Source organism: Pseudomonas sp. GW822-FHT07A10 (genome assembly GCF_058798795.1).
In genome coordinates this window covers 1-230,686 of the sequence record NZ_JBXAKV010000003.1, presented here as the reverse complement: position 1 = coordinate 230,686, position 230,686 = coordinate 1, and the positions used below count along the sequence as shown (strand labels likewise).

Here is a 230,686-nt window from a genome sequence, read left to right as displayed (position 1 = left end):
TCTGATCACCAGCAAGGCCGGTGTCAATCTGGCGGCGGTGAACTATCACTTCGGATCGAAGAAGGCGCTGATTCAAGCGGTCTTCTCGCGTTTTCTCGGGCCATTCTGCCTCAGTCTCGATAAAGAGCTAGAGCGCCGTCAGGCCAAACCCGAGAACAAACCGACCCTCGAAGAATTGCTAGAGATCCTCGTCGAGCAAGCCCTGGTGGTGCAACCACGCAGCGGCAACGACCTTTCCATCTTCATGCGTTTGCTGGGGCTGGCTTTCAGTCAGAGCCAAGGGCACTTGCGTCGTTATCTGGAAGACATGTACGGCAAGGTTTTCCGCCGCTACATGCTGCTGGTCAACGAAGCCGCGCCACGCATTCCTCCGATCGAACTGTTCTGGCGCGTGCACTTCATGCTAGGTGCCGCGGCGTTCAGCATGTCGGGGATCAAGGCCTTGCGCGCGATTGCCGAGACCGATTTCGGCGTCAACACTTCCATCGAGCAAGTGATGCGTCTGATGGTGCCATTCCTGGCCGCGGGCATGCGTGCCGAAACCGGCGTCACCGACTCCGCCATGGCTACCGCACAGTTGCGTCCACGCAGCAAATCGACCCCGGTGGCCGCCAAGGTTTAACCGCACACGGGTGGGCGCGGCAGCTGACATCCGCTAAGCTAGCCGCCCATGCCGACTCTCGTTTTGAACCCCCTCATTGATATCGCCGACCTGCCGGGCTCAGCCCATGGCGGCGAATTCGTGCGAGCCGGGTTTATCATATTCAAGGAATTTCCATGACTGCTGGCCTGCAAGGCTCGTTGATGGTGGACGTCGCCGGTACCTGGCTGACGTCTGAAGATCGCCAATTGTTGCGCCAGCCCGAAGTGGGCGGCCTGATCATTTTTGCCCGCAATATCGAACATCCGCGTCAGGTGCGTGAGCTGAGTGCCGCGATCCGCGCCATTCGTCCCGATCTGCTGCTGGCGGTCGACCAGGAGGGCGGTCGGGTTCAGCGGCTGCGTCAGGGCTTCGTGCGACTGCCCGCCATGCGCGCCATCGCCGACAACCCGAATGCCGAATACCTGGCCGAGCAGTGCGGCTGGATCATGGCGACCGAAGTGCTTGCGGTCGGTCTCGACCTGAGCTTCGCCCCGGTGCTGGACCTGGACTACCAACGCAGCGCCGTTGTCGGCACCCGTTCGTTCGAAGGTGATCCCGAGCGCGCAGCCTTGCTCGCCGGTGCATTCATCCGTGGCATGAACAGCGCCGGGATGGCTGCCACCGGCAAGCATTTCCCTGGTCATGGTTGGGCCGAGGCTGATTCCCATGTTGCGATTCCCAACGACGAGCGCAGCCTCGAAGAGATCCGCGCCAACGACCTGGTGCCGTTCGCACGATTGAGCAAGCAATTGGCCGCCGTCATGCCGGCCCACGTTATTTATCCACAAGTCGATTCCCAGCCTGCCGGCTTCTCCCGTCGCTGGTTGCAGGACATCCTGCGCGGCGAGCTGCAGTTCGATGGCGTGATCTTCAGTGACGACCTGTCGATGGCCGGTGCGCACGTGGTGGGCGATGCCGCCAGTCGCATCGAAGCGGCATTGACCGCCGGTTGCGACATGGGCCTGGTGTGCAACGACCGCGCGGCTGCCGAGTTGGCTTTGAGTGCCGCCCAGCGGTTGAAGGTCAAGCCTTCGGCGCGTATCGCGCGGATGCGTGGGCAGGCGTACGCCAGCACCGAATACCGTCAAGACCCGCGCTGGCTGACGGCCGTCGGCGCGCTCAAAGAAGCTCAATTGATTGATTAAGGACTTTTCGTTATGACGGTTTACGCGATTATCGGTGGCACCGGCCTGACTCAACTCGAAGGCTTGAGCATTCGTCAGTCATTGGCGGTGGACACTCCTTACGGTGCGCCTTCGGCCGAGGTGCAGATCGGTGAGTACGCCGGCAAGGAAGTGCTGTTTCTCGCACGTCACGGCCACCCGCACCGCTTCCCGCCGCATCAGGTGAACTACCGCGCCAATCTGTGGGCCTTGAAGCAGGCCGGAGCTGAAGCGATTCTCGCGGTCAACGCCGTGGGCGGGATTCATGCCGCGATGGGCACCGGGCATTTCTGCGTGCCGCATCAATTGATCGACTACACCAGCGGTCGCGAACACACCTATTTCGCCGATGACCTGGAACACGTTACACACATCGACTTCAGCTATCCCTACAGCGAACCCCTGCGTCAGCGATTAATCGCGGCGTTGGCGGCTGAAGGCGTCGGCTATAGCAGCCATGGCGTGTACGCCTGCACTCAAGGGCCACGTCTGGAAACAGTTGCTGAAATCGCGAGGCTGGAACGTGACGGTTGTGACATCGTCGGCATGACCGGTATGCCGGAAGCCGCATTGGCACGCGAGCTGGAACTGGATTACGCCTGTCTGGCGCTGGTGGTGAACCCGGCGGCGGGCAAATCGACGGCGGTGATTACCATGGCCGAGATTGAACAGGCACTGCATGATGGCATGGGCAAAGTGAAGTCGACGTTGGCGCGGGTATTGAAAGGCTAAGCTCGACACTCTCGAGCGCCAGTCTCGACGGGCTGCTGGCGAGCAATCGGTTGTTGATCGATGCGGCGATGCCGGCCATCGACTATCTGGCCGATCGCCAAGGCAACGAAGGGCTGATCATCCTCGCCAATTCCGACGCCACCATCCTCGCCGTCGAAGGTCGCGCCGACCGTCTCAAGGGCAGCGGCCTGCAAGACATCACCCTTGGCGCAGGGGCATGGTCTGGCCGTCCGCGGCCTCGACCCAGTCTCCGCCGATGAGCATGCGCGGTGCGCGCTGGATGAACGCCGAGGTGGCGGGAAGCAGATAAGGGAGGGGCATGGCAAGACCTCTTGTTGTGCGTGAAAACGGGGGCTTGCTCACTGTTTGGCAATGGCTGTGCCAAGTGTCGGGAAGGGGCTGATAGCTCAGTGACAGCCGGGTTTTGAGTGATGCGAGGGGAGGGCGAAGCCCTTGGAGGTGTCGCAAATCGCGGCAGCCCGTTGAGACGACGAGCAACCTGTCACAGCCTTGAGACACCCGCTATTGAGGATTAGAATTTTCAAGCTAAAGGGTGAAATGACGGAACATTTGCCCGGCATCCATCTGGCGCGAGGGAGGTAGCGATGTTTCTATCACCCCTGGAAATCCAAAACATCATCGAGCAAAGTTTTCTGCCCGCCGTGTGCACCTGCAGCATGGAGGCGGACCAGTTCCTGACGATTCGGGTCTGCGATTGCATGACCGGCAAAGTGGATCTGGTGGCCACTCACATTCCGGTGTGGACACTGGACAGCCCCCATGCAATTGCTTCGCTGGTGGCTGATATGCGGTTGGAAATCGAGGCTCACAAAGGCGTTCACCCGACGTTCTACAGCTGAACCGATGTCACGCCGCACCTGTCGATGGTGCGGCGTGCGTCTGTCATGTCAGGACGGGATTTTTCGGGAAATCTCATCGAACGTGTCGCTGTCTACAGCTGCCAGCAACCTTCTTCCATCCTTGAGTGTGGCCAGAAAGGTTACCTCGGTTTCCTTGCCAGCCAACATGAAGCCGGCAATTGCGCCGATAGGCCCCAGCAACATGGCCCCCGCCACGCCGAAGCCGATGACATCCTTGATGTTGTTGATCGAATCCTCGTTGGCCACTTCTACACTCTTGAACAATGAGAGCGGGAGGGTGATGCCGGGCCACGGGTGAAGCGACGTCCTGAGCGTGAAAACGCCGTCTGTGTACTCTCCATCACCCTGCAGAAAGTCCCCCGCCAGGACCGTTATGCTTGCCATGTTCTTACCCTCTGACTGGCAATCGGTGAACCCACATTTCGCGCCTGCACTGGAGCATCGTCAATCGCCGGGCGATGAAGTGTTCCGGCCGGGGGCCTCTATGCTTGTCTCACACTGCAACAGGTATCGCGATATTGGACGCGGGCGATCTCGTTCAGACGCGCCCATAAGCCAGTTATTTCAAGTAACTGATTGATTTTTATAGTGATCGTTAAGCTGGCTCGCGGCGCCCTCAAGAACGCCGCAGCATCAAGCCTCAGGCACCGGACAACTCAAATCCCCTTCCTTACACTTCAAGTAAGTCTTGAGCGCTTCGACCCGCGCCTTGGTCAGCGCCGTGGTGCAGTTGCTATAGATCAGCGGATAGACACTGCCACCTTCCACCCCGGACGCCGAGAACTTGCACTCGGCATCGCGAAACGCAATCCATGAGCGCTGGGCACTGACCAACAGCTTCTTGGCGTCAGGGCTGTCCTTCAATCGCGTGGTGATCTGTTGGTAAAGCGCATTCAGCTCCTTGTCGGCCGCTTTGTTCTGCTGCGCCGCGCACTGATTCATCGTTGTCTGGTCGGTGGCGTTGTCGCAGTCCAGAGCATGCGCGAGGGGGGAGAACAGCAGCGGTGTCAGCGCCAGGAGAAAACGTGGGGGCATGGGAGTTCTCGTTGTGACAAATGAAAAGATGAGGTTGCAGTGTAGCGAAGACGCGGGCTTCAGCTTGTAGAAAGGACGCCTGAAGCCGCGAGTAATTGGTCCGCACAGGCCTGGATGTCAGCGCGCATGTGCAACTTCGCCAGCCAGCCTTCAGGGATGGCTTGCACACCGTAGTGAGCCCCGGCCAACTGACCGACGATGGCGGCAGTGGTATCGGCGTCGTCGCCCAGGTTCGCAGCTTCGAGGATGGCGGCTGCAAAACTGTCCGTATGGTGAAAACACCACAAGGCCGCTTCCAGTGATGCAACGCAGTAGCCGCTGCCTTGGATATCGTCCCTGGATTTTGCGAGGTAATCGCCTCGGGCGATGCTCGTGACCTTTGGTTCCAGGAACGTCGTCTCTGGCAGGCGCTGCAAATCCGGCTTGGGCGTGCCTTGCAATGCCTTGTGGATCAGTTCGGCAAGCAACTGACAGCATTCAAGTGCCTCCGGTGCCGCATGAGTAGTGCGCGAGCTGTCTACAGAAAACATCCTGATCCGGTCGCGATCGGGAAAGTAGTACAACACGACTGGCGCTAGCCGCATCAGCGAGCCGTTGCCCGCTGAGAACGGATCTGCAGAACCTGCAAATGGCTCGCCGGTTTCCTGATAACGAGCCAGCGCTTCACGTACGGTCATGCCAATGTCGAAGCATTCGCCGGTCGAACTCAGGTAACCCCATTGCCACCAGTTGAGGTAACGGCCCATCTGGTCAGCCGCATCAAAACCTTTTTTGTTCAGCAGACTTTCAGCCAGGCAAAGTGCCATGGATGTGTCATCGGTCCATTGCCCCGGCTTCAGATTGAACGGGCCGCCGCCAACCATATCGGTCAGGGGATCGAACGAGCCGCGTGGCTGGAATTCGACGCTGGTGCCGATAGCATCTGCGCAAGCAAGCCCTAACAGGGTTGCGCGATAACGCTCCGTGAGTGAAGGCTGCATGAATCTTCCTTGTAAGGTTGCACGTCGTTGCAAACGTTAGCAGTTTCAATCCGTTGACTGTGCCTTTCAAACCAGAACTTATGGCCAGAATCGAGGCCGAATATTTCAGGTACGGTTGATTGCGGCACCTGTTTGATACAACTTTTAGGTTGGTCTTCTGGTCTTTACGGGCCTACTGTTCAATACAGGAGGTGACTTATGAACCCAGCATCAGATCGCATCGAAAGGAAGATCCTGCTCAAGGCGCCGCGCTCGCGGGTCTGGCGCATGCTGGCCAATGCCGAAATGTTCGGACAATGGTTCGGCGTGGCACTCGAAGGCAAGCGCTTTGTCGCCGGCGAGTGGACCCAGGGGCAGATTACGTATCCTGGTTATGAGCACTTGTTGTGGAATGTACTGGTGGAGCGGGTCGAGCCGGAGCGGGTGTTTTCGTTTCGCTGGCACCCGTATGCGGTGGAGCCGGAAGTCGATTACTCTCAGGAGCCCACCACGCTGGTGAAATTCGAACTCCAGGACATGGACGAAGGCACGCTGTTGACGGTCGTCGAGTCCGGTTTCGATCACATTCCTCAGTCGCGCAGGCTCAAGGCTTTCCGCATGGACAGCCGTGGCTGGGATGAGCAGATGAACAATATCGAACAGTTCCTGGCAGAAAACACCAAGGCCCACGAGCGTCAGGGAAGTTGATGGCTGCAAGCCGCGAAATTCGCGGCTTCGGCCCATGATGGTGGATACGTCTAAGGGTTTTCGGAAGGGCGGCTATGGCGAATGTCTTACACGTGGTAGTAGCTATATCGTCTATTGCTGATTGGATCCGAAGCGTAATCTAGCCCCATCAACTGAAGCACAGGAAGTGCTCAGGGTCACGGATGATCGACCATAAGCAAGGATTGCTGCCGACAGGGAGTCGATATGGTCTTGGGAAAACCCGCTTCGGCGGGTTTTTTTTCGTCTGCAGAGAACTGCGACCGATCTCCCGTACCTGTACCCGTACTAGTAGCAGCTGCCGAAGGCTGCGTTCGGCTGCGAAGCAGTCGTAGACCATACAACCCCGGTGTACCTGAAAGACCGCAGCGCCTGAGTTTGCGACTGCTTCGCAGCCGAACGCAGCCTTCGGCAGCTGCTACAGGGGCTGCTTTCAGGTGCTGAATGGTCAATGGCTTACACGCAGCCGCTGTTATGTCGTCTTTTGAAGCTTCGTCGATGTGTTTAATCTGGATCCATCAACTGAACACAGGACGTGTTCAGGATCACGGATGATCGACCATACGCCAGGATGGCTACCGACAGGATGTCGTAATGGTCTTGAGAAACCCGCTTAGGCGGGTTTTTTTATGGGTGTCCGAAAAGTCCGTCAGATGTCCACGACTTCACGCAGAGTCTCCAGGGCGCGCTTCAACACGTCGAGGCTGATCGATCCCATGGCCACCCGCAGTGCAGGAGGCACATGAGTGGTCGTGGCAAAGGGATCGGCGCTGGTCACCTGCACACCTTTACGTTCCAGCTCGGCAACCACCGTTTCGGCCCGCAAGCCTTCGGGCAATCTGAGCCAGAGGTAGTAGGAAGCGGGATGCGCCACCAGTTCGCAGCTTTTCAGGATCTGCCGAGCCAGGTCCTGTCGCTGCCGGGCGTCCAGGCGCTTTTGCTCTTCTAGGTTGTCGACTTCGCCGCTATCGATCCAGCGGCAGGCCAGCGCGACGGTCAGCGACGGGGTGCTCCATGTCGACACGCGGATGGCTTGCTCCAGCGCCGGCATCATCGCTTTCGGTGCAACGATGAAACCGATGCGCAGGCCCGAGGCAACGCTTTTCGACAGGCCGCTGATGTACAGCGTGCGCTGCGGGGCCAGGGTAAACAGCGGTTTGGGTGCCGGTTCTGCGAGGAAGGCATAGGCGCCGTCTTCGATGATCAGAAAGTCGTATCGTTCGGCCAATTGCACCAGGCGCTCACGGTCGGCGATGGACATCACCGTCCCCAGCGGATTGTGCATCGTCGGCATGCTGTAGAGCGCCCGCACGGGACGCCGCTTGCACAGTGCTTCCAGGGCGTCGAGGTCGGTGTGCCCGGCGATTTGCGGCAGGGCTTCGAGGTCCAGCCGATGGGCCTGGGCCAGGGTTTTCAGGCCGGGGTAGGTGAGGGCGTCGAGGGCCAGAATATCTCCCGGCTTGAGCAGTGCCATCAGCGTCACGGCAAGACCTTGCTGGGCGCCGTTGACGATCAGCACCTGATCGCCCCCCACCCGAATGTCCCGATTGCGTAAATGCCGGGCCGCCGTCTGCCGTTCATGCGGCCGCCCGCCCTGAGGCGCGGAATGCAATAGCGCATCGATATCCCCGGAGGCGGCGATCGCTCGCAAACCCTCGCGCAATAACTCGTCCTGACCGGGTACCGACGGGTAATTGAAGGTCAGGTCCACCATGCCGACGCCCAGTGGTTGCTGTTCCAATCCCAGACCGCGTGGCAAGGATGTGTCGCGCACAAAGGTGCCACGGCCGGTCTCGCCGACCACCAGGCCGATCGCCTCCAACTCGTGATAGACCCGCAATGCCGTGGCCAGGGCGATCCGTTCGCTCTGCATCAACGCGCGAATGGTCGGCAGTTGCGTGGCGGGTGGCAGTTCACCGCTGCGAATCTTCCCGGCGAACTGATCCACCAGGCGTTTGTAGCGAATACGGGTCATGGGCGAGCGCTCTTTGTATCTGGATCAATTTTTTGTTTGTATCAGATTGGCACTCTAATCTACAGGCTTTCCAGGACGGAGACTTCGCTGTGATTGACCCTGCGACCTTATCGATTTTCGTCGGCGCGGTGATGCTGTTGCTGCTGTCACCCGGACCGAACATGGCCTTCGTCATCAGCCATGGTGCCAGTTATGGCTGGCGCGGCGGTGTGGCGTCGGGATTGGGCATTGGCCTGGCCGATCTGATCCTGACCGCGCTGACCGCGATGGGGGTTACGGCACTGGTTGCCAGTTGGCCGCCGGCCTTCGACCTGATCCGTTATGCCGGCGTCCTGTACCTGCTGTGGCTGGCGTTCAAGGCGTTGCAAAAGCCATCGGCCAGCGGCACGTCGGATGTTGCGCAGGTGCCGCTCAAGACCCTGCTGATCCGGGCGATGCTCAACAGCCTGCTGAACCCCAAGGCCTTGCTGTTTTTCATGGTGTTCCTGCCGCAATTCGTTAACGCGCAACGAGGCTCGATTGCCGTACAGCTGGTGCTGCTGGGCATGGTGCTGACCCTGGTCAGTGGCGTGTTTCACACCCTGCTCGGGGTTTTCGGCAGCACGGTCAGCCGGCGTATTTCCAGCACGTCGACATTCGCCAAATGGCAGTCATTGGGGCTGGCCGCGGTATTGCTGTTGCTCGCCGTCCGGTTGGCCCTGATGACGCGTCCGGCCTGACTCATTCGCTGAAAAGGAACCTCTGCATGTACATCGCATCGTTTATCTACAAACCCGGGCAACGGGACGAGGAGTTCAACCGGTTGAGCACGTTGATCGACGAAGTCGCGATCAGCATCGAAGGGTTCGTCGGTACCCAGTCCTGGTGCTCGGCCGATGGCGAGCTAGTCAACGCCAGTTACTACTGGCAGGACGAAGCCTCTATCCGGGAATTCGCCAGCCATCCCAAGCACCTGGAGGCCAAGCGTCAGTACCGCAAGTGGTATGCGGGTTATCAAGTGGTGATCGCTAAAGTGGAGCGGGCTTATGGCGATGACTCGTTCGAGCTGTTTGTGCCGAATGGCCGGCGTGCGGCGAATGCTTGAGCGAGGTTTTCCGCGACGGATTCCCGGCGTGAGTGACTGGCTGCGGGGGGATAGCCCCCCGCGGCCATCTCTTTCACTGGAGGTCGAGTTTCGCCGCTGCACGTTCGGTGATTTCCGTACGTAATTTCAACGACCCGGCAGCGCGTTTACGGGCTTCCTCCAGCACGCTGGCTGGCGCTGTCTCGGGGCTGCCCGACGCAAACGGTGGTGCCGGGGCGTATTCCAGCTGCAATTGCACCAGTTGCGCGGTGTCCTTATCGAACAATTCAGCGGCCAGGGTCAGGGCAAAATCGATCCCTGCGGTGATCCCGCCACCGGTCAGCAGATTGCCGTCGCGCACCACCCGATCCTTCACCGGAATCGCCCCCAACAGCCCGAGCAACTCGTGATACGCCCAGTGAGTGGTGGCGCGCTTGCCCTTGAGCAGCCCCGCCGCGCCAAGCACCAGGGCACCGGTGCAGACCGAGGTGACATACCGCGCCGTGGCGGCCTGAGTCTTGATGAAGGCCAGGGTTTGTTCATCCTCCATCAATGGGCCGACGCCGCCACCTCCGGGAATGCAGATCACATCCAGCGGCGGGCAATCGTCGAAGGTGATGGTCGGTTTCAACACCAGCCCGGTACTTGCGGTGACGGGCACCAGGTCCTTCCAGATCAGGTGCACCTTCACGTCCGGCAGCGAGGCCAGCACGTCATAAGGGCCGGTCAGGTCCAGTTGTTGAACCTGTGGAAACAACAGTAAACCGATCTGCAACGTCATGGCGTTTTTCTCCTGATTGGGGTGGACGGCTTCACTGTAGGCTCGTAGGATTTGGCGAATACGCCAATAACCCCACGAATTACGCCAATCATGCCGAACCACCCGAAAACCATTCATGTGCTGGCCTTCGCCAACGTGCAAGTGCTCGATGTCACCGGGCCGTTGCAGGTGTTTGCCTCAGCCAACGACATTGCCCGCCAGCAAGGTCTGCCGCCGCCCTATGCGCCGTCAGTGATTGCCAGCGGTGGCGGGGCGGTGATGTCGTCGGCGGGGTTGGCACTGTTGGCGGAGCCGCTGCCGGATCGGGGCAGCGACACCTTGATCATTGCCGGTGGCTGGGGCGTTTACGCGGCAGCGCAGGACGCGTCGCTGGTGGGGTGGGTGCGTGAGCATGCGCGAGATTGCCGGCGGGTATCGTCGGTGTGTACCGGGGCGTTTTTGCTGGCGGCCAGCGGCTGGCTTGATGGTCGACGGGTGGTGACGCACTGGACCCGTTGCGAGCAATTGGCGCAGCAGCATCCCAAACTGCAGGTCGAACCCAACCCGATCTTCATCAACGACGGTCCGGTCTGGACCTCGGCCGGGGTTACCGCAGGCATTGACCTGGCGCTGGCCATGGTCGAACAAGACCTCGGCCGAACCATGGCCCTCGAAGTCGCCCGGCAACTGGTGGTGTTTCTCAAGCGTCCGGGGGGCCAGTCGCAGTTCAGCGTGATCCTGTCTTTGCAAAAAGAAGGCAACCGATTCGACGAGCTTCACGCCTGGATCAGCGAAAACCTCACCAAGGACCTCGGTATTCCGACCTTGGCCTTGCAGGCCGGGATGAGCGAGCGCAGCTTCGTCCGTCACTACCGCGCCGACACTGGCCAGACCCCGGCACGAGCCATCGAACTGATTCGGGTCGAGACCGCGCGACGACTGCTCAGCGACACCGGCGTACCGATCAAACGGGTCGCGGTGCAATGCGGGTTTGGCAGCGAAGAGACCCTGCGCCGCAGTTTTCTGCGGGCCATGGGTGTAACACCGCAGGCTTATCGCGAGCGGTTTTCCGTCAGCCCTTCAGCAGATCCAGTATTGCCCTGAGCGTCGCCTCGGGTGCTTCCTCGGGAATGTTATGCCCGACGCCCGCCAACACTCGGCGTTCGTAGGGGCCGGTAAAATGCTCGGCGTCTTCATCGACTTCAGGCGCGGGCCCCACACCGTCATCGGCACCGCACAGGGAAATTGTCGGCACGCTGATTGCCGGTTGTCGGGTCAGCGCTTCTTCCATCCACTCCAGCGCCGGGTCGCCAGGCGCATACGTGAACCGGTGCCGGTACGAGTGAATCACTACGTCGACGAAATCCGGATTATCGAAGGCTGGCGCGCTCAAGGGATATCGTTCGGCATTTTGCGCCCAGGTCGGTGACCACAGGCGCCAGAGCAGTTCGCACAGGGCCCGGCGGTTTTGGGTCAAGCCTTCCACGCCGCGCGGGGTGTGGAAGTAATACTGATACCAGAGACGATGTTCAGTCTGCGGATCCAGAGGCTGGGTGGAGCGGGGAATGTTCTGCAGGTTGTAACCGTCCCCGGTCACCAGGCAGCGCACCCGCTCCGGCCTTAGCGCCGCGACAATGCACGCCGCCCGACCGCCCCAGTCATAACCGCACAGCGCGGCCTGTTTGATGGCGAGGGCGTCCATCAGGTCCAGCAAATCCTGGGCGAGAGCGGCCTGCTGACCAGAGCGCAGGGTGGCGGGGGAGTTGAAACGGGTCGGGCCGTAGCCGCGCAGGTACGGGACGATCACGCGGTAGCCCTTTGCGGCGAGGGCTGGAGCGATGTCGTCATAGGCGCGGGGGGAGTAGGGGAAGCCGTGCAGAAGAATGATCGGGTCGCCGGTGCTGGGGCCGTGTGTTTCGCAGGCAATATCGAGGTTTGGCGTCAGGACATGTTGGGTCTGCATTCGATGCTCCATGGGCTGTCTATCAACGGCTGATTCAGATCGACCCGGGCCCGTTCCTCAGGTTTCCACGTCCATCTGATTGAAGTACTTCGACCGGTCCGGCGTATACGTCACGACCATTTTGGTCCTGGAACAGGTCAGCGCCCGTTCTGCGCTCAGATCAATATCCAGATCTTCCCCGCGTAATCCTTGCCATTGGGCGAGGTATTTCAGGGATCCGTATTTTTCAAGTTTCTTCAGGCTGCGGCTGACGCCACCTTTCCAACCCAGCACCGGGAGTTCGCCGGTGAGGCATTGGTGGGCGAGGTCGGGGAAGCGGGCGGCGCGCTGACGGCCGATTTCCCAGCATTTGATCAGGCCTTTGTCGGGGCCTTCCCACAGTTCAGTCCGATTCAGGCCTGATCGGAGTGGGACGTTGATGCTGCGATGGATGCGCTGGGTCATTCTGGTTCCTTGAATTCGGGTTTTGTTGGACAGCTCCGCTGTGCCCGTTGAGCGTGGATGGTAGGGATGGATGTAGGTGCTGGCAACAAGGTATTTCCGGATGTAGGAATCAGTTACCAGGTGTTGATTGGGCTGGTTTGTTTAGTGAATGTAGGCGATTGGCCTACACACTGTTGTGGCGAGGGGGCTTGCCCCCGTTCGGCTGCGCAGCAGTCGCTAAGCCAGTAAATACGGTGCTTCTGGAGGAATGTGGTTGAGCATTCGAGGGGCCGCTACGCGACCCAACGGGGGCAAGCCCCCTCGCCACGGGAGGTCATTCCTGCCAGGCAGAGTGTGTTTAAGTTCATCGCGGGTAGGTCTTGATCCTACAAAAAGTGTCGTAAAAGTGGATATTTCCGACGAGTTTTGGCGGTGGTCACAACGGCGATGCCGAAGCCAGCGCCCCCCACAGTTGAACGGTATACATCTGTAGGAGCGAGGCTTGCCCGCGAAGCAGTCACCTCATTCTCAAGGCTGCCAGACGTTTTTCTCCCCGCTCAGCTTCCTGTTCAGAAAGCTCGCCGCGCTGATCAGCGCCAGATGCGTCAATGCTTGCGGAGTGTTGCCCAAGTGTCGGGCGTGGCTGTCGAACTCTTCGGCGTACAACCCCAACGGGTTGGCATACTTCAGCAATTGCTCGAACTCCAGATGCGCCTTTTCCACCTGGCCGGCGCGGGCCAGGCATTCGACGTACCAGAACGAGCAGGCGGCGAAGGCGCCTTCGGTGCCGGGCAGGCCGTCGATCTGGCTGTCGTCGTTGCGGTAGCGGTAGACCATGCCCGCGCGCACCAGGTGTTTCTCGATGGCTTCGAGGGTCGCGATCCAGCGCGGATCCTTGGCGCTGACGAAGCGCACCAGCGGCATCAGCAGCATCGAGCCGTCGAGGCCGGTGCCGCCGATGTGCTGGACGAAATGCCCGCGTTCTTCGTTCCAGAAGTTGCTCCAGATGTCGGCGTAGATCGCTTGACGGGTTTGGTCCCAACGGGCGAACGGGGCGGGCAGCGAGCGTTTGGAGGCCAGCCGGATGGCCCGATCCAGCGCCACCCAGCACATCAGTCGCGAGTGCAGGAAATGATGCTGCTCGCCGCGCATTTCCCAGATGCCAACGTCCTTTTGCTGCCAGGTTTCGCAGACCTGATCGACCACTTCCACGGTGTGTTTCCAGCCCTCATGGGAGATCGCTTCACCGTACTTGTTGACCAGGTACACCGCGTCCATCAGCTCGCCGAAGATGTCGAGCTGGATTTGATCATAAGCCTGATTGCCGATGCGTACCGGCGTCGCGCCGCCATGGCCGGACAGGTGCGAAAGTTCGGTTTCCGGCAGTTCCTGGCGGCCATCGATAGCGTAGAGAATATTGAGTTTCATCGGTTTACCACGGCAATCACTGACCCTGCCACGCAGCCAGCGCATGTAGGCGTTGGCTTCCTCGACGAAGCCCAGGCGCATGAAGGCGTAGACGGTGAACGAGGCGTCGCGGATCCAGGTGTAGCGGTAGTCCCAGTTGCGTGTGCCGCCGGGTGTTTCCGGCAGACCGAAGGTGGCGGCGGCGAGGATGGCGCCGTGTTTGCGCGAGGTCAGCAGCTTCAGCGCCAGGGCCGAGCGATTGACCATTTCCCGCCAGCGCCCGCGGTAATTGGACTGGCCGATCCAGTCGCGCCAGAACTTCAAGGTGCGCTCCAGGCACAGATCGGCGGCGCCTTCCTTGAAGCGCGGATCGTCAACGCCGCCGAGCAAAAACTCGGCGCTCTGGCCCTGTTCGAGGGTGAATTCGGCAATCGCTGCGTTGCCCTCGACGCGCAAGGGCTGATCCGCACACAGCTGCATGGGCGGCTGACCGGTAGCCTCGAAATACACACTGCGGCCGCGCGCCCGCGCCTTGGTGTGAGCCCGCGCATAGTCATGACGCAGGTTGCACAACATCTGAATCGTCGCTTGACCGCTGACCACGCGCACCCGGCGCATCAACATCGGCCAATCATCCTCGCTGTCGCCGATGGGCAGCAGGTCGGTGACTTCGACCACCGCATGATCGCTGAGCCAGCGGGTTTGCAAGACGTTGGTGTCGGGCAGGTAAATCTGCTCGCGACGGGCGTCGGGCAGGTCCGGAGCCAATTGGAAGATGCCGGCTTCGGGGCTGTCCAGCAGCGAGCAGAAGATCGACGGGCTGTCGAATTCCGGCCAGCAGAAAAAGTCCACGCTGCCCTTGTCGTTGACCAGCGCCGCGCTGCGCATGTCGCCAATGATGCCGTGGGCGTCGATCGCGCTTTGTCGTTCGGAATGATCAGCCATTGCCGCAGAACTCCGGGAATCGAGGGCTTAACCAGCTGACTGGTTTAAGCCACGGAGAGTTCATTTGGCGACGAACCGGCGTTCACACTCAACCAACAATTCGGCGCTTTCCCGCAGACCAACGCTGTGGCAAGTTGCAGGCCCTTGTTGAGGCCCGATCCCATGGCAAACCCCTACCGCGAGCTGTTCCACGCCCCAGGCGCACGTGCCTTTGTGCTGGCCGGGATGATCGCGCGAATGCCGATTTCCATGACCGGCATCGGCCTGATCACCATGCTCTCGCAGCTCCAGGGTGGTTACGGCCTGGCGGGCTCCATCGCGGCGACTTTTGCCCTGGCCACGGCGTTTTGTGCGCCGCAGGTTTCGCGGCTGGTGGACCGTTTTGGGCAAGGCCGGATCTTGCCGGTGTCGGCGCTGGTCGGCGGCGGGGCGCTGTTGATGCTGTTGCTCTGCACCCGCTTGCAGGCGCCGCACTGGACGTTGTTTGCGTTTGCCGCGCTGGCCGGTTGCATGCCGAGCATGTCGGCGATGGTGCGGGCGCGCTGGACCGAGTTGTATCGCGGTCGCCCTGAGTTGCAAACCGCCTATGCGCTGGAGTCGGTGCTGGATGAGGTGTGTTTTATCGTCGGGCCGCCGCTGTCGGTGGGGTTATGCGTGGTGGCGTTCCCCGAGGCGGGGCCGTTGGCGGCGTTGCTGATGCTGGCGATCGGGGTCACGGCGCTTGTGTTGCAGCGCGGCACCGAGCCGCCGGTGCATCCCCATGAAGAACACCATCAGGGTTCGATCATCCGCTCGAGCGAGATCCAGTTGTTGATGCTGTTGATGGTTGCCATGGGCACCATTGTCGGTGTGGTGGATATGGTCAGCGTTGCCTTCGCCGCGCAGCAGGGGCAACCGGCGGCCGCGAGCATTGTGCTGTCGGTGTATGCCATCGGTTCATGCCTGGCCGGGTTGGCGTTCGGTGCGCTGCGCTCAAAACTGCCGCTGCCGTTACTGTTTCTCCATGGCGGGGTGGCGACGGCGGTGACCACGTTGCCGTTGCTGCTGGCGGCGAATATTGTCGGCTTGTCGCTGGCGGTGTTCGTCGCCGGGCTGTTCTTTGCGCCGACCCTGATTGTGGCGATGGCGCTGGTGGAACGCATCGTGCCGCCGGCCAAGCTCACTGAAGGCCTGACCTGGCTGGTCACCGGTTTGAGCATCGGTGTGGCCCTCGGCGCGGCCAGTTCCGGCTGGCTGGTGGATGCGTTCGGGGCGCGCAGCGGGTTCTGGGTGTCGATTGCCGCTGGCGCCGTGGTGTTGGGATCGGCGGTGCAGAGTTTCCGTCATTTGAAATAGCCCGCTGCTCCCAGTAAGGGATTACCAGCCTCTTCCCGAATTCACCCAGAAATTCACCGACAACGATGTCGAGACCGATTCCACCTGATGGAACCAGCCTTCGGGCAGAAACAGCAGGTCGCCGGCCTCCAGGGTTACTCGCAGAAACGTCACGTCTTGCGCGCCGGGGAAGCGCTGGTAATCCGGCGCATCCGGGTTGAAATCACAACCGTCGAGCCCGCCCCGTGGGGCTGTCGACCAGGTGCCTAGGGCTTCGCGGTGATGGGGGGCGGCGAGGGTGAAGGTTTTCTGGCCCCAGACCTGAGCAAACAGGTTGTCGGTATCGTCGCGATGCAGCGGTGTCAGCGTGCCCTTGGGGCCGATCCAGATGCGGGGCGGGATGAACAGCGCTTGATCGAAGTAGGGCGGGTATTTGATCTGCTCCATCAACTGCGCAGGCAGGATGTTATTGCCCATGTACGCCGGAGGTTCGCCATCGGCGCTTTTCACTGCCGGGGTATCCAGCGATGCGATGAACTCGGCCATGGAGGTGGAGCGGAAATCCCGTTCCGTGGAGAAGGTTTTCTTCACGTAATCGCCGTGACGGGTAATGCCTTGCAGTTCGGCGAAATGCACCAGTGATTCTTCGCGGCTGAGCTTGAACAGGGGCCAGTCTTGCAGGGCATCGCTGATCACCAGCGGAATGCCGTGGGGCAGGTAGCGAGTCTCGAACTCCAGCACCGACAGCTCGCTGCGTGGCCGGCGCTCCACCGAGCGTTGGGTCGGCAGGCTGACGGAGACCTTTTCGCTGAAACGCGGCGGGGTCGGGTAGCGCTTGTTCATGTCGACCTTTTCCACCACGCCGCCACCATGGCGGGCGTGATCGATGATCTGCGGCAGCATCGTCGCCAGGCCCATGTTGCCGCCGATTTTCAAGCGGCCGCTGGCGAACAGCTCCTCGACGTTGGCCATGCCGCCCATGATTCCGAGAAAGTCCTGTTCCGCGACTTCGATGGTCACGTCGGGGCTGGCATGACGGCCGGCTTCGGTGCGGCTGCTGGCCTTGACCTCGGACCAGTACGCCTGATGCGGGCCGAACACGAATTGAAAAACCCCTTCGATGCCGACGGCACCGGCATTGGCGAACAGTTTACCCAGGATGGTCTGCAGGTCCACGGCGACGCCTCTTGTTGGTTTTGGTCTGAGCTGGTTTTGGTTTGAACTGATTCTGGTTTGAAGAGAAACGAGCACCTGCAGCGGAGATTTAACCGACGCTGACTAATTTGCGCTGCTGGCGGGTCGTCTTCCCATACAGACGATTTTTTGAGGTAAACGTGGTGACCAAGCTGACCCTGCTGTGCCTGCCGTATTCTGGCGCCAGTGCCATGGTCTACAGCCGCTGGCGGCGCAAGTTGCCGCAGTGGCTGCTGTTGCAACCGGTGGAGCTGCCGGGGCGGGGCGCACGGTTCGGCGAACCGCTGCACACCGACATGCGCGCGCTGGCGATGCAATTGGCCAGGGAGTTGCGTTCGACGCTCAAGGCGCCTTACGCCCTGTTTGGCCATAGCCTGGGCGCCTTGCTCGCGTGTGAGCTGGCCCACGCCTTTCGTGCGTTGGGTTGCCCGGAGCCGGTGGCGCTGTTTGCCTCGGGAACGGCGGCGCCAACGATGCGCGCCGACTACGATCGGGGCTTTGCCGAGCCCAAAACCGATGCGCAGTTGATCGAGCAGCTACGCACGCTCAATGGCACCAGCGAAGAGGTGCTGGCCAATGAAGAGCTGATGAGCCTGACGCTGCCGATTCTGCGTGCGGATTTTCTATTGTGCGGGCGTTTTCAGCCGGTGCGGCGGCCATTGCTCAAGTGCCCGGTGCATGTGCTGGGTGGCAAGGCCGACAAGGCCACCACTGAGCAGTTGATCGGCTGGAGCAGGGAAACCCTCGGCAGCTTTTCGGTGGACATGCTGGCCGGTGGGCACTTCTTCATTCATGAGCACGAAGCCAAGGTGCTGCGGGTGATCAAGGATCAGCTGGAGGTTCATCATCGGCGGCATGCCTTGGCGGCTGTCGGTTAACACGATGCTTCAGTTTGGTGATCTCTGTGGCGAGGGAGCTTGCTCCCGCTCGGCTGCGCAGCAGTCGTAAAACAGCGAATGCGGTATTTCTGACACAGCGACGTCGCAGGTTTTAGGGTCGCTTCGCAACCCAACGGGAGCAAGCTCCCTCGCCACAGGTCTGTGTTCGGCCCTCATTTCTTCGCCGCCCCGCCGATTCCAGTCGCTTCGACCTCCCTTCCTGATACTTGTTCTCAAACGCTAATTTTTCCGGTCTGCATTCGTTTCATAGGGACGACGTGCCTTTGTGCTTCCTGCCTACTGATCCGGATGCTAAGAAATGAATGCTGAAGACTCCTTGAAACTTGCTCGCCGGTTTATCGGGTTGCCCCTGGAAAAGCGCCAGATGTTCCTTGCGGCCTTGCACAAGGAGGGCGTGGACTTCGCCCGTTTTCCGATTCCGCAAGGGGTCGAGGCCGAGGACCGGCAAGCGCTGTCCTATGCCCAGCAGCGCATGTGGTTCCTCTGGCAACTGGACCCGCACAGCGGCGCCTACAACTTGCCGGGCGCAGTGCGCCTGACTGGGCAACTGAACCTGCCGGCCCTGGAGCAAGCGTTCGCCAGCCTGGTGGCGCGTCATGAAACCCTGCGCACGGTGTTCCAGCGTCAGGCCGACGAGTCCCTGCAACAAGCACCTGCCAGTGCGCCGCTGGTGATCGAGCAGGTCGATTTCAGCGTGTTGCCGGCCCTTGAGCGCGAGCAGGCCGTGGCCGAGGCCGCCCAGCAGCAATCGTTGCTGCCGTTCGATTTGGCCGTCGGGCCGCTGCTGCGGGTCAAGCTGCTCAAGCTTGCCGAGCAGGAGCACGTGCTGCTGCTGACCCTGCACCACATCGTTTCTGATGGCTGGTCGATGAACGTGTTGATCGACGAGTTCATCCGCTGCTACGACGCCCATGATGCCGGCGTGCAACCCCAGCTCGCGCCGTTGCCGATTCAATACAGCGACTATGCCTTGTGGCAACGCCGCTGGCTGGAAGCCGGGGAGCAGGCGCGGCAGCTGGAATACTGGCAAGCCCAATTGGGCTTCGAGCATCCGGTGCTGGAGCTGCCTACCGATCACCCGCGCCCGGCGATGCCCAGCTATCGCGGCACGCGTTATGAGTTCGGCGTCGACGGCCCACTGGCCGAGCAACTGCGAGCCACCGCGCAGAAGCACAACATCACCTTGTTCATGCTGTTGCTCGGCGCATTCAACGCGTTGCTGCACCGTTACACCGGGCAGACCGACATTCGCGTCGGCGTGCCGATCGCCAACCGCAATCGCGGTGAAATCGAAGGCCTGATCGGTTTCTTCGTCAACCCCCAAGTGCTGCGCACCCGGCTCGATGGCCAGACCCGCGTGGCGGATTTGCTCAGTGACATCAAGGAAATCGCCCTCGGCGCCCAGGCCCATCAGGACTTGCCATTCGAGCGGCTGGTGGAAGCGCTAAAGCTGGAGCGCAGCCTCAGCCACACGCCGTTGTTCCAGGTGATGTACAACCATCAACCGCAGGTGGCGGACATTTCCACGGTGACCACCGCCTCGGGCCTGGAGCTGGGCGTGATCGAATGGGAAGGGCGCACCACCCAATTCGACCTGACCCTGGACACCTATGAAAAGGCCGGCACACTGCACGCCGCGCTGACCTATGCCAATGACCTGTTCGATGCGCCGACCATCGAGCGCATGGCGCGGCACTGGACCCATTTGCTGCACGGTATGGTCAACGACAGCCAGCAGCGCATCAGCGATTTGCCGTTGCTTGAAGCCGAGGAATACCAGCGCATCGTCCATGACTGGAACCGCGCTGACGAAGGTTTCGCCGATGATCTGTGCGTCCATCAATTGATCGACCGCCAGGTCGCCGCCCAACCGGATGCGCTGGCGGCGACCTTCGCGGCCAAACAACTGACTTACGCCGAGCTCGACGCCCAGGCCAACCGTCTGGCCCACAAGCTGATCGAGTTGGGTGTGGGTCCGGAAGTGTGGGTCGGCGTGGCGATGCAGCGTTCCGACAGCCTGTTGGTAGCGCTGCTCGCGGTACTCAAGGCCGGCGGCGCCTATGTGCCGCTGGACCCGGATTACCCGGCCGACCGCGTGGCCTACATGCTCGAAGACAGCCGTGCGCTGGTGCTGCTGACCGAGCAGGCTGTTGCGGCAACATTGAGCGTCACGGCGGGCACCCAAGTGCTGTTGATGGACAACGCCGAGTCGTGGCTGGCCACTTACCCAAGCAGCGCTCCGGTCACTCGCGTCACGCCGGATAACCTCGCTTATGTGATCTACACCTCCGGCTCCACCGGCAAGCCCAAAGGCGTGGCCATCGCCCATCGCAACGTGCTGGCGCTGATCGACTGGTCGCAATCGGTGTACAGCCGCGACGACATTCAAGGTGTGCTGGCCTCGACCTCGGTGTGTTTCGACCTGTCGGTATGGGAGCTGTTTGTCACCCTGGCCAACGGCGGTTCGGTGATCATCGCCCGCAACGCCCTGGAGCTGCCGCAACTGCCGGCCCGCGATCAAGTGCGTCTGATCAACACCGTGCCTTCGGCGATCAATGCGTTGCAGCGCGACGGGCAGATCCCGCCGAGCGTGCGCATCATCAATCTGGCCGGTGAGCTGCTGAAGCAGTCGCTGGTCGACGCGCTTTATAGGCAGCCGACCGTTGAGCATGTCTACGACCTCTACGGCCCGTCGGAAGACACCACCTATTCCACCTGGACCCGTCGCCAGTCCGGCGGCAGCGCCAACATCGGCCGACCGCTCAAACACACCGCCAGCTATTTGCTCGATGCCGATCTGCAACCGGTGCCACAGGGCGTATCGGCCGAGTTGTACCTGGCCGGCGCGGGCATCACCCGGGGTTACTTGGCGCGACCGGGCATGACTGCCGAGAAGTACGTGCCGAACCCGTTTGCCAGCAACGGCGAGCGTCTGTATCGCACCGGTGATTTGACCCGCTATCAGGTCGACGGCGCGCTGCAATACGTCGGTCGCATCGACCATCAGGTCAAGGTTCGTGGCTTCCGGATCGAACTGGGTGAAATCGAAGCGCGGCTGTTGCAGCAGGACGCGGTACGCGAACTGGCGGTGCTGGCCCAGGACGGCGCCAGTGGTCAGCAACTGGTCGCCTACATCGTGCCGACCGATGCCGTGGTGTTGGCGGACAATGCCGATGCTCAAGCGAACCTGCGCGAAACCCTGAAAGCCGCGCTGCGCCAACACTTGCCGGACTACATGGTCCCGGCGCATCTGCTGTTCCTCGAGCAATTGCCGTTGACCCCCAACGGCAAGCTCGACCGCAAGGCCTTGCCTGCGGTCGACGGCTCCCAGCAACAACGTGAACACGTGGCGCCACGCACGGCGCTGGAAAAGTCGCTGGCAACGATCTGGCAAGACATTCTGGCCATCGACAACGTCGGCCTGGAAGACAACTTCTTCGAGCTGGGCGGCGACTCCATTGTGTCGATGCAAGTGGTCAGCCGTGCGCGTCAGGCGGGTATCGTGCTGAGCCCCAAAGACTTGTTCCAGCACCAGACTATCCGCAGCTTGGCGCAAGTGGCCCGCAGCGGCGAACAGAAGCTGATCGATCAAGGTCCGGCTGTTGGCGCGGTGGCCCTGACGCCGGTGCAGCACTGGTTCTTCGAGCAAGCCATCCCTGAGCGTCATCACTGGAACCAGTCGCTGCTGCTGGTGCCGCGCGAAGCGCTGGATGCCGGGGCGCTGGATCAAGCGTTGGCGCAGTTGCTCCAGCATCACGATGGGTTGCGTCTGCGTTATCAACAGACCGATGCCGGTTGGCTGCAGGCTTATGACGCAGCGACTGTTGAGTCGGTGCTGTGGCAACGCTCGGCGCAATCGCTCGAAGAGCTGAATGCGTTGTGCGACGAAGCTCAGCGCAGTCTTGATCTGAGCAGCGGCCCGTTGCTGCGAGCGTTGTCGGTGCAGATGGCCGATGGCACTCAGCGGCTGCTGCTGGTGATTCACCACTTGGTGGTGGACGGTGTGTCGTGGCGGGTGTTGCTGGAGGATCTGCAACAGTTCTATCGTCAGGCACGCGACGGCTCGACGCTGACAACGGCGGCGAAAACCAGTTCGTACCAGCGCTGGGTGGCGCGTCTGCAAAGCCACCTGCCAACGTTCCAGCACAGTGTCGATTATTGGCAGGCGCAATTGTGCGATGCGCAAAACGACTTGCCGTGCGACCGCCCTGACGGCGCACTGCAAAACCGTTTCGAGCAGAAAGTCGAACTGACCTTCGATGCCGAACAAACCCGCAAACTGCTGCAACAGGCGCCGGCGGCTTATCGCACTCAGGTCAATGATTTGCTGCTGACCGCGCTGGCGCGGGCCGTGTGCCGCTGGACGGGGCAGGGCAGCACGTTGATCCAGCTCGAAGGGCATGGCCGCGAGGATCTGTTCGACGACATCGATTTGACCCGCACTGTCGGCTGGTTCACCAGTCTGTTCCCGGTCAACCTGAGCCCGGTCGGCGACCTCGGCGCGTCGATCAAAATGGTCAAGGAGCAACTGCGCGCGGTGCCAGACAAAGGTCTGGGCTACGGCGTGCTGCGCTACCTGGCCGATCCGCAGATTGGCGCCGCACTGGCGGCCTTGCCGCAACCGCGCATCACCTTCAACTACCTGGGGCAGTTCGACCGTCAGTTCGACGAAGCGGCGTTGTTTGTGCCGTCCAGCGAAGGCAGCGTCGCCGCGCAGGATCCGTCGGCACCGTTGGCCAACTGGCTGACGGTCGAAGGCCAGGTGTACGGCGGCGAGCTGTCGATGAGCTGGGGCTTCAGCCGCGAGATGTTCGATACCGCGACCATCCAGCAGCTGGTTGATCAATACGCTGTCGAACTCAACCGGTTGATAGAGCATTGCTGCATCCTTGATGCGCCACAGGCCACGCCGTCGGACTTCCCGCTGGCGCGCATCACCCAGGCGCAACTCGATGCACTGCCGGTGGCCGTCGGCCAACTCGACGACCTCTATCCGCTGTCGCCGATGCAGCAGGGGCTGTTGTTCCATACCCTGTACGAGCAGGCGGCGGGTGAATACATCAATCAGCTGCGGGTGGATGTGCAAGGCCTCGAGCCGGAGCGTTTCCGCGCCGCTTGGCAGGCCACGGTCGATGCACAGGACATCTTGCGCACAGGTTTTGTCTGGCAAGGCGAACTGGAACAACCGGTGCAGATCGTCCACAAGCAGGTGCAGTTGCCGTTCACAGTGCTCGACTGGCGTGAGCGTGACGATCAGCTTCAGGCCCTGAATGAACTGGCCAATGCCGAGCGCCAACAAGGATTCGACCTGAGCCAGGCGCCGTTGCTGCGACTGGTGCTGGTGCACACCGCAGCCGATCGCTGGCAGCTGATTTACACCCATCACCACATCCTGATGGACGGCTGGAGCAACTCGCAGCTGCTCGGCGAAGTCTTGCAGCGTTACAGCGGTCGCCCGCCGGCGTCCTCCGGTGGGCGCTATCGCGATTACATCGCTTGGTTGCAGCGTCAGGATGGGCAACTGAGCCAGGACTTCTGGCGCGAGCCATTGGCCTCCTTGCAAGAGCCGACCCGACTGGCGCGGGTGGCGTCCGGCAACGAAACCCAGAGCGGGCATGGCGACCACTTCCAGACCCTGGACGTCAGTCGCACCCAACACCTTGAAACTTTTGCCCGGCAACAGAAAGTCACCCTCAACACCCTGGTGCAAGCCGCGTGGCTGCTGTTGTTGCAACGCTACACCGGTCACCCAACCGTGGCGTTCGGCGCCACGGTGGCCGGGCGACCGGCAGACTTGTCCGGCATCGAGCAAGCGGTCGGCTTGTTCATCAATACCTTGCCGGTGATCGGCGCGCCGCGTCCGGACCAAAGTGTCGGCCACTGGTTGCAAGCGGTACAGGCGCAAAACCTCAGCCTGCGCGAGTTCGAGCACACGCCGTTGGCGGACATTCAACGCTGGGCTGGGCAGGGCGGCGAAGCGCTGTTCGACAACATTCTGGTGTTCGAGAACTACCCGATTGCCCAAGCGCTGCAACAGGGCGCGGAGCAAGGCGTGGTGTTTGGTGATGTCGCCAACCTTGAGCAAACCCATTATCCGTTGAGCGTCGCCGTGACATTGGGCCAGACCCTTGCGCTGCATTACAGCTTCGACCGGGCGCATTTCGCAACGCCGGCGATCGAACGCATCAGTGCGCACCTGCTGCAACTGCTGGAGCAGTTCGCCGAGTCGGCCGAACGCAATCTTGGTGAAATTGCCCTGGCCAGCGCCGCCGAACGGGCGCAGCAACAGGCCGATAACCAGTCGCAGCCGTACCCGGTGAATGTCGCCGTGCACCAGCGCATCGCCGAACTCGCCGCCCAGCGCCCGGAGCGCACGGCGGTGATTTTCGCCGGCCAGCGGTTCAGCTATGGCGACATCGACCAACGCGCTAATCAGTTGGCCCACGCCCTGATCGCGCGGGGTGTCGGTCCGGAAAGCCGGGTCGGCGTGGCCTTGCCGCGCAGCGAAGGGGTGATCGTCGCGCTGCTGGCGGTGCTCAAGGCCGGCGGTGCCTACGTGCCGCTGGACACCAGCTACCCGCGCGAGCGTCTGGCTTATCTGATCGAGGATTCGGGGCTGGCGTTGTTGCTCACCGATTCGTCGGTTTCTGCGCAATTGCCGGTGGATGATGCGGTCCCGGTGCTGGAGCTCGACCGTCTCGATCTGCACAGCCAATCCCTTACCGCACCCAAGGTGCCGCTCGATCCGCAGAACCTCGCTTACGTCATTTACACCTCCGGCTCCACCGGTAACCCCAAAGGCGTGAGCGTCGCCCATGGCCCGCTGGCGATGCATTGCCAGGCCATCGGCGAACGCTATGAAATGCGTGACAGCGACTGCGAATTCCACTTCATGTCCTTCGCCTTCGACGGCGCCCATGAGCGTTGGCTGACCAGCCTGACCCACGGCGCCTCGCTGCTGATTCGCGACGACAGCCTGTGGACGCCGGAACAGACCTACAACGCCATGCGCGAGCACGGCGTGACGGTGGTGGCGTTCCCGCCGGTCTACCTGCAACAACTGGCCGAACACGCCGAACGTGAAGGCCACCCGCCGAAGGTGCGGATCTACTGTTTCGGCGGCGATGCCGTGCCCAACGCCAGTTTCGAACGGGTCAAGCGTGCGCTCGATCCGGACTACATCATCAACGGCTATGGCCCGACCGAAACCGTGGTCACGCCGTTGATCTGGAAGGCCGGGCGCGACGTGCAGTGCGGCGCGGCCTACGCGCCGATCGGCAGTCGCATCGGTGACCGCAGCGCTTACGTGCTGGACGCCGACCTGAACCTGCTGCCCCAAGGCATGGCCGGTGAGTTGTACCTGGGCGGCACCGGCCTGGCCCGGGGTTATCTGAACCGTCCGGGCCTGACGGCTGAGCGGTTTGTTGCCGATCCGTTCAGCGCGGTCGCTGGCTTGCTGTACCGCACCGGCGACCTGGTGCGGCAGCGTGCCGATGGCACGTTCGATTACCTGGATCGCATCGACAATCAGGTGAAGATTCGCGGTTTCCGCATTGAACTGGGGGAAATCGAAGCGCGCCTGCAAGCCCTCGATGGGGTACGCGAAGCCGTGGTGGTTGCCCAGGAAGGCACTGCCGGCAGCGGCAAGCGCCTGGTGGCTTATGTGGTCGCCGATGCGCTTAATGCCGAACGGGCTGATTTCGCCGACAGCCTGCGCGAGCAACTCAAAGTCGCGCTGCCGGCGCACATGGTCCCGGCGTATTTGCTGCTGCTTGAGCATCTGCCGCTGACCCCGAACGGCAAACTCGACCGCAAGAACCTGCCCAAGCCGGATGTCAGCCAATTGCAGCAAGCCTATGTGGCGCCGCAAAGCGTACTGGAGCAGCAACTGGCGACGATCTGGCAGGACGTGCTGAAACTCGATCAGGTCGGTTTGAGCGACAACTTTTTCGAACTGGGTGGCGATTCGATCATCTCGATTCAAGTGGTCAGCCGCGCCCGTCAGGCCGGCATCCGCTTCACGCCAAAAGACCTGTTCCAGCACCAGACCATCCAGGCACTGGCCACGGTGGCGCGGTTGGGTGAGCAGGCTCAGGTCATCGATCAAGGGCCGGTAACGGGCGAATTGCCGCTGTTGCCGGTGCAGCAGGTGTTTTTCGAACAGGCCATCCCCGAGCGTCAGCACTGGAATCAGGCGGTGATGCTCAAGCCGACGCAAACCCTCGACGCTGCGCTACTTGAGCAGGCGTTGGGCGCACTGGTTACTCACCACGATGGCTTGCGCTTGAGCTTCGTCGAACAGGCGGACGGCTGGCAGGCACAGTACCGTGCGCTGGGCAGCCAGACTGAGGCGCTGGTATGGGCGGTCGACGTCGCCGACGCCACGGCACTGGAAGCGGTGGCCAACGAAGCGCAACGCAGCCTGGACCTGCAACACGGGCCGCTGCTGCGCGCGGTGCTGGCGAACTTCGATGACGGCACTCAGCGGCTGTTGCTGGCGATCCACCATCTGGTGGTGGACGGCGTGTCGTGGCGGATTCTGTTTGACGATCTGCAAACCGCTTACCGTCAGCTGCTGAGCTGCGAGCCCCTGCAATTGCCGGCCAAAACCAGTGCGGCCAAGGTCTGGGCCGAGCACCTGCAAACCTACGCCCGCAGTGCTGAACTGCGCAGCGAACTGGTCTGGTGGCAACAGCAGTTGCACGGCGCCGACGTGGCGTTGCCGGCGGATAATCCCGAGGGCGGGCAGCAGAACAAGCATGCACTGACGGTGCGCACGCAACTGAACAAGGAAATGACCCGGCAACTGCTGCAAGACGCCCCGGCGGCGTATCGCACGCAGGTCAATGACCTGCTGCTGACCGCTCTGGCCCGCGTGATGGTGCGCTGGACCGGGACCGACAGCGCGTTGATCCAGCTCGAAGGCCATGGCCGTGAAGAGCTGTTCGACGGCGTTGACCTGACCCGCACCGTCGGCTGGTTCACCAGCCTGTACCCGGCGAAACTGACGCCGGTCGCTGACCTCGGTGGCTCGCTGAAACAGATCAAGGAACAGCTGCGCACGATCCCGAACAAGGGTCTCGGTTTTGGCGCGCTGGCCCATCTGGGTGACGACGCTGCACGTCAAATCCTCAGCCAATTGCCGGTGCCGTGCCTGACCTTCAATTACCTGGGCCAGTTCGACGGCAGCTTCACCGAAGCCGACGGCGCCTTGTTCGTACCGTGCAGTGACGCGGCCGGCGATGAACTGGATGCTCGTGCGCCATTGGCCAACCAGTTGGCCCTCAATGGTCAGGTGTATGGCGGTGAACTGAACCTGGGCTGGACCTTCAGCCGCGAACGGTTCAATGAAGCGACCATTCAGGCGCTGGCCGACGATTACGCCCAGGAACTGCAAGCGCTGATCGCCCATTGCTGCCGGGCCGGGCAGCACGGCGTCACCCCGTCGGACTTCCCGCTGGCGCGCTTGAGTCAGGCCCAACTGGACGGCTTGCCGCTGGCACCGCAATCGATCGAAGACCTGTATCCGCTGTCGCCGATGCAGCAGGGCATGTTGTTCCATGCCGTGTACCAGGAAACCACCGGCGATTACATCAACCAGATTCGCCTGGACGTGGAAGGGCTCGACCCCGAGCGTTTCCATCAGGCCTGGCAAGCGGCGGTGGAGTCCCACGACATTCTGCGCACGCGCTTTGTCTGGCAGGGCGAACTGGAAAACCCGGTGCAGGTGGTCAGCAAACACGCGCAGATGCCTTACAGCCTGCACGATTTACGCGCCCATCCGCAGCGCGATCAGACCTTGCAGACGCTTGCCGATGCGGAACGCCAAGCCCTCAATTTGAGCGCACCGACCTTGTTGCGACTGGTGATTGCGCGCATCGACGACCACCGTCATCACCTGATCTACACCAACCATCACATCCTCATGGACGGCTGGAGCAATTCGCAGTTGCTCGGCGAAGTGCTGCAGCGTTACAGCGGCCAGTTCAACGGAGCTCACAGCGGACGTTACCGCGATTACATCGCCTGGCTGCAACGCCAGGACGCGGCGGCCAGCGAAGCGTTCTGGACCCCGGCGCTGCTGGCGCTGGAAGAGCCGACGCGCCTGGCCCAGACCGTCGCAGTGCCGCAAGCGTCTACCGAAACCCAAGGTTACGGCGATCACTTCCAGGTGCTGGAGGCCGATCAAACCCTGCGTCTGGGCGAATTCGCCCGGGCCGCGAAAGTCACCGTCAACACGCTGGTACAGGCGGCCTGGTTGCTGTTGCTGCAACGCTACACCGGCAAAACCACCGTGGCCTTCGGCGCGACGGTCGCTGGTCGTCCGGCAGACTTGCCGGGTGTCGAGCAGCAGATCGGGCTGTTCATCAACACCTTGCCGGTGATCGCCAGCCCTCGGGCCGAGCAATCACTAGCGAGCTGGCTGCAAGCGGTGCAAGGGCAAAACCTGGCGTTGCGCGAGTTCGAACACACCGCGCTGTTCGATATTCAGCGCTGGGCCGGGCAGGGCGGTGAAGCGCTGTTCGACAACATTCTGGTGTTCGAGAACTACCCGATTGCCCAGGCTCTGGAGCAGGGCGCCCCGCAAGGGTTGCGTTTTGGTCCGGTGGCCAGCCGCGAGCAGACCAACTATCCGCTGACCCTGCTGGTGAGCCTCGACGCGCAACTGTCGCTGCACTTCAGCTATCAGCGCGGCAGTTTTGCGCAGGCGACAGTGACGCGACTGGCGGCTCATTTGCAGCACCTGTTGAGCCAGATGATCGACGCCGGTGAACGCTGTCTCGGCGAGTTGTTGCTGCTGGATGAAACCGAGCAGCAACAAGTGTTGCTGGATTGGAACCCTGCTGACGAAGGTTTCTCCGATGATCTGTGCATCCATGAGCTGATCGCCAGGCAGGTCGCGGCCATGCCGGATGCGCTGGCGGTGACCTTCGCAACCAAGCAATTGACTTACGCCGAACTCGACAGCCGCGCCAACCAATTCGCCCACAAGCTGATCGAGTTGGGCGTGGGCCCGGAAGTGCGGGTCGGCGTGGCGATGCAACGTTCCGACAGTCTGTTGGTGGCGCTGCTGGCGGTGCTCAAGGCCGGCGGCGCCTATGTGCCGTTGGACCCGGATTATCCGGCCGACCGCGTGGCCTACATGCTCGACGACAGCCGCGCGTTGGTGCTGCTGACCGAGCAGGCTGTTGCGGCAACATTGAGCATCGCTGCCGAGACACAAGTGTTGTTGATGGACAACGCCGAGCCATGGCTGGCTGCTTACCCGAGCAGCGCACCGGTGACCGGCGTCATGCCGGATAACCTGGCCTACGTGATCTACACCTCCGGCTCCACCGGCAAGCCCAAAGGCGTGGCCATCGCCCATCGCAACGTGCTGGCGCTGATCGACTGGTCGCAATCGGTCTACAGCCGCGACGACATTCAGGGTGTGCTGGCTTCGACTTCGGTGTGTTTCGACCTGTCGGTGTGGGAGCTGTTTGTCACCCTGGCCAACGGCGGCTCGCTGATCATCGCCCGCAATGCCCTGGAGCTGCCGCAACTGCCGGCCCGCGATCAGGTGCGCCTGATCAACACTGTGCCGTCGGCGATCAATGCGCTGCACAGTGCCGGGCAGATCCCGCCGAGCGTGCGCGTCATCAACCTCGCCGGTGAGCCGTTGAAGCAATCGCTGGTCGACTCGCTGTATCAGCAGCCGACCGTTGAGCATGTCTACGACCTTTATGGCCCGTCGGAAGACACCACCTATTCCACCTGGACCCGTCGCGAAGCGGGTGGCACGGCGAACATTGGTCGCCCGCTCAAACACACCGCCAGCTATTTGCTGGATGCCGATCTGCAACCGGTGCCGCAGGGCGTATCGGCCGAGCTGTACTTGGCCGGTGCCGGTATCACCCGGGGTTACCTGGGCCGGCCGGGCATGACCGCCGAGAAGTACGTGCCGAACCCGTTCGCCAGCAACGGCGAGCGCCTGTACCGCACCGGCGATTTGACCCGCTATCAGGCCGATGGCGTGCTCGAGTACCGAGGCCGAATCGATCATCAAGTGAAGATTCGCGGCTTCCGCATCGAGCTGGGTGAAATCGAAGCGCGCCTGCTGGAGCAGCCAGCGGTCCGCGAAGTGGCGGTGTTGGCGCAGGAAGCCTTGGGCAATCAGCAACTGGTGGCCTACGTGGTCGCTTCACCACTGGAGCTCGATGATCAGCAGTCCCTACGCGATGAACTCAAGGCACGGCTCAGGGAGTCTTTGCCGGAATTCATGGTCCCGGCGCACCTGCTATTCCTCGAACAATTGCCGCTGACGCCCAACGGCAAGCTCGACCGCAAGGCGTTGCCAACGCTGGAAACCAGCCATTTGCAGGGCCGGTATGTCGCCCCGCAGAGCGAGCGGGAGCGGCAGGTTGCGGCGATCTGGCAGCACGTACTGCAAGTCGAACGTGTCGGCCTGCTGGATCACTTTTTCGAACTGGGCGGCCACTCGTTGCTGGCCGTCAATGTGGTTTCACGCCTGCAACTGGAACTGGGCTTGAAACTGACCCCACAACTGATTTTTCAACACCCCGTACTCACGGATTTCGTCAGCAGTCTGGCAACCGCAGGTGAGCAGGTCGATACGTTGAAACTGAGCAAGCTGGACGCCCTGCTTGACGAAATGGAGGAGGCTTGATGGATACCAATGTCGCTTTGAAGATCGCCCGGCGCTTCATTACTTTGCCGCTCGACAAGCGCAGGGTCTATCTGCAGAAGATGCTCGAGGAGGGCGTTTCACCGGCGAACCTGCCGATTCCCGAAACCCAGTCGCAGTTCGATCCGGTGCCGCTGTCTTTTGCTCAGGAGCGCCAGTGGTTCCTCTGGCAGATGGACCCCGACAGCGCCGCCTACAACATCCCCAGTGCCATGCACTTGCAGGGCGAGCTTGACATCGCGGCGCTCGAACGTGGTTTCAATGCGCTGATTGCCCGTCATCAAAGCCTGCGCACCACGTTCCGGCAGCAGGATGAGCAAGCGGTGCAGGTGATTCATCCGCACATGAACCTGACCGTCGCCGTGCATGAACTGGATGAACGCCCCGATGCCCTGTCGCCAGAGGCACAGATTCAAGCGTTCGTTGCCGAACAGACCGGGCAGCCGTTCGACTTGGTCAACGGGCCGCTGTTGCGCGTCAGCCTCCTGCGCCTTGGCGCGCAGGAGCACGTGCTGACCCTGACCCAGCACCACATCGCCTCGGATGGCGCGTCGATGCGGGTCATGGTCGATGAACTGCTGCAACTGTACGGCGCCTACCGCCAGGGCCATGAACTCGATTTGCCGCCACTGTCGATCCAGTACGCCGACTATGGCATCTGGCAACGGCACTGGATGGAAGCCGGGGAGCGCGAGCGGCAACTGGACTACTGGCAGGCGCACTTGGGCAGCGAACATCCGGTGCTGGAGTTGCCCACCGATTACCCGCGTCCGGCGGTGCAGAGCCTGCGTGGCGCCCGTCATGAGCTGGCATTGCCGCCAGCACTGGGCGAGCGCCTGAGGGCCTTGGCCAAAAGCGAAAACGTCACCCTGTTCATGCTGTTGCTGGCGTCGTTCCAGACCTTGTTGCATCGCTACAGTGGCCAGGCCGAGATTCGCGTCGGCGTGCCCACCGCTAACCGCAACCGGGTCGAGACCGAGCGGCTGATCGGCTTCTTCGTCAACACCCAGGTGCTCAAGACCGAGTTCGATGCTCAGGCCACGTTCAGCACGCTGCTGGCCCGGGTCAAGCAGACCGCGATGGCCGCCCAGGCGCATCAGGACCTGCCTTTCGAGCAATTGGTCGAGGCCTTGCAGCCGGAACGCAGCCTGAGCTACAGCCCGCTGTTCCAGGTCATGTACAACCACCAGAGCACCGGCGCCAGCCAAAGCCGCCAGGGCACGGGCGAGTCGGCGCTGACGATCCGCCACTTGCATCAGCCCTCGCGCACCGCGCAATTCGACCTGACCCTGGAAACCTTCGACGGCCCCGAGGGCCTCGGCGCACAGCTGACCTATGCCACCGACCTGTTTGACGGCGCGACCATCGAGCGTCTGGCACGGCATTGGCAAAACCTGTTGGGCAGCCTGGTTGCCGATCCGCAGCAACGGGTGGGCGAACTGGCGTTGCTCGACGAAACCGAACAGCAGCAGGTGCTGGTCGACTGGAACCGCAGCACCGCCGAATACCCGACCGACCGCTGCATTCATCAATTGATCGAAGCCCAAGCGCTGCGCACGCCAGAGGCCACGGCGCTGGTGTTCGACGGGCAATCCCTGAGTTATGCACAACTCAATCGCCAGGCCAACCAGTTGGCCCATCGGCTGATCGAACGGGGCGTCGGCCCGGATCAGTTGGTCGGTATCGCCATCGACCGCAGCCTGGAAATGCTGATCGGGCTGTTGGCGATTCTCAAGGCGGGCGGTGCCTATGTGCCGCTGGACCCGCAATACCCTGAAGACCGTCTGGCGCACATGATCGAGGACAGCGGTTTGCAACTGCTGCTGACCCAGGCGCATTTGACCGGGCAACTGCCGATTCCGGCCGGCGTGCAGACCCTGTTGCTCGACCCGCAAGGCGAACACGCTCGCTGTTACAGCGAAGCCGATCCGCAGGTAGCGCTCAGCGGTGAACACCTGGCGTATGCGATTTACACCTCCGGTTCCACCGGCAAGCCCAAAGGGGTGATGGTGCGCCATCAGGCGCTGGTGAACTTCGTGGTGAGCATGGTCAAGGCGCCGGGCATTGAAGCCCGGGACCGCATGCTGTCGCTGACCACGTTCTCGTTCGATATTTTCGGCCTGGAAATCTACGGCCCGCTGCTCAGCGGTGCCCGCGTGGTGCTGGTGGACAAGCACACAGCCCAGGATCCGCAAGCGCTGCTGGAGATGATCCGGCAGCAGCAAGTCACGGTGGTGCAAGCCACGCCGTCGACCTGGCGCATGCTGCTCGACCATGAACAGGCGCCCACCCTCCAGGGTTGTAAATTCCTCTGCGGTGGCGAAGCGCTGGCCGATGACCTGGCCCACCGCATGCTCGGCCTGGCGGGGCAGGTCTGGAACCTTTATGGCCCGACCGAAACCACCATCTGGTCGGCGGCCTGGCAGCTGACCCGCGAGCAGCGCCAGCCGTACCTGGGCAAACCGATTGCCAACACCACGCTGTACATTTTGGGCGATGACCTGGCACCGAACCCGGCGGGCTCGATTGGCGAACTGCTGATCGGCGGCGACGGCCTGGCCCGTGGGTATCACGACCGAGCGGCGATGACCGCCGAGCGCTTCCTGCCCGACCCGTTCGGTAACGGCGCGCGGCTGTACCGCACCGGCGACCTGGCGCGCCATCGTCACGACGGCGTGCTCGAATACATGGGGCGCATCGACCATCAAGTGAAGATCCGCGGTTTCCGCATCGAACTGGGTGAAATCGAAGCGCGTTTGCTGGAGCAGCCAGCAGTCCGCGAAGTCGCGGTACTGGCGCAGGACGCCTTGGGCAGCCAGCAACTGGTGGCCTATGTGGTCGCACCGCAACTGGACCTCGATGCCGCCGACGATCAACTGCGTCTGCGCGATGAACTCAAGGCGCGGCTCAAGGAGTGCCTGCCGGAATTCATGGTCCCGGCGCACCTGCTGTTCCTCGCCAGCCTGCCGCTGACACCTAACGGCAAACTCAATCGCAAGGCGTTGCCAGCGGTGGACGCGAGCCAGTTGCAGGCGCGTTATGTCGCCCCACAGAGCAAACGGCAACAGCAAGTCGCCGCCATCTGGCAAGACGTGCTGAAGCTGGATCGCGTGGGCCTGACCGACAACTTTTTCGAGCTGGGCGGGCACTCCCTGTTGGTGACCCAAGTGGTGTCCCGGGTGCGGCGGGTGCTGGACATCCAGGTGCCGTTGCGCAGCCTGTTCGAGCACAGCACCCTGGAGGATTTCGTCCAGGCATTGGGCGCCGAACCGGGCGAACAGTCACCGCCGATGACCCGGGTCGACCGTGACCAACCGCTGGCGCTGTCCTTTGCCCAGGAGCGCCAATGGTTCCTGTGGAAAATGGACCCCGACAGCGCCGCCTACAACATCCCGACCGCGCTGCGGATGCGCGGCGCGCTGGACAAAAACGCCCTGCAATGCAGCTTCCAGGCATTGGTGGAGCGCCACGAAAGTTTGCGCACGGCATTCGTCGAGGAAGATGGCCGCACCTGGCAGGTGATCCGCCCGCAAGGCCGCATCAGTTTTGTCGAGCAACGTCTGGCTGCCAGCGATGAAGCGAGCATCAAGGCCTTCGTTGAACAGGAGACGCAACGTCCGTTCGATGTACTCGACGGCTCGTTGGTGCGCTTCGTTCTGCTGCAGGTGGGCGAGCAGGATCACGTGCTGATTCTGACCCTGCACCACATCGTCTCCGACGCCTGGTCGTTGCAGGTGATGATCGACGATTTGATGGCCCTGTATGCGGCGATCAGCCAGGGCCGGCCGGCCGAACTGCCGCCATTGCCGGTGCAGTACGCCGACTACGCGGTGTGGCAGCGTCAGTGGATGGCCGCCGGCGAACGGGATCGGCAGTTGGCCTACTGGCGCGAAAAACTGGGCAGCGAACAGCCGCTGCTGGAGCTGCCATTGGATCATCCGCGCCCGGCGCAGCAAAGTTTCCGTGGCGCGCGTCTGCCGATCACCCTCGACGAATCCCTGAGCAATGCCCTGAAGGCCTTGGCCCGGCGCGAAAACGTCACGCTGTTCATGCTGTTGCTCGGCTCGTTCCAGACCTTGCTGCATCGCTACAGCGGCCAGGCCGATATCCGCGTCGGCGTGCCGATTGCCAACCGTAATAGGCTGGAAACCGAGCGTCTGATCGGCTTCTTCGTCAACACTCAAGTGCTGCGCGCCGAGTTTGACGGCCAGCTGACGGGCGCTCAATTGCTGCAACAGGTGAAGCAGACGGCCATGGCGGCGCAGATGCATCAGGACCTGCCGTTCGAGCAACTGGTCGATGCGCTGCAACCGCAACGCAACCTGAGCCACAGCCCGTTGTTCCAGGCGATGTTCAACCATCGCAGCGAAGCGGCCTCAACGCTGGCCGAATCCTTGCCGGGCATCGAGCTGGTAAACCTCAGTTGGGAACACCGCACCGCGCAGTTCGACCTGACCCTGGACACCAGTGATAACCCGCAAGGCCTGGACGCGTCGCTGACCTACGCCACTGATTTGTTCGAGCCATCGACCATCGAGCGCATGGGCCGGCACTGGCTGAATCTGTTGCAGGGCCTGGTCGAGAACATCCACCGCCCGGTCGGGCAATTGGCATTGCTCGATGAGCGGGAGCGGCAACTGACGGTCGTCGACTGGAACGCCACCGCCGTCGACTACCCGTTGCATCGCAGCGTGCAGGCGCTGATCGAAGAGCAGGTCGGTAAAACCCCGCAGGCGTGTGCGCTGGTGTTTGCCGAGCAACGCTTGAGCTACGCCGAGCTCAATGGCCGCGCCAATCAACTGGCTCACGTGCTGATCGAGCAGGGCGTCGGCCCGGATGTACTGGTGGGCATCGCGGTCGAGCGGTCGGTGGAAATGGTCGTGGGCCTGCTGGCGATTCTCAAGGCCGGCGGTGCCTATTTGCCGTTGGACCCGGAATACCCGCAGGAACGCCTGGCCTACATGTTTGAAGACAGCGGCATCCAATTGCTGCTGACTCAGAGCCATTTGCTTGAGCAATTACCGATTCCGGCCGGCATTCGCAGCCTGGTGCTGGATCAGGACGGCGACTGGCTGGAAGGCCGCAGCGATGCCAACCCTGGCGTTGATCTCGACGGGGAAAACCTTGCCTATGTGATCTACACCTCGGGCTCCACCGGCAAACCGAAAGGCGCGGGCAACCGTCATTCGGCACTGGTCAATCGTCTGTGCTGGATGCAACAGGCCTATCGGCTCGACGCCACGGACAGCGTGTTGCAAAAAACGCCGTTCAGTTTTGACGTGTCGGTCTGGGAGTTCTTCTGGCCGCTGCTGACCGGTTCGACCCTGGTGGTGGCCGCGCCGGGTATTCATCGTGATCCGGCGCAGTTGATCGAGCTGATCACCGCGCAACGCATCACCACGCTGCACTTCGTGCCGTCGATGTTGCAGGCGTTCCTGCAAGACCCTTCGGTGGGCCAGTGCGCCAGCCTGACCCGGATCGTCTGCAGTGGTGAAGCCCTGCAAGTGGATGCGCAGCAGCAAGTGTTTGCCAAGCTGCCGAATGCCGGTTTGTACAACCTCTACGGCCCGACGGAAGCGGCCATCGACGTCACGCACTGGACGTGCATCGAGGAAGGGCGCGACAGCGTGCCGATCGGCCGGCCGATCGCCAACCTGGGCACTTACATTCTCGATCACGAGTTGTCGCCGGTGCCGGTGGGCGTGATTGGTGAGTTGTACCTGGGCGGCGAAGGCCTGGCCCGGGGTTATCACCGTCGCCCATCGCTCACGGCAGAGCGCTTCGCGACCAGCCCGTTCGGTGACGGCCAGCGTCTGTACCGCACCGGCGACCTGGCGCGTTATCGCGCCGACGGGGTGATCGAATACGCCGGGCGCATGGACCATCAGGTGAAAATCCGTGGCCTGCGCATCGAATTGGGCGAGATCGAAGCGCGCCTGGCTGAACACGCCGAAGTCCGTGAAACCGTGGTCATCGCCCAGGACGGCACGCTGCTGGTGGCGTATGTGGTGCCGGCCCGCGACGCATTGCTGCATGCCGACGATGAAACTCGCAACGCCTTGCAGCGCAGTCTCAAGGAACACCTGAGCCAGACATTGCCGGACTACATGGTCCCGCAGCATTGGCTGTGGCTGGAAAAAATGCCGGTCAGCCCCAACGGCAAACTGGAACGCAAAGCGTTGCCCAAGGCCGACACCACGGCCAGCGGCAAGGCTTACACCGCCCCGACCAGCGCTATCGAACAAGCGCTGGTGGAGATCTGGCAAAGCGTGTTGGGGCGGCCGCAGGTAGGGATCAGCGACAACTTCTTCGAGCTGGGCGGCGATTCGATCATCTCGATCCAGGTGGTCAGCCGGGCGCGTCAGGCGGGGATTCATTTCAGCCCCAAAGACCTGTTCCTGCACCAGAACGTGCAAAGCCTCGCGGCGGTGGCGAAGGTCGGCGACAGTGGCTTGCGCATCGACCAGGGCCCGGTCACTGGCGATACGCCGTTGCTGCCATTCCAGCAGTTGTTCTTTGAACGCGAGATGGCCGAGCCGCACCACTGGAACCAGTCGGTGCTGCTCAAGTCCGCCAAACCTCTGCACGCCGAACACCTGGAGCGTGCGTTGCAGGCACTGGTCAGCCATCACGACGCGTTGCGTCTGGCCTTCACCCGTCAGGGTAATAAATGGACCGCGCAGCATCGCTCCCTGGCCGAGCAACAGGCGCTCTGGCAACAGTCGCCGCTGCTGTGGACCGCCGAGGTTGCCGATGCGGCGGCACTCGAACAGTTGGGCGAACAGGCACAGCGTAGCCTCGAACTGGCGAGCGGTAATCTGCTGCGCGCGGTGCTGGCGAACATGGCCGATGGCAGCCAGCGACTGTTGCTGGTGATCCATCACCTGGTGGTCGACGGCGTGTCCTGGCGCATTCTGCTTGAAGACCTGCAACAGACCTATGAGCAGTTGCAGGCCGGCCAAACGCTCACATTGCCGGCCAAGACCAGCGCCACCCAGGCCTGGGCGCGACGCTTGCAACAGCATGCTGACAGCCCGGCGATGCAGGCTCAGCTGAGGTTCTGGCAAGAGCAATTGCAGGATGCGCGCAATGACTTGCCCTGCGATCGACCCCAGGGCGAGTTGCATAACCGCCACGCCTTGCATGCGCACACCCGACTGGACAAACAGCAAACCCGCCAGCTGCTGCAGGAGGCACCGGCGGCCTATCGCACGCAGGTCAATGACCTGTTGCTGACGGCGCTGGCGCGGGTGATTGCGGACTGGACGGGTGAAGCCTCGACCCTGATCCAGCTTGAGGGCCATGGTCGCGAAGCGCTGTTCGACGAGCTCGATTTGAGCCGCAGCGTGGGTTGGTTCACCAGTCTGTTCCCGGTACGGCTGACCCCGGCGAGCACGCCGCAGGACTCGATCAAGACGATCAAAGAACAACTGCGGGCGATCCCCGATAAAGGCCTGGGCTTTGGCGCGCTGCGCTACCTGGGCAACGACCGCACCCGCCAGGTGCTGCAAGCCTTGCCCGTGCCGCGCATTACCTTCAACTACCTGGGCCAGTTCGATGCCGGGTTTGGCGACGAGGCGGGCGCACTGTTCACCCCGGCCAGCGAATCGGCGGGCGCGGAGCAAAGTCCGCTGGCACCGCTGGACAACTGGCTGACCCTCAATGGCCGGGTGTATGGCGGCGAATTGAGTATTGGCTGGACGTTCAGCGGGCAGATGTTCGATCCGTCGACCATCGAGCGATTGGCGCAGGCTTATGCGCGGGAACTGGGGCTGTTGATCGAGCACTGCTGTGAGGCTCGGCATCAGGGCCTGACGCCGTCGGACTTCCCGCTGGCCGGGTTGACGCAACACCAGCTCGATGCGTTGCCCGTGACGCCACGCCAGGTCGAAGACATTTACCCGCTGTCACCGATGCAGCAAGGCATGCTGTTCCACACCCTCTACGAGCAGCAGGCCGGCGATTACATCAATCAGCTGTGCGTGGATGTCGAAGGCTTGAACGTCGAGCGTTTCCGCGAGGCCTGGCAAGCGGCAATGGATGCGCACGATGTGCTGCGCAGCAGTTTTGTCTGGGACGGTGAGTTCAAGCGTCCGTTGCAGGTGGTTCACAAGCAACTGGCCGTGCCGTTCACCTTCCATGACTGGCGCGACCACAGCGATGTGGCCCTGGCGCTCAGCGAACTGGCGGCCGCGCAGCGCCAGCAGGGTTTTGACCTTGCCGCCGCACCGTTGCTGAACCTGACGGTGGTGCGTCTCGACAACGCGCGTTTTCACCTGATCTACACCAGCCATCACATCTTGATGGACGGCTGGAGCAATTCGCAGCTGCTCGGGGAAGTGCTGCAACGCTACAGCGGCCAGGTGCCGACGAACACGGCGGGGCGTTATCGCGACTACATCGAATGGCTGACGCAACAGGACGCGCAGGTCACCGAAGGTTTCTGGAAGGGCCAGTTGGCCGTGTTCGATGAGCCGACCCGGTTGGCCAAAGCGCTGGTGTGGACCGGCAGCGATGCGGCCAACACCGCTCAAGGCGAGCACTTCCTGACCCTGGACCAGGCGCAGACCGCCGGGCTCAATGGCTTTGCGCGGGAACAGAAAGTCACCCTCAACACCCTGGTGCAGGCAGCCTGGCTGCTGTTGTTGCAACGCTATACCGGGCTGGACACGGTCAGCTTCGGCGCCACGGTGTCCGGACGTCCGGCGCAACTGGCCGGGGTCGAACAGCAGATCGGCCTGTTCATCAACACTTTGCCGGTGGTCGCCAGCCCACGGGCCGAACAGCCGTTGGCGCAGTGGCTGCAACAGGTGCAGGCGCAGAACCTGGCCTTGCGTGAGCAAGAACACACCGCGCTGTTCGACATCCAGCGTTGGGCCGGGCAGGGCGGCGAAGCCCTGTTCGACAACATTCTGGTGTTCGAGAACTACCCGATCTCCGAAGCCCTGCAACAGGGCGCACCGCAAGATCTGCGCTTCGGTGAAGTGGGTAACTTCGAGCAAACCAATTACCCGTTGACCTTGTCGGCGAACCTCGGCGCCGAGTTGTCGTTTCAACTGAGTTTCGATCGTCAGCAGTTCGATGACGCTGCGATTGAACAACTGGCCGGGCATCTCGCGCACCTGCTGTTGCAGATGGTCGAGGCACCTGCCGCCAGTGCCGTGGGCGATCTGGCCCTGGTCTCGACCGCTGTGCGCGAGCCGCTGGCGCTGCCGGTCGATGAGGTGTGCGTGCAGCGTTTGTTTGAACGGCAAGCCGAACGCACGCCGCACGCGCTGGCGTTGATTTTCGACGAGCAACGCCTGAGTTATGCCCAGCTCAATGACCAGGCCAACCAATTGGCCCGCGTGCTGCTGCAACACGGCGTCGGCCCCGAAGTGCTGGTGGGCATTGCGGTCGAGCGTTCGACGCAGATGATCATCAGCCTGCTGGCGGTGCTCAAGGCCGGTGGCGCCTACGTGCCGTTGGACCCGGAGTACCCGGCCGAGCGACTGGGCGCGATGATCGAGGACAGCGGTCTGCGTGTGCTGTTGACCCAAAGCCACCTCGCGCCGAAGTTGCCAGAAGCTGCGGGCGTGACCGTCCTGAGCCTGGATCAACTGGATTATCCGACCCAGACCGACAATCTGCCGCAGCGCAGCGGCCCGCAAAACCTGGCGTATGTGATGTTCACCTCGGGCTCCACCGGGCGCCCGAAAGGGGTCGGCATCACTCAATCGGCGCTGACCCGTCATGCCCGGGTGGCCCTGGATTTCCTCGGCCTCACGCCGCAGGACCGCTCGCTGCAATTTGCCACGTTCAACTTCGATGCCTTTGTCGAGCAGCTTTACCCGGCACTGATTTGCGGTGCCTCGGTGGTGCTGCGCGGGCCGGACATCTGGGACAGCGAGACCTGGTATCGCGAATTGCGCGACAAGCAGTTCAGCGTCAGCGACCTCACCACTGCCTACTGGAATATGTTGGCCAAGGACCTCGCGGCGGCGGGTCATCGTGACTATGGCGCGTTGCGCCAGGTGATCGTCGGTGGCGAAGCCATGCCGCCGGAAGGTGTTGCCGCCTGGGGCCAGGCCGGGCTGGGCCATGTGCGCCTGCTGAACACCTACGGCCCGACCGAAGCCACGGTCAGCGCCACGCTGCTCGATTGCAGCGACTACGTGTCCGGCCGCAACCCGTTGCCGGTGACCATGCCGATTGGCCGGGCGTTGGGCGGTCGGGCGATTCATGTACTCGACACCCAGGGCCAACCGGCGCCGGTCGGTGTGGTCGGTGAACTGGTGATTGGCGGTGAGCTGCTCGCACGGGGCTACTTCCAGCGCCCGGAATTGACCGCCGAACGCTTCATTCCTGACCCGTTCGATCCACTGGGCGGTGGCCGCGTGTACCGCACCGGCGACCTCGCGCGTTATCGCGCCGACGGCGTGATTGAGTACGTCGGGCGGGTCGATCATCAAGTGAAGATTCGTGGATTGCGCATCGAGCTCGGTGAAATAGAAACCCATCTGCTGCGGGTTCCTGCGGTGCGTCAGGCACTGGTGGTGGCGCAACCGGGCGCCATCGGTCAGCAATTGGTGGCGTACGTGGTGTTCGACGATCCGGCGCAAGCCAGCGCCGATTCGACCACGCTGGCGGCGTTGCGCGATGACATCAAGGCACGCCTGAAGGCCAGCCTGCCGGATTACATGGTTCCGGCCCATGTGCTGTTCCTCGAAAACCTGCCCCTGAGCCCGAATGGCAAGATCGATCGCAAGGCCTTGCCGGGCGTCGATGCCAGTCTGCTGGCGTCGGACTTTGTCGCGCCTGAAGGTGCATTGGAACAGCAGATCGCTACGGTCTGGCAGGACGTGCTGGAACTGCAACAGGTCGGCCGCGACGATCACTTTTTCGAACTGGGCGGGCACTCCCTGCTCGCGACGCAAGCAGTCTCGCGCCTGCGCAAACTCACGGCCTGTACGTTGAGCCTGCGCGACCTGTTCAACCATCCGCGACTCAAGGACCTGGCGGCGTGGATCGCGCAGCAGGGCACACTTGAGCCGAACGGCCACGGTGTGGTGCTCAAGGCCCATGGCACCCGGCACAGCGCACCGTTGTCGCTGGTGCAGCGTCGCTTGTGGATCGCCGAGCAATTGTCCGGCGGCACCGCGGCCTATGGCATGCCGATGGCCTTGCGTTTGCGCGGTGAGTTGTCGGTGGAACGACTGATCAGCAGTTTCGCCGAGGTGGTGCGTCGCCATGAAGTGCTGCGCACCGCGTATACCCAGGACGATGAAGGTGACCCGATTGCCGTGATCGCCGAGCAGGTTGAACTGGATTTCCCGGTGATCGATTTGTCCGGTCTGTCCCGCAGTGCCCAGGAAGAATGGGTGGCACAAGCGGCACTGGAAAACGCGCGCACGCCGATTGATATGGAACACGCACCGCTGTTGCGTGGGCGGATCCTGCACCTGGGGCCGACCGAGCATGTGATGCTTTATGCGATGCACCACATCATTTCCGATGGTTGGTCGATGGGCTTGCTGGTCAACGAACTGGTGCAGATTTACCACCGCACCAAGGCCGGTGACCTGACCCCGTTGCCGGCGCTGGAGGTGCAGTATTCCGACTTCGCGCTGTGGCAGCAGGAGCTGGAACAGCAAGGCGTGCTGGCGCGTCAGGCCGAGTACTGGAAAGCGCGGCTCGCGGGCTATGACGGGCAACTGAAGTTGCCATCGGACAACCCCCGTGGCTTGACACCGTCCTATGCGGGTGACTCGGTGCAGTTCCAGCTCACCACGCCACTCAGCACGGCCTTGCGCCAGTTGTCGATGGACGCGGGCGTCACGCTGTACAGCACGCTGCTGGCGTCGTTCCAGGTGTTGTTGCACCAGGTCAGCGGCGTTGCGGATGTGTTGGTCGGTGCCGACGTGGCCGGGCGTGAACAGCCGGAGCTTGAACGGTTGATCGGCTTCTTCGTCAACGTCTTGCCGTTGCGTTCGCAGTTCGACGCCGCCACACCGTTCGCCCGATTCCTGGGCCAGACCCAGGAATCCCTGCTCAGTGCCCTCGAGCATCAGGACCTGCCGTTCGACATGATCGTCGACGCCTCGGACGTGCCGCGGCACAAGGGCATGAACCCGCTGGTGCAAGTGTTGTTCGTGATGAACAACCTGCCGGGACGCACCCAGGCCATGGGCGGTTTGAGCGTGGAATCGCTGCCGGCGCTGGAGACCCATTCTAAATTCGACATGGCGTTGTTCGTTGACGATGAAGCAGGGCAATTGCTGGGTAATTGGCAATTCGCCACAACCTTGTTCGGACACGAGCGCATCCAGCACCTGGTGAAGGCCTGGATAGCCCTGTTGGAACAGATCGTCGCTGATCAGGACATTCTATTGGGAGCTATCAGCATGCCAGTCGACAATTTAGCGGTGGCCGCCAAGCCTGCCGTCCCCGGACCCAAGGCCGACAAACTCGGCAAGTTCCTCAAGCGCGGCGCCGCCCCGGCGGCCAAGGCCCGACCGGCGCCGATCCGCGAATCGCTGATCGCCGCGCCACAGCCGTTCCCGCTGCTGCTGGAACCGAACGAGCCGCACCTGGACTTGATCGAGTGGATCAACAACAACCGGCCGCTGATCGAAGAAAAACTCGCCAGGCATGCCGGGATTCTGTTCCGTGGTTTCGAACTGGATGGCATTCAAGGCTTCGAGGCGTTTGCCGAAGCGATCCAGCCAGGGCTTTACGGCCAGTACGGCGATCTGCCGAAGAAAGAGGGCGGCAAGAACACCTACCGCTCCACGCCGTACCCGGAACGCAAGATGATCCTGTTCCATAACGAGAGCTCCCATCAGGATCGCTGGCCGCGCAAGCAGATGTTCTATTGCGAGCAAGCCGCGTCCATTGGCGGTGCGACTCCAGTGGTGGATTGCCGGTTGATGTACGAAAAACTGCCGGCGGACCTGCGGGACAAGTTCGAGGAAAAAGGCCTGCTTTACGTGCGCACCTTCACCGACAACCTCGACGTGTCCTGGCAGCATTTCTTCAAGACTGAAGACCGTGCCGAGGTGGAGGCCCGTTGCCGGGCCGGTGGCATCGAATGGCGCTGGCTCGACAACAACGAATTGCAAACCCGCACCCCAGGCCCGGCCATCATTCGTCACCCGGTGACCGGCGCCAAATCGTTCTTCAACCAGGTGCAACTGCATCACATCTATTGGCTGGAGCCGGACGTGCGGGAAGACCTGTTGTCGATGTTCGGCCTGGACCGCTTACCGCGCCATGTGTTCTACGGCGATGGCACGCCGATCGAAGACGAAGTGATGCAACGCATCGGTGACTTGTACGAAGAATGCGCGGTGCGTTTCGACTGGCAAAAAGGCGACGCCATCCTGCTCGACAACATGCTGGTGGCCCACGCCCGTGATCCGTTCGAAGGCCCGCGCAAGATTGTCGTGGCCATGGGCGACATGTTCGACCGCAGCGCCCTTGAACGCGTAATGAACACCGAGGAAACCGGAGCATGAACGAGGTATCGATGGACCAGCAGGACCTGGGTTACGCCTTGACGCCTGAACAGCAACGGTTGCTGGAGCAGTTGCCCAAGGCCCCGGCCTGTGGTGATGCGCTGCATTTCCTCGAGGTCGAGATCAGCGGCGCCCTCGATCCGCAACGGGTGCAAAACGCACTGGATCGCTTGCTGGCGCAACAGCCGATGCTGGTTGCGCGGCTGGGCAAGGCGCCGGGTTTCCATGGTGTCCGGCAGTTCGTCGGGGGGGCGGAGCGCTTCCCGCTGAGCGTGCAGGCGAGGGTCGATACCCCGGCCGGTATTCAGGCTCAGCTCAGCGAATGGGCGGAACGTGCTTTTGTCGTCGGTGAATCCGAGGGCGCGCAAGCGGTGCTCTATCGCCTGGCCGATGATCAATGGAAATTGGTCTTGGGCCTGGCCCGGCACAGCCTCGATCAAAGCGGCGCGCGGTTGCTGTATCAGCAATTGGTACGGGCCTATGGGCAATCAACGGCGGCGGACGATGATGAAAAGACCGGTGAATTCACCCAATACCTGGAATGGCGCAGTGAAGTGGTGCTCGACGAAGACGCGGCCGGCGCACGTATCTACTGGCAGGAACACCTGCAAGGCGCCGATCCCGATTTGAGTACCCCGTGGCTGGCCTATCGCGACGGGAATCCTGGATTGTCGTCGGTCACTGAATCGCTGGCGCTCACGCTCGATCCGGCACTGCGCAGCGGTTTGCAGCAAGTGGCCGGGACGTTGGAGCAATCGCCGAGTGTGGTGCTGCAAGCGGCCTGGTGGCTGTTGCTGGGTCGGCTCAGTGGGCATCAACAGGTGCTGGTCGGTGTGCGGCATGACAGTCGCGAAGATTACCAATACTTCAGCGATGCCGTGGGCGTGTTCGAGAAAACCCTGCCGCTGAACCTGTCACTGACGGCGAACGCAGGGTTCAGCACCTGGGTGGCGGCGTTGGCGGCGCGTCTGGATGAGCACCGTACGTGGCAGGAATACTGGGCGCCTGAACTGGCGCCGACGGCGGCTCGCCCGGCGTATGGTTTTGCCGTGTGCCGGGCCATGCAAGCCCCGACGTCCGCTGATCTGCAATGGACTCCGCGTTCGGCAGTGCGCGAAGCACTGTTTGAATTAATGCTTGAACTGGAAACGGACGAGGCGGGCAACGCCCACGCGTTCCACCTGCATTACAACGCGTCCCGTTACTCGGTCCAGGCGATGGAAGGGTTGCTGGCGCAGTTGCGCGTATTGCTGGAAAACATCGTTGCCAATCTTCACGCCGAACTCGGTCAACTGAAGGTGTTGGGAGCCGCCGAACAACAGCGCTTGCTGTCGATCAACCCGCCAGCGCGAGCACGGGTCGATAGCCGGTTCTTGCCGCAGCGCATTGCCGACTGGGCTCGGACCACGCCGCAAGCTATCGCCCTGACTGACGGCGATCAACGCCTGAGTTACGGGCAGTTGCAGGCGAAGGTCGAGGTGTTGGCCCAGGCATTAAAAGCCCAGGGCATGGCGCCGGGGGCTATCGTCGCGCTGGCCTTGCCACGCTCGGCGGAGCTGGTGATCGCCATGCTCGCGGCGTGGCGTATCGGCGCGGCGTACCTGCCGCTGGACCCGCAATGGCCGCAAGCCCGTCAAGCCTTGATGCTGGAACAGGCCGGCGCTGCGTTGCTGCTGGTGGACGCCGGGCACATCGCGCAATGGCACGATTATCCGTTGCCTCTGGCGACCGTGGATCGTGTGCTGCAATCGACCCCGGCGAGCACGTCGGCCATCATCCTAGACACACAGGGCGATCAGGCGGCGTACGTGCTGTTCACCTCCGGCTCCACCGGTATGCCGAAAGGCGTGGTCATCGAGCATCGGCAATTACTTAATTACACCGCTCACGTCAGCCAGGCCCTGGGGCTGGATCAATGCCAGCAGTTCGGCTTTACCTCCACGGTGGCGGCGGACCTGGGCAACACGGCGCTGTTCGGCGCCTTGTTCAACGGCGCCGCGCTGCATGTGGCCAGCGATGAGCAAATGCAGGACGGCAATTTGTTTGCCGATTTCCTGCAACGGCAGGCCATCGATTGCCTGAAGATCGTTCCGTCGCACCTGGCCGCGCTGCTCGACAGCGAACGCGCGCAACTGCCGCGCACGCTGGTGCTGGGCGGCGAGCCGATTGCCCAGGGATTGGTGCAACGGATCGCCGGTTTGCGCAGTGATTGCCGGGTGTTCAATCACTACGGCCCGACCGAGGCCACGGTCGGCGTGCTGGTTCATCCGCTGCATCTGGAGGCGGCGGTGCCTGACGCCGGCGTTCTGTCCCGGGTGTTGGGCAACAATCAGGTGTTTGTACTCGACGATAACCTGCAACTGGCCCCGGTCGGTGTGCTGGGCGAGTTGTACCTCGGCGGCGCGCAGTTGTGTCGCGGCTACGTGAATGTCGAGGCCGATTCGCAAGTGTTCATCCAGAGCCCGTTCAATCCGCAGGAGCGCCTGTACCGCACCGGCGACCTGGCCCGCTATCGCCCGGATCTGGCGATTGCGTTGCACGGTCGGCGCGATCAGCAAATCAAGGTGCGGGGTTTCCGTATCGAACTGGCAGAGATCGAAACCGAGTTACTGCGTGTGCCGCAGGTCGCGCAAGCACTGGTGTTGCCGGGGCCGTCCGCGCAAGACGGGATGCTCGCGTTCATCGTGCCGCATCAGGCGCCTTCGGCGACTTTACTCGATGCCGTTCGCGACGAACTGGCGCGGCGTCTGCCCAGTGTGATGCTGCCGCAGCACTTGCAGTTGATCGACAGCTTCCCGCGACTGGCCAACGGCAAGGTTGACCGCAAGGCCTTGCAACAACTCGCGTCTACCTCGGCTGACGATGAAGGCATGCAGCCCCGCGATGCTCTTGAGCAACTGCTGGTGACGCGCATGGCGCAGTTGCTGGGGGTTGAGCGTCTGGGTATCGACCGGGACTTTTTCGCCGCTGGGGGCCATTCCTTGCTGGTGATCAAACTGGTGGCCGGCATTCGCAAGTTGTTGCAGTGCGAAATCCAGCCGGGCGTGGTGTTTGACCATCCGACCGTGGCGGGTCTGGCGGCGGTGTTGCGCTCCCGGGAAAGCAGTCCGGGTCAGTTGGAGAAAATCGCCCAGGCGCGGTTGCGTCTGGACAATATGAGCCCCGAAGAAAAAGCGTTACTCACCGAAAAAGCCCGGCAACTGCAAAACGCCAAGGCTGCACAAAACGGTTGAAGTAGCAGAAAAAAAGGCCGACGCCCAATGCGTCGGCCTTTTTTTTGAATTTTTGCGTAAATGATAAATAAACTCATTCCGGTTTTTGCACGGTGCTGCGTCTTACTTACGTAAGCAGATAAATCGAGCCGGGCAGGGTAGCCACAGGGTTCAGTTTTCCCAGCCGTACACATTTTTACCGCTGCCCGGACAAACGATCGAGCCCGGGGAGGGGCCGGTCATCGACTTGCGACGTGTTGCCCGAGATGGCAGCCGATCCAGGCGGTTCACAGGTCCAGGCAGCGGCAGGGCACTCGGTTGCCCATGGATCCTATCCATTTCAATTAAAAATAGAGAGCACGATGTCAGCAATTCATGAGTTGAAACCTCTGTTCAAGGCCTTGGTCATTGCCCGAACCCTGCGCTCGCGTCGCTCGTTGGCCAGTCTGGGCATGGCTTGCCTGCTGCCGCTCAGCGCGCAGGTCCACGCCGAAGACTTCACCCTCGACATTCCTGCCCAGCCTTTGCCCCAGGCGTTGCAGGCGTTTGGCACGCAGACCAATCAGCAGGTGATCTACAGCGCCGATGATATGACCGGCCTGCGCAGCACACGCGTCAGCGGCAAGTTGAGCAGCGAAGCGGCGATTGCCCAACTGCTCAAGGGCACGGGCGTGCACTACAGCTTTGAAGGCAACACGCTGATGCTGGTACGCGGCAGTTCGACCGAGGGTCTGGAACTGGGCGCCACCACCATCAACGCGCAACAGGTGGGCGCGACCACCGAAGGCTCGAATTCCTACACCTCGAATGCCGTGACCATCGGCAAGGGCACCCACACCCTCAAGGAAATTCCGCAGTCGGTCACGGTGATGACCCGCAAGCAAATGGATGATCAGGATATCGTCGATCTCAAGGACGCCGCCAACAAGACCACCGGACTGGTCGGTGCCCAAGGCGTCGGCAGAGGTTTGATCCTCTCTTCGCGCGGTTTCCAGATCGATGACTGGCAGTACGACGGTGTGCCGATCCCGCGCAACACTTACGCGCTGGGCAACTGGGCCACGCAGGACTTGATTTTCTTCGACCGCATGGAAGTGCTGCGCGGTGCGTCGGGCTTGCTGCAAGGCACCGGCAGCCCGGGTGGCGCGGTCAACCTGGTGCGCAAGCGCGGTCAGGCCGTACCGACCGTGACCCTGACCGGCAAGGCCGGCTCCTGGGATCACTACGGTCTGCAACTGGACGCCGGTGGGCCGTTGAACCAGAACGGCACCATCCGTGGACGTTTCCTTGCCGACCAGGACGACACCCACACGTTCGTTGATTCCGAATGGTACAAGACCACCTCGCTGTACGGCGCGCTGGACTTCGATCTGAGCGAAGCCACCACCGTGGGCGTGGCGGTCAGCCAGTCCGACGGCGAATCGCGCGCGAATGTCCGCGGCTTCCCGCGTTACTCCGACAGTAAACCCATCGACCTGCCGCGCAGCACGTACACCGGGGCGAAGTGGAACCATTCGGATATCGACGTCACCACGCTCTACACCGATCTGGAACATCGTTTCAACGACGACTGGGCCTTCAAGATCGGCGCCGTGCGCATGACGGAAACCAACAAGGCGAAGAACCAGCGGGTGCAATCCACCGGCGATGGCATCAATCCCGATGGCAGCGGCGTGCAATACGCTGACTTCGTGACGGACATGGACTCCACCAAAGTCGCTCTGGACATGAACCTCACCGGCAAGTTCGAAGCCTTGTCCATGCCGCAGGAAATCATGGTGGGCGGCAACTATTCCAAATACACCTCGGACGACAAATACGCCCGAACCTTCAATGACAGCTCCGACAACATCTTCGACATTGATCACAACCGTCCGGAGATCAGCTACGAAGGCTTGATCAATAGCCCCGGTGGCCGTGGGACTCCCAGCCAATACGACATCCGCCAGAAAGGCCTGTACGGCAGCTGGCGGGTCAAGCCTGTTGAAGACCTGACCCTGGTGCTCGGCTCGCGGGTCAGTTGGTACGACTACAATTACAAGTCTTCGACCCAGACCGCGAGCGGCATTACAGAAGATCCAAAAAGCACCGCCACTGAAACCGGAGAAGTCACGCCCTATGCCGGTATCGTCTATGACCTGAGCCGCGAATGGGCGGTCTACGCCAGTTACACCGACGTATATACACCGCAAACCGAACGCGATACCGCCGGCTCGGTACTTAAACCGATTGTCGGTACTAACTACGAGATCGGTCTCAAGGGCGAGTTGATGGATGGCCGGATCAATACCTCCGTGGCCCTGTTCCGTTACGACCAGGAAAACCGTGCCGTTCTCGATACGCAGGGTGCACAAACCTGCGACGGTTGGTATTGCTCGACGGCATCGGGCAAAGTGCGCAGCCAGGGTCTGGATGCCGAAATCAGCGGCGAAGTGATCGACAATCTGCAACTGTTTGCCGGCTACACCTACAACACCACCAAATACCTCGACGACCCTACCAACGAAGGCAAAATCTTCAGCTGGTGGACGCCTAAACACATGCTGCGTGTGTGGGGCAATTATCAGATGACCGGCGACTGGAGCCGTGTGAGTACCGGCCTGGGCTTTACCGCACAAACCCACACGATAGGTTTCGACCACTCCGTCAACGTTCCGGGTTACACCGTGTGGAATGCTCGCGTCGGTTATCAGCTCACCCCGGAAATCGAGCTGGCGATGAATGCCAACAACCTGTTTGACAAGACCTACTTCGCAGCGGCCTACAACCAGATTAACGGCAACAACAACTACGGTGATCCACGCAACGTGATGTTCAGCGTGAAATACACACCGGAGTTCTGAGTCCTTTGCACTAGCGTCAAAGTCCCGGCCCGCGCCCTTTTACCAGGGGCGCGGGCTAATCTTGTAGCAGCTGCCGAGCAGCGCGAGGCTGCGAAGCAGTCGTGAAATCAGGCACTGCAGTCTGTCAGATACACCGTGCATTTAGGGTCTACGACTGCTGCGCAGCCGAACGCAGCCTCGCGCTGCTCGGCAGCTGCTACGGTATTACCTGAAGCACAAACAAAAACGCAGAAGCCATGGCTTCTGCGTTTTTGTTTGCCGTCGCTCGGTCAGCTACATGACTCGCCCTGGCAGCCGAGGAACACTTCGGTAAATGACTCCAGTAGCGACTCGGCGTAGATCATGCTGCGGTGCGGCAGCGGTGAGTGGATCGAGGTGTGCAATTGGCCTGTCACATTGTGGGCCCTGAGCAGTTGTTCCGAATACCGCACTTGCTCCAGGGTTTTATGCGACAGCGACCACCAGCAACTGACCTGGACCTTGAGCAGCGGCAGCGAGAATTGTTCGAACGCCGCCACCAGACGTTCATGTATCGCATAGGCTTGCGCGTTCATGATCTCTTGCTTGATGCCTTCCAGGGTCGCGATCATTTCCTGTTCCCCGGTCGCTGTCTGTTCGCTGGCCCAGCGATAGAAGGCCTTGAGGTCGGCCGTCGGGTTCCGGGCGATGAAGCTCGCCGCCGCCGGTTCCAGATGCGCGAACATCAGGTTGAAGACTTCGAGTGCTGCCAGCAGTTCGTTTTCCGCACTGAGGTGGTTCGGGTTGTCTTCTTCCAGAGGCTTGCGCGGCAGGTCGGCAGGCAGGTCACGTTCCGGCAGAGTGGTGTCAACGAGGCCGAGGAAGGTCACTTCCTTGCCCTGGCGCTCCAGGTGGGCGGCGACGTCCATGGCAATGGCGCCGCCCAATGACCAGCCCATCAATCGGTAGGGGCCGTGGGGCTGCTTCTCGACGATCTGTGCGCTGTAGTCGGCAATCATCTCGGCCCATGTCTGAGCGTTCGAGTCTTTGTCGGCAAAGCCCTTGTGCATCACGCCGAAGGTCCGGGCATGGGCACTGAGTTTTTTCGCCAGCGGCTGATAACAGAACACGATACCGCCGCTGGGGTGCAAGCAGAACAGTGGCGGTGCCGACGCTGTCGAGGCGTTGAGTTCGACCACGCATTGCACATGCTGCTGATGCTCCCGTGCGATGAATCTGGCCAGTGCCTGGACATTGGGATGAGCCAGCATGTGTTGCAACGCCAGTTTGATGCCCAGGCGCGCGTTAAGGGTCGAGATGAATTGAATGGCCAGAATCGAGTGGCCACCGAGTTCGAAAAAGTTGTCGTCCAGGCTGACACGCTCGACCTGCAACGCTTCTTGCCAGAGTTCGGCGAGCGCCTTTTCCAGTGGCGTTTCGGCAGCAATGAAGTGCCGCTGCGTCTGGCTGAGGTCGGGTTGCGGCAGGGCCTTGCGGTCGAGCTTGCCGTTGGGGCTCAACGGCATGGCGGCCAGTACCAGCAGATGACTGGGCACCATGTAGTCTGGCAGATTGGCCTTGAGCTCAGCCTTGAGGGTTTCGCGCAGGTCGAATTGTTGCTGCTCGCTCAGCGAGTCGCTTTGGGCCACGACATAGCCGACCAACTGCAAACCCACTGCGCCTTCCCGGGCAACCACTAACGCCTCGCGGACCTGCGGCGATCGCAGCAGGCATGACTCGATTTCCCCGAGTTCGATGCGGAAGCCCCGAATCTTCACCTGGTGATCCAGCCGGCCTGCATACTCGATCACGCCGTCGGAGCGATAGCGCGCCAGATCGCCGGTGCGGTAGAGACGACCGCCGCCCTGAACATCGAACGGGTCGGGGATGAAGCGCTCGGCCGTGAGCTCAGGTCGCTTGAAGTAGCCGCGTGCGAGCAGGTCGCCGGCAATCATCAGTTCACCGACGACACCCACTGGCACTGGCTGGCCGCCGGCATCGAGCAGGTAAATCGCCCGTCCGGCCAGAGGCTGGCCGATCGGCATGCTTTTGGGCAGGGCGATATGCCCTGTCACGTAGTCGCTGCAATCCAGCACCGTGGCGCTGACTGTCGTTTCCGTCGGCCCGTAGGTGTTCAGCAGCTTCACGTGCCCGAGGCCGGCCTTGCCCCAGGCCGCCACGCCTTCCGGTGGCATCGCTTCGCCACCGACGATCACTTGCCGCAGTGCACCGTAGTCGCGCTGACCGGCTGCGGCGAAGTCCTTGGCCAGCATGTTCCAGTAGGTGGTGGTCAGGTCGCTGACGCTGAACTGTTTGTCGAGCAGTTCGCGGTACCAGGTTTCACTGTCCCAGATATCCGGCCCGCGCAGCACCACCGAGGCGCCGCAGATCAACGCCGGGTAAAGCTGCTCGACAAAGGCATCGAAGTTGAACGTGGCGAACTGCAGGGACCGGTCCTGTGCGGTCAGGCCGAGAAACTCCAGCGCCACCTGGGCGTGACGGGTTAACGCCGCCTGGGTGATGCCGACCCCTTTGGGGCGACCGGTGGAACCGGACGTGAACATCACATACGCGAGGTTTTGGCCGGTGGTGCGGCAGGGCGGGTCAAGTGCGGGCAGCGTCCCCCGGACATCGATGTCGTCGACGCAGCGTCGCTGGACGCCGGGCATCGATGGCAGCCGATCCAGCAGCGAACGCTGGCTCAGCAACACGCTCAGGCCACTGTCTTCAATCATCCAGGCCAAGCGTTCCTGCGGATAATCGGGGTCCAGTGGCACATAAGCGCCGCCGGCCTTGAGCACCGCCAACAGGCTGATGATCATGTGCGCCGAACGCTCCACGGCAATGCCCACCAGCACTTCCGGTCCGACACCCTGTGCAATCAACGAGTGGGCCAGGCCATTGGCGGCGGCGTTGAGCTGGGCATAGCTGAGCTCAAGGTCGTTGAAGATCAGGGCTACCGAGTCGGGGGTTGCCAGCGCCTGGCGTTCGAACAACTGATGCACGCCGTCCTCAGGCATGGCTGACGCGGGCGGATTCCACTGCTGCAACTGAACCTGGCGTTCGTCGCTTGCCAGCAACGGCAATTCGCCGAGCGCGCGATCAGGATCATCGATCAGTGCCTGTAGTAGATTCTGCCAGTGCCGGGCCAGACGCTCGATGGTTACAGGGGTGTAGAGATCGCGGCTGTATTCCAGGCTCGCTGCCACGCCGTGAGGCGAGTACGTGACGTCCAGTGACACATCGAATTTGGCCTGGCTCGACCCCGCGTCAAGGAACTCCAGCGTCAGTCCGTCCAGATCGATGTGCGCCGGCTCTGCGCTGTCGGCACGCCAGTTGAACAGCACCTGGAACAGTGGATTGGCTTGCGCTCTGGCCTGCAATTGCAGGGCATCGAAACTCAACTCCAGCGGGTAATCCGCGTGGTCCAGCGCCGCCAGGGATTCACGGCGCAGGCGCTGCAGGAAATCGCTGGCGGACAGCAACGGATCAAGGCGTACGCGATACACCTGACTGCTGACAAAGAAGCCGACCAGCGCTTGGGTTTCGCTGCGATTGCGCGTGGCATTCGGCACGCCGACGGTAAAGTCCTGCTGACCGCTGTAACGGCTCAACAACAGTTGCCAGGCCCCGAGCGCGACCACGAACGGCGTCAGGCCCTGTTGCTGGCAGAAACGGTTCAGGGCAGCCGAAAGTGACCCCGGCAGTTCGAAATCATGCTTGCCGGCCGGATGGCGGTGTTGCGCGCTGCGGGGGAAATCCACCGGCATATCCAGGGTCGGCAACGGAGTGCCGAGGTAGTTTTGCCAGTAGTCGGCGCTGTTGGCGCAGGTTGCGCTATGCAGGTAGTCACCGCGTTGCCAGGCGGCGTAGTCGGCGTATTGAATCGCCGGACGTGGCAGCGGCGAGGCGTCTGCGTCGCTGGCCTGCGCGAAGGCACGGTTCAGGTCCTGCATCAGGATCGCATTGGACCAGGCATCGGAAACGATGTGGTGCATGTTCATCAGCAACAGATGCTCGTCGACCGAAATCTGCAGCAGTGTCGCCCGCATCAGCGGCGCCTGGCGCAGGTCGAACGGCGTGCCGGCCTGGGCCTCGATACGTAGCGCGATCCGGTTGGCGCGGGCTTCGTCCGACAGACCCGACAGGTCTTCATGGCCGAGCACCAGTGTTGCCTGCGCATCGACCACCTGCATGGCGCAACCATCGATTTCGACGAAGGCACTGCGCAAAATATCGTGACGCTCAAGTACCTTGTTCAGGGCTGTTTCCAGCCGCCGGGGCGCCAGGGGGCCGGTGATGCGCATGACACGGGGCAGGTTGTAGGCGGCGTTGTCCGGTGACAGTTGCTGGAGAAACCACAGCCGCTGCTGGGCGAAAGACAGCGGCGCCGGGCGCTGATTGGCGCGGGCGGTTATCCCCTGGGGTTGATCACCGGCATCGGCCAGCAACAGCGCCAGTACATCATCATCGATCAAATCGTTCATCGGGGCTCTCGTAGTCGGCGGTGGATCGTTCAGGCGGTCGCCAACGGTTTTTTTTGCGCGACGACTTTGCCGCCTTCCATTCGCACCAATTGGTCGGCGACATCGAAGTAACGGTCGTCGTGGGAAATGACGATGATGGTCTTGCCCAGGTATTTGAGTTCCGGCAACAGCTCGGTGTAGAAAATGCGCCGGAAGGCCGGGTCCTGGTCGGCCGCCCACTCGTCGAACACCAGCACCGGGCGTTCTTCCAGCCAGGCGTTCAACAGGGCCAGGCGTTTGCGCTGGCCGGTGGAGAGGTCGGTGGTGCTGAAGGCGCCATCGCGGATGCTGACCTTGTGCGAGATTTCCAGGCGTTCCAGGTAACGGTTGGCGTCTTCGGGAACGTTCTGCTCGCCTTGCACCAATTCGTCGAACAGGTAGTAGTCGGCGAAAATCGTGGTGAACAACTGGCGATAGTCGTCGCGGTCATGCGCCAGGACCGGCTTACCGTTAAGGATGATTTCCCCGCCCTGCGGCGCATACAGCCCCAGCAACAGTTTGATCAGCGTGGTCTTGCCGCCGCCATTCTCGCCGACGATAAACACGATCTCGCCCTGGGCGATGGACAGGTTGACTGGCCCGAGGGCGAAGGGCTTGCTGCCGTCCACCGCCGGGAAGGCGAAATGCACGTCGCGCATTTCAAGGTGTTCGACCACCGATTTCGGCGCGTCTTTGTCACTGAGCAGCAGGTGCGGTTCCGGCGAGGAAAACTGCTCCGCCAGGTCGGCGATGCGCTTGAACGCAATGTTGGCGCGGCTGACCACCGGCAGGGTGGTGACCAGGTATTCCATCGGGCCTTTCATGTACAGCAGCACCAGCACGAACCCGCTGAGCACCGCTTTATCGGTGCCCAGCCACAGCGATTGCAGGGCCAGCGCCAGGCCGATCACCACGAAAAACAGCATCGAGCCAAGGGTCTTGGCCACCACGAAGGTGTTGACCGCGCGGATGTGCGTGTTGCAGATGAAATCAGCGGTGCCTTCGATGCGTTGGCTGAACATGCGTTGGCGGCGCGGACGATGGATGCGCAGTTCCTTGGCGCCGGCGGCAATCGCGCTGTAGTGCTTTTGCAGTTCGTCCTCGGCTTCGCGAGCCGCCTGGAAACCCTTGATGCCCTTGGCCCGGGCCACGTATTGCAGCGCGGTGCCGATCACCAGGGCCACCAGCAGCAAGGCAAACATCGGCAACGACAGGTAGGCCAGGTAGCTCAGGCAGCCGAGGGTGACGGTGAACGCAATGGCCAGCGGCGCGAAGGAAAAGGCGAAATCACTGACGGTGTCGACGTCATGAGTCAGCACCGGAATCAGTCGATAACTGCGAAAGCGCTCGATCTGTTCGATCGGTGCCAACAGGACTTTTTCCCCCAGGGATTTACGCAGCCCGGCAATGATGTGCTGCCCGACATGGTTGGTGCCGATGTCCGACAAGATCGACGTCAGCAACGCCACCGCGCACAGGCCGATAAAGGTTGCCAACACCCGGGTCGACGGGGTGCCGGCGGCGTTCAGCGCGTCATTGATGGTCGCCAGTAACGCGGTGATGCTGAGGCCACCGAGCATGCCGAGCATGATCGACACCACAACGATGACCCGGAAAGGCCTGAGCAGGCCGAGGACTTCACTGAAGGCTCCGCGGGATTTTGAGGTCATGGAAGTTTCCGCTTCAAGTGCCGCTAAAGGGCAAAGGTTCAAGAGTTTGGCTGCTTAAAAGACGAAACCCGTGGGCGGCGATTTAGCCGCGCACGGGTTTGTTGCAGGTCATGCGACAGGAGGTGGGAGCCTCAAAGATCCCGCGCGACGCGAAAACCGAGCCAGTCGCCACGGGTGTCGGGGTAGGTGGCATTGCGGTTGCCCGAACGCGAGAACACCGGAGCTTCGCCCCAGTCATTGCCGCGAATGCGCCGGGCCGTGCATTCGCCGGTTAACCACGCGCTGCCATCGCTCGGTGCGCCGACGTAGTTGTCGTTGTAGCAATCGGCGGTCCACTCATAGACGTTGCCGTGCATGTCGTACACGCCGAAGGCGTTGGCCGGGAAGCTGCCCGCCGGTGAGGTGAAGTTGTAGCCATCGGCGGCACCGTAGGTGTTGGCGTGTTTGGCGATGCTGTATTCCTTGCCTTCATCGAACGGGAAGGGGAACGGGCCGCTGCTGCCCGCGCGGGCGGCATACTCACGCAGCGATTCGCTGACCAGTCGATAGTGCTTGCCGGTCTTCTTCGAGAGCCAGGCCACATAGGCATTGACCTCGGGGAAGTTCATGCACACCGCCGGATGCCTGGCCGTGCGTTCATAGCGCGGCACGCCAGCCTTGCACTCGCGGCCCGGGCGGGTGTCACCGTCGGGCATGACGTAACCGCTGTCGCGCAGGTACGCGTCCCACTCGCCGGCCAGCACCTGAAAGCGGCTGATGGCCAGCGGTTTGGCGAAGGTCACCGGGTGCAACGGACCTTCGTCGGACTCGCGGCCCACCTCATTGTCCGGGGTGCCCATGGTGAAAGTCCCGGTGGGCAGCACGACCATCTCAGGGCAGTCCTTGCAGTCCTTGAACACTTTGCCGGGCTGGGCGGGGGCGGCGGCCTGAGCGGCGCCCGGCAGCAGGCCTGCAACCACGGCGGCGAAGGCCAGTGCGGGGAGCGTCTTCAGGGAAAAGCTACGCAGCTCACTGTTCATCATTGCTCTCGATAAAAAGTTAAAAGGAATCAGGGGGGGCTGATGCCAGTCAGTCAAGTGAAGGCCAGACCTGTGGCGAGGGGGCTTGCCCCCGTTGGACTGCGAAGCAGTCCTGAAACCTGCAACCTCGTTCTGCCAGGCACACCGCATATGCCGGATTTGCGACTGCTTCGCAGCCGAACGGGGGCAAGCCCCCTCGCCACGGGTCTGCACTTGGCGCAGGCTTTTCTTAACTGACTGACATTAACCATGGGGCTGGTGATCAGAGCTGTTTGCCGAGCAACGCGATGAAGCGGTCAACTTCAGCTTCGCTGTTGAGCAGCCCCGGCGCGGCGCGGATCACCGGGCCCACGTCGCGCTCCACGGCATCGGCGATCACGCGGTTTTGCATCAGCCAGGCGGCGATCTTGTCGCAGCTTTTGCCCTTGACCCGGAAGAAGCTGAAGCCGGACGACAGCTCGGGGCTCAGGGGCGTGACCAGTTCGATCTGCGGGTGCGCTTGCAGGCGTTTTTTCATATAGCTGTTCAGCGTATGGATACGTGCCTGAACATCGGCCTTGCCCCATTGCAAATGCAGCTGGAAGGCTTCGTTCAGCGCCCAGCGGTGCTCGAACGAGTGGTAGCCGCCCGGCGTCATGGTGGTGGAGAAGGCCGTGGCTTCGGAGAAGGTCGGGATGATCGGCGTGACGTATTTGACCTCTTCACTGCGGCTGCAAACGATGCCAGTACCACGGGGGCCGAACAGCCATTTGTGGGTGCCGGCGATGAAGAAATCGCAGTTCATGGCCGGAAAACTCAAGTCCTCGACACCAAAACCGTGCACGCCGTCGACCAGGTAAATAATGCGATCGTGGTCGGCGCGATTGCGGTTGTGCTTGTCCACCAGCGCGCCGATGTCGGCGATCGGCAGTTTCACGCCGCTGCCGGAGTGCACCCAGGTCATGCCGAGTACACGGGTTTGCGGTTTGATGTTCTGCTCGATCGAGGCCAGGATCTCCGCTTTGGACACCGTCTGCGGATCCTTGAACAACCTGATCTTGCGCACCCGGGTGCCGTCCCGTTGGGTGCGCAGATCGAGAATGGTGTGGGTCGCGTAATGCTCGTGGGCGGTGGTGAGGATTTCCTGGTCGGGGCGCACATGAACGCCGCCGTAAATCATCGCCAGGCCTTCGGTGGTGCTGCCGGTCAAGGCGATCTGTCTGGCATTGGCTTGCAGGTAACGACCGGCCCAGACACGCACCTCTTCTTCACGCTGCTCGATCACGCCCAGGTCCCAGTCCATCGCCAGCCCGGGGTTTTTATCGAGGGCGGCACGGTGCATCTCGATCGCTTCTCGCACAGGCTTGGGGTGCGAGGTGATCAGGAAATTGGAGAAATGCAGGTAATCCGGATCCTGGTCGAACAGCTGCCGCAGCTGTGCCCATTTGTCCCCAGGCGGCGAGGGCACTGGCGTGGCGTTGGCGACGTTGTTCAGGCCGGCAGTCAACGGCAGGCCGGCGGCGAGGATCCCGGCCTGTTTCAGAAAGGTGCGACGATCGCTCATGGTGTGCTCGTGCCTTGTTGTGAAATCAGCGCTGGCTTGGCGGCTTTCTGCACCTGATCCCAGACCCGCAGGAAGTTGCCGCCCCAGAGCTTGGCAATGTCTGCTTCGGAGTAGCCGCGCGAGATCAGTTCCGCCGTGACATTGCGAATGTCACCGACGTTTTCCCAGCCTTTGACGCCGCCCCCTTCGTTGAAGTCGGAGCTGATGCCGACATGGTCAATGCCGATTTTTCGCACCGTGTAATCGATGGCGTCGCCGAGGTCCTTGAGGCTGGCTTTGGGTTCTTCTTCGAGAATCGCGTAGAGACGGCTGGCGTACTGGCCGAATTTTTTCTCGGGCCAGGCAGCGATGACCGGATCGCCCGGCATCAATGCCATGGCGAGGTTCGGCAGGGGCGGCAGGTCGAACTCTTTGCGCAGTTCGTTGAGTTTGTCCTGGGTGGTCTGGGTCAGCGGGCGCAGGTATTGGGAGAAACCGACCACCTGCACCACGCCGCCGCTGTTCTTGATCAGCTGCATTTCCTTGTCGCTGAGATTGCGCGGGATATCGACCATCGCCCGTGGCGCCGAGTGCGAAGCGACCATCGGTGTGCGGCTCAATTGCGCGACTTGCTCCAGGGCTTTGGTCGACATTTGCGACACGTCGATGATCACGCCCAGGTCATTCAGGCGATGCACCGCTTGCTTGCCCAGGTCCGAGAGGCCGTCGAGGGCATCCGGCGAATCGTTGAAAAACGGCAAGGGGCGCGAGGAGTCGGCCCAGTCGTTATTGCCGATATAGCTGAAGCCGAACATGCGCATGCCGCGTGCCGTCCACAGGTCCAGCAGGTTCAGGTCGTGGCCCAGCGGGTAGGCGTTGAGCATGCTGATGAAAATCGCGAACTTGCCTTCGCCGTGCAAGCGACGGAAATCGTCGGGGGTGTAGGCAATGGCGACCTGATTGGGAAAATCGCGGACCATCCCGGAAATAATCTTGTAGCGAATCTCCTGCTGGTTGCGCGCCTCTTCGACAAAACCGGCAGTGGGCTTGTGCGGCGCGTTGGCGCCATTCCACAGTTCCGGCCAGCCGAAAATCGTCAGGGCCGCGCCGGACAGGCGTCCGCGGTTGACCTTGACCAGGTCGAACTGGCCCTTGCCATCCTTGTCGGCTTCATTGCCCTGGGTGCCGAAGTTCTGCATCAGGCTGATGTGGCTATCGAAGGAGAGCATGCGCTCGTGCAACTCGTCGGCCTGTTGCATGACCTTGATCGGGTAACCGGGGTTGTCCTTGAACCCGTAATACCAGACTGCGAAGCCCGCGCCGGCGCTGATCGCCAGGGCCAGCGGCAGGCCGATGTAAAGAGCCTTTTTCGAACGTGGTTTTGTCATTGCCATCTCTGTCAGGTTCGCCGCCCCGGTGCAGGCGCAGGGGCCTTTGCTATCTGGGAGGAACGAGTGGCTGGCAGAAAAAATTAGGAGACAGCGAGATACCCTGTGGCGAGGGGGCTTGCCCCCGTCCGGCTGCGAAGCAGTCGTAAATCCGGTGCATGCGGTTTGCCTGGCGGAACGAGGTTGCAGGTTTCAGGACTGCTTCGCAGTCCAACGGGGGCAAGCCCCCTCACCACAGGGATTGTGTTTGGCACGCTTAAATTTCCCCCCACAACAAACGTTCTAGCTTGGATAAAGCCTGCTTCATGGCTGACACAGGTAGGGCAATGACGATTTCTCGACGATGGTTCATGGCAGGCTTGGCGCTGACTGGCGCTGCCGTGCCTGCGGCTTATTATGGGCATCGCGAATGGACGAAGCCGGACCCGACGATTACCCCCGGCGAGGCGACGGTCGACCTCGCGGACACCGCGGGTCAGCAGTTGGCCAACTCGCTGCGAGGCATCTGGGATATCCGCTTCGAAGGTTCGCAAGCGGGCCTCGACGGTTTACCGCAGCACGGGCTGGAGCTGTTTCTCGACATCGCCCAGCGCGGCCGTGGCCTGCGTGGCTGCCTCGATACCGCGCTGCAGTTACGCGGTGAAGCCGAGCCGCGTTACCGGGTGATCGGCGACCTGGTGTCGCCTGACGCCAGCCAGCTGTACTGGCGCCTGATCGATCGGCAATCGGCCAACGGCGCACCGACTTATGAGCTGGCGGTCACGCTCGATGAGGTCTGGGCCGATTTCGGCAATGCCGGCAGTGGCACGCTCAGCGGGCGGATTCTGCGTCTGGATCGCCCGCTCGGTTTGCCGGAACTGGACAATCGTTTTGTCGCGCGCAAACGGCTGTTTCCCGAAGCCCGTGAGCGTGTGGGGTTGAATCCGCCGTTGCTGGCGTGGCTGATTTCCCCCGAGCACCGTTTGTTCCACCAGCTCTGGCACGCCTCGCGGGACAAATGGCACAAACTCTCCAAGGACCAACAGGGCGCCTTGCGCGGCATCGGCTGGCAGCCGGGCCCGCGAGGCAATGAGCGCGATGCCCGGGGGCCGCGCAAAGACCGTAATGGCTCGGGGATCGACTTTTTCTTCATGCACCGGCACATGCTCGGCACGGCGCGTTCGATGCAGGACCTGCCGTCCTGGTCGAGCTTCCCGATGCCGCAGCCGGAGCTTGAGCGCGACCGTCAGGGCTTCGCCCGCTATTTCGACAATCACGATGGCACGGCGCTGCCGCCTACCTGGCTGGCCGCCGAAGACACCGAGTACACCCAGTGGGTCAGCGACATCAAGACTGCCGAGACCTACCACAGCAATTTTCAGGTGTGGGAATCCCGTTACCGCGACCCGCGTTATCTGTCGAGGCTGACCCTGGGGCAGTTCGGTTCGGAGGTGGAGCTGGGGCTGCACGACTGGCTGCACATGCGCTGGGCCTCGGTGCCACGGGATCCCTCCAACGGTCAGCCGGTGCCTTTTGCCCGGGATCCGGCGGACTTTGCCGCGCGCTGGTATGCGCCGGAAAACGACTTCCTCGGTGACCCGTTTTCATCCCACGTGAACCCGGTGTTCTGGCATTTCCACGGCTGGATCGACGATCGCCTGGAAGACTGGTTCCGCGCCCACGAGCGTTTCCATCCGGGGGAACTCAGTCGGCTTGAGGTCAATGGCGTGCCCTGGTTCGCTCCGGGGCGCTGGGTTGAAGTCGATGATCCGTGGCTCGGCCCGAGCACCCACGGTTGCAGCACCACGCCGGGATTGCAGGTCGGCAAGTCGGTGGAAATGGACCCGGAAACCATGAAGCTGGCGCTGCGCATTACCTTCGGTACGGATGAAAAGAAACTCGCGGATTTGTTCCGGCGAGTGCCGCAACGGCCGTGGTATGCGCGGAATCTGAAGGTCAAGCCGCTGAGTTCGTAAGCCAGGCACTTGTGGCAAGGGAGCAAGCTCCCTCGCCACACAGTTTTTGGTGACGGATAACCTCGATCAAAGCACCTGCCACCCCCCACCCAACGCCTTGTACAACGCAATGCTCGCCTGCAACCGCGACAACCGCAGTTGCACATTCGAGTCCTGCGCCGCATACAGCGTGCGCTGCGTTTCCAGCACCGTCAGCCAATCCTCGGCGCCAGCCTGATAGCGGCTTTGCGCAATGTTGAACGCGGCCTGGGCCTGGTTCAGTTCTTCGCGTTGCCACTGCCGCTGTTCATCCAGGCCGCGAATGCTGTTGAGGGCTTTTTCGACGTCGGCAAACGCATTGATGATCGCGCCTCGGTAGGCTTCCAGCAGTTCTTGTTGGCGGGCCGTGGCCTTGTCGCGCTCGGCACCGAGGCGGCCGTTGTTGAAGATCGGTGCGACCAGCCCGGCGGTGAGGTTGTAGAACGGGCTGCGCAGAATGTCGCTGGCCGTGTTGGCGCCCGAGCCGATGTCGGCGCTGAGGGTCACGGCGGGCAACATGGCTGCGCGCGCGACCGTGACGTTGGCCTGGGCGGCGGCCAGTTGCGCTTCGGCGCGGGCGATGTCCGGGCGGCGGCTGAGCAGTTCGCTGGGCAACCCGGCGTCGATGGCAGGCCACTGCAGTTGTTCGAAGGATTCGTGGCTGGGCGGCAGTTGCTGAACCGGCCGGCCAAGCAGGGCGGCGAGGCTGATCCGGGCGTCCTCGGCTTGCTGGCGAATCAGCGGCAGTTGCCGTTGTTGCGCCGCCACCAGGCTTTTCTGTTGCGCCAGTTCCAGTGCGGTGGTCGAACCTGAGTCGAAACGGGTCTGCACCAGCTTCAAAACGTTTTGCGCGTTGGCCAGGTTCAGCTCGGCAATGCGACTTTGTTCATCCAGCGACAAGGCTTGCGCGTAGCTGTTGGCCACGCCGCTGAGCAAGGTCAATTCAACCGTGGCCTGATCGAACTCGCTGGCGCGCAGCCCGAATTGCGCACTGTCCCGGGACGCGCGTTTGCCGCCCCAGAAGTCGATTTCGTAACTGGCGCTGAGGTTGGCGTCAAAGTAGTCCACGGCCTTGTTGCTGCTGTCGGCATCGAGTTGGCTGTAGCCGTTGCCGCGCAGCAGTTTCTGGCGGTTGGCGTTCATGCCGGCCTTGACCTCCGGCAGCTGCGAGCCGCCGGCAATCACCGTGTCGGCCCGGGCCTGATGCACCCGAGCGATGGCGGCGGCCAGGTCATAACTGCCGACGCGCGCCTGTTCGATCAAGCGATCAAGCTGCGGGCTGCCGAACTGCGTCCACCATTGTCGACTCGTCCGGGAGGCACTTTCATCGTGTGGCGATTGCCAGGCTGGCGGTGGTTGAATGCCGCTGTCCGGGCGCGCAGCCGGGTGGCTGCACGCGCCGAGTACCAGGCAAAGGGTCAACAGGCTCAGTTGCGGTTTCATAGATCGATTATTCACTGGTAAGGGCCGTGACCGGGTCGAGCCGGGCAGCTTTGCGGGCCGGCATGAAGCCGAAGACAACGCCGGTGATCAGTGCGCAGGCGAAGGCGCCGATGACCGCCGCCAGGGAGAAGGCCACCGCCACTTTGCTGAGCACCAATACGCCACCGACGATTAGCGCCAGGGCGATGCCGGCAATCCCGCCGACCACCGAGAGCATCAGCGCTTCGGTGAGGAACTGGCGCAAAATGTCGCGCTGACGGGCGCCGGTGGCCATGCGGATTCCGATCTCGCGGGTCCGTTCGCGCACGGTCATGAGCATGATGTTCATCACGCCGATGCCGCCCACCAGCAGCGAGATCGCCGCAATCGAACCGAGCATCAGCGACAGCGTATTTTGCGTGCGCGCCTCGGCTTGAATCATCGCGGCGTTGTTGGTCAGTTCGAAATCGTGTTTGCCATCGTGCAGGCGCAGCATCAACTGCTCGATGGCCTTTTCGGTCTCTTTGACCTTGCGCGCATCGGCCGCGGCAATGGCCACGTATTCGGGGTTGTGGGTACCGAACAATCGGACACTGGCGGCCGAGTAGGGCACGGCAATCCGGTTGTCGCTGTCGGAGTCGCCGGAGCTGGCGCCTTTTTCTGCGAGCACACCGACGACCTGAAAGGGCACGTTTTCGATCAAGATATATTGGCCGATGGGGTTGGCGACATCCTTGAGCAACTTGCTGCGCACCTTGTGGCCGATCACCGCGACCGCTGCGGCGTTGCGCTCATCGGCCTCGGTGAAGTAACTGCCCTCGACCACCGGCCAGTTGAAGATCGCCGGAAAGTTGGTGTCATTGCCGCCGACGTAGCTCAGGTGATCGAGATTGCCGAAGCGCACCCCGGCTTCGGCGCCGTTGACCGGCATGATTCGCATGACTTGCGGCAAACTGGCCAGCGCCGCGACGTCATCCAGGGTCACGATGCCGGGCGGCGTGCGCGGGTTGGGAGCGGAGCCACTGAGGTAAATGATGTTCGAGCCGAACGCGCCCATCTGCGCCATGACCTGACGCTTGCTGCCTTCGCCGACCGCCAGCATCACCACCACCGAGGCGACGCCGATGATGATCCCCAACAGCGTCAGGGCGGTGCGGAAGCGGTTGATCCACATCACCCGCCAGGCTGCGTGTACGGCATCCACCAATTCACCTTTCCAGGCACCGGTGGCCTCGCTGCCTTCGCTCAGCCGCTTGCGCAAATCCACCGCTTGCAGCGCACCGGGATTGGCCGAGGCCTGCGCGGCGGGGTTGTCGCGGGCGCTGTCGCTGATGATCAGGCCGTCACGGATCTCGATCACGCGTTTGGCCCGGGCCGCCACGTCGCGGTCGTGGGTGATGAGGATCACCACGTGGCCCTGGCTTGCCAGTTCGTCGAGCAGCGCCATGACCTCGGCGCCGCTGTGGCTGTCGAGGGCGCCGGTGGGTTCGTCGGCGAGGATGATGTGGCCGCCATTCATTAATGCGCGGGCGATGGACACCCGTTGCTGCTGGCCGCCGGAGAGCTGGTGCGGACGGTTGCCGGTGCGCTCGGCCAAGCCCAGACGGTCGAGCAGGGCGGCGGCGCGGGCGTGGCGTTCGGCCGCTGGGGTGCCGGCGTAGATCGCCGGCATCTCGACGTTTTCCTGGGCCGAACCGGACGGAATCAGGTGGTAACCCTGAAACACGAAACCGAAGGCCTCGCGACGTAGCCAGGCCAGTTCATCGCTGTCGAGTGCCGCGACATTTTCGCCGGCGAACAGATACTCGCCGGACGTTGGTCGGTCGAGGCAGCCGAGGATGTTCATCAGCGTCGATTTGCCGGACCCGGAAGCGCCGACGATCGCTACGAACTCCCCGGCGTGGATCGACAGGTCGATGCCGCGCAACACATGAACTTCAGGCGCGTCGCCGCCACCGTAGGATTTACGAATGTCCTGCAGGTCGATCAGAGGCGTTTGCATTCAACCTCCGCTGCCGTCGGCGGGGCCGATCAACAGGTGATCGCCTTCGGCCAGTCCGTCAAGGATCTGCACCTTCAAACGATCGCTGATGCCGGTGCGCACAGACCGTTGTTCGATCTCACCGTTTTGAGCGACCACCCGAGCCGTTTGACTGTCGGTCTGCGGGCCGCCCTGCAAGGCGGCGACCGGAGCGGTAAGGACGTTTTTTGCCTGATTGGAAACGAAGAACACTTGGGCGGTCATTTCCGCCATCAGCGCGTTGTCGGCGTTGTCGACGTCCAGCAGCACCGTGTACAGCACCACGCGGGCCGTCCCGCTTTTACTGGAACTGGCCGGACTGCCGCCGCCCTGGCTGGTCTGATCCAGCGGTTTGGGCGGTATCGGCAAAATCTGCCGCACCGTGCTGCTCCAGCGCCGGTTACCGCCGCTGAGCGTGGTGAACCAGGCGGTCATGCCGGGTTTGACGTGGCCGATGTCAGCCTCCGAGACCTCGGCCCAGACCGTCATCGGCGACAGTTTGGCGATGCGCAGGATCAGCGGCGTTTGTTGCTGGGCGTTGAGGGTCTGGCCTTCGCGGGCATCGAGGGCCACGACCGTTCCGCTCATCGGCGCGTAAATGCGCGTATAGCCGAGTTCGGCCTGATCGCTGCGCAGGTTGGCCTGGGCCTGGCGGATCTGCGCCTCGAACATGTCGATGCGCGCCTGGGTGGTGCGCAGTTCGGCTTGGGCCGTTTGCACGTCTTCGTCCCGTGTCGCGCCGCCGGCGGCGAGGTGCTGTTGACGCTGATATTTCTGCCGGGCCAGGTCGTGTTGTGCCCGTTGCTCCTGCAGCTGCGCCTTGAGGTTGTCGATGGAAAAACGCCCGGCGTCGAGTTTGGCCTGTTGGGTGGAAGGGTCGATTTCCACCAGCAACTGGCCTTCCTTGACCACGTCACCGACTTCCACATGGATCTTGTGGATCTGCCCGGAGGCCTGGGCGCCGACATCGACATACCGCCTCGGTTGCAGGGTTCCCAATGCCGTGACGCTGCTTTCAATGTCGCCGCGCGCGACCTGGACCGTGGCGAAGCGGTCACGACCCGCTGGCAAAACCTGCCAGGCCGCGATGGCGATAACGGGGATCAGACAAAGGGCAACAAGCAGGGCGCGTCGGGTGTGACGGGGACGTTTCATGCAGGGTTCCGGCCAATAGGATTCGGCCCGTCATTCAACTTGCGCGCAAAACCTGGCGGCAGCTGAACGCTGTCGGAGGACCGACAGCCACGGGGAGCTGTCCTGTAAACGAGGGAAGGGGCGGGGAATTTAAGCGTTGAGGCTTTGAGTGACAGACAGGTATAGAACAGCACTATTTAGCAGGCAAATGGAAACAGCACTTTAAATCTATATGAGAATTACTATAAATTACGCACTCGAAGTCGCCATCATCGTGCCATTGCCTATTTGGGCGGTGGCGGATCTGGTTCAAGGATAGAAACCGCACCCCGTGCGGCCGGGAGTCATGTTGGAAAACTACTATCGCGAGCTGGTGTGTTTCCTGAACGCCAAGCTAGGCAACCGCCAGGTGGCCGAAGATGTGGTGCATGACGCGTATCTGCGGGTACTGGAGCGTTCCAGCGACACGCCGATCGAACAACCCCGGGCGTTCCTTTATCGCACCGCGCTCAACCTGGTGATCGACGACCACCGACGCAATGCCCTGCGTCAGGTCGAGTCGCTGGACGTGCTCGACAGCGAAGAACGCTACTTCATCCCTTCGCCCCACAACAGCCTCGATCACGGTCAGCGCCTGGACATGCTCCAGCGCGCACTGGCGGAATTGCCACGGCTGTGTCGCGAGAGCTTCCTGCTGCGCAAGATCGAAGGCCTGTCACACCCGCAAATCGCCGAGCACCTGGGTATTTCCAAAGCGCTGGTGGAAAAGCACATCGTCAATGCCATGAAGCATTGCCGGGTGCGCATGCGTCAGTGGGACGTCGCTTAAATCAGTCCTCGTTAAATTTTTTTTCATTGTCCTCGTTCCTATTCAACAGACGATCTGCCGCCGCCAAAGGCCGGTCAGGTCACCCAGGCTTTATCCCCGCAGCTGCGGGGTTTATCCAGAGGACACTGGAAATGACACAGGCAATTGCATCGCCCATCGTTCACGACCTGATCGGCGTTGGTTTCGGCCCTTCGAATCTGGCCCTGGCCATCGCCCTGCAAGAGCGCGGGCCGAGCCAGGGCGAGCTGGATGTGCTGTTTCTCGACAAGCAGGCGGACTACCGCTGGCACGGCAACACCCTGGTCACCCAGAGCGAACTGCAGATATCGTTTCTCAAGGACCTGGTGACGCTGCGCAACCCGACCAGCCCGTATTCCTTCGTCAACTACCTCAAGCACCACGGTCGTCTGGTGGACTTCATCAACCTCGGCACCTTCTATCCGTGCCGCATGGAGTACAACGACTACCTGCGCTGGGTCGCCGGGCAATTTACCGGGCAGAGCCGCTACGGCGAGGAAGTGCTGACCATCGAGCCGGTGCTGCATAACCAGCAGGTCGAGGCGCTGCGAGTGATCTCGCGTGATACTCAGGGTTTGCAGCATGTGCGCACCACCCGTTCGGTGGTGGTCAGCGCCGGCGGTACACCGCGCATTCCCGAAGCGTTCAAGGCATTGAAGGATGACGGTCGGGTGTTCCACCATTCCCAGTATCTGGAGCGCATGGCTACACAACCGTGTGTGAACAACCAACCGATGAGCATCGCAATCATCGGCGGCGGGCAGAGCGCGGCGGAGGCCTTCATCGACCTCAACGACAGCTTCCCGTCGGTGCAGGTGGACATGATCCTGCGCGGTTCGGCCCTCAAACCGGCCGATGACAGCCCCTTCGTCAACGAAGTGTTCTCGCCGGAATTCACCGACCTGGTGTTCCAGCAGGCCAGCAGCGAACGCGAGCGTCTGGTCAATGAGTACCACAACACCAACTATTCGGTGGTGGACATCGACCTGATCGAGCGCATCTACGGAATCTTCTACCGGCAGAAAGTCTCGGGCATTGCGCGGCATGCGTTCCGTACCCTGACCACCGTCGAAAAAGCCATCGCCACCGAACGCGGTATTGAACTGACTGTGCGCAATAATGCCACCGGAGAAGTCTCGGTTCGTCGTTACGACGCGGTGGTGCTGGCCACGGGTTACGAGCGTCAGATGCACCGCAAACTGTTGGCGCCGCTGGAGCAATACCTCGGCGATTTTGAGGTCGATCGCAACTACAGGCTGATCACCGACGAGCGCTGCAAGGCCGGGATCTACATGCAGGGCTTCTGCCAGGCCAGCCACGGTTTGAGCGACACCTTGCTGTCGATCCTGCCGATCCGCGCCGATGAAATCGCCGGCTCGTTGTATGACCATGGCAAATCCCGCGGGCATGGCCGCTCGGTGAGGGACTTGTTGTTGGCCACTGCCAGCTGAGATTTTGTGGCGAGGGGGCTTGCCCCCGTTCGGCTGCGAAGCAGCCGTAAATCCAGCATCGCGGTCTGTCTGACAAATTGCGATTGCAGGTTTGGGGGCGCTTCGCACCCCAACGGGGCGGTGCGGCGTTCCGACAAGCCCCCTCGCCACAGGTTTGCGATCAACCTGAACCCTTCCTGAAGAACCCCGCGATTCCCCCCGCAACACCCCTGCGCAGCGTTTACTCTCTAGATATCGCGGCGTAAGCTTCGCGCGTTTTCATCAATTAGCGGAGACCCACAGTGGGTACTTGTTCGAGTGACAGTTGTCGGCCGGTCTCGGTAACCGGCATTTTCCCGGCAAGATAACGCGCAGCCTTTTTGTGCCGTTGTCTCGCCGTAAAGCGAGCAGCGGCATCCCGATCGTGGCCGGTTTTGGCCCGACTCCCGACGTCCTCTCATCGACGCTGAACAGCGTGTGATGTTCGACCCCGTGTCGTCATCGCAGCGCCTCGACACGCCTGCTCGACGGTTTCCCGGCTGACCCTGGGGGGCACTGCCATGAACCTGACCTGGCTGAAAGAATTCTTCGCCGGATTCCTGCGTAACCGTCACATCGCCCGGCACTTCCGTCGACTGGCGCTGCTGGAAAGCTTCACCGACACCACGGTCAGCCGTGAGGTCCCGCCGACGCTCGCGCAAACCCTGGTCGCCGCCGCCAACAGCGACACTGGCCAATTGCTGGATAACCTCGGCAGCCACCCTGACGGCCTGACTGAACCCGAGGCCGATGCGCTGCGCGAACAATACGGCCTCAATGAAGTCGAGCACGAGCAACCGCTGCCGTGGTGGACGCACCTGTGGCACTGCTACAAAAACCCGTTCAACCTGCTGCTGACCTTGCTGGCGGTGATCTCCTGGCTGACCGAAGACATGAAAGCCGCCATCGTGATTTTCTCGATGGTGGTGCTCTCGACCTTGCTGCGTTTCTGGCAGGAAACCAAATCCAACCAGGCCGCCGACGCGCTCAAGGCGATGGTCAGCAACACCGCCACGGTGATGCGTCGGGAGGTGGCGAACAACGGTGCGCAACGCCTCGAATTGCCGATCAAGCAACTGGTGCCGGGTGACCTGATCGTGCTCTCGGCCGGTGACATGATTCCTGCCGATTGCCGGGTGCTCAACGCCAAGGACCTGTTCGTCAGCCAGGCCGCGATGACCGGTGAATCGATGCCGGTGGAAAAATTCCCTCGTCAGCAGGACAACCACACCCACAACCCGCTGGACCTCGACAACATCCTGTTCATGGGCACCAACGTGGTGTCCGGCACGGCCATGGCGCTGATTCTCACCACTGGCAACAACACCTATTTCGGCGCACTGGCGCAGCGGGTCGGTGCCACCGATCGTGCGCCGACTTCGTTTCAGACCGGGGTCAACAAAGTCAGCTGGTTGCTGATCCGCTTCATGTTCGTCATGGCGCCGCTGGTGTTGTTCATCAACGGTTTCACCAAGGGTGACTGGACCGAAGCGTTGCTGTTCGCGCTGTCGATCGCCGTGGGTCTGACCCCGGAAATGTTGCCGATGATTGTTACCTCGACCCTGGCAAAGGGCGCGGTGTTCCTGTCGCGCAAAAAAGTCATCGTCAAACGCCTCGACGCGATCCAGAACTTCGGCGCCATGGACGTGCTCTGCACCGACAAGACCGGCACGCTGACCCAGGACAAAATCTTCCTCGCGCGCAACGTCGATGTCTGGGGTAACGATTCCGATGACGTGCTGGAAATGGCCTACCTCAACAGCTACTACCAGACCGGCTTGAAAAACCTGCTGGACGTGGCCGTGCTGGAGCACGTGGAAATCCATCGTGAACTGAAAGTCGGCACGGCGTTTCGCAAGGTCGACGAGATTCCATTCGACTTCACCCGGCGGCGCATGTCGGTGGTGGTGGCCGAGCGTGATCAGCCGCATCTGCTGATCTGCAAAGGCGCGGTGGAAGAAGTGCTGGCGGTGTGCACCCGGGTGCGCCACGGCGATGCCGACGAGGCGCTGAGCGATGAATTGCTGGCGCGCATTCGCCAGGTCACCGCCACCTTCAATGCCGAAGGCCTGCGGGTGGTGGCGGTGGCGGCGCGGCCGATGATCGAGGGCCGCGACACTTACAGCCTGGCCGATGAACAGGCGCTGACGCTGATCGGTTACGTGGCTTTCCTCGATCCACCGAAAGAAAGCACCGCGCCGGCACTCAAGGCCCTGGCCGCGCACGGTGTGGCGGTGAAAGTGCTGACCGGCGACAACGAACTGGTGACCGCGAAAATCTGCCGTGAAGTCGGGCTGGAGCAGCAAGGCCTGCTGATGGGCAACGACATCGAACGCATGAGTGACGCCGAGCTGGCGGTGGCGGTGGAGACCACCAACGTCTTCGCCAAACTTACGCCGTCGCACAAGGAACGCATCGTCCGCCTGCTCAAGAGCAACGGCCATGTGGTCGGCTTCATGGGCGACGGCATCAACGATGCGCCAGCCCTGCGCACTGCCGACATCGGCATTTCGGTGGACAGCGCGGTGGACATCGCCAAGGAAGCGGCGGACATCATTCTTCTGGAAAAAAGCCTGATGGTGCTGGAGGAGGGCGTGCTGGAAGGGCGGCGGACCTTCGCCAACATGCTCAAGTACATCAAAATGACCGCCAGCTCGAACTTCGGCAACGTGTTCTCGGTGTTGGTGGCCAGTGCGTTCATTCCGTTCCTGCCCATGCTGCCGATGCACCTGCTGGTGCAGAACCTGCTCTATGACATTTCGCAGATCGCCATCCCGTTCGATAACGTCGATGAAGACATGCTGAAACAGCCCCAACGCTGGCAGCCAGCGGACGTCGGACGCTTCATGCTGTTCTTCGGCCCGATCAGTTCGATTTTCGACATCAGCACCTTTGCCTTGATGTGGTACGTGTTCGATGCCAACACCCCGGACCACCAGACCCTGTTCCAGTCTGGCTGGTTCGTGGTCGGGCTGCTGACCCAGACGCTGATCGTGCACATGATCCGCACGCCGAAGGTGCCGTTCCTGCAAAGCCGCGCCGCCATGCCACTGCTGGTGATGACCGGCATCATCATGGCCGTGGGGATTTTCCTGCCGATGGGGCCGCTGGCGCATTACTTCAAACTGCAGGCGCTGCCGTCGCTGTATTTCGTGTTCCTGCCGGTGATTCTGCTGGCGTACATGGCACTGACCCAGGCGGTGAAAGGTTTCTATATTCGGCGGTTTGGCTGGCAGTAATGCTGCCAGATGCAGGAGCTGGCGAAGGCTGCGATCTTTTGATCTTTAAGCACGTATCTTTAGGAAAAATCCTACAGAAAGCACGACAGGTCTTCCGTAGCCTTGCTCCCCCACGAATCTGTCACCTTCAAGGGACCTGTTTTGCCAAATAAAGCCTTGCGCATCCTGATCGCCGACGAGCAGCATTTTCACCGGCTGAAAACCGAGCGGTTGTTCAACCAGCTCGGTTATTACCGAGTGGCACCGGTGCAAAGCCTTGCCGAGATGCTGAACCTGGTCGAGTACGGTTGCGAGCCGTTTGATCTGGTGGTCATCAATGCCTCATTGGCGGATGGGGCGTTGGACCTGCCTGGGTTCTTCCTCGATAACGGCCAGGTTCATCATGCCTTGATCTACGACGGCCACGCGCAGCTGCCGGATCTTGCGTCCGTTCAACGGCTGATGGCGCTGATCGATCTGCATGGGTGTGAAGCTGAACAATCCCTGGATCACCAGCCATTCGTTGATGCTGGGCTACCGCTCGTCGAAACTATCATTTCTGACAGGTAGTTTCTTCCTTCTACCTATGCAAAAGTTTTCGCACAGCCGCTGCGTCTGCTCCGGGGTTTTCCGGGGACAAACGTTGAGTTTGTGCATAAGGAATTACCATGAAAAAAGTGCTGATTGTGGACGATCATCCGGTGATACGCGCCGCAGTCAGACTTGTACTTGAGGGGGAAGGTTTCAAACTCATCTTTGAGGCGTCCAGTGTTCGCGAGGCATTGTCGATACTTCGTGAGCATGAAATCGATCTGATGGTACTGGATCTGAGTCTGTCCGATGGCGATGGCTTGACCCTGATGGAGCGAATCGCAGCCAGTGATCGGTCATGTCGGGTAGTGGTTTTCACCGCCTCGGATCCATCGTTATTTCAACAGCGTTGCATGCACGCCGGGGCCATGGCATATGTCGCCAAGACCACCGACTTGAGTCAGCTGCAAAAAGCCGTGCATGCGGTCAAGGCCGGTTACACCTTTTTCAAGCAGCTGTCTTCGGGTCCGCAGGACCTTGGGCAACGCAGCGAAAAACAGAGGATCGACGAGCTCTCCACCCGCGAACTGGCGGTCCTGCGGTATTTGGCCCAAGGCATGACCAACAAGGCAATCGCCGAGCGTATGAATTTGAGTGTAAAGACCACCAGCACCTACACCAGCCGACTGGTCGAAAAACTCGGAGTGAAGTCGAAGGTGTTCCTGCCGGAATTCGTCACGCGCAATGGTCTGTTCTGAGTGAACCCGACCGTGCGCACCTTACTGTTAGCGTGTGCACTGTGCCTTGTGCAACACATTCAAACAGCGCTGGCCGACGAACCGCAGCCGTTGCATTTGCTGGGGCGCTCCACGGTGCAGGGCTATCAGGTAAAACTGGACGAAACGGACTGGCAATGGCTACGCGATAAACGGACCCTGCGCCTGGGGGTGACGGGCCCCGACTACCCGCCATTCGAGGTGACACGTCACAGCGATGAGTTGGAGGGCATCACGGCCGATTACGCCGAACTGTTGGGGCAACTGCTGCACGTCAGGATCGAGGTGCTGCGGTATGCCACCCGTGAAGCCGCCATGGATGCCCTCAAGCACCATGAACTGGATCTGCTCGGGACATCGAACAACTTCGAGGCGGCCGATCCGTCGCTGACCAGATCCCGGGCCTATGCCGAAGATCAGCCGATGCTGGCCACTCGGCTGGACGAGCGGATGCCTGTCGATCTTGCCGGCAAATGTATTGCCATGGTTGAAGACTATTTGCAGGCGCAGGCTGTTGAAGATTTTTATCCCGACGCACGTTTGCAGCGTTACCCCTCGACCCTCGACGCGCTCGGGGCGGTGGCGTTCGGACAGTGCGATGTGTACCTGGGCGACTTCATCAGCGCCAATTACCTGATCAACAACAATTACCTCAATAACGTTCAGCTGGCGGGGCCTTCCGGTCTGGATGCCAATCCGTTCGGCTTCGCTTTGGCGGCGGACAACCCGCGTCTCAAAGGTATCGTCGACAAGGCGCTGGCAGCGATTCCCATGGAGCAGCGCTTGGCCATTGAGGTGCGCTGGAGTGCCGGCAGGGCCAGTACGGCGGGTCAACAGCAGGTGCGTTTGAGCGTCAGCGAGCAACGCTGGCTGGATCGGCATCCGACGGTCACCGTCGGTGCGATCGACAACTTTGCCCCGCTGACATTCTATGATGCCCAAGGTCGGCTGAGCGGGTTGACGGCACAGTTGCTGACGCTGATCAGCCAGCGCAGCGGTTTGACCTTTGAGGTGCAACGCGGCCACTCGCTGGACCGGCAAATCGAGCAACTTCGGGACGGTGAGATCGACCTGCTGCCGGTAGTCACGCCCAGTACCGAGCGTGAAGACGCGTTGCTCTTTACCCGCGCTTACCTTAGTAACCCTTTCGTGCTGGTCAGTAAAACGAAAGTGGACAGCCCCAGGACGCTGGACGATCTGGCCGGTAAGCGCCTGGCCATTTATCGCGGTCATCCGTTGTTCGGCTTCATCCAGGCCCGGGCGCCGCAGGTGCGCCTGGTCGAGGTGCAAAGTCCGGCGGAGGGAATGGAATGGGTGATCGGGGGGCGGGCTGACGCGACGCTCAGTTCATTGATCGTCGCCCGTTACCTGATCGCCCGGCAGTATCACGAGCAGCTGCGTGTCAGCAGCACCGTGGGCGATCAGCCCGCCCGCATCGCCCTGGCCACTGCCCGTGGCGCGCTGGAGTTGCACTCGATTCTGAACAAGGCATTGCTGAGCATCTCGCCCCAGGAGATGGACGATCTGGTGGCGCGCTGGAGCCATGATGTGGTGGTGGATGACAGCTATTGGCTGCGTCATCGCCAAGGCATTGTTCAAGCGTTTACCGTGGCTGGCGCCTTGCTGTTGCTCGCCCTGGTCTGGATTGCCTGGCAGCGCCGGCAGATCCGCCAGCGCCAGCAATGGTTGCAGCAATTGCAGGACGCCAAGGACGTGGCGGACGACGCCAATCGCGCCAAAACCACCTTTCTGGCGACCATGAGTCATGAGATCCGCACGCCGATGAACGCGCTGATCGGCATGCTCGAACTGGCCCTGATGCGCGCAGATGAAGGCGTCATCGACCGTTCTGCGATTGAGGTGGCGTCCAGTGCCGGCCAACAATTGCTGGCGCTGATTGGCGACATTCTGGATATCGCGCGGATCGAGTCAGGGCATTTATCCCTGACCCCTGAGCGCGCCAATCTGCGGGGGCTGGTGGCATCGGTGTGTCGGGTTTTCGAGGGCCTTGCACGGCAGAAATCGCTCGTGTGGCGAATCGATCTGGACGAACACAGCGACTGCGATGTGTTGATCGACCCCATCCGTTTCAAGCAGGTGCTGTCCAATCTGCTGAGCAACGCCATCAAGTTCACCCGTGAGGGTGAAGTGAGCCTGACGCTACGAGTGGCGCCCGTCATGTCGGGGCATCTGGCGGTCAGCGTGCAAATTGAAGACACCGGCATAGGCATCAGCACCGTCGACCGACAACGGTTGTTCAGCCCGTTCATCCAGGCCGATAACGGCCGACAGTCAGCCCGAAGCGGCTCTGGCCTGGGTTTGGTGATCAGCCGCACGCTGTGCGAAATGATGGGCGGGCGGTTGCAACTCGACAGCGTCCTCGGACAGGGCACGCGAGTGGACATTGACCTTGAGCTGACCGCCTTGTCACCGTTGCCTTCCAGTGGCGGGGTGGATAGCGGGTTGCAGGCGCCGACACGGCCACTGACTATTCTGGTGGTCGATGATCACCCGGCCAACCGCTTGTTGCTTTCGCGACAACTGAGCCACCTGGGGCATCAGGTTCTGGAGGTCGAGGATGGCGCGCGGGGGTTTGAGCTGTGGCGTGAGCATGACTTCGATTTGGTCGTTACCGACTGCAATATGCCAATGCTCAGTGGTTATGAACTGGCGGGAGCCATACGCGATGAAGAGCGCGCCAAGGGATTGCCGCCGACGCTGATTCTGGGGTTTACCGCCAATGCGCAGCCCGAGGAGAAGGCCCGCTGCCTGGAGGCAGGCATGGACGACTGCCTGTTCAAACCGATCCTGCTGGCGGATTTGCACGCTTGGCTGGCGTCCAGGTTTTTGAACCAGGCGCCAGAACCTGACGCAGAACCCTCAACGCCGGAGATGGACCTCAGTGGCCTGGAACAATACGTCGGTGCGGACCGCACGTTGATTGATAGTCTGGTGCGCGAGCTGACGGTGACCAACCGGGTGGATCGGGATGATCTGCTCCAGGCGCACGCCAATGGCAATCACCGTGTGCTGCGCGACCTGGCGCACCGCATCAAGGGCGGTGCGCGCATGGTCCGGGCGGTGCGTTTGATCGAGCATTGCGAGCAACTGGAGCGTGTCATCGATGTGGGGGATTCGGCGCTGCTCGACGATGCCGTCGATCAATTGCAGCACGCGATGTCATCGCTGGATGAACGCTTGAGCCAAGATTTAAGTCAGGGCTGAAACTCAATCCCACTGCGGCGCAATGCCTTTGGGGCTGGTCAGTCGCTGGCCGCGATCCAGGCCCGCGATCAGCGCCATGTCGGCGTCGCTCAGGGTCAGGGTGCAGGCGTGCAGATTGCTTTGCAGGTTGGTGCGTTTGGTGGAAGAGGGGATCACCGCGTACCCCAGTTGCATGGCCCAGGCCAGGGTGACTTGGGCCGGCGTCGCCTGCAGGCGATCGGCGATCTGCTGGATGAGCGGATTTTTCAGCACTTCGCCGTAGGCCAGGGTCATGTAAGAGGTGATCTGGATGCCCTGGCTTTGCGCAAATTCGACGACCTTGCGGTTTTGCAGGTACGGGTGCAGCTCGATCTGGTTGGTGGCGATGTTCTCGGCGCCGACCGCAGCAATGGCTTGCTTCATCAGGTCGACCGTGAAGTTGGACACGCCGATCCGACGGGTCAGGCCCAGTCGTTTGGCCTCGAGCAGCGCCCCCATGAACTCTTCGACCGGCACCTGATCTTCCGGCGACGGCCAGTGGATCAGGGTCAGGTCCAGATAGTCGGTTTGCAGCTTATCCAGGCTCTCTTTGAGGCTGTCGATCAACCGGTCTTTGGCAAAATTGGCGACCCAGATTTTGCTGGTGATAAACAGCTCTTCACGGGCAATGCCGCTGGCAGCGATAGCCTGGCCGACCTCGGCTTCGTTTTCGTAGATTTGCGCGGTGTCGATGACCCGGTAACCCAGCTCAAGACCGGTGCTTACCGAATCGATGACCACTTGGCCTTGCAGGCGAAACGTACCAAGACCGAATGCGGGAATAGACATCAATGACTCCAGGGGTTGCAGTGGGAATGGGCGGGAGTATCCCCGGCTGCACCTTTGAGAAAAACCGCTGGTTTGGCAAAGCACTGTTTACCGCAAGTCATGAATGGGCTGTTGGAAGATCAAAAAATCTTCCTCCATCGTTCCCCAGATAGAACGATGAGGCTGATTTTTGCAGTCTAGTGCGCCAAAGGTCATGGTTTTAAGCTTTATCCATCGCGTCACACAACAGATTCAGAGGCAAAGATGAAAAACATCATCGGTATCTACACCAGTCCACGACCTCATTGGGTCGGCGACGGTTTTCCGGTTCGCACGTTGTTTTCCTACGACAACCTGGGCAAACACATCAGCCCGTTCCTGCTGCTGGATCACGCAGGTCCCGCCGAATTCACTCCGACCACCGAGCGTCGTGGCGTGGGTCAGCATCCGCACCGCGGGTTCGAGACCGTGACGATCGTTTACAAGGGCGAACTGGAGCACCGTGACTCCACCGGCAGCGGCGGCAAGATCGGCCCCGGCGATGTGCAATGGATGACCGCGGCCTCGGGGATCATTCATGAGGAGTTTCACTCCGAAGGTTTCGCCAAAACCGGCGGCACCCTGGAAATGGTGCAGCTGTGGGTCAACTTGCCGGCCAGGGACAAGATGGCCGAGCCCGGTTACCAGACGATTCTCGACGGCGACATTGCGCGTATCCCGCTGAAAGACAATGCCGGCAGCCTGCGCTTGATCGCCGGTGAGTTCGACGGCCACAAAGGCCCGGCGCGGACCTTCACGCCGATCGACGTGTGGGATGTGCGCTTGAACGCCGGCAAGTTGCTGACCCTGGATCTGCATGAAGGACGCAACACCGCACTGGTGGTGCTGCGCGGTACGGTTCAGGTCAATGGTCAGGAACTGGTGCGTGACGGGCAGTTGGCGTTGTTCGAACGCGACGGTGATCAGCTCAGCCTCGAAGCCGACAACGATGCAGTCGTGCTGCTGCTCAGCGGCGAGCCGATCGACGAGCCCATCGTCGGCCACGGCCCGTTTGTAATGAACACCGAGCAGGAAATCCATCAGGCCTTCAGCGACTTCCAGTCGGGCCGGTTCGGCCGGATGAGCGGTTGAATACAACGCAGTAGTGGGTTGCTCTGCAACCTGGTATCTCCCACATTGGTTTTGTGGCGTTTTGCAGATCGCAGGCTTCGCCAGCTCCTACAATCTGTGAGATCTTCATGCCATTGGCCTTTGTTGGAGTTGCTTGATGCTGTCACTGCTCACCAATCACCCGTTGCTTAGCGCGCTGATCCTGATCCTGATCGATCTGGTGTTGTGGCGTTTGATCACGGCCAGTAGCAGCAACTGGAAACTGGCCGCGCGAGTGGTGATTTTCGCGTTGTTCAGCGTGCTGCTGTTCAACGAAGGCTTGAACCCCATGGCGCCGGCGCCCTGGGCCGACAATGTGCCGTTGCACCTGGCGGCAACCGGTTTGCAGATTGGCTGGTGGCTATACGCAGCGCGCACCCTGACGGTATTGCTCGGCGCGGTGATGATGCAACGGGTCGGGCACACCGGGCGCTTGTTGCAGGACTTGCTCGGCGCGGTGATTTTCCTGATCGCGGTCATTGCTGCCCTGGCGTACGTGCTCGAATTGCCGGTCAAGGGCGTGCTGGCGACATCCGGCGCGTTGGCGATCGTCGTCGGCCTGGCCTTGCAAAGTACCCTCAGCGACGTGTTTTCCGGGATCGTCCTGAACACCACCAAACCCTATCAACTGGGGGACTGGATCTCCATCGATGGCACCGAAGGTCGGGTCACCGACATCGATTGGCGCGCCACACGCCTGCAAACCTCCCAAGGCAGCATGGCGGTGATCCCCAACTCCCTGGCGGCCAAGGCCAAGATCATCAATTTCAGCCGGCCCAGCGATATTTTCGGCGTCTCGATCAGTTTGCAAGTGAGCCCCCACGCGCGTCCGCAAACGGTGATCGATGCCCTGGAGCGGGCCATGCAGGGGTGCCGCTTTCTGTTGGACAAACCGGCACCGTGCGTGGCGTTGAAAAGCTCCGGCAGCACCGGCGTGGAATATGAAATCAGCGGCTTCGTGGTCTCCATGGATCAGAAACGCATGGTGCGCAATCTGCTGTTCGACCTGGCGTTCCGGCACTTGCAGGCATCCGGCGTCATCCTGTTGTCGAACGTCGAGCCCAACGCTCCTGCGGCCTTGTCACGGCAGCGGGCGTTGCTGGACAGCTCGAACATCTTCTCGACCCTGCGTCAGGAAGAGAAAGAAACCTTCAGCCAGAACATGAAGCTGCAAACCTTCCGCGCCGGAGAAATGATCCTGCCAGCGGGGGAGGTCAGCGATCATTTGTTCATCATTGAATCCGGCGTCGTGTCGGTGGAGCTGAGCCGCGGCGGGGTCAAGATCGAAAGCGGGCGCATGGGGCCGGGAGAGGTGATCGGCGAGGGCGGGATTTTGTCCGATATGGCGATGCCGGCGGATTTTAAAGCCAAGACGAACTGCAGCTTGTACCGGATCGAAAGGGAATACCTCCAACCGTGCCTGGATGCGCGGCATGACATCGGTGAAGCGATGAAGACGTTGCTGGATTTCCGCTTGAACAAGGCTCAGGCGCTGAGTCAGGAAACACCCAAGGTGGTGGAGAAAAAAGGGTTTTTGCAGTGGTTGCGCAATCGTAGTCACTCATAGGTTGGTTGCCTGTTCCGGCGCCTTCGCGAGCAGGCGTCGGCACCCTCTCTGAAATTCTTCTGGTCTATTGGCATCCTCAACTTCCCAATAATTGGCTATTTGTTCAACCTCAGGTCCGCATTAACGTAGCGCCAACACCCATTGTGATTGGAGCTCGCCATGCAAACCCGTATCGATTTCTACACTGCCTCCCCAGACGCCTTCAAAGCCATGATGGCCCTGGAAACCGCTGTCTCGAAACTGCCCCTGGAAAAGTCGCTGATCGAACTGGTCAAGCTGCGTGCGTCGCAGATCAACGGCTGCGCCTTCTGCATCGATATGCACACTGCCGATGCCATGAAGGATGGGGAAACGCCACGCCGGCTGTTCGCCGTGACCGCCTGGCGCGAGGCTCCGTTTTTCACCAATCGCGAGCGCGCCGCACTGGCCTGGACTGAGTCCATGACCCAAGTGAGCCTGACCCACGCGCCGGACGAAGACTATGCGCTGCTCAGCGCCGAGTTCAGCCCCAAGGAAATGGTCGACCTGACTGTGGCGATTTCCACCATCAACAGCTGGAACCGCCTGGCCGTGGGCTTCCGCAAGATGCCTCAGGCCTGACTTTTTGAAGTGCCGCCGGGCTCAATGAGCATCGGCACTCGGCGCGGCCGGTGGTTGCACCTTGCGCATCAGGGGCACCATCGCCGTGGCGAGAATGAAGCAGACCATGATCATCAGGAACGCGTCGCCGTAGGTTTGCGTCTGCGCTTCGCGGTACGTCAGCAGCCACAGTTGATGCAGGCTGGCGGTGAGGCCGATGTCACCGCTCTGGCCGAGGGCGGCGAAGTTATGGCCGACCTGGGACAGCCACTGATTGAGTGCTTCGTTAGTGCTGTTGAGGTTCTCCGCCAACCGGGTGAAGTGCAGGTTGGTGCGGTCATTGAGAATTGTCGCGCACGCGGCGATCCCCATCGCGCCGCCAAGGTTGCGCATCAGGTTAAATAACCCCGAAGCATGTTTGAGCCGCGCCGGTGCCAACCCGCCAAGGGTCAGGGTCACCGCCGGCGGCACCGCCAGTTGTTGCGCGATCCCGCGCAAGGCTTGCGGCAGCATCAATTCTCTAGCCCCCCAGTCATGGGTGATCGGGCTGAAATCCCACATCGACAGGGCGAACAGCCCAAGGCCGGTCATCATGATCCAGCGCAGGTCGATGCGATTGGCCAGAAAGGCGTACAGCGGAATCGCCATAATCTGGAACACCCCGGTGGAAAACACCGCCAGGCCAATGTCCAGCGCGCTGTAGCCACGCACCCGGCCGAGAAACAGCGGCGTCAGGTAAATCGTCGCGAACAGGCCGATCCCGGTGACGAACGAAAAGAAGCAGCCGAGGGCGAAGTTGCGGTCCTTCAAGGCGCGCAGATCGACGATCGGATTGGCCACGTACAAGGTTCGACCGATGAAGGCCAATCCGGCCAGGCCGCTGATCCACGCAGTGGTCAGAATCGTGCTGTCGCTGAACCAGTTCCAGCGCGGGCCTTCTTCGAGGGTGTATTCCAGGCAACCGAGAAACACCGCCATGAACAGCATGCTCAGGTAGTCGGCGCCTTTGAGCAGCGACAATTCCGGCTGGTCGATTTTCACCAGCATCGGCACTGCCACCGCGACGAAAATCCCCGGCACCAGGTTGATGTAGAACAGCCAGTGCCAGGACGAAATGTCAGTGATCCAGCCACCGATGACCGGCCCCAGCGTCGGCGCCAGCGAGGCCACTGCGCCGATGGTTGCGGCGGCGATCACCCGTTGCTTGCCGGTGAAGAAAAAGAAGGCGGTGGTGAACACCAGCGGAATCATCGAGCCACCGAGAAACCCTTGCAGGGCGCGGAAGGCGATCATGCTCTGGATGTTCCAGGCCACGCCGCAGAGCAGGCTGGCCAGGGTGAAGCCAATCGCCGAGGCGCAGAACAACCAACGGGTCGAGAACACCCGGGACAACCAGCCCGACAGCGGAATCACGATGATTTCGGCGATCAGGTAACTGGTCTGCACCCAGGCAGTTTCGTCGGTGCCGGCCGAGAGCCCGCCGCCGATGTCACGCAGCGACGCCGAGACGATCTGGATATCCAGCAGCGCAATGAACATGCCGATGCACATCGTGGCGAAGGCGAACACCTTGGTCGCCGTCGCCATGTTGGCGGCGTTGAACGGTTGCGCGGGGGCGGCGAGGGCGCGGCTCATGGCGCGGCTCATGGCGCGCTGGCCACGGTCGGGGTTTGCGCTTCAGGCTCGGCGCGGGTGTCCACTTCGGCCGTCACCGACAGGCCTGGACGCAGATGACCGAGTACGCCATCCGCCGGGTCGAGCAGGATCCGCACCGGCACCCGCTGGACGATTTTGGTGAAGTTACCGGTGGCGTTTTCCGGTGGCAGCACGCTGAACTGCGAACCGCTGGCCGGCGCCAGGCTGTCCAGATGCCCGTGGAATTCACGCCCCTTGAGCACGTCGGCATGCACGATCACACGTTGGCCCGGCGTCATCCGCGCTAGCTGATCTTCCTTGAAATTGGCATCGACCCACAGCCCGCTGGCCGGCACCACCGACAACAGTTGCGAACCGGCCTGGGCATAAGCGCCGACCCGCGCCCGGCGATTGCCGATCACGCCATCGACGGGGGCTTTCAACTCGGTGTAGCCGACGTTCAACTGCGCCAGATCACGCTCGGCCCGCGCCTGTACCAATGCGGCACGTGCTTGTTGTTTCTGGGTTTCGATCACGTTCAACTGGCGTTGCGCGGCCAGCAATTCGGCCTGGGCCCGGGCACTCTGCGCCTGGGCCGTCTTGAAGGTGGCATCGGCCCGTTGTGCGCTTTCCACCGAGACGGCATTGCTGCCCACCAGGCGTTTGTAGCGGGCATTGTCGTCCCGCGAGCGCGCGGTTTCGGCGCCCGCGGCATCGATACCGGCGCGGGCCTGGCCGATCACCGCGTGTTGCAGTTGTTCGGTGGCGTCGAGGTTGGCGAGCAGCGCTTCTTCAGCGGCCACCGCGCCTTCAGCCTTGGCCAGGTTGGCGCGATAGTCACGGGCGTCGATCCGGATCAGCACATCGCCGGCCTTGACCCTCTGGTTGTCGGTCACCAGCACTTCTTCGATATAGCCGGCAACCTTCGGGCCGATCACCGTGACGTCGCCACCAATGTAGGCATCGTCGGTTTCTTCAATGAAGCGCCCGGCAGTCCACCAATGGTTCGCGTACAGCCCGATAAACACCAGGGCAGCGATGGCTGCCGTCAGCAGCACCATCCGTTTCAGCAGGGGAGGCTTGGGTGGGGTCGCTGCGACGGCAAGGTCGGGTTCGAGGCTGGGCATGCTGGTCATGGAGAAATACCTGTGGGAAACGAGGCTTTATTATGTGTGTAATATGACGTAGGTAATATTTCGTGACAATGGGTTTTTGCTACCGGTCGTCTGGTGCTCCCAAGTGGAATCCATTGCTTCCAGTTAATAGGAAGCATTACTATTCGCGCTTCCTCCCCACAGCACACCGCAATGACCCCCAAGCTGCCCCGCAGACCCGGCTTTTTCGAGCATTACGAAGAGTTGATCGGCACCTGGACCCGTCGCCTGAGAAATCGTCAGCAGGCCGAGGACCTGGCCCATGACACTTTCGTGCGGGTGCTCGAATCCGATTCGGCGGCGGTGCAACAACCTCGGGCGTATTTGCACCAGACCGCGCGCAACATCGCGGTGGACGGTTATCGGCGTGAGGATCGGCGGGGCGCCATGGAGTCGGAGGCGATCGATCACAGTGTGTCGTCGTCGGGCGACCCGGAGCATTTCATGCACGCGATCCAGTTGGCCGACTCCATTGAACGGGCGCTCACCGAGTTGCCGCTCAACTGCCGCAAGGTGTTCGTCTGGCAGAAGATCGAAGGCCTGACCCAGGCCGAAATCGCCGAGCGCCTGGGGCTGTCCAGGAACATGGTGGAAAAGTATATGATCCGCACCCTGCGGCATCTGCGTGATCGTCTGGACGGGTCACAACCATGATGTTGCGTCGTCCCGAACAGATCGCCGGCTTCTCATCCCCAGCCAAGCAGGATTTTCCATGATGGATACTCGTGATTGTGCGTGCGGGCAAACAACGGTTCGCGACGACGCGGCGCGGTGGTTTGTGCGTTTGCAGGAACCTGCCGTCAGTGCCGAAGAGCAGAGCCGCTTCGAGATCTGGCTGGACGAACACCCTCAGCATCGCAACGAATATCAGATACTCCAGAACCTGTGGGTGGCGGTCGATCGATTGCCGGCCAAGCGTCTGCACGCACTGTGTGAAACTCCGGTGGCGCGCAGTAAACGTCGTCCGCTTGTGCGTTACGCAGTGGCCGCCAGTGTGTTGGCGGTGGCGCTCGGCCTGGGGCTATTCAGTGGCTTGAACTCTCCGGCGACCTACACGGCTGAATATTCCACAGCCCTTGGCGAACGTCGTCATGTGGCGTTGCCGGACGGTTCGGTGATTGATCTGAACAGCCGCAGCCGGGTACAGGTGCGCTATGAAAAGGACCGTCGCGGCATCGAGTTGACGCAAGGCGAGGCGATGTTCAGCGTCGAGCACGACAGCAGTCGACCGTTTGTGGTCGAGGCGGGCCGCGGCAAGGTCACGGTCACCGGCACCCGGTTCGATGTGCGCCGCGACAGCGCCGAAACAAGGGTCGCGGTGGAGCAGGGCACGGTCAGGGTTCAAGGGGGCGGCGATGATTTCGTCAGCCTCACCGCCGGCTTCGGCACTCGCATCAATGCCCAGGGCAAGGTGGCAGCCGCCTATGCGGTCAACCCTGCGGAACTGACCGCATGGCGCAGCGGCAAACTGGTGTTCAACAACGCCAGCCTCAGCGAAGTGGCCGAAGAAGTGTCGCGTTATCGGGAGAAACCGCTGACAGTCGGCAGCACCAACGTGGGCAACCTGCGCCTGACCAGCGTGTTCAAATCCGACAACACCGATGCGCTGCTCAAGGCCTTGCCGAGCATTCTGCCGGTGGCCATCCGCACCCTTGATGACGGCAGCCAGGAAATAATTTCCCGATAGATTCAGGTTTTTTTCGAGTTCTTCGTCTTCTTGTCCAACTGCAACTGGTTTGCATTAACAGACGCACACTCTTGCGATCCACAGGACAACGTTCGACGTGAAGAAAACCACCGCTAAAAATAACAAGTCATCCTGGCTGCCCCTCGCGCTCGCCCTGTCGGTCAGCTCGGCGCTGCCTCAGGCATTCGCCGCCGATGCCATTCATATTCAGGCGCAGCCATTGGGCCAGGCCTTGAGTCAGTTGGGCCAGCAAACCTCGCTGCAGGTTTTTTTCAGCCCGGAACTGGTGGCCGGCAAACAGGCTCCGGCAGTGGACGGCAACCTCTCGCCGGAACAGGCCTTGCGCCAATTGCTGCAAGGCAGCGGTCTGCAATACCAGATCGATGAAGGTTCGGTAACGCTGATGCCGGCACCGACTTCCGCCTCAAATGGCCCGCTGGAACTGGGCGTGACCGACATCAAGGTGGTGGGTGACTGGCTCGGTGACGCCGATGCCGCCGTGGTGCAAAACCATCCCGGCGCGCGTACGGTGATTCGCCGTGAAGCGATGGTCGAGCAGGGTGCGATGAACGTCGGCGACGTATTGAAGCGCGTGCCCGGCGTGCAAGTGCAGGACGCCAACGGCACCGGCGGCAGCGACATTTCCCTGAACGTCGGCGTGCGCGGCCTGACCTCGCGCCTGTCGCCACGCTCCACCGTGCTGATCGACGGCGTGCCGGCCGCCTTCGCACCTTATGGCCAACCGCAACTGTCCATGGCGCCGATTTCCTCCGGCAACCTCGACAGCATTGATGTGGTGCGCGGCGCCGGTTCCGTGCGTTACGGGCCGCAGAACGTCGGTGGCGTGATCAACTTCGTCACCCGCGCGATCCCGGAGAAAGCCACCGGTGAAATCGGCACCACTCTGGAAACCACCCAGCGCGGTGGCTGGAAACACATCGACACCGCGTTTCTCGGCGGCACCGCCGATAACGGCATGGGCGTGGCTCTGTTGTATTCCGGGGTGAACGGCAACGGTTATCGCAAAAGCAACAACGGCAATGACATCGACGACGTGATCCTCAAGACTCACTGGGCGCCCACCGATCAGGACGATTTCAGCCTCAACTTCCATTACTACGATGCCAGCGCCGACATGCCCGGCGGCCTGACGCAGAAGCAGTACGACGCCGATCCGTTCCAGTCCGACCGCGACCATGACAACTTCAGCGGCCGCCGCAAGGACGTGTCGTTCAAGTGGGCGCGGCAGATCGACGACCGGACCCAGGCCGAAGTGCTGACCTACTATTCCGACAGCTTCCGTGGCAGCACCATCGCCGCGCGTGACCAGAAAACCCTCAGCTCTTATCCACGCACTTACTACACCTTCGGCATCGAGCCGCGGGTGTCCCATGTGTTCGACCTGGGCCCGACCACGCAGGAAGCCAGCGTCGGTTATCGCTACCTGAAAGAAGGCATGCACGAAGAGTCGAGCCGTCTGGCGCTGGTGAACAATCAGCCGGTGGTCAGCAAAATTTCCGATGGCCATGTGTTCCAGGACCGCACTGGCGGCACCGAAGCCCACGCCGTTTACATCGATGACAAGATCGACGTCGGCAACTGGACCGTGACCCCCGGCATCCGTTTTGAAAGCATCAGCACCGAATGGCACGACAGACCGGTGCTCGACACCGCCGGCAAACCTGTGCAGGAAAAGCGCCGCAGCATCGACAGCAACGAACCGCTGCCGGCCCTGAGCGTGATGTATCACCTGTCCGAGGCCTGGAAGCTGTTCGCCAACTACGAAACCTCGTTCGGCAGCCTGCAATATTTCCAGCTCGGCCAGGGTGGTTCGGGCGACAACACCGCCAATGGCTTGAGCCCGGAAAAGGCCAAGACCTACGAGATCGGTACGCGCTACAACGATGACGTGTGGGGTGGGGAAGTGACGCTGTTCTACATCGACTTCGATGACGAACTGCAATACATCAGTAACGACGTGGGTTGGACCAACCTCGGCGCGACCAAGCACCAGGGCCTTGAAGCGTCGGTGCATTACGACCTGTCGGCGCTCAACCCGATGCTCGACGGCCTGACCGCCAACGCCGGTTTCACCTACACCCGCGCCACATATGAAGGAGAGATCCCGGGCTTCAAGGGCCGTGATCTGCCGTTCTACTCGCGTCAGGTGGCCACCGCCGGGCTGCGTTACGACATCAACCGCTGGACCTACAACCTCGATGCCTTTGCCCAGTCCAGGCAGCGTTCACCGGGGACCGGTGTAAATGCCGATGGCAGCTTCAGCGGCAACTACATCACCGAAGGTTCCGCAGACGGCCAGTACGGCGACATTCCGGGTTATGTGACCTGGAACGTGCGCGGTGGTTATGACTTCGGCTCGCAGTTGTCGAACCTGAAAGTCGGCGCCGGGGTGAAAAACATCTTCGACAAGCAGTATTTCACCCGTTCCAGCGACAACAACTCGGGGATGTACGTCGGCGCGCCACGCACGTTCTTTGTGCAGGCCAGCGTCGGGTTCTGATCGACTGAGTTAACTTCATCGCGGGCTTGCCCGCGATGCTTTTAAACCTTCAATACCCTGCCGCCAATCGCCACCGCCACTAGCAACATCGCCATCAACCCAAAGGCAAAACTCAAACTGCTGCCATGGGCGATAAAGCCGATCACCGCCGGCCCGGCGAGAATCCCCGCATAGCCCAATGTGGTAATGGCCGGCACGGCAATGCTTTCGGGCATGACGGTCTGTTTGCCGACTGCGGTATAGAGCACCGGCACAATGTTCGAGCAGCCAGCCCCCAGCAACGCATAACCCACCAGCGCCGCTTCCCACGCCGGTGCGAACGTCGCCAGCGCCAGGCCCGTCGCGGCCGTCAGCCCACCGAACACAATCACTCGCGTATAACCAAGACGCCGGACAATCTTGTCTCCGGTCAAACGCCCGAGCGTCATGGTCAGCGCAAATGCTGCATAACCCAGACCGGCATATGCGGTGTCGATCCCGCGCTCCTGCGTCAGGAACACCGCGCTCCAGTCGAGTGCCGCGCCTTCGGCCAGGAATACGATGAAGCACATCCCGCCAATAAACAGCACGATGCCATGGGGCACGGCAAACGCCGGGCCGGAGCTTTCACTGCCGTAAGGCAACAGGTGCGGCGCGGCTTTAAGCAATGCCAGCACCAGAATCACGATCACCACCAGCATCGCCCCCAGCGGCGAAAAGCCCAAACCGAGCAGGGCGCTGACACCCGCCGCGCCGACGATGCCGCCGAGGCTGAACAGCCCATGAAACCCCGACATCATGGTCTTGCCGCTGGCCCGCTCGACGATCACCGCTTGCAGGTTCACCGTCGAATCCACCGTACCCAGGCCCGCGCCGAACATGAACAACGCCGCGATCAACGCCGGAATCGAAGACACCGTCGCCAACAGCGGCAGCGCCGCGCAGATCAACAAGGTGCCGCCGCTCAACACCCGACGGCAGCCGAAACGCGTCGCCAGAATCCCGGCCATGGGCATCGCCAGAATCGAACCCACGCCCAGGCACAACAGCAACAGCCCGAGGGTGCCTTCATCCAGCCCGGCCCGCGCCTTGGCATAAGGCACCAGCGGCGCCCAGGCCGCGATGCCGAAACCGGCGATGAAGAAGGCGATGCGCGTGGACATCTGTTCCAGGCGTCCGGGGACGAAGGCGGCTCGGGTGTTGAGGCTGGTCATATCGATCCTTGGCAAAAAACGTCGCGTCCCCAAAGGACAGTGAACAACCGCAAAGGGGTCGATCACCACGTTCAGGTGGGGCAGCAGTCACGCAGAGTGACATCCTTGCACAGCCAGCCGTTGTTTCGCGATATTGTCGACGCATCAATTGTTCATTGGGGGCACCATGACGCGGATGTACGATGCTCGAGGCAATATCTACGCGGTGGTAGCGCCTGACGCCCTGCGCGGTAGCGGTATCGACCTGCCTGAACAGGCCAGCCAGGCGGCGCAAACCCGCGAGGCCTGGGCGTTGTCTGCCATCGAGGCATTCTGCGGCTGGGCTCCCGGGACACAACCGCCCGGCAGCAAGGCGCATCGTTGCGATGGCTTGCTGGTGGGGCCGTTTCAATCTTCGCCGCCGTTTGACCTGCTGATCGTCAACACCGACGGCAGCCTGGCCGAGCGCAGTGGCAATGGCCTGACGATTTTTTCCCAGGCCCTGAGTGAACAAGGGCTGATGCCGAGGGAGGAGGCTTGCTTGCTCAGGGTTCATCACGACAAGCGCGATGCGCTCTCGCCAGTGGCGACTTCGGTGAAACCCGCCGAAATCGATGGCGTGCAAGGGTTCTGGCTGGACTTGGGGCAGCCTTCGTTCGGGCCTGAAGCGGTGGGTGCGCAAGGGGTCGAAGCCGTGGTGTTGAACGGGCGTGATGTCAGTCATGTGCGGCCATTGTCGACGCTCGACCCTGGCTGGAACCGCAGCCAGTTCGTGCGCATCGGTAATCCCCATTGTGTGACGTTAGTGACAGGCGCCGATGCGTTGCCGAGCAACGAGCAAATGCGTGAGCCGGAGTTGTCTGGAGGGTTGACCCGCATCGCTTACGCCACGCCGACCGGGGCAGGGCAGCCGTGTGCGGCAGGCGTGAACCTGCAATGGGCGATGCTTGAGTCCGAAGGGCGAATCGTTGCGCGGGTGTTCGAGCGTGGCGAAGGGCCGACCGAGTCGTCGGGCACCAGCGCCAGTGCGGTGGCGTGCGCGGCGTGGCGAGTGGGGTGGGTGGCGGCCGGGGCAGTGCAAGTGGTCATGCCCGGCGGCACGGCGCCGATTCTGCTGGAAGAACGGGAGGGCGAATTGAGTCGGGTCAGGTTGTTTGGGACGGCGCGGTTGATGGGGTGATTTTGAGACCGTCATCGCGAGCCTGCTCGCGATGACGCCCGAATGGTCAGCGAAGATTCAGAGCCGATCCGCCCACTCAACCACCGGCATCTGCCGCTTCATCAACACCTTGCCCCCGCGAATCGAATACAGCGGCAGGCCCTGGCTGCGGATCACTTCGTAATCGCTGTCCGCCGACAGAATCAGCAGATTCGCCGGCCGGCCCCGTTCCAACCCATAGCGATCGCCCAGGTTCATCGCCTTGGCACTGTTGTCCGTGACCAGGTCCAGCGCACTCTGCAAATTGCGATAACCGAGCATGTGGCAGATGTGCAAACCGGCCTCGAGCACCCGCAGGATGTTGCCATTGCCCAGCGGATACCATGGGTCGACGATCGAGTCCTGACCGAAACACACGTTCATCCCCGCTTCGAGCAACTCATTCACACGAGTCACGCCACGGCGTTTCGGGAAGCTGTCGAAGCGGCCTTGCAGGTGAATGCTTTCGGTGGGGCAAGAAACAAAACTGATCCCCGAGTGCCCGAGCAAGCGAAACAGTTTCGCGCAGTAAGCGTTGTCGTAGGAGCCCATCGCCGTGGTGTGGCTGGCGGTGACGCGCGAACCCATGTCGCGGCTGCGGGCCTCTTCGGCCAGCACTTCAAGGAAGCGTGAGTGCGGGTCGTCGGTTTCGTCGCAATGCACGTCCACCAGACAGCCCGTGCGTTCGGCCAGGTCCATCAGGAACTTCACCGAGCTCACGCCCTGGTCCCGGGTGTATTCGAAATGCGGAATGCCCCCGACCACATCGGCGCCCAGGCGGATCGCTTCTTCCATCAACTCCCGACCATTGCGGTACGACTCGATGCCTTCCTGGGGGAACGCGACGATTTGCAGGTCGATCAGGTGGCGGCTTTCCTCGCGGACTTCGAGCATCGCCTTGAGCGCGATCAGTTCCGGGTCGGTGACATCGACGTGGGTGCGCACGTGCTGAATGCCGTGGGCGGCGAGGGTCTGGATGGTTTTTTTGGCGCGGGTCTTGGTGTCTTCCTGAGTGATGGTGGCCTTGCGCTCGCCCCAGCACTCGATGCCTTCGAACAGCGTACCGCTCATGTTCCAGCGCGGTTCGCCGGCCGTCAGGGTGGCGTCGAGGTGAATGTGCGGTTCGACGAAGGGCGGCACCACCAGATTACCGCCGGCATCCAGATCGTCAGGTCCCAGTGACGGGGCTTCGGTTTGCCGGGCGATGCTGTGAATCAGGCCGTTTTCCAGGTGCAACTCATGCAGGCCTTCTTGGTTGCGCAGGCGGGCGTTGATGATGTGCATCAGGCGAGTCCTTTTAGAGATCTTGTAGTGGTGCTTCGGCGGTACGGGCACCCAGTACGCCGGTCAATAACACATACGTTAGCGCGGCAGTGGCAATCCCTACCAGCGGCGCGATCCACGGCGAGCTGAATGCCGCGACGGTGCCGACCGCATAAGCGCTCAGGCCAGGCCAGTTGAACGCCGGCAACCGGGCATCGGCCAGGCGTGGATATTGCCCACGGTAACGGAAGAAAAAGTCCGCCATGATCACCCCGCCAATCGGCGGAATCACCGTGCCCAGCAGAATCAGGAAAGGCACCAGCATGTCGTACATGCCCAGCAGCGCCAGCAGCGTGCCGATCACCGCGCCGGCCAGGGTCACGGTTTTGCGCCGGCCGGTGCGCAACAGATTGCAGCCGGCGACGGCGAAGTTGTAGATCGTGTTGTCCTGGGTGCTCCAGATGTTGAGCAGCAACATCGCCATCGCGGCCATGGCGAAACCTTGCAGCAACAGCACTTCGACCACGTCCGGTTGCTGATAGACGATCGCGCCGTAGGCACCGATCAACACCATCAGGCCGTTGCCGATGAAAAAGCCGATAAGGCTCGCCAGCACCGCGACTCGCGCCGAACGGGAGAAACGTGTCCAGTTGGTCGCCTGGGTCGCGCCACTGACGAAGGTGCCGAACACCAGGGTAATCGCGGTCGACCAGTCCAGTGTTGCTGTCGGCACCACCGCGAGCAAACCCTCGAGCCCGCCGACCTTCACCGTCGCGACCCACATCGACAGCATCAGCAGCAACATCATGGCTGGCACGGCGATGTACGACAGAATCTCCAGCCCGCGATAACCGATGTACGCCGTGGCGCAGAAGCCCAGGCCGAACAGGACCATCAGCCCCAGAACGGTGCTTTCGCCCAGTTCGAAATATTTGCCGAGTACCACGGCGGCGGTCGCGGTGCCCCAGGCGTACCAGCCGATCTGGGTGAAGCCGAGGATCAGGTCGCTGAGCTTGCTGCCCACTTCGCCGAAGCAGAAACGGCCCATCAACACCGAATTGAGGCCGCTTTTGAAGGCGATGTAGCCAAGCCCGGCTGCGTAGATTCCCAACAGCAGGTTGCCGACGATGATCACCGTCAGCATCTCGCCGAAACTGAACGCCACCCCCAGCTTGCCGCCGGCAAACATAGTCGCTGTGAAGAAAGTAAAACCCAGCAGCACCATGGCCGTGGAGGCGAGCCCCTTGCGGGCATGCATCGGGACTTCGCTGAGGGGATAGTCGTTGCCCGGATCGTTCTGCGTCATGTGGCGTTCCTTGCTGGATGGGGACGCGAGGGTGTTGCAGTGCTCGTGCCAATGGCGCGAGGGTGTTGTTATTTATAGACGAGCAGGCGGATTTGGCCTGAAGAGGGGCACGAAAGCAGTGCGGCTGTGGTTCAAATTGGGACGCAGCAATCAGGTAGTCACAAAGCCCCCTCGCCACAGGGTCTCCGTCGATCAGGCGTTCTGTGCCAACGGCAGAAACCGCAATATCGCCGCCATGATCGCCTCCGGTGCATCCTCCTGCACCAGATGCCCGGCATTCGCAACGGGATGAAACTGCGACCCCGAAATCATCTGATGCAACGCCCGCCCGCGCTCAATCGGAATCCACTGATCGTCTTCCCCCCAGAGAATCTGCACCGGGCAGCGAATCGTCGGGTACAGCGCTTCGACCTCGCGGGTATAACGCTCATCCATCTGCGCGATCTGCCGATAGAACGCCGCTTGCCCCGAATCACCCAGCCAGGGCTGCACGTAAGGCGCCAGCTCCTGATCGGAAATCTCGCGCTTGATCGCACCACGAATATAGGTCGGCACAATCGCCCGTTGAATGTAATCAGGCAGCCCGCTGAACGCCGCTTCATGCTGACGCACATGTTGCACGAACGGCGAACCCCAGGGCGACAGCGCCACCGGGTCAATCAGCGTCAGGCTGCGGTAATCCTTGCCATTGAGCAGATGCGCGCGCAACGCAGTGGCGCCGCCGAAATCGTGAGCCACCACGTCTGGCCGTTCCAGGCCCCAGTGTTCCAGCAATTGCGCCAACAGTTGGTTTTGCACGCCCAGGGACACATCGCCGTCCGGCTGTGCGGACTGCCCGTAACCCAGCAAATCGAAGTAATGCACCCGGTGCGTGGTGATGAAGTGCGGCGCGATCCGGTGCCACACATGAGAAGAGAAGGGCGTGCCGTGCACGAACACCAACGGCGGACCGTCACCACGTACGGCGTAGCGAACGGAGTGCCCGTTGAAACGATAGGTCTGAGCCAGCGGCCAGTCAGTCATGGGTGCGTCCTCTTGGCGTGTGCGAGCCCAAAAGCATAGGCATAAAAAAACAGCCATTGAAGGCTGTTTCTCTATTCACTGACGAAACGCATTTTCCTGGTGGGAGCCCTGTGGCGAGGGGGCAATCCCCCTCGCCACAGGGAATTGCGTTGCTTTAGGCTGTTTACTCACCGCGATAGATGCAACCGCTGGTGCAGGTCTCGTGGATGCGGATCGCGCTGAGTTCCGGCAACAATGGCTTCAACTCATTCCAGATCCACTTGGCCAGCACTTCGCTGGTCGGGTTTTCCAGGCCGGGAATGTCGTTCAGGTAGTTGTGGTCGAGGCGCTCGTAGAGCGGCTTGAAGATTTCTTTGATTTCCGAGAAATCGCGGATCCAGCCGGTGTGCGGATCGAGGTCGCCGCTCAGGTGAATCGCCACTTTGAACGAATGACCGTGCAGGCGGCCGCACTTGTGGCCGTCCGGTACGTGGGGCAGGCGATGGGCGGATTCGAAGGTAAATTCTTTGAATATTTCCACAGTGATGTTCAGCTCTTTCAGGTGGCGATCGCCGCGGCGATGTGGGCAGGTGGCGAGTTTACCAGAGCTCCGGGCAAAACACTGACTAAAGGGTCAGCAAGCGCTCGCCGAGGCGACCGTTGGCGGTCAGTTCTAGGAACTCATCACCCAGGCGACGGCTTTCATCCATCGTCGCGCGCCAATACTTCTGCCGGCTCGGGGCATCGCCCATGAAGCGCTTGAAGTCGTTGCGGTCCGGCAGTTTGCCGTAGGGCAGGCGTGCCAGGTATTCCTTCGACGGCGCCAGCAGCAGAACATCCTGCAGGCGCTCGGGGCAGGCGCGGCGCCATGGCAGCGTCTTGTCGAACCAGCCGGGGATCACCCGGTCGGTGAAATGCGGATACAACACGATGTCGTTGCCGCTGTAGGGCAGGTCGAGGTGATAGTCCAGCAGACCGCCGTCGCGGAATGTCCCCGCACCTGCACCCGGCAAGTCGCGCACGCCTTGCATGACCATCGGGATCGAACCCGAGGCGAGCAGGGCCTGGCGCAGGTTGCCGGCATTCAGTGAGATGAAGCGCGACGGGAAGTCATTCAGCGCATTGACTGGTGGCGCCTGGCGCGGGTCGTGGATGATCAGCCGCTCGAAGTGCCGCGACAGCCGTGCGCGACCGCGCAGGTTGTCGGCGATCACCGACGACAGGCCCAGCCCCAACCGGCCGCGATGATCGTCCGCCAACAGGCCGTGGCTTTTGACCACCATGATGTTCAGGCGGTAGTGGGCGTTATCCAGAATCGCGGCATCGCGGCCGTCGAGCAGGTCATCGAGCATGCGCCGGGAGCTCTGGCTGATCTGCGCCATGGTCACGCCCTTGGCGAAGTTCTGTTCGGTGTACAGATGGCCGAGGCGGCGGATGCCCTCGGCGGCATCCGGCAGGCAGGCACTGGCGAACCGCCAGGAACCCACCGAGGCGCCGATCAGCGAACGCTCCCGGGGCGCCGCCGGCAACCATTCGCCAAACAGCGCCAGGTCCAGACCCTGAATCCCCAGCGCTTTCGGGCCACCGGCGGCGCCCGGCAACGTGCCCACATCGGCAGCGCTCAAGCCGTTGGCACGGATGCGCGCCAGGGCACGCGGGCCGGCCTTGAGGGTCAGGGAAGGGAACTTGATGTGGATAGCGGTCATACCGGTCTCGATGTCTGGCAAGCAGGGATTATAAGCACCTCTTGGGCTGCGATTGTCCCCGATCAATGCAGGAGCTGCCGAAGGCTGCGATGCTTTGATCTTTGGCTGCGTCATGCACGCAAAAAATCCAAATCAAAAGATCGCAGCCTTCGGCAGCTCCTTGTATCTACGGGTTATGCGTAAGCTATTCCCAATGATGGCAATTCAGTTTCAGTTAAGTTCGAATCGCTAAGGTCGCTCCGTAGGCAACACATAAGAAAATACGGAGCCACCCCATGAAAATCCTGACTGCCCTGTTCACCGCGTCCCTCATCTGCCTGACCGCCAGCCTCGCTCATGCCCGCGACCTGGGCCCCGACGAAACCCTGAGACTGCGCGACGCTGGTACCATTGTGTCTTTCGAGAAGCTCAACGCCACCGCTCTGGCCAAACACCCCGGCTCGACCATCACCGGCACCGAGCTCGAAGAAGAGTACGGCAAGTACAAATACCAGATGGAACTGCGCGACCCGCAAGGCATTGAGTGGGATATGGAATTGGATGCTGTCAGCGGGCAGGTTCTCAAGGATCATCAGGATACGTAATGAAGGTGCTTTCATTTTCAAGCATGGCGCTGGTGCTTCTGGCTTTTTGCTCGGTGGCCGTGGCCCGCGACCTGGATCAGGACGAAGCCCTGCGCCTGCGCCAACAGGGCGTGATCCTGCCGCTGGAGCAGCTCTTGCAGCAAGCGCTGGACCGCTATCCCGGGGCCAAGTTGCTGGAAGCCGAGCTTGAAGAAAAACACGACGTCTATGTTTATGAAGTCGAGCTGCTGACCGCCGAAGGCGTGGTGCGCGAGCTGGACGTCGATGCCACCACCGGCCACGTGCTGAAAGACAAGGAAGATTGATCGATGCGTTTGCTCCTGGTGGAAGACCATGTGCCGCTGGCCGACGAATTGATGGCTGGCCTCAACCGGCAGGGTTACGCCGTGGACTGGCTGGCCGACGGCCGCGATGCGGTGTACCAGGGCAGCAGCGAGCCTTATGACCTGATCATCCTCGACCTCGGCCTGCCGGGTTTGCCGGGGCTTGAGGTGCTGGCGCAGTGGCGGGCCGGTGGCTTGGCCACGCCGGTGCTGATTCTCACCGCGCGTGGTTCCTGGGCCGAGCGGATCGAAGGCCTCAAGGCCGGCGCCGACGATTACCTGAGCAAACCCTTCCACCCGGAAGAACTGCACCTGCGCATTCAGGCATTGTTGCGCCGCTCCCACGGCCAGGCCAATCAGCCGACGCTCAAGGCTGCCGGCCTGCACCTGGATGAAGGTCGTCAGTGCGTGACCCGCGACGGCGCCGACATCCAGCTCACTGCCGCGGAATTTCGCCTGCTGCGCTATTTCATGCTGCACCCCGAACAGATCCTTTCCAAAAGCCACCTCGCCGAACACCTCTACGACGGTGAAACCGAGCGCGACTCCAACGTGCTAGAAGTCCACGTCAACCACCTGCGCCGCAAGCTCGGCCGCAGCGTGATCGAAACCCGTCGCGGTCAGGGTTACCTGTTCGGCGGGCAAGCCCAGTGAGGTCGATCCAGCGTCGCTTGAGCCTGGGCCTGATCAGCGTGATGGTGATCGTCGGCCTGGTGCTGGCGCAAACCAGCCTGTGGCTGTTCGAAATGGGTTTGCAGCGCTACCTCGAAGCCGGGTTGCGCAACGACAGTGAAAACCTGCTGGTGGCGCTGGTGCGCGGCCCACAGGGGTTGCAGCTGGATGAGCGACATCTGTCGCCGGCCTATCAGCGCCCGTTTTCCGGGCACTATTTTCGTATCGACTTTGCCGACAGCCATTGGCGCTCCCGTTCGTTATGGGATCAGGACCTGCCGCGGCTCGAACACCCGGGCCTGAACAGCAACCTGCAACTGGGGCCGGAAGGGCAACAGTTGCTGGTGCTGCGTTCGGACTACCGACGGCTGGGCCAGGCGATTTCCATCAGCGTCGCCCAGGACTACACGCCGGTGCGCGAGAGTTTCTGTCGCATGCAACAAGTCGGTCTCGGGTTGGGGCTGGCGGGGCTGTTGCTGATTTTGCTGTTGCAACGGATCACCGTGCGCCGCGCCTTGCGCCCGCTGGAAAAGACCCGCGAGCAAATCGCCCAGTTGCAGCAGGGCCAGCGTTCGCAACTCGACGAAGCCGTGCCGGTGGAGCTGGAACCGCTGGTGGCGCAGATCAACCATTTGCTGGCTCACACCGAAGACAGCCTCAAGCGCTCGCGCAATGCCTTGGGCAACTTGGGGCATGCGTTGAAAACCCCATTGGCGGTGTTGTTGAGCCTGGCTTCCAGCGAGAAACTCGATGCGCACCCGCAGCTGCGCAAGGTGATTCAAGCGCAACTGGAGCAGGTCCAGCAGCGACTCAATCGCGAACTCAACCGCGCCCGGTTGTCCGGCGATGCACTGCCGGGTGCGTTGTTCGATTGCGATGCCGAGCTGCCGGGGTTGCTGGCCACGCTGAACATGATTCACGGTGAACACCTCGACCTGAGCTACCGCGCACCGGCCGGTTTGCAACTGCCGTGGGATCGCGAAGATCTGCTGGAGTTGCTGGGCAACCTGCTGGACAACGCCTGCAAATGGGCGGATGCGGAGGTTCGGTTAAGCGTGGTTGAAACGGCTGAAAGTTTTCAGTTGAGCGTGGAAGACGATGGACCGGGGATTCCCGAAGACCAGCGCGACCAGGTATTCAGCCGCGGTACACGGCTTGATGAACAGACCGATGGGCATGGATTGGGATTGGGCATCGTGCGCGACATCGTCGACACGTGGGGCGGGGTGTTGAGGCTGGAGGAAAGCGAGTGGGGCGGGTTGAAAGTGATGATCGAACTGCCCAAACGCTGACCCCGCACTGAAGGGTGCAGGTTACCTGTGGCTAGGGAGCAAGCTCCCTCGCCACAGGTGTCAGGTCACACGCGAAACTGGTCCATCAAGCTCTGCTGCTGATTCGCCAGGCTGTTAAGCGACTGACTCACCCGCGCCGATTCATTGGCTTGCCCCGACAGCGATTCGGTCACGTCCCGAATGGTCGCCACGTTGTTATTGATTTCCTCGGCCACCGCGCTTTGCTCTTCCGCCGCACTGGCAATCTGCAGGTTCATGTCGCTGATCACCGTCACCGCATCACCAATCTGCCGCAACGCCGTCACCGCCTGACCCACCTGCTCGACACTGCCCTGAGCCTGGCGATGGCTGTTGTTCATCGAGTTCACCACGTCCTGAGTACCGCCCTGCAACAGCTCGATCACCTGGCGGGTTTCCTCCACCGATTCCTGAGTGCGTCGCGCCAGGTTGCGCACTTCATCGGCGACCACGGCGAAACCGCGTCCGGCTTCACCGGCCCGGGCGGCTTCGATGGCGGCATTCAGCGCCAAGAGGTTGGTCTGCTCGGCAATGGCGCGAATCACCTCCAGCACCGAACCGATTTTCTCGCTGTTCGCCGCCAGGCCTTCGACCTGCACCATGGCTGCGCTCATGTCGGCGGCGAGGTGGTCGATGCTGGTGGTGGTGCGGTCGATCACGGTCAAGCCCTGACGGGTGGCCTGATCGGCATCGCGTGCTGCTTGTGCCGCCTGCGCGGCGCTGCGGGCGACGTCCTGGGCGGTGGCGCTCATTTCATGGGAGGCGGTGGCCACTTGGTCGACCTGGCGGTATTGCTGTTCCATGCCGGCGCTGGTCTGGGTGGCGATGGCGGACGATTGGTCCGCCGTGCTACGGGCGTCCTGCACCGAGCGTTTCACTTGGGCGATGATCGGCTGCAACTTGTCGAGGAAACGGTTGAACCAACCGGCCAACTGGCCCAGTTCGTCCTTTTTGTCGTAAGCCAGACGCCGGGTCAGGTCGCCTTCGCCGCTGGCAATGTCTTCCAGCATGCGGGCCACGCCGAGGATCGGTTTGGTCACACTGCGGGCCATCAGCCACACCAGTAACAAACCGACGAGCGCCGCCAGTACACCCAGGCACAGTTCAACCAGGGTGCCGGCGGCGTTGCTGTCGTCGAGTTGTTTTTTCAACGCTTCGGCGGGGCCGACCAGCACCTTCTCCGGCACGTCAAGCAACACGCCCCAGGATTTGCCACCGGGAATCGGCTGGAACGGCGAGAGCACTTTCAGTTGCTGGTTGCTGTGCAGGCTCTCGGTCTTGCTGCTGGCAGTGAGCCGGCGCAGCAGTTCGGCGCCGTTAGTGGTGTCCACGGCGTCGAGGCGCTGGCTGAGCTTGCTGGCGTCCGGGCTGTAGCCGGCCAGCAAACCGACCGGGCTGACGATGCTGACGCTGGTCTGGCCGTCATAGAGTTTCTTGCTGGCGCTCTGGCTGATCGCTTGCAGGCTGTTGAGATTGATGTCCACCGACAGCGAGGCGATGACTTTGCCGTTGACCATCAGCGGGAACACGATGCTGGTCATCAGCACGTTCTGGCCGTCGATCACATAGAAGTAGGGTTCGATCACGCAAGGCTTGAGCGTGGTGCGCGGGCAGGTGAACCAGGCGTTGGCCGGTTCGCCGCTGGGGCCGGTGCTGGTGTCGGCCATGTCGCTTTCCGGCAGGGCCATGGAGGTCACTTTGCCGGGCGTCGGTTGCGACCAGTACAGGGCGAAACGGCCCTTGTCGTTACTGCCCAGCTCCGCCTGGCCGGCGAACAGATTGTCCTTGCCGTCCAGCGCATTGGCCTCGAACACCAGCGACAGGCCAAGCAGGTCCGGGTTGGCCTGCAGGGCCGACTTGACCTGCCGGGTCAGGTCTTCACGCAGGTCGAAGGCATCGAGAAAGCGCTTCTCGGCCTGATCGCGCAAAAACAGCACCTGCCGCGAAAAGCCATGGCTATATTGATAGGCGTCCATGAACTGCTGACGAATTCCCAGCGCCTGCACTTCACCCTGGGATTCGATGCGCGCCTGGGCGGCCTCGGTGAGCATTTCCATGCTCGAGGCCTTCACCAGCGCCGAGCTGTGCTCCATGCGATACAGCGAAAGCCCTACCAGCAGGGTCACGATGCCCGCCAGGCAGAGCCCGGCCAACAGGGTGATTTTCCATTGAATGGAAAGGTGTCTGAGCGACATGGGAACGTCCTTTTATTCGATAAATATCTGAGACTTTGCACTGTAGCGGCCGTGATTCGGCTTTCTTTATGGCGCAGGCTGAATAACCAATCCCGATCACTGCAACCTCAGTGGCGAGGGGGCCTGTGGCGAGGGGGCTTGCCCCCGTTCGGCTGCGAAGCAGTCGCGAATCCAGGCAACCAAGTGTGTCTGTAGGAATATAGGGGGCCGCTTCGCGACCCAACGGGGGCAAGCCCCCTCGCCACAGAGCCCCCTTTGACAAGGCGGCAGCGGTCCGGCACAGTGCGCGCCCTCTAATAAAACCCTCTCTTCAATCCGCTGGCGGCGCTTGTGCGCACTGCCGGACGGACTCTTTCCGCTTGCCTTGAGGTAACGATGATTAATGCAGTAATTGCCGCGGTCGGCATCATGCTGATACTCAGCCTGTCCCGCGTGCATGTGGTAATCGCGCTGATTGTGGGCGCGCTGGTCGGTGGTTTGACCGGTGGCCTGGGGATCGATGCGACGCTCAAAGCCTTCAACAGCGGCCTCGGTGGCGGGGCGACGGTGGCGTTGTCCTACGCCTTGCTCGGCGCATTTGCGGTGGCCATTGCCAAGTCCGGCTTGGCCCATGCCCTGGCGGACAAAGCCCTGGCCATGGTCGATCGTCAGCACGCCAACGGTGGCGGCAATGTCAAATGGCTGCTGATCGGCCTGCTATGGGTGGTGGCCATCGCCTCGCAGAACATTTTGCCGATTCATATCGCGTTTATCCCGTTGCTGGTGCCGCCTCTTTTATATGTGCTGACCAAACTGCAACTGGACCGGCGGTTGATCGCCTGCGTGATGACCTTCGGGCTGATCACGCCGTACATGTTCCTGCCGGTGGGCTTCGGCAACATCTTCCTCAATGAAATCCTGTTGGCCAACGTCGCCCGTAGCGGGGTGGACATCAGCGGCATCAACGTCACCCATGCCATGGGCATTCCGGCGCTGGGCATGGTGTTTGGCCTCGCGGCAGCCTTCATCAGCTACCGCAAGAAGCGCGTTTACGACCTGGAAAAGATCGAGCAAGTCGAACAGGTCGCGGTGCAGTACAACCCCTTGAGCCTGATGGTCGCCGGTCTGGCGATTGTCGTGGCGTTCATTATTCAGCTGTTGCTGGACTCGATGATTATCGGGGCGCTGGTGGGCTTCCTGATCTTTTCGGCGTCGGGCATCGTCAAGTGGCGTGAAACCGACGACCTGTTCACCGAAGGCATGAAGATGATGGCGATGATCGGCTTCATCATGATCGCCGCATCCGGTTTTGCTGAAGTGATGAAAGCCACCGGTCATGTGCAGACACTGGTGGAGTCCTCGGCCTCGTGGATCGACCACAGCAAAGGCATCGGGGCGCTGTTGATGCTGCTGGTGGGCCTGTTGGTGACCATGGGCATCGGCTCGTCGTTTTCCACCGTACCGATTCTGGCGGCGATTTTCGTGCCGTTGTGCGTGCAACTGGGCTTCAGCCCGATCGCCATCGTGTGCATCGTCGGCACTGCCGGCGCGCTGGGCGATGCCGGTTCACCGGCGTCGGACTCGACCCTGGGCCCGACCTCCGGTCTGAACATCGACGGCCAGCATCATCACATCTGGGACACCGTGGTCCCGACCTTCCTGCACTACAACCTGCCGTTGCTGGCGTTCGGTTGGGTGGCGGCGATGGTTCTGTAACCACTTTACCTTGTAGGACCGCGTTCAACTTTTGATCTGGCGTGCCGTTATAGCCTTTAACCACGCCAATAAAATCAAAAGAGTGAACGTCATGCGCATGAGCCTGAAGGCCAAAGTCCTGTCCCTTGCCGTCCTCCCGGTGTTGCTCTTTGCGCTGGTCATCAGCCTGACCACGCTGTTCATCCTGCAGGAACAGGCCCGCAAGGAAGTCGAGGAAACCCGTCAGCGCCTGCTCAGCGATGCCAAGGCGACCCTGCAAAGCTACGTTACCGTGGCCATAACCACGATCAAGCCGCTCTACGACGCGGCCGCCCCCGGAGATGACGCGGCGCGGGCGCAGGTGATCAAGTTGCTGTCGAGCATCACCTACGGCAAGGACGGCTACTTCTTCGGCTACGACTCCAACACCGTGCGCCTGTTCAAGGCCAACAGCCCCGAAGGCGTGGGCCAGAGCTTCAAGGACAACCGCGACCCGAACGGCGTCTACGTTAACCGCGACCTGGTGAAAGTCGCCAAGGACGGGACCCACTACCTGCAATACAGCTCGCCGCTGCCCGGCAACAGCCAAGTGCTGGTGCCCAAGCTCGGCTACACCGAATACCTGCCGAAGTGGGACATGGCGGTCGGCACCTCAGTCAACCTCGACGGCATCGAGGCGCAAGTGGCGCTGGTCGAGATCAAGGTCCAGGAACGCATGCAAGGCGTGGTGCTGAGCATTGTCGGGATTGCCGTGGTGGTGCTGCTGGTGATCGCCGCGGCCGGGATGCTGCTGGCCAATACCATTCTGCGTCCGCTGAACCTGATGAAAGCCAACCTCGACGACATCGCGGCGGGCGAGGGCGACCTGACCCGGCGCCTGACCATCACCAGCCAGGATGAACTCGGCGAACTGGCCGGCTCGTTCAACCGTTTCGTCGACAAGATCCACAGCCTGGTGCGACAGATCACTGAAATGACCTCGCAACTGACCGGGTTGGTGAATCAGGTTTCCGATCAGGCCCAACGCTCGGATCAGGCCATGGAGCGCCAGCGTCACGAGACCGATCAGGTGGCCACGGCGATCAACCAAATGTCGGCGGCGGCCCAGGAAGTGGCCAAGAGCGCGCAAAACGCCGCGGTCGCTGCCCAGCAGACCGACGAAGAAGGCCAGGCCGCCAAGCGCGTGGTGGCCGGTAGCATCGTGAAGATTCATGCACTGGTGAACGACATTCGCAGCAGCGGCGTGTCCCTCGACAGCCTGCAGAAAGACGTGTCGTCGATTGTCAGCGTGCTCGGGGTGATCCGTTCGATTGCCGAGCAGACCAACCTGCTGGCGCTCAACGCCGCCATTGAAGCAGCCCGCGCCGGTGAGGCCGGACGTGGTTTTGCGGTGGTTGCCGATGAAGTGCGGGCGTTGGCCAGTCGCACGCAAATCAGCACTCAGGAAATCCAGGGCATGATCGACCGCTTGCAGGCCGGCACCCAATCGGCGGTCGAGTCCATGCGCCGCTCCAGCGAGGCCGGCGACGGCACGTCGGCCCAGGCCAACGAGGCCGGCGCGTCGCTGGACGCCATGGCCCAACTGATCGGCACCATCAACTCAATGAACGCGCAGATTGCCAGCGCCGCCGAAGAGCAAACCGCCGTGGCCGAAGAGATCAACCGCAGCGTGCACCAGATCGCCGTGGCGGTGGACAGCGTCGCCGACGAGACCCAGCGCGGCGCGCAAACCTCGCGCAGCCTGGCCGATCTCGGTCAGCGCCTGGGGCAATTGGTTGGGCAATTCCGTATTTGAGTGATGTCGCTGAGAGAGTTTTGCGATCTGTAGCAGCCTCGCGGGCTCGGCAGCTGCTACGGGGGAGCCACATCGCGACTACCCTCAATAGTAAGCAAACTCCGTCCAGGCATCTGTTTGAACCGGTTTCTGCAACGGGCGGTCATTTGCTTCAGGTGCCGCGCACCCGCGGCACCCGGACGACCCTAACCATGGAGTCAGACTTATGAACGACGGTACCTGCGACTGCCCGAAATGTTCCTGCAAACTGGGTGATCACCCCATCGTGCGTCACGGCAAGCACTATTGCTGTGAAGCCTGCGCCCACCATCACCAACACGGCGAAGAATGCTCCACCAAAGGCTGCAAGTGCGCTAAGCCCTGACCGCTCACCCAAAAAAGTGGAGCCGCTGCGGCTCCACTTTCAGTTTGAATATTCACCCTCCCTTTCAAAGCTCAACTCGTCGGCCGCCAGGTCACATTCTCGACGCCGAATTTTTCCGCCACTGGTTTGCTGGTCTTTTGCACCCGCTCACGGCCAAAACGCGGGATCCGGCCTATGCCGGCGTCGCAACTTGCCCAGTGCCAGGCTTCTGCGTTGTCCATTTTGTCCTGGCGGATGATGAAAGACTTGGGCTTGCCATGAAGTGTGTATTCAATGACGAAAAGTTTTGCGTTGTTCATAAAACCTGTATTCCTCCCTGTTGTAATAGAAGGATCGCCAGGCGCGCGAAAAATTCAGTCGGATTGTCAGTCGGTTACAGCGACTGGCGACACGTCGCACGCCTCGCTACCATGGAGCCTTTCCGCCCCTCAATGATCCTAGCCTATGGCCAAGGCCGCACCCCCTGATTTAAGCGATACCGATGTGCCGGTGCAACCGCTGGCACGTACTTACCCGCGTGGGTTGTATATCGAGCCTCACGAACATGTGTGGGGCCAGTTGCTGTACGCGATGAGCGGCGTGATGTGGGTCGAGACACCCCATGAAGCACTGGTGGTGCCGCCGCAACGGGCGGTCTGGCTGCCGCCGGGTGTGCCGCACGGGATTCGCGTGGTCTCTGACTTGCAGATGCGCAACATCTACCTGCGGCCGTCATTGGCGGCGACACTGGACGACAGTGTGCAAGTGATTGAAGTCGGCGGCTTGCTGCGCGAACTGATCGTCGGGCTGGTGGAGCAGGGCGACGACGGTGCCCCGGATTACTACGACGCGCTGGTAGGCCTGGCCTTGCTGGAGCTCAAGCGCGCCCGACGTTCATTGCTGAAAATACCGCTGCCGGACGATTCCGACCGGCGACTGATGAACCTGTGTCAGGCGGTCATGGCCTCACCGTCGCTGGACATTCCCTTCGAGCAGCACGCCGAAAATGCTGGTGCCAGCGTGCGTACCCTGGCGCGCTTGTTCAAGGACGGTTTGGGCATGGGCTTCGCCGAATGGCGGCGGCAGGTGCAACTGGCGACTGCGGCGGCCGAATTGATTCAGGGCGTACCGGTCAGCGCGATTGCCCGGGAGCTGGGTTATTCGCCGAGCAGCTTCAGCGACATGTTCCGCCGGGAACTGGGTGTCGCGCCTTCGCAGTTTTGCGTGAGCCAGCAACGGGGCGGCGCTGCGTAAAAAGCGCTTTGGCCGACATTCAGAAGTACTTGGCCGACGTCCGTGGCGACCTCTCTCTAGACTCTGCGCATACCCCCTTATGCCACGGAGTCTGTCATGAACTACCTTATCTCGTTGGGTATCGGTCTGGGCGTCGGCCTGCTCTATGGCGCGCTGGATTTTCGTTCCCCCGCACCACCGGCCATCGCGCTGGTGGGTCTGCTGGGCATGCTCGCCGGTGAGCAGTTGTGGCCCTTGGGCCGGCAACTGGTGGCGGGCTGGATCTCCTGAAACCTCTTATCCATTTGGTGGAAATGCCCATGAAAGCACTGCAATTCGACAAAACCGGCGACCTCTCGGCCCTGCGCTACGTTGAGGTGCCCACCCCCGTTCCCGGCGCTGACGAAGTGCTGGTCCAGATCAAGGCGGCGGGCCTCAATCCCAGCGATGTGAAAAACGTACTGGGGCGCTTTCCCTACACCACATTGCCGCGGATTCCCGGGCGTGATTTCGCCGGCATCGTCGTCGAAGGCCCGCAGGCGCTGATCGGCCAGGAAGTCTGGGGCACCGGCCGGGAGCTGGGCTTCTTTGCCGACGGTTCCCACGCGCAATTCGTCAAACTGCCGGCCAATGGCGTGGCGCTGAAGCCGACGCATCTGAGCTTTGCCCAGGCCGCCAGCCTCGGTGTGCCGTACACCACGGCGTGGGATGCGCTGGAACGCAGTCTTGTCACGACCGGAACGCGGTTGTTGGTGATCGGCGGCGGGGCGGTGGGCAGCGCAGCATTGGCGCTGGCCAAAGTCCGGGGCGCCCAGGTGCTGGCGGCGGCGCGGCGGCCAGAGCAGGTCAAGGATTTGCAGGCTCAGGGTTATCAGACGCTGCAACTGGATAAGCCTGAGGACCTGGGCGCACAGGTCAGCGCCGTGTATGCCGGCGGTGCCGACGTGATCTTCGACACCACCGGTTTCTGGCTACCGGCCTCGGTCCCGGCGCTGGCCGCGTTCGGCCGCATCGCAATCATCGCCGCGCCGGCGGATGGGCATGTGCAATTGCCGGCCCTGGCGCTGTATCGCAAGGGCGGTTCGGTGGTGGGGATCAATTCGTTACTGTACGGGGTTCAGGCGTGTGCGGCGATGCTCGAACAGTTCGGAAACTTTTTCGATCAGGGCCTGTTGCCGTTGCCGGAAGGGCTAGTTGAATCGCCGTTGGCCGAGGGGCTGGAACGGTATGCCGAGGTGAATCAGGGCAGCGGTGACAAGGTGATTTTGTTGCCTTGAAATGGATGCAATTAGAAATACACCCCCGGATCAAATGTGGGAGCGGGCAAGCCCGCTCCCACATATCAGATCAGGCTTCAGGCACACCTTTCTCCCAAACCGACCAATTCTTCAGAATCTCCTGCACCAACGGATTCCCCGTGCGGTACAGGTTCTCCAGTGCCGGCACAAACCCGCCCTGATCGGCGTATTTGAGCAGGTTATCCACCTCGCTCTGGCCCGGCGCCGGCCGGTCGAAGTCGGAACCGGCGCGTACCACCGCCAAACGGCGGACATCCACCAGACCTTCGCGATTGGCCCGCAGCAGTGCCTCGTAGGTGGAGTTGTCTTCCTGCTGAGTGGTGCAGTAGACACCTTCGTTGTTGGTCAGCAATTTTGTCCAGACTTCCGCCCGCTCACTCAAGCGCGTCCCGGAAAACCAGGTATTGCCCGCCAGCGTGTCGCACTGGGTCACCACCGGCGGCTGATTGGCCGGGGCCGACGGATACTTCAAGCGCCACGCCGCCGACTCCTTGCTCTCGCTCAGTTCGACTTTGTGGCTCAGGGCGAAGGCTTTGGCCTGCAACTTCGGATTGAGTTCGAAGACTTCGGTTTTGTAATCCAGCGGCGGTTTTTCGTTCGGGCCTTTGGTGTTGATGCCCAGGTAACCGGTCGGCCAGTCTTTCGGCGCGTCCCGGGAGTCCAGTTCCCACTGGGTGCCAAACTCCACCAGGTAGTGCGCCCACGCGGTGGTGCCGATGGTCCCGTGTTTCGGGCTGATGCCGGCAATCCCGGCGATCAGGAAGTAACTTTTGCGCAGGTCGAATTTCGGCGACAGCGCCAGGGCCAGGGTCGAGGCCGCCGCATTGGTCTGGCCCATGCCGGTGACCATCAGGCACACCTGTTCGGTGTTGCAGCGAATGTTCGGGTACTCGGCGGACAGGCCCGGTACTCGTACTTCCTGCTTGAGTTCCAGGCGATCAATCCAGTTCTGCGCCTCGGGAGCGAACATGGTGATCAGCATCACTTTCGGCTGGATCGGCGCTTCTACCGCCCAGGCAGAGGAAGAGAGCAGGGTGCTTACCGCAAAACCGACAGACAGGGAAAGACGCGTCATTGCTTTCATAAAACCTCCTGATTCAAATGAGCCTTAAAACTGATAGCCAACACCGGCGTAGTAACCCCAGCCGTTGGAACGGGCGCGGAAGTCGCCATCGCCGAAATTCAACTCACTGCCGTCCTCCCAGTTGCCGCCGTTGTGGAAGTAACGGCCGACCAGGGTGAAACGCAAGTGGGTGAAGGCGTAGAGCAACACGTTGGTGGCCACGGTGGCATTGGCGGTGCGGGCCGGGTTGTCCTTGTGCAGGTCGGAGCCGAAGTCGAAGTTGGTGAAACCGATGTAGGTCAGCGAAGCGCCGTTGCTGAAACTGCTGATGGGCACGATGTATTTGAGCTGGGCGCGGTAGCCGTCCCACGAATACTCGTTGCTGGCGCCGTAGTTTTCCCACTGGTAGCGACCGTAGAAGTTGGCCGACAGATTGACCCGCGAATGGGTGTCGATGTCGGTGCCGAGGCCGCTGTACAGCGTGTTGGCGCGGTTGGCACTGTTGCTGCCATGGTCGTAGATCCAGTCGAACGCCACGTACCATTCCTTGAACGGCCCGACGGCCAGGCTGCGGCCGGCGAGGTAGTCGATGGAAATCCGTGGTTCGTGCTCCATGAACACTGGCGAGCCGTGGTCCCATACGCCTTTGTCATGGCTGTTGCCGATGTCGAAGATCTTCGGAATGTCGATGTAGCCGTACAACTCGAACGGCCCCTTGCGGCCGAAGTACTCGTATTCCAAGTAGATGTCGTCGGCCGGTTGCGGGCCGAAACTGATGTCCTTGCTGCCGATGACGGTCAGGTCCTGATTGAACCAGTCCGACAGGTACGCGCCTTTTTTTGGTGGGTTGGCTTCAGGGCTGAGAGCTTCGCCCTGGGCGGATTCTTCGGTGGCGGCCGGTTGGGCCAACGCGGAGCTGCTGAGTAGTCCTGTAACGCTGGCCAACAGCAAGGAAACAGCAAACGTGCGTGAGCAAGTCACGCGACTGGAGGTGCACTGCATTAAAAGTCCCTTTTCGTGCGGATCGAAGGCCCGGTGGTGCGGGCTGGTTCGGATTAAGTGGCGAACAGGCCGGTATCGGCGACTCGCAAACGTTTGCACAAGCCATACCAATTTTCTTAATACGCTGAAAAACCGGAGGAATTGGCGGTTTTGCTGTCCTTTCGGTCAAGGATTTCGCGGGGCGGGGGAAAAGAAGGGGAGTCGGACGCACCAAAGTGAGTTTCGCTGCACAAAGATCGTTCTTGCGCGGCTCCTGCCAAATGGGGTTGCTGTAGAATCCTGGGCATTGACTTCACAAGGTGCATTCCATGAGCGAGCCGATTCGTCTGACCCAATACAGCCACGGCGCAGGTTGCGGCTGCAAGATTTCGCCCCAGGTACTGGAGGTGATTCTGGCCGGCAGTGGTGCGCAGAACCTGGACCCGAAACTCTGGGTCGGCAACGCCTCGCGCGATGATGCGGCGGTGTATGCCATCGACGAAGAGCGCGGCGTGGTATCGACCACCGACTTCTTTATGCCGATTGTCGACGATCCGTTCGATTTCGGCCGCATCGCCGCCACCAACGCCATCAGCGATATTTACGCCATGGGCGGCGACCCATTGATGGCGATTGCGATCCTCGGCTGGCCGGTCAATGTGCTGGCGCCGGAGATTGCCCGGGAAGTGATTCGCGGCGGGCGGTCGGTCTGCGATGAAGCGGGAATCCCCCTGGCCGGCGGCCATTCCATCGATGCACCTGAGCCGATCTTCGGTCTGGCCGTGACCGGACTGGTGGAAAAGCGCCACATGAAGCGCAACGACACCGCCACCGCCGGATGCCTGCTCTATCTCACCAAGCCCTTGGGCATCGGCATCCTCACCACCGCCGAGAAGAAGGGCAAGTTGCGCAATGCCGACATCGGCCTGGCCCGCGACTGGATGTGCACCTTGAACAAACCCGGCAGCCGTTTCGGCAAGCTCGATGGCGTGACCGCAATGACCGACGTCACCGGTTTCGGCCTGCTCGGGCACTTGGTGGAAATGGCCGACGGCAGCAATGTGACCGCCCGCATCGCCTATGACCGTGTGCCGCGCCTGCCGGGCGTCGAGTATTACCTCGATCAGGGCTGCGTGCCCGGCGGCACGCTGCGCAATTTCGACAGCTACGCCAGCAAGGTCGGCCGGCTCCAGGAGTTGCACAAACGCGTGCTCTGCGACCCGCAGACCAGCGGCGGTTTGCTGATTGCAGTCACGCCCGAAGGCAACGCAGCGTTCCTGGCGGTGGCGGCCGAACTTGGGCTGGTCCTTCAGCCCATCGGCGAACTGGTTGAGCGACAGACCCACGCGGTTGAGGTGGTTTGATGTCCAGAGACTTCACCGATTACCGCGACATCTTCCTCAACGACCGGCCGATGATGGATGTGCGCGCGCCGATCGAATTCCTCAAAGGCTCATTCCCCGGCGTGGTCAACCTGCCGCTGATGAATGACCACGAGCGGCAACGGGTCGGCACTTGCTACAAACAACACGGTCAGCAAGCGGCCATCACGCTGGGACATCAGTTGGTGGCCGGCGCGATCAAGGCCGAGCGCATCCAGGCCTGGGCCGATTTTGCCCGGGCGCATCCGGATGGTTATTTGTATTGTTTTCGCGGCGGGCTGCGTTCACAGATCACCCAGCAGTGGCTCAAGGACGAAGCGGGCATTGACTATCCGCGGGTCGGTGGTGGCTACAAGGCCATGCGCACCTTCTTGCTCGACACGCTCGACCAGGCCGTTTCCCAGTGCGATTTCGTTTTGCTGGGCGGCATGACCGGCACCGGCAAGACCGAGGTGCTCGAACAATTGAGCAACGCGCTGGACCTTGAAGGTCACGCCCATCATCGCGGCTCCAGCTTCGGCAAACGCGCCACCGGCCAACCCTCCAACATCGACTTTGAAAACCGCCTGGCCGTGGACGTGCTGAAAAAACGCGCCAGCGGTATCGAGCAGTTTGTGCTCGAAGACGAGAGCCGCGCGATCGGCAGTTGCGCGTTGCCGTTGCCGCTTTATCAGGGCATGCAGCAGTTTCCGATGGTCTGGCTGGAAGACAGCCTGGAAGGGCGCGTCGAGCGGATCCTGCGCGATTACGTAGTGGATTTATGCGCCGAGTTCACCGAGGTGTACGGCGATGAAGGCTTCACGCTGTTTTCCGAGCGGATGTTGGCGAGCCTGAACAATGTCCAGAAACGCCTGGGCGGCGAACGCCATCGGCGGATGCTGACCTTGATGGAAGACGCGCTGGCGGAACAGGCCAATAGCGGCGCGGTGGACTTGCACCGGGGCTGGATCGAAGGGTTATTGCGCGAGTATTACGACCCGATGTATGTGTTTCAGCGGGAGAAAAAGGGCGCGCGGATCGAGTTTGTCGGGGAACGGAGCGCCGTTCTCGAATATCTGCGGGAGCGGGGTAAACGGCGGGGGTAATGTTGTTTTTGCTGGCCTCATCGCGGGCTTGCTCACGATGGGGGCTGGCAGGTGCCCGACCGCTTACGTCGGACAAGTCTCCTGACCGTTATTGAGCCCTTGCTTGTAGCTGTGGCTCTGCAGGCTGGCCTTGCCGTTGTGCCAGGTCAGCGTAAGCACGTACAGCGAGTCATAGTCGCTGGATGCCCAGTCATCGGTAATGCGCTGTTCTGAGCCGACGGCTTCCCCCGCGACCTTGTTGATCAGCTCGGGCAGGTAGCCATGGGACCAGGCGGTATAGATGATCGAGTTGTGATACTTGTCGCGAAGCAGTTCATCGGCCAGGTCGCTGGTGTCGTTGGCCGAAAATTCGATGTTCACCGGTAAGCCGAGCTTGATCGCGCTGGGGCTGATGGTCATCAGGGGGCGGATGTAACTGTAGGAATTATCCAGTTCGCCTTCCTCGACATTGCGCGTCGGGTTGGCGGCAAACACGTAATTGGCCTTGCCGAATTTTTCCGGCAGCAAGGTGGCCAGGTCGATGGCGCGATTCAGTCCCTGACAATTGAGCTGACCCAGGCCGCCGGCCGGTTTTTCGGCGTGACGCAAAAACACCAGTGTCTGTGTACCGTCCACCGGTTGGGCGCGGCTTTCACTGGACTCCAGCGACAAAAACAACGCGCTGGCCGCCAACAGAGCGGGCAGGAAGATAAAGGCGCGATGTTTGAAGCGGTTGGTGAGTTTCAAAGGGTTCATCATCGAATTGGTGATCTTCAGCGCATTCGGTTAAGGCTGACAAACCTTGACACCTCAAGCTCCGAGCATAGGGTGTTTTCCATGTCGTTGACCCAGTCTATTTCTAACAGGGCAATGCTCAGAGTCCGCTGAAGCCCTTTTGGTTCGATTCGAGCTTCGATCCGAGCGAGGTGCCCAGCACTTTAGCGGCAACCTTGAATGGATTGTGGGAAAGGTTATCGACAGGATGTTGCGGATTTATGGACACAGTACACATCTTAGCCCCGTCCCCCTTATGATCTTCACTCCGATTTTCCCGTGGAAGCTCCCGATGACCGATTTGTCTGCATTCCCCATCACTCGAAAATGGCCAGCCCAGTACCCGGAGTGGATTCAGCTCTATTCCTTGCCAACGCCCAATGGCGTCAAGGTTTCGATCATGCTCGAAGAGATCGGGCTGCCCTACGAGCCGCATCGCGTGGGCTTCGACACCCAGGATCAGCTGTCCCCTGAGTTTCTGTCGCTGAACCCCAACAACAAGATCCCGGCGATCCTCGACCCCCACGGCCCGGGCGACCAACCGCTGGCGCTGTTCGAGTCCGGGGCGATTCTGATTTACCTCGCCGACAAGAGCGGGCAACTGCTGGCCCAGGAGTCGGCAGCGCGTTACGAGACCCTTCAGTGGCTGATGTTTCAGATGGGCGGTATCGGGCCGATGTTCGGCCAGCTCGGTTTTTTCAACAAATTCGCCGGCAAGGACTACGAAGACAAGCGTCCGCGTGATCGCTACGTCGACGAAAGCAAGCGCTTGCTCAAGGTCCTCGATGGCCGCTTGCAAGGGCGCGACTGGATCATGGGCGAGCGCTACACCATTGCCGACATCGCGACTTTTCCGTGGGTGCGTAACCTGATCGGCTTCTACGAGGCCGGCGACCTGGTCGGCATCCAGGATTTCCCCAACGTCACCCGCGTGCTGGAGCGTTTCCTGGCAAGACCGGCGGTAATTCGCGGGCTGGAAATCCCTAAGCAATCCCTTTGAATCCCTCATCACCAAGGCAGGCAATGAGCGCGTTCGATTTCAAGCAAGTAGATGTTTTCAGCCCCGTCGCGCTCAAGGGCAACCCGTTGGCGGTTGTGTTCGGCGCAGACAAGCTCAGCGATGAACGCATGGCGGCGTTCGCGAACTGGACCAACCTCAGCGAAACCACGTTCGTGCTCGAACCTCGAGACCCCCGGGCCGACTATCGAGTGCGTATCTTCACCACCCTGCAAGAGTTGCCGTTCGCCGGTCATCCGACGCTGGGCACGTGCCATGCCTGGCTCGAGGCCGGTGGGGTGCCCAAGGGTGAGGAGATTATTCAGGAGTGTGGTGTCGGCCTGGTGCGGGTGCGTCGGCAGGGGGCGGAGCTGGCGTTTCTCGCGCCACCGCTGCTCAGGTCCGGCCCGGTGGACGCCGGGCTGGTCGAGCGCGTACGGCAGGGGCTCGGGTTGGCGCCGGAGGCGATTGTGCGCACGCAATGGGTCGACAACGGTGCCGGTTGGCTGGCGGTGATGGTCGAGGACCGCCAGCAGATTCTGGACTTGCAGCCGGATCATGCACAGATGCTCGGCCTCGCCGTCGGTGTCATCGCGCCATGGCACCCCGAGAATGATGGTGCTGACGCGCAGTTCGAAGTACGTGCATTCATTTCCGGCGACGGCATGCCGGAAGACCCGGCCACCGGCAGCCTGAACGCCGGGATCGCTCAATGGTTGCTCAGCGAAGGGCTGGCTCCGGCGTCTTATGTCGTCAGTCAGGGCCTGACCATGGGCCGCGCCGGGCGGATTCGGGTGGAGCAGGTGGGGGATGAGATCTGGATTGGTGGTTCTGTAGTGACGTGTATTACCGGAACGCTGACGATCTAACCTGTGAGAGCAGGCGGTATTCGATGCGGGCGATTGTTGCCGCCGCGGTAACGTTGTCTTGAGCGAACGAGGTTTGTGTCCCGCACCTTGCAGGGCATAAGCTTCGCCCCCTACGAATTTCGTCTCATCCGCCGTTTTTCAGGAAGGTCCATGTCCAGTCAGTTCCCAGAAGCACGTCCACGCCGTCTGCGCCGCAATGCGAGCCTGCGCAGCCTGTTCCAGGAAACCGAGTTCAGCTTGAATGACCTGGTGCTGCCGATTTTCGTCGAGGAAGAAATCGACGATTTCGTGCCGATCAAGAGCATGCCCGGGGTGATGCGCATTCCCGAGTCGAAACTGGCCGGCGAGATCGAGCGTTACGCCCGGGCCGGGATCAAGTCGGTGATGACGTTCGGCGTGTCTCATCATCTGGACAGCAACGGCAGCGACACCTGGAACGATAACGGCCTGGTGTCGCGGATGTCGCGCATCGCCAAGGACGCTGTGCCGGAAATGATCGTGATGTCCGACACCTGTTTTTGCGAGTACACCGACCACGGCCATTGTGGCGTGTTGCATCAGCACGAAGTCGACAACGACCAGACCCTGATCAACCTTGGCAAACAAGCCGTGGCCGCCGCCCGGGCCGGTGCCGATGTGATCGCGCCGTCGGCGGCGATGGACGGGCAGGTCCAGGCGATTCGCCGGGCGCTCGATGCGGCGGGGTTCAGCCAGACCGCAATCATGGCCTACTCGACCAAATTCGCCTCGGCGCTCTATGGTCCATTCCGTGAGGCCGGTGGCAGTGCGCTGAAAGGCGACCGCAAAAGCTATCAGATGAACCCGATGAATCGCCGCGAAGCGGTGCGTGAGTCATTGCTGGACGAACAGGAAGGCGCCGACGCACTGATGGTCAAGCCGGCCGGCGCGTACCTGGACATCATCCGCGACATCCGCGAAGCCTCGCGTCTGCCGTTGTCGGCGTATCAGGTGAGCGGTGAATACGCGATGATCAAATTCGCCGCCCAGGCTGGGGCGATCGATGAAGATCGCGTCGTGCGTGAGAGTCTGGGGGCGATCAAAAGGGCGGGGGCGGATTTGATCTTCACCTACTTCGCAATGGACCTGGCCCTGGCCGGGATCTAACAAATCAAAAGATCTTCAGGTGATATAAGGCCGTATCCCATGATCGCGGAAATACCGTTCGATCACCTTCGGATCGGCGCTGTAATCGGCGATCGCCACATAGGTATCGGGGCGCAGCAGGTAAAACCCGTTGCGCGCCAGTCCCACGGTTTCAAACACCGGTCGCCAGTCGAACACCTGCAACGGCAGGTGATGCGCGCTGCACCAGGCGATCATCTCGTCACTGGTTTCGCCATACACATGCACCTGCCAGGTCAGGTATTTCAGCGATTCGAAGTTGTCCCCTTCATCGTCGTGGGCCCAGGGCAGGCGATCACCGCCGTGAATATGGCCGGTAACGCCCTCACTCAATGGCATGCCACGATAGTTGAGGGTGGTCTGTGACACCGTGCGAAACAGGAACTCCCGGACCGCCTCGAACGAGATCATTTTCGGGATCAAAAAGGGCGCCACGCGCATGCGCATTACGTCGGCAATTGGCCCATCGGCCGTGACGAAATTGAACACCCGATCAGTGGTAGCCACCAGGCGCTGGGCAAAGGCGATGCGTTCGGTTTCATAACTGTCGAGCAGTTTGGCCGTGGCGCTGCCACTTAACACCGCCGCGAGCTTCCAGGCCAGATTGATCGCGTCGCCAATCCCGGTGTTCATGCCCTGGCCACCCGCCGGGCTGTGGACATGGGCGGCGTCACCCAACAGAAACGCGCGTCCGGTACGAAAGTGATCCGCTACCCGGTGATGCACGCGGTAGGTCGAGAACCAGTTCACCTGATCGATCTGCACCTTTAAATTCTCGATGGCCCGTCTGCTGACGTCTGCAAACTGGAGGGTTTCGGCGCGCTCGGCGCGTTCGTCGCGAACCGTGCCGATCAGTCGGGCGCGACCTTCGCTGGACAAAGGAAAAATGGCGAGAAAGTCGGCTTCGTCGAGGTCCACATGCAATTCACCGTTGAACGTCGGGCCGCGGGCCTGCACATCCGCCACGTAAAAAATCTGCTGATAGGTGCCCCCCGGAAAATCGGTGTCCAGGGATTTGCGCACGATCGAGCGGGCGCCGTCACAGCCTGCGAGGTAACAGGCCTGACAGGTTTGCTGCTGTCCATCAGGTAAGCGCAGTGTCGCGGTGATGCCATCGCCGGTTTCCTCGAAACTTTGCAATTCGGTGTTGCGCTCCACCGTAATGCCAAAGGTCTCCAGGCGTTCAATCAGCAGTTGCTCGTGCTCGTCTTGCGGATAGATTTCCAGGAACGCATAGGGCGTCAAACCCTCGCCGATGGCGCTCAGCGGCAGGTGCGCGACCGGTTCGCCCTTGACCCAGAAATTCGCGGCGCACACTTTATGGCCGTTCTGCACCACGCCGTCGCTGAGGTCGAGCTGGCGATACAGCTCCAGCGTTCGGGCCTGTACTGCCAACGCGCGTGAGGTAGTACCGGGGGTCGAGGTCTTGTCGATAATCCGCACCCCAATCCCCAGCTTGCTCAGCCACAGTGCCAGGACCAGCCCGGTCGGGCCGGCGCCGATGATCAGCACGTCGCTACGGTTCATGAGCCTGTCCTCCTCGGTGTGTGGATCAAGTATGGTTCAACCGGGGGGCACTCGCAGGCTCGACAGCGGCTACGGAACAGGGAGAGGGCGGGATAGTCATAGCCTGCGCCATGCCATTGATCGTATGGTTAACCCGGCTCAACGGATTTGATGGAGCACCATGCAAGCCAATCGATTGATCATGAGCGTGGCCGCGCTGTTGGTACTGGCCGGTTGCGGCACTCAGCGCCCTCAGGAACCGCCGGCCCGCAAGCCTGCCGAGGTCAAGGCCGAGATCGTCAGCCTGCTGCCGGCCAAGACGGTCGACCGCCAGGGCTGGGCCACCGACATCTACGCGGCGTTTGCCGCGCAAAAGATTTCGCCGACCACGCAAAACCTGTGTTCGGTGCTCGCGGTCGCTGAGCAAGAGTCGACGTTTCAGGCTGATCCGCCGGTGCCGGGCCTGGGCAAGATCGCCCGGGATGAAATCGACCGCCGCGCCGATAAGGCCCACATTCCCAGCTTGCTGGTCAGCGGTGCCTTGCAGGTGCGTTCACCCAACGGCAAAAGCTACAGCGACCGACTGAATGCCGCGCGCAGCGAAAAAGAGCTCAGCGCGATTTTCGATGACTTCATCGGCATGGTGCCCATGGGCCGGACCTTGTTCGGCGGCTTCAACCCGGTACACACCGGCGGGCCGATGCAGGTCAGCATCGACTTTGCCGAGCAGCAGGCGCGGGATTATCCCTACCCGGTGAACGGCTCGATTCGTCACGAAGTGTTCACCCGTCGCGGTGGCCTGTATTTCGGTATTGCCCACTTGCTCGGTTATCCGGTGAGCTATAAGCAGCCGCTGTATCGCTTCGCCGATTTCAACGCCGGTTGGTACGCCAGCCGCAATGCGGCGTTTCAGAACGCGGTCAGTCGTGCGACGGGTATCCCGCTGGCGCTGGATGGCGACCTGGTGCGCTACGACTCGATCATGCCCGGCACCACGGAACTGGCGGTGCGCACCCTCGGCAAGCAATTGGACATGCGCAACCCGACCATTCGGGATCAACTGGAGGAGGGTAAAAGTCTTCAGTTTGAGGACACCAGGCTCTATCAGCGCGTCTTCGCTTTGGCCGAACAGGCCGAAGGCCGGCCATTACCCCGGGCGGTGTTGCCGGGGATCGTGCTGCAAAGCCCGAAGATCACCCGCAAACTCACCACAGCGTGGTTTGCCAAGCGAGTCGATGAGCGTTATCAGAGCTGTATGAGGCGTGCGGGAGGGTAACCGGGCAAGCTCGCTCCCACAGGGTTCGCGCGCAGTCTTTGGCATCTGCTACAAAGAGAGAGTCGCAGAGGAGATTTAGTCATGTACCAGCTCTATGGGTATCAGAATTCGGGTGCGGCCGCCATCGAAGCCGCGCTGGAACTGTGCGAGGTTCCTTATCGCTTCATCGACGTATCATCGTCCCCGGAGGCGGTGCATGCGCTGGAGAAGCTCAACCCGCTCAAGCAGGTTCCCACTCTGCAACTGCCCGATGGCGGCGTTCTTGCCGAGAGTGCGGCCATCCTGATTCACCTGGGCCTCACGTTCCCGGAGTCGAACCTGTTGCCGGAAAATCCGATTAAGCGCGATCAGGTGATTCATGGCCTGGTGTACATCGTCAGCAATTGCTACAGCGCCATCGGTATCATCGATTACCCCGAGCGCTGGCTGGGCGAGGCGGACGAGTCGTCCCGGCAAAACCTCATGGCCGGTGCCCGCCAACGCCTGCATTGGCATTGGGAGGTGTTTGCCGATCAGTTCGCCGGCAAGTTGTACCTGGACGACGGAAAACCGGGCGCGCTGGATATTCTGGCAGCGGTGGTAACGCGGTGGGCCGGTACCCGGGAACACTTGCGCATTGCGCGGCCGGGGTTCTTCGCCTGGCTCGAACGCTTCGACCGCCACCCTGCATTGGCACCGGTCTTCTCGCGGCATTGGCCATAGGAACACCACCAAACACATGTTGTGGGGGGCGGGCTTATCTGTGGCGAGGGAGCTCTTGTGGCGAGGGGGCTTGCCCCCGTTGGGTCGCGAAGCGGCCCCAAAAGCTTTGCGACTGCTTCGCAGCCGAACGGGGGCAAGCCCCCTCGCCACAAAAGCCCCCTCGCACAGTGTGCAATCACTCGCCGCGAATGTACTGCTCCAGCTGCCGAATCAGTTCAGCCTGTTCGGCAATGGCTTCCTTGACCAGGTCGCCGATCGACAGCAAACCCATCAGCTCACCGTCCTCCACCACCGGCAAGTGCCGCAGGCGTTTGTCGGACATGATGCCCATGCAGGTTTCGACGGTTTGATGGGTGTCCACGGTGATCACCGGCGACACCATGATGTCGCTGACCGGTGTGCCGACGGAGGAGCGCCCCTTGAGCACCAGTTTGCGCGCATAGTCCCGCTCACTGATGATGCCGACGACCTTGCCATCTTTCAGGACCGGCAACGCGCCGACGTTTTTGGCGGCCATCACCATCAGCGCTTCCAGCACCATTTGATGAGGCGCAATGGTGTGGACTGCCTGATTCTGTTGGGCCTTTAACTTGAGCAACTGGGCGACGGTTTTCATGACGGCTTCTCGGGTGTTGTCGTTGTCCTTGAAGAATCGTAGAGACAGGCTCACAGAGCAAGGTGCAAAACGGCAGATAACACGCAAATAGCGTCATTCAGTGATTTTTCTTTGTAAACGCCCGCAGCCCTCCCGGGCACCCTGCGCAATTGTGGCGAGGGAGCTTGCTCCCGTTCGGCTGCGTGGCAGTCGCAATCCGATAAACGCGGTGTGCCTGAGAGACCGTGTTGGCAGGTTTGAGGCCCGCTTCGCAGGCCAACGGGGCGGTGCGGCGTTCCGACAAGCCCCCTCGCCACACCGGCAATCACGCGTAGAATCACCACTTGAATCAGATCGTTGAGGTTGCAGTGGTGGATTTACAGCAGGGCTTCGTCCTGACCCGGCATTGGCGCGATACCCCGGCCGGAACCGAAGTCGAATTCTGGCTGGCGACCGATGCCGGTCCCCGGCGCATCCGTCTGCCGCATCAACCGTCGGTCGCGTTCATTCCACAGGCCATGCGCGAGCAAGCCGAAGCGGTGTTGCGCGGCGAAAAGAACGTCGAACTGCGGCCGTTGGCGCTGCTGGACTTCGAGCACCGCCCGGTGCTGGGCCTGTATTGCCAGCAGCACGGCCAGTTGATGCGCCTGGAAACCGCACTGCGCAAATCAGGCGTCGAGGTATTCGAAGCCGACATCCGCCCGCCGGAACGCTACATGATGGAGCGGTTCATCACCGCGCCGGTTTTGTTCGGTGGCACGGCTGGCGCCGACGGCCTGCTGCTCGACGCGCAAATGAAACCCGCCCCCGGCTATCGGCCGAATCTGCGGCTGGTCTCGCTGGACATCGAAACCACCGCGCAGGGCGAGCTGTATTCCATCGCCCTGGAAGGCTGCGGCGAGCGTCAGGTGTACATGCTCGGGCCGCCCAATGGCGATGACAGCGGGGTGGATTTCCAGCTCGAATACTGCGATTCGCGAACCCTGCTGCTGAAAAAACTCAATGAGTGGTTCGCCCGGCACGACCCCGACGCCATCATCGGCTGGAACGTCGTGCAGTTCGACCTGCGCGTCCTGCACGAACATGCCCGCCGCCTGGCGGTGCCGCTGAAGCTGGGGCGTGGCGGCGAAGAAATGCAGTGGCGCGAGCACGGCAGCGGCAATCATTATTTTGCCTCGGCTGCCGGCCGGTTGATCATCGACGGCATCGAGTCGCTGCGTTCGGCGACCTGGAGCTTCCCCTCGTTCAGCCTGGAAAACGTCGCGCAAACCCTGTTGGGCGAGGGCAAGTCGATCGACAACCCGTACCAGCGCATGGACGAAATCAACCGCATGTTCGCCGAGGACAAGCCGGCCCTGGCCAAGTACAACCTCAAGGACTGCGAACTGGTGACGCGGATCTTCGCCAAGACCGAGTTGCTGACCTTCCTGCTGGAGCGCGCCAGCGTCACCGGTTTGCCGGCGGATCGCAGCGGTGGTTCGGTGGCGGCCTTCACTCACCTGTATATGCCGCTGATGCACCGCCAGGGCTTCGTCGCGCCGAACCTTGGCAATAAACCACCCCAGGCCAGCCCCGGCGGTTTTGTCATGGACTCGCAGCCGGGGTTATACGAATCGGTGCTGGTGCTCGACTACAAAAGCCTCTATCCGTCGATCATCCGCACCTTCCTGATCGACCCGGTGGGCTTGATCGAAGGGCTCAAGCATCCCGACGACAGCGAATCGGTGCCAGGTTTTCGCGGTGCCCGTTTCTCACGGACCCGGCATTGCCTGCCGGCCATTGTCGCCCGGGTCGCCGAGGGCCGCGAAACCGCCAAGCGCGAACACAACGCGCCGCTGTCCCAGGCCCTGAAGATCATCATGAATGCCTTCTATGGCGTCCTCGGCTCCAGCGGTTGCCGCTTCTTCGATACGCGACTGGCCTCATCCATCACCTTGCGCGGGCACGAGATCATGTTGCGTACCCGCCAACTGATCGAAGCTCAGGGCCATGCGGTGATCTATGGCGACACCGACTCGACCTTCGTCTGGCTGCGTCGCCCCCATGGTCAGGCTGAAGCGGCGCAGATCGGCCACGCGCTGGTGGACCACGTCAACCAATGGTGGCGCGAGCATGTGAAGCAGGAGTATGGGTTGGAAAGTGCCCTGGAGTTGCAGTTCGAAACTCACTACAAACGCTTTCTGATGCCGACCATTCGCGGTGCCGAGGAGGGCAGCAAGAAGCGCTATGCCGGGTTGGTTACCCGTGCCGATGGCACCGACGAGATGGTCTACAAAGGCCTGGAAACCGTGCGCACCGACTGGTCGCCGCTGGCCCGGCAATTCCAGCAGGAGTTGTACCTGCGCATCTTCAAACGCAAGCCCTATCAGGATTACGTGCGGGACTATGTGCGCAAGACGTTGGCCGGTGAGTTCGATGAGCGCCTGATCTACCGCAAACGCCTGCGTCGGCCCCTGGATGACTATCAACGCAATGTGCCGCCCCATGTGCGGGCCGCGCGGATCGCCGATGACTACAACGATCAACAGGGGCGGCCACGGCAATATCACAACGGCGGCTGGATCAGCTACGTGATCACGGTCGCCGGCCCCGAGCCGCTGGAAGTGCGCAGCGCGCCGATCGACTACGACCATTACATCACCCGGCAGCTGCAACCGGTGGCGGATGCCATCCTGCCGTTCGTGGATGACGATTTCTCAACGCTGATTGGGGGGCAGCTGGGCCTGTTTTGAGTCCAGCAGCGACAGCGTCCAGTCATCCGGTATGCCGTGAAAGTACTGATCCAGCGCCTGATGGAACAGGCTGCCTTTTGGCGAAACCTGGGCGAACAGTGTCATCGATGAATGAAACTTGAGGTTGTCGGGGTGCCCGAAAATCTTGGTGATCGAACGTTGAGGAACATCCAGCACCAATTGCGTGCAGGTACGCAAGCGCGGCCCCAGCAACGGATGCTTCAGGTACGCCACAGCTTCCTCGCTGGAGTGAATGGCAAAGTAGCGGGACATTTCGCTGTCACCCAACCCGGCAAACTGCGGAAAGATGAACCACATCCAGTGCCGGCGCTTCTGGCCGGCGCGCAGTTCATCCTGAACCCACTCGAACACAGGATCCTGCGCCTGGACGAAGCGTGGCAAATTGAAAGCGTCGAGCTGATCGGTACTTCTCATGCCGATGCCCTCTGATAGAACCGCGATGGCTCAGACCATGGCCAACCGCTGCTTGCGTTGTGGCGCGCGAAACGCTTGGTCCAGCGCCTCCAGATCCCCGACTTCAAGCTGCAATTGTGCCGCTTGCGCGTTGAGCCGCACATGCTCGGGGTGGACCGCTTTGGGGATGGCGATCACCCCGTTCTGACGCAGAATCCATGCCAGCGCTACCTGCGCAGGTGTCGCCTCGTGACGGGCGGCAACCTGCTTGAGCGTCGGATTGGCCAGCATATGCCCGCCCTGGCCGATTGGACAGTAAGCCATCACCGGCATTTGTCGCTGTTGGCTCCAGGGCAGCAGATCGAATTCGATGCCGCGTTCTTCCAGGTTATACAGCACCTGATTGGTGGCGCAGGCCGGTGAGGCCAGCTCTTCCAGGTCGCCCAGGTCAAAATTGGACACGCCCCAACGGCCGATCTTGCCGTCTTCGCGCAGGCGTTCGAAGGCTTCGACGGTTTCCTCAAGGGGATACTCGCCGCGCCAGTGCAACAGATAAAGATCGATGTAATCGGTATTCAACCGCCGCAGGCTGCGTTCGCAGGCCTGGGGGATGCCTCTGCGGCTGGCGTTGTGAGGGTAGACCTTGCTCACCAGGAAAACCTGGTCGCGCAGGCCTGTGATGGCTTCACCCACCACCTCTTCGGCGCCCCCTTCAGCGTACATCTCCGCGGTGTCGATCAGGGTCATGCCCAACTCGATACCCAGGCGCAGCGCTGCAACTTCCTTGGTGTGTCGGGAGCGTTCCTCTCCCATGTGCCAGGTGCCTTGGCCGATGACCGGCACAGGGCGGCCGGCCAGCTCAAGAGTCCGCATGAATCCTCCTTGTCGAAGTCCGATCGATACTACAGTTGGCAGCAAAATAGCAGGGTGGTTCCGTCGCCATCATGAAAGATCACAGCCTGCGGCAGCTCCTGCGAGGGCGGGGCACACCCGCGATATCACGGGGGTATCCAGCTCCCTGGAGCTGCCGAAAGCTGCGATCTTTTGATCTACCGGGCGGAGAACCTGAACACGGTGGTCTGGGCATAGGTCTTGCCCGGATCCAGCCGCGTGGACGGGAAGCTCGGCTGGTTCGGCGAGTCCGGATAATGCTGGGTTTCCAGAGTAAAGGCACCCCAATGCGGGTAAATCTTGCCGGCCTTGCCCTTGACCGAGCCGTCGAGGAAGTTGCTGGTGTAGAACTGTACGCCAGGTTCGGTGGTGTAGAGCTGCAAGCGACGGCCGGATTGCGGATCGCTGACATCGGCGGCGAGTTTGCCCAGGTCGCCCTTGGCGTCCAGCACCCAGTTGAAGTCAAAACCGCCGTGTTTCGGTTCGGCGAATTTCAACTGCGGGTGATCGGCCTTGATGTGTTGACCGATGGCGGTCGGTTGAGTGAAGTCCATCGGCGTGCCGGCGACCGGGGCTAGTTCACCGGTGGGGATCAGTTTGCCGGTGACTGGCGTGTAACGGGCGGCGTGCAAGGTCGCCAACTGCTTCAACACATCGCCGTTACCCGCGCCGGCCAGGTTGAAATAGCTGTGGTTGGTCAGGTTCAGCACCGTGGGCTTATCGGTGCTGGCCTTGTAGTCGATGCGCAGCTCATTGTTCTCGGTGAGGCTGTAGGTGACCTCGGTTTTCAGGTTGCCGGGGAAACCCATTTCGCCATCCGAGGACAGGTACGTCAGCGTCACGCCCACCGAATCCTTGCCCTTGCTCGGTTCGGCTTTCCACACCCGCTTGTCGAAACCTTGAGCCCCGCCGTGCAGCGAATTGCTGCCGTCGTTGAGCGGCACTTGAAAGCGCTTGCCATCCAGCTCGAAGGCGCCGTTGGCCAGGCGATTGCCGAAGCGGCCGATGGTCGCGCCGAAAAACGCCGTGCCACTTTGATAACCCTGCACGTCGTCGAAACCGAGCACCACATCGTCGAGCTTGCCGTTTTTATCCGGCACTTTCAGCGACTGGAGAATCCCGCCGTAAGTAATGACCGTGGCCTGCAGGCCGTGGCTGTTGCGCAAAATGTATTGCTCGACGGGCGTGCCGTCATTGGTTTTGCCGAAGGCTTTTTGTTCGCTGGACAAACCAGTGGCGTGAGCGGAGAGGGTGGCGATCATCAGGGAGAGTCCGAGGCCGGAGAGCAGGTGTCGGGATTGAAGCATGGTTGACCTTCCTTTTTGTTGTTTTTAAGAAGTAGTCATACTAATGATCGTGGTTTTACGCGATCAAGGAAGGATTTATAGCTTATGCATCGAGTATTGCAATTATAAAGTATGACTAATTTGTGAGCTCTTTCGCGATGATTCGCGCTTACGGACCACCGGCACTGCACTTTTTCAGCTTTCACGGTTCTATCCTTGGCCAGCCCGCAGCGATCCCCACTGCCGGCCCATGCCCAAGTTCAAGAACCCATGGCTCGAGTTTTACCCCGTTTTACCCTACACATTCGCCGTCATTGCTTGCTGCTGATAAGCCTGTCGATGCTCCTCGCCAGTGGTTGCAGCCATCAGCCGGGCAACGATGTCATCAACCAGTTTCGCGATGGCAAACCCCAGGAATTCCTCCAGACCAGCGTCGACCGCATGGCGACCCTGACGATGCGCGACAACCTCGAAAGCCTCTACCTGCTGATGAACAAGCTCTACCTGCGCAACCCGCAGGAGCTGAAAAAATCCGGCTTCCTCGATGTCGGTACCGCAGAAAAGCAGGTGCGCATGGCCATCGAACAGCAAGAGCCGCTGCCCACCCTCGGCGGCAAAAAAGACCTCGCGGCGCTGAGCTTCGCCATGAGCCCGGAATTCCTCGGTGACCGGGTCGGCGCATTCATCTATGCGATTGGCAGCATGCTGGTGACGGCCCATGGCAATCGGCTGGAGTTCTACATGACGGATGCGCTCAACCCGACCTTCGTCAGCAATGCCGCGCGCAACATCGAAAAAGCCACTTGGATCTTGAGCCAGCGGCAAAACAGGCAAGGCGAGCCTTTGCTGTTCTCCAACGAAATTTCGGAGGAGGGCAGCAACCTGAGTTTTGCCGTGGAGTTCGGCAAAATCGTCGCGCGACTGGACCTGCTGACCCAGATGCTCGATGAGCGGTACCGGCGGATCGGCCTGAACTACGCCCAGAGTCTGCTGTTCCTGAATTTTTTGCCGGTGCAGTGAGATGTCGGATAAAGCGCAATTCTTGTGGGGTTGGTATTGAGTGGGGAGTCGCTGTTTCAAATCGGTGAATTGGCATAACGATAGACCGCATCGATATATGTGGTTATAAGAAAAATCGCTATGCTGCTGACCGGTTTGTTTCCTGCGAATTTCTGGGCGTATTAATGGATTTCGGTAATTTCGGGTTGGTCGTGGCGGGTCTGGTGGTCGGCTTTATTGTCGGCATGACCGGTGTTGGGGGCGGTTCGTTGATGACGCCAATCCTGCTGTGGTTCGGCGTTAACCCGGCCACGGCGGTGGGCACGGATTTGCTGTACGCGGCCATTACCAAATCCAGTGGTGTGCTGGTTCATCGCAAGAACAAGAACATCGACTGGGCGATCACCGGTTGGTTGACCCTCGGCAGTGTGCCGGCGGTAGCCCTGACGCTGTGGTTCCTGAGCACTTTGCAAACCTCGCCCGAGGCGATGAACGCCGTCATCAAACAGGCGCTGGGCTTCGTATTGTTCGCCACGGCGCTGGCGATTTTCTTCAAGAAACGCTTGCTCGATTTCGCTCACAAACGGGCGGGCGGTCAATACAACCCCAGCGGTTCCCGGTTGAATGCACTGACCGTGATCACCGGTCTGGTGCTAGGCACCATGGTGGCCCTGACCTCCATCGGCGCCGGCGCCTTGGGCACCGTCGCGCTGTTCATCCTGTATCCGCTGCTGCCCACTCGTCGCCTGGTCGGCACCGAAATCGCCCACGCGGTGCCCCTGACCCTGGTCGCCGGCCTGGGCCACGCGAGCATGGGCAACATGGATTGGCACGTGTTGGGCTTCTTGCTGGTCGGTTCGTTGCCTGGGATTTACCTGGGCAGCCATTTGACCGGGCGCATCTCCGACGAACTGCTGCGTCCGTGCCTGGCGACGATGCTGGTGCTGATCGGCTATAAACTGGCGTTCTGATCCGATACCGCTTCCCGAGTAAAAATCTCCAGCAGATGCCCGTCCGGGTCATCGAAATACACCCGCCGGCCACCGGCGTAATCGTTGATCTCGTTGGGCCGCTGCTTACCGGGGTCGGCCCACCACGGCTGCTTGATCGCCTGCAGGCGAGCGAAGGCCGCATCGAAGTCGTCGTCACCAATCAGGAACGCATAGTGCTGGGACGCGATGGGCGGGTCGTTGTTGTAGAAATCCAGCGACACCCCGTTATCGAACTTGACCACCAGCATCGGCCCGAACGGCTCGGGATCGGGCAGGCCGAGGAGGTCGGTCAGGTAGCGTGCCGAAACCTGTTTGTCACGGCACCAGACGATGGTGTGGTTCAGCTGAGCGCTCATGGATAAACCCTCACGATGAATCAGCTATGAGATTAGCTCAGGCTGTTGCGCAATGACCGCCCTGACCTAAGCTTGGGCAAGGCGGAACACAATCGCGGTGCATCGCCCGGAACGATCACCGCGATGCGCAATCATTAGAGCGTGGATATCAAAAGGAGATGCGCATGCTCATCAGGTCTTTGACCCTGGCTACCCTGTTGGCTTTCGTCGGTCCTTCATTCGCCGCCGATGACGATTCCCCTCTGGTTAAAGACGTGGGCCGGGCTCGACCCCTGATTGTCATCGCGCCCAGTTCAGTGGACCCGGTTTGGCTCAACCTGAAAAAATCACTGGACGACTCTGCCAACCGCAAGGGCTTCACCGATCGAAACATGGTGCTGTACACCGTGATCAATACGATGGGCCAACGGGACGGCAAAGACCTCGACCCGCAATCGACGATGGCGCTGATCCGCTCGCTCAAGCTGGGTGCTGGGGCGAAGAGCAAAATCATCCTGATCGGCAAGGATGGCGAAAAGAAGCTTGAGCAGTCGGATGCGGTCGAGTTGAAAGAGATATTCAACACCGTCGACCAGTTGCCGACGGCCGAGAAGGAAGCAACGGTACCGGTGCCAGCACCGGTGGCTGAAGTCGCACCGGCCAAAGGTGCTAAAGGCACCAAAGGCAAACCGGCGAAGCCTGCCAAGCCGGCTGAGCAGCCGGATGATTGAATTGAGTTGAGTAGTCGTGAGAAGGCTTACCCCAATGGGCGACCCCAACAGGTCGCCCATTTTGTTTGCCAACGGAAATCTGAAACTTGGTGACCCATTGTGGTGAGGTAACCCTGTGGCGAGGGGGCTTGCCCCCGTTCGGCTGCGCAGCAGTCGTAAACCCTGCATCCCAGGCCTATCTGATGTACCGCGGTGACTGGTTCGGGGCCGCTGCACAGCCCAACGGGGGCAAGCCCCCTCGCCACAAGTGAGTGGCTGCCGGGTTACTGGGATCAATCGGCCAGCGCACTCAATATTTTGTGAGCGATTTTGATCCGCTCCGGGTTCGGGTAGTTTTTGTTGGCCAGGATCACGATGCCGATGTCCTTCGCCGGGATAAAAGCGACGTAGGCGCCGAAGCCGCCGGTTGAGCCGGTTTTGTTGATCAGCAAAGTGTCGCGTTGAGGTTGCGGTGGGGTCAGCCACTGGACTTCATGGGCCTCAAGCGCCATCTGCGACGAGTTACCGGCCAGTAGGGTGTCGAGCGTCACCGGGTAGTTGTAGAGCTCCCATCCCAACCCTTGAGTCATCTCGCCAACCCGGTAATAACCGGTGTGAGTGCTGGCGATGGCTTGCTGCAAAGGCTTTTCCAGCGACGCGGGATTCATGTTCGCCTCGACATAGCGAAGCAGGTCCGCAGCGCTGGTTTTCACGCCGTACGCTTCGGAATCCAGCGCACCCGGCTCGACCCGCACAGGCTTGTCATCCTTGCTGTAACCCTGGGCGTAAAGCGCCATCTGATCCTGCGGCACCTTGAGGTAGCTGTGCTTGAGGCCGAGTTTCGGCAGCAAGGTTTTCTCCATCAGCTCATCGAACGGCGCCCCCATGCTCTGGGCTGCCAGATAACCGAACAGCCCGAGGCTGGGGTTTGAATACTGGCGATGAGTGCCGGCGGCGTAGGTCGGTTTCCACTGTTTGAAATAGCCGAGCATCTTGTCCTGACGGTCTGCCTCGCCAGGGAATTGCAGGGGCAGGCCGCCGGCGGTGTAGGTGCCGAGTTGCAGCACGCTGATGTTATCGAACGCGCTGCCGCGCAAGGCCGGGAGTACCTGGCTGGCGTTGTCCGACAAGGACAGTTTGCCGCTCGCCTGGGCATAGGCGGCGAGGGTGGCGGTGAAGGTTTTGCTCACCGAACCGATCTCGAACAGGGTGTTTTCGGTGACGGCTTTACCGTTTTCTTTCGAGGCCACGCCGTAGTTAAAGTAATGCGGCTGACCATGGACGGTGATTGCGATCGCGAGGCCGGGGATCTTCTGTTGCTGCATCACCGGTTCGACGGCGGCTTTAACGATGGTTTCGATGCGCTCGTCAGCAAAGCTGTGGCTGGCACCGAGGAAAAGTGCGAAAGCACTGTAGGATATGAGTTTCTTCTGATTTTTTTTACGCATGATTGAGACGCTGTCCATGATTGTTCGTGGTGTTAACCGCTACACTCCGAGCGGTCTTTCAAGGCGGTCCGCTGTTGGGTGAGCCAAATCTAGGCAGTTTGGCGAAGACCGGCAAACGACGATATTTCGGATGAGCCATTAGAAAATTTTGGGGGCTGGCATGATTCGACCTCATTTGCCGCTGAATGCGTTGCGTGCTTTCGAGGCTTCGGCGCGCCATTTGAGTTTCACCCGGGCGGCCGTGGAGTTGTGCGTCACGCAGGCGGCGGTGAGCCATCAGGTCAAAAGTCTTGAAGCCCAGCTTAACGTGACTTTGTTCAAACGCCTGCCCCGCGGCCTGATGCTGACCAGCGAAGGTGAAACCCTGCTGCCGGTATTGCGCGAATCCTTCGACCGGATTGCCGAAACCCTGGAGCGTTTCGAGGGTGGGCATTTTCGTGAAGTGTTGACGGTGGGCGCCGTGGGGACGTTCGCGGTCGGTTGGCTGTTGCCGCGATTGGCGGATTTTCAGAAGAAACATCCGTACATAGATTTGCGCCTGTCGACCAATAACAACCGGGTGGACGTGGCCGCTGAAGGCCTGGATTACGCCATCCGCTTTGGCGCGGGGGCGTGGCATGGGATTGAAGCGGTGCGGTTGATCGAGGCACCACTGTCGGTGCTCTGTGTGCCGGAGATCGCCCGGCAATTGCAGGCGCCAGAGGATCTGTTGCAGCAAACGCTGTTGCGCTCCTATCGCACGGATGAGTGGCCGGAGTGGTTTCAGGCGACCGGTCTTTCGGCCCATGCCGTGCTGCCCCGGAGCATCGTCTTCGATTCCTCGCTGGCGATGATGGAGGCTGCGTTGCAAGGTGCAGGTGTGGCATTGGCGCCACCGCTGATGTTTGCCCGGCAACTGGCGGCGGGCGCAATCGAGCAACCGTTCGCCATCGGGATCACCACCGGCAGCTACTGGCTGACCCGCTTGCAGTCGCGTCCTGAAACGTCGGCGATGGCGGCGTTCCGGGGCTGGCTGCTGCAAGCAGCCCAGATGAAATAGTGTGAACACCACTCCTTGTGGGAGCGGTGTTTCCAGAGGTTTAGCGCACCAGGCACGGCCGCTTGTTATCGAACTTCCATCCCGGAATCAGAAACTGCATCGCCACGCTGTCATCCCGCGCGCCGAGCCCCATGCCTTTGTACAGCTCATGGGCCTTGGCCAGTTGATCCATGTCCAGCTCAACTCCCAGGCCAGGTTTTTTCGGCACCTGTACGCAGCCGTCGACGATTTGCAGCGGCGCTTTGGTCAGGCGCTGGCCGTCCTGCCAGATCCAGTGGGTGTCGATGGCGGTGATCTCGCCCGGCGCGGCGGCCGCGACGTGGGTGAACATGGCCAGGGAAATATCGAAGTGGTTGTTGGAATGCGAGCCCCAGGTCAGGCCCCATTCATGGCACATCTGCGCCACCCGCACCGAGCCCTGCATGGTCCAGAAGTGCGGGTCGGCCAACGGAATGTCTACCGATTGCAGCTGAATCGCGTGGCCCATTTCCCGCCAGTCGGTGGCGATCATGTTGGTCGCGGTTTTCAGGCCCGTGGCACGACGAAATTCAGCCATGACTTCGCGGCCCGAGTAACCGTTTTCCGCCCCGCACGGGTCTTCGGCATAAGCCAGAACATGATGCTGATCCCGGCACAGGCGGATCGCTTCCTTGAGCGACCAGGCGCCATTCGGATCGAGGGTAATGCGCGCATCTGGAAAGCGCTCGGCGAGGGCGGTGACCGCTTCGATTTCCTCGTCGCCGCTCAACACGCCGCCCTTGAGTTTGAAGTCCTTGAAGCCATAGCGGGCGTGAGCGGCGACCGCCAGGCGCACCACGGCGTCGGCGCTCATGGCTTTTTCGTGACGGACGCGGAACCAGTCATTGTCGGCGCCCGGTTCATCGCGATAAGCCAGATCGGTTTCGTTGCGATCACCGACGTAAAACAGGTAGCCGAGCATCTTCACTTCATCACGCTGCTGGCCTTCGCCGAGCAAAGCGGCGACCGGCACGTCCAGGTGCTGGCCAAGCAAGTCCAGCAGGGCCGCTTCCAGGCCGGTGACCGCGTGAATGGTGATGCGCAGGTCGAATGTCTGTAAACCGCGACCACCGGCATCACGATCGGCGAAGGTCTGGCGCACTTGATTGAGGATCTTCTGGTACGTGCCGATCGGGCTGCCGACCACCAATGAACGCGCGTCTTCCAGAGTCTGGCGAATGCGCTCGCCACCGGGTACTTCGCCGACGCCGGTGTGACCGGCGTTGTCCTTGAGGATCACGATATTGCGGGTGAAGAACGGGCCGTGGGCGCCGCTCAGATTGAGCAGCATGCCATCGTGGCCAGCCACCGGCACAACCTGCATGCTGGTGATGATCGGGGCTTTTGCGGCTTCTTGTGGGTTCATTTTTTTGTCCTTTAAACCAATGTTCAAGCGTGATTCGGCGCTGGTTTGCCCAGTGCAACGGCCGGTGCGGGTTTCGGTTTATTGCGAGCGGCGAAGACGATGATCGCGGCGATGATCGAGGTGGCGGCCAGGCCGTAGAGCCCGCCCTGGATTGAACCGGTGTGTTCTTCCAGCAAACCGAAGGTGGTCGGCGCCACGAAGCCGCCGAGGTTGCCCACCGAGTTGATCAGCGCAATCACGCCGGCAGCGATCCGCGCATCCAGGTACGCCTGGGGAATCGGCCAGAACAGCGACGAAGCCGATTTGAAACCCAATGCGGCGAAGCAGATTGCAACGAAGGCGAAGATCGGCCCACCGGTGGTGGACATGAACATCCCCGCCGCAGCGATCAGCAGGGCAGTGGCGACCCAGGCTTGCTGGTGCTTCCATTTGCCCGACAGCGAGGCAAAGGCGTACATGCCGACGATCGACAGCAACCACGGAATCGAGTTGAACAAGCCGACCTGGATGTCGCTCAGGTCGCCCATTTTCTTGATGATGCTCGGCAGCCAGAAAGTCGCGGCATAGATGGTCAATTGAATGAAGAAGTAGATCAGGCAGAACAGGATGATCTGGCGGTCCTTGAGCAGTGTGCCCAACGACGGTTTGATCGGCGTTGCGGCTTCGCGGGCCAGTTGTTCGTCATCGATGGCTTTGACCAGTGCGTTCTGTTCGGCCAGGGTCAGCCATTTGGCGTCGTGGGGTTTGGAGTCCAGCCAGCACCAGACGAACACGCACAACCCGACCGAGAACATGCCCTCGATGAAGTACATCCACTGCCAGCCGTGCATGCCCCAACCGTTGATTTGCAGCAGTAGCCCCGACAGCGGGCCGGAGATCAGCGAAGCAATCGCCGAACCGCTGAGGAAGATCGCAATCGCCTTGCCACGCTCCACGCCAGGCAACCAGCGGGTGAAGTAATAAATTACCCCGGGAAAGAACCCGGCTTCCGCCACGCCGAGCAGAAAACGCAGGATGTAGAAGTGGGTTTCGTTCTGGATGAACGCCATGCAAGCGGCCACCAGGCCCCAGGTCAGCATGATGCGGGTCAGCCAGATTCGCGCGCCGACTTTTTGCAGGAGGATGTTGGAGGGCACTTCGAACAGCGCGTAACCGATGAAGAACAGGCCGGCACCGAGGCCGTAGGCGGCGGCGCCAATCCCTAAGTCATGTTCCATGTGGGCGCGGACGAAGCCGATGTTCACACGGTCGATGTAGTTGACGATGAACATGATCACGAACAGCGGCAGGACGTGGCGTTTCACTTTTGAGATGGCGGACTTCAGGACCGAATCGGCGCCATCGTTCATCCCGGGTATGGATGTATTCACTTGTTTTTCTCCCACTCGTTATTTTTATGCGGGGTGTGGCTGGGTGTAGCGTTGTTGATAGACATCATACAACTGGCTTTTTTGATTCGACAAGCACTGTTGTCCAATAAAATGGCTATTTGTCGGGTGATTTCTATGCTTTTTTGGGTCGGGTGTGGGGTTGTGATGGTGTTCGAGTGGTCAATTTGTTGAGTGTTGTCATACAAGCTTGAGGCTGTTTTCTGGGGATTCCAATCGATTCCGGTGCTACGATCCGGATAGCCCTGTTTTACGGATAATCACCATGCAAGAAGACATCGACGCACCCGCCCGCAAGCGCGCTCACAACCTGGCTCATGATCTGGTGGCCAAGCTGACCCAGAGCATCCTGCTCGGCCAGATGCTGCCGGGGGACAAGCTGCCGTCGGAGAACTCGATTGTCCAGGAGCATGGGGTCAGCCGTACGGTGGTGCGCGAGGCGATTTCGAAATTGCAGGCTTCAGGGCTGGTGGAAACCCGTCACGGCATCGGCACCTTTGTCATCGAGCGCGCGCCAGAGCAGGGGTTGCGGCTGAATGTCGATACCGCGCTGGGGGTGCGCAGCATTCTGGAGTTGCGCATGGGCCTGGAAACCCAGGCCGCCGCGCTGGCGGCGGTGCGTCGTACCGATCAGCAATTGGCGCAGATGCGTGAAGCGCTGGATGACTATCAGAGTTTGCTGGCCAACAATGACAGCTGCGTCGAGGCCGACAAACGTTTCCACCTGCTGATCGCCGAAGCCACCGGCAATGTATGCTTCACAGAGATCATGCAGCACTTGGGCAATGCGATGATTCCCCGCACCCGCGTCAATGCCGCCGAGCGCGGGTCAGCGGACTTGAGCAAGCTGGGGCAACTCGCCAACCTCGAACACGAGGCGATTCTCAACGCCATCAAGCGCCAGGATCCGGATGCTGCGCGGGCGGCGATGTGGTTGCACCTGACCAACAGCCGCGACCGCTTTTCGGCGGGCGGCAGCTGATTCGTCAGTGACCTGTGGGGGCGGGCTCGATGATTTTCAGCTCACACCAACATCGCGCATCAGCAATCCATAACGCAAATCCACCGCATCCGGAATCGGCAAATACACCGTGTGCCCATCCCCAGGCGCCACTTCAATCGCCTCGCCCCTGAGGTTCTGCAGTTGATGCAGGTCGAAGTGGAAGTTGCCCTTGGGCGTCATCAGTTCCATGTGATCGCCCAGGCCAAAACGATTCTTCACCCGTACCTCGGCCAGCCGGTCGCGGCGTTCGCCGGTCAACTCCCCAACGAACTGTTGGCGCTCTGAAACCGAGCTGCCGTTCTGGTAGTTCTGGTATTCGTCATGCACGTGCCGGCGCAGAAAACCTTCGGTGTAGCCGCGCTGAGCGAGGGACTCCAGATCAGTCATCAAGCTGCGATCGAACACTCGGCCAGCCACCGCATCGTCGATCGCGCGGCGATAAACCTGGGTGGTGCGCGCGCAATAGAAATGCGATTTGGTCCGGCCTTCGATCTTCAGTGAATGCACGCCCATCTGTGTCAGGCGCTCGACGTGCTGGACGGCACGCAGGTCCTTGGCGTTCATGATGTAGGTGCCGTGTTCATCCTCGAATGCCGGCATCAGTTCGCCGGGGCGATTGGCCTCTTGCAACAGGAACACCTGATCGGTCGGCGTACCGAGGCCCAGGGTAGGTTCGGGTGAGTAGTGCTGGACGATGTCACCGAGCAGATTTTCGCTGGCCGCTGTCGCCGAGTATTTCCAGCGGCAGGCATTGGTGCAGCTGCCCTGATTGGCGTCACGCTTGTTCATGTAGCCCGACAACAGGCAGCGCCCGGAATAGGCCATGCACAACGCGCCGTGTACGAACACTTCCAGCTCCATCGCCGGGACGTGCTGGCGGATTTCGGCGATTTCTTCCAGCGACAGTTCGCGGGACAGGATGATCCGGCTCAAGCCCTGTTGCTGCCAGAACTCGACGCTGGCCCAGTTCACCGTGTTGGCTTGCACCGACAGGTGGATCGGCATCTGCGGGAAGTGCCGGCGCACCAGCATGATCAGGCCAGGATCGGACATGATCAGCGCGTCCGGCGCCATGCCGATCACCGGTTCCAGATCCTTGAGGAACGTTTTCAGCTTGGCGTTGTGCGGGGCGATGTTCACCACCACATAAAAGCGCTTGCCCTGAGCCTGGGCCTCGCTGATGCCGAGCGCGAGGTTGGCGTGATCGAATTCGTTGTTACGCACCCGCAGGCTGTAGCGCGGTTGGCCGGCGTATACCGCATCGGCGCCGTAGGCGAAGGCATAACGCATGTTTTTCAGGGTACCGGCAGGGGCGAGCAGTTCCGGGGGGATGAGAGGCATGGCGCAAGTCATGGCAGTGTCGATCGCAAAAGCCGGCAAGGGTAAGCGACCTGCATGAGGGGTTTATTGATCTGGATCTATGCTTGACCAACAAACAGATGGCACTCGCGACAACCATGGCGGACTAAACATAAGGACGCGAATTTTCGCCTCTGCGCATTGGCATGGACCGGACATGAACGAAACGAAGCTCCAGAACACTTCGCTGATGGTCTTGCTGGCTGTGGTGACCGTTGCCTTCGTCTGGATTCTGCTGCCGTTCTACGGTGCGGTGTTCTGGGCGGCCATCCTCGGCATTCTTTTTGCGCCCTTGCAGCATCAGTTGCAGCTGAGATTCGGTTGGTCACGCAACCTGACCGCCCTGTGCACCTTGAGTCTATGTGTGCTGATTGCGATCCTGCCGGTAATCATCATCAGTACCTTGCTGGTTCAGGAGGGCGCGGCGCTTTATGGTCGAATCGAAAGCGGCGAACTGGACATTGCCGGGCATGTGTCGCAGTTCAAGCACAGCCTGCCGCTGTACTTTCAGCACTTGCTCGATCGTTTCGGCATGGGTGAGCTGAGCGGGCTTCGCGAGAAAATCATCAAGAGCATGATGCAAGGCAGTCAGTTTCTGGCGTCTCAGGCGTTCAGTTTTGGCCAGGGGACGTTCGATTTCGTGGTGGGTTTTTTCATCATGCTGTATCTGCTGTTTTTCTTTCTGCGGGACGGGTCTGAACTGGCGCGCAAAGTGCGCGCGGCAATACCGCTGGAAGATAACCAGAAGCGTCGCTTGCAACTCAAATTCAATCGGGTGGTGCGGGCCACGGTGAAGGGCAGTTTGCTGGTGTCGATCACGCAAGGGGCGTTGGGCGGGTTGATTTTCTGGTTTCTGGATATCCCGAGCGTGCTGCTCTGGGCGGTGTTGATGGCATTCCTGTCGCTGTTGCCGGCGGTGGGGGCGGGCATCGTCTGGGTGCCGGTGGCGGCGTATTTCCTGCTCAGCGGTGCGATCTGGCAGGGCACGGTGCTCGCGTTGTTCGGGGTGTTCGTGATCGGGTTGGTGGACAACGTGCTGCGGCCGATCCTGGTGGGCAAGGACACCAAAATGCCTGACTACCTGATTCTCATCTCGACCCTGGGCGGCCTGGCGATTTTCGGTCTGAACGGTTTTGTCATCGGCCCGTTGATTGCTGCATTGTTTATGTCGAGCTGGGCGATTTTCGTCGATACCAAACAGCGAGTTCAGCTGCCTTAAGCGCTGAGCTGGCCTGAGCCGATACGTTGCGACAGGGCTTGGGCGTCGGGAAGCGAAGTGAGCGGACCGCTGATCGGTTCGCCGTCCTGTACGAGATACCAGCAGGCAAGCAACCCCAGCGCTCTGAGCGGTGCGGGAACGGCGCTGCCGATAACGGACATAATCTGAACCTGAGCCATAAGTACCTCCATCAATCTATGGGGTTACCTTACGGATCGGACGCTTGAGTGGAAAATCAACGCTTTCGATAGTCGTCATTGATGCCAGTGAGTGTTGGCGATCAATCCACGACTTGATCGAGCATATGCACGACTTCCTGCTCATTGAGCAGGCCTTTACGCACCAGGTTTTCCGCCAGCAGAGAGAGAAACTTGGCGCTGCGGTGGCCTTCCAGGTGCTTGAGCTCGGTCAGTGCGTTGTACACCTTGCTGGATGTGCACAAGCCGACAATGCGGTGCGGGTTTTGTGTGGGCATGAAGTCGTCCTTGTTTTTATCGACCTGTTGTTTATGGACAGATCAAGCTTGCGGGCCTGTCATGACATAAATATGACCGACTTTACCTGCCGGTACTGTCCCGATAGCGACCTTGACGAGATTTATTCAGACTCCGCTCGCCTTGCGGCCACAAAAAAGGCCCCGCTGTTGAGGCGGGGCCTGATGAGTCAGTTACCAGCGATCGTCACGGTAATAACCGTGGGGATGGCCATAGTAGCCGCGCGGTGGGCCATAGTAGCCGCGTGGTGGACCGTAATAAATCGGTGCCGGGCGGTAGTACATCGGTTGTTGGACGTAGACCGGCGCCGGTTGGTAGTAAACGGGCGGTGGCTGTACGTAAACCGGCTGAGGCTGAACGTAAACCGGTTGCTCTACATACACCGGCCGGTCGCGGCCGATAATTGCCGAGCCGATGATTGCCGAGCCGACGATCGCACCAAACACAGCCGGACCTTCCCAGCCACGACCACCTGCTTCTGCCTGCCCTGCGATAGCGAGAGCACCAATCAGCAAGGCTACTGTGGGGATTTTACGGATCATGATGAGTCCTCGGTTCTTCGACCCGGCGCTTGCGTCTGCAATAGACACAAGTTGTCGCGGGGATACTTCTAAGACAGCAATTTTTTGAAAATCAGCACAGCCGTTGGGTAAATTTTGTGTAAGGTCTGTACCGGTTTCTTTACGGTGCTGTCTGGTACAGACATACCCTTATGATCGACCACAATCAGGTGGAATTGTTAATTCCGTCCATCTGAAAGTGCTACTGAAGGAGATTCGGATGCAGATGAACCCCAACAAAGACACCCAGTTGTGCATGTCACTCTCGGGGCGCCCCGGCAATTTCGGCCTGCGGTTTCACAATCATCTGTACGAACAACTGGGGCTGAATTTTTACTACAAAGCCTTCAGCAGCCAGGACCTGACGGGGGCTGTCAGCGGTATTCGTGCGTTGGGCATTCGTGGTTGCGGCGTGTCGATGCCGTTCAAGGAGGCCTGCATCGCGCTGGTCGATGAGCTGGATGCATCGGCCGAGGCTATTCAATCGATCAACACTATCGTCAACTCCAACGGCCACCTCAAGGCCTACAACACTGATTACATCGCCGTCGCCCAGTTACTCGAAACCCACCAGGTGCCCAAGGATTCGACCTTTGCCCTGCGCGGCAGCGGCGGCATGGCCAAGGCCGTGGCCAGTGCCTTGCGCGATGGCGGCTACAAAAACGGCTTGATCGTGGCCCGTAACGAACGCGCCGGGCGTGCCCTGGCCGAATCGCTGGGTTACCAATGGCAGGCGGAACTGGGTGCCCAACGCCCGCAGATGCTGATCAACGTCACGCCGATCGGCATGACCGGTGGCCCGGAAGCCGATCAACTGGCGTTTCCCCCTGAAGCCATCGCTGCTGCTGAAACTGTCTTCGATGTAGTGGCAATCCCCTCGGAAACACCGTTGATTGTGCGTGCTCGTGCTGAAGGCAAACGAGTCATCACCGGGCTCGAAGTGATTGCGATCCAGGCGCTGGAACAGTTTGTGCTGTACACCGGCGTACGGCCGACCGATGAACAGTTTCAAAAGGCCGTGGCGTTTGCCCGGAGCTGATCATCCCCAAATGTGTTGGCTGTACTGGTCCCTTCGCGGGCAAGCCACGCTCCTACAGGTTCTGCGCTGACCTTGTGGGAGCGTGGCTTGCCCGCGATTGCCGTGACTCGGTCTCCAGCCATTGCCGCGAATATCCCGGCCTATACTGCTCGCCAGCAAGCGAAGACTTGCTCTCCAGTCACCGTGACCGAGGTTCCCATGCATCCCGCCATTCTCAACCTGAATCAGGTCGAACTTGTACCGCTGCCCGAAGGTTTTGCCCCCACCGGTGAAGCCGCCGGCCGCTATCAACAACGCCAGGCCCGCATTGGCCAGCAACTGGGCGCGCAAAAGCTGGGTTATCGGTTGTATGCCCTGGAGCCAGGCATGCGCGGCAGTCCGTTTCATAGCCATCGGGTCAACGAAGAGATGTTCTACATCGTGGCCGGGGAAGGGGAGGTTCGCCTTGGCACCGAACGCTTTCCGATCCGCGCCCGGGGACGTGATCGCCTGCCCGGCGGGAGGGCCTGAAACCGCGCATCAGATCATCAACAACAGCCAGGGCGAGTTGCGCTACCTGGCGGTCAGCAGCCAACAATCACCGGACATTTGCGAATACCCGGACTCCGGCAAATACGTGGTGATGGACGATTTCAAGGTCGATGCCAAGGGCAATGCGTCGGGCTTCGTCGCCGTCGCTAGGCAGGCTGATGGCGTGGATTATTGGGACGGGGAGTAGTCATTCAACGTTGAGCACATTCCTGTAGCGGCTGCCGAGCTTGCGAGGCTGCGTTCGGCGGCGCAGCCGTCGTAAACCCTGCATACACGTTTTTCCTGAAACACCGATTCGTCTGAATTCACGACGGCTCCGTCCGAATGCGGCCCACACCGAACGCAGCCTCGCAAGCTCGGCAGCTGCTACAGGGCCTTATTCGAGGCGCGCCAGGCGTTCTTCCAGTGCCGCGATCCGCGCTTCGAGCTCTTCGATTCGCTCAACCGACACACCGCCACCGGTGCCACGTTCCACCGGGTTCTGTCGGGCCGCGAGGATCGCTTCGATATCCGCCGGATCACCCAGCGCATGCATGTAACGATCTTCGCGCTGGCCGGCCTGGCGCGGAATCAACAGCGCCAGGCCTCGGGCGATCAAGCGCTCCAGTTGATGCACCACCTGTTCGGCATCTTCGAAGTCATGCATGCGGCCGCTGCGGGTCAGCAGTTCGTTGACCGTCTGCGGACCGCGCAGGAACAACAGCCCCGTCAGAATCACCTGGGCCGGCACCAGTTCCAGCGCCTTGTCGACCCGATGTTCCCAACGATCGGCACGGCTGCCCATCACCAGCCGGGTGAAGCCGCGACCTTCCAGGGCGCGCAGGCTCTGGCCGACCTGGCCCTGGCTGAGGTTCATCACCGGTTCGCGGCTGGTTTTCTGGTTGCAGGCAATCACCAGGGCATTGAGGGTCAGCGGATAGGTTTCCGGGCTGGTGGCCTGTTTTTCGATCAACGAGCCCAAAATGCGGATTTCCGTGCTGTTGAGCCGCGGTTCGTCGAAGGTCGTCTCTTGTTCAGTGCTCATCGCGCTTTTCCCTAGGCAGTCGAGCCGCCTAGCCTAATCCTTGCTGGATAAAAGACAAGTCGCAGGGCGCGCCGGCATGGCTATAATCGCTCCACGTTTTTTACTCCTGTCACCACACGAGACTGCCATGACTATTTCCCTGTACGCCGCATCCGTTCCGGTTTTCCAGCAAATGCTCAACGCCCTGAGCAACAACCTGAGCAAGGCCGAAGCCCACGCTACCGCGAAAAACATCGACCCGAACGCATTCCTGCAGGCCCGTCTGTACCCGGACATGTTCCCGCTGGTGCGTCAGGTGCAGATCGCCGTTGATTTCGCCAAAGGCGTTTCGGCGCGTCTGGCTGAAATCGAACTGCCGAAATACGACGATACCGAAACCACCTTCGCCGAACTGCAAGCGTTGATCGCCAAGGTTCTGGCCTTCATCGGCGAGATCAAACCCGAGCAAATCAACGGCAAGGAAGGCATCGAAATCGTGACCCGTCCTGGCACCCCTAAAGAGAAGCGCTTCACTGGCCAGGCTTACCTGCTGAGCTACGGTCTGCCGCAGTTCTTCTTCCACGTCACCACCGCCTACGCGCTGCTGCGTCACAACGGTGTGGAAGTGGGCAAGCGCGATTACATGGGCGCGTTCTAAACCACCCAGGTACAAAAAAGCCCGCCAAGGTGTAAGCCTTGGCGGGCTTTTTCGTTTTTGTCGGTGCGTTCTACGCCAAACGCTGCGCCTTCAACTCTTCACCCTGGCAAGCCGCCGCGGTGAACAGCACGTCGGTGGAGGAGTTCAGCGCGGTTTCCGCCGAGTCCTGCAACACACCGATGATGAAGCCGACCGCCACCACCTGCATGGCGATTTCGCTCGGGATGCCGAACAGGCTGCACGCCAGCGGAATCAGCAACAACGAACCGCCCGCCACGCCCGAGGCGCCACAGGCACAAATTGCCGCGACGACGCTGAGCAGAATGGCCGTCGGAATATCCACGGCGATGCCCAGGGTGTGCACGGCGGCCAGGGTCAGTACAGTGATGGTGATCGCCGCGCCGGCCATGTTGATGGTCGCGCCGAGCGGGATCGATACCGAATAGGTGTCTTCGTGCAGGCCCAGGCGTTTGCTCAACTCCAGGTTGACCGGAATGTTCGCCGCCGAGCTACGGGTGAAGAAGGCGGTGATGCCGCTCTCGCGCAGGCAGGTGAGTACCAGCGGATACGGGTTGCGGCGCAGTTTCCAGAACACGATGACCGGGTTCATCACCAACGCAACGAATAGCATGCAGCCCAGCAGTACCGCCAGCAGGTGCATATAGCCGATCAATGCGCCGAAACCGGAAGTGGCGAGGGTCGAAGCCACCAGACCGAAGATACCCAGCGGCGCAAAGCGAATCACCAGGCGCACGATCACGGTCACGCCATTGGACAGGTCGTCCAGCACTTCGCGCGTCGTCTCGCCAGCATGGCGGATCGCAATGCCCATGCCGATCGCCCACGCCAGAATGCCGATGAAGTTGGCGTTCATCAGTGCGCTGACCGGGTTGTCGACCACGCTCAGCAACAGACTTTGCAGCACTTCGCTGATGCCGCCCGGCGCGGTGACCGCAACGTCCTGGGTCGACAGCACCAGGCTCGACGGAAACAGCGTACTGGCGATCACTGCAACCACGGCTGCGGCGAAGGTGCCCAGCAGATACAGAAACAGGATCGGCCGGATATGGGTTTCCTGGCCGTGCTTATGGTTGGCAATCGAGGCCATGACCAGCACGAACACCAGGATCGGCGCGACAGCCTTGAGCGCCGACACGAATACTTTGCCAATGAAGGCGGCGGACTTCGCCACCTCAGGCGCGAACAGGGCCAGGGCAATCCCGGCGATCAGGCCGATGATGATTTGCGTGACCAGGCTGCTGCGTTTCAGACGTTGCAAAAGAGAAGGGGATGAAGCGGTCATAACGGTATCTCTGATTTTATTAGGGTGCAGGGTTCCTTGGCTCATGCAGCAAAAAGCCGGGCAGGCTACATGGAGGGAACCGAAGGAGTCGCCACATCAATGCCAATCAATGGCCGATGAGCAAGGTGTCAATCTCGCGGGTCGCGGACTTTAGCACAGCGTAGCCGCGATCCTTCAGACCTGTGACGATCTGCCACTCGATTGTTCAACGCGATTTGCAGGTTCGTGCAACTTCGTTTGGAAACACTCTGTTAAGCTTCGCCATCCTCATTTTCTAGTTCTGCCAGTGGGCCTCCGGGCTGTCGCTGGTGTCGTCGTTTTCCTGGAGTTCTGCATGCTGTTGCCCATTCTTCTGTTGTCCGCCGCCGGTTTCACGGTGCTGACCACGGAATTCATCATCGTCGGCCTGTTGCCGGCAATCGCCCGTGACCTGGACGTCAGCATCCCTCAAGCAGGTTTGCTGGTGACCCTGTTCGCGTTCACCGTGGCCGCGTTCGGACCGTTCCTGACGGCGTATTTCGCAAGGTTTGAACGGCGCAAACTGTTCATCAGCGTGTTGATCATGTTCGGCCTGGCCAACACGCTGGCGGCATTTGCGCCGAACATATGGGTGATGGCCATTGCCCGGTTGATTCCGGCGCTGGGGTTGCCGGTGTTCTGGGCGTTGGCCAGTGAAACCGCGGTAGACATCGTCGGGCCGGACTACGCCGGGCGGGCGATTGCCAAGATTGGTTTCGGCATCGTCTGCGCAACGGTGTTCGGCATTCCGGTGGGCACGCTGATTTCCGACGCATTCGGCTGGCGCAGTGCCTTTGGCATTCTGGCGGTGATCGCGTTTGCCAAGGCGCTGCTGCTGTTTATCTATTTGCCGAAAACCAGCCTGCACCAGCATCAGGTGAGCTTCCGTTCGCAGTTCAAGATCCTGCGCAGCCCGCTGATGCTGGGTCATGTTCTGCTGTCGATCCTGGTGTTCAGCGGCATGTTCACCGCCTACACCTACCTGGCCGACATTCTTGAACGCCTCGCCGGTTTCAACGGCACCGTGGTCGGCTGGTGCCTGATGGGCTTCGGCGCGGTCGGGCTGATCGGCAACTCGCTGGGCGGTCGCGCGGTGGATCGTCACCCGCTGATCGCTTCTGTGACGTTTTGCGCGTTCATGATTGCCGGCATGGTGACGCTGGTGCCGAACATTCACTCGCCACTGGGGCTGGCGGCGGCGATGGGGATTTGGGGTGTGACCCAGGCGGCGTTATTCCTGGTCAGTCATGTGCGGTTGATGAAGGCTGCGCCTGAAGCGCCGGCCTTTGCTGCGTCGCTGAACATTGCCGGGGCCAACCTCGGGATCGGCCTGGGCGCCATGGTAGGCGGCCGGGTGATCGACAGTGTGGGCCTGGGCGGACTGGGTTTCGCCGCAGCCGGTTTTATCCTGGTTTCGATTCTCCTGGCCATGGCGCTGATGACCTTCAAGCCTCGCGAAATCTGCGCCTGAGGCTTCACATCTCGGTGAACAGCTCGCGTCGGGCACCTTCGGTAATGGCGACAATGCCGGGGTGCTTGACCTTGCGTTCCACCGAAATGGCGTAGAACGACTCGCGCACCGCGTCGGTCTGGCCGATCAACTCCACGCCGCATTGGCGTTTCACCTCGTCGGCAATCACGCTCGGGCCGATGAATATCCCGCTACCGGATTGGCCGAAAGCCTGCATCAAAGCGCTGTCGTCGAACTCGCCGACGATTCGCGGCTGGATCTGCTGTTCGGCAAACCAGCGTTGCAAGCGACTGCGCACCACGGTTTCCGGCCCGGGAATCAACAACGGGGCGCCGTGCAGGCTGCGGGGGAAATCCTGGCCGTATCGCGCCGTCAGTTCAGCGGTGGCAAAGAAGCTGATACCGCATTCGCCGAGCTTCTGGCTGTAGCCCTTGATGTCCAGATGCGAGGGCATCGGGCTGTCGGAAATCACCAGGTCGAGGCGTTGAATCGCCAGGTCGGCGAGCAATCGTTCCAGTTTGTCTTCGCGGCAGGTGATGCGTAGCGGTTCGCTCAACTCCATGGTCGGCGCGATCAGGCGATAGACGATGGATTTGGGCACCACGTCGGCGACGCCCACCCGAAACAGAATCTGTTGCTCATTGGGCTGCGCCCGCAGCATCAGTTCCAGCTCGCCCCCGAGTTGAAACATCTGCTCGGCGTAGGGAAGGGTCTGACGCCCGGCTTCGGTGAGTTCCAGTTGCCGCCCGACCCGGCGAAACAATTCGATGCCATAGGTTTGTTCGAGCAGGGAAATCTGCCCGCTGATGGTCTGTGGCGTCAGGTTCAACTGCTCGCAGGCGCGCACGATGCTGCCGGTCTTGGCCACCACCCAGAAATAATGCAGCTGTCGATAATTCAGCATTCATGCTCCCCGTAGCGTGTGTTTTGCTATGGATTCGTAAAAACCGAAGTATAACCGCTGAAAATACGAATTTTCCTGAAGTGTTTGCCTCTTTAGACTGCCTCGCTATCGACGGATCGCCTTTTGGGTTCTGTCTGTTCTATCGAGGAAAGCATCATGAAGCTTAAAACCACCGCGCTGCTGATCACCTCTTTACTGGTGTTGGCCGGTTGCGATCAGGCCGAGAAAAGTGCTCAGCAATTGATGGGCAAGGCCGCCGAAAGCGCCAAACAGGCGATTGACGATACCCACAAAGCAGCCGAACAAGCGTTGAGCGAAGCCACGAGTGGCCTGATCAGCAAGAAAGAACAACCGGCCAAAGAGACGGGCAAAACCGACTCTTCGTCCCAGGAAATCTAAACCGCCTACAACGAGTCAGGACTGACCCATGGAATACCTTTTAGAACTCGCTGCAAGCCCCACCGCCTGGGTCGCCCTGGCCACGTTGGTGGTGATGGAAATCGTGCTCGGCATCGATAACCTGATCTTCATCTCGATCCTCACCAATAAGCTGCCCGAACAGCATCGCCAGAAGGCGCGGCGCATTGGTATCGGCATGGCGTTGATCCTGCGCCTGGCGCTGTTGAGCACCATCGCGTTCATCGTCCAGTTGACTGAACCGGTGATCGACATTCTCGGCCACGCGTTCTCCTGGAAGGACATGATCCTGATCGCCGGCGGCCTGTTCCTGTTGTGGAAGGCGACCACCGAGATTCATCACAGCATGGACCCGTCGCCGGAAGATCCGACATCGGCCACCTCGACCGTGACACTGGGCTTTGCCGCCGCCATTGGTCAGATCCTGATGCTGGATATGGTGTTCTCCATCGACAGCATCATTACTGCTGTGGGCATGACCGAGCATTTGCCGATCATGATCATCGCGGTGGTGGTATCGGTCCTGGTGATGTTGCTGGCTGCTGACCCGCTGGCCAAGTTCATCAACGACAACCCGACGGTGGTGATGCTGGCGCTGGGCTTCTTGATCATGATCGGCATGACGCTGATCGCCGAAGGTTTCGGCGCCCACGTACCGAAAGGCTATGTCTATGCGGCCATGGCGTTCTCGGCGACGATCGAAGGCTTGAACATGCTGTCGCGGCGGGCCAAACAGAGGCGCGTAGCCGCAGAAGCTTAATCGCCGATAAACGAAACGGCCGCCTGAACTCGCAAGAGTCCAGGCGGCCGTTTTTGTTTGTGCGACTGAAAGGCGCCAGTCAGTGCGCGGTGGCGGGGCGTGTAGCCGGTTTATCGGATTTGGCCACGGGCGCCGATTGAACCGGGTGGTGATGGTGCCGACGGGTAATGCGCAAAACGCCCCACAACATGGCGGCAGCCACTGCCAGCCAGCCGGAAATCAACATCACAATGGTCATTGTCAGGCTCATCAGTGCCTCCTCTTTGCCCTGCAGCGGGCGCACGCTCTTCCTTGGTAAAGGACAGTCTAGCCGTTGCTGTGTTTCAGGCTATTGACCAAAGGTCGCCTGTCATCAACCCGTTCGCTCTATCAAATGCAAACAACTGCGGGTTTAAGGCTATACCGTTGTCGCGCGGCATCCTATGATCGACGGCCAAGCCGGCTGCGTGAGCGCCTGGCGTCTGAACAAGAGAGTGATGATGGTGCGGGTATTTTCTCGAATTCGATCTTTGGCACTGATCGTTGGCTGCGTTGCCGGCCTGGCTGGCTGTGCGGGGAGCGTAGCGCCTGAGATCAAGCGTCTGCCGGAGCGTGTCGAACTCAGCGGTACGTTCTACCGCGGGCAAAGTTATCAAAGCGGGCCTCAAGTCCTGGCCAGCCTGTTGTCCCAGCAAGGCATCGTGATGACTCCGGGGCTGCTCGAAAAGCCCCTGAATTTACCGGGTGCCGAAGACCGGTTGCAGCAGAACATGCAAAACCTCGCCCGCGAATATGGAATGGTGGTCTATCCCCTCGACAGCCAATTGCCGGCGCTGCTGACCCAGGTCGCGGCCGGTTATCCGGTGATGGTGCGCATCACCGAAGGCTCGGCGTTCTGGGCCGGGCCGCGATACGCCATTCTTGCCGGTTACAACCGTCAGAAGCAGACCGTGTTGCTGCGCACCGGGATGGATCGTCGGTTGCTGATGGGGTTCGGCGCCTTTGAGTCGGCGCTCGAGAATGCCGGCGGTTGGGCCGTTTTGATTCAGAAGCCGGACCAGATTCCGGCCAACGTCGATCAACAGCGCTGGCTGAAAGCGGCGAATGATCTTGCCCAGTCGGGTCAGGAGCAGGCGGCAGCCAGGGCGAAGAAGGCGCTGACCGCGCAGTAGGTTCCGCTCGTCATCTGCAGGGCACGACTCAGTGATTTTGGTCTCTTATATAAAGAGCCCGGATTCTCGCCGGGTCGTGACCAGGAGGCGCCCATGGCTCATCCCAATACCCCCGACGGCCCGCACTCGTCCGAGCATTCGTCCGATAATGAGTTGGGGTTCGACCCCGACTCTCCGGACGTTGCTGATCCTCAGGTCGACCCCATCGGACCTGCCAGGGCACCCAAAGATATAAAACCGGGTGAAGAGGGCAAGAAGACACCGGCAAAGCCTTACGACCCGCTCGGTAATCTGAAACCCAAGTCTTAGTCAGAGGTGTATATGTCTACCGATTCGAGCTTCGACGACAAACATTCGGACCCTCCCGAAAACGTTCCAACAACCCCCGAGGCGGACCTGGACCCGGTGATGGATCCGGACAGCCCGTTAAGGGATCCCTTGGCCAGGCCGATGGTGGTGCCGACGAAGCATCCGCAGGGCTGGCGAGACCCGAGTGCAGGGGATGGCATCCCGGATGACGATCAGATGCCGTTGCCCAATGACTGACCGCTGGACAAAAAAAGCCCCGAATATTCGGGGCTTTTCATTGACGGATGTTTCGACCTTATTTTGAGGCTTCAATCACACCGCTCTGGCGATGCTTGAGGTTCTTGTCTGACTTGTATTGCAGCGCGACGGACGGCACGTTGGTGCTCTTGCCGGTTTCGACCCAGCTACGAATCCGGGTCGCATCGGCAAAGTGCGTGTACTTGCCGAAGGCATCGAGAATCACCAGCGCAACCGGACGGTTGCCCATGCTGGTCACCAGTACCAGGCAGTGACCGGCCTCGTTGGTAAAACCGGTTTTCGTCAGCTTGATGTCCCAGTTCGGCTTGTTGATCAAATGGTCGGTGTTGTGGAACCCCAGGCTGTAGTTGGGTTTACGGAAACTGACGGTTTTTTCCTTGGTAGTGCTCAGCTCGGTCAGCAGCGGGTACTTGTGCGCGGCGATCAGCAGTTTGCTCAGGTCGCGGGCGGTGGACACGTTGCGCGGGGAGAGGCCCGTCGGTTCGACGAAGTGGGTGCTGGTCATGCCCAGCGCCTTGGCTTTGGCATTCATGGCGGCAATGAACGCGACATAACCGCCCGGATAGTGATGCGCCAGCGTCGCAGCGGCACGGTTTTCCGATGACATCAGGGCAATCAGCAGCATCTCGCGGCGCGTCAATTCGCTTTTGAGTTTGACCCGGGAGAACACGCCTTTCATTTCCGGGGTGTCGCTGATGTTGACGGGAATGTATTCGTCCATGTTCTGTCGCGCTTCCACGACCACCAGGCCGGTCATCAGTTTGCTGACGGAGGCGATGGGTACGACGACATCAGGGTTGCTGGCATAAATGACTTTGTTGGTTTGCAGATCCATCAGCAAAGCGCTGCCGGACGCGATCTTCAGTTGTGAATTGTCTCGTGGTGCCGCGGTGGTTTCAGCGGCGTTGACCGTTGGCGTGATGAAAGTCCCTGTAACTGCAAAAACTAGGCTCAGGATGGAAAGACGGATTTTCACGCTGGCAGACTCATAAAGGGTGGATATGCCGTTCTGTAACGGGCTGTTTCTTAAAAACGACGCATTTTAGGAGTATGTGCCAGGAAAGCCATAGGCGCCTGTAAGACAGGGGGTAAAAGTGAAGAATATTTAATGCTGTAACCCTTTCTTTACTATTTGGCTTTGCAGTTGTCCGACCTCTGTGATCGAGCTGTTTGCTACGGGCAAAAAGAACCCCGCGATGGGCGGGGTTCTTTTGGGTGCAGCAGGGTGAGAGTGAACTCAGCTGTGCAGTGTTTCTGCGGCGTACAACGTGTTTTCCAGCAGGCAGGCGCGGGTCATCGGGCCGACGCCGCCCGGTACCGGAGTGATCCAGCCGGCGCGGGCCAGGGCGGATTCGTAAGTCACGTCGCCGACCAGTTTGCCGTCTTCCTGACGGTTGATGCCGACGTCGATCACGATCGCGCCTTCCTTGATCCACTCACCTTTGACCAGGCCCGGCTTGCCGGCGGCAACCACTACCAGGTCGGCGCGACCGACCTGGCTGGCCAGATCCTTGGTGAAGCGGTGGGTGACAGTCACGGTGCAACCGGCCAGTAGCAGTTCCATCGCCATCGGACGACCAACAATGTTGGAAGCCCCGACAATGACCGCGTCCATCCCGTAAAGATTGACACCGGTGCTTTCCAGTAGCGTCATGATGCCTTTGGGCGTGCACGGGCGCAGCAGCGGAATGCGCTGGGCCAGGCGACCGACGTTATAAGGGTGGAAACCGTCGACGTCCTTGTCGGGACGAATGCGCTCCAGCAATTTGGAGGCGTCCAGGTGTTCAGGTAGAGGCAGCTGAAGCAGAACGCCGTCGATTGCCGGGTCGTCGTTCAGGCGATCGATCAGATCGGTCAGCGCTTCTTGAGTGGTGTCGGCAGGCAGGTCATAGGCTTGGGATAGGAAGCCGACCTCTTCACAGTCTTTACGCTTGTGCGAGACATAAACCTGAGAGGCAGGATCGCTGCCGACCAGGATCACCGCGAGGCCGGGCGTGCGCAGGCCTTGCTGGCGACGCTCGGCAACTCGTTTGGCGATCTGCTGGCGCAGGCTGGCGGCGATCGATTTGCCGTCGATTAGTTGTGCAGTCATTGCGCGTGATTAACCATCGAGAGGGGAAAAAAAGAGAGCGCATTCTCGCATGTCACGAGGTGAGGGCAAAGGCGCTTGGTCTGCAAATTCCCCTAACTCCTTTAATTAAATGAATTTTTTTCAAAAAGGATTTGACGACCTTCAGGGGGCTCTATACTATTCGTCGCACTTGTCGGGCACAGCCTAGCACTGGTTAAGAAGGTCGAGCGGAGTTACGGTTTCGCAAGACTGAAAAGCACTTAGTTTGTAGTCCTTCAAGGGTACAGATTAACAAGGCGCCCGTAGCTCAGCTGGATAGAGCATCCGCCTTCTAAGCGGATGGTCGCAGGTTCGAGTCCTGCCGGGTGCGCCATTAGGCAGCATTGGCACAAGTAGCGCGATATGGTGGGCGTAGCTCAGTTGGTAGAGCACGGGATTGTGACTCCCGTTGTCGTGGGTTCGATCCCCATCGTCCACCCCATATTTCGAAAGGCGCCAGATTAATAGTCTGGCGCCTTTGCTTTAACAGCTTCAACCCGCGGATGTGGTGGAATTGGTAGACACACTGGATTTAGGTTCCAGCGCCGCGAGGCGTAAGAGTTCGAGTCTCTTCATCCGCACCAAATAAAGCTTCACTCATGCCGCTTGGCATGATTGAGGTTCAACAAAGAAGTTGTTTGGCTTCTTTGTCACGCAATATGGTGGGCGTAGCTCAGTTGGTAGAGCACGGGATTGTGACTCCCGTTGTCGTGGGTTCGATCCCCATCGTCCACCCCATATTCCGAAAGGCGCCAGATTTAACAGTCTGGCGCCTTTTTTGTTTCAGTGGTTTGAGTGTCGGCGGCTGCAGGTTGTGGGTCGCAGGGGCAGGTCGCTTCGTCGTATTTATGTTTCTCGATGATGCCTGATTTGCCCGCCGATCCCCTCGCGGGGTTGGCTGTCAGGGACGGATTGCCGATTCCTTCTATATATAGGAAGGTGGGTGCAGAGCCCTGGCTTGATTGGCTGTATTTGCTAACAGGGCGAGGCACAACCGTTTGTCCCCGCCTATAAATTGCCTGCTGTTTTTTTACCCGTTTTCAGTAGGGTGACTTCTTGAGTTTGACCCACTAGAATGCATGCCCTTGGTGCGACACGCGTGGCGTGTCTCCTAAACTTCGAGGTGTAGAGTCATCTTGAAGGGTTTTCGAAAGAGAACCGAGAGCTTGGGTGCCCAATCCCAAGAAACAAAACCCTCCCAGAAGTCCAATGCCTTCAAGGACTTGCCGCAGCGGCGGTGGCAAACCCAAGGTCGATTAGCGCTCGGTGGCTCGACCACAGTACTGGATTTCCGGTATTGGAGTGCCTACTACATATCAGCCCTATTCAGGGCTAAACCCATGCGGGAGAGAATCCCCGCTGGGGTTCCCTCCTGCTTTTGAAACAGGAGGTAACAATTCTTTGAGCATGCTGCCTCGGCAGTCCCTGTTCACATCAAACCGGAGACATGAGCGAAAGCTCTGTCTGTCATTGTCCAACCATTGCCTGTTTGGAGTGGCAGCGGACTCGTTGTGCGACCAACGATAGCCTAGGAAGACATGCGTCACCGGTAACGGTGGGGTGTGAAGCTCTTCCAACAATGTAGCCCCCTGTATGGGTGTGTCTTCGCCGTGAGGCGGAGCGCAGATGCTCGGAGCAGTACCGGGTTGAGGCGCTAGGCTGGCTGGTATGGGTAACACAAGTGAACTGCTAATAAACGTCGTCAGCATTACGGTGCCTAATCTGCTGATAGGCATTAACCAAAAAGGTGATGCGACCGGTTGTTCTGGTCAAGGGTCGGAACACGTCGTCACAAAAGGTCGCCGGCGAATAGGCAGACTCTAACCCAGTCGTGTGACAGGCAGGGAACGTGGTAAGCCCGTATAGCTGCCTTCGGGCAGGTGAGCCGCAAGGTGATCCGTTGGCTGTGCGGGTATGGGATCGCAGAGAAAGCGAAAGCCGGGCTGTAATGGCCCGGATAGGGGCTGGAACATTGCTCCACGGGAAACCGGGCAGACTTCTGCGTGGTCTTTCGTCGCATGAACTCTGAGTGAACCTGTCTCAATAAACCTAGAGATCCAGTTGTAACGGATCTTCTATTAATCCAACCCTGGCGGGAGCGTCCATTCCCGTCAGGGGATGTGTGCGTCTTTCGCTTGGGGCAACTTGAGAGGAAGGCAGCATGTTAGAACATAGCCAATTGGCCGTGTCTGCGCCTTCCGGCGCTCCGCAACAATGGCATGACATCGATTGGTGGCGTGTTCAGCGGAATGTCCGGGCGATGCAGATACGGATTGCGAAGGCTTGTCGGGAAGGCAACTGGCGCAGGGTGAAAGCCTTGCAGCGGATGCTGACCCGCTCACGCTCGGCCAGATACTTGGCCGTACGGCGAGTCACTGAAAACCAGGGTAAGCGCACGGCGGGAGTCGACCGCGTGCTCTGGGATACACCCGATGCCAAATGGAAGGCGGCAAATGGGTTGAAGCGCCACGGTTATAAGCCACGGCCTTTACGACGTGTGTTTATTCCGAAGTCAAATGGAAAGGAGCGCCCTCTGGGCATTCCGACCATGACGGACAGGGCAATGCAGGCGTTGTATTTGCTTGCTCTGGCACCCATTGCAGAAACCACCGGCGATCCAAACAGCTACGGCTTTAGGATCGAGCGATCTACGGCGGATGCAATGGGGCAGTTGTTCGTATGCCTATCCAAGAAGGTTTCGGCCCAATGGGTTTTGGAGGCGGACATCAAAGGCTGCTTTGACCATATCAATCATGATTGGCTTATCACCAACGTCCCAACGGATAAGGTGATTCTCCGAAAATGGTTGAAAGCTGGCGTGATTCATAAAGGCCAGCTACAGGCAACGGATGCCGGTACGCCACAGGGCGGGATTGTCTCGCCCAGCTTGGCGAATCTGGTGCTGGATGGGCTGGAGTCACAACTTAAGCAACATCTGGGTGTGACCAAGGCCAAGAAGCTGAAAATCAATGTGGTGCGTTACGCGGATGACTTTGTGATAACCGGAACCTCGCGAGAGGTGCTGGAAACTGAAGTCAGACCTTGGGTAGAGCAGTTCCTAGCAGTGCGGGGGCTGCAGTTGTCACTCGAGAAGACGCGTGTCGTCCATATAAAGGAAGGCTTTGACTTTCTAGGTTGGAATTTCCGCAAGTACGATGGGAAGCTTCTGATCAAGCCAAGCAAGAAAAACGTGAAAGCGTTCTATAGCAAGGTAAGGGAGGTCATCAGTACCAGCAAAACGGTAAGGCAGGAGGATCTGATCCGACAGCTGAATCCGATACTGCGTGGCTGGGCGTTCTATCACCAGCCTGTGGTAGCCAAGAAAGCGTATAGCCGCATGGATTACATGATCTTTCTGGCTCTATGGCGTTGGGCAAAACGGCGACACCCTAAGAAAACACTCCAGTGGATCGGAGCAAAATACTTTAAACCCATGAAGGGGCGGAAAGGGGTGTTTGCTACCGCGACGATGAATGACAAGGGAGAGATGCGAACGATCGAGTTGTACTCGCTAGCGAGCACTCCGATCGAACGACACAAGAAGGTGAGTGGGGAGTACAACCCCTTCGATCCTTCTATGGAGGAAATGGGTGAGAAAAGGCGTATGGAACAGATGCTCAAAAGGCTGGCGTACCGTAAGCAAATTTTGAGCCTTTTCCAGAGTCAGAAAGGATTGTGTCCAATGTGTAAGTTACCGATTACGAAGGAGACGGGGTGGCATGATCACCACATTCTGTACCGCACAAAAGGCGGTGGAGACTCCCTAAATAACCGGGTACTATTGCACCCCCTTTGTCACCAGCGGCTACACGCTCGCGGATTGACAGTGAACAAACCGGCTCCCCTTACCGGGGGTTTTGATTAGGCCCGAGCCGTATGCGGGGAAACTCGCACGTACGGTTCTTAGGGGGAGGTGGGCCAGTAATGGCCCATCTCTACCCGACATTCTGGGGTCGGAAACGGCCGGCTAACGTCTGTGCAACGAGGAATATCCATGCAAGTTTCTGTTGAAAATACTTCTGCTCTTGAGCGCCGCATGAGCATCACCGTGCCGGCTGAGCGCATCGAGACTCAGGTCAACAAGCGTCTGCAGCAGACTGCCCAAAAGGCCAAGATCGCTGGCTTCCGTCCAGGCAAAGTGCCAATGAGCGTGATCCGTCAGCGTTTCGGGGCTGATGCGCGTCAAGAAGCTGTGGGCGACGTGATCCAGTCTTCCTTCTACGAAGCTGTCGTCGAGCAGAAGCTGAACCCGGCTGGTTCGCCTTCGATCGAACCTAAAACCCTGGAAGCGGGCAAGGACCTGGAATACGTAGCTGTATTCGAAGTGTTCCCTGAGTTCACCGTTGCCGGTTTCGAAGGCATCACCGTCGAGCGCCTGAGCGCCGAAGTGGCTGACGCCGATCTGGACAAGATGCTGGAAGTCCTGCGCAAGCAGAACACCCGTTTTGAAGTAGCCGATCGCGCTGCCCAGAACGAAGACCAGCTGAACATCGATTTCGTCGGCAAGGTCGACGGTGAAGTGTTCGCAGGCGGTTCTGCCAAGGGTACTCAGCTGGTGCTGGGTTCCGGCCGCATGATCCCTGGTTTCGAAGACGGTCTGGTTGGCGCTAAAGCCGGCGAAGAGCGCGTTCTGAACCTGACCTTCCCAGAGGACTACCAGAACCTCGACCTGGCAGGCAAAACTGCTGAGTTCACCGTGACCGTGAACACCGTTTCCGAGCCTAAACTGCCAGAGCTGACCGAAGAGTTCTTCGCTCAATTCGGCATCAAGGAAACCGGTCTGGAAGGCTTCCGCACCGAAGTTCGCAAGAACATGGAGCGCGAACTGCGTCAGGCGATCAAATCCAAGGTCAAGAATCAGGTGATGGACGGTCTGTTGGCCACCAACCCGATCGAAGTGCCTAAGGCTCTGCTGTCCAACGAAGTCGACCGTCTGCGCGTGCAGGCTGTTCAGCAGTTCGGTGGCAACATCAAGCCTGACCAACTGCCGGCCGAGCTGTTCGAAGAGCAAGCCAAGCGCCGCGTCGTGCTGGGTCTGATCGTGGCTGAAGTGGTCAAGCAATTCGACCTCAAGCCTGACGAAGCCCGCGTTCGCGAGATGATTCAGGAAATGGCTTCGGCCTACCAAGAGCCTGAGCAGGTTGTGTCCTGGTACTACAAGAACGACCAGCAACTGAACGAAGTCCGTTCGGTTGTGCTGGAAGAGCAAGTTGTGGATACTGTTCTGCAGAAAGCTAGCGTGACCGACAAATCGGTCTCTTACGAAGAAGCGGTCAAGCCGGTAGAAGCTCCACAAGCCGACTGATTGGTTTTGCGGTAAGAAGTACACACCATAAGCCAGCCTTCGTGCTGGCTTATGCGTATTCAAGACATAACTATTTGGGAGTGACTGCGAGACATGTCCCGCAATTCTTATTATCAGAGCTCTGACATCCAGGCCGCAGGCGGTCTGGTCCCGATGGTTATCGAGCAGTCTGCCCGTGGCGAACGTGCCTATGACATCTACTCGCGCCTGTTGAAGGAGCGAGTGATCTTCCTGGTAGGTCCGGTAGAAGACTACATGGCCAACCTGGTTGCGGCGCAACTGCTGTTCCTTGAAGCGGAAAACCCGGACAAGGACATCCATCTTTACATCAACTCACCAGGCGGTTCGGTGACTGCGGGCATGTCGATCTACGACACCATGCAGTTCATCAAGCCAGACGTTTCCACCACCTGCATCGGTCAGGCCTGCAGCATGGGTGCCTTCCTGCTTGCCGGTGGTGCTGCCGGCAAGCGTTTCTGCCTGCCGAACTCGCGCATGATGATTCACCAGCCGTTGGGCGGCTTCCAGGGTCAGGCGTCGGACATCGACATCCATGCCAAGGAAATCCTCCACATTCGTTCGCGTTTGAACCAGCTGTTGGCTCATCACACCGGTCAGAGCCTCGAAACCATCGAGCGCGATACCGAGCGCGACAACTTCATGAGCGCTGAGCGTGCGGCTGAATATGGCCTGATCGACTCTGTGATCGACAAGCGTAAAATGCCCGCCTAAGCAGCCCAAATGTAGGTGGTCGGGGTAACTGACCGCCTGCGGGCTTGAAAAAGCCTGCAATTGCCTTCATCTTGTGTTGCAAGCCTATCGGATTTGGATCGATCGAATGACTGACACCCGCAACGGCGAGGACAACGGCAAACTGCTCTATTGCTCCTTCTGTGGCAAAAGCCAGCATGAAGTGCGCAAATTGATTGCCGGCCCCTCGGTCTTTATCTGCGACGAGTGCGTCGACCTGTGCAATGACATCATCCGTGAGGAGGTGCAGGAAGCCCAGGCCGAAAGCAGCGCGCATAAATTGCCTTCGCCTAAAGAAATCAGCGGCATCCTTGATCAGTACGTGATTGGTCAGGAACGTGCGAAAAAGGTTCTGGCCGTAGCGGTGTACAACCACTACAAGCGTCTGAACCAGCGCGACAAAAAGAATGACGACGTCGAACTCGGCAAAAGCAACATCTTGCTGATCGGCCCGACAGGCTCGGGTAAAACCCTGCTTGCCGAAACTCTGGCCCGCTTGCTGAACGTTCCGTTCACCATCGCCGACGCAACCACCCTCACCGAGGCGGGTTATGTGGGTGAAGATGTCGAGAACATCATTCAGAAGCTGCTGCAGAAGTGCGATTACGACGTAGAAAAGGCCCAGATGGGCATTGTCTACATCGATGAGATCGACAAGATCTCGCGCAAGTCTGACAACCCGTCGATCACCCGGGACGTTTCCGGTGAAGGCGTGCAGCAGGCCCTGCTCAAGTTGATCGAAGGCACGGTCGCTTCCGTTCCGCCTCAAGGTGGTCGCAAGCATCCGCAGCAGGAATTCCTTCAGGTCGACACCCGTAACATCCTGTTCATCTGCGGTGGTGCGTTCTCCGGTCTGGAAAAGGTTATTCAAAACCGTTCCACCCGTGGCGGCATCGGTTTCAACGCAGAAGTGCGCAGCAAGGAAGAAGGCAAGAAAGTCGGTGAATCCCTGCGTGAAGTCGAGCCTGACGATCTGGTCAAGTTCGGTCTGATCCCGGAATTCGTCGGTCGTCTGCCGGTACTTGCCACGCTGGACGAGCTTGATGAGGCTGCGCTGATGCAGATTCTCACCGAGCCAAAAAATGCTCTGACCAAGCAGTATGCCAAGCTGTTCGAGATGGAAGGCGTGGACCTGGAATTCCGGGCCGACGCGCTGAAATCGGTCGCCAAACGTGCCCTGGAACGCAAAACCGGTGCCCGTGGCCTGCGCTCGATTCTCGAAGGTGTATTGCTCGACACTATGTATGAAATCCCCTCGCAGTCCGAGGTGAGTAAAGTAGTGATCGACGAAAGCGTTATAGAAGGCAAGTCCAAGCCTCTGTATCTCTATGAGAACAGTGAGCCGACTGCCAAGGCAGCGCCAGACGCCTAAGCGTCACACTGCTGGAATAAAGAAGGGGCCTTCGGGCCCCTTTGCTATTGTGGGAGAGGGGGCAGCTAACCTGAATTTCTGGATGCGCCGGGATAAATGCAGGCGCTACCGTAAGCTCTGATTTTTTAAGTGATTCTTTTATCCGCTTGTTTTTTTTGAAAACAGCCCCCATCTTGGTTTCAAGCTTACTTCCATCTGTTTACGGCCTTATGGCCGCCGTAGAGGCGAAATCATGAAGACGACCATCGAATTGCCTCTCCTGCCATTGCGTGATGTCGTGGTTTATCCGCACATGGTTATCCCGCTGTTCGTGGGGCGCGAGAAATCCATCGAAGCTCTCGAGGCAGCGATGACGGGCGACAAGCAGATCCTTCTGCTGGCTCAGCGGAATCCTGCTGACGACGATCCCGGTGAAGAAGCACTTTATCGCGTAGGCACCATTGCTACCGTTCTGCAGCTGCTCAAGCTGCCTGACGGCACCGTCAAGGTTCTTGTCGAAGGCGAGCAGCGGGGCGCCGTGGAGCGCTTCAGCGAAGTCGACGGCCACTGCCGTGCCGAAGTCTCGCTGATCGACGAAACCGAAGCGCCTGAGCGCGAATCGGAAGTGTTTGTCCGCAGTCTGCTGGCTCAGTTCGAACAATATGTGCAGCTGGGCAAGAAAGTCCCCGCTGAAGTCCTGTCGTCGCTCAACAGCATCGACGAGCCAGGTCGCCTGGTCGACACCATGGCCGCGCATATGGCCCTGAAGATCGAGCAGAAGCAGGAAATCCTCGAAATCATCGATTTGTCGGCCCGGGTCGAGCACGTTCTGGCGTTGCTGGATGCCGAGATCGATCTGCTGCAAGTCGAAAAACGCATTCGCGGCCGCGTTAAGAAGCAAATGGAGCGCAGCCAGCGCGAGTACTACCTGAATGAGCAGATGAAGGCCATTCAGAAAGAGCTGGGCGACAGCGACGAAGGCCACAACGAAATCGAAGAGCTGAAAAAGCGCATCGATGCCGCCGGTCTGCCGAAAGATGCGTTGGCCAAGGCTCAGGCCGAACTGAACAAGCTGAAGCAAATGTCGCCAATGTCCGCGGAAGCGACCGTGGTGCGTTCGTACATCGACTGGCTGGTTCAAGTGCCATGGAAAGCCCAGAGCAAAGTGCGCCTGGACCTGGCCCGTGCCGAGGACATTCTCGACGCCGACCACTACGGTCTGGAAGAAGTCAAAGAGCGGATCCTTGAATACCTCGCCGTGCAGAAGCGCGTGAAGAAGATTCGCGGCCCGGTATTGTGCCTGGTCGGTCCTCCAGGGGTGGGTAAAACCTCTCTGGCGGAGTCGATTGCGCATGCCACCAACCGCAAATTCGTCCGTATGGCCCTCGGCGGCGTGCGCGATGAGGCGGAAATTCGTGGTCATCGCCGGACTTATATCGGTTCGATGCCAGGAAGATTGATTCAAAAGATGACAAAGGTGGGCGTCCGTAACCCGCTGTTCCTGCTCGATGAAATCGACAAAATGGGCAGCGACATGCGTGGCGATCCGGCGTCGGCGTTGCTGGAAGTGCTCGACCCCGAGCAAAACCACAACTTCAACGATCACTATCTGGAAGTCGACTACGACCTGTCCGATGTGATGTTCCTGTGCACCTCCAACTCGATGAATATTCCACCGGCGCTGCTGGACCGGATGGAAGTGATTCGTCTGCCGGGTTACACCGAAGACGAGAAGATCAACATTGCCGTCAAATACCTTTCGCCCAAGCAGATTGCTGCCAACGGACTGAAAAAAGGCGAACTGGAATTCGACGCCGAAGCGATCCGCGACATCATCCGCTACTACACCCGCGAAGCCGGTGTACGTGGGCTGGAGCGCCAGATTGCCAAGGTTTGCCGCAAGGCGGTCAAAGAGCATGCTCTGGAAAAACGCTTCTCGGTGAAGGTGACTGCCGAGATGCTGGAACACTTCCTGGGCGTGCGTAAATTCCGTTACGGCCTGGCTGAGCAGCAGGATCAGATCGGTCAGGTCACCGGCCTGGCGTGGACCCAGGTGGGCGGCGAATTACTGACCATCGAAGCCGCAGTCGTGCCGGGTAAAGGCCAATTGATCAAGACCGGTTCTCTGGGTGACGTGATGGTCGAATCGATCACCGCAGCCCTGACCGTTGTCCGCAGCCGTGCGAAGAGCCTGGGGATTCCCCTGGACTTCCACGAGAAGCGCGACACCCATATCCACATGCCTGAAGGGGCTACCCCGAAAGACGGCCCTAGCGCCGGTGTAGGCATGTGCACGGCCCTGGTGTCGGCATTGACTGGCATTCCTGTAAGAGCGGACGTCGCCATGACCGGCGAAATCACCTTGCGTGGTCAGGTGCTGGCGATCGGTGGCTTGAAGGAAAAACTGCTGGCTGCTCACCGTGGCGGAATCAAGACGGTGATCATTCCTGAAGAGAACGTACGCGATCTGAAGGAAATTCCTGACAACATCAAGCAAGATCTACAGATTAAACCCGTTAAATGGATTGACGAGGTCCTGCAAATTGCGCTGCAATACGCGCCGGAACCCTTACCGGATGTGGTTCCGGAGATCGTTGCAAAGGATGACAAACGCGAGTCTGACTCTAAGGAAAGAATTAGCACGCATTAGTACGCATTTGCCTGGGGGGCTTCCTTGACAGTTTTTTAGAGCCCTTGTTATAAAGCGGCTCTTAAGTGTCTGTAGGCCATTCAGCACTCGTTTTTTTTGCTTTCACCAAAAAACTTAGAATCAAACTCAAATAGATATAAGGGGACTTAGAGTGAACAAGTCGGAACTGATTGATGCTATCGCTGCATCCGCTGATATCCCGAAAGCTGCTGCTGGCCGTGCGCTGGACGCTGTAATCGAATCCGTCACTGGCGCTCTCAAGGCTGGTGATTCTGTTGTTCTGGTTGGTTTCGGTACTTTCTCCGTGACTGATCGTCCAGCTCGCATCGGTCGTAACCCACAGACCGGTAAGACGCTGGAAATCGCAGCAGCCAAAAAGCCAGGTTTCAAAGCCGGTAAAGCACTGAAAGAAGCTGTCAACTAAGTTCGATTCAGGTTTTTGCCTATCCGGGTCGGGGTCATTCCTGACTTGGCAGCGGAGCGGTAGTTCAGTCGGTTAGAATACCGGCCTGTCACGCCGGGGGTCGCGGGTTCGAGTCCCGTCCGCTCCGCCAGTTACGAGAAGGCGCATCCTCGGATGCGCCTTTCTTCTATCCGGATTCTACCCACGCTCCACGGTTGCCTAATTTTGAAGTTCAACCGTTTCTGGGGGACGCATGCTGCAGAATATCAGGGACAATTCACAAGGCTGGATTGCCAAGACCATTATCGGGGTCATCGTTGCACTGATGGCTTTGACCGGTTTCGACGCTATTTTCAAGGCCACGACGCACAAAAATGACGCGGCCAAGGTCAACGGCGAAGAAATCAGCCAGAACGAGCTGAGCCAGGCGGTCGATATGCAACGCCGTCAGCTCATGCAACAGCTGGGCAAGGATTTCGATGCTTCCTTGCTCGACGAAAAAATGCTGCGCGAATCGGCCCTCAAAGGCTTGATCGATCGCAAACTGCTGCTGCAAGGCGCAGAAAAATCGAAATTCGCTTTCTCCGAAGCCGCTTTGGATCAGGTGATCCTGCAAACGCCTGAATTCCAGGTGGACGGCAAGTTCAGCCCCGAGCGTTTCGACCAGGTGATCCGTCAACTGGGCTACAGCCGTCTGCAATTCCGTCAGATGCTGGCTCAGGAAATGCTGATCGGTCAGCTGCGCGCTGGCCTGGCCGGTAGCGGTTTCGTCACCGATGCACAGGTGTTGGCCTTCGCCCGTTTGGAAAAACAGACCCGCGATTTCGCCACCGTGAACATCAAGGCAGACCCGGCGGCAGTGAAACTGACCGACGATGAGGTCAAGGCCTACTACGACGAACACGCCAAGGAGTTCATGACGCCAGATCAGGTGGTCATCGATTACCTTGAATTGAAGAAGGCATCCTTCTTCGATCAGGTCAGCGTCAAGGACGAAGACTTGCAAGCGGCGTATCAGAAAGAAACCGCAAACCTGTCCGAGCAACGCCGGGCTGCGCACATTCTGATCGAAGTGAACGACAAGGTGACCGAGGCGCAAGCCAAGGCCAAGATCGAAGAAGTTCAGGCGCGCCTGGCCAAAGGCGAGAGTTTCGAGGCCCTGGCCAAGGAGTTCTCCCAGGATCCAGGTTCGGCGAACAACGGCGGTGACCTCGGTTTTGCAGGTCCGGGCGTCTACGATCCAGCGTTTGAAAAAGCCCTGTATTCGTTGGCCAAGGATCAGGTCTCGGAGCCGGTTCGCACTGATTTCGGTTTCCACCTGATCAAGCTGTTGGGTGTCGAGGCGCCTGAAGTGCCAACGTTCGCCAGCCTGAAAGACAAGCTGACCCGCGAGTTGAAAACCCAGCAAGTCGAGCAGCGTTTCGTCGAAGCGACCAAGCAATTGGAAGACTCCTCGTTCGAGTCCTCTGATCTGGCCCAGCCGGCACAAGACCTGAAGCTGACCGTTCACACGTCCGCGCCATTCGGCCGTGAAGGTGGCGAAGGCGTTGCGGCCAATCGTGCCGTAGTGACCGCTGCATTCAGTCCTGAAGTGCTGGATGAGGGTGCCAACAGCACCGCCATCGAGCTGGATCCGGAAACCGTGATCGTGCTGCGCGCCAAGGAGCACCGCAAGCCTGAGCAACTGCCGCTGGAAAGCGTGGCTGCCAGCATCCGCGTGCAATTGACCAAGGAGCACGCGAGTGCCGCCGCCAAGACCAAGGCCGATCAACTGATCGCCAGCTTGCGTGATGGCAAGACCGCACTGGACAAGGCGATCGATGGTCAGAACTGGAAAGTCACCGCAACCGCGACTCGCGCTCAGGAAGGGGTCGACCCAACCGTGCTGCAAGCGTTGTTCCGCATGCCCAAGCCAGTCTCCAAGGACAAGCCGACCTTCAGCAGCGTGACCTTGGCCGATGGTAGCCTGGTGGTCGTGCGTCTGAACGGCGTGAATGAAGGCGCTGCGCCGACCGAAGAAGAGAAGGCTCAATACCGTCGCTTCCTCGCCTCGCGCATTGGCCAGCAAGACTTCGCGGCCTACCGCAAGCTGCTGGAGCGTGAGGCTGAGATCAAGCGTTTCTGATGCCTGACTGAGCTTTGCGCGACACAAAGGACCCCAGCCGAAAGGTTGGGGTTTTTTTATGGGGGAAACGAAAAGATCGCAGTCTGCGCTAGCGCTTTCAGGGGATCGCGGTCATCTTTAGGCGCTGCCGCAGGCTGCGATCTTTTGATTTTTGCTCCGGCGGGACTTTCTCCCGAGATGATGGTCAATGAATCTGTAGCCGTTTTAGACAATCGTTGCTCCGCTAAGCATCGATCTGTTGCACAATACGCCTCGAACCGTTTTCCTCAGGATGTTCAATGTTTAAATCAATTCCCATGCGTGTTGTAGGGCTGGCCTTGGTGCTGGCCGCCGCTGCCGGTTGTTCGTCGAAGAAGGCCGCCATCTATGAGCATGAGAACTTCGACGACTCGGGAACGTTTTCGCGCAGCTACCCGGTGACCGATGCGCAAACCTGCGAAGCCGCCCGTCGGGCCTTGCTTAGCCAGGGTTACATCATCACCAGCAGCGATCCGAAACTGGTCAGTGGGCACAAGAGCTTCCAGCAGACCGGCGAAACCCATATGGAGATCAGCTTCAACGTGGTTTGTGCCGATGACGGCAGCGAGGGGCACCATGCGACCATGTTCGCCAACGCCCTGCAGGACCGATATGCGCTGAAAAAGACCAACAACTCCGCCAGCCTCGGCGTCGGCGTATTGGGCTCGGTATCGATGCCGATCGGCTCGTCCGATGATTCGATGGTCAAGGTCGCGAGTGAAACCGTGTCCTCGGCCAAGTTCTACGAGCGTTTCTTTACCCTGGTCGAACTGTTCCTGCCGCCGGAAGCGAAGAAGGCCGCGCACATTATCGAGAAGCCGAAAACCGAACTGGGGATGCCTGAAGCCAAGGCTGCACCGGCTCAGTTGGCGCCAACCCCGGCACCGGCGGCAGATCCTGCGCCAGCGCCAGCAGCCGAGCCCGCACCTGCCGCCGCGCCTGCCACTTCGGAGCCTGTTGCGCCGCCTGCTGAAACAGCGCCGATTACCCCGACCAAGAGCACCGAGCCGACGTCGTCCACGGAAACGGTCACTCCAGTAGCGGACTCGAGCACGCTGCCGCCGCCGACCGAGCCGATTTCGGCGATACCTGTCTCCGGCCAGTAGTGGGCTTGCTTCTTATGGGAGCGGGTCAGACGATACCGCTCCCGTAACGTCTTTCAAGACTGATCCACATCAAGTCGGGCTGTATTCCTACAGCCCGTATCGAAAAATCCAGTGATAAATTCCTGACCACCTGCTACGTTTTATTCAGTAGCGACGTAGTGTCGTGCCCGCGTCATTTTTCTTTCATGCGGGCACTTTATGCTCAAGGCGTTGGTCATTTATTCAAGCGATTTTTCAACAAACGATGGGGGTTTAATAATGGACGATTATCAAGAAGAACTGCTCGAGTATCAGGCGTTTGAACTGGACCCGCTGGAACCGGCCGAAGACGCAACCGAGTTGTAATTGCGATGACTGCGGCGAAACTCGCCGGGCGTCTGGCCATTCCAGCGTTTGAAGGCCCGCTGAAAGGCTTCGGCTGAGGCAAAACCCAGCAGGTAGGCAATTTCGCCGAACGCCAGTTCAGTGTCGCGGATGTAGGTCATGGCCAGGTCGCGGCGCGTGTCGTTGAGAATTGCACGAAATTGCGTGCCTTCCTCGGCGAGTTTGCGGCGTAAGGTCCAGGTTGGCAGCTTCAGGCGTGCCGCCACTTCTTCCAGGTCGGGTTCCCGGCCACCATTGAGCAACGGGCCCAGCAACTGAGTGATGCGTTCACGCAGGCTGCGGGTGCGTGTCAGTTGCTCAAGTTCCCGTTCACACAGTTGCAGCAGGTGCCGCCAGGTGCTCGGGCAGTGCTCCGGATTGCGCTGGGCGAGGCTGTCCAGGCTCAGGCGCAGTTGATTCTGTTCGGCGCCAAACTGGATCGGACAGTCGCCGAGTACGGCATAGGCGTCACGGTAATCCGGCGCGTCAAATTCGATCTCGATTCGTTCGGCACGCAGCGGGGCAGGGCTCACGCTGGACAATTGCTGCAACCAGCCAGCGATGATCGAATCCACCACGAAGCGGTTGTAGGCGTTGTAGGGGCTGATCGAATAGAACCGCAGCCAGGCGCCTTGGGCGTCTTCGTGAAAGCTCGACTGGCCTCGATAGTTGGAGCCGTACAGCGCTTCGAAACGAATCAGGCAGCGCGCCGCTTCGCGCACGGTGGGGGCCTGGGCGGCGGTGACGCCGGCGAGGCCGGCCTGGCTCAGGCGGCTGAGCTGGCCCATGCGCAAACCCAGCGCCGGGTCGTCGGTCAGTTGAATAGCGCCGTGGCCCAGGCGCATGTAGCGCGGGATCGACAGGCGGGCGCCGGCTTCGGCCAGTCGCGCGGCGTCGAGGCCGTACTGTTCCAGCAACGGTTGTGGGTCCAGGCCATGGCTGCGCACGGCGTCGGCCAGGCTATGGACGAAGCCCACCGACAGATCCCCGAGGCGCATCGGCTGCGGTTTCATCGCTTACAACCAGAGGTTCAGCAATTGCGCGCCGCGGGCATCGCCGTCGGCGAAATGCTGCCCGTTGCTGCTGAGGAAGCTTTGACCGGCGCAGCTCTTGTCCCAGAACTGACCGCGCAGGAACACGCTCATGCCGGCGATGCTCTGGCTGGCCGGTGGTTGGGCGGTCAGCGTCAGCCGCTGCCAGGCCTGACCTTCGCTGAGTTCGCCGGCCTTGAGGCTGACAGAACTCGGCGCGGGCAGGCCTTTATAGCCGCGCCATGGTTGATCCCAGGACCCACGCCCGACGACGAACGCCGGGACTGCCACCAGTTGCGCGCCTTGGTCGTCAAGTTTGCGGTAGTTGTCGGGGTACCAGCTGTCGCTGCCGATCAGCACGCCGAGGCGTCCGGCCGGGGTGTCGACGACGTTGACCGGATGATCGGAATTGCCTTGGAGCGTGCCACGTCCAGCGAACGTCGGGTGCACTTGTCGCTGGGGCTGGCCGATTGGCAGGCCGTCGCGACCGAACACCACGCTGCTGTTGTACAGCGCGCCGTGGCCGATGTGCAGGGTGCCGTCGCTGACGCTCGGCTCGGGCAGCACGATGGAACCGGCCACCAGGGTCACGTGGAACTCTTTCGCCAGGCCACCGAACAGCGCCTGGTAATCCTTGGCCATGCGTTTGGCTTTCATCCGCAAGTGCGCGTCGTCGAGACGGTTGCTGCCTTCGGCGCTGATCAGGGCGCGGATGAACTGCAGCGGGTTGCTCGCCGCCAGCCAGTTCATGGCTTCCTTGAGGGTGGTGGCCTGGTACAGCTCGTCTTTCTCGCCGCTGACCATCAGCCAGGTGCCGACATGTTCAGGCAGTACGACGATGGTTTTATCATTCAGCAGGCCCTGGTCCTGGGCCTTCTGCAAATAGGCCGCGAGCTTGCGGTGCAGGCGTTCAGGGCTTTGATAGTCGGTGGGGAACAGCTCGGGCTGGATGCCCAGCAGATTGCCACGATCGGCGGGCGTGCCCTGATCGACCGCGAGATTGATGCGCAGGTCCGACAGGTAATGACCCACCGGACGGTCCGCGGCCCACATCGCGTAGGTCGTCAGGACGGCGATCAACGCCATGGAGAGGGTCAGGTACAGAAGTTTGCGCATGGAAAACAGTCAGCGGCCGTGTGCAGGGTTCGCGACTAGGGTAGGGCGCATGCCTGCGCTTGCCAAGGGGCGCTGCGCATTTGGATCAATAAGTTGTCAGTTACGGTCATTGAGTGACAGCGGTGCGACTCTTAGTCTGTCGAACATGACTGACGGGGGCCGAAGAGCTCCTGCAAACTTTCCGTGATCGCTCGTTGTGGAGTTACCGATGGCCGCCGCTCATTACCCGCACCTGTTGGCCCCGCTGGACCTGGGTTTTACCACGTTGCGCAACCGTACCCTGATGGGTTCGATGCACACCGGTCTTGAGGAAAAGCCCGGTGGTTTCGAGCGCATGGCCGCGTACTTCGCCGAACGTGCCCGTGGCGGCGTTGGCTTGATGGTCACCGGCGGTATCGGCCCCAACGAAGAGGGCGGGGTTTACTCGGGCGCGGCCAAGCTGACCACCGAGGAAGAAGCGCTCAAACACCGGATCGTCACCCGCGCGGTGCACGAGGCGGGTGGCAAGATCTGCATGCAGATCCTTCACGCCGGGCGTTATGCCTACAGCCCGAAACAGGTGGCGCCGAGCGCCATCCAGGCGCCGATCAATCCGTTCAAGCCTAAAGAGCTGGACGAGGAAGGCATCGAGAAGCAGATCAGCGATTTCGTTACCTGCTCGACCCTGGCGCAAAAAGCCGAGTACGACGGCGTCGAGATCATGGGTTCCGAAGGCTATTTCATTAACCAGTTCCTCGCGGCGCACACCAACCATCGCACTGACCGCTGGGGCGGCGCCTACGAAAACCGCATGCGCCTGCCGGTGGAAATAGTCCGTCGGGTGCGCGAAGCGGTCGGCCCGAACTTCATCATTATCTTCCGCCTGTCGATGCTCGACCTGGTGGAGGGCGGTAGCACCTGGGAAGAAATCGTGCAATTGGCCAAGGCCATCGAGCAGGCGGGCGCGACCATCATCAACACCGGCATCGGCTGGCACGAAGCGCGGATTCCGACCATTGCCACCAAGGTGCCGCGTGCAGCGTTCAGCAAGGTCACGGCGAAACTGCGTGGTTCGGTGAGTATTCCGCTGATCACCACCAACCGCATCAACACCCCGGAAGTCGCCGAGCAGATCCTGGCCGAAGGCGATGCCGACATGGTGTCGATGGCGCGGCCGTTCCTCGCCGACCCGGACTTCGTCAACAAGGCGGCGGCCGGCCGTGGCGATGAAATCAATACCTGCATCGGTTGCAACCAGGCTTGCCTGGATCACACGTTCGGCGGCAAGTTGACCAGTTGCCTGGTGAACCCGCGGGCCTGCCATGAAACCGAACTCAATTACCTGCCGGTGCAACAGATCAAGAAAATCGCCGTGGTTGGCGCCGGTCCTGCGGGGCTGTCCGCCGCCACCGTGGCCGCCGAACGCGGTCATCAGGTGACGCTGTTCGATTCGGCCAGTGAAATCGGCGGTCAGTTCAACATCGCCAAGCGCGTGCCGGGCAAGGAAGAGTTCTTCGAAACCCTGCGCTACTTCAACCGCAAGTTGCAGACCAGCAACGTCGAACTGTGCTTGAACACCCGTGTGGACGTGGCGCAACTGGTCGAGGGCGGTTACGACGAAATCATCCTGGCCACCGGCATCGCGCCACGGGTTCCGGCGATTCCGGGTGTCGAGCACGCCAAGGTGCTGAGCTACCTGGACGTGATCCTCGAGCGTAAACCGGTGGGCAAACGCGTCGCGGTGATCGGCGCTGGCGGTATCGGTTTCGACGTGTCGGAATTCCTCGTGCACGAAGGCGTGGCCACCAGTCAGGACCGCGAAGCGTTCTGGAAGGAGTGGGGCATCGATACGCACCTTGAAGCGCGTGGCGGTGTCGCGGGCATCAAGGCTGCGCCGCATGCGCCGGCTCGTGAAGTGTTCCTGCTGCAACGCAAGACCTCCAAGGTCGGCGATGGCCTGGGCAAGACCACGGGCTGGATTCACCGCACCGGTCTGAAGCACAAAAAGGTGCAAATGCTCAACAGCGTCGAGTACCTGAAGATCGACGACGAAGGCCTGCACATCCGCATCGGCGAAAGCGGCGAACCGCAGGTGCTGCCGGTGGACAACATCGTGATCTGCGCCGGGCAGGATCCATTGCGCGAGTTGCACGACGGTTTGGTTGCGGCCGGGCAGAACGTGCACTTGATCGGCGGCGCGGACGTGGCGGCGGAGCTGGATGCCAAGCGTGCGATCAACCAGGGTTCGCGGTTGGCGGCTGAGTTGTAATCAACACAAAATCTGTGGCGAGGGAGCTTGCTGTGGCGAGGGGGCTTGCCCCCGTGGGGCTGCGCAGCGGCCCCAAACCGATTCAACGCATTTTTTAGTATCACCGCGTTGAATCGGTTTACGACGGCTGCGCCGCCGAACGGGGGCAAGCCCCCTCGCCACATATCTGCTGTTAACATACCGGCTCTTTACCCAGAGCCGGCATCAATGCTTTCCCCTCCAACAGACTGGCTCGCCCAAGCCCCCCTCGAACTACTTCACCTCGACTGGCTCACCACCGCCGGCATCGACGTCGCCATCCTGCGTCTGGACCAGATCGACCCGCTGATCAGCGGCAACAAATGGTTCAAACTCATCGAACACCTGAAAGCCGCCGACCAGAACGGTGCCCAAGGCATCATCAGCCTGGGCGGTGCTCACTCCAACCATCTCCACGCATTGGCCGCCGCGGGCAAGCGATTCGGTTTCACCACGGTCGGTTTGCTGCGCGGGCATCCGCAAGACACCCCGACAGTAAAGGACTTGCAGGCGTTCGGCATGCAGTTGCACTGGCTGGGTTATGGCGGTTATCGAGCGCGGCATGAGCCGGGTTTCTGGCAGCCGTGGCGGGCGCAGTATCCCGGGCTGCAACCGGTGCCGGAAGGTGGTGGCGGCTTGCGTGGGGCGAAGGGCTGCGTGCAGCTGGTGGCACAGGCTCGCGAGCAACTGAGTGGTCTGGGCTGGAGCCATTACGACGGCTGGTGGCTGGCCTGCGGAACGGGCACGACCCTGGCCGGTCTGGTGCTGGCCGAGGCGGGTGAACACCCGGTGTATGGAGCGCTGGCGGTGCCCGATGATCATGGCGTGGCGCAGCAGGTCGAGATGATTGGGCAGGAAGCCGGTTGGGTCGATCCTTTGTATGAACTACTGGACGCCAGCCGTGGCGGTTTTGCCAAAGTCGATCCGCAGCTGCTTGCATTCATCGAGCAGACCGAACAGGCCAGCGGCATTCTTTTCGAGCCGCTGTACACCGGCAAAGCGCTCATGGTTCTCAAGCAACAGGTCGACGCCGGTAAATTTCCCCAAGGCACGCGCCTGATCTTCATCCACACCGGCGGCTTGCAGGGCCGCCGGGGTTTCGAGCAAAGCGGTCGCGATTAACCGCGTTTGGGCATCATCCGCAGCAAGGTGTTATCGCGCACCACATAGTGGTGGTAAATCCCGGCCACCGCGTGCAACCCGATCAGCCAATAACCGATGGTGGCGCCGAGCTCATGCCAGCCTTGGAACTGCTTGGCCAGCGGTTTGTTTTCTTCGATCAGCAATGGCAAGTCGACGCCATAGAACATCACCCGATGCCCCTCGGCGCTGGTAATCAGCCAACCCAGAACCGGCACGGTGATCATGAAAATATACAGTGCCCAATGCATCAGCCTGGCAACCACGGTTTGCCAGCGAGGGGAGGCGGGAAATATCTGCGGTGCCGGCCCCAGGCTACGGGCGAACAGCCGCAACCAGACCAGGACGAACACGGTCAGGCCGAGCATGAAGTGTGCTTCCTTGATCAGCGTCCGGCCGCCACTGCCTTTGGGAAAGATCCCGCGAAATTCGATACAGGCGTAGACCAGTATTAACAGAACCAGCATCAACCAGTGCAGCGCGATCGATACGGTGCTGTAGCGTGATTCGGAATTCTTCCAGGGCATACGGTGTTTCCTCACAATTCTGGTCTGAAGTCACCGTTCTTGTTCGACGGCGTGCACTAACTGTAATCCTGTTTCGCTGGATTTGCCCGAGGCAAATGGGCTGTTCAATGCTCTAAATCAACTGATCGACCACAAAAAAGCGCCAGTTCCATCAAAGGAGCTGACGCTTTTTTTTATGACGCGAGAGGGGCGATCAGTTGGTTTGCGGCATTTCGCCATTGGCCAGACGCTTGTTGATGTCGGCGATCACCTCGGGCAAGTCGCTGATGGTGTCGATCATGTAGTGCGGTCGCGAGCCTTCGAACAGAGCATGAATGCGCTTGCGTTCGCTGGCGAGTTTGTCGCTGCTTAGCGCGCGATAACCTTCGTAGTCCAGACCCAGCGCGTTACCGGAGCAGATCAACGCCACGGTCCACATGCCGGCACGGCGACCTTCGAGAATGCCTGGCACCGTGTCGTCGATCTTCACGCAGGCCGCGACGTCGTCGATGCCCAGCGCAATCACATTGGCCAGGGCCTGAGCGGGCCATGGGCGGCCGTTGGGCACTTCGTCGGTGGCGACCACGTGATCGGCGACGTAGCCGTTGCTGGCGGCCAGTTCCACCACTTTGTCCATGACCTGTTTCGGGTAGCCGGAGCACGAGCCGATCTTGATCCCTTGTTGGCGCAAGTTGGCGATGGTGTCCAGGGCGCCCGGAATCAGCGCCGAATGTTCGGCGATTTTTTCGATCTGCAGCGGCATGAAGCGTTGGTAGATGGCGGTGACGTCATCGTCGGTCGGCGTGCGGCCGAACACCTGGCGATAACGCTCGGCAACTTGTGGCTGATCGCACAGGGTGCGGATGTGGTCCCACTTGCCCATGCCCATCGGCCCACGGGCTTCTTCGATGGAAACCTGGACGTCGAACTCGGCGAAGGCTTCGACGAAAATCTGCGTCGGGGCGAAGGAGCCGAAGTCGACCACGGTGCCGGCCCAGTCGAGGATGGCGGCTTGCAGTTTGGTTGGGTTGCTGTAGTTCATGTCTCATATCCTGTCTTGGGGAATTGGTGATCCCCGTAGCAGCTGACGAGCCCGCGAGGCTGCTGCTACGGAGCGTGGTGGATCAGATTTCGATGACTTCCATCTCGCGCAGCACCTCGGCCACGGCCGCCACCGCTGCGTGCATTTCGGCCTGGTTGACGTGGCCGATGCAGCCGACGCGGAAGGTGTCGACCTGGGTCAATTTGCCGGGGTAGAGGATGAAACCCTTGGACTTGACCCGTTCGTAGAATTCCTTGAACTGATAGCGCGGGTCTTTCGGCGCATGGAAGGTAACGATGATCGGCGCCTGGATCGCCGCGGGCAGGAAGCTGCGCAGGCCGAGTTTGGCCATGTCATCGAGCAGCACCTGGCAGTTGTTGGCGTAGCGCTGATGCCGGGCGGGCAAGCCACCTTCTTCGTGGTATTGCAGCAAGGCTTCGTGCAGCGCCGCGACCACGTGGGTCGGCGGGGTGAAGCGCCATTGACCGGTCTTGGCCATGTAGGTGTGCTGATCGAACAAGTCCATCGCCAGCGAGTGCGAGTTGCCGGCGGCGTTCGCTAGCGCTTCTTTGCGAGCGAAAACGAAACCCATCCCCGGCACGCCCTCCAGGCATTTGCCCGAGGCGGCGATCAGGGCGTCGAACGGCACCTGTTGCGCATCGATCGGCAGGGCGCCAAACGAGCTCATGGCGTCGATGATCAGGCGTTTGCCGTGCTGCTCGATGACGTGGGCGATTTCCGCCAGCGGGTTGAGGATGCCGGTGCTGGTTTCGCAGTGAATCAAGGCGACGTGGGTGATGCTGGCGTCGGCCTGCAGCAGGCGGTCGACGTCGGCGGTGGTGATCGGTTCGTCTTCGGCGGTTTCGAAGGTGCTGAACGAACGGCCAAGCACTTCGCAGATCTTCGCCAGGCGTTTGCCGTAGGCGCCGTTGATCAGCACCAGGACTTTGCCGTCCCGGGGCACCAGCGTGCCGATCGCCGCTTCGACCGCGAACGTGCCGCTGCCTTGCAGGGGCACGCAGTGGTGGCTGCCGCCGCCGTTGATGATCGCCAGCAATTGTTCGCACAGGCTGGCGGTCAGTTGGTTGAAGCGGTCATCCCATGAACCCCAGTCGACCATCATCGCCTGGCGAGTGCGCGGCGATGTGGTCAATGGGCCGGGGGTGAGCAGGATGGGCTCGGCAGTACGCATTCTTGTGTCCTTGCAAAAGCTCAGGGGGATGAAACTACGGGGCATAAATTGCAATTCGACGTGCTATCAATCAAATTGTTTGTTGTTATGCCAGCCATCAGTGAGAGTTATTCATGAATCTGTTCCAGCTGCGTGCCTTCGATGCCGTGGCCCGCGAGGGCAGCTTCACCCGCGCCGCCGCACGCCTGTTCATCAGCCAACCGGCGGTCACCGGGCACATCAAGGCGCTGGAGGAGCGTTACCAGATCACCTTGTTGCGCCGCACCGCGCGGCGCGTCGAGTTGACGGAAGAGGGCACCAAGCTCGCGGCGATCACCCGGGCAATGTTCGGCCTGGCCGAAGAAGCGCAGGCGATGCTGGAGGCCAACCGGCAGCTACTCACCGGGCGCCTGGAAGTGGCGGCGGATGGCCCGCACATGGTCATGCCGATGCTCGCCAGCCTGCGTGTGCGTTATCCGGGGATTACCGTGAACCTGCGGTTGGGCAATGCCCAGGAAACCCTCGCGGCGTTGTTGTCGGAGCATGCCGACGTGGCGGTGCTGACCGAAGTCGAGCCGCGCAAAGGGTTGCATCTGCAAGGGTTGAGCGAGTCGAGGATTTGCGCGTTGGTGCCTGCTGGTCATCCGTGGGCGCAGCAGTCGAAAGGGGTGCCGCTCAAGGCGCTGGACCAGGTGATCATGGTGTTGCGCGAGCCGAGTTCGATTACCCGACGCACGTTCGACGAGGCGTGCATTCAAGCCCGGGTCAATCCACGGGTGTTGCTGGAACTGGACAGTCGCGAGGCCGTGACCGAGGCAGTGGCCGCCGAGTTGGGCGTGGGCGTGGTGTCGTCGGTGGAAGTCAGTCACGACCCACGGGTGGCGGCGGTGCCGATCATTGGCGAGGGGCTGGTCAATCGGCACATGATCGGTTGTATGGAGCGGCGGCGGGATTTGCGCTTGATACAGGCGTTTTTTGGGCTGGCGCCCGTCGGGTAGAGCGCGGCGTGGCTATCGCGGGCAAGCCACGCTCCCACAGGTTTTGCGTCGTACACAAGGTTGGCGGCCAGCATAAATTCCTGTGGGAGCGGCCCGGTAAAATCACGGCATGGGATCCGAGCGGTTGATCAGCCAATCGAGCAGTAGATGCGCATCGCGGCGTGGTTCGGGAGCGGGCCGGGAAGGCTGGAGGTGGCTCATGCCGGCACACAACACCGGCCGGTCCGGGTCGCTGTCGAGAAAACTGACCAACACTTCGGTGCCGGCCATGGGCAGCCTGGACGGATCGATCCGACCGTCCGGTGCTGCGAGGGCGACCGGTAGCCAGAGTCCAACGGACTCATCCGCCTCGAACCCCGGTTTCGGCCACAAGCAGACCTGTATTCGGCCTTGCTCATCGAGTGCCGGCGGTTGCCCGACGGGGCCCAGCACCCGGGCGGTCTGATAGCCCGGGATGCTCGGCCTGACCTGTTTGAGCGTCGGCCTGAATACCGTTGACCAGGGAATGGCGGTGAAACGATTGCTGTAGCGCCGGGCCATGTCATGGCCGGGCTTGTCCTCGGCGAGAATCGACGGCTGCAGCCCCTGGTGCTGGATGTCGGTGAGCAGCCACTGATCGTTGAAGCTCGAGAGCGGGTGCTGCGCCACTTGCACGATTCGTCCGCTGCGCAGCTCGTTCAGGGTGCTTTGGCCGTGGATCTGCCGATGCTGGCAACGCAGGCGTTCCAGCGTGCGGCGGCCCAGCTGTTCGCGATGAAGCTGTTCGGGCGCAAGTCTTGCCGTAACCGGGCCCGTTCCGGCGAGCGGGTGGTTGGCCGCGCCATCGCCAATCACCTGCGCGCCGCGGTTTCTGGCATCCCATTGTGCCGGGGCGGGGGCCGGGTCATGGCGCTGGAACAGTTCGCTGATCGCCGGCAAGAGCGGGTCGTTGAGCACGTCGGTATGGAACGGCATCAGCAGCGGTTCCTGCGGGAAACTCAGGCTGTCGTCGGCCAGAACCAGCAGGTGCCCGTCGGGCTGATGCTCGAAGTGGAAGTGGATGCCTTCTTCTTCACACAGCCGCTGCATGAAGGCCAGATCGCTCTCATCGTACTGAATGCAAAAGGGCCGCAGCGGGTAGTGGCCGCAGGTCAGGTCGAAGCGATAGCTATGCTCGGGCAGCCGATGCTTCTCCAGTAACTGACGCATGATCGCCGGCACGCTGAGACGATGAAATACCCGACGCGAGCTGTGCAACTGAAGTCGTTGCAGATGGGGCGCCAGCACCAGTGAGTAGCCGACCCGATACGGGCCGCGATGTTCGCGGCTGACGCTGTGGATCACGCCATGAATGCCCTGATCAGCCGACAGCCTCAGGAACGCTGGTTGTTGCAGCAACCGGTGCAGGTTCATCGCCGGTGCGAGGCCGATCACCTCGATGTCGAATCGATAGGGCTGGTTGAGGCCTTCGCGCCCATTGAACTGCAACACCTGCAAACTCAGACCACCGTCGAGGAGTGTCAAGGTGTAGGGACTTTCCTTGTCGTTGTGCATCGAATGCGCTTCTGCCATGGAGAACGGGCGCAGAGGGTACGAAACCACAGCCCTGAAGCGTCACCGCAAATCGACTTTTCAGAATTGCCCTACAAACACTGTTGAAGATGTCGATCGGTCATCGGCTGAAGATGTTGGAATTTTTGGTCGATTGGCATCTTTAGGCCGTATAAACTTGCGCTACGCGTCGGCCAATAGATGTCTCGGCGCCACAGATCAAGAGAGTGAGTAATGGGCGCACAGTGGAAGGTTAAACACAAAGAAGCGGCAGCCAACGCCAAGGGCAAGATCTTCGGCAAACTGGTGAAGGAAATCACCATTGCTGCGCGCAACGGTGCCGATACCGCCACCAACGCACACCTGCGTCTGGTGGTCGAACAGGCGAAAAAAGCCTCGATGCCTCGCGAAACCCTGGAACGCGCGATCAAGAAAGGCTCCGGCCAGCTCGGCGAAACCGTGCAATACCATCGCGTGACGTATGAAGGGTTCGCACCGCATCAGGTGCCGCTGATCGTTGAATGCGTGACTGACAACATCAACCGCACCGTCGCTGAAATCCGCGTCGCGTTCCGCAAGGGCCAGTTAGGCGCTTCCGGTTCGGTGGCCTGGGACTTCAACCACGTCGGCATGATCGAGGCGTCCCCGGACAGCCCTGACGCCGATCCGGAAATGGCCGCGATCGAAGCCGGCGCCCAGGATTTCGAGCCGGGCGAAGACGGTGCGACGCTGTTCCTGACCGACCCTGCGGACCTGGATGCGGTACAGAAAGCGCTGCCGGAGCAAGGCTTCACCGTGTTGTCGGCCAAGTTGGGTTATCAGCCGAAGAACCCGGTGAGCGGCTTGAGCGACGAGCAGATGGCAGAAGTCGAAGCGTTCCTCGAAGGCCTCGATAACCACGATGACGTGCAGGACATGTTTGTCGGGTTGGCGGGTTAAGCGGTTCTGACCGTTGTGATTTAACCTGTGGTGAGGGCTTGCTTGTGGCGAGGGGGCTTGCCCCCGTTGGGTTGCGAAGCGACCCCAAAAGCGACGGCTGCTGCGCAACCGAACGGGGGCAAGCCCCCTCGCCACAGTTCTATCTTTGCGGGTCAGGATCCATTCAACTCCCGCACCACCTCACTGAACCCCGGCCGCGCCAACACATCCGGCTGACAGCAGCGCTGCTGTAAATCCTCTAACGCGACCCGCTGTTCAGCGTTCAACCCTGAGTCGATCCGCTCCAGCAATTCTCCCAGGAAAATCCCGAACGCCCGTACCTCGATCCGTTGCAGCGCGCGGCTTTCAAGGCTGTCCGAGGTGGCATGGAAAGATGCCGCGCCAAAATCCCCCAACAGACAATCGCCATGCTCGTTCCACAGAATGTTGTGGCCATATAGGTCGCCGTGGGTGATGCCTTGGCGGTGCAGGTGTTCGGCGACCGAGGCGATGCCACTGGCGATGCGCATTGCCACGCCGGCGGTGAACCGGGTGTCGTCGGCATAGATGTCACGGGAGCAGGACGCCAGGCTCGGCAGGCTGGCCAGGTTGCGGTAGCTCGGATCGATCAGTTGCATCACCAGCCCGGCTTGCGCCTGCGGATGCCCGACGATCCGCCCTTCGACCCGGATCAGGTTGGGGTGGATGCCGGCGGTGATGCAGGCGTTCATTTCGTGCAACGGCGAGCCGTCGCTGGTCATTTCGCCTTTGTAGAGTTTTACCGCGACCTGTTTTGTCTGCTCCCACAACGCCTGATGAATGACCCCCGACGCGCCTTCGCCGAGTTTCTGCTCCAGGCTCAGCTCGGACCAGGGAATGCTCGTCGTGGCTTCAAGTGCCGCCGCATCGGCTTCGGTTTCCAATGGGTTGCCGGCGTAGGCCAGCCAGGTCAAGCTCGGCAGGGTCAGTAGCCATTCGGGAAGCTCGCTGAGCTGATTGGCGGCAATGCGGATCAGCTCAAGTCGATGACACTGGCTCAGGCTCTCGGGCAAGCGCTGTAAGCGGTTGCCGGCGAGCATGAGTTTTTGCAGGTGCGGGCGCTCGCCCAGCTCGGTTGGCAAATCCGTGATGCGGTTGTCGGTCAGGATCAGCCAGCGCAACAGCGGCGGCAGGGCGGCGGCCGGCACGTGTTCGATGGTGTTGGCCTTGAAACCGATCATCGTCAGTGCCGTACACTGGCCGAGGCAGGCGGGCAGTTCGGTGAACTGATTGTCCGAGCAGAACAGCACGCGCAAACGGGTCAGGCGGTGCAGATCGTCCGGCAGGCTGCGCAAGGCGTTGCCGCTGAGGTTGAGCACTTCCAGCGAGTCCGCCAGGTCGAATATTTCCCGGGGGAATTCGGTCAGGCCACAGACCAGGTCCAGGCGGGTGATACCCGACAATTGGCCGGCGCGCAGTTGTGCGAGGGTGTGCATAGGCAGGTTCGCTATTGATCTGAAGGAAGGCGCGGGGGCCTGGAAATGGGCGACATGATAGCGGGAAAGTGGTGGTGGCTGTCAGGCGAGTTCCCTGACCTCCAGCAACTGCCCCAACCGGCTGCGCGTGCGCGCCAGGTCGATGGCATCGCCATCCAGGCATTCGCGCAATGACTGGTGGCCGAGCAGAATCAGGTGTTTGTCCTGGTCGTACAAGACGTCGATCAGGTTGATGAAGCGTTGCTGGGCGGCGATTGAACAGTCGGCGAGGCTGGGCAGTTTGTCGATGATCCAGCGGTCGAAGCGCCGGCACAGTTCCAGGTAGTCCATGACGGCGGTGGGGTGTTCGCACAGGTCGGCGAAGGTGAAGCCGATGGTTCGCCCTTCGCAGTATCGGGCATGAAGGTGCCGTGTCCCGACGGGCAGTCGAATGGGCGGTGCGTCGTGTTCGAGCAGGTGCAGCGCCTGACGCTGGCTCACCGTGGCCGGCCAGACGTACTGGCCCTGGGTAAACAGCTGCTGCGCATGGGGTCGCGCCTGACTGCGGTAATCATGGGGGCCGCCGACTTCCATCACCTGCATGCGCGTGTTGATCAGGTCGATCACCGGTTTGAAACGGGCGTGGTAGAGCGGGTTGGGCAGTAAGCCTTCCGGTGGGTAGTTTGAGGTCACCAGCAGCAGAATCCCCCGGCGGAACAGCGCCTTGAACAGCCGGGTGATGAGCATCGCATCGCCGATGTCATGCACATGGAATTCATCGAAACACAGCACCCGGCAGTCTTGCAGCAGTTCGTCGAGGGTGGTTGCCAGCGCATCGGGCTGATCGCGATGGCTGAACATGCCCTGGTGCAATTGCGCAAAAAACTCATGGAAGTGCAGGCGCTGTTTTGCCGTGACGGGGATGGCCTGGAAAAATCCGTCGAGCAGCCAGCTCTTGCCGCGCCCGACCGCACCATGGAGGTAAAGCCCGGGGAGTGGCGCCGATGACCCCGGCAGCGCCGATGCGTGCTGCGCCATGCAGTCGATCACGCGCAACTGGCTGTGGCTGAGGGTGTAGCCCTGAACATGGGCCTTGTGGCGGAAGTAGTCGTGGATCACCCGGCCTTGCGCGCTGCCACTGGTTGGCGCCGCGAATGCCTTGCCGAAAAAACGGCGTAGCGCGGACCAGCGTGGTGTGAGTTGCGGACGGTTGGGCGGTCGTACGGCCAATGTGATGTCACCCCGTAATCTTCAGGCCGGCTCCCCCTGAGCCGCGGCGGCGTAGTTTAACCAAGTGGGTAATTTCCCTTCCACTGCTGCCGATAAAATCTGTAGGAGCGAGGCTTGCCCGCGAAGAACGATGATGCGGTGATACGAAAAAACGCGGTGCATTCTTCGCGGGCAAGCCTCGCCCCTACAGGATTTCGATCTTTTGATCTTCGAGGTTAACGCTCGATACTGCGATTCCACCGATCATTCCATGCCGGGCGCTGTTCGTTGACCTGATCCCAATCGATGGCAATCGCTGTCTCCAGATAGCGCTTCATCGCCTCGACCTGACCGCGGGTCTTGTCGGTGGTTGGCGTATTCGGGTTCGACGGAATCTGATCGCCGTCTTCAAGCGCCGCAGCCTGTGCTTCAGGTGTCAGCAAGAAGGCTGCGAGTTTCTGCGCCAGTTCCGGTTGGGTGTTGTTGGCGATGGCGCATTCGGCCACGTTGAGCACCACCGAGCCTTCCTTCGGCTGCGCATATTCCACCGGCATGCCCTTGAGTTTCAGCGCGGTGACCTGGGTCGGGGTCAGCGGGAACAGCGCCGCTTCGTCGGTCTGGAGCATTTCGGAGATTTTCGCCGAGCTCGGAATGTACTCCAGCACGTTGCGCCCGACGGTGTTCGGCCAGGCCTTGAACCCCGGTTCGACGTTGGTTTCGCTACCGCCCTGAATCCGGTTGAACATCAGGAAACCGTGCAGGCCGAAGGTCGAGGAGGCCATCGACTGGAACACAACCTTGTCCTTGTATCGAGGATCGGCCATGTCCATCCAGGAGGTTGGCGCGTTCCAGCCTTTTTCCTTGAACAGCCGCGTGTTGTACGCCAACCCGGTAACACCGAGGCTGACCGCCACCGCTTGATCCTTGATGCGGCCCTTGGGCGGAATCTGCGCCAGGGTCGGGCTGTCTTCGAGTTTGTCGCACAGGCCCATGGCAATGGCGCGGTACATGATGCCGTCGTCGAGGAACATCACGTGCAATTGCGGGTTGCCTTTGCTGGCCTGGACCTTGGCCAGAATATCGGCCGAGGTCCCCGGCACGATCACCACTTTGACGTTATTGGCTTTCTCGAAAGCCGGCAGCACCTTGTCGGCGTAGAGCCGCTCCATGGTCCCGCCGTTCATGCCCAGGTAAAGCGTCGGCTCGGCGTGGGCCTGAGTGACCGTGAGCAGGGCGCTCATGCAGGACAAACCGAGCAGTGCAGTGCGTTTGAGGTTATTCATTGGCGCGACCTTCCTCTATCAAGCTACGGAGATGGAGTGAAACCGGGTGATGGAAAACGCATCCAGCGGCGTCTTTGACGCGCCGCTACAGATGATCTCGGTGAGCGCCTGGCCCACCGCAGGCCCGATCTGAAAGCCCGCGCCGGCAAAGCCGAATGCGTGCAACAGACCGGGTTGCGTGCTGCTGTGACCGATCACCGGTTGGCGGTCGGGTAAATAACCTTCGGTGCCGCTCCAGGTACGAATCGCCTGGGCGCCTTCAAGAAACGGGTAGAGCTCGACGGCCTGACGCAGGATCTCGATCACCGCGCTCTGACCAGGCCGGGCGCGGGCACCATCAAGGGCAAAGCCCTGACCGCCGCCCAACACACAATTGCCCCGCGCGACCTGACGGGCATAGATGCCGCCGCCTTCGACGCCGGTGCTGGCATTCATCACCAGCGGCAACGGCTCGGTGACCAGCATCGCCGGGTGTCCGGCGTGCATCGGCACCGCTTCACCGAATTGCGCGGCAAGGTTGCCGGCCCAGGCGCCGGCGCAGTTCAGCAGCCAGGGGGCGCGCAGTTCGAGGCCGGTTTGAGTGCTGACGCGAAAGCGCTGACCATCGTGTTCCACCGCCGTGACTGCGCATTGCTCATGCACCTGCGCGCCATGCCGACGTGCCGCTTGGGCAAACGCCGGAGACACCAGGCGCGGGTTGGCGTGGCCATCGTCCGGGCACAGCGAAGCACCGACCGCGACGTCTCCGACCCACGGAAAACGTGCGCGCAACTCACTGCGGTCGAACAGTTGCAAATCGAGGCCGAACCCCTGGCTGCTGGCGGCGTAATCCTGCAACGCTCGTAAATCGTTGAGACTGCGGGCGAGTTTCAAGTGACCGCTGCGCTGGTACTCGCCGTCGATGCCGATCAGTTGTGGCAACTGTCCCCAGATTTCATGGGCCCGTTGCGACAACGGCAATTGCGACAACGGCCGGCCCTGACGACGCACGCCGCCATAGTTCACGCCACTGGAATGCGAGCCGCAAAAGTCCCGCTCCAGCAGCGCCACGCGTCGGCCAGCCTTGCTCAGAAACAGGGCGGCGGAAGCCCCGACAATGCCACCGCCAATGATGACTGCCTCGACTTCGATCATGGCTCGACCTCCAGACCGAACGGCAAGGGTTTGATCGGTGCCTGAGCCCGCAACCGACCGATTTCGGCTACGGAACGCTGACTTTCGCAGGCAATGATTTCCGCGGCGGCGGCCCCGCACATCCGGCCCTGACAGCGACCCATGCCGACCCGGCAATGGGCCTTGACCCGGTTGATCTCCCAATGACCTTCGCGCACCACCTGGCGGATGTCGCCGGCGCGTACTTCTTCGCAGCGACAGATCATCAGGTCATCCGCAGCGTCAGCGGCCCAGCTTTCGGGGAAGGCAAAGGCACGCTCAAGGCCCTGGCGGAATCTGCCGATATCTTTCAGCGACTGTTCCAGCTGGGTGGCACGTTGCGGCGGGAGCAGGTGACCGCTGTCTTCGAGCAAGGCGAGGGCTGCCCGTTCACCGGCCATTTCCGCCGCGTCGGCACCCATGATGCCGGCGCCGTCGCCAGCCAGGTACACCTCGGCGACACTGCTGCGCCCGGCACTGTCGCGCTGTGGCAGCCAGGCGCGGTTGAGCGGGTTCCAGGTGAATTCGCAGCCCAGCAGGTCGGCGAGTTGGGTTTCGCTGCGCAGACCATGGGCGAAGGCGACAGCGTCGCAGTCGATTCGATGTTGGCCTTTTGCGTTGCGCCAGATCAGCGATTGCACACGCTGTTGGCCATCGATGCCTGACAGGCTGGCGCCTTGATGCACCGGGATGCTGTGGGCGGTCAGCCAGGTACGGTAATAGAGGCCTTTGGCGAGGGTAGCCGGTTGCGACAACAGACCGGGCAGGGCACGAGCCTGAGCGCTGAACGGCGAACTGTCGAGCACCGCGACCACGTTGGCACCGGCCTTGGCGTATTGATACGCCACCAGGTACAGCAACGGTCCGCTGCCGGCGAACACCACGCGTTCACCAATGGCACAGCCCTGAAACTTCAAGGCGATCTGCGCCGCGCCGAGGCTGTACACCCCCGGCAACGTCCAGCCCGGCACCGGCAGAATCCGGTCGGTGGCGCCTGTGGCGACAATCACCCGGGAGAACGCCACGCGTGCGGCGTGACCCTCGTGCAAGGTGTCGAGTGCGTTGGCCTCGGCGTTCCACACCAGCGTGTCGGGGCGGTAATCGAGTTGTTCACGCAGTGCGTCGATGGTTCGATGCAGCGCGTTGGCCTTGGGGGCTTCGAAGCCATACAACTTGACGGGCGAGCGCTTGAAGTTCACCGGCTGCCGCCGATAAATCTGCCCGCCACCGCGTGCGGCTTCGTCCAGCAGAACCGGGCGCACGCCATGCGCCACCAGCGTCTGCGCCGCACGAATCCCGGCAGGGCCGGCGCCGATGATCACCACAGCGTTCATACCGAGCGCCCCGGTTCGCGGCTGACCTGCTGGCCGGCCTCAAGCTGCGTCGAACACGCCCGCACCCGGCGGCCATCGCCCAGGCGTACCCAGCAGTCCTGGCAGGCGCCCATCAGGCAGAAGCCGGCGCGGGGTTCGGCGCTGAAGTCGCTGCCGCGCAGGTGTTCGCTGCAGGTCAGCACGGCGGTCAGCAGGGTGTCGCCGAGCAAGCCACTGGCAGGCACGCCGTCGAGGGTAAAGTCCAGGGCCGGGCGGTCGCCTTCGGCCAGTCGTTTCAGCAGAGCCATGGCGCCCTCATTGTTTACCCACCAGAACCCGATCCAGGCCGTAGACCCGATCGAGCAGAATCATCGTCAGCGCGGTCAGCGCGATCACCAGGGCCGACACCGCCGCCATCATCGGATCGATGGATTCGGTGGCGTACACGTACATGCGCACTGGCAAGGTTTGCGTGGCCGGCGAGGTGACGAAGATCGACAACGTGACCTCGTCAAAACTGTTGATGAACGCCAGCAGCCAGCCACCGGCGACCCCCGGCAGAATCATCGGCAAGGTGATTTGCCGGAACAGCGTGAAGCGTCCGGCACCCAAGGATTGCGCGGCGTGTTCGGCGCTGCGGTCCAGGCCGATGGCCGACGCCAATACCAGCCGCAACACATACGGCGTGATTACCAGCACATGGGCGAAGATCAGCCAGGCGAAGCTGCCGTTGACGCCCATCAGCGCGAACAGGCGCAGCAACGCCACCCCCAGCACCAGGTGCGGAATGATGATCGGCGACAGGAACAGGGCGTTGAAAAAGTCCCGTCCGGGGAACTCGAAGCGGGTGATCGCCAGCGCCGCCGGCACCGCAATCAGCGTCGCCAGACTGGCCGCGCTGAAGGCCAGGATCAGGCTGTTGTAGAACGCATCGACAAAGTCCGCGCGTTCGAACACGGCGCGGAACCAGCGCAGGGAGAAATCCGTGGTCGGCAGGCTCAGGGTGTTTTCCGGGGTGAAGGCGACGAGGCACACCACCACCAGCGGCGCGAGCATGAACAGCACCACCAGGGCATGGAACAGCAGGGCGAAAGGACCGTTTCTGGACATGACGAATTATCCCAATGACTTCTTGTAGCGGCCTTCGATCATCCGGTTCCACGACAGCATGATCAGCAGGTTGAGCAACAGCAGGGCCACGGCAATCGCGGCGCCCATCGGCCAGTTCAGCTCCGACAGGTACTGGTCGTAGATCAGCGTGGCGACCATCTTCAGCCGTCGTCCGCCGAGCAAGCCGGGAATGGCGAAGGAACTGGCCGCGAGGCCGAACACGATCAAGGTGCCGGAGAGCACGCCGGGCATGACCTGCGGCAACACCACTTTGCGTATCACCGTGAAGTGGCTGGCGCCCAGTGACAGCGCAGCCTGCTCGGCGGCCGGGTCGAGTTTTTGCAGCGAGGTCCAGACTGGAATGATCATGAACGGCAGCATCACGTGGACCAGCGCGATCACCACTGCGAACGGCGTGTAGAGCAGCTTCATCGGCGAGCCACCGAAGGCTTGCAAGGTCTGGTTGACCAGCCCGTCGGCGCCCAGCAACAGGCTCCAGCCGAACGCCCGCACCACCACCGAAATCAGCAGCGGCGTGAGGATCAGAATCAGGAAAATCGAACGCCACGGTGCGCCCATGCGACTGAGGATGTAGGCCTCGGGCACGCCGATCAGCACGCAGAGCAGGGTGGTCAGGGCGCTGATCCACATCGTGCGCAGAAAGATTTCGTAGAAGTACCGGTCGCCCAGCAGGCTGCTGTAGTGGGCGAAGGTGTAGGCGTCGCTGTTGATCCCCGAGCTGTAGTCGAAGACGTTCAACGACAACACCAGCGTCAGCAGCAGCGGGATCGCCAGCAGGCCGACGTACAACGCCAGGGCCGGCGCCGACAACACATACCCTTGGCGTCCTTGACGGATGGCGGCGAGCGTATTCATGCCGACACCTCGTCGACACTCAGCACCCGCAGCAGTGCCGCGTCCCAGTCGAGGCCGACCGCCGTGCCTTCGGCCAGTGGCGCCGAGCCGTCGTTGCGACGCACCACGCAGAGTTCGCCCAGGGTCGTCGTTACGCCGTACAGCCATTGGCTGCCGAGGAAGAAGCGGCTGGCGATCTTGCCTTGCAGACGGCCATGGCCTTTTTCCCGCAGATCGATTTTCTCCGGGCGCAGGCTTAACGTCAGATCGCCGTTGCCGGTGTTGCACACCTGAACCACACCGGCGCCATCTCGCTCACCGGGCAGCAGATTGGCTTTGCCGACGAACCCGGAAATGAACTCGGTGCGGGGGTGTTCGTAGAGGGTGTAAGGCGCGTCGATCTGAGTGATGCGCCCGGCCTGCATCACCACTACCCGATCACTGATCGACAGCGCTTCGGACTGGTCGTGGGTGACCATCAGCGTGGTGATCCCGACTTCGCGCTGGATGCGGCGGATTTCGAACTGCATCTCTTCGCGCAAATTGGCGTCGAGGTTGGACAGCGGTTCGTCGAGCAGCAACACCGGCGGCTCGATCACCAACGCCCGGGCCAGAGCAACACGCTGGCGCTGGCCGCCGGAAAGCTCCCGTGGATAACGCTCGGCGTGCTGGTGCAGGCGAACCAGTTTCAGCACCCGATCCACCCGTTGCTGCAATTCACCGTTGGGTACTTTGCGCATGCGCAGGCCGAAGGCGACGTTGTCTTGCACGGTCATGTGCGGGAACAGCGCGTAACTCTGGAACACCACGCCCAGGCCACGGCTGGCGGGTTTGGCGTGGGTGATGTCGCGACCGTCCAGCACAATGCGTCCGCTGCTGACTTCAACGAAGCCGGCGATCATTTGCAGGGTGGTGGTTTTGCCGCAGCCGGAAGGGCCGAGCAGTGAGACGAACTCGCCTTTTTCCACCGACAGGTTGGTGGCGACGACTGCGTCGATCTCGCCATATCGTTTGCCGAGGTTTTCAAGCTGCACGAAGGCCATGACTGCGCTCCACCTGAGATTGTTATGCGTCGCCAACGGCGCGCTTTTTTGTATGGGCAGATACGAAAAGATGTTGCGGGGTGCGTTGGCGCGCGACGTGTGTCGGCTGCCGTTGTTGTTCGAATCGCCCCTGTATGGACGCAGAGTAGGACGAAGAATAGGATGGGCTCAATAACCTATTTCACTGAAGCGATGACTATTTTCAGTTTTATTCAGTGAGTAAATTTATTGATGAGAAATCAAATGTTAGATTCCACTGATCGGAATGAAAACAAAAATGAAGTCGGTGTCGGTGCGGTCTCAAGACTGTTTGCGGTGCTGCGCAGCCTGGGTGACACCGTCGAGGGCGGCGAACGCGTGACGCAACTGGCGCAGCGCATCGGTTTGTCGCAACCGACTACCCACCGCTTGCTGCGCAGCCTGATGGACGAGGGCATGGTCGAACAGGACGCCCGCAGCAAACGCTATCGCCTGAGCCTGGAGTTTTTTGCCTTGGCGGCCCGCGCCGGCAATACCAACAACCTGCGCGAACTGGCTCGGCCGGCATTGCTGCGGTTATCGGCATCGTTGGGCGATTCGCTGTTTTTGCTGGCGCGCAGTGGCTTTGATGCAATCTGTCTGGACCGCAGCGAAGGGCCGTTTCCGATCCGCACATTTACCGGTGACATCGGCGGGCGGGTGGCGCTTGGCGTGGGGCAGGGCAGCCTGGCGATTCTGGCATTCCTGCCGCAAGAGGAACGCGACACGGTGATTCACTACAACTTGCCGCGGCTCAAGGATTTCCACCTGTACGACGAAGTGTTCCTGCGCTCGGAAGTCGAGAATGTGCGCGCGCTCGGGTACGCCGGGCGCAACACCGGCGTGTTGCAGGGCATGGCCGGCGTGGCAGTGCCGATCCTCGATCGCGACGGCCGGGCGGTGGCGGCGTTGAGCGTGGCCACGATCAGTGATCGCCTGGGGCCGGATCGTTTGCCGACCGTGGTGGAAATGCTCAAGCGCGAAGCAGCGTTGATCGGGCCGCGGATCAATCCGTTCGACCCGCTGTTGCGCAGGCCTTCGCAGGTGTTTGGGCAGGGGTGACCACAACCCGGATCAGAACTTCAGTGTCTGCTTGAGCATCTGCGCCGCCGGTGTGTCACTCGGGCTGACCATCGCGTAGTTGTACCCGGCATCCGACCAATACTCGGCCTGCAGTTCGCCGTCGCTGCGGCTGCCGCGGGGCAGGAGGAAGTTTTTCGGTCCCGGCGGACGGACGTAAAAGCTGACTTTGTGGCCGCCCTGATCTTCGTAAACCACCATCGCTGCCGGCCCTTGTTCGGTACTGAGCAAACGGCCGCTGACCGGTTTGTAGCCAGCCCCCGCCAAGTTCGGCAGGCGATGGGCCTGGCTGAAATAGCGGTCGAGCCAGCCTTGCATATCGCCATCGTCGCTGACTTGGTAATCCGCCGGCAGGATGCCTTGCTGGGCAATCAGTCGGTAGGCCTGCATCGCATCGGCCATCGGCAGTGGGGGGCTGACCAGAGTCATCTCCCGCGCGTGCCAACCGCCCAATCCGCCGACGCTGACCGCAATCAACAACACCGCGGCACTGGCCAGATGACGGCGGGACTTTCGTTTGAGACGCTGGCGAATCAGCGCCGGGTCAAGTTGCGGGTTGGCCGGTTGCTGCAAGGCGCCGCTCAGGGCTGCGCGCAATTGCTGGGCGTCCTGCTGCCAGGCGCGCACTTGCGCGGCCACCTCGGCATTGCTGGCCAGATAAGTGTCCACCTGATGTCGGTCGGCATCGCTGAGTTGGTGATCGACGTAGGCGTGCAGGTCACGCTCGCTGGGCGGCATGCTGATCATTTGAGTCTCCGCAGGGAAGGGCGGGTGATTTCGCCGTCGCTGAGCTGGCGCAAGGCCTGGCGCGCGCGGGACAGGCGCGACATTACGGTGCCGGTGGGGACGTCGAGAATCTCGGCGACCTCCTTGTAACTCAAGCCTTCCACCGACACCCAGAGCAGCAGCGCGCGCTGTTCGGTGCTGAGCTGATCGAAGGCTTGCAGGGTCGACTGGGCGATTACCTCGCGCTCTACCGAAGGCTGCGCATCGTCGCGCCCGGTAAAGAATTCGAGCATCCGCGCATACCGCCGGGAGCGGCGGTGGGCGTCGAGAAACTGCCGATAAAGAATCGAAAACAGCCAGGCCCGCAGGTCGCCCTCCGGACGTTTAGCGCTCCAATTCGACAGCGCTCGTTCCAGGCTTGCCTGCACCAGATCGTCGGCGCTGCTGGGGTTGCGCGTCAGCGATACGGCGAAGCGCCGCAGCCTGGGAATGATTTCACGCAATTGTCCGTCGATGTTGTTCATGGAAATGGCGTGTTCTCTGGCTGTGATGAATGGCACTGACAAGAAGGACGCCGGCCACTGTGGTTTATTCCTTTGTCGGGGAAAACCATTACTTATTTGTGTAGGAGATTTCTGAGGGGTTTGTAATCCATGTAATGGCATCGAACTTCGCGGCTCAACCCATGCAGCAAGCTCAGGCAGTCAGCCCAGCCTCTCACCAGGTTGCGCAGAACCACCCGTGCTTGAACGTGAATATTGAGCCTGAAGAGAATTTTTTAACATGCAAGAGTGCAAAATTTCCCTTGAGTCGGCATCGATGTGTTCGCTGCTTCCGGACAACAACACCCATGACGTGTGGCCGCGGTTCGGTCGTGGGCCGACGGTTGAGCCTGAGTATCTTCTGATCCATCACGCCATCGAGGCGCAAGCCGCCGCCAGACCTCAGGGCATTGCCGCCCATTGTGAGGGCGAAACCATCACCTATGGTGAACTGAACCGGCAGGCCAACCGACTGGCCACGCTGTTGCGTCAGCAGGGCGTCGCCCCGGGCGATCACGTGGCCTTGTTTGTGGAGCGTTCGATCCCGATGCTGGCGGGAATGTTGGCCGCATTGAAAGTGGGTGCTGCCTACATCCCTCAGCACGTAGGGATTACTCCCACTGCGCAATTGCGCCACATCATGGACGTGGCCTCGACGCGGGTGGTGCTGACACTGTCGAGCCTCGAGTCGCGAACTCCCCTGACGTCGCAGCAACACTGCATTTGCCTCGATGAGTTCATGGAGGTTGCGTCAACACTCGCTGATGACCTGAATGTGGCCTGTTCGCTGTCATTGACCCCGGACCGGTTGTGTTTCGTGCTGTTTACCTCCGGCACCACCGGCCTGCCCAATGGGGTTCGGGTGACCCACCGCAATGTGTGCAATATTTTGCTGACAGCCCCTGGCAATCTCGGCATACGGCCTGGGCTCAAGGTAGGACAGATACTTAACATCGCCTTTGACATGGCGGCCTGGGAAATACTCGGGTGTCTGGCTCATGGTGCGACCTTGATGATCCGTGGCAAGGACATCGCCCAGACGGCCGAACAATGCGATGTGCTGATCGCTACACCTTCGATACTCGGCACACTCGATCCATTGCGTTGCCAGCAAGTCAAGGTCGTGGCCCTTGCCGGGGAGCCATGCCCTCAGCCCCTGGCTGATCGCTGGTCCTCGTTCTGCACTTTTTACAATGCCTGCGGCCCGACCGAAACCACGATCGTCAACACCATGCAGCATTACAGGGGCGCAGGTGCATTGACGATCGGCAAACCCACGCCCAACAACACGGTGTACGTGCTGGATGAGGCGGGCCAGCTCTGTCAGGCGGGTGAGCAAGGTGAGATGTGGGCTGGCGGCGACTGTGTGACCGCCGGTTATTTGAGTAACCCGACGCTGACCGCCGAACGCTATCGGCCCGATCCGTTTCTGGGGCAGGGCCGGATGATGTTTCGCACACGTGATCTGGGGCGCTGGACAGCGAACGGCGAACTTGAACACCTGGGACGTGTCGATGATCAGGTCAAGGTCAGAGGGTTTCGGGTGGAGCTCGACTCTGTTTCTGCGGCTCTGGAGTCATCTGATCGCTGCGAGCGGGCGGTCACGTTGAAACTCGACAGTCGCCATCTGGTGGCCTTCGTCTATCCCGTTACCACGGACATCGATGATGCAAGACGACGCTGTGAAGAGCGGCTTGCCTATTATTGCGTCCCTTCGCTGATTCTCGCCGTGGAGCACATTCCGCTGACCTCACGCGGCAAGGTCGACAAACGTTTGCTGCTGGAGTGGGCGATGACGCACCAGGTCGACGCGACGACCCGGCAAGGGGTGAGCGCATGAAGGGGGGCAATCCGGATACCGCACTGCCGGTCAAGCGCGTGCTGTGGCGGCGATTGGGGACGTTGCCGATATTTTCGCATTACAACCGCCTCGTAGCGCTGGTGCTTGCACTCAATATCGCGGCACTGGCGCATGGGTTGACCGCCGGGCAGTGGTGGACATCCACGGGGATAGTCCTTGAGGCGCTGTCGGGATTGGTGGTGGCGAATCTGTCGCTGGCAATTTTGATTCGCCAGCAATACATCATCAATCTGCTGTTCTGGCTGGCAACCCGGGCGCCCACTTCCTGGCCGCTTGCGATACGCCGCTCACTGGCCAAGGTTTACCACTTCGGCGGCTTGCACAGTGGCGGGGCGCTGGCGGCGATTGGCTGGTTCGCGGTGTTGATCGGCTCCCTGGCCTGGCATTGGACTGAAAGCTTGGGCGGCGTTTCCCTGGCGCTGCTCGGGGTGAGCACCGGGTTGCTGGGGATCTTGCTGCTGGTGGCCGTCATGGCTCACCCGCGGATTCGCGGGCGTTTTCACAACGGCTTCGAGCGAATGCACCGCTTTGGTGGGTGGACCGCACTTGCCCTGTTCTGGGTATGGAGCGTTCTGTTTACCCGGGACCAGAACCCGCAGGCCTCCGTGAGCGAGGCGCTGTCGACGTCGGTGGCATTCTGGATGCTGATTGTGCTGACGTTCAGCATCGCCTTGCCATGGTTTCGTCTGCGCAAAGTGCCGGTGCAACTGATCAGGCCTTCTTCTCATGCGGTAATAGCCCGTTTTGACCATGTCACGCCGTTTGCCGGCTCCTCCAACGCCATCAGTCTCAACCCGCTGATGGAGTGGCATTCCTTTGCCAATATTCCCGCACCGGGTGAAGCGAGTTTTCGCCTGATCATTTCCCGGGCAGGTGATTGGACCGGCGAGTTCATCGAGCAAATGCCGACGCATGTCTGGGTCAAAGGCATTACCACCGCTGGCGTGGCGCACATCGAAACCCTGTTCAAATCGGTGGTGTACATCGCCACGGGCAGCGGCATCGGCCCGGTGTTGCCCCATTTGTTGGCCGGGCAAGTACCGATACGGCTGGTTTGGTCGACCCGCAGCCCGCGAAAAACTTACGGTGACGAACTGGTGGAAGAGATCCTGCGGGCCAATCCTGATGCCTTGATCTGGGACACCGATGTGCTCGGCAAGCCAGACCTTGTGCAACTGGCTTATGACGCGGTTCGCTCGTTCGGTGCCGAGGCGGTGATCTGCATTTCGAACCAGACGCTCACCCAGCGAGTGGTTGAGGAAATGGAGGGGCGGGGCATTCCGGCGTATGGCGCAATCTGGGATTCCTGAAGTGTGCCAAGAGCGTTTTTTCATTCAAACATTTCACATCTATTTAATGAGATCACCATGCACACATTGATCGAACGTCATGATCGAGTCGTATTGATTCGTCTTAATCGCCCGCAGGCCAGGAATGCTTTGAGTTCGGCCCTGATGCGCGAACTGCTGGACACGTTGCAACGGTTGGACCGTGACCCCGGAGTCGGCTGTTTCGTGATCACCGGGACAGCGGATTTTTTTGCGGCTGGCGCCGACATCAAGGAGATGTACGAAAAATCTTACCTGGACATGGTCCATGAGGATTATTTCGCCAATTGGGAAGCCTTTGCCGCGTTGCGTACGCCCAAGCTGGCCGCTGTTGCCGGTTATGCATACGGTGGCGGCTGTGAGTTGGCCATGATGTGCGATCTGATCTTTGCTGCGGATAACGCTCGTTTTGGCCAACCGGAAATCAGGTTGGGGGTGATGCCTGGAATGGGCGGGACCCAACGTCTCACGCGCCTGATCGGCAAGTCGAAGGCCATGGACATGATTTTGACCGGACGCTCGATGTCGGCCGAAGAGGCCGAGCGGGCAGGATTGGTGTCGCGGGTCATCGTTGCCAGCGATCTGCTGGAGCAATCCTTGGCCGCAGCGCAGATCATTGCCGGTTTCGCCAAAACCGCCACACTCGCTGCGCGCGAGTCAGTGGACCGGGCGCTGGAGTCAGGGCTGCGTGAGGGCCTTCTTTTTGAGCGAAGAGTGTTTCATGGTTTGTTTGCCACGCAGGGGCAACAGGAAGGTATGCAGGCTTTTTTGCAGAAGCGTGAGCCGAGTTTTAACCCGGTTTGACCAACCTTGAGGATTCGTCGCTAGCGGTGCTTTGAAAGAAACTACAGTTCAGGGGGAATAATCCTACGTGACGTTCGTCTCATAGCTCTTTCCCCCTGTGGCCTACGGCCCCGGAGACTTTCATGGTTGATCGCTCATCTACAACAGGGCCGTCTCGGCCGCCCCTGAGCACCGCGAGCCTGACGTTGCGCCTGACCGGCATTGCCGTGGTGGTCGCCGCGCTGGCCGGGGCTTTTGCCTACGTCAACGGCACACTCGACCCACAGCGCCTGACGCCGAAAGCGTTGATCAATGTGCTGGAGAAAAACAACGGCGTGCACCCGGGGTTCCGTCGTAACCACGCCAAAGGGGTGTGCGTGATCGGGCATTTCGAGAGCAGCGGCCAGGTGCGCGAGTATTCCAGCGCCCAAGTGTTCAATGAAGCGCGGACCCCGGTGGTCGGGCGTTTCGCGCTGCCTGCCGGCAACCCTTACGCACCGGACAACAGCGTACCGATCCGCAGCCTGGCGTTGCGCTTTACCCAGGCCAACGGTCAGCAGTGGCGCACCGGGATGAACAGCATGCCGGTGTTCCCGGTGGGCACGCCCGAGGCGTTCTATCAGCTGCAACAGGCGCAGTCACCGGACCCGGCCACCGGCAAACCGAATCCTGCGGCAGTGCCGGCGTTCTTCGGTTCTCACCCGGAAGCCGCGCCGTTTCTTGCCTGGATCAAGACTGCCAAACCTTCTGCCAGTTATGCGACCGAGACGTATAACAGCGTCAATGCGTTTTACCTGGTGAACGCAGCGGGGCAGCGGCAAGCGGTGCGTTGGAGCATGACCCCGGTTGCTCAGGATGCGGCGGGCGCGATGGCACCGGAGGGCGCTGACTTTCTGGAGAAGGATCTGGTTCAGCGTTTGTCCGCCGGACCGCTCCGTTGGCAGTTGAACATCACCCTGGCGAACCCCGGGGACCCGGTCAACGATGCGAGCAAGACCTGGTCCGGCGACCGAAAAGTGCTGAACGCCGGCACGCTGGTGCTTGAAAGTACCCAGCCACAACTCAATGGCGAGTGCCGCGACATCAACTACGACCCACTGGTATTGCCCAGCGGTATCGAAGGTTCCGACGACCCGTTGCTCGCCGCTCGTTCAGCGGGCTATGCCAATTCCTATCTGCGTCGCACCAGCGAAGTGAATCAGTTGCCCAACGCCAAGCAGGAGGCTCATCAATGAGCGCTCAACCGAACCATTTCGCTCCCCTGGCGCGGCTGCTGCATTGGCTGATGGCGCTGATGATCATCGCGATGCTGTTCATCGGCGCCGGCATGGTGGCCTCGGTGTCCGAGCGTCACGAGTGGCTGATCCACCTGCACAAACCGTTGGGCATCGCCATTCTGCTGTTGGTGGTCGTGCGTCTGGCCGTGCGTTTTTCGACCCGGCAACCACCGCTGCCGGCGGACTTGCCGGGTTGGCAAGTGCTCGCGGCGAAGGCTTCGCATGTCTTGCTGTACGCCTTGATGCTGATTTTGCCGCTGCTGGGCTGGGCGATGATATCGGCGGCTGGCGATCCGGTGATGCTCAGCAGCTCGTTGCAACTGCCGTCGATCCTGCCGGCGAATGCGCAGGTGTTTGCATTCCTGCGCAAAGCACATAGGTATCTGGCGTATCTACTGTTCCTGACCGTGCTGCTGCACCTGGCGGCGGCGTTGTTTCACGGTTGGGTGCGCCGCGATGAGGTGCTGGACAGCATGTTGCGGGGCAGGGACCGTGGGTGAGTCGGGGGACTGCCGATAACTGTGGCGAGGGGGGCTTGCCACAGGTGTTGGGTGTTTTGGCGGCGAGCGTCAGCCACCAATAGATCAACGCTACGGCGCTGATGCCCGCACCCAGCCAGCACACCGCGATCCAGCCGCCCCAGGCATACATCGCCGTCGAACCGATAGAGCCCAAGGCGCTGCCGATCGAATAGAACAGCATGTAGCCGGCAGTGAGTCGGCTTTGCGCTTCGGGGCGCACGCTGTAGATCATGCTCTGGCTGGTGACATGGACGGCCTGCAAACCCAGATCCAGCGTAATCACCCCGAGCAGCAGCGCCCACAGCGAGGATTGAGTGAGGGCGATGGGCAGCCATGAGGCGAGCATCAGCAACAACGACAGTCCGCTGGTCCATTGACCCAGGCCACGATCGGCCAGATGTCCGGCGCGAGCAGCGGCCAGTGCGCCGGCAGCCCCGGCCAGCCCGAACAGTCCGATTTCGGTGTGGGACAGTGAAAGCGGCGGGGCGCTCAATGGCAATACCAAAGGGGTCCACAGCACCATGGCACTGGCGAACGTCAGCAGGGCAAGGATGGCCCGTTGACGCAACACCGGTTCTTCCTTGAACAACGTGAAGACTGAGCCGATCAACGCGCCGTAAGCGCTATCCGGTCGCGCGTCTTCGTGCCTGGGCAGTACACGAAACAACAGCAGCGCCATCACCAGGGTCAACCCGGCGGACAGCAGATAAATCGAACGCCAACCAGCCAGGTCGGCCATGCCGCCGGCCACCGTTCGTGCCAATAGAATGCCGACGACAATGCCGCTGGTGATCACGCCTACCACACGTCCACGTTGCGCCGGGATGGCCAGCGTCGCGGCGTAGGCCACCAGGACTTGCGTCACGACCGCCAGTAATCCGGTCAGCGCCATGCCGAGCAACAGCCAGGTGCTGCTCGGCGCTAACGCGATCATCAACAAGGCCAGTGCCGACAACAGGGTTTGCAAGACGATCAATCGGCGACGGTTGAGCAGATCTCCCAGAGGGACCAGCAACAACAGGCCCACGCCATAACCGATCTGAGTGAGGGTGATGACGATACCGATGGTTGCCGGGTCCATGGCGAAGGCTTTGGTCATGGCATCGAGCAATGGTTGTGCGTAATACACATTGCCGACGGCCAGGCCGCAGGCGACGGCAAACAGCAGCACCACGGCGCCGCTTAACGGATGGTCAGGTTTCATCACAGGCTTCCTTGTGTGGTTTCAATATAAAACCAGTTGTACGGTAAGGAGTCTGGTTTTATATTGCAACCACATTGGTTGCCGGCGGACGTGGTCATGGTTAAACGTACAAGCATGGAAGGCGCCGAATGCCCGGTCGCCCGTTCACTGGATGCGATTGGGGATTGGTGGTCGCTATTGATCGTGCGCGATGCGTTCGATGGTCTGCGACGCTTCGGTGAGTTCCAGCGCAATCTGGGCATGGCCAAGAACATTCTTTCGGCACGCCTGCGCACATTAGTGGCCCACGGGATTTTCGATCTGGTGCCGGCGTCGGATGGCAGCGCGTATCAGGAATATGTGCTGACGAAGAAGGGCCAAGGCTTGTTCCCGTTAATCATCGGGTTGCGGCAGTGGGGCGAGGCGTTTTTCTATGAGGCGGGGGAGGCGCATTCGCAGGTTGTCGATCGTGAGAACGGTCGACCGGTGCGGCCGCTGGAATTGCGCGCCGAGGATGGGCGGCTGTTGGGGCCCCAGGATTGTGTGCGGATCCCGGCTGAGTAAAACATCAAAAGATCGCAGCCTTGCAGGAGCTGCGAAGGCTGCGATCTTTTGTCCAAGGGGGGTCAGCGCAAGGTATCGACCATGTCGGCAATGGTCGTCAGCACATCCTTGCCCAACTGCTTCGAACGCTTGCCAGACCAGCCAGTCAGCGCATTCGGCGCGTCGTTGTTGTCCTTGAAGGGCATTTCAATGGTAAAGGACAGGCAATCGAACTTCTGACCGACGCTGTTGCAGGCCAGGGTCATGTTGGCTTTGCCCGGTTCGTCGCGGGTGTAGCCGTGTTTGGTCTGAAAGTCCTTGGTCAGGTGCTTCAGATGGCTGCGGAAGCGCTCTTCGAGTTTTTCGATCCGCGGTGTATAGCCGGGGTTGCCTTCGCAACCGGCGGTGAACACGTAGGGAATTTCTTCATCGCCATGGATGTCGAGGAACAGGTCGACGCCATACTTTTCCATTTGCTGCTGAACGAACAGCACTTCCGGGCTGATTTCCTGGCTGGCGTTCTGCCAGGCGCGATTCAGGTCCTGGCCCATGGCATTGGTGCGCAAATGACCGTGGAAGGCGCCGTCCGGGTTCATGTTTGGCACCAGGTACAGGTCGGCGCTGGCCAGGAGCTTATTCAGCACCGGGTCGTCGTGTTTCTCCAGACGCTCGATCACGCCTTCCATGAACCATTCGGCCATGTGTTCGCCAGGGTGTTGCTGGGCGATGATCCAGACCTTGCGCTGACCTTCGGCGCCAGTCCCTTTGCGCAACAGCTGGATGTCACGACCCTCAACGCTCTTGCCGGTGGCCAACAGTTCGGTGCCAGCCTTGGTCTGTGCCTGTTCGATCAGCCAGTCGTGACGGCCACGGCTGTAGGGTTCGAAGTAGGCGAACCAGGCATGTGTGGCAGTGGCTTCAAGGCTGAAACGCAGGCAGTCGCCTTCGAAGATGGTCGGCACCCGGAACCAGTTGACGTGGTCGTAGGACGCCACCGCCTGATAACCATCCCAGGCCTTGTTGTATGAGGACTTGCTGGCGTTGTTCAGACGAAACCAATGCTCCTGACCCACATGCAGGCCGCTGGCCTTGAAATGGAACCACTGGAAATGCTGGCTGCGAGTGTCTGGCCTGATGGCCAGCAATGCTTGCAGAGGATTGCTGATGTCCAGCACATCAATGTTGCCGCTGTCGAAGTTAGCGCTGATGTCGAAAGAAGATTTAGCCCCGGCCATAATCAATTCCTGAATACGATTTTTATGGCTGCTACTTTACACGCAAGAGGGGAGAAACCGGGGGAAATTACGGGGGTGTAAAAGGGGGGCGTCCTCCTTGACGCCGATGCAGCTTAGAGACTGCGCAATTGATTCTCAAGTGCTATTTTTCGTTAGTTTGGCCCAGTGCTGCCGGGCTTCTCTTGGCAGTAGATATTCTTTTGATATCATCCGCGCCAATCGAATTTTGCAGCACCTACAGACTTCATTAGCCTGAAGCCAAAGCCAGCCTGACTGGCAAAAAAAAGACCCGGCAAAAAGCCGGGTCAAAAACCGTGATTAGCCTGATGAGGAGATAGTCCAGGAGTCCGACCTAAGGTCTCTTGGTCTATCGACTGATCTCGCGATCAGCTGGTGCAATAATAATCATTATCATTTGCAAGTCAAATGTTTCTACCTGCGCGATTGGAAAAATTTTCCTGTCCTCCTCCAATACGCTCCCGCCTCAATTGTTCTGATTGCCCTCCAGGGCCCGGTCGACCATCGCCTTGGCCATGTCGATCATGTGCACCGTCGAAAACGCCAGATCCCGGCTTGCGCCCTGCAGCTGGTTGGCTGACTCATGCGCGGTGGCAACGGCGCACCGCAGCAGGTCCGAAGCATGGACCAGCGCCTCTTCGCTGCTGATGTTACGGTTCACATCAAAGAAACGTTCTTCGCTGGCCGCTTCTGACACAGCTGGTTTCAAGTAATAGTCCAGTGCCCGCTGCGCGGCGGCAGAGCCTTTTGGCGAGGTGAGGCTGGTGTCGATTTGCATGTCGGGCAGGGTATTGCTGGGGATAGTCATGACGATGGCGAGCTCCGTGAGAAATTCAAATCCGTGAGCCCAGCTTAGTACGTACTGTATTTGTGTCTTCAGTTTTAATACTACAATTTGTGTTTTGATGGTCGGAGTACCCCACGTATCGTGCCGCACATGGATAAATGGATTGAATTGGTCAAGGCCAAAATGAGTGAACTCAAAGTCACTCAGGAAATACTCGCCGAGCGCATCGGGATGTCCCAGGGTGGCGTCGGCCACTGGCTCAATAAACGTCGTCAGCCCGGCATCGCAGAGATGAATCGTGTCTTGCGGGCGCTCGGCATGGACTATCTGGAAGTGGCGATGGTGATCAGGGAGCCGCTGCCCTCAGAGGATGAGGAGATCTGTCTGACGCAAAAGTACAACCCGTACTTCCGCTACCCGGTCAGTGACTGGCGGGAAACCGGGGAGGTGCGTGACGGAGAGCTATCGACCTACGGCACCTCGCTGGCTGTCAGCAAGCCACGTTTCGAGCTGTCCGATTACCACGCACAGGGCGCTGCGTTCTGGCTGGTGGTGGTCGGCGATGCGATGACCGCCCCTACGGGAGCGAGCATTGCCGAGGGCATGCTGATTCTGGTCGACCCGGCCATCGTGCCGGAGCCTGGCAAACTGGTGATCGCCCAATGGCCCGGCAGCGCCGAGGCGGTCTTTCGCAAGCTGATCGAAGAAGGCGGGCAGCGTTATCTGGTCCCGCTCAATCCGACCTATCCGAAAGCCCTTTACACCGAAGAATGCCGAATCATCGGCGTGGTGGTTCAGGCGACTGCCAAATTCTAATCAGATCGGTCCTCGCAACGCGTAGGACCGATCTTCATTTCACGCTTGTTCCAACTCCACCAAGGCACTGCCTTCGCTGACCATTTCGCCTTCCTGGCAATACAGCGCCTTGATCACCCCGGCGTGGGGCGCGCGAATGCTGTGCTCCATTTTCATCGCTTCCAGCACCACCAGCTGCGCCCCGGCTTCGACCGTTTGCCCGGCCTCCACCAGCACCCGCACGATGCTGCCGTTCATGGGCGCGGTGAGCCCGCCTTGATGGCTGTGACTGGCTTCGACGGCGCCGATCGGGTCATACGACTCGATGCGGCGCAGCTCGCCGTCCCATTGCAGATACAGCGCATCGCCACGGCGGATAGCCCGGTGCTGGCGGCGCAAACCGTGGTGTTCGGTCAGCAGATATTCACCTTGAAGCCGTGCGGTATGCATGTCGGCATTGCCCAGGGTCAGCGCCCGGTCTTGCCCTTCGCAACTCAAGTGCAGGGTGATTTCTGTCGGCAGCCCGGCACGGAAACCATTGTTGAAGGCCCACGGCGAACTCGGATCATCGGCGCGCAAAACAGCCGGCTGACTTTGCGCAAACGCCTGGGCCGCCGCTTGCCAGAACTCATTACTGAGCGGCGAAGGTGCTGGCAGCAGTTGCTCCTGATAACGCGGAATGAACCCGGTATCCAGTTCGGCGGCGGCAAACGCCGGGTGGCCGATGATCCGGTGCAGGAAGTTGATGTTGGTCTTCAGCCCGCCAATGGCAAACTCCTCGAGCATGCTCAGCAATCGCAGCCGCGCCTGTTCACGGTCTTCGCCCCAAGCAATCAGCTTGCCAAGCATCGGGTCGTAGAACGGCGAAATCTCGTCGCCTTCTTCGACGCCACTGTCCACACGACGCCCCGGCCCTTCGGCGGATTCGCGGTACAACGCCAGGCGCCCGGTGGCCGGCAGAAAATCGTTGCCCGGGTCTTCGGCATACAACCGTACTTCGATCGCATGGCCGATCAGCGGCACCTGATCCTGTGTCATCGGCAGCGCTTCGCCGCGGGCTACACGAATCTGCCAGGCCACCAGGTCGAGGCCGGTAATGGCCTCGGTCACCGGGTGTTCGACTTGCAGACGCGTGTTCATCTCCATGAAGAAGAACTCACCGCGCGCATCCAGCAAGAACTCTACGGTGCCTGCGCCCACGTAGCCGATCGCTTGAGCCGAACGCACGGCGGCTTCACCCATCGCCCGACGCAATTGCGGGGTCAGGCCTGGAGCAGGCGCTTCTTCGACGACTTTCTGGTGCCGACGCTGAATCGAGCAGTCACGCTCGTTGAGGTACAGACAGTTGCCGTGCTGGTCGGCGAACACCTGGATTTCCACATGACGTGGCTTGAGCAGGTATTTCTCGACCAACATCCGCGAATCGCCGAACGACGATTGTGCTTCACGCTGCGCAGAGGCCAGGGCTTCAGCCAGTTGGCTGACGTCCTCGACCACTTTCATGCCTTTGCCGCCGCCGCCCGCCGTAGCCTTGAGCAACACCGGATAACCAATGCGTTCGCAGGCATCGCGGAATGTGTCGAGGTCCTGGGCTTCGCCGTGATAGCCGGGCACCAGCGGCACACCGGCGGTTTCCATCAAGGCTTTGGCCGCGGACTTGCTGCCCATGGCGTCGATGGCCGAGGCGGGCGGGCCGAGGAAGATCAGGCCAGCCGCCTCGATCGCCCGGGCGAACCCGGCGTTTTCCGAGAGAAAACCATAACCGGGATGAATCGCCTGAGCACCGCTGGCTTTCGCGGCGGCGATCAGTTTGTCGATTTGCAGGTAACTTTCGGCGGCTTTGCTGCCGCCCAGGTCGACGCGTATATCCGCTTCGCGGCTGTGCCGGGCGTCACGGTCGGTGGCGCTGTGTACGGCCACGGTGGTCAGGCCCAGAGCCTTGGCAGTACGCATCACCCGGCAGGCGATTTCGCCACGGTTGGCCACCAGCAGGGTGGTGAGAACAGGTGCGCTCATCAACGCGGCTCCTTGAGGGTGGTTTCGGCTTGCCAGGTGGGCGAACGTTTTTGCAGGAAGGCGCGCAGGCCTTCCTGACCTTCGGGGCTGACGCGAATTCGGGCGATGGCATTCTCGGTGTAGCGGCGCAGCGCCGGGGTCAGCGCGCCGTTGCCGACTTCACGCAGCAGATCCTTGCTGGCGCGCATGGCTGCCGGGCTGTTGAGCAGTAGATTGTCGATCCACTGATCGACTTTCTGCTCCAGCTCAGCCATCGGATAGCTCTCTGACAACAGGCCGATTTCCCGAGCCCGTTGCCCGCCGAAACGTTCGGCAGTCAAGGCATAACGCCGCGCCGCACGTTCGCCGATGGCTTGCACCACGAACGGGCTGATGACCGCTGGCGCCAGGCCGATGCGCACTTCCGACAGGCAGAACTGCGCGTCGTCGGCGCCAATCGCCATGTCGCAGCAACTGATCAGGCCCAGCGCGCCGCCAAACGCCGCGCCCTGCACCACGGCCAGCGTCGGGACTTTCAGTTTGGCGAGGTTGTACATCAACTCCGCCAGTTCCCGGGCGTCATCAAGGTTGGTGTGGTAATCGAGTTCGGCCGATTGCTGCATCCAGGCCAGATCGGCACCGGCGCTGAAATATTTGCCGCGCCCACGGATCAGCAGAAAACGCAGGCTGGCATCGCTCGACACTTTATCCAGCGCGAGAATCAATTCGCGGATCATTTCGGCGTTGAACGCGTTGTTCTTTTCTTCTCGGCTGAGCCACAGGGTGGCAAAACCACGCGGGTCGGTCTGCAGCTCGAGGGTGTTGAAGTCGCTCATATTCATCCGTCTCCACAACTCTGGTTGTAGGAGCGAGGCTTGCCCGCGAAGAATGCGCCGCGGATTTCCTGTTGCACCGCGTCATAGCTGTTCGCGGGCAAGCCTCGCTCCTACGGGATCACATCCGGAACACGCCGAAGCGGCTCGGTTCGATGGGTGCGTTCAGCGACGCCGACAAGGCCAGGGCCAACACGTCGCGGGTCTGCGCCGGATCAATGACGCCGTCGTCCCACAGCCGGGCGCTGGAGTAGTAGGGGTGACCCTGTTCTTCGTACTGATCGAGGATCGGTTGCTTGATCTCGGCTTCCTGCTCTGCGCTGAAACGATGCCCGCTGCGCTCGGTTTGCTCGCGCTTGACCTGCACCAGCACACCCGCCGCCTGTTCGGCGCCCATCACGCCGATTCGCGCGTTCGGCCACATCCACAGGAAGCGTGGATCGTAGGCCCGGCCGCACATGCCGTAGTTACCGGCGCCGAAGCTGCCGCCGATGATCACGGTGAATTTCGGCACCTTGGCACAAGCCACGGCGGTCACCAATTTCGCGCCGTGCTTGGCGATGCCGCCGGCCTCGTATTTCTGGCCGACCATGAACCCGGTGATGTTCTGCAGGAACAGCAACGGAATGCCGCGCTGGCAGGCCAGTTCGATGAAGTGCGCGCCTTTCTGTGCGGCCTCGGCGAAGAGGATGCCGTTGTTGGCGAGGATCGCGATCGGGTAGCCGTGCAGGTGGGCGAAGCCGCACACCAAAGTCGTCCCGAACAGCGCCTTGAACTCATCGAACACCGAGCCGTCCACCAGTCGTGAGATCACTTCACGCACATCGAACGGTTGCTTGGCGTCGGCCGAGACCACACCGTACAACTCGTCGCTGCTATACAGCGGCGCGATCGGAGCACGTTGTTGCAGTTCGCCGAGCTTGCGCCAGTTGAGGTTGGCCACGCTGCGCCGGGCCAATGCCAGGGCATGTTCATCGCTTTCAGCGTAGTGGTCGGCGACCCCGGAAATCTTGCAGTGCACATCGGCCCCGCCGAGGTCTTCGGCGCTGACCACTTCACCAGTCGCGGCTTTCACCAGCGGTGGGCCGGCGAGGAAAATCGTGGCCTGCTGACGAACCATGATCGCCTCGTCGGCCATCGCCGGAACGTAGGCGCCCCCGGCGGTGCAAGAACCCATGACCACCGCAATTTGCGGAATGCCCATGGCACTCATGTTGGCCTGGTTGAAGAAGATCCGCCCGAAGTGTTCGCGGTCCGGGAACACTTCATCCTGACGCGGCAGGTTGGCGCCACCGGAGTCCACCAGATAAATGCACGGCAGGCGATTCTGCTGGGCGATGGTTTGCGCGCGCAGGTGTTTTTTTACCGTCAGCGGGTAATACGAGCCACCTTTCACGGTGGCATCGTTGGCGACGATCATGCATTCGACGCCTTCCACCCGGCCAATCCCGGCAATCACGCCGGCGGCGGGAACGTCTTCGCCGTACACCGCGTAGGCCGCCAGTTGGCTGATCTCGAGAAATGGCGAACCCGGATCGAGCAGGCGATTGATCCGCTCACGGGGCAGCAATTTACCCCGCGATGTGTGACGTTCTTGCGCCTTCGGGCCGCCACCTTGCTGCACTTGCGCGAGCAGGGTGTGCAGGGCGTCGACCTGTTTGAGCATCGCCGCGCTGTTGGCCGCGAACTCCGCCGAACGGGGGTTGAGCTGGGTATGCAGGATAGCCATGGACAGCTCCGTTTAGCGGGTTTCGTTGAACAGTTCGCGACCGATCAGCATGCGACGGATCTCACTGGTGCCGGCGCCGATTTCATACAGCTTGGCGTCACGCAGCAGACGACCGGCCGGGAATTCGTTGATGTAGCCATTGCCACCAAGAATCTGGATCGCGTCGAGGGCCATTTGCGTGGCGCGTTCGGCGCTGTAGAGAATCACCCCGGCGGCGTCCTTGCGGGTGGTTTCGCCGCGCTCGCAGGCCTGGGCCACGGCATACAGGTAAGCGCGGCTGGCATTGAGTTGGGTGTACATGTCGGCGACTTTGCCCTGGATCAACTGGAATTCGCCGATGCTCTGGCCGAACTGTTTGCGGTCGTGGATGTACGGCACGATCAGGTCCATGCAGGCCTGCATGATCCCGGTCGGGCCACCGGAAAGCACTACGCGCTCATAGTCGAGGCCGCTCATCAGCACTTTCACGCCGCCATTGAGTACGCCGAGGATGTTTTCTTCCGGCACTTCGACGTCATCGAAAAACAGCTCGCAGGTGTTTGAACCGCGCATGCCCAGCTTGTCGAATTTGTTGCTGCGGCTGAAACCTTTCCAGTCACGCTCGACGATGAACGCGGTGATGCCGTGCGGGCCTTTTTCCAGGTCGGTCTTGGCGTAGATCACGTAGGTGTTGGCGTCAGGACCGTTGGTGATCCAGGTCTTGCTGCCGTTGAGCACGTAGTGATCGCCGCGTTTGTCGGCGCGCAGCTTCATCGAGACCACGTCGGAACCGGCGTTCGGCTCGCTCATGGCCAGGGCACCGATGTGTTCGCCGCTGATCAGTTTCGGCAGGTATTTGCTTTTCTGTTCATGAGTGCCGTTGCGGTTGATCTGGTTGACGCAGAGGTTGGAGTGCGCGCCGTAGGACAGGGCGACCGACGCCGAACCACGGCTGATTTCTTCCATGGCAACCACGTGCGCCAGATAACCCAGGCCGGCGCCGCCGTACTCTTCCGGCACGGTGATGCCCAGCAGGCCCATGTCGCCGAATTTGCGCCACAGGTCGGCCGGGAACAGGTTGTCGATGTCGATCTGAGCGGCGCGCGGGGCGATCTCTTTGGCGACGAAGGACTGAACCTGATCGCGCAGCATGTCGATGGTTTCACCGAGGGCAAAGTTCAGGGATGGGTAGCTCATGGGGCACCTTTTGGCTTTTTTGTAGGGTGGGGAGGGCAGTGATTCAGCTCTCACCTTTACGTTAACGTAAGCCTGTGACGAATGGCTGTCAATCACCCTTTACGTTAACGTCAACTTGAGCGAGAGTAGAGCCAGTTCTGAAAGACTGTGGCGAGGGGGCTTGCCCCCGTTCGAGTGCGCAGCGCTCGCAGATCTTGGGTCCGCTGCGCGGCCCAACGGGGCAAGCCCCCTCGCCACACAAGCCGGCTCCTACAGGTCGCCGGTACAGCCCATTAATAAAGACAATAGGGGTCGTCATGGATCAACCCAGTGCAAACCCGCAGCGCAGCTATACCCGTGGTTCCCAGGACAAAGCCTTGCTGGCGATGACCATCGGCCAGGCGTTTGATAACACCGTCGCGCAATACCCGAACGGGGAGGCGCTGGTCGTGCGCCATCAACAGCTGCGTTACACCTGGCAGCAGCTGTCGGATGCTGTTGATCTGCACGCCAGAGCATTCCTGGCGCTGGGTTTGCAAACCGGTGACCGGCTCGGCATCTGGGCCCCGAACTGCGCCCAGTGGTGCATCAGCCAGTTCGCCAGTGCGAAAATCGGCGTGATCCTGGTCAACATCAACCCGGCTTATCGCAGTTCAGAACTCGAATACGTATTGAAGCAATCCGGCTGCCAATGGCTGGTCTGCGCCGGGGCCTTCAAGACCTCCGACTATCACGGCATGCTGCAAGGGTTGGTGCCGGAATTGGCGGAGCAATCCATCGGCCACTTGCAGAGCGAACGCCTGCCGGAACTGCGTGGGGTCATCAGCCTGGATGCGCAGCCACCCTCGGGTTTCCTGCCGTGGTCGCAATTGGCCGATCTGGCGGCCAGTGTGTCGATCGAGCAATTGCACGAACGCCAGGACAGCCTGCATTTCGATCAGGCGGTGAATATCCAGTACACCTCCGGCACCACCGGTTTCCCCAAGGGCGCGACCCTCAGCCACTACAACATTCTCAACAACGGTTACATGGTCGGCGAAAGCCTCGGCCTGACCGCCGATGATCGGCTGGTGATTCCGGTGCCGCTGTATCACTGCTTCGGCATGGTCATGGGCAACCTCGGCTGCGTCACCCACGGCAGCACCATGATTTACCCCAACGATGCCTTCGATCCACTGTTGACCCTGACCACCGTCGCCGAAGAAAAAGCCACCGCGCTTTATGGCGTGCCGACCATGTTCATCGCCATGCTCGATCAGCCCAAGCGCGCCGAATTTGATTTGTCGAGCCTGCGCACCGGGATCATGGCCGGGGCGACGTGTCCGATCGAGGTGATGCGTCGGGTTATCGGCGAAATGCACATGAGCGAAGTGCAGATTGCCTACGGCATGACGGAAACCAGCCCCGTGTCTTTGCAGACCGGTCCGTCGGACGACCTGGAATTGCGCGTCACCACGGTCGGCCGCACCCAGCCGCAACTGGAAAGCAAGATCATCGACGAGGCGGGCAATCTGGTGCCACGCGGCACCATTGGCGAGCTGTGCACTCGGGGTTACAGCGTGATGCTCGGCTACTGGAAAAACCCGCAAGCCACCGCCGAGGCTATTGATGACGCTGGCTGGATGCACACCGGCGATCTGGCGAGCATGAACGACGAAGGCTACGTGTGCATCGCCGGGCGTAACAAGGACATGATCATTCGCGGCGGTGAGAATATTTACCCGCGCGAACTGGAAGAGTTCTTCTTCACCCACCCGGCGGTTGCCGATGTGCAGGTGATCGGCATTCCTTGCTCCCGGTATGGCGAAGAGATTGTCGCCTGGATCAAATTCCATCCCGGCCACAGCGCCACCGAACAGGAGTTGCAGGCCTGGTGCAAGGAGCGTATCGCGCACTTCAAGACGCCGCGTTACTTCAAGTTCGTCGAGGAGTTTCCGATGACCGTGACCGGCAAGATCCAGAAGTTTCGGATGCGCGAGATCAGCATCGAGGAACTCAAGGCTATACCGTAGGAGCGAGCGGTGCGGCGATCCGACTTGCCCGCGAAGGCGATTTGTCATTCAGCATTGATGTCGACTGATCTGGCGCCTTCGCGGGCAAGCCTCGCTCCTACGTATTTGGGGAATGGGGAAACGCAGGAAGCACAAAGGGGAGCCGAAGCTCCCCTTTAATTTTGTCGTTACGTGCTCTTTTTTTATTATTGAGGGGCGGTCTGTTGTTGTTTTTGGCAACCGTGGCCCTTTACCGCTGTTTTTGTCGATCCCCATCCGGGATCAAGAGCAAACGTATTTTTTTGAGCGCTGATCTACTTTTTCGCCAAGCGATCCAACCAGTTCGGGAGCTACCTGAAGGTAGTTTTATTGTTCTCTGCCCGGTTGCGGGTTACTCCGAAAAGCACCCTGAAAAGCACACCTTCTCCAAAAAAATCTGTTAGCTGCGTCTCTGCCGTGTTGTTCTTGTTATGTCAGAGTCGTTACGTCTTATTTTTATTGGTTTGCAGCTTTTTATTCTTGTTATGCCATAGAGATAGCAGAAGCCGTGCCAACTTTGAAAAGTTCTTTAAAATCAATGATTTGATTTTTTGTGAGATTTTTCATCCGTACCAAACCTGACAATTTGTTTCCGTGTTACTCGTTTCCGCCCCACGTGCCAGAACACGCGGTAACACCCGGACACATCCGCGTCGTCACTGTGCGCTGCGAGCCTTGGCCACGCGAGAACCAGTAGGGCGCCCCAGCACCGCGCAAATCTGCTGGCCGGCGCGAATCAAGGCGTCCAGGTCGATCCCGGTCTCGATGCCCAGGCCGTTGAGCAGGTAAACCACGTCTTCGGTGGCGACGTTACCGCTGGCGCCCTTGGCGTACGGGCAGCCGCCAAGGCCGGCGATGGAGCTGTCGAACACCGCAATGCCTTCCAGCAGGCTGGCGTAGATATTGGCCATGGCCTGGCCATAGGTGTCGTGGAAGTGCCCGGCCAGTTTTTCCCGTGGCACGTCGGCCGAAACCACTTCAAACATCTTGCGGGTCGCGCCAGCGGTGCCGGTGCCGATGGTATCTCCCAGCGAAACCTCGTAGCAGCCCATGGCATAGAGTTCGCGAGCGACCCGGGCGACTTGCGCAGGCGCGACATCACCCTCGTAAGGGCAGCCCAGCACACAGGACACGTAACCGCGCACGCTGACGCCGTGTTGTTTGGCCGCGTCCATGATCGGCACGAAGCGCTCCAGGCTTTCGCTGATCGAGCAATTGATATTGCGCTGGGAGAACGCTTCGGATGCTGCGGCGAACACGGCGACTTCCTTGACCCCGGCGGCGATAGCGTCTTCAAAGCCCCGCAGGTTGGGGGCGAGGGCGCCATAGGTTACCCCTGGTTTGCGCTGGATCTGCGCGAAGACCTCGGCGGAACCGGCCATTTGCGGCACCCATTTGGGCGAGACGAAACTGCCGACTTCTATATAGCCGAGGCCAGCGGCGGTGAGCGCATCGACCAATTGCACCTTGTCCGCGACGCTGATGGGTTGGGCTTCGTTTTGCAGACCGTCGCGGGGGCCGACTTCGACCAGGCGTACGTGGGTGGGGAGGGACATGGGAATCGACCTGTTGAGATTGTATGAATGTTCACAGAGCCCTGTAGGAGCTGGGCTTGCTCGCGAAAGCGTCAGGTCAGTCGACATCCATGTTGAAGGACATACCGCTTTCGCGAGCAAGCTCAGCTCCTACACGAGCTGCTGGCTCTTGATCGTTTGCTCCAGCGCCTGGGTGCAGCGCTCTTCGGCTGTGTCGAGTTCCAGCTTCATCTGTTCGATGTCCAGCAGTTGCTGCTCGAGTTGTTCCCGACGCTCGGCAATTTTCGCCAGCATGCTGTGCAATTGCTTGGTGTTACCGCTGGAGGGGTCGTAGAGCTCGATCAGCTCGCGGCATTCGGCCAGGGAAAAACCAATGCGCTTGCCCCGCAGGATCAGCTTCAGGCTGACCTTGTCACGGGGCGAATAAATGCGTTCCTGACCGCGACGCTCGGGGCTGAGCAGGCCTTGCTCTTCATAGAAGCGAATGGCCCGGGTGGTGATGTCGAGCTCGCGGGCGAGGTCGGAAATGCTATAGGTCTGGCTGCTCATGGAAGCGCTCGAAAAAGGTCATGGCGCTAAGCTAATGTCAGGTTGACGTTTACGTCAAGGGGCATGAATTGTCTGTGTAGTGACGGGCCTCTTCGCGGGCAAGCCTCGCTCAGGTTTGGTGTCGATCATTTAATCGTGGTTCGACGCTAACCTTGTAGGAGCGAGGCTTGCCCGCGAAGAACGATGACGCGGATTAACGTCTTACACCTTATCCAGCTTCTTCTCGTGCGCCGTGACCTGCTGGCACAACTCGATCATCTGCTCGCGCATCCAGCGGTTGGCCGGGTCCTGGTCGGTGCTTTCGTGCCAGTAGAGGTGGGTTTCCACCGGCGGAACTTCTTTGACCGGCAGGTTCACCGAGTACAAATCATGGCGACGAGCGAAGCGTTCCGGCACGGTCATGACCATGTCGGTCTGCTGTAACACCTGGGACGCCATCAGGTAATGCTGGGAGCGCAGGGCGATCTTGCGCTGGATGCCCATTTTGCCCAGGGCCAGGTCGACATAGCCCAGGCCGCTGCGGCGGCTGGAGATATGGATGTGGGTCAGGGACAGGTAATCGTCGAGGGTGAATTTCTCTTTGCCCGCCAGCGGATGGCCCTTGCGCATGGCGCACACATAACGGTCTTCCATCAACTTGACGTGACGCACCTGCGGGTCGGTGTTGAGCGGCGCATCCACTGCGAAATCCAGACGTCCGGCCGCCAGTTCCTTGGTGGTTTCGCGGCGTTTGGACAGGAAACTTTCGATGATCACCGTCGGCGCCAGGCGGCGCAGGCGCTGGAACAATGGCGGCAGGATCACCGCTTCGGTGAGGTCGGTCATGCTGATGCGGTAGGTCTTGACCGCCTGCAACGGGTTGAAGATTCGGCTTTCCTGCACCGATACCCGCAGCAGGGAGAGGGCGTTGCGCACGGGGCCGATGATGTTCTGCGCCATCGGTGTGGGCACCATGCCTTGGGCGGTGCGCACGAAAAGCGGGTCGTTGAAGGTTTCGCGCAGGCGGGCCAGAGCGTTCGACACCGCCGGTTGAGTAATGCCGACAATCTGCCCGGCGCGGGTCAGGTTGGCTTCGGTGTAGATCGCGTCGAAGACGATGAAAAGGTTGAGGTCGACCTTGCTCAGATTCATGCGCTGCACTCTTGTTATCAGGGGCGTCTTGATCGGACCCGAGGGCCTTGGCAATCAGCCGATCATATATCGGTGATGAATGTTAATACACGCCGAGAATAGGTTAGGTAAATTTTCGTAGCTGTTCTAGCATCGATTGCATGACCTGAACAACTCCTCTGAACCCCTGATTAAAAGGTAGAGCTGCCATGGATTTCGCTTATTCGCCCAAGGTCCAGGAACTGCGTGAGCGCGTGACTGCGTTCATGGACACCTACGTTTACCCCGCCGAAGCGGTGTTCGAACGCCAGGTCGCCGAGGGCGATCGCTGGCAGCCGACAGCAATCATGGAGGAGCTCAAACTCAAGGCCAAGGCTGAAGGCCTGTGGAATTTGTTTCTGCCTGAGTCCGAACTCGGTGCCGGCCTGACCAACCTCGAATACGCGCCATTGGCGGAAATCATGGGTCGCTCATTGCTGGGCCCTGAGCCGTTCAACTGCTCGGCGCCCGACACCGGCAACATGGAAGTGCTGGTGCGTTACGCCAACGAAGAGCAGAAGCAACGCTGGCTCGAACCGCTGTTGCGCGGCGAGATCCGCTCGGCGTTCGCCATGACCGAACCGGACGTGGCCTCGTCCGACGCCACCAACATGGCTGCCCGTGCCGTGCGTGATGGCGATGAGTGGGTGATCAACGGCAAGAAATGGTGGACTTCAGGGGCCTGCGATCCGCGCTGCAAGATCCTGATCTTCATGGGCCTGAGCAACCCGGATGCACCGCGTCACGCGCAGCACTCGATGATTCTGGTGCCAGTGGATACGCCGGGCGTGAAGATTGTGCGTCCGCTGCCGGTGTTCGGTTACGACGACGCGCCTCACGGCCACGCCGAAGTGCTATTCGAGAACGTCCGGGTGCCGTACGAAAACGTCCTGCTGGGCGAAGGACGCGGCTTCGAAATCGCCCAGGGTCGCCTCGGCCCGGGCCGGATTCACCACTGCATGCGTTCGATCGGCATGGCTGAGCGTGCGCTGGAGCTGATGTGCAAACGGGCGGTCAACCGAACTGCGTTCGGTAAACCTCTGGCGCGCCTTGGCGGTAACATCGACAAAATCGCCGACTCGCGGATGGAGATTGACATGGCACGACTGCTGACATTGAAAGCGGCGTACATGATGGACACCGTCGGCAACAAAGTGGCGAAGAGCGAGATCGCGCAGATCAAAGTGGTCGCACCGAACGTGGCGTTGCGGGTGATCGACCGGGCGATCCAGATCCATGGCGGGGCAGGGGTGTCCAACGATTTCCCGCTGGCCTACATGTACGCCATGCAACGCACCTTGCGCCTGGCCGACGGCCCGGACGAAGTGCACCGCGCGGCGATTGGCAAGTTCGAGATCGGCAAGTATGTGCCTAAAGAAATGATGCGCAGCGGGCACTGAAACCTGTGGCGAGGGGGCTTGCCCCCGTTCGGCTGCGCAGCAGTCGTAAATTGTACACCGCGTCTTTCCAGGAAAAATGCGGTGGCCGGTTTGAGGCCCGCTTCGCGGTCCAACGGGGGCAAGCCCCCTCGCCACAGTAGGCCCCCAAGCCACAATGTTTGGTGCTTACTTCAATACACCCAAACCTCAACCCGCCGATTCTTGATCCGCCCTTCATCCCCGCTGTTGGTCGCCACCGGCATCTCGGCGCCAAAACCGCGAATCTCGCGAAACACCACGCCGCTTTTCACCAGTTCTCGCCGCACCGCCATGGCCCGCAGTTTCGACAGCAGGTCGGCCCGCGTGGGGTCGCTCTTGGCATCGCCAAACCCTACCAACGTCACCTGCCGATTGGTTTTGTCGTGCTGCTTTATATAGTCGAGCACCCGCGACAGGTCCTGGCGAGCCTTGTTGTCCAGCGTCGCGCTGCCTTCTTCGAAACGAAAATTCACCGTCAGCCGCTGGGCATGCCGACTGAGTGCCTGATAACCCTCGGGCATCAGCGCATTCGGTGTGACGGCCATGGCCTGAACGGTCTGCGCGATAAAACCATTGGCCGCGACAATCGCCTGGCCATTGCTGCTCTGGGCGAACTTCACCAGCGCCTTGGCCCAGGGATTTTTCCCGTTCGGCGGCAGGTAAAGGAACAGCCGACGGGACAGCGGGTAATCTTCCGTCGCGATCAGGCTATTGAACGGAAGCATGGCCTGGGAGTCACCATCGACAATGGCCACTGCTTTGGCCTGGCGCACATAAGGCAAACCGATGAAGCCGATGGCTTGCGGGTCCAGACTCACCGCGTCGGACAATTGCTCACTGGATTCGAAGCGTTTCGCATTGCCGCTCAGCATTTTCCCACGCGGGCTGAGGACCAACTCCTTGAACGTGTCGTACGTGCCCGATTGGTCATCCCGCGCGTAGAGATGAATCGTCCCACCGGTGCCGCCGAGTTCTTCCCAGGTTTTCGTCTCGCCGCTGAAGATTCGCGCCAGTTGCTCGGTGTTGAGCTGCTTCAGCGGATTGTGCGGATGAAGGATGATGGCCAGCCCGTCGATGGCGATGACTTGTTCGGCAACCGGGCTTTTCAGATCGCCCAGCGGTTCGAGATCCAGTCGTTCGCTGTCCTTGATCGGCCGTGACGAGGCCGCGAGATCGGCGGAGGCGATTTTCAGGGCTTTGAATCCGGTGCTTGAACCGTGGGCCGCGACTTCCACCTCGACTCGACGGCCCTCAGCGGTTTCTCCGACGATGCGTTGTTCGTTGGCCTTGTCCGGGGCTTCGCGGTGCACCTTGAGCAGGCCCTGTTCATGCATCAACCCCTCGACCAGCGCCGGCCCCAACGCCGCGCCAATGGTGTTGGAACCCTGGATGCGCAGCACCGGGCCACGTTCGGGCGTCGGCAGATCGCCGGCCGACACCGTCAACGGCAGCACGGCGCCGAGCAGCAGCAGGAACAACACGCGCAGGGTCATGCCGGCACCTTAATAAGCCAAAGAAAGTGTCGGGAGAATAAGTCAGTAAGGTTTCTGAACGATGACAGTGATCGTTCCCACGCGCAGCAAAGGAACGTCGCCGGGGACGCTCCGCGTTCCGCTGTTGAATGTGACGCAGAGCGCCACGGGATGCATTCCGTTGCTGCGCGTGGGAACGATCAGATCAGCTCAAGCCAGATCGGCGCATGATCGGAAGGTTTTTCCATCCCGCGCAGTTCGTAATCCACGCCCGCGTCCTTGACCCGAGGCAACAACCCGTTGGATGCCATGATCAGGTCAATCCGCAGCCCGCGCTTGGGCTCATCTTCAAAACCGCGGCTGCGGTAGTCGAACCAGCTGAAACGGTCGGCAACGTCCGGGTTCAGGTGACGAAAACTGTCCACCAGACCCCAGTTCTTCAGGCGTGCCATCCATTCGCGTTCTTCGGGCAGGAAGCTGCATTTGCCGGTTTTCAGCCAGCGTTTCATGTTGTCCGGGCCAATGCCGATGTCGCAGTCTTCCGGGGAAATGTTCACATCGCCCATCACCACGATCGGCTGGTCGTTGCTGAACTGGCTTTCCAGCAATTGCTGCAAATCGCTGTAGAAACGTTCCTTGGCCGGGAACTTGGTGGGGTGATCGCGGCTTTCGCCCTGTGGGAAATAGCCGTTCATGATGGTTACCGGCACGCCATTGGCGTCGGCGAACGTGCCCCAGATAAAGCGCCGTTGAGCGTCTTCTTCATCAGTGGCGAAACCTTTGTGTAGCGCAATCGGCTCCTGGCGCGAGAGCAGGGCCACGCCGTAGTGACTCTTCTGGCCGTGGAAATACACGTGATACCCCAGCGCCTGCACCTCGGCCAGGGGAAACTGGTCGTCGTGGACCTTGGTTTCCTGCAACCCGATCACGTCCGGTTGATGCTTTTCGATCAGCGCCGCCAGCTGATGCGGGCGAGCGCGCAGCCCGTTGATGTTGAAGGAGACGATCTTCATGGTCGGCAGTCCTGGCAAAAGTGCGATGCTAGCTGACATGTAGGAATGGGGCCAGCTTTGGGGTGAGGGGATTCGTTGTGTCCTGTCAGAGATGCGTTGGCGCGGGCAAGCCTAGTCGATGAAGCTCCTCGCTTGGTCTATACCTGTCTGGGGAACTGTGAAGCCACCCGAAGGTTCGTACCAAGAAGAGCGCAGCCATCTGAGCTGTGCCCCAGGGAGATCCGCCGTTATGCCCGAAACCTCGACCGCCATCGCCGATATTCACATGCTCGACAGCGGCTATTCCCGCGAAGCACGGTCCCTGTTGTACCAGGCGTACCGGCACGAGCCAACGTTCGGCTATCTGTTCGAAGCCGAACGCCCAGGTTACGAACAGCGGGTACGGGCGACGGTGCGCGAACTGATCAAACAGCACTTTCTGCAGGATTTACCGGCCATCGGCCTGCTGGTGAATGACCGCTTGATCGGCATCGCCCTGATCGCGCCGCCGCAACGCCGCCTGGGCATCACCGAAAGCTGGGCCTGGCGCCTGCGGATGGTGCTCAGCACCGGGTTTCGCTGTACCCGACGCTACCTCGATTACCACGCCGCCGTGATGGCGTGCGTGCCGTCCGACTCGGTGCACGTCCTGCCATTGCTGGGGGTTCACCCGCAATTCCAGGGCAAGCACTTTGGCGAACAGTTGCTGCAAGCGGTGCACAACTGGTGCGCGGTCGATGAGCACTCCCAAGGCGTGATCCTCGACACTGGGAATCCTCGCTATCTGGAGTTCTATAAGCGTCAGGGCTATGAGGAAATCGGCGAAGTAGCCGTAGGACCGATTCGTGAACACGTGTTTTTCCACGCCAACCCGCAGGTGTTACAAACAGCAACAGCGTAATCGCCGAACTTTTTGGGGCAAGTCCGGCTCTATCAGGCTCCCAAGCTCGTGATAGCATCCGCGCCTATGAATGTTCCAGGAAGAATGACCAGTGGCCTGCTGATGCTGTTATCCAGCTGCGCAGCGCTGGCGCAAAGTGAATTGGATGTGCGGATCAAACCGTCCAACGATGAACTGAAGGCCAATATAGAGGGCTATATCGGTAGCCTCGGCGATCGCGATGAAGAAGCCTTGCTGCGCTTCAGTCGCGGCGCCGAAGAGCAGGCGCGCAAGGCCGCCCAGGCCTTGGGGTATTACCAGCCGCAAATCGACAGCGACGTGAAGGGCGGCAAGACGCCGCGCCTGGTGCTGAACATCGATCCCGGCGAGCCGATCCATTTGCGCAACGTCACGATACGTGTCGACGGTCCTGCCGCCTCGCTTAAATCCTTTCGTGTGCCTAAGAGCGACCTGCTTAAACCTGGCGCGGTGCTGAATCATGGTCATTATGAAGACGCCAAGCGGCTGATCCAGAACCAGGCCTCGCGTTTCGGCTTCTTCAGTGGGCGCTTCACCCGCCAGAAGCTGTTGGTGGACCCGCGCGCGGGCGTCGCCGACATCGAGTTGATCTACGACAGCGGTCCGCGTTATGCGTTGGGCAAAGTCAGTTTTGAAGGCGACACGCCGTTCGACGAAGACCTGCTGCAACGCATGGTGCCGTTCAAGGCCGGTACGCCCTATGACTCCGAGCTGATCGCCGAACTCAATCAGGCGCTGCAATCGAGCGGTTATTTCGAAGGCGTGCGCGTCGACGCAGCGCCCACCGCATCCAAGGACGACGTGATCCCGGTGGCGGTCAAACTCGACACCCGCAAGCCGCGGACCATGGGCTTGGGTCTGGGGTTTTCCACCGACGTCGGCCCGCGAATCAAGGCCAACTGGACCCGGCACTGGGTCAACCCGCAAGGCGACAGCTATGGCTGGGAAGCCGAACTGTCGGCACCGCGGCAGAACGTCGGGGTGTTTTACGACATTCCCCTGGATCCACCGCTGACCGACAAACTGCGCTGGGCCGCTGGCTATCAATATGAAGATATCGCTGGCACCGACTCCCGCAGCAAATTGCTGACCCTCGGCCCCGAATGGCACAGCAAGTTGCCCAGCGGCTGGCAGCGGGTAGTGTCGCTCAAATGGCAGCGTGAGGAATACACACTCGGTGACGACTCGGGGCTCAGCACCTTGCTGATGCCCGGCGTGAGCTATTCGTACCTGAAAAGCGACAACCGCATCGACCCGCACAACGGCTATCGCCTGCAATTCGAAACCAAGGTGGCCAAGGAAGGATTGGGTTCGGACACCAACCTGGTGTATGGCACGGCACTGGTCAAAGGCCTGACCACGGTCTTCGATAAACACCGCTTCCTCGGTCGGGTGCAGGTCGGCGGCAGCGCCACCAACGGCTACAAATCGGTACCGCCATCCTTACGCTTCTTCGCCGGTGGCGATCAGAGCGTGCGCGGTTACGACTACCAGAGCCTGTCCCCGGAGAACTCCGATGGCGACCGTATCGGTGGCCGTTACATGGTCGCCGGCAGCGTCGAGTATCAATACTCCATCGCCGAAAAGTGGCGGGTCGCAACCTTCATCGACCAGGGCAACTCCTTCAACACCCTCGAACTGCCGAACCTGAAGACCGGCGTCGGTATTGGCGTGCGCTGGGTTTCGCCGGTAGGGCCGATTCGCCTCGACCTGGCCCATGCGATGGACGACGACGGCGGCATTCGACTGCACTTTTCCATGGGGCCTGAGCTGTGAAGCGTGGTTTGAAAATAGCGCTGCTGGCGATCCCGGCGCTGCTGATGCTGGTCGTGCTGGCCTTGATCATCGTGCTGGGTACGGCGACGGGCAGTCGCTGGGCGCTCGGGTTTGTGCCGGGTTTGACCGTGGAGAATTTCCAGGGCCGTTTGGGTGGACAGTGGAGCGCCGATCATCTGCTGTGGCAGCAGGACAACAGCCGGGTTGAGCTGAACCAGGCGATTTTCGCCTGGTCGCCACTGTGCCTGACGCGCATGACGCTGTGCATCGAGCAATTGCAGGCCGAGCAGGTCAGCCTGCAATTCCCGCCAGGCGTGGAAGAGCAAAGCAGCGGGCCGATCAGCCTTCCGGACTTGAAGTTGCCGCTGGCCATCGAGTTGGGTGACGTCAAGGTCGGCCGTCTGCTGTTCAATGGCAGCGAAGAGCTCAAAGGCCTGCAACTGGCGGCGCACTGGACCGAACAGGGTTTGCAGATCGACTCGGTGCACTTGCAGCGGGATGAACTGAGCCTGAACCTGTCTGGCCTGTTGCAACCGAGCGGCAACTGGCCGCTGACCGCCGAAGGCAAACTGACCTTGCCGGCGCCGGGCACCGAACCCTGGGCACTGGCTTTGAAGGTCGACGGCGATCTGCTGAAAACCCTGAACCTGAAAGCCGACAGCAGCGGTTACCTGAACGGGCAGTTGACCGGTGAATTGCAGCCGCTGGTGGAAAACCTGCCGGCCAAAGTGCGCATCACCGCTGACGGCTTCAAGGCCAGCGCCGAGCTGCCGGACACCCTGCAACTCAATCAACTGGAACTCACCGGCGACGGCGACCTGAAAAACGGCTACCAGTTGCTCGGCAAAGCCACGTTGCCCGCCGAACAAGGCCCGGTCGCATTGTTGCTGCAAGGCAAGGTCGACGGCAAGGGCGCGCAAATCGCGGGTCTCGACCTGACCGCCAATGACAAACAAAGCCTCAAGCTCACCGGGCAACTGGACTGGAGCAAAGGCTTCAGTGCCGAAGCGAAAATCGACTGGCTGGATTTCCCCTGGCACCGCCTCTATCCGCTGATCGACGAGCCGCAAGTGGCACTGCGCAGCTTCAACGGTGAAGTCTCCTACACCGACGGCAACTACATCGGTAACTTCAAGGCCGCACTGGATGGCCCGGCCGGTGCGTTCAGCCTGAACAGCCCGTTCAGCGGCGACCTGAGCCAAATCAATCTGCCACAATTTAAACTTGAAGCCGGGCAGGGCAAGGCCGAAGGGCACCTGAGCCTGCAATTTGCCGACGGCATCGCCTGGGATACCGCGCTGGACCTCTCGGCGATCAACCCGGCTTACTGGCTCGCGGAGTTGCCGGGTACCTTGGCGGGTCCGTTACGCAGCAAGGGCGAGATGAAGAATGAAAGGCTCAGCCTGACCGCCGACCTGGACTTGAAAGGCAAACTGCGCGGGCAGCCGGCGGTGCTGCAAGCCAAGGCTGATGGCGGCGGCGAGCAATGGAACTTCAATGCCTTGCAGATTCGCCTGGGTGACAACAGCATCAATGGCCAAGGCAGCCTGCAACAGAAACTCGCCGGCCAGATCGACATCAAAATGCCGCGTCTGGCCCAACTCTGGCCGCAACTGCGCGGCCAGCTCAATGGTCGGGTCAATGTCGCCGGCACGCTCAAGGCGCCACAAGGCAAGTTCGCCCTGCAGGGCTCGCAACTGGTCTTCGAAGACAACCGCCTGCAAAGCCTCAATCTCGACGCCACCCTCGACAGTGCCCAACGGGCGAAGATCGACCTCAAGGGCAGCGGCATCCAGACCGGCGACACGTCACTGGGCACCTTGACCGCCAGCGGCCAGGGCGACATCAAAAACCAGAAACTGACCCTCGACCTGCAAGGGCCGAAGCTGAAACTGGCGCTCGGTCTTGACGGCGCGTTGGATAAAGGTAACTGGCGCGGGCGTCTGGCCAGTGGCGATATCCAGGCCGGTGGTCAGGACTGGAAGCTGCAAAACCCGGCCAGGCTCGAACGGCTGGCGGACGGTAAAATCAACTTCGGTGCCCATTGCTGGATGTCCGGCCCGGCCAGCCTGTGTGGCGAAGACCAGCGCTTGATGCCCGAGCCAAAGCTGCGTTACCACCTCAAGCAGTTCCCGATCGACAGCCTGGCGCAATGGCTGCCGAAGGATTTTGCCTGGCAGGGCCGGCTCAACGCCGACCTGCAACTGGACTTGCCGGCCAGCGGCCCGAACGGCCAGATCAGCGTCGATGCCAGCGGCGGCACGTTGCGCATGAAGGAAAAGGATCAGTGGCTGGATTTCCCCTATCAGACCCTGAAACTCACCAGCAAACTCACGCCAAAACGCATCGACACCGACCTCAGCTTCGTCGGCGGCAAGCTTGGTGAGCTGATGCTGCAGGCGCAGATCAACCCGTTGCAGAAGAACAAACCGCTGACCGGCTCATTCCGCCTCAATGGCCTGGATTTATCGGTGGCGCGGCCGTTTGTGCCGATGGTCGAGAAACTCACCGGGCATTTGAACGGCAGCGGCACGCTGTCTGGCGGGTTGTTGGCGCCGCAGGTCAACGGCAACCTTGAGCTGCGCGACGGTGAAATCTCCGGGCCGGAACTGCCGATGGTGCTCCAGGCCCTGCAACTGCAAGCCGTGATTGCCGGCGAAACCGTACAGCTGAACGGCAGCTGGAAAAGCGGCAAGACAGGGCAGGGCAGCCTCAATGGCAACATCGCCTGGGGCCAGGCACTGGTCGTGGATCTGGCGCTCAAGGGCTCGCAGTTGCCGGTCACCGTCGAACCCTACGCCGCGCTGGAAGTGGCGCCGGATCTGAAGATCTCCATGAAGGACGACAAACTGGCGATCGTCGGCAAAGTGTTGGTGCCCAAGGGCGAAATCACCGTGCGCGAGCTGCCGCCGTCGACGGTCAAGGTCTCCGATGACACGGTGATCGTCGGTCAGCAGACCGAAGAGGGCAAGCCGCCGATGGCCATGGCGATGGACATCGACGTGGTGGTCGGGGAAGACAAACTAAGCTTTGCCGGATTTGGCCTGACCGCCAACCTGCAAGGTCATGTGCACATCGGCGACAACATGGACACACGCGGCGAGCTCTGGCTCAACGACGGGCGTTATCGCGCCTACGGCCAGCGGCTGACGGTGCGTCGGGCCCGCTTGCTGTTTGCCGGTCCCATCGATCAGCCGTACCTGGACATCGAAGCGATTCGCCAGACCGACGACGTGATCGCTGGCATTCGCTTGAGCGGCAGTGCCGAACAGCCGACCACGCAGATCTTCTCCGAACCGGCGATGAGTCAGGAGCAGGCGTTGTCTTACCTGGTGCTGGGGCGTCCGCTGAGTACCACCGGTGAAGACAACAACATGCTCGCCCAGGCCGCCCTCGGTTTGGGTTTGATGGGCAGCTCCGGGGTCACCAGCGGGTTGGCCAAGGATCTGGGCATTCAGGACTTCCAGCTCGATACCCAAGGCAGCGGCAACACCACCAGTGTGGTCGCCAGCGGCAATATCTCCGAGAAGCTCAGCCTGCGCTATGGCGTAGGCGTGTTTGAACCGGCCAATACCATCGCTTTGCGTTACAAGCTGAGCAAAAAAGTCTACCTCGAAGCCGCCAGCGGCGTGGCCAGTTCGCTGGACATCTTCTACAAGCGGGATTTCTAACCCCCTGCGCGATCCCTGTGGCGAGGGGGCTTGCCCCCGTTGGGCCGCGCAGCGGCCCCAAAACTTGCCATTTCATTCCTTCTGAAACCCTGCAAATCGAAAAGCGACGACTGCTTCGCAGCCGAACGGGGCGGTGCGGCGTTCCGACAAGCCCCCTCGCCACAGAGATTTGTGGTGGTCGGTCGTGCGCCTTTTATCAGTCGAATACAAAGCATCCTAACTATTGCGTTGACATTGGCTGCCTAAGCAGTAATATCTCGACATACATTCACTGCCTAGGCAGCTAATCGGTGGCCAGATGAAACATTTCTCCTCATACGATTTCCATAATTGCCATCTCGGCCTCTTGCTCGGACGCGCCGCGCTGCTCAAGGACCGGATCATCGATACGCACATGGAACCCCACGGCATCACTGCCGCGCAGTTCAAAGTGTTGATCATCATGGCCCAGTTCGGCGTCGATACCCCGGCCGAGCTGTGCCGTCACCTGTCGCTGGACAGCGGTTCGATGACCCGCATGCTCGATCGTCTGGAACAGAAAGGTTTCCTTGCCCGCCAACGCTCCGAGGCAGACCGCCGCCAGGTGCAACTGGTGCTGACCGAACAAGGCCAGCAGTTGACCGACCAGCTGCCGCAGATCGGCGCCGATGCCATGAATGAACTGGCCGGTGCCATCACCCCGGAAGAATTGAAAACCCTGGAACACATCCTGAAGAAAATTCTGGTAGCGGCGGGTGACTCGATCACTCTGCTGCGGGTAGGTGGCCATGAACAGTAAACGCCTGCGTACCGGACTGAGCCTGGTGCTGTTGGCCATGAGCGTCGCCGGTTGCGCCAGTTACAGTGGCTTGAACACCGAAGGCGTCAGCCTCGATGCGAAGAACCTCAAGGCCGGGCAGTCGCTCAACGGCGTGCCCCTGTCACCTGCGGCCTGGCCGAAAAGCGATTGGTGGAAAAGCCTCGGCGACCCGCAGCTCGACGGCTTGATCCGCGAAGCCCTGCACGACAGCCCCGACATGCAAATCGCCGACGCCCGCGTTCACCAGGCCAGTGCTGCCGCCTATGCCGCCGATGCTGCACGGATGCCCACCCTCGATGCCAACGCCGGTGTCAGCCGTTCGCGTCTGGCCCGCGACAAAGATCCGAGCGGGCAGGGTGGCACTTACTCCACCGTGCGTAATCTCGGCGCCAGCTTCAATTACACCTTCGACCTCTGGGGCGGTCAGCGCGATGCCTGGGAAGCCGCATTGGGCCAGGCCCGCGCCGCCGAAGTCGATCAGCAGGCCGCGCAACTGACCTTGTCCGCCGACGTCGCCCGCGCCTACAGCGATCTGGGGCAGGCACACATCATCCATGACCTGGCCAGCGAAGACCTCAAACGCACCAAACAAATGCTCGACCTCAGCCAGCGTCGCCTGAGTTCGGGGATCGACAGTCAGTACCAGTTCCAGCAAACCGAAAGCCTTGAAGCCAGCGCCGAAGCCAGCCTGATCGACGCCGAGAAACGCCTGCAAAGCGCGAAAATCGCCTTGGCGGTGCTGCTGGGCAAAGGCCCGGATCGCGGCAACGAAATCGCCCGGCCGAAAGTCCTTCAGGCCAGCGCAGTCGCGTTGCCATCGGTGTTGCCAGCGGAATTGCTCGGTCGTCGTCCCGACCTCGTGGCCGCGCGCTGGCGGGTTGAGGCCGCGAGCAAAAATATCGCGGCGAGCAAGACCCGGTTCTACCCCAACCTCAACCTGAGCGCGGCGGCCGGTGTCGAGTCGTTGCTGGGGGATGCGATGTTCGGTTCCGCCAGTCGTTTCTTCAACATCGCGCCGACGATCTCGGTGCCGATTTTCGACGGCGGCCGCCTGCGTGCCGACCTCGATTCTCGCGATGCCGATTACGACCTCGCGGTGGCGCAGTACAACAAAAGCCTGGTGAAAGCTTTAGGCGATGTCAGCGACACCATCAACCAGTTGCACGATATCGGCCGGCAAATCGGTGCCCAGCAACACGCCACCGACATTGCCCAGGACTCTTACAACACCGTGGTCCAGCGCTACGGTTCCGGCATCGGCAACTACCTCGACGTGCTCAGCATCGAGCAGCAATTGCTCCAGGCCCAGCGTCAGTTGGCCAACCTGAATGCCGAGCAGATCGACCTGTCGATCCAACTGATGCAGGCGCTGGGTGGCGGTTTTCAGGGCGAAACCCTGACCGCCGCCAACGCAACCCCAGCCACGCAGCACAACTAATTCAAGGTACTTGTCATGGCCACTGCCGATACAACTCCAACCCCAGCTCCTGACAACGGTCAAGACACGAGCAATCCGCGCAAGCGCAAAGTGATGCTGTTTGTCCTGACGATCCTGGTGATCCTCGCCGGAGCCGGCGTCTGGGGTTATCACCAATTCTTCGGCCGCTGGAGCGAAAGCACCGACGACGCCTATGTGAACGGCAACGTGGTGGAAATCACGCCGCTGGTCACCGGCACCGTGGTCAGCATCGGCGCTGACGATGGCGATTTGGTCCACGAAGGCCAGGTGCTGATCAACTTCGATCCGAACGACGCCGAAGTCGGTCTGCAAAGCGCCCAGGCCAACCTGGCCCGCACTGTGCGCCAGGTGCGCGGTTTGTACAGTAACGTCGACGGCATGAAAGCCCAGGTCAATGCGCAGCAGGCCGAAGTGCAAAAGGCTCAGGAGAACTTCAATCGGCGGAAAAACCTCGCTGCCGGCGGGGCGATTTCCCAGGAAGAACTGTCCCACGCCCGTGATGACCTGACCTCGGCGCAGAACGCCCTGGCCAACGCCCAACAACAGCTCAAGACCACCAGCGCGCTGGTCGATGACACCGTAGTGTCGTCGCACCCGGATGTGATGGCCGCCGCTGCGCAAGTGCGTCAGGCGTACCTGAACAATGCCCGTAGCACCTTGATCGCGCCGGTCACCGGTTATGTCGCCAAACGTACCGTGCAACTCGGTCAGCGTGTCCAGCCGGGCACCGCGTTGATGGCGGTGATTCCGCTGGATCAGCTGTGGATTGACGCGAACTTCAAGGAAACCCAATTGCGTGACATGCGCATTGGTCAACCGGTGGACATCGAAGCTGATGTCTACGGCAGCGACGTCAAATACAGCGGCACCATCGACAGCCTCGGTGCCGGGACTGGCAGCGCGTTTGCCTTGCTGCCGGCGCAGAACGCCACCGGTAACTGGATCAAGATCGTGCAGCGGGTGCCGGTGCGGATTCACATCAATGCCGAAGAACTGGCCAAGCACCCGTTGCGGGTCGGTCTGTCGACTCAGGTCGAGGTTAACCTGCGCGATCAGAGCGGTCCGGTGCTGGCACAACAGCCGCCGCAAAAGGCTTCGTTCAGCACCAGCGTCTACGACCGTCAGTTGGCCGAGGCCGACGCCATGATCACCCAATTGATCCACGATAACAGCGCCGCGGTCAGCAAAACCGCGCATCGCTGATTCGCCAATCCGTCAGCTGCGCCTGTAACGGGCGCAGCGCCGGCCCCGCTCCAAGAAATTCAGCTCCAAAGGATTCGCGATGAGCAAAAACGCCTCTTTCTCGCCGCCCAGCCTGGTGCTCAGCACCATCGGCCTGTCGCTGGCGACGTTCATGCAGGTGCTCGACACCACCATCGCCAACGTGGCCTTGCCGACGATTTCCGGCAACCTGGGCGTGAGTTCGGAGCAGGGCACCTGGGTGATCACCTCGTTTGCCGTGAGCAACGCTATCGCGCTGCCGCTGACCGGTTGGCTCAGCCGGCGCTTTGGTGAAGTGAAACTGTTTCTCTGGGCGACGATGCTGTTCGTGCTGGCGTCGTTTCTGTGCGGTATCTCGACCTCGATGCCGGAGCTGATCGGTTTTCGGGTACTGCAAGGCCTGGTGGCCGGGCCGTTGTACCCGATGACCCAGACGCTGTTGATCGCGGTCTATCCGCCCGCCAGGCGCGGCATGGCCCTGGCGTTGCTGGCGATGGTCACGGTGGTGGCGCCGATTGCAGGCCCCATTCTCGGTGGCTGGATCACCGACAGCTACAGCTGGCCGTGGATCTTCTTCATCAACGTGCCGATCGGGGTTTTCGCCATGATGGTGGTGCGCCAGCAACTCAAGGCGCGTCCGGTGGAGACCAGTTACCAGCCGATGGATTACGTGGGGCTGATCACCTTGATCATTGGCGTCGGCGCGTTGCAGGTGATCCTCGACAAGGGCAATGACCTGGACTGGTTCGAGTCGAACTTCATCATCATCGGCGCGGCTATTTCGGTGATTGCGCTGGCGGTGTTCGTGATCTGGGAAATGACCGACAAACACCCGGTGGTCAATCTGCGGCTGTTCGCCTACCGCAACTTCCGCATCGGCACCATCGTGCTGGTGGGCGGATATGCCGGGTTCTTCGGCATCAACCTGATCCTGCCGCAATGGCTGCAAACCCAGATGGGCTACACGGCCACTTGGGCTGGTCTGGCGGTGGCGCCGATCGGCATTTTGCCGGTGGTGTTGTCGCCGTTTGTCGGTCGGTACGCGCACAAATTCGACCTGCGATTGCTGGCCGGTGGGGCGTTCCTGTGCATCGGTTTGAGTTGCTTCATGCGCGCCGGGTTTACCAACGAAGTGGACTTCCAGCACATCGCCCTGGTGCAGCTGTTCATGGGCATTGGCGTGGCGCTGTTCTTCATGCCGACCTTGAGCATTTTGATGTCGGACCTGCCGCCGAGCCAGATTGCCGACGGCGCTGGGCTCGCAACCTTCCTGCGGACCCTGGGCGGTAGTTTTGCGGCGTCGTTGACCACCTGGATCTGGATTCGCCGGGCCGATCAGCACCATGCGTATCTGAGTGAAAGCATCACTACCTATGAGCCGGCGACCCGGGAGGCGTTGAACACGCTGGGCGGGGCGGGCAACCCGGCCTACGCACAACTGGATCATGTGCTGACCAGTCAGGCGTACATGCTCTCCACCGTGGATTACTTCACGTTGCTGGGGTGGGCGTTCATGGGCTTGATTCTGCTGGTATGGCTGGCGAAACCGCCGTTTGCGGCGAAGGCGGGGCCGGCTTCGGCAGGGCATTGATTCAGTGGCGCCCGTTTAAAAGATCGCAGCCTCGCTCCGCTCGACAGCTCCTACATTGACCACGTTAGGCAATGCACCTGTAGGAGCTGTCGAGTGAAACGAGGCTGCGATCTTTTGATCTTAGGTTTTTATGGCGTAACGAAATCAAACGGCGCCAATGCAAACCCTTGCTCATCCACCTGCAACGCCCAGCCCTGACGGTCCCAATCCCCCAGCACAATGCGCTTGGCAGCTTGCTCGCCAATCTGCAATTTGTGGATGGCGGGGCGATGGGTGTGGCCGTGGATCAGGGTTTTCACACCGAATTGCTGCATGACCCGCGGCACTTCTTCCGGCGTGACATCGACAATGTCATTGGCCTTCATCCGCGTCTGCGCACGGCTTTCGCTGCGCAGCTTGCGCGCCAGTTTATGCCGGGTGCCCAAAGGTAGATGGCGCAGGATGAACAGGGTGATCGGGTTACGCAGGTAGCGCCGCAGCTTCATATAACCGACGTCGCGGGTGCAGAGGCTGTCGCCGTGCATCAACAACACCGGCTCGCCGTAAAACTGCACGACACTCGGATCTTTGAGCAAGGTACAGCCGGCTGCTTTGCAGAAGGCCTTGCCGAGCATGAAGTCGCGATTGCCGTGCATCAGGAAAATGGCCGTGCCGCTGTCGCTTAAGTTCCGCAGGGCTTGGCAGATGGAACGCTGGAAGGCTGTCATGGCATCGTCGCCAATCCACGCCTCGAAAAAGTCGCCCAGAATGTACAACGCACTCGCCGAGCGGGCGCGTCCAGCGAGCAAATCCAGAAACGCCCGGGTAATGTCCGGGCGCTCCTCTTCCAGATGCAAGTCTGAAATCAGCAGTATCACTCAATGATCTCGGCTTTCTCGATGATCACGTCGTCTGCAGGTACGTCCTGGTGACCGGCCTTGGAGGTGGTGGCCACGCCTTTGATCTTGTCGACGACGTCGGTGCCTTCAACCACTTCGCCGAATACCGCGTAGCCCCAGCCCTGAACGGTCTTGGCGCTGTGGTTCAGGAAGCTGTTGTCAGCCACGTTGATGAAGAATTGCGCGGAAGCCGAATGCGGCTCCATGGTGCGGGCCATGGCAACGCTGTACTTCTTGTTCGGCAGGCCGTTGTCGGCTTCGTTCTGGATGCTTGGGCGCTTGTCTTTCTTTTCTTTCATGCCTGGCTCGAAACCGCCGCCCTGGATCATGAAGTTACCGATGACGCGGTGGAAAACAGTGTTTTCGTAGTGACCGGCCTTGACGTATTCGATGAAGTTGGCAACGGTCAGCGGTGCCTTATCAGCGTTCAGTTGCAGGACGATGTCGCCGAAGTTGGTAGACAGTTTGACTTGAGTCATGATCAGTACTCTTTATAGGAATTCGTGGGTTAGGGGCGCTTTGGCCCTCAACCGGTCCGGCCAGTGTCGGCCAAGGTGCGCAGTTTAGCGTGCCGGACGCGAATTTCGAGGCTGTTTTTCATCGCCGGCCGATTAAATGCAACCGATTGCCGGCCTGCTCTGTCAGCCACTTGACAGCATCGGCTATGATAAGCCCCTTTGATTTATAACAGCCGCTTTGATTTGGCCAACTGGCCGCGCACTTGTACGTTCAAGGATCCTATGAGCAAGCCCACTGTCGACCCTACCTCGAATTCCAAGACCGGCCCTGCCGTGCCGGTCAATTTCCTGCGCCCGATCATCCAGGCGGACCTGGACTCGGGTAAGCACACGCAGATCGTTACCCGTTTCCCGCCTGAGCCCAACGGTTACCTGCACATCGGTCACGCCAAGTCGATCTGTGTGAACTTCGGCCTGGCCCAGGAATTCGGCGGCGTCACGCACCTGCGTTTCGACGACACCAACCCGGCCAAGGAAGACCAGGAATACATCGACGCGATCGAAAGCGACGTCAAATGGCTGGGCTTCGAATGGTCCGGTGAAGTGCGCTATGCCTCGCAGTATTTCGACCAGTTGCACGACTGGGCGGTAGAGCTGATCAAGGCCGGCAAGGCCTACGTCGACGACCTGACCCCTGAACAGGCCAAGGAATACCGTGGCAGCCTGACCGAGCCGGGCAAGAACAGCCCGTTCCGCGACCGCTCGGTTGAGGAAAACCTCGACCTGTTCGCTCGCATGAAGGCCGGCGAATTCAAGGACGGCGCACGTGTGCTGCGGGCCAAGATCGACATGGCCTCGCCGAACATGAACCTGCGCGACCCGATCATGTATCGCATCCGTCATGCCCATCACCACCAGACCGGCGACAAGTGGTGCATCTACCCGAACTACGACTTCACCCATGGTCAGTCGGACGCCATTGAAGGCATCACCCACTCGATCTGCACCCTGGAGTTCGAAAGCCATCGTCCGTTGTACGACTGGTTCCTCGACAACCTGCCGGTGCCGGCGCACCCGCGTCAGTACGAATTCAGCCGTTTGAACCTGAACTACACCATCACCAGCAAGCGCAAGCTCAAGCAACTGGTCGATGAAAAGCACGTCAATGGCTGGGACGATCCGCGCATGTCCACGCTGTCGGGCTTCCGCCGCCGTGGCTACACCCCGGCGTCGATCCGCAACTTCTGCGACATGATCGGCACCAACCGTTCCGATGGCGTGGTCGACTTCGGCATGCTCGAGTTCAGCATCCGTCAGGACCTGGACGCGAATGCCCCGCGCGCCATGTGCGTGCTGCGTCCGTTGAAAGTCGTGATCACCAACTACCCGGAAGACCAAGTCGAGAATCTCGAACTGCCACGTCATCCGCAGAAAGAAGAACTCGGCGTGCGCAAGCTGCCGTTCGCCCGTGAAATCTACATCGACCGCGATGACTTCATGGAAGAGCCGCCAAAAGGCTACAAGCGCCTGGAGCCGAACGGCGAAGTGCGTCTGCGCGGCAGCTACGTGATCCGTGCCGACGAAGCGATCAAGGACGCCGATGGCAACATCGTCGAACTGCGCTGCTCGTACGATCCGGACACCCTGGGCAAGAACCCCGAAGGCCGCAAGGTCAAAGGCGTGGTGCACTGGGTGCCGGCTGCGGCCAGCGTCGAGTGCGAAGTGCGTCTGTACGATCGTCTGTTCCGTTCTCCGAATCCGGAGAAGGCCGAAGACAGCGCCAGTTTCCTGGACAACATCAACCCTGACTCACTGCAAGTCCTCACCGGTTGTCGTGCTGAACCCTCGTTGGGCAACGCACAGCCGGAAGACCGTTTCCAGTTCGAGCGCGAAGGTTACTTCGTCGCGGATATCAAGGACTCGAAACCGGGCGCTCCGGTATTCAACCGTACCGTGACCCTGCGTGATTCGTGGGGCCAGTGATCAAGTCTTAAGGAACCGTCGTGCTTACGATCTACAACACGCTCACCAAGAGCAAAGAAGTCTTCAAGCCGCTGGATGGCAACAAGGTGCGCATGTACGTCTGCGGGATGACCGTATATGACTACTGCCACCTGGGCCACGGCCGCAGCATGGTCGCGTTCGACCTGGTGACCCGCTGGTTGCGGTTCAGCGGTTACGACCTGACCTACGTGCGCAACATCACCGATATCGACGACAAGATCATCAATCGGGCCAACGAGAACGGCGAGTCGTTCGAGGCCTTGACCGAGCGCATGATCGCGGCGATGCACGAAGATGAAGCGCGCCTGAACATCAAAAAGCCGGACATGGAGCCGCGTGCCACGGATCACATCCCGGGCATGCACGCGATGATCCAGACCCTGATCGACAAGGGCTACGCCTACGCACCGGGCAATGGCGACGTGTACTACCGCGTCGCCAAGTTCATGGGCTACGGCAAGCTGTCGCGCAAGAAGATCGAAGACCTGCGCATCGGCGCACGAATCGAAGTCGACGAGTCGAAACAGGACCCGCTGGACTTCGTGCTGTGGAAAGGCGCCAAGCCGGGCGAGCCGAGCTGGCCATCGCCGTGGGGCGACGGTCGTCCGGGCTGGCACATCGAGTGCTCGGTGATGTCCACCTGCTGCCTGGGCGAGACCTTCGACATTCATGGCGGCGGCAGCGACCTCGAGTTCCCGCACCACGAAAACGAAATCGCCCAGAGCGAAGCGGCCACCGGCAAGACCTACGCCAACGCGTGGATGCACTGCGGCATGATTCGCATCAATGGCGAGAAGATGTCCAAGTCCTTGAACAACTTCTTCACCATTCGCGACGTGCTCGACAAGTACCACCCGGAAGTCGTGCGTTACCTGCTGGTGTCGAGCCACTACCGCAGCGCGATCAACTATTCGGAAGACAACCTCAAGGACGCCAAGGGCGCCCTCGAGCGTTTCTACCATGCGTTGAAAGGCTTGCCGAAAGTGGCACCGGCGGGTGGCGAAGCCTTCGTCGAGCGTTTCACCCAGGTGATGAACGACGACTTCGGCACGCCGGAAGCCTGTGCGGTGCTGTTCGAGATGGTCCGCGAGATCAACCGTCTGCGCGAGAGCGATCTGGATGCGGCGGCCGGTCTGGCGGCGCGCTTGAAGGAACTGGCCAGCGTGCTAGGTGTGTTGCAGCTTGAAGCCGATGACTTCCTGCAGGCCGGTGCCGAAGGGCGGGTCGATGCGGCTGAGGTTGATGCACTGATCCAGGCGCGCCTGACTGCCCGTGCCAACAAGGACTGGGCCGAATCCGACCGCATCCGCGACCAGCTCACCGCCATGGGCGTGGTGCTGGAAGACGGCAAGGGCGGCACGACCTGGCGTCTGGCTGACTGATCACTGCGTTTGCTACAAACAAAACCCGCCTTGTGCGGGTTTTTGTTTGCGCCACTGATCGTTCTGTCACTCGATCTGGCGCAACCGCTTGTACAAGGTATTGCGACTAACCCCCAACCGTCGCGCCAAGTGCGAAATATTTCCCCCAGCCGCCTGCAATTGCCGATTCAATGCCTCGGCATCATTCAAATCAACGGCTATCTGCTCCGGTGTATCCACCGGCTCCATCTCGAGATCGACAAAAAAATCATCCGGTAAATGTTCCGGTCGCACCGGCTGTTCCTCGGCCATGGCCAACGCCACCTGCATCACGCTGCTGACCTGACGCAAATTCCCCGGCCACGGATGACGGCCGAACAGGTCCAGCACCTCGGGGCTCAACCCGGCCCATTGCGACGGTTCACGGTGTTGTTCCCACAAGCGCTTGAACAGCGACTGCTTGTCACTGCGTTCCCTGAGCGGTGGCAGTTCCAGGGTCAAACCACCGATGCGGTAATACAAATCCTCACGAAACCGCCCCAACTGCACCTGCTCGCGCAACAAGCGGTTGGTCGCCGAGATGATCCGGATGTCCACCGGGAACAACTCGCTGCTGCCCACCGGTTGCACGCAACGTTCTTGCAATACCCGAAGTAGCCGGGCCTGGGTTGGCAGCGGCATGTCGCCGATTTCATCGAGGAACAGGGTGCCTTTGTCGGCCTTGCGGATCAGCCCGATGCTGCCTTTCTGGTTGGCGCCGGTGAATGCGCCTTTCTCGTAGCCAAACAGCTCGGACTCCACCAGTTCGGCGGGGATCGCTGCACAGTTGACGGCAATGAACGGTTGTTTGCTGCGTGAGCTGGCGTGGTGCAGGGCTTTGACGAAGACTTCCTTGCCGACCCCGGTTTCCCCGTGGATCAACAATGGAATGTCCTTCTCCAGCAAACGCTCGGCCTGGCGCACGGCTTTTTCCACGCGGCTGTCGCCAAAGTGCAGGGTGTTGAGGCTGATCGCGGCGGGCGCTGCCAGGGTGGGCTCAGTGCACTTTATTTCAGGGCTTTTCGTTTCAGTGCTCTTTTTTTCTGCAAACAGCCGCGCCTGAATCGACGCCTGTTTCGGTCGTTTCAGCACGCACTGGAAACGGTTGTTTCCTGAGGCTTGCAGGGAAAACGGCAGGCCGTCCGGCTGATTCAGCAGTTCCATCAACGAGACTTTGAACAAGCTTTCGACGCTGACCCGCGACAGGCTGATGCCCAGCAGATTGTCGGCCCGGCGGTTGGCCGACAGTACCTGACCGGTTTCATCGAAGATCAGCATCCCGGCCCATTGGCTGTCGAGGTTGTTCAACCCGGTGTTGAAGGTCAATTGGAAATGCTGGCCGTGGAACAGGTTGAGGATCAGCCGGTTCTCCACGGTCTGGCTCATCATCTTGACCATGCCCAGGGTGTGGGAGGGCGGCAGGTAGCTGTCGCTGGACACGTCCAGCACCGCGATCACCTTGCGCTCTGCATCGAAAATCGGCGCGGCGGAACCGGTCATGAAGCGGTTGGCCTTGAGGAAGTGTTCATCGTGCTCGATGTGCACGGCCTGCTCGCAGGCCAGCGCAGTGCCGATCGCATTGGTCCCGCTGCAATGCTCCATCCAGCTGGCGCCGACGCTGAAACCGCGGGTCAGGCTCGGCTCGATGAAACGCTGGGTACCCCACGACGTCAGCACCTGGCCGTGATTGTCGGCGAGCATGATCAGGCAATTGGAGTTGCTGAGGATGTTTTCGTAATACGGCAGGACTTCCTGATGGGTGGTCTGCACCAGGGAATGCTGGCTCTCCAGCAAGTGGGCGATGCCGTCTGCCGGTAACTGATCGAACGCCGGAGCGCTCTGATGATCGAGCCCGAACGCGCGGCAGCGGGACCAGGAGTCCTGGATGATGGCGTCGTGGGAGCGCTTTGAGACAGGTACGGCCATGGCGGTCGATCTCTGGGCAAGCTTTTATTGTTTTTATGTTTTTGCGCGCACAAGAGCATATTTCGCGCGTGATGTTTCTGACACGACGCAATACCTGTAGGAGCCAGGCTTGCCGGCGAAGGCGTCATCGAAATCGCC

General features: G+C 60.8%; 171 protein-coding genes, 5 tRNA genes and 5 pseudogenes (1 of these 181 cut by a window edge). 98 read left to right on the top strand and 83 right to left on the bottom strand.

Features of this window, described 5'->3' with window-relative positions:
• The 5 genes and pseudogenes from AC1RL4_RS07395 to AC1RL4_RS07375 all read left to right on the top strand — a co-directional run.
• A protein-coding gene (locus AC1RL4_RS07395) for a TetR/AcrR family transcriptional regulator (protein ID WP_019579916.1) crosses the window boundary here: on the top strand, window positions 1-622 show its 3' portion. Its footprint begins 86 nt before the window's first position; the window shows 622 of its 708 coding nt (coding positions 87-708); the start codon falls outside the window, past its left edge; it ends in the stop codon at window positions 620-622.
• Window positions 623-777: 155 nt separating this feature from the next.
• Window positions 778-1,788, top strand: a complete 1,011-nt coding sequence (nagZ, locus tag AC1RL4_RS07390) for a beta-N-acetylhexosaminidase (RefSeq protein ID WP_019579917.1) — start codon at window positions 778-780, stop codon at window positions 1,786-1,788.
• 12 nt (window positions 1,789-1,800) lie between these two features.
• Entirely contained in the window at window positions 1,801-2,538 is a 738-nt protein-coding gene (locus AC1RL4_RS07385; RefSeq protein WP_019579918.1) for an S-methyl-5'-thioinosine phosphorylase, read from the top strand.
• 11 nt (window positions 2,539-2,549) lie between these two features.
• Window positions 2,550-2,774, top strand: a pseudogene (locus tag AC1RL4_RS07380) (sigma-54-dependent Fis family transcriptional regulator); the annotation flags it as partial.
• Between the two features lie 369 nt (window positions 2,775-3,143).
• On the top strand, window positions 3,144-3,398 hold the full coding sequence (locus AC1RL4_RS07375; RefSeq protein WP_028941164.1) for a DUF1652 domain-containing protein: 255 nt from the start codon (window positions 3,144-3,146) through the stop codon (window positions 3,396-3,398).
• Window positions 3,399-3,446: 48 nt separating this feature from the next.
• On the opposite strand, the gene AC1RL4_RS07370 is transcribed toward AC1RL4_RS07375, so the two are convergent.
• From AC1RL4_RS07370 to AC1RL4_RS07360, 3 genes are all read right to left on the bottom strand, one after another.
• On the bottom strand, window positions 3,447-3,803 hold the full coding sequence (locus tag AC1RL4_RS07370) for a hypothetical protein (protein WP_019579919.1): 357 nt from the start codon (window positions 3,801-3,803) through the stop codon (window positions 3,447-3,449).
• Window positions 3,804-4,052: 249 nt separating this feature from the next.
• Window positions 4,053-4,454 (bottom strand): lysozyme inhibitor LprI family protein, encoded by a 402-nt coding sequence (locus tag AC1RL4_RS07365; protein WP_230174129.1) that lies wholly within the window; start codon window positions 4,452-4,454, stop codon window positions 4,053-4,055.
• 59 nt (window positions 4,455-4,513) lie between these two features.
• Complete coding sequence (locus tag AC1RL4_RS07360; RefSeq protein ID WP_019579921.1) at window positions 4,514-5,434, bottom strand: ADP-ribosylglycohydrolase family protein; 921 nt, start codon at window positions 5,432-5,434, stop codon at window positions 4,514-4,516.
• A gap of 198 nt (window positions 5,435-5,632) precedes the next feature.
• Between AC1RL4_RS07360 and AC1RL4_RS07355 the strand changes: the two genes are divergently transcribed.
• On the top strand, window positions 5,633-6,121 hold the full coding sequence (locus AC1RL4_RS07355) for an SRPBCC family protein (protein WP_019579922.1): 489 nt from the start codon (window positions 5,633-5,635) through the stop codon (window positions 6,119-6,121).
• Window positions 6,122-6,788: 667 nt separating this feature from the next.
• On the opposite strand, the gene AC1RL4_RS07350 is transcribed toward AC1RL4_RS07355, so the two are convergent.
• Window positions 6,789-8,114, bottom strand: coding sequence for an aminotransferase-like domain-containing protein (locus AC1RL4_RS07350; protein WP_230174127.1), 1,326 nt, complete (start codon window positions 8,112-8,114; stop codon window positions 6,789-6,791).
• 89 nt (window positions 8,115-8,203) lie between these two features.
• Here AC1RL4_RS07350 and AC1RL4_RS07345 point away from each other — a divergent pair, with 89 nt between their 5' ends.
• Together AC1RL4_RS07345 and AC1RL4_RS07340 are read left to right on the top strand one after the other, a co-directional pair.
• The gene (locus AC1RL4_RS07345; RefSeq protein ID WP_019579924.1) at window positions 8,204-8,833 is read left to right on the top strand and encodes a LysE family translocator; all 630 of its coding nucleotides are present in this window, start codon (window positions 8,204-8,206) and stop codon (window positions 8,831-8,833) included.
• Window positions 8,834-8,859: 26 nt separating this feature from the next.
• Window positions 8,860-9,198, top strand: a complete 339-nt coding sequence (locus AC1RL4_RS07340; protein ID WP_019579925.1) for an antibiotic biosynthesis monooxygenase family protein — start codon at window positions 8,860-8,862, stop codon at window positions 9,196-9,198.
• A 73-nt stretch (window positions 9,199-9,271) separates the two neighbouring features.
• Here AC1RL4_RS07340 and inhA read toward each other — a convergent pair whose 3' ends face one another.
• Entirely contained in the window at window positions 9,272-9,958 is a 687-nt protein-coding gene (gene inhA / locus AC1RL4_RS07335; RefSeq protein WP_028941167.1) for an isonitrile hydratase, read from the bottom strand.
• A gap of 90 nt (window positions 9,959-10,048) precedes the next feature.
• Between inhA and AC1RL4_RS07330 the strand changes: the two genes are divergently transcribed.
• The gene (locus AC1RL4_RS07330; RefSeq protein ID WP_019579927.1) at window positions 10,049-11,041 is read left to right on the top strand and encodes a GlxA family transcriptional regulator; all 993 of its coding nucleotides are present in this window, start codon (window positions 10,049-10,051) and stop codon (window positions 11,039-11,041) included.
• Here AC1RL4_RS07330 and AC1RL4_RS07325 read toward each other — a convergent pair.
• From AC1RL4_RS07325 to AC1RL4_RS07315, 3 genes are all read right to left on the bottom strand, one after another.
• Complete coding sequence (locus tag AC1RL4_RS07325; protein ID WP_019579928.1) at window positions 11,010-11,900, bottom strand: alpha/beta fold hydrolase; 891 nt, start codon at window positions 11,898-11,900, stop codon at window positions 11,010-11,012. The two genes, AC1RL4_RS07330 and AC1RL4_RS07325, sit on opposite strands and share 32 nt — an antisense overlap.
• Before the next feature lie 57 nt (window positions 11,901-11,957).
• Window positions 11,958-12,344 carry a hypothetical protein gene (locus tag AC1RL4_RS07320; protein WP_028941169.1) on the bottom strand — a complete coding sequence of 129 codons (387 nt, stop codon included), beginning with the start codon at window positions 12,342-12,344 and terminating at the stop codon, window positions 11,958-11,960.
• A 507-nt stretch (window positions 12,345-12,851) separates the two neighbouring features.
• The gene (locus tag AC1RL4_RS07315; protein ID WP_230174123.1) at window positions 12,852-14,675 is read right to left on the bottom strand and encodes a glycoside hydrolase family 15 protein; all 1,824 of its coding nucleotides are present in this window, start codon (window positions 14,673-14,675) and stop codon (window positions 12,852-12,854) included.
• A gap of 162 nt (window positions 14,676-14,837) precedes the next feature.
• On the opposite strand from AC1RL4_RS07315, the gene AC1RL4_RS07310 reads away from it, so the two are divergent.
• Entirely contained in the window at window positions 14,838-16,010 is a 1,173-nt protein-coding gene (locus AC1RL4_RS07310; protein ID WP_230174121.1) for an MFS transporter, read from the top strand.
• Between the two features lie 21 nt (window positions 16,011-16,031).
• Here AC1RL4_RS07310 and AC1RL4_RS07305 read toward each other — a convergent pair whose 3' ends face one another.
• Window positions 16,032-17,165, bottom strand: coding sequence for a cupin-like domain-containing protein (locus tag AC1RL4_RS07305; protein WP_230174119.1), 1,134 nt, complete (start codon window positions 17,163-17,165; stop codon window positions 16,032-16,034).
• Window positions 17,166-17,323: 158 nt separating this feature from the next.
• Between AC1RL4_RS07305 and AC1RL4_RS07300 the strand changes: the two genes are divergently transcribed.
• The 5 genes from AC1RL4_RS07300 to AC1RL4_RS07280 all read left to right on the top strand — a co-directional run bounded on the left by AC1RL4_RS07300 (window position 17,324) and on the right by AC1RL4_RS07280 (window position 50,318).
• Complete coding sequence (locus AC1RL4_RS07300) at window positions 17,324-18,061, top strand: thioesterase II family protein (protein ID WP_230174117.1); 738 nt, start codon at window positions 17,324-17,326, stop codon at window positions 18,059-18,061.
• Window positions 18,062-18,380: 319 nt separating this feature from the next.
• Window positions 18,381-30,749 (top strand): non-ribosomal peptide synthetase, encoded by a 12,369-nt coding sequence (locus AC1RL4_RS07295; RefSeq protein ID WP_230174115.1) that lies wholly within the window; start codon window positions 18,381-18,383, stop codon window positions 30,747-30,749.
• Window positions 30,749-44,263 (top strand): non-ribosomal peptide synthase/polyketide synthase, encoded by a 13,515-nt coding sequence (locus AC1RL4_RS07290; RefSeq protein WP_230174113.1) that lies wholly within the window; start codon window positions 30,749-30,751, stop codon window positions 44,261-44,263. Before AC1RL4_RS07295 ends, AC1RL4_RS07290 begins: the two co-directional genes overlap by 1 nt.
• Complete coding sequence (locus tag AC1RL4_RS07285) at window positions 44,260-47,496, top strand: non-ribosomal peptide synthetase (protein WP_230174111.1); 3,237 nt, start codon at window positions 44,260-44,262, stop codon at window positions 47,494-47,496. Before AC1RL4_RS07290 ends, AC1RL4_RS07285 begins: the two co-directional genes overlap by 4 nt.
• 341 nt (window positions 47,497-47,837) lie before the next feature.
• Window positions 47,838-50,318 (top strand): TonB-dependent siderophore receptor, encoded by a 2,481-nt coding sequence (locus tag AC1RL4_RS07280; RefSeq protein WP_230174109.1) that lies wholly within the window; start codon window positions 47,838-47,840, stop codon window positions 50,316-50,318.
• Window positions 50,319-50,587: 269 nt separating this feature from the next.
• On the opposite strand, the gene AC1RL4_RS07275 is transcribed toward AC1RL4_RS07280, so the two are convergent.
• The 5 genes from AC1RL4_RS07275 to pvdM form a co-directional block, all read right to left on the bottom strand.
• Window positions 50,588-54,763 carry a non-ribosomal peptide synthetase gene (locus tag AC1RL4_RS07275; protein ID WP_230175582.1) on the bottom strand — a complete coding sequence of 1,392 codons (4,176 nt, stop codon included), beginning with the start codon at window positions 54,761-54,763 and terminating at the stop codon, window positions 50,588-50,590.
• Between the two features lie 29 nt (window positions 54,764-54,792).
• Window positions 54,793-56,451 carry a cyclic peptide export ABC transporter gene (locus AC1RL4_RS07270; protein ID WP_230175581.1) on the bottom strand — a complete coding sequence of 553 codons (1,659 nt, stop codon included), beginning with the start codon at window positions 56,449-56,451 and terminating at the stop codon, window positions 54,793-54,795.
• A 131-nt stretch (window positions 56,452-56,582) separates the two neighbouring features.
• Window positions 56,583-57,470 carry a dihydropyoverdine dehydrogenase gene (pvdO, locus tag AC1RL4_RS07265; RefSeq protein ID WP_230175580.1) on the bottom strand — a complete coding sequence of 296 codons (888 nt, stop codon included), beginning with the start codon at window positions 57,468-57,470 and terminating at the stop codon, window positions 56,583-56,585.
• A gap of 262 nt (window positions 57,471-57,732) precedes the next feature.
• A complete protein-coding gene (pvdN, locus tag AC1RL4_RS07260) occupies window positions 57,733-59,013 on the bottom strand; it encodes a pyoverdine-tailoring periplasmic protein PvdN (RefSeq protein WP_230175579.1) in 1,281 nt (426 codons plus the stop codon).
• Window positions 59,010-60,380 (bottom strand): pyoverdine-tailoring dipeptidase-like protein PvdM, encoded by a 1,371-nt coding sequence (gene pvdM, locus AC1RL4_RS07255; protein WP_230175578.1) that lies wholly within the window; start codon window positions 60,378-60,380, stop codon window positions 59,010-59,012. Before pvdM ends, pvdN begins: the two co-directional genes overlap by 4 nt.
• A 326-nt stretch (window positions 60,381-60,706) precedes the next feature.
• On the opposite strand from pvdM, the gene pvdP reads away from it, so the two are divergent.
• Window positions 60,707-62,335 carry a pyoverdine maturation tyrosinase PvdP gene (gene pvdP, locus AC1RL4_RS07250; RefSeq protein ID WP_230175577.1) on the top strand — a complete coding sequence of 543 codons (1,629 nt, stop codon included), beginning with the start codon at window positions 60,707-60,709 and terminating at the stop codon, window positions 62,333-62,335.
• A 66-nt stretch (window positions 62,336-62,401) separates the two neighbouring features.
• On the opposite strand, the gene AC1RL4_RS07245 is transcribed toward pvdP, so the two are convergent.
• The 3 genes from AC1RL4_RS07245 to AC1RL4_RS07235 are packed head-to-tail and all read right to left on the bottom strand — an operon-like array spanning window position 62,402 to window position 66,950.
• On the bottom strand, window positions 62,402-63,796 hold the full coding sequence (locus AC1RL4_RS07245; protein ID WP_230175576.1) for an efflux transporter outer membrane subunit: 1,395 nt from the start codon (window positions 63,794-63,796) through the stop codon (window positions 62,402-62,404).
• A 7-nt stretch (window positions 63,797-63,803) separates the two neighbouring features.
• The gene (locus AC1RL4_RS07240) at window positions 63,804-65,777 is read right to left on the bottom strand and encodes a MacB family efflux pump subunit (protein WP_230175575.1); all 1,974 of its coding nucleotides are present in this window, start codon (window positions 65,775-65,777) and stop codon (window positions 63,804-63,806) included.
• Window positions 65,778-66,950 (bottom strand): efflux RND transporter periplasmic adaptor subunit, encoded by a 1,173-nt coding sequence (locus AC1RL4_RS07235; RefSeq protein ID WP_230175574.1) that lies wholly within the window; start codon window positions 66,948-66,950, stop codon window positions 65,778-65,780.
• A 325-nt stretch (window positions 66,951-67,275) separates the two neighbouring features.
• Here AC1RL4_RS07235 and AC1RL4_RS07230 point away from each other — a divergent pair, with 325 nt between their 5' ends.
• The 6 genes from AC1RL4_RS07230 to AC1RL4_RS07205 all read left to right on the top strand — a co-directional run bounded on the left by AC1RL4_RS07230 (window position 67,276) and on the right by AC1RL4_RS07205 (window position 76,995).
• Complete coding sequence (locus AC1RL4_RS07230; RefSeq protein ID WP_019579945.1) at window positions 67,276-67,758, top strand: sigma-70 family RNA polymerase sigma factor; 483 nt, start codon at window positions 67,276-67,278, stop codon at window positions 67,756-67,758.
• A gap of 131 nt (window positions 67,759-67,889) precedes the next feature.
• Complete coding sequence (locus tag AC1RL4_RS07225; RefSeq protein ID WP_019579946.1) at window positions 67,890-69,227, top strand: lysine N(6)-hydroxylase/L-ornithine N(5)-oxygenase family protein; 1,338 nt, start codon at window positions 67,890-67,892, stop codon at window positions 69,225-69,227.
• Window positions 69,228-69,766: 539 nt separating this feature from the next.
• The gene (gene mgtA / locus AC1RL4_RS07220; RefSeq protein ID WP_230175573.1) at window positions 69,767-72,484 is read left to right on the top strand and encodes a magnesium-translocating P-type ATPase; all 2,718 of its coding nucleotides are present in this window, start codon (window positions 69,767-69,769) and stop codon (window positions 72,482-72,484) included.
• A gap of 141 nt (window positions 72,485-72,625) precedes the next feature.
• Window positions 72,626-73,033, top strand: a complete 408-nt coding sequence (locus AC1RL4_RS07215) for a hypothetical protein (protein ID WP_019579948.1) — start codon at window positions 72,626-72,628, stop codon at window positions 73,031-73,033.
• Window positions 73,034-73,131: 98 nt separating this feature from the next.
• Window positions 73,132-73,752 (top strand): response regulator transcription factor, encoded by a 621-nt coding sequence (locus tag AC1RL4_RS07210; RefSeq protein ID WP_019579949.1) that lies wholly within the window; start codon window positions 73,132-73,134, stop codon window positions 73,750-73,752.
• Window positions 73,753-76,995 (top strand): transporter substrate-binding domain-containing protein, encoded by a 3,243-nt coding sequence (locus tag AC1RL4_RS07205; protein ID WP_429571092.1) that lies wholly within the window; start codon window positions 73,753-73,755, stop codon window positions 76,993-76,995.
• Between the two features lie 3 nt (window positions 76,996-76,998).
• Here the strand turns inward: AC1RL4_RS07205 and dkgB are convergent, their stop codons facing one another.
• Window positions 76,999-77,802 carry a 2,5-didehydrogluconate reductase DkgB gene (gene dkgB, locus AC1RL4_RS07200; protein ID WP_019579951.1) on the bottom strand — a complete coding sequence of 268 codons (804 nt, stop codon included), beginning with the start codon at window positions 77,800-77,802 and terminating at the stop codon, window positions 76,999-77,001.
• Window positions 77,803-78,045: 243 nt separating this feature from the next.
• Between dkgB and AC1RL4_RS07195 the strand changes: the two genes are divergently transcribed.
• The 3 genes from AC1RL4_RS07195 to AC1RL4_RS07185 all read left to right on the top strand — a co-directional run bounded on the left by AC1RL4_RS07195 (window position 78,046) and on the right by AC1RL4_RS07185 (window position 81,097).
• Window positions 78,046-78,912 carry a pirin family protein gene (locus AC1RL4_RS07195; RefSeq protein WP_019579952.1) on the top strand — a complete coding sequence of 289 codons (867 nt, stop codon included), beginning with the start codon at window positions 78,046-78,048 and terminating at the stop codon, window positions 78,910-78,912.
• A gap of 136 nt (window positions 78,913-79,048) precedes the next feature.
• Window positions 79,049-80,497: a mechanosensitive ion channel family protein gene (locus tag AC1RL4_RS07190; RefSeq protein ID WP_230175571.1), complete on the top strand. Its 1,449-nt coding sequence runs from the start codon at window positions 79,049-79,051 to the stop codon at window positions 80,495-80,497.
• A gap of 159 nt (window positions 80,498-80,656) precedes the next feature.
• A complete protein-coding gene (locus AC1RL4_RS07185) occupies window positions 80,657-81,097 on the top strand; it encodes a carboxymuconolactone decarboxylase family protein (protein ID WP_019579954.1) in 441 nt (146 codons plus the stop codon).
• 21 nt (window positions 81,098-81,118) lie between these two features.
• Here AC1RL4_RS07185 and AC1RL4_RS07180 read toward each other — a convergent pair whose 3' ends face one another.
• Window positions 81,119-82,711, bottom strand: coding sequence for a DHA2 family efflux MFS transporter permease subunit (locus AC1RL4_RS07180; protein WP_019579955.1), 1,593 nt, complete (start codon window positions 82,709-82,711; stop codon window positions 81,119-81,121).
• Between the two features lie 8 nt (window positions 82,712-82,719).
• Complete coding sequence (locus tag AC1RL4_RS07175; protein ID WP_230175570.1) at window positions 82,720-83,847, bottom strand: HlyD family secretion protein; 1,128 nt, start codon at window positions 83,845-83,847, stop codon at window positions 82,720-82,722.
• Window positions 83,848-84,018: 171 nt separating this feature from the next.
• Here AC1RL4_RS07175 and AC1RL4_RS07170 point away from each other — a divergent pair, with 171 nt between their 5' ends.
• From AC1RL4_RS07170 to AC1RL4_RS07160, 3 genes are all read left to right on the top strand, one after another.
• The gene (locus AC1RL4_RS07170; RefSeq protein WP_019579957.1) at window positions 84,019-84,519 is read left to right on the top strand and encodes a sigma-70 family RNA polymerase sigma factor; all 501 of its coding nucleotides are present in this window, start codon (window positions 84,019-84,021) and stop codon (window positions 84,517-84,519) included.
• A 58-nt stretch (window positions 84,520-84,577) separates the two neighbouring features.
• A complete protein-coding gene (locus AC1RL4_RS07165; RefSeq protein ID WP_026331768.1) occupies window positions 84,578-85,552 on the top strand; it encodes a FecR family protein in 975 nt (324 codons plus the stop codon).
• Between the two features lie 97 nt (window positions 85,553-85,649).
• Complete coding sequence (locus AC1RL4_RS07160; protein ID WP_019579959.1) at window positions 85,650-88,073, top strand: TonB-dependent siderophore receptor; 2,424 nt, start codon at window positions 85,650-85,652, stop codon at window positions 88,071-88,073.
• 41 nt (window positions 88,074-88,114) lie between these two features.
• Here the strand turns inward: AC1RL4_RS07160 and AC1RL4_RS07155 are convergent, their stop codons facing one another.
• Complete coding sequence (locus AC1RL4_RS07155) at window positions 88,115-89,266, bottom strand: MFS transporter (RefSeq protein WP_230175569.1); 1,152 nt, start codon at window positions 89,264-89,266, stop codon at window positions 88,115-88,117.
• A gap of 166 nt (window positions 89,267-89,432) precedes the next feature.
• On the opposite strand from AC1RL4_RS07155, the gene AC1RL4_RS07150 reads away from it, so the two are divergent.
• Window positions 89,433-90,425, top strand: a complete 993-nt coding sequence (locus tag AC1RL4_RS07150) for a diaminopimelate epimerase (RefSeq protein WP_493119366.1) — start codon at window positions 89,433-89,435, stop codon at window positions 90,423-90,425.
• A 57-nt stretch (window positions 90,426-90,482) separates the two neighbouring features.
• Here the strand turns inward: AC1RL4_RS07150 and codA are convergent, their stop codons facing one another.
• The 5 genes from codA to AC1RL4_RS07125 form a co-directional block, all read right to left on the bottom strand.
• Entirely contained in the window at window positions 90,483-91,727 is a 1,245-nt protein-coding gene (gene codA / locus AC1RL4_RS07145) for a cytosine deaminase (RefSeq protein WP_230175567.1), read from the bottom strand.
• Window positions 91,728-91,740: 13 nt separating this feature from the next.
• A complete protein-coding gene (codB, locus tag AC1RL4_RS07140) occupies window positions 91,741-93,012 on the bottom strand; it encodes a cytosine permease (protein WP_230175566.1) in 1,272 nt (423 codons plus the stop codon).
• A gap of 192 nt (window positions 93,013-93,204) precedes the next feature.
• Window positions 93,205-94,035, bottom strand: a complete 831-nt coding sequence (locus AC1RL4_RS07135) for an alpha/beta fold hydrolase (RefSeq protein WP_230175565.1) — start codon at window positions 94,033-94,035, stop codon at window positions 93,205-93,207.
• Between the two features lie 163 nt (window positions 94,036-94,198).
• Window positions 94,199-94,555, bottom strand: coding sequence for a 6-carboxytetrahydropterin synthase QueD (gene queD, locus AC1RL4_RS07130; protein WP_007933061.1), 357 nt, complete (start codon window positions 94,553-94,555; stop codon window positions 94,199-94,201).
• An 85-nt stretch (window positions 94,556-94,640) separates the two neighbouring features.
• The gene (locus AC1RL4_RS07125) at window positions 94,641-95,720 is read right to left on the bottom strand and encodes a patatin-like phospholipase domain-containing protein (protein ID WP_230175564.1); all 1,080 of its coding nucleotides are present in this window, start codon (window positions 95,718-95,720) and stop codon (window positions 94,641-94,643) included.
• Between the two features lie 275 nt (window positions 95,721-95,995).
• Between AC1RL4_RS07125 and AC1RL4_RS07120 the strand changes: the two genes are divergently transcribed.
• From AC1RL4_RS07120 to AC1RL4_RS07105, 4 genes are read left to right on the top strand one after another with little or no spacing between them, the layout of a single operon-like run.
• Window positions 95,996-96,304, top strand: coding sequence for a PepSY domain-containing protein (locus tag AC1RL4_RS07120; protein WP_096479852.1), 309 nt, complete (start codon window positions 95,996-95,998; stop codon window positions 96,302-96,304).
• Window positions 96,304-96,609, top strand: coding sequence for a PepSY domain-containing protein (locus AC1RL4_RS07115; protein WP_018925373.1), 306 nt, complete (start codon window positions 96,304-96,306; stop codon window positions 96,607-96,609). The genes AC1RL4_RS07120 and AC1RL4_RS07115 overlap by 1 nt, the downstream gene beginning before the upstream one ends.
• Before the next feature lie 3 nt (window positions 96,610-96,612).
• Window positions 96,613-97,281 (top strand): response regulator transcription factor, encoded by a 669-nt coding sequence (locus AC1RL4_RS07110; protein ID WP_018925374.1) that lies wholly within the window; start codon window positions 96,613-96,615, stop codon window positions 97,279-97,281.
• The gene (locus AC1RL4_RS07105; RefSeq protein ID WP_230175563.1) at window positions 97,278-98,591 is read left to right on the top strand and encodes a sensor histidine kinase; all 1,314 of its coding nucleotides are present in this window, start codon (window positions 97,278-97,280) and stop codon (window positions 98,589-98,591) included. Before AC1RL4_RS07110 ends, AC1RL4_RS07105 begins: the two co-directional genes overlap by 4 nt.
• A 65-nt stretch (window positions 98,592-98,656) precedes the next feature.
• Here AC1RL4_RS07105 and AC1RL4_RS07100 read toward each other — a convergent pair.
• Window positions 98,657-99,247: pseudogene (locus tag AC1RL4_RS07100) on the bottom strand (methyl-accepting chemotaxis protein); the annotation flags it as partial.
• 267 nt (window positions 99,248-99,514) lie between these two features.
• Window positions 99,515-100,585, bottom strand: a pseudogene (locus tag AC1RL4_RS07095) (methyl-accepting chemotaxis protein); the annotation flags it as partial.
• A gap of 597 nt (window positions 100,586-101,182) precedes the next feature.
• Here AC1RL4_RS07095 and AC1RL4_RS07090 point away from each other — a divergent pair.
• The 3 genes from AC1RL4_RS07090 (at window position 101,183) to AC1RL4_RS07080 (ending at window position 104,637) form a co-directional block, all read left to right on the top strand.
• Window positions 101,183-102,499 (top strand): Na+/H+ antiporter family protein, encoded by a 1,317-nt coding sequence (locus AC1RL4_RS07090; RefSeq protein ID WP_167331173.1) that lies wholly within the window; start codon window positions 101,183-101,185, stop codon window positions 102,497-102,499.
• A gap of 91 nt (window positions 102,500-102,590) precedes the next feature.
• Window positions 102,591-104,273: a methyl-accepting chemotaxis protein CtpM gene (ctpM, locus tag AC1RL4_RS07085; protein ID WP_493119361.1), complete on the top strand. Its 1,683-nt coding sequence runs from the start codon at window positions 102,591-102,593 to the stop codon at window positions 104,271-104,273.
• Window positions 104,274-104,478: 205 nt separating this feature from the next.
• On the top strand, window positions 104,479-104,637 hold the full coding sequence (locus tag AC1RL4_RS07080; RefSeq protein WP_018925378.1) for a metallothionein: 159 nt from the start codon (window positions 104,479-104,481) through the stop codon (window positions 104,635-104,637).
• Between the two features lie 71 nt (window positions 104,638-104,708).
• On the opposite strand, the gene AC1RL4_RS07075 is transcribed toward AC1RL4_RS07080, so the two are convergent.
• Entirely contained in the window at window positions 104,709-104,936 is a 228-nt protein-coding gene (locus AC1RL4_RS07075) for a DUF6555 family protein (protein WP_018925379.1), read from the bottom strand.
• Window positions 104,937-105,081: 145 nt separating this feature from the next.
• Between AC1RL4_RS07075 and AC1RL4_RS07070 the strand changes: the two genes are divergently transcribed.
• From AC1RL4_RS07070 to AC1RL4_RS07060, 3 genes are all read left to right on the top strand, one after another.
• Entirely contained in the window at window positions 105,082-105,870 is a 789-nt protein-coding gene (locus AC1RL4_RS07070; protein WP_018925380.1) for an AraC family transcriptional regulator, read from the top strand.
• Window positions 105,871-105,966: 96 nt separating this feature from the next.
• Complete coding sequence (locus AC1RL4_RS07065) at window positions 105,967-106,140, top strand: DUF1427 family protein (protein ID WP_007933035.1); 174 nt, start codon at window positions 105,967-105,969, stop codon at window positions 106,138-106,140.
• Between the two features lie 29 nt (window positions 106,141-106,169).
• Window positions 106,170-107,126 (top strand): quinone oxidoreductase family protein, encoded by a 957-nt coding sequence (locus tag AC1RL4_RS07060; protein WP_096479857.1) that lies wholly within the window; start codon window positions 106,170-106,172, stop codon window positions 107,124-107,126.
• 70 nt (window positions 107,127-107,196) lie between these two features.
• On the opposite strand, the gene AC1RL4_RS07055 is transcribed toward AC1RL4_RS07060, so the two are convergent.
• Window positions 107,197-108,231 carry a purine-nucleoside phosphorylase gene (locus tag AC1RL4_RS07055; RefSeq protein WP_230175562.1) on the bottom strand — a complete coding sequence of 345 codons (1,035 nt, stop codon included), beginning with the start codon at window positions 108,229-108,231 and terminating at the stop codon, window positions 107,197-107,199.
• Between the two features lie 24 nt (window positions 108,232-108,255).
• Window positions 108,256-109,212, bottom strand: a complete 957-nt coding sequence (locus AC1RL4_RS07050) for a nucleoside-specific channel-forming protein Tsx (RefSeq protein ID WP_096479859.1) — start codon at window positions 109,210-109,212, stop codon at window positions 108,256-108,258.
• Between the two features lie 308 nt (window positions 109,213-109,520).
• Between AC1RL4_RS07050 and selD the strand changes: the two genes are divergently transcribed.
• Entirely contained in the window at window positions 109,521-110,555 is a 1,035-nt protein-coding gene (gene selD, locus AC1RL4_RS07045; protein WP_096479860.1) for a selenide, water dikinase SelD, read from the top strand.
• Window positions 110,555-111,658, top strand: a complete 1,104-nt coding sequence (mnmH, locus tag AC1RL4_RS07040; protein WP_230175212.1) for a tRNA 2-selenouridine(34) synthase MnmH — start codon at window positions 110,555-110,557, stop codon at window positions 111,656-111,658. The genes selD and mnmH overlap by 1 nt, the downstream gene beginning before the upstream one ends.
• 63 nt (window positions 111,659-111,721) lie before the next feature.
• On the opposite strand, the gene AC1RL4_RS07035 is transcribed toward mnmH, so the two are convergent.
• On the bottom strand, window positions 111,722-112,396 hold the full coding sequence (locus tag AC1RL4_RS07035; RefSeq protein ID WP_019579976.1) for a hypothetical protein: 675 nt from the start codon (window positions 112,394-112,396) through the stop codon (window positions 111,722-111,724).
• A 307-nt stretch (window positions 112,397-112,703) separates the two neighbouring features.
• On the opposite strand from AC1RL4_RS07035, the gene AC1RL4_RS07030 reads away from it, so the two are divergent.
• The 3 genes from AC1RL4_RS07030 to hemB all read left to right on the top strand — a co-directional run bounded on the left by AC1RL4_RS07030 (window position 112,704) and on the right by hemB (window position 115,402).
• Entirely contained in the window at window positions 112,704-113,411 is a 708-nt protein-coding gene (locus AC1RL4_RS07030; protein ID WP_018925387.1) for a glutathione binding-like protein, read from the top strand.
• Between the two features lie 23 nt (window positions 113,412-113,434).
• Entirely contained in the window at window positions 113,435-114,277 is an 843-nt protein-coding gene (locus AC1RL4_RS07025; protein ID WP_096479862.1) for a PhzF family phenazine biosynthesis protein, read from the top strand.
• A gap of 150 nt (window positions 114,278-114,427) precedes the next feature.
• Entirely contained in the window at window positions 114,428-115,402 is a 975-nt protein-coding gene (gene hemB, locus AC1RL4_RS07020; RefSeq protein WP_019579978.1) for a porphobilinogen synthase, read from the top strand.
• A gap of 15 nt (window positions 115,403-115,417) precedes the next feature.
• Here the strand turns inward: hemB and AC1RL4_RS07015 are convergent, their stop codons facing one another.
• A complete protein-coding gene (locus tag AC1RL4_RS07015; protein ID WP_019579979.1) occupies window positions 115,418-116,947 on the bottom strand; it encodes an FAD-dependent monooxygenase in 1,530 nt (509 codons plus the stop codon).
• Between the two features lie 160 nt (window positions 116,948-117,107).
• Here AC1RL4_RS07015 and AC1RL4_RS07010 point away from each other — a divergent pair, with 160 nt between their 5' ends.
• Window positions 117,108-118,202: a DUF1615 domain-containing protein gene (locus AC1RL4_RS07010; RefSeq protein ID WP_019579980.1), complete on the top strand. Its 1,095-nt coding sequence runs from the start codon at window positions 117,108-117,110 to the stop codon at window positions 118,200-118,202.
• An 81-nt stretch (window positions 118,203-118,283) separates the two neighbouring features.
• A complete protein-coding gene (locus AC1RL4_RS07005) occupies window positions 118,284-118,904 on the top strand; it encodes a glutathione S-transferase N-terminal domain-containing protein (RefSeq protein WP_230175214.1) in 621 nt (206 codons plus the stop codon).
• A 175-nt stretch (window positions 118,905-119,079) separates the two neighbouring features.
• Here AC1RL4_RS07005 and AC1RL4_RS07000 read toward each other — a convergent pair whose 3' ends face one another.
• Window positions 119,080-119,520 carry a CBS domain-containing protein gene (locus AC1RL4_RS07000; protein WP_007939416.1) on the bottom strand — a complete coding sequence of 147 codons (441 nt, stop codon included), beginning with the start codon at window positions 119,518-119,520 and terminating at the stop codon, window positions 119,080-119,082.
• 350 nt (window positions 119,521-119,870) lie between these two features.
• Here AC1RL4_RS07000 and AC1RL4_RS06995 point away from each other — a divergent pair, with 350 nt between their 5' ends.
• Window positions 119,871-122,231, top strand: coding sequence for a DNA polymerase II (locus AC1RL4_RS06995; RefSeq protein WP_230175275.1), 2,361 nt, complete (start codon window positions 119,871-119,873; stop codon window positions 122,229-122,231).
• Here AC1RL4_RS06995 and AC1RL4_RS06990 read toward each other — a convergent pair.
• The 3 genes from AC1RL4_RS06990 to AC1RL4_RS06980 all read right to left on the bottom strand — a co-directional run bounded on the left by AC1RL4_RS06990 (window position 122,196) and on the right by AC1RL4_RS06980 (window position 124,843).
• On the bottom strand, window positions 122,196-122,666 hold the full coding sequence (locus AC1RL4_RS06990; RefSeq protein ID WP_028941206.1) for a DUF1810 domain-containing protein: 471 nt from the start codon (window positions 122,664-122,666) through the stop codon (window positions 122,196-122,198). The genes AC1RL4_RS06995 and AC1RL4_RS06990 overlap by 36 nt on opposite strands.
• A gap of 30 nt (window positions 122,667-122,696) precedes the next feature.
• Window positions 122,697-123,518, bottom strand: a complete 822-nt coding sequence (locus AC1RL4_RS06985; protein WP_019579985.1) for an aldo/keto reductase — start codon at window positions 123,516-123,518, stop codon at window positions 122,697-122,699.
• A 176-nt stretch (window positions 123,519-123,694) separates the two neighbouring features.
• Complete coding sequence (locus AC1RL4_RS06980; RefSeq protein WP_019579986.1) at window positions 123,695-124,843, bottom strand: aldose epimerase family protein; 1,149 nt, start codon at window positions 124,841-124,843, stop codon at window positions 123,695-123,697.
• A 249-nt stretch (window positions 124,844-125,092) separates the two neighbouring features.
• On the opposite strand from AC1RL4_RS06980, the gene AC1RL4_RS06975 reads away from it, so the two are divergent.
• Complete coding sequence (locus AC1RL4_RS06975; RefSeq protein ID WP_026331772.1) at window positions 125,093-125,842, top strand: hypothetical protein; 750 nt, start codon at window positions 125,093-125,095, stop codon at window positions 125,840-125,842.
• A gap of 164 nt (window positions 125,843-126,006) precedes the next feature.
• Complete coding sequence (locus AC1RL4_RS06970; RefSeq protein ID WP_019648385.1) at window positions 126,007-126,792, top strand: sulfite exporter TauE/SafE family protein; 786 nt, start codon at window positions 126,007-126,009, stop codon at window positions 126,790-126,792.
• Here the strand turns inward: AC1RL4_RS06970 and AC1RL4_RS06965 are convergent.
• The gene (locus AC1RL4_RS06965; protein ID WP_007939410.1) at window positions 126,774-127,169 is read right to left on the bottom strand and encodes a VOC family protein; all 396 of its coding nucleotides are present in this window, start codon (window positions 127,167-127,169) and stop codon (window positions 126,774-126,776) included. The two genes, AC1RL4_RS06970 and AC1RL4_RS06965, sit on opposite strands and share 19 nt — an antisense overlap.
• Before the next feature lie 164 nt (window positions 127,170-127,333).
• On the opposite strand from AC1RL4_RS06965, the gene AC1RL4_RS06960 reads away from it, so the two are divergent.
• Entirely contained in the window at window positions 127,334-127,879 is a 546-nt protein-coding gene (locus AC1RL4_RS06960) for a DUF4174 domain-containing protein (RefSeq protein WP_230175216.1), read from the top strand.
• Window positions 127,880-128,151: 272 nt separating this feature from the next.
• On the opposite strand, the gene ampC is transcribed toward AC1RL4_RS06960, so the two are convergent.
• Window positions 128,152-129,306: a class C beta-lactamase gene (gene ampC / locus AC1RL4_RS06955; RefSeq protein ID WP_290371299.1), complete on the bottom strand. Its 1,155-nt coding sequence runs from the start codon at window positions 129,304-129,306 to the stop codon at window positions 128,152-128,154.
• 160 nt (window positions 129,307-129,466) lie between these two features.
• On the opposite strand from ampC, the gene AC1RL4_RS06950 reads away from it, so the two are divergent.
• Complete coding sequence (locus AC1RL4_RS06950) at window positions 129,467-130,345, top strand: LysR family transcriptional regulator (protein WP_019579991.1); 879 nt, start codon at window positions 129,467-129,469, stop codon at window positions 130,343-130,345.
• A gap of 40 nt (window positions 130,346-130,385) precedes the next feature.
• Here the strand turns inward: AC1RL4_RS06950 and gudD are convergent, their stop codons facing one another.
• Together gudD and AC1RL4_RS06940 are read right to left on the bottom strand one after the other, a co-directional pair.
• On the bottom strand, window positions 130,386-131,729 hold the full coding sequence (gudD, locus tag AC1RL4_RS06945; RefSeq protein WP_019579992.1) for a glucarate dehydratase: 1,344 nt from the start codon (window positions 131,727-131,729) through the stop codon (window positions 130,386-130,388).
• A 23-nt stretch (window positions 131,730-131,752) separates the two neighbouring features.
• A complete protein-coding gene (locus AC1RL4_RS06940; protein WP_230175225.1) occupies window positions 131,753-133,099 on the bottom strand; it encodes an MFS transporter in 1,347 nt (448 codons plus the stop codon).
• 283 nt (window positions 133,100-133,382) lie between these two features.
• Between AC1RL4_RS06940 and AC1RL4_RS06935 the strand changes: the two genes are divergently transcribed.
• Window positions 133,383-134,099 (top strand): FadR/GntR family transcriptional regulator, encoded by a 717-nt coding sequence (locus AC1RL4_RS06935; RefSeq protein ID WP_007940425.1) that lies wholly within the window; start codon window positions 133,383-133,385, stop codon window positions 134,097-134,099.
• Between the two features lie 36 nt (window positions 134,100-134,135).
• Here the strand turns inward: AC1RL4_RS06935 and trhP are convergent, their stop codons facing one another.
• Window positions 134,136-135,461 carry a prephenate-dependent tRNA uridine(34) hydroxylase TrhP gene (gene trhP / locus AC1RL4_RS06930; RefSeq protein WP_230175226.1) on the bottom strand — a complete coding sequence of 442 codons (1,326 nt, stop codon included), beginning with the start codon at window positions 135,459-135,461 and terminating at the stop codon, window positions 134,136-134,138.
• Window positions 135,462-135,636: 175 nt separating this feature from the next.
• On the opposite strand from trhP, the gene AC1RL4_RS06925 reads away from it, so the two are divergent.
• Complete coding sequence (locus AC1RL4_RS06925) at window positions 135,637-136,698, top strand: AI-2E family transporter (RefSeq protein WP_019579996.1); 1,062 nt, start codon at window positions 135,637-135,639, stop codon at window positions 136,696-136,698.
• On the opposite strand, the gene AC1RL4_RS06920 is transcribed toward AC1RL4_RS06925, so the two are convergent.
• From AC1RL4_RS06920 to AC1RL4_RS06910, 3 genes are all read right to left on the bottom strand, one after another.
• Window positions 136,695-136,877 (bottom strand): hypothetical protein, encoded by a 183-nt coding sequence (locus AC1RL4_RS06920; protein ID WP_007940423.1) that lies wholly within the window; start codon window positions 136,875-136,877, stop codon window positions 136,695-136,697. The genes AC1RL4_RS06925 and AC1RL4_RS06920 overlap by 4 nt on opposite strands.
• A 101-nt stretch (window positions 136,878-136,978) precedes the next feature.
• The gene (locus AC1RL4_RS06915) at window positions 136,979-137,173 is read right to left on the bottom strand and encodes a hypothetical protein (protein WP_018925407.1); all 195 of its coding nucleotides are present in this window, start codon (window positions 137,171-137,173) and stop codon (window positions 136,979-136,981) included.
• A 192-nt stretch (window positions 137,174-137,365) separates the two neighbouring features.
• Complete coding sequence (locus AC1RL4_RS06910) at window positions 137,366-137,734, bottom strand: hypothetical protein (protein WP_019579997.1); 369 nt, start codon at window positions 137,732-137,734, stop codon at window positions 137,366-137,368.
• A 238-nt stretch (window positions 137,735-137,972) separates the two neighbouring features.
• Here AC1RL4_RS06910 and AC1RL4_RS06905 point away from each other — a divergent pair, with 238 nt between their 5' ends.
• Both AC1RL4_RS06905 and AC1RL4_RS06900 read left to right on the top strand, forming a co-directional pair.
• Complete coding sequence (locus tag AC1RL4_RS06905) at window positions 137,973-138,791, top strand: shikimate 5-dehydrogenase (protein WP_028941211.1); 819 nt, start codon at window positions 137,973-137,975, stop codon at window positions 138,789-138,791.
• A 198-nt stretch (window positions 138,792-138,989) separates the two neighbouring features.
• A pseudogene (locus tag AC1RL4_RS06900) lies at window positions 138,990-139,509 on the top strand (cupin domain-containing protein).
• Window positions 139,510-139,698: 189 nt separating this feature from the next.
• Here the strand turns inward: AC1RL4_RS06900 and AC1RL4_RS06895 are convergent.
• Window positions 139,699-140,346: a YceH family protein gene (locus AC1RL4_RS06895; protein ID WP_018925410.1), complete on the bottom strand. Its 648-nt coding sequence runs from the start codon at window positions 140,344-140,346 to the stop codon at window positions 139,699-139,701.
• Between the two features lie 127 nt (window positions 140,347-140,473).
• Here AC1RL4_RS06895 and AC1RL4_RS06890 point away from each other — a divergent pair, with 127 nt between their 5' ends.
• A complete protein-coding gene (locus tag AC1RL4_RS06890) occupies window positions 140,474-140,983 on the top strand; it encodes a DUF1993 domain-containing protein (RefSeq protein WP_019579999.1) in 510 nt (169 codons plus the stop codon).
• A 70-nt stretch (window positions 140,984-141,053) separates the two neighbouring features.
• Here the strand turns inward: AC1RL4_RS06890 and sstT are convergent, their stop codons facing one another.
• On the bottom strand, window positions 141,054-142,286 hold the full coding sequence (gene sstT, locus AC1RL4_RS06885) for a serine/threonine transporter SstT (RefSeq protein ID WP_230175227.1): 1,233 nt from the start codon (window positions 142,284-142,286) through the stop codon (window positions 141,054-141,056).
• A gap of 334 nt (window positions 142,287-142,620) precedes the next feature.
• Here sstT and AC1RL4_RS06880 point away from each other — a divergent pair, with 334 nt between their 5' ends.
• Window positions 142,621-143,775, top strand: coding sequence for an MFS transporter (locus AC1RL4_RS06880; RefSeq protein ID WP_028941214.1), 1,155 nt, complete (start codon window positions 142,621-142,623; stop codon window positions 143,773-143,775).
• Window positions 143,776-143,779: 4 nt separating this feature from the next.
• On the opposite strand, the gene nhaR is transcribed toward AC1RL4_RS06880, so the two are convergent.
• Window positions 143,780-144,679 carry a transcriptional activator NhaR gene (gene nhaR / locus AC1RL4_RS06875; protein WP_018925414.1) on the bottom strand — a complete coding sequence of 300 codons (900 nt, stop codon included), beginning with the start codon at window positions 144,677-144,679 and terminating at the stop codon, window positions 143,780-143,782.
• Between the two features lie 156 nt (window positions 144,680-144,835).
• Here nhaR and AC1RL4_RS06870 point away from each other — a divergent pair, with 156 nt between their 5' ends.
• Together AC1RL4_RS06870 and AC1RL4_RS06865 are read left to right on the top strand one after the other, a co-directional pair.
• Entirely contained in the window at window positions 144,836-145,078 is a 243-nt protein-coding gene (locus tag AC1RL4_RS06870) for a hypothetical protein (RefSeq protein WP_007940414.1), read from the top strand.
• Between the two features lie 28 nt (window positions 145,079-145,106).
• The gene (locus AC1RL4_RS06865; RefSeq protein ID WP_018925415.1) at window positions 145,107-145,856 is read left to right on the top strand and encodes a TerC family protein; all 750 of its coding nucleotides are present in this window, start codon (window positions 145,107-145,109) and stop codon (window positions 145,854-145,856) included.
• A 79-nt stretch (window positions 145,857-145,935) separates the two neighbouring features.
• Here the strand turns inward: AC1RL4_RS06865 and AC1RL4_RS06860 are convergent, their stop codons facing one another.
• Window positions 145,936-146,106 carry a hypothetical protein gene (locus AC1RL4_RS06860; RefSeq protein WP_169342455.1) on the bottom strand — a complete coding sequence of 57 codons (171 nt, stop codon included), beginning with the start codon at window positions 146,104-146,106 and terminating at the stop codon, window positions 145,936-145,938.
• Between the two features lie 172 nt (window positions 146,107-146,278).
• Here AC1RL4_RS06860 and AC1RL4_RS06855 point away from each other — a divergent pair, with 172 nt between their 5' ends.
• The 3 genes from AC1RL4_RS06855 to AC1RL4_RS06845 all read left to right on the top strand — a co-directional run bounded on the left by AC1RL4_RS06855 (window position 146,279) and on the right by AC1RL4_RS06845 (window position 147,553).
• The gene (locus AC1RL4_RS06855; RefSeq protein WP_028941215.1) at window positions 146,279-147,007 is read left to right on the top strand and encodes a cysteine peptidase family C39 domain-containing protein; all 729 of its coding nucleotides are present in this window, start codon (window positions 146,279-146,281) and stop codon (window positions 147,005-147,007) included.
• Window positions 147,008-147,100: 93 nt separating this feature from the next.
• Entirely contained in the window at window positions 147,101-147,316 is a 216-nt protein-coding gene (locus AC1RL4_RS06850; RefSeq protein WP_230175229.1) for a DUF6021 family protein, read from the top strand.
• Window positions 147,317-147,328: 12 nt separating this feature from the next.
• The gene (locus tag AC1RL4_RS06845; protein ID WP_230175231.1) at window positions 147,329-147,553 is read left to right on the top strand and encodes a hypothetical protein; all 225 of its coding nucleotides are present in this window, start codon (window positions 147,329-147,331) and stop codon (window positions 147,551-147,553) included.
• Window positions 147,554-147,611: 58 nt separating this feature from the next.
• Here AC1RL4_RS06845 and pbpG read toward each other — a convergent pair whose 3' ends face one another.
• Window positions 147,612-148,550: a D-alanyl-D-alanine endopeptidase gene (pbpG, locus tag AC1RL4_RS06840; RefSeq protein ID WP_230175233.1), complete on the bottom strand. Its 939-nt coding sequence runs from the start codon at window positions 148,548-148,550 to the stop codon at window positions 147,612-147,614.
• A gap of 261 nt (window positions 148,551-148,811) precedes the next feature.
• Complete coding sequence (gene folD / locus AC1RL4_RS06835) at window positions 148,812-149,666, bottom strand: bifunctional methylenetetrahydrofolate dehydrogenase/methenyltetrahydrofolate cyclohydrolase FolD (protein ID WP_019580007.1); 855 nt, start codon at window positions 149,664-149,666, stop codon at window positions 148,812-148,814.
• Between the two features lie 275 nt (window positions 149,667-149,941).
• Between folD and AC1RL4_RS06830 the strand changes: the two genes are divergently transcribed.
• The 13 genes from AC1RL4_RS06830 (at window position 149,942) to AC1RL4_RS06770 (ending at window position 163,392) form a co-directional block, all read left to right on the top strand.
• Window positions 149,942-150,018: transfer RNA gene (locus tag AC1RL4_RS06830), tRNA-Arg, on the top strand.
• Window positions 150,019-150,050: 32 nt separating this feature from the next.
• Window positions 150,051-150,126, top strand: a tRNA-His gene (locus AC1RL4_RS06825).
• Between the two features lie 57 nt (window positions 150,127-150,183).
• Window positions 150,184-150,268: transfer RNA gene (locus AC1RL4_RS06820), tRNA-Leu, on the top strand.
• A gap of 78 nt (window positions 150,269-150,346) precedes the next feature.
• Window positions 150,347-150,422 (top strand) — tRNA-His (locus AC1RL4_RS06815).
• A gap of 1,423 nt (window positions 150,423-151,845) precedes the next feature.
• Window positions 151,846-153,549 carry a group II intron reverse transcriptase/maturase gene (ltrA, locus tag AC1RL4_RS06810; protein ID WP_034004593.1) on the top strand — a complete coding sequence of 568 codons (1,704 nt, stop codon included), beginning with the start codon at window positions 151,846-151,848 and terminating at the stop codon, window positions 153,547-153,549.
• Between the two features lie 129 nt (window positions 153,550-153,678).
• Window positions 153,679-154,989, top strand: a complete 1,311-nt coding sequence (gene tig, locus AC1RL4_RS06805) for a trigger factor (RefSeq protein WP_019580008.1) — start codon at window positions 153,679-153,681, stop codon at window positions 154,987-154,989.
• Window positions 154,990-155,082: 93 nt separating this feature from the next.
• Window positions 155,083-155,721 carry an ATP-dependent Clp endopeptidase proteolytic subunit ClpP gene (gene clpP, locus AC1RL4_RS06800; RefSeq protein ID WP_018925423.1) on the top strand — a complete coding sequence of 213 codons (639 nt, stop codon included), beginning with the start codon at window positions 155,083-155,085 and terminating at the stop codon, window positions 155,719-155,721.
• Window positions 155,722-155,827: 106 nt separating this feature from the next.
• On the top strand, window positions 155,828-157,111 hold the full coding sequence (clpX, locus tag AC1RL4_RS06795; protein ID WP_018925424.1) for an ATP-dependent Clp protease ATP-binding subunit ClpX: 1,284 nt from the start codon (window positions 155,828-155,830) through the stop codon (window positions 157,109-157,111).
• Window positions 157,112-157,343: 232 nt separating this feature from the next.
• On the top strand, window positions 157,344-159,740 hold the full coding sequence (lon, locus tag AC1RL4_RS06790) for an endopeptidase La (protein ID WP_007940400.1): 2,397 nt from the start codon (window positions 157,344-157,346) through the stop codon (window positions 159,738-159,740).
• A gap of 151 nt (window positions 159,741-159,891) precedes the next feature.
• Entirely contained in the window at window positions 159,892-160,164 is a 273-nt protein-coding gene (locus AC1RL4_RS06785) for an HU family DNA-binding protein (protein WP_002552737.1), read from the top strand.
• A 53-nt stretch (window positions 160,165-160,217) separates the two neighbouring features.
• A tRNA-Asp gene (locus AC1RL4_RS06780) sits at window positions 160,218-160,294 on the top strand.
• Window positions 160,295-160,396: 102 nt separating this feature from the next.
• Window positions 160,397-162,268 carry a SurA N-terminal domain-containing protein gene (locus tag AC1RL4_RS06775; RefSeq protein ID WP_019580009.1) on the top strand — a complete coding sequence of 624 codons (1,872 nt, stop codon included), beginning with the start codon at window positions 160,397-160,399 and terminating at the stop codon, window positions 162,266-162,268.
• A gap of 278 nt (window positions 162,269-162,546) precedes the next feature.
• On the top strand, window positions 162,547-163,392 hold the full coding sequence (locus AC1RL4_RS06770; RefSeq protein ID WP_019580010.1) for a DUF2242 domain-containing protein: 846 nt from the start codon (window positions 162,547-162,549) through the stop codon (window positions 163,390-163,392).
• Between the two features lie 290 nt (window positions 163,393-163,682).
• On the opposite strand, the gene AC1RL4_RS06765 is transcribed toward AC1RL4_RS06770, so the two are convergent.
• Together AC1RL4_RS06765 and AC1RL4_RS06760 are read right to left on the bottom strand one after the other, a co-directional pair.
• Window positions 163,683-164,768, bottom strand: coding sequence for an AraC family transcriptional regulator (locus AC1RL4_RS06765; RefSeq protein ID WP_230175235.1), 1,086 nt, complete (start codon window positions 164,766-164,768; stop codon window positions 163,683-163,685).
• A 3-nt stretch (window positions 164,769-164,771) separates the two neighbouring features.
• The gene (locus AC1RL4_RS06760) at window positions 164,772-165,902 is read right to left on the bottom strand and encodes a carbon-nitrogen hydrolase family protein (RefSeq protein ID WP_230175237.1); all 1,131 of its coding nucleotides are present in this window, start codon (window positions 165,900-165,902) and stop codon (window positions 164,772-164,774) included.
• A gap of 208 nt (window positions 165,903-166,110) precedes the next feature.
• Here AC1RL4_RS06760 and AC1RL4_RS06755 point away from each other — a divergent pair, with 208 nt between their 5' ends.
• Both AC1RL4_RS06755 and AC1RL4_RS06750 read left to right on the top strand, forming a co-directional pair.
• Window positions 166,111-168,150 (top strand): oxidoreductase, encoded by a 2,040-nt coding sequence (locus tag AC1RL4_RS06755; RefSeq protein WP_230175239.1) that lies wholly within the window; start codon window positions 166,111-166,113, stop codon window positions 168,148-168,150.
• A 207-nt stretch (window positions 168,151-168,357) separates the two neighbouring features.
• Window positions 168,358-169,290, top strand: a complete 933-nt coding sequence (locus AC1RL4_RS06750; RefSeq protein WP_230175241.1) for a 1-aminocyclopropane-1-carboxylate deaminase/D-cysteine desulfhydrase — start codon at window positions 168,358-168,360, stop codon at window positions 169,288-169,290.
• Here AC1RL4_RS06750 and AC1RL4_RS06745 read toward each other — a convergent pair.
• The 3 genes from AC1RL4_RS06745 to AC1RL4_RS06735 form a co-directional block, all read right to left on the bottom strand.
• The gene (locus AC1RL4_RS06745) at window positions 169,287-169,835 is read right to left on the bottom strand and encodes a cytochrome b (RefSeq protein WP_019580015.1); all 549 of its coding nucleotides are present in this window, start codon (window positions 169,833-169,835) and stop codon (window positions 169,287-169,289) included. The two genes, AC1RL4_RS06750 and AC1RL4_RS06745, sit on opposite strands and share 4 nt — an antisense overlap.
• A 193-nt stretch (window positions 169,836-170,028) precedes the next feature.
• The gene (phnX, locus tag AC1RL4_RS06740) at window positions 170,029-170,856 is read right to left on the bottom strand and encodes a phosphonoacetaldehyde hydrolase (protein WP_096479878.1); all 828 of its coding nucleotides are present in this window, start codon (window positions 170,854-170,856) and stop codon (window positions 170,029-170,031) included.
• Window positions 170,857-170,938: 82 nt separating this feature from the next.
• A complete protein-coding gene (locus AC1RL4_RS06735; protein WP_230175243.1) occupies window positions 170,939-172,048 on the bottom strand; it encodes a 2-aminoethylphosphonate--pyruvate transaminase in 1,110 nt (369 codons plus the stop codon).
• A gap of 113 nt (window positions 172,049-172,161) precedes the next feature.
• Here AC1RL4_RS06735 and AC1RL4_RS06730 point away from each other — a divergent pair, with 113 nt between their 5' ends.
• On the top strand, window positions 172,162-173,025 hold the full coding sequence (locus tag AC1RL4_RS06730; protein WP_028941222.1) for a LysR substrate-binding domain-containing protein: 864 nt from the start codon (window positions 172,162-172,164) through the stop codon (window positions 173,023-173,025).
• Between the two features lie 102 nt (window positions 173,026-173,127).
• Here AC1RL4_RS06730 and AC1RL4_RS06725 read toward each other — a convergent pair whose 3' ends face one another.
• Window positions 173,128-174,558 (bottom strand): type VI secretion system Vgr family protein, encoded by a 1,431-nt coding sequence (locus AC1RL4_RS06725; protein ID WP_028941223.1) that lies wholly within the window; start codon window positions 174,556-174,558, stop codon window positions 173,128-173,130.
• Between the two features lie 231 nt (window positions 174,559-174,789).
• On the opposite strand from AC1RL4_RS06725, the gene AC1RL4_RS06720 reads away from it, so the two are divergent.
• Entirely contained in the window at window positions 174,790-175,494 is a 705-nt protein-coding gene (locus tag AC1RL4_RS06720) for a YebC/PmpR family DNA-binding transcriptional regulator (protein ID WP_007940960.1), read from the top strand.
• Window positions 175,495-175,646: 152 nt separating this feature from the next.
• Here AC1RL4_RS06720 and AC1RL4_RS06715 read toward each other — a convergent pair whose 3' ends face one another.
• From AC1RL4_RS06715 to AC1RL4_RS06675, 9 genes are all read right to left on the bottom strand, one after another.
• Complete coding sequence (locus AC1RL4_RS06715) at window positions 175,647-176,948, bottom strand: leucine-rich repeat-containing protein kinase family protein (protein ID WP_493119339.1); 1,302 nt, start codon at window positions 176,946-176,948, stop codon at window positions 175,647-175,649.
• Between the two features lie 81 nt (window positions 176,949-177,029).
• Window positions 177,030-178,157, bottom strand: coding sequence for a cell division protein ZapE (gene zapE, locus AC1RL4_RS06710; protein WP_230175247.1), 1,128 nt, complete (start codon window positions 178,155-178,157; stop codon window positions 177,030-177,032).
• Between the two features lie 215 nt (window positions 178,158-178,372).
• Entirely contained in the window at window positions 178,373-179,419 is a 1,047-nt protein-coding gene (locus AC1RL4_RS06705; RefSeq protein WP_019580022.1) for an ABC transporter substrate-binding protein, read from the bottom strand.
• An 18-nt stretch (window positions 179,420-179,437) separates the two neighbouring features.
• Window positions 179,438-180,553 carry an NAD(P)/FAD-dependent oxidoreductase gene (locus AC1RL4_RS06700; RefSeq protein WP_019580023.1) on the bottom strand — a complete coding sequence of 372 codons (1,116 nt, stop codon included), beginning with the start codon at window positions 180,551-180,553 and terminating at the stop codon, window positions 179,438-179,440.
• Window positions 180,550-181,905, bottom strand: coding sequence for an FAD/NAD(P)-dependent oxidoreductase (locus tag AC1RL4_RS06695; RefSeq protein WP_028941226.1), 1,356 nt, complete (start codon window positions 181,903-181,905; stop codon window positions 180,550-180,552). Before AC1RL4_RS06695 ends, AC1RL4_RS06700 begins: the two co-directional genes overlap by 4 nt.
• A complete protein-coding gene (locus AC1RL4_RS06690; RefSeq protein WP_018925441.1) occupies window positions 181,902-182,192 on the bottom strand; it encodes a (2Fe-2S)-binding protein in 291 nt (96 codons plus the stop codon). The genes AC1RL4_RS06695 and AC1RL4_RS06690 overlap by 4 nt, the downstream gene beginning before the upstream one ends.
• A 7-nt stretch (window positions 182,193-182,199) precedes the next feature.
• Entirely contained in the window at window positions 182,200-182,994 is a 795-nt protein-coding gene (locus tag AC1RL4_RS06685) for an ABC transporter permease (RefSeq protein ID WP_019580025.1), read from the bottom strand.
• Window positions 182,995-183,000: 6 nt separating this feature from the next.
• Entirely contained in the window at window positions 183,001-183,870 is an 870-nt protein-coding gene (locus tag AC1RL4_RS06680) for an ABC transporter permease (RefSeq protein ID WP_018925443.1), read from the bottom strand.
• Window positions 183,867-184,892: an ABC transporter ATP-binding protein gene (locus AC1RL4_RS06675; RefSeq protein ID WP_019580026.1), complete on the bottom strand. Its 1,026-nt coding sequence runs from the start codon at window positions 184,890-184,892 to the stop codon at window positions 183,867-183,869. Before AC1RL4_RS06675 ends, AC1RL4_RS06680 begins: the two co-directional genes overlap by 4 nt.
• Window positions 184,893-185,135: 243 nt before the next feature.
• Here AC1RL4_RS06675 and AC1RL4_RS06670 point away from each other — a divergent pair, with 243 nt between their 5' ends.
• Window positions 185,136-185,972: an IclR family transcriptional regulator gene (locus AC1RL4_RS06670; protein WP_019580027.1), complete on the top strand. Its 837-nt coding sequence runs from the start codon at window positions 185,136-185,138 to the stop codon at window positions 185,970-185,972.
• A 12-nt stretch (window positions 185,973-185,984) separates the two neighbouring features.
• Here AC1RL4_RS06670 and AC1RL4_RS06665 read toward each other — a convergent pair whose 3' ends face one another.
• Complete coding sequence (locus tag AC1RL4_RS06665; protein WP_230175255.1) at window positions 185,985-186,737, bottom strand: anti-sigma factor family protein; 753 nt, start codon at window positions 186,735-186,737, stop codon at window positions 185,985-185,987.
• Window positions 186,734-187,240, bottom strand: a complete 507-nt coding sequence (locus AC1RL4_RS06660) for an RNA polymerase sigma factor (RefSeq protein WP_230175257.1) — start codon at window positions 187,238-187,240, stop codon at window positions 186,734-186,736. The genes AC1RL4_RS06665 and AC1RL4_RS06660 overlap by 4 nt, the downstream gene beginning before the upstream one ends.
• A 295-nt stretch (window positions 187,241-187,535) precedes the next feature.
• Between AC1RL4_RS06660 and AC1RL4_RS06655 the strand changes: the two genes are divergently transcribed.
• The 5 genes from AC1RL4_RS06655 to AC1RL4_RS06635 all read left to right on the top strand — a co-directional run bounded on the left by AC1RL4_RS06655 (window position 187,536) and on the right by AC1RL4_RS06635 (window position 193,007).
• Entirely contained in the window at window positions 187,536-189,098 is a 1,563-nt protein-coding gene (locus AC1RL4_RS06655; RefSeq protein ID WP_230175259.1) for an amino acid adenylation domain-containing protein, read from the top strand.
• The gene (locus AC1RL4_RS06650) at window positions 189,095-190,429 is read left to right on the top strand and encodes a ferredoxin reductase domain-containing protein (RefSeq protein WP_028941229.1); all 1,335 of its coding nucleotides are present in this window, start codon (window positions 189,095-189,097) and stop codon (window positions 190,427-190,429) included. The genes AC1RL4_RS06655 and AC1RL4_RS06650 overlap by 4 nt, the downstream gene beginning before the upstream one ends.
• A gap of 57 nt (window positions 190,430-190,486) precedes the next feature.
• The gene (locus AC1RL4_RS06645; RefSeq protein ID WP_028941230.1) at window positions 190,487-191,251 is read left to right on the top strand and encodes an enoyl-CoA hydratase-related protein; all 765 of its coding nucleotides are present in this window, start codon (window positions 190,487-190,489) and stop codon (window positions 191,249-191,251) included.
• A 122-nt stretch (window positions 191,252-191,373) separates the two neighbouring features.
• Window positions 191,374-192,465, top strand: coding sequence for a catalase family peroxidase (locus AC1RL4_RS06640; protein ID WP_230175261.1), 1,092 nt, complete (start codon window positions 191,374-191,376; stop codon window positions 192,463-192,465).
• Window positions 192,462-193,007: a cytochrome b gene (locus AC1RL4_RS06635; RefSeq protein ID WP_018925452.1), complete on the top strand. Its 546-nt coding sequence runs from the start codon at window positions 192,462-192,464 to the stop codon at window positions 193,005-193,007. The genes AC1RL4_RS06640 and AC1RL4_RS06635 overlap by 4 nt, the downstream gene beginning before the upstream one ends.
• A gap of 34 nt (window positions 193,008-193,041) precedes the next feature.
• Here the strand turns inward: AC1RL4_RS06635 and AC1RL4_RS06630 are convergent.
• A pseudogene (locus AC1RL4_RS06630) lies at window positions 193,042-194,232 on the bottom strand (MFS transporter); the annotation flags it as partial.
• A gap of 96 nt (window positions 194,233-194,328) precedes the next feature.
• Here AC1RL4_RS06630 and AC1RL4_RS06625 point away from each other — a divergent pair.
• On the top strand, window positions 194,329-194,775 hold the full coding sequence (locus AC1RL4_RS06625) for a winged helix-turn-helix transcriptional regulator (protein ID WP_230175263.1): 447 nt from the start codon (window positions 194,329-194,331) through the stop codon (window positions 194,773-194,775).
• A 62-nt stretch (window positions 194,776-194,837) separates the two neighbouring features.
• On the opposite strand, the gene AC1RL4_RS06620 is transcribed toward AC1RL4_RS06625, so the two are convergent.
• Window positions 194,838-195,989, bottom strand: coding sequence for a M14 family metallopeptidase (locus AC1RL4_RS06620; protein ID WP_019580037.1), 1,152 nt, complete (start codon window positions 195,987-195,989; stop codon window positions 194,838-194,840).
• 484 nt (window positions 195,990-196,473) lie between these two features.
• Window positions 196,474-196,815, bottom strand: a complete 342-nt coding sequence (locus AC1RL4_RS06615) for a DUF6124 family protein (protein ID WP_019580038.1) — start codon at window positions 196,813-196,815, stop codon at window positions 196,474-196,476.
• 129 nt (window positions 196,816-196,944) lie between these two features.
• On the opposite strand from AC1RL4_RS06615, the gene AC1RL4_RS06610 reads away from it, so the two are divergent.
• Complete coding sequence (locus tag AC1RL4_RS06610) at window positions 196,945-197,610, top strand: LexA family protein (protein WP_019580039.1); 666 nt, start codon at window positions 196,945-196,947, stop codon at window positions 197,608-197,610.
• Window positions 197,611-197,649: 39 nt separating this feature from the next.
• On the opposite strand, the gene AC1RL4_RS06605 is transcribed toward AC1RL4_RS06610, so the two are convergent.
• The 4 genes from AC1RL4_RS06605 to AC1RL4_RS06590 form a co-directional block, all read right to left on the bottom strand.
• Window positions 197,650-199,605, bottom strand: a complete 1,956-nt coding sequence (locus AC1RL4_RS06605; protein ID WP_096479891.1) for an acetyl/propionyl/methylcrotonyl-CoA carboxylase subunit alpha — start codon at window positions 199,603-199,605, stop codon at window positions 197,650-197,652.
• On the bottom strand, window positions 199,605-200,420 hold the full coding sequence (locus AC1RL4_RS06600) for a gamma-carboxygeranoyl-CoA hydratase (protein WP_230175265.1): 816 nt from the start codon (window positions 200,418-200,420) through the stop codon (window positions 199,605-199,607). The genes AC1RL4_RS06605 and AC1RL4_RS06600 overlap by 1 nt, the downstream gene beginning before the upstream one ends.
• Before the next feature lie 118 nt (window positions 200,421-200,538).
• Window positions 200,539-202,146 carry a carboxyl transferase domain-containing protein gene (locus tag AC1RL4_RS06595; protein WP_096479892.1) on the bottom strand — a complete coding sequence of 536 codons (1,608 nt, stop codon included), beginning with the start codon at window positions 202,144-202,146 and terminating at the stop codon, window positions 200,539-200,541.
• A 12-nt stretch (window positions 202,147-202,158) separates the two neighbouring features.
• Complete coding sequence (locus tag AC1RL4_RS06590; RefSeq protein WP_007940933.1) at window positions 202,159-203,322, bottom strand: isovaleryl-CoA dehydrogenase; 1,164 nt, start codon at window positions 203,320-203,322, stop codon at window positions 202,159-202,161.
• A gap of 296 nt (window positions 203,323-203,618) precedes the next feature.
• On the opposite strand from AC1RL4_RS06590, the gene AC1RL4_RS06585 reads away from it, so the two are divergent.
• The gene (locus AC1RL4_RS06585) at window positions 203,619-205,313 is read left to right on the top strand and encodes an AMP-binding protein (RefSeq protein ID WP_096479893.1); all 1,695 of its coding nucleotides are present in this window, start codon (window positions 203,619-203,621) and stop codon (window positions 205,311-205,313) included.
• A 674-nt stretch (window positions 205,314-205,987) separates the two neighbouring features.
• Here AC1RL4_RS06585 and AC1RL4_RS06580 read toward each other — a convergent pair.
• The 3 genes from AC1RL4_RS06580 to AC1RL4_RS06570 all read right to left on the bottom strand — a co-directional run bounded on the left by AC1RL4_RS06580 (window position 205,988) and on the right by AC1RL4_RS06570 (window position 208,546).
• Window positions 205,988-206,887: a hydroxymethylglutaryl-CoA lyase gene (locus tag AC1RL4_RS06580; RefSeq protein WP_019580044.1), complete on the bottom strand. Its 900-nt coding sequence runs from the start codon at window positions 206,885-206,887 to the stop codon at window positions 205,988-205,990.
• Window positions 206,888-207,016: 129 nt separating this feature from the next.
• Window positions 207,017-207,415 (bottom strand): MerR family transcriptional regulator, encoded by a 399-nt coding sequence (locus tag AC1RL4_RS06575; protein WP_007904077.1) that lies wholly within the window; start codon window positions 207,413-207,415, stop codon window positions 207,017-207,019.
• Between the two features lie 201 nt (window positions 207,416-207,616).
• On the bottom strand, window positions 207,617-208,546 hold the full coding sequence (locus tag AC1RL4_RS06570; protein ID WP_008068246.1) for a LysR family transcriptional regulator: 930 nt from the start codon (window positions 208,544-208,546) through the stop codon (window positions 207,617-207,619).
• Window positions 208,547-208,734: 188 nt separating this feature from the next.
• Between AC1RL4_RS06570 and AC1RL4_RS06565 the strand changes: the two genes are divergently transcribed.
• The gene (locus AC1RL4_RS06565; RefSeq protein ID WP_008014296.1) at window positions 208,735-209,964 is read left to right on the top strand and encodes an acyl-CoA dehydrogenase; all 1,230 of its coding nucleotides are present in this window, start codon (window positions 208,735-208,737) and stop codon (window positions 209,962-209,964) included.
• 170 nt (window positions 209,965-210,134) lie between these two features.
• Here AC1RL4_RS06565 and AC1RL4_RS06560 read toward each other — a convergent pair whose 3' ends face one another.
• Both AC1RL4_RS06560 and xthA read right to left on the bottom strand, forming a co-directional pair.
• Window positions 210,135-211,475 (bottom strand): substrate-binding domain-containing protein, encoded by a 1,341-nt coding sequence (locus AC1RL4_RS06560; RefSeq protein ID WP_493119330.1) that lies wholly within the window; start codon window positions 211,473-211,475, stop codon window positions 210,135-210,137.
• 179 nt (window positions 211,476-211,654) lie between these two features.
• Complete coding sequence (gene xthA / locus AC1RL4_RS06555) at window positions 211,655-212,467, bottom strand: exodeoxyribonuclease III (RefSeq protein ID WP_019580046.1); 813 nt, start codon at window positions 212,465-212,467, stop codon at window positions 211,655-211,657.
• A gap of 229 nt (window positions 212,468-212,696) precedes the next feature.
• Here xthA and AC1RL4_RS06550 point away from each other — a divergent pair, with 229 nt between their 5' ends.
• From AC1RL4_RS06550 to AC1RL4_RS06520, 7 genes are all read left to right on the top strand, one after another.
• Window positions 212,697-213,347 carry a GNAT family N-acetyltransferase gene (locus AC1RL4_RS06550; RefSeq protein ID WP_018925466.1) on the top strand — a complete coding sequence of 217 codons (651 nt, stop codon included), beginning with the start codon at window positions 212,697-212,699 and terminating at the stop codon, window positions 213,345-213,347.
• A 66-nt stretch (window positions 213,348-213,413) separates the two neighbouring features.
• The gene (locus AC1RL4_RS06545) at window positions 213,414-215,141 is read left to right on the top strand and encodes an autotransporter assembly complex protein TamA (RefSeq protein ID WP_026331774.1); all 1,728 of its coding nucleotides are present in this window, start codon (window positions 213,414-213,416) and stop codon (window positions 215,139-215,141) included.
• Entirely contained in the window at window positions 215,138-218,812 is a 3,675-nt protein-coding gene (locus AC1RL4_RS06540; protein ID WP_230175271.1) for a translocation/assembly module TamB domain-containing protein, read from the top strand. The genes AC1RL4_RS06545 and AC1RL4_RS06540 overlap by 4 nt, the downstream gene beginning before the upstream one ends.
• Before the next feature lie 298 nt (window positions 218,813-219,110).
• Window positions 219,111-219,590 (top strand): MarR family winged helix-turn-helix transcriptional regulator, encoded by a 480-nt coding sequence (locus AC1RL4_RS06535; RefSeq protein ID WP_007940922.1) that lies wholly within the window; start codon window positions 219,111-219,113, stop codon window positions 219,588-219,590.
• Entirely contained in the window at window positions 219,580-221,049 is a 1,470-nt protein-coding gene (locus tag AC1RL4_RS06530; RefSeq protein ID WP_019580049.1) for an efflux transporter outer membrane subunit, read from the top strand. The genes AC1RL4_RS06535 and AC1RL4_RS06530 overlap by 11 nt, the downstream gene beginning before the upstream one ends.
• A gap of 15 nt (window positions 221,050-221,064) precedes the next feature.
• A complete protein-coding gene (locus tag AC1RL4_RS06525) occupies window positions 221,065-222,273 on the top strand; it encodes an HlyD family secretion protein (RefSeq protein WP_028941247.1) in 1,209 nt (402 codons plus the stop codon).
• A gap of 79 nt (window positions 222,274-222,352) precedes the next feature.
• A complete protein-coding gene (locus AC1RL4_RS06520; RefSeq protein WP_493119326.1) occupies window positions 222,353-223,882 on the top strand; it encodes a DHA2 family efflux MFS transporter permease subunit in 1,530 nt (509 codons plus the stop codon).
• 128 nt (window positions 223,883-224,010) lie between these two features.
• On the opposite strand, the gene lpxH is transcribed toward AC1RL4_RS06520, so the two are convergent.
• Both lpxH and AC1RL4_RS06510 read right to left on the bottom strand, forming a co-directional pair.
• Window positions 224,011-224,739 carry a UDP-2,3-diacylglucosamine diphosphatase gene (gene lpxH / locus AC1RL4_RS06515; RefSeq protein ID WP_019580052.1) on the bottom strand — a complete coding sequence of 243 codons (729 nt, stop codon included), beginning with the start codon at window positions 224,737-224,739 and terminating at the stop codon, window positions 224,011-224,013.
• Complete coding sequence (locus AC1RL4_RS06510; RefSeq protein ID WP_096479899.1) at window positions 224,736-225,239, bottom strand: peptidylprolyl isomerase; 504 nt, start codon at window positions 225,237-225,239, stop codon at window positions 224,736-224,738. The genes lpxH and AC1RL4_RS06510 overlap by 4 nt, the downstream gene beginning before the upstream one ends.
• 261 nt (window positions 225,240-225,500) lie before the next feature.
• Between AC1RL4_RS06510 and AC1RL4_RS06505 the strand changes: the two genes are divergently transcribed.
• Together AC1RL4_RS06505 and cysS are read left to right on the top strand one after the other, a co-directional pair.
• Window positions 225,501-227,201 carry a glutamine--tRNA ligase/YqeY domain fusion protein gene (locus AC1RL4_RS06505; RefSeq protein WP_028941250.1) on the top strand — a complete coding sequence of 567 codons (1,701 nt, stop codon included), beginning with the start codon at window positions 225,501-225,503 and terminating at the stop codon, window positions 227,199-227,201.
• Window positions 227,202-227,221: 20 nt separating this feature from the next.
• Complete coding sequence (gene cysS, locus AC1RL4_RS06500; RefSeq protein ID WP_019580054.1) at window positions 227,222-228,604, top strand: cysteine--tRNA ligase; 1,383 nt, start codon at window positions 227,222-227,224, stop codon at window positions 228,602-228,604.
• Between the two features lie 66 nt (window positions 228,605-228,670).
• Here cysS and AC1RL4_RS06495 read toward each other — a convergent pair whose 3' ends face one another.
• Window positions 228,671-230,548: a sigma-54-dependent Fis family transcriptional regulator gene (locus tag AC1RL4_RS06495; RefSeq protein WP_204124102.1), complete on the bottom strand. Its 1,878-nt coding sequence runs from the start codon at window positions 230,546-230,548 to the stop codon at window positions 228,671-228,673.
• Between the last annotated feature and the right edge of the window lie 138 nt (window positions 230,549-230,686).

What these genes read in the sequence shown, in the direction of transcription:
- AC1RL4_RS06760 (WP_230175237.1), bottom strand. Translation starts at nt 165,902, where the DNA reads ATGCGCAAACTTCTGTACCTGACCCTCTCCATGGCGTTGATCGCCGTC.
- AC1RL4_RS06605 (WP_096479891.1), bottom strand. Translation starts at nt 199,605, where the DNA reads ATGAGCGCACCTGTTCTCACCACCCTGCTGGTGGCCAACCGTGGCGAA.
- AC1RL4_RS07295 (WP_230174115.1), top strand. Translation starts at nt 18,381, where the DNA reads ATGAATGCTGAAGACTCCTTGAAACTTGCTCGCCGGTTTATCGGGTTG.
- AC1RL4_RS06715 (WP_493119339.1), bottom strand. Translation starts at nt 176,948, where the DNA reads ATGCACACCCTCGCACAACTGCGCGCCGGCCAATTGTCGGGTATCACC.
- AC1RL4_RS07155 (WP_230175569.1), bottom strand. Translation starts at nt 89,266, where the DNA reads ATGACCAGCCTCAACACCCGAGCCGCCTTCGTCCCCGGACGCCTGGAA.
- AC1RL4_RS06675 (WP_019580026.1), bottom strand. Translation starts at nt 184,892, where the DNA reads ATGGCCTTCGTGCAGCTTGAAAACCTCGGCAAACGATATGGCGAGATC.
- AC1RL4_RS07115 (WP_018925373.1), top strand. Translation starts at nt 96,304, where the DNA reads ATGAAGGTGCTTTCATTTTCAAGCATGGCGCTGGTGCTTCTGGCTTTT.
- AC1RL4_RS07180 (WP_019579955.1), bottom strand. Translation starts at nt 82,711, where the DNA reads ATGAGCCGCGCCCTCGCCGCCCCCGCGCAACCGTTCAACGCCGCCAAC.
- AC1RL4_RS06495 (WP_204124102.1), bottom strand. Translation starts at nt 230,548, where the DNA reads ATGGCCGTACCTGTCTCAAAGCGCTCCCACGACGCCATCATCCAGGAC.
- AC1RL4_RS06685 (WP_019580025.1), bottom strand. Translation starts at nt 182,994, where the DNA reads ATGTCCAGAAACGGTCCTTTCGCCCTGCTGTTCCATGCCCTGGTGGTG.
- AC1RL4_RS06625 (WP_230175263.1), top strand. Translation starts at nt 194,329, where the DNA reads ATGGTTAAACGTACAAGCATGGAAGGCGCCGAATGCCCGGTCGCCCGT.
- AC1RL4_RS07355 (WP_019579922.1), top strand. Translation starts at nt 5,633, where the DNA reads ATGAACCCAGCATCAGATCGCATCGAAAGGAAGATCCTGCTCAAGGCG.
- AC1RL4_RS06855 (WP_028941215.1), top strand. Translation starts at nt 146,279, where the DNA reads ATGATCGACGGCCAAGCCGGCTGCGTGAGCGCCTGGCGTCTGAACAAG.
- AC1RL4_RS06580 (WP_019580044.1), bottom strand. Translation starts at nt 206,887, where the DNA reads ATGTCCCTCCCCACCCACGTACGCCTGGTCGAAGTCGGCCCCCGCGAC.
- AC1RL4_RS06510 (WP_096479899.1), bottom strand. Translation starts at nt 225,239, where the DNA reads ATGACTCAAGTCAAACTGTCTACCAACTTCGGCGACATCGTCCTGCAA.
- mnmH (WP_230175212.1), top strand. Translation starts at nt 110,555, where the DNA reads ATGTCCAGAGACTTCACCGATTACCGCGACATCTTCCTCAACGACCGG.
- AC1RL4_RS06725 (WP_028941223.1), bottom strand. Translation starts at nt 174,558, where the DNA reads ATGCACAACGACAAGGAAAGTCCCTACACCTTGACACTCCTCGACGGT.
- ctpM (WP_493119361.1), top strand. Translation starts at nt 102,591, where the DNA reads ATGCGCATGAGCCTGAAGGCCAAAGTCCTGTCCCTTGCCGTCCTCCCG.
- inhA (WP_028941167.1), bottom strand. Translation starts at nt 9,958, where the DNA reads ATGACGTTGCAGATCGGTTTACTGTTGTTTCCACAGGTTCAACAACTG.
- AC1RL4_RS06655 (WP_230175259.1), top strand. Translation starts at nt 187,536, where the DNA reads ATGTGTTCGCTGCTTCCGGACAACAACACCCATGACGTGTGGCCGCGG.
- pvdO (WP_230175580.1), bottom strand. Translation starts at nt 57,470, where the DNA reads ATGAACAGTGAGCTGCGTAGCTTTTCCCTGAAGACGCTCCCCGCACTG.
- nagZ (WP_019579917.1), top strand. Translation starts at nt 778, where the DNA reads ATGACTGCTGGCCTGCAAGGCTCGTTGATGGTGGACGTCGCCGGTACC.
- AC1RL4_RS06925 (WP_019579996.1), top strand. Translation starts at nt 135,637, where the DNA reads ATGAACGAAACGAAGCTCCAGAACACTTCGCTGATGGTCTTGCTGGCT.
- AC1RL4_RS07290 (WP_230174113.1), top strand. Translation starts at nt 30,749, where the DNA reads ATGGATACCAATGTCGCTTTGAAGATCGCCCGGCGCTTCATTACTTTG.
- AC1RL4_RS07175 (WP_230175570.1), bottom strand. Translation starts at nt 83,847, where the DNA reads ATGACCAGCATGCCCAGCCTCGAACCCGACCTTGCCGTCGCAGCGACC.
- clpX (WP_018925424.1), top strand. Translation starts at nt 155,828, where the DNA reads ATGACTGACACCCGCAACGGCGAGGACAACGGCAAACTGCTCTATTGC.
- AC1RL4_RS06950 (WP_019579991.1), top strand. Translation starts at nt 129,467, where the DNA reads ATGATTCGACCTCATTTGCCGCTGAATGCGTTGCGTGCTTTCGAGGCT.
- AC1RL4_RS06560 (WP_493119330.1), bottom strand. Translation starts at nt 211,475, where the DNA reads ATGACCCTGCGCGTGTTGTTCCTGCTGCTGCTCGGCGCCGTGCTGCCG.
- pvdN (WP_230175579.1), bottom strand. Translation starts at nt 59,013, where the DNA reads ATGAGCGATCGTCGCACCTTTCTGAAACAGGCCGGGATCCTCGCCGCC.
- AC1RL4_RS07310 (WP_230174121.1), top strand. Translation starts at nt 14,838, where the DNA reads ATGGCAAACCCCTACCGCGAGCTGTTCCACGCCCCAGGCGCACGTGCC.
- AC1RL4_RS07015 (WP_019579979.1), bottom strand. Translation starts at nt 116,947, where the DNA reads ATGAACCGTAGCGACGTGCTGATCATCGGCGCCGGCCCGACCGGGCTG.
- AC1RL4_RS06775 (WP_019580009.1), top strand. Translation starts at nt 160,397, where the DNA reads ATGCTGCAGAATATCAGGGACAATTCACAAGGCTGGATTGCCAAGACC.
- ampC (WP_290371299.1), bottom strand. Translation starts at nt 129,306, where the DNA reads ATGCGTAAAAAAAATCAGAAGAAACTCATATCCTACAGTGCTTTCGCA.
- AC1RL4_RS06620 (WP_019580037.1), bottom strand. Translation starts at nt 195,989, where the DNA reads ATGGCCGGGGCTAAATCTTCTTTCGACATCAGCGCTAACTTCGACAGC.
- AC1RL4_RS06520 (WP_493119326.1), top strand. Translation starts at nt 222,353, where the DNA reads ATGAGCAAAAACGCCTCTTTCTCGCCGCCCAGCCTGGTGCTCAGCACC.
- AC1RL4_RS07350 (WP_230174127.1), bottom strand. Translation starts at nt 8,114, where the DNA reads ATGACCCGTATTCGCTACAAACGCCTGGTGGATCAGTTCGCCGGGAAG.
- AC1RL4_RS06880 (WP_028941214.1), top strand. Translation starts at nt 142,621, where the DNA reads ATGCTGTTGCCCATTCTTCTGTTGTCCGCCGCCGGTTTCACGGTGCTG.
- AC1RL4_RS07185 (WP_019579954.1), top strand. Translation starts at nt 80,657, where the DNA reads ATGCAAACCCGTATCGATTTCTACACTGCCTCCCCAGACGCCTTCAAA.
- AC1RL4_RS06970 (WP_019648385.1), top strand. Translation starts at nt 126,007, where the DNA reads ATGGATTTCGGTAATTTCGGGTTGGTCGTGGCGGGTCTGGTGGTCGGC.
- AC1RL4_RS06640 (WP_230175261.1), top strand. Translation starts at nt 191,374, where the DNA reads ATGGTTGATCGCTCATCTACAACAGGGCCGTCTCGGCCGCCCCTGAGC.
- AC1RL4_RS06535 (WP_007940922.1), top strand. Translation starts at nt 219,111, where the DNA reads ATGAAACATTTCTCCTCATACGATTTCCATAATTGCCATCTCGGCCTC.
- AC1RL4_RS06635 (WP_018925452.1), top strand. Translation starts at nt 192,462, where the DNA reads ATGAGCGCTCAACCGAACCATTTCGCTCCCCTGGCGCGGCTGCTGCAT.
- AC1RL4_RS07190 (WP_230175571.1), top strand. Translation starts at nt 79,049, where the DNA reads ATGCTGTCACTGCTCACCAATCACCCGTTGCTTAGCGCGCTGATCCTG.
- mgtA (WP_230175573.1), top strand. Translation starts at nt 69,767, where the DNA reads ATGAACCTGACCTGGCTGAAAGAATTCTTCGCCGGATTCCTGCGTAAC.
- AC1RL4_RS06590 (WP_007940933.1), bottom strand. Translation starts at nt 203,322, where the DNA reads ATGAGCTACCCATCCCTGAACTTTGCCCTCGGTGAAACCATCGACATG.
- codA (WP_230175567.1), bottom strand. Translation starts at nt 91,727, where the DNA reads ATGCACATCATCAACGCCCGCCTGCGCAACCAAGAAGGCCTGCATGAG.
- AC1RL4_RS06615 (WP_019580038.1), bottom strand. Translation starts at nt 196,815, where the DNA reads ATGACTATCCCCAGCAATACCCTGCCCGACATGCAAATCGACACCAGC.
- AC1RL4_RS06755 (WP_230175239.1), top strand. Translation starts at nt 166,111, where the DNA reads ATGGCCGCCGCTCATTACCCGCACCTGTTGGCCCCGCTGGACCTGGGT.
- AC1RL4_RS06990 (WP_028941206.1), bottom strand. Translation starts at nt 122,666, where the DNA reads ATGAGAAGTACCGATCAGCTCGACGCTTTCAATTTGCCACGCTTCGTC.
- trhP (WP_230175226.1), bottom strand. Translation starts at nt 135,461, where the DNA reads ATGCCTCTCATCCCCCCGGAACTGCTCGCCCCTGCCGGTACCCTGAAA.
- AC1RL4_RS07120 (WP_096479852.1), top strand. Translation starts at nt 95,996, where the DNA reads ATGAAAATCCTGACTGCCCTGTTCACCGCGTCCCTCATCTGCCTGACC.
- nhaR (WP_018925414.1), bottom strand. Translation starts at nt 144,679, where the DNA reads ATGCTGAATTATCGACAGCTGCATTATTTCTGGGTGGTGGCCAAGACC.
- AC1RL4_RS06550 (WP_018925466.1), top strand. Translation starts at nt 212,697, where the DNA reads ATGCCCGAAACCTCGACCGCCATCGCCGATATTCACATGCTCGACAGC.
- AC1RL4_RS06905 (WP_028941211.1), top strand. Translation starts at nt 137,973, where the DNA reads ATGCAGATGAACCCCAACAAAGACACCCAGTTGTGCATGTCACTCTCG.
- AC1RL4_RS06505 (WP_028941250.1), top strand. Translation starts at nt 225,501, where the DNA reads ATGAGCAAGCCCACTGTCGACCCTACCTCGAATTCCAAGACCGGCCCT.
- AC1RL4_RS07065 (WP_007933035.1), top strand. Translation starts at nt 105,967, where the DNA reads ATGAACTACCTTATCTCGTTGGGTATCGGTCTGGGCGTCGGCCTGCTC.
- AC1RL4_RS07270 (WP_230175581.1), bottom strand. Translation starts at nt 56,451, where the DNA reads ATGACCTCAAAATCCCGCGGAGCCTTCAGTGAAGTCCTCGGCCTGCTC.
- AC1RL4_RS07375 (WP_028941164.1), top strand. Translation starts at nt 3,144, where the DNA reads ATGTTTCTATCACCCCTGGAAATCCAAAACATCATCGAGCAAAGTTTT.
- AC1RL4_RS07370 (WP_019579919.1), bottom strand. Translation starts at nt 3,803, where the DNA reads ATGGCAAGCATAACGGTCCTGGCGGGGGACTTTCTGCAGGGTGATGGA.
- AC1RL4_RS06645 (WP_028941230.1), top strand. Translation starts at nt 190,487, where the DNA reads ATGCACACATTGATCGAACGTCATGATCGAGTCGTATTGATTCGTCTT.
- AC1RL4_RS07240 (WP_230175575.1), bottom strand. Translation starts at nt 65,777, where the DNA reads ATGCAAACGCCTCTGATCGACCTGCAGGACATTCGTAAATCCTACGGT.
- AC1RL4_RS06850 (WP_230175229.1), top strand. Translation starts at nt 147,101, where the DNA reads ATGGCTCATCCCAATACCCCCGACGGCCCGCACTCGTCCGAGCATTCG.
- AC1RL4_RS06860 (WP_169342455.1), bottom strand. Translation starts at nt 146,106, where the DNA reads ATGAGCCTGACAATGACCATTGTGATGTTGATTTCCGGCTGGCTGGCA.
- AC1RL4_RS07365 (WP_230174129.1), bottom strand. Translation starts at nt 4,454, where the DNA reads ATGCCCCCACGTTTTCTCCTGGCGCTGACACCGCTGCTGTTCTCCCCC.
- AC1RL4_RS07195 (WP_019579952.1), top strand. Translation starts at nt 78,046, where the DNA reads ATGAAAAACATCATCGGTATCTACACCAGTCCACGACCTCATTGGGTC.
- AC1RL4_RS07080 (WP_018925378.1), top strand. Translation starts at nt 104,479, where the DNA reads ATGAACGACGGTACCTGCGACTGCCCGAAATGTTCCTGCAAACTGGGT.
- xthA (WP_019580046.1), bottom strand. Translation starts at nt 212,467, where the DNA reads ATGAAGATCGTCTCCTTCAACATCAACGGGCTGCGCGCTCGCCCGCAT.
- hemB (WP_019579978.1), top strand. Translation starts at nt 114,428, where the DNA reads ATGTCCAGTCAGTTCCCAGAAGCACGTCCACGCCGTCTGCGCCGCAAT.
- AC1RL4_RS06680 (WP_018925443.1), bottom strand. Translation starts at nt 183,870, where the DNA reads ATGAATACGCTCGCCGCCATCCGTCAAGGACGCCAAGGGTATGTGTTG.
- selD (WP_096479860.1), top strand. Translation starts at nt 109,521, where the DNA reads ATGAGCGAGCCGATTCGTCTGACCCAATACAGCCACGGCGCAGGTTGC.
- AC1RL4_RS06600 (WP_230175265.1), bottom strand. Translation starts at nt 200,420, where the DNA reads ATGAGCGACTTCAACACCCTCGAGCTGCAGACCGACCCGCGTGGTTTT.
- gudD (WP_019579992.1), bottom strand. Translation starts at nt 131,729, where the DNA reads ATGAACCCACAAGAAGCCGCAAAAGCCCCGATCATCACCAGCATGCAG.
- AC1RL4_RS07360 (WP_019579921.1), bottom strand. Translation starts at nt 5,434, where the DNA reads ATGCAGCCTTCACTCACGGAGCGTTATCGCGCAACCCTGTTAGGGCTT.
- AC1RL4_RS07005 (WP_230175214.1), top strand. Translation starts at nt 118,284, where the DNA reads ATGTACCAGCTCTATGGGTATCAGAATTCGGGTGCGGCCGCCATCGAA.
- clpP (WP_018925423.1), top strand. Translation starts at nt 155,083, where the DNA reads ATGTCCCGCAATTCTTATTATCAGAGCTCTGACATCCAGGCCGCAGGC.
- AC1RL4_RS07060 (WP_096479857.1), top strand. Translation starts at nt 106,170, where the DNA reads ATGAAAGCACTGCAATTCGACAAAACCGGCGACCTCTCGGCCCTGCGC.
- AC1RL4_RS06695 (WP_028941226.1), bottom strand. Translation starts at nt 181,905, where the DNA reads ATGAACGCTGTGGTGATCATCGGCGCCGGCCCTGCCGGGATTCGTGCG.
- lon (WP_007940400.1), top strand. Translation starts at nt 157,344, where the DNA reads ATGAAGACGACCATCGAATTGCCTCTCCTGCCATTGCGTGATGTCGTG.
- AC1RL4_RS07035 (WP_019579976.1), bottom strand. Translation starts at nt 112,396, where the DNA reads ATGATGAACCCTTTGAAACTCACCAACCGCTTCAAACATCGCGCCTTT.
- AC1RL4_RS07055 (WP_230175562.1), bottom strand. Translation starts at nt 108,231, where the DNA reads ATGAAAGCAATGACGCGTCTTTCCCTGTCTGTCGGTTTTGCGGTAAGC.
- AC1RL4_RS07385 (WP_019579918.1), top strand. Translation starts at nt 1,801, where the DNA reads ATGACGGTTTACGCGATTATCGGTGGCACCGGCCTGACTCAACTCGAA.
- AC1RL4_RS07275 (WP_230175582.1), bottom strand. Translation starts at nt 54,763, where the DNA reads ATGAACGATTTGATCGATGATGATGTACTGGCGCTGTTGCTGGCCGAT.
- AC1RL4_RS06975 (WP_026331772.1), top strand. Translation starts at nt 125,093, where the DNA reads ATGGCTCGAGTTTTACCCCGTTTTACCCTACACATTCGCCGTCATTGC.
- AC1RL4_RS07230 (WP_019579945.1), top strand. Translation starts at nt 67,276, where the DNA reads ATGTTGGAAAACTACTATCGCGAGCTGGTGTGTTTCCTGAACGCCAAG.
- AC1RL4_RS06720 (WP_007940960.1), top strand. Translation starts at nt 174,790, where the DNA reads ATGGGCGCACAGTGGAAGGTTAAACACAAAGAAGCGGCAGCCAACGCC.
- AC1RL4_RS06980 (WP_019579986.1), bottom strand. Translation starts at nt 124,843, where the DNA reads ATGCTTCAATCCCGACACCTGCTCTCCGGCCTCGGACTCTCCCTGATG.
- AC1RL4_RS07135 (WP_230175565.1), bottom strand. Translation starts at nt 94,035, where the DNA reads ATGACTGACTGGCCGCTGGCTCAGACCTATCGTTTCAACGGGCACTCC.
- AC1RL4_RS07075 (WP_018925379.1), bottom strand. Translation starts at nt 104,936, where the DNA reads ATGAACAACGCAAAACTTTTCGTCATTGAATACACACTTCATGGCAAG.
- AC1RL4_RS06845 (WP_230175231.1), top strand. Translation starts at nt 147,329, where the DNA reads ATGTCTACCGATTCGAGCTTCGACGACAAACATTCGGACCCTCCCGAA.
- AC1RL4_RS07225 (WP_019579946.1), top strand. Translation starts at nt 67,890, where the DNA reads ATGACACAGGCAATTGCATCGCCCATCGTTCACGACCTGATCGGCGTT.
- AC1RL4_RS07170 (WP_019579957.1), top strand. Translation starts at nt 84,019, where the DNA reads ATGACCCCCAAGCTGCCCCGCAGACCCGGCTTTTTCGAGCATTACGAA.
- AC1RL4_RS06870 (WP_007940414.1), top strand. Translation starts at nt 144,836, where the DNA reads ATGAAGCTTAAAACCACCGCGCTGCTGATCACCTCTTTACTGGTGTTG.
- folD (WP_019580007.1), bottom strand. Translation starts at nt 149,666, where the DNA reads ATGACTGCACAACTAATCGACGGCAAATCGATCGCCGCCAGCCTGCGC.
- AC1RL4_RS06910 (WP_019579997.1), bottom strand. Translation starts at nt 137,734, where the DNA reads ATGATCCGTAAAATCCCCACAGTAGCCTTGCTGATTGGTGCTCTCGCT.
- AC1RL4_RS06570 (WP_008068246.1), bottom strand. Translation starts at nt 208,546, where the DNA reads ATGAATCTGAGCAAGGTCGACCTCAACCTTTTCATCGTCTTCGACGCG.
- AC1RL4_RS06735 (WP_230175243.1), bottom strand. Translation starts at nt 172,048, where the DNA reads ATGCGTACTGCCGAGCCCATCCTGCTCACCCCCGGCCCATTGACCACA.
- AC1RL4_RS07165 (WP_026331768.1), top strand. Translation starts at nt 84,578, where the DNA reads ATGATGGATACTCGTGATTGTGCGTGCGGGCAAACAACGGTTCGCGAC.
- AC1RL4_RS06935 (WP_007940425.1), top strand. Translation starts at nt 133,383, where the DNA reads ATGCAAGAAGACATCGACGCACCCGCCCGCAAGCGCGCTCACAACCTG.
- AC1RL4_RS07325 (WP_019579928.1), bottom strand. Translation starts at nt 11,900, where the DNA reads ATGCAGACCCAACATGTCCTGACGCCAAACCTCGATATTGCCTGCGAA.
- AC1RL4_RS07010 (WP_019579980.1), top strand. Translation starts at nt 117,108, where the DNA reads ATGCAAGCCAATCGATTGATCATGAGCGTGGCCGCGCTGTTGGTACTG.
- AC1RL4_RS06670 (WP_019580027.1), top strand. Translation starts at nt 185,136, where the DNA reads ATGTTAGATTCCACTGATCGGAATGAAAACAAAAATGAAGTCGGTGTC.
- AC1RL4_RS07340 (WP_019579925.1), top strand. Translation starts at nt 8,860, where the DNA reads ATGTACATCGCATCGTTTATCTACAAACCCGGGCAACGGGACGAGGAG.
- AC1RL4_RS07235 (WP_230175574.1), bottom strand. Translation starts at nt 66,950, where the DNA reads ATGAAACGTCCCCGTCACACCCGACGCGCCCTGCTTGTTGCCCTTTGT.
- ltrA (WP_034004593.1), top strand. Translation starts at nt 151,846, where the DNA reads ATGTTAGAACATAGCCAATTGGCCGTGTCTGCGCCTTCCGGCGCTCCG.
- AC1RL4_RS07110 (WP_018925374.1), top strand. Translation starts at nt 96,613, where the DNA reads ATGCGTTTGCTCCTGGTGGAAGACCATGTGCCGCTGGCCGACGAATTG.
- AC1RL4_RS07050 (WP_096479859.1), bottom strand. Translation starts at nt 109,212, where the DNA reads ATGCAGTGCACCTCCAGTCGCGTGACTTGCTCACGCACGTTTGCTGTT.
- AC1RL4_RS06770 (WP_019580010.1), top strand. Translation starts at nt 162,547, where the DNA reads ATGTTTAAATCAATTCCCATGCGTGTTGTAGGGCTGGCCTTGGTGCTG.
- pvdM (WP_230175578.1), bottom strand. Translation starts at nt 60,380, where the DNA reads ATGACAAAACCACGTTCGAAAAAGGCTCTTTACATCGGCCTGCCGCTG.
- AC1RL4_RS06610 (WP_019580039.1), top strand. Translation starts at nt 196,945, where the DNA reads ATGGATAAATGGATTGAATTGGTCAAGGCCAAAATGAGTGAACTCAAA.
- AC1RL4_RS07330 (WP_019579927.1), top strand. Translation starts at nt 10,049, where the DNA reads ATGCCGAACCACCCGAAAACCATTCATGTGCTGGCCTTCGCCAACGTG.
- AC1RL4_RS06965 (WP_007939410.1), bottom strand. Translation starts at nt 127,169, where the DNA reads ATGAGCGCTCAGCTGAACCACACCATCGTCTGGTGCCGTGACAAACAG.
- AC1RL4_RS06690 (WP_018925441.1), bottom strand. Translation starts at nt 182,192, where the DNA reads ATGGCTCTGCTGAAACGACTGGCCGAAGGCGACCGCCCGGCCCTGGAC.
- AC1RL4_RS06595 (WP_096479892.1), bottom strand. Translation starts at nt 202,146, where the DNA reads ATGGCTATCCTGCATACCCAGCTCAACCCCCGTTCGGCGGAGTTCGCG.
- AC1RL4_RS06865 (WP_018925415.1), top strand. Translation starts at nt 145,107, where the DNA reads ATGGAATACCTTTTAGAACTCGCTGCAAGCCCCACCGCCTGGGTCGCC.
- AC1RL4_RS07125 (WP_230175564.1), bottom strand. Translation starts at nt 95,720, where the DNA reads ATGACCGCTATCCACATCAAGTTCCCTTCCCTGACCCTCAAGGCCGGC.
- AC1RL4_RS07025 (WP_096479862.1), top strand. Translation starts at nt 113,435, where the DNA reads ATGAGCGCGTTCGATTTCAAGCAAGTAGATGTTTTCAGCCCCGTCGCG.
- AC1RL4_RS06525 (WP_028941247.1), top strand. Translation starts at nt 221,065, where the DNA reads ATGGCCACTGCCGATACAACTCCAACCCCAGCTCCTGACAACGGTCAA.
- AC1RL4_RS06575 (WP_007904077.1), bottom strand. Translation starts at nt 207,415, where the DNA reads ATGAGCAGCCAGACCTATAGCATTTCCGACCTCGCCCGCGAGCTCGAC.
- tig (WP_019580008.1), top strand. Translation starts at nt 153,679, where the DNA reads ATGCAAGTTTCTGTTGAAAATACTTCTGCTCTTGAGCGCCGCATGAGC.
- AC1RL4_RS06920 (WP_007940423.1), bottom strand. Translation starts at nt 136,877, where the DNA reads ATGGCTCAGGTTCAGATTATGTCCGTTATCGGCAGCGCCGTTCCCGCA.
- AC1RL4_RS06530 (WP_019580049.1), top strand. Translation starts at nt 219,580, where the DNA reads ATGAACAGTAAACGCCTGCGTACCGGACTGAGCCTGGTGCTGTTGGCC.
- AC1RL4_RS06765 (WP_230175235.1), bottom strand. Translation starts at nt 164,768, where the DNA reads ATGAAACCGCAGCCGATGCGCCTCGGGGATCTGTCGGTGGGCTTCGTC.
- AC1RL4_RS06700 (WP_019580023.1), bottom strand. Translation starts at nt 180,553, where the DNA reads ATGATCGAAGTCGAGGCAGTCATCATTGGCGGTGGCATTGTCGGGGCT.
- AC1RL4_RS06705 (WP_019580022.1), bottom strand. Translation starts at nt 179,419, where the DNA reads ATGAATAACCTCAAACGCACTGCACTGCTCGGTTTGTCCTGCATGAGC.
- AC1RL4_RS07280 (WP_230174109.1), top strand. Translation starts at nt 47,838, where the DNA reads ATGTCAGCAATTCATGAGTTGAAACCTCTGTTCAAGGCCTTGGTCATT.
- AC1RL4_RS06895 (WP_018925410.1), bottom strand. Translation starts at nt 140,346, where the DNA reads ATGAGCACTGAACAAGAGACGACCTTCGACGAACCGCGGCTCAACAGC.
- phnX (WP_096479878.1), bottom strand. Translation starts at nt 170,856, where the DNA reads ATGAACTACAGCAACCCAACCAAACTGCAAGCCGCCATCCTCGACTGG.
- AC1RL4_RS06960 (WP_230175216.1), top strand. Translation starts at nt 127,334, where the DNA reads ATGCTCATCAGGTCTTTGACCCTGGCTACCCTGTTGGCTTTCGTCGGT.
- AC1RL4_RS07315 (WP_230174123.1), bottom strand. Translation starts at nt 14,675, where the DNA reads ATGGCTGATCATTCCGAACGACAAAGCGCGATCGACGCCCACGGCATC.
- AC1RL4_RS06565 (WP_008014296.1), top strand. Translation starts at nt 208,735, where the DNA reads ATGGATTTCGCTTATTCGCCCAAGGTCCAGGAACTGCGTGAGCGCGTG.
- AC1RL4_RS07320 (WP_028941169.1), bottom strand. Translation starts at nt 12,344, where the DNA reads ATGACCCAGCGCATCCATCGCAGCATCAACGTCCCACTCCGATCAGGC.
- AC1RL4_RS06985 (WP_019579985.1), bottom strand. Translation starts at nt 123,518, where the DNA reads ATGCGGACTCTTGAGCTGGCCGGCCGCCCTGTGCCGGTCATCGGCCAA.
- AC1RL4_RS07150 (WP_493119366.1), top strand. Translation starts at nt 89,433, where the DNA reads ATGACGCGGATGTACGATGCTCGAGGCAATATCTACGCGGTGGTAGCG.
- pvdP (WP_230175577.1), top strand. Translation starts at nt 60,707, where the DNA reads ATGACGATTTCTCGACGATGGTTCATGGCAGGCTTGGCGCTGACTGGC.
- codB (WP_230175566.1), bottom strand. Translation starts at nt 93,012, where the DNA reads ATGACGCAGAACGATCCGGGCAACGACTATCCCCTCAGCGAAGTCCCG.
- AC1RL4_RS06745 (WP_019580015.1), bottom strand. Translation starts at nt 169,835, where the DNA reads ATGCCCTGGAAGAATTCCGAATCACGCTACAGCACCGTATCGATCGCG.
- AC1RL4_RS07070 (WP_018925380.1), top strand. Translation starts at nt 105,082, where the DNA reads ATGGCCAAGGCCGCACCCCCTGATTTAAGCGATACCGATGTGCCGGTG.
- AC1RL4_RS07210 (WP_019579949.1), top strand. Translation starts at nt 73,132, where the DNA reads ATGAAAAAAGTGCTGATTGTGGACGATCATCCGGTGATACGCGCCGCA.
- AC1RL4_RS06585 (WP_096479893.1), top strand. Translation starts at nt 203,619, where the DNA reads ATGGATCAACCCAGTGCAAACCCGCAGCGCAGCTATACCCGTGGTTCC.
- AC1RL4_RS07000 (WP_007939416.1), bottom strand. Translation starts at nt 119,520, where the DNA reads ATGAAAACCGTCGCCCAGTTGCTCAAGTTAAAGGCCCAACAGAATCAG.
- sstT (WP_230175227.1), bottom strand. Translation starts at nt 142,286, where the DNA reads ATGACCGCTTCATCCCCTTCTCTTTTGCAACGTCTGAAACGCAGCAGC.
- AC1RL4_RS06890 (WP_019579999.1), top strand. Translation starts at nt 140,474, where the DNA reads ATGACTATTTCCCTGTACGCCGCATCCGTTCCGGTTTTCCAGCAAATG.
- AC1RL4_RS06730 (WP_028941222.1), top strand. Translation starts at nt 172,162, where the DNA reads ATGAATCTGTTCCAGCTGCGTGCCTTCGATGCCGTGGCCCGCGAGGGC.
- AC1RL4_RS06660 (WP_230175257.1), bottom strand. Translation starts at nt 187,240, where the DNA reads ATGAACAACATCGACGGACAATTGCGTGAAATCATTCCCAGGCTGCGG.
- AC1RL4_RS06750 (WP_230175241.1), top strand. Translation starts at nt 168,358, where the DNA reads ATGCTTTCCCCTCCAACAGACTGGCTCGCCCAAGCCCCCCTCGAACTA.
- AC1RL4_RS06650 (WP_028941229.1), top strand. Translation starts at nt 189,095, where the DNA reads ATGAAGGGGGGCAATCCGGATACCGCACTGCCGGTCAAGCGCGTGCTG.
- dkgB (WP_019579951.1), bottom strand. Translation starts at nt 77,802, where the DNA reads ATGTCTATTCCCGCATTCGGTCTTGGTACGTTTCGCCTGCAAGGCCAA.
- AC1RL4_RS07285 (WP_230174111.1), top strand. Translation starts at nt 44,260, where the DNA reads ATGAACGAGGTATCGATGGACCAGCAGGACCTGGGTTACGCCTTGACG.
- AC1RL4_RS06665 (WP_230175255.1), bottom strand. Translation starts at nt 186,737, where the DNA reads ATGATCAGCATGCCGCCCAGCGAGCGTGACCTGCACGCCTACGTCGAT.
- AC1RL4_RS06545 (WP_026331774.1), top strand. Translation starts at nt 213,414, where the DNA reads ATGAATGTTCCAGGAAGAATGACCAGTGGCCTGCTGATGCTGTTATCC.
- AC1RL4_RS07245 (WP_230175576.1), bottom strand. Translation starts at nt 63,796, where the DNA reads ATGAAACCGCAACTGAGCCTGTTGACCCTTTGCCTGGTACTCGGCGCG.
- AC1RL4_RS07030 (WP_018925387.1), top strand. Translation starts at nt 112,704, where the DNA reads ATGACCGATTTGTCTGCATTCCCCATCACTCGAAAATGGCCAGCCCAG.
- AC1RL4_RS06915 (WP_018925407.1), bottom strand. Translation starts at nt 137,173, where the DNA reads ATGCCCACACAAAACCCGCACCGCATTGTCGGCTTGTGCACATCCAGC.